This is a genomic window from Vibrio splendidus (genome assembly GCF_001557875.1).
GTDB classification, from domain to species: domain Bacteria; phylum Pseudomonadota; class Gammaproteobacteria; order Enterobacterales; family Vibrionaceae; genus Vibrio; species Vibrio splendidus_F.
This window is the reverse complement of the sequence record NZ_LNRF01000005.1, coordinates 115343-297371: the sequence shown is the minus strand read 5'-3', so window position 1 is coordinate 297371 and position 182029 is coordinate 115343. Positions and strand designations below refer to the sequence as shown.

The following is a 182029-nucleotide window of genomic DNA, read 5'->3' as shown; positions in this document are numbered from 1 at the left end:
GATACCACAAACGTTCACTCTCAGAAGCAGCGATGTATCGAGTTAAACAGTTGCTAGGAGGGAAACTGAACTTAAGAAATTACAATGCTCAGGTGGGTGAAACTTACGCGATGATAAAAGCGTTGAATAAGCTTACTGGGTTAGGTATGCCTGAAACTTGTCGTATTGACTAAGGAATACGCGAAACGGGGTGGCTCTATCTCTAAATTTAATTACGCAACAAAGCCATCGCCAAAAAGTCACTCAACCCAACGAGTACCGAAAGCAGCTCGATAGTAAAGCTCGAGGAGTCTTTAATGATAAAAATGAACGTGATGGTGCAACGCGTATTCAAAAAGAACTCGAAGAAAATGGTAACCAACATGGTGTATAAACCACTGCTGCGAGGATGAAGCGCCAGAGCTTAGTCGCGAAGCCGACACGTAAATTTAAATGTACGACAGACAGCAAGCATAGGCTTCCTGTTGCACCGAATCAAAAATGGGTTCTATCTAGCGACAAACGAAGGTTGGAGTATTTAGCTGTTGTCATCGACTTGTACTCACGGCAAGTTGTGGGTTGGTCAATCAACACTAGAATGACCGCGACTCTAGTCTGTGATGCACTATCAGTGTCATTGTTCCGTAGAGGCATGCCCGAAGGGGGATTATCCATAGTGATAGAGGTAGCCAATATTGTTCAAAAGACTACAGAGATTAATCTCAGCCCATAATCTAAAACAAAGTATGAATCGGAAGGAAAGTTGCTGGGATATGCCTGTATTGAAAGCTTTTCCTCCTCAATGAAAGTACAAGCCGTTCAATATGAGTCGGTAATGCGCGAGAAGAGATACGCCTGGCACTTTTTGAATATATCGAGGTTGATTATAATCAAACAAGAAGGCACGGTGCTCTTGGGTATCTAAGCCCAGTTAACTTTGAAAAACAATATGTCGCTTAATGCGGAGTCCAGTCTAACTGAAGCAGATCAGTTGACTACCAGCGCTTCAAAAACACATTAAGGTAGCAGGCCAAAAAGCCAACATTGAGAAAAACATCTCGTGGCACTCATTCGCTACAGGCGCCAATAACGCGTTGTTAGCCCACTATCTAGAATATTCGTAAAATAACGATAAATGAAATTCGGATTCCGAATTCTGAAATGACTTCATAATCACGAAACAGGGCACTATCACCTGCTCTTAGGGCTGAGGCCTCTAGTCACTCCAGAACTCAATAACAATTTGTGTTTGTGTTTTCTCTACAGCAATGGCTGCGTATCACCTCTTATTGTTACGCCACCATTACCTATTTACAACTTTCATGGCGCTCACAACGCCCTAACACGCACAATAACAGGATGCCTAACAAACACATTATTAAACAGCGGGTTGCAGGTTTCCTACTCTCTACTTCGAGTTTTCGAAAAGAGATATTTCACAATTTTCATCAATAACAGTGTTCGAAAAAGAACATATGTCTCAAAAACATACACACCATCAATACGATCAAGGTTGCATTGCAAACTGCTCTTATAAAAAAGCAGGAATAAAGAATGATTACTAAGGGTAGAGATTCAAAAATCGACAACAGTCTTCAAAAGAAAGCTGGCGCAAAAGTAAAGCAAGATGTCGCGTTTTACTTACGCAGAGAGTTTGGTGATGCAAATGACGTTTTCATTATTGAGTTAAAATCGATTCGTGGGGAGGTTAAGGTCAACAATCAACTCGAATGGAGTCGAACCGTAAGAGGAAAGTGGACAGGAATGCCCTCGCCTATCGAGCAAGCTAAGTTGCAAACCAAACTATTGAAAGCACTTTTAAATGACAACGCTAAGTCGTTACTAGACCGGATTGCATTTTTACAAGGGTACTTTGGTGGTCGCTGTTGGGATCAACTCTGTGCCGCGTCCAATGACGCTCTAATCGATCGAACTTCTATCCCTAAAGATATATCGAAGAAGCTCATTAAAGCCTAATCTATTGGTAGCTGCGTTAAGAATCTCACCAAAAAGCACCGCGTAGCTTCAATACTAAATCCGAATCCTACGTTTAATCGTGATGAACTGTACCGCCTAGTTCACTTTCTAAACGAGCAACATGTGCCTACGTCTTCTCCGGCTCCCAAAGTACATATCGCAGAATTGAGCGAAACTGAGAAGGTAGACTTGGTTCCAGCTCAAGAAACAATTGAAGAAACCAAAGTTCCACAAATAAGGCATGGTTTTAATTGTAAGAAGTGTCAAAGCCCGCAGACCGAGCCGAGGTATGGAAAGTATGGGTATTACGTCTACTGCCCACAATGTAAGGTGAATACTGCAATGCGTATTAGTTGCCATTCTTGCCAATCTAATTCAGCTAAAGTCAGTAAGAAAAAGAACACGTACTCAATTGCATGCTCTTGTGGTGAAGGAACTCAAGTCGTATTTCCATAACCCAATTATTCGGATTCCGAATTCCTCCAAAACTAAACAACTGACAAACATCACTTCTGGCCACCTTTAGGCATAACCTAAACAGGTGGTACTTGGTGCCAAACAATGTCACTTGTGCCTGTATAGGTTTTTGTCGTTTTAGCGTTCGCATGTGCTATTCGCTCGGTAGCACTCTGCCCTTGCTGTTCAATCATTCGAGCAGCCAGCCCTCGAATTTCATGACAGGTCGGCCTTAGCGATTTCTTTTAGCGAAGGAACATGAAGCCTTCAGAAAGGGAGGAGCGCAAGCTTAAATAAAGCATGCTCATTGCATGATATATCTCGACAGGCTGAGGTTGCTCCTGTCAAAGGAATTGTACTCTCAAGCAAGAGTCCTTGCCTAGGCTTAACGTGTTAAAAAACGCTTGTTGAGGAATCGATATATACGCATAACGAATTGAGGCCGCATCTCAGCCTAGGTATGAATACGCTAAACAAAGTGCATGAAAAAAGCCAGCAACTAACGTTACTGGCTTACTAAAAGTCGTCAACGTATTTTAGGACGAAACAAACATGTCGAGTCAACAGGTTTATGTATTACAACTCAATACCCCAACTAATTAAACAACATGATGATATCGTAATTCGATTAAACTCGAAAAACCTCCGGAATCACAGTGCTGCTATACGGTACTGGTACTCCATAAGCATTTGCAAGCGATGATAGTACCTTACCAATAGGGCCAACATCACGCACAATCTTACCTCCTGGTAGCGTTTTCAATCGTGTGTTTTTACCCCCGATTAGCATACACGGAAGATCATTCGAACTATGATTCTGCCCATCATCCATTTCCGAGGTCACATAAATTACACAGTCATCGTATAAGTTCATCGCTTTAAGGTTCTGAATTAGCTTGACGACTTTGCTTACATACCATTGCCTATGAGAGATATAGGTTGCCTTCAAGGAAGCTGACCCATAGTGTGATGCACTGTGAGGTGCAATATCGCTAACCGTTGTTACAACGGCTGAATCATTTGAAGTTCCTAACTGAAGTGAGACAATTCGTGTCTTTGCACATGACAACGCTAGCGCAGCGTTAGCCACCTGTAAGTCTGCCGTTTTATCTCTACCATAGCTGTCGCTACCATATAAAGCAGTTGAACACTCCCCAGTACTCGCTAAAGCATTTTCTAGCTCGTTCTTCACATCAGACACTGATTTCTCGTAAGTGTCGAGTTTATTGTACCCAAGACCATTAAGGTTATCTTTCAGTATAGCGACATCATCTAGATATTTACCCATTAAGTCTAATTTACGTTGTTCTATTGGACTACCACCATTGCCACTGGCTTGTGAACCAAATAGCTCTTCAAATATTGCATCAGGATTATCGTTATGCACTAGAGCATCCCCCGTCTTAGATCGACTCGTAACAAACCCACCGTGGCCCCAATAATTAGTATCAACACCAATACGGACTGCTCTTTTAGGCATACCTGAAGAATATAAAGCTTCAAAATGGGTATCTATCGATCCCTGGCCCGATTTCTCCTGCCACACTCCATTATAGCCACCATGCCCTGAGCCCCCCTCACTTCGACACCCTGTGAAGAAGATGATGTCATCTTTATACTCCTCAAGGCCTACAGTGCATTCGTTCATCACTAGATTTCCTGATTCACCGCTAGGGTGCCAAGTGCCCCTTGGGTATCCATCAGAAAAATTAATGAAAATAAACTTTGTTTCACTCGCACTACCGGCGGCGAAGCTGGTCATCGGTAAAACACTTAAACCTGTACCAACACCGGCTGCAACCGACGCTTTTAGGAATCCCCTACGCGATAAGTTCGTCGCTATTGTCATGTTGTTACTCCTCTCGCTCTAATACTACTTTCGACGTTAATAAGTCACTCATAAGCGATTTAAATTGTTCGAAGGACGCGTACTCTGGATAAAGTGGAGAGAATCTGCTCGACGCTTCACCCAAGGTATAAGACAGATAATTTTTAACAAAAGTCTTACGTGCTTGATCACTATTCGCTATGTAGAGAGCGATATCATTGAGATCTTCGAACGAAGAATCCGTATCATCTATATCTACCAATACGCCGCTCGTTTCTAGCAAAACGTTTTCAAATGTTTCACCATTCAGCGCCATGTAATCTTCATACGCTCGGTAGCGCCCTGTTTTATCTAAAACATCGTAGGCAAAACCAATGTCATTCATTTTTTGGTGACATACCCAACAATCAGTACTAGGTCCCGTTGCTTTAGTCCAAAAGTCTTTAGTCGACACGTCATCTTCAATTCCTTCCGGGGCTTTACCTGAAGGTAGGGATTGCTCCCAGCCTAGCAAAGAATGCTGAACCATTTTTCCGCGAGGAATTAACCTTGTTTGTCCCTCAGTGCTGTAGGCAACAGCGATGGCACCTAAACTCAGTAACCCTTTACCTCGCATTGCAGGAATTGGTACTTCACTTAAATGCGAGCCGACGTTCTCCCCAAAGCCATAGTGGTCCGCTAACTTTTGGTTAACATATGTCTTATCATGAGAAAAAAGATCAGAGAATCGACCTAAGTTTTCGTTAAAAACCGTTTCCTTGATATATCGTTTAAATTCATCAACCATTGCTTGACCAATTTCTTTAGACATACCCTCACGCTCAACAACAACACGCGCTTCGTCAAACTCTAATGTTTGCATTATAAAAATGGCAAACTGCTCATAAGCTTCAGGACTTGCTAGCAATCGATCAATTTGCTCTTCCAACACTGTGCGTTGTAGTAGTGTTCCTTCATTTACCTGACCCCATAATTCAGTATCCGGAATGGAGCCAACTAAGGTATAAGAAATCAATGTCGCTAATTCGTGAGCGCTCAACGTATAGCGGCCCTCCTCGCTAAGTGTTCCAGCCTCTCTACGGTAAATAAAATGCGGTGAAATCAGGAGCTTAGCTAGCTGCTTCTCTATCTCTTGAGCAGGATATAGAAGCAGATCTTCTTGAGTTACAGGGCGTCGAAGCATCCTCTCTAAAGTATCCATGTACCAATTAGTTAAACAGTTCGAATCCCCCTCTACATACTTTTCAATGAGCTTCCACGGTTTACCATTACCATAGTGTTCTGAAGGTGGATTACCTTTGGTCCAGTACATCGCTTGATAGACGTTTGACTCATGAACGACAAATTCATCTAATTTTCCGCCGGCTTCCCCGAGATATGTGACATTCGGATCCCAGTTAGGAACGCTCCCTACTCCTTGCTTACACTGACTCACTGCATAAATGTCGACATTTTCCTCTACATAAACTGCGGCATTGAGGTATGCATTCATCTTATCACTAGTCAGGTAACCCGTTTTTCCTGAGTTACCATACAAGGAGCCGTCTGCATCTTTGTCGTCTAGCGGTAACCTATCCGGATCAACCTCAACATTAAATAGGTCGCTGACCGTATTCACATACTCAACTCTGGACAGCAGTCGTAGATGACGACTACCAAAGACCTCGGTATTGTTTGGTTCAGGTAGTTCGTCGACCCATAGTTCATCCTCTAGGTATCGACCTAAAGTCTCTTGACACGCCCAATCACATGACAAGCCATATGTATCTACCATCTCAGCGAGCTTATCGCTAATTGCGTTGGGGTTAGTCTCGTAAGCACCTAAAATAGCGTTACTAGGACCGTTGCTGAAATCAGGCGCAAAGTGTCCGGTATGACATGAACCACAGCTGCTATCTAGCATCGCGTTGAAGTAGTCTTCATCATTTGCATATTCCGTATAGGTCCATGAAAGGTCTTCTCCCTCATCGGACAAATTAACTTGTTTACGTTGAGGGTTAGGGATAGCAGACTCAGTGAAAGGAAAGTCAACTTGGTAAGTTCCAACTTCCACTTGTGTTGTTGTTTCTTTGCCCCAATCAGAGTCTATATATACAACTTCGGGTTCACCATCGACGTTTCGATCAATGAGCTCTAACAAAACCGAACTAGCAGCATTGCTTGGTTTGTCTGGCGCTACTACCGTTATTAGACCCGTTGACAGGCCAGCATTATCACCACCATAAGACCAGTCCACTTGTGCAATCGAGTCCGTTTCAGATAAAGAAAACTTAGTGATTGTTTGAGTAGGCTCGATACCATTGTGAGCCGAGATAGTTAAAGTGTAATCGCCGTAATCGAGTCCATTTATTACATAGTCGGATTTAGTCAACGACATATATAAGCGTCTTGAGTTACCCGAGCTGTCAGTTAAAGCTGCTTCAACCATTGTCTGAGGGCTTTCGAGCTCACCTTGTGATGGCAATAAAGTGACCTGGCCTGATTCTTCTGGTTCATAATTGAGACGATACACTGTATTTCCGGCATCGTCCGAAACCAGCAGGCTGTTATCTGGCATCACCAAAAATTCAACAGGTTTCCCGGTTATACCACTAGGTTGCTTCCAACCTGTAACAAGGGCTCTATCAAACAAAGGTTTCCCCGTCGCATCTAATGTCAACATACGAACTTCATAACCCGCCCTTTCACCATCACCGGGACCATGTGTTGCGTATACGAACGAGTGCTCTCCACTTTCTAACTGTACTCCGTCTGGTTGCCAAAACGTCAGTCCAAGTGGTGCTGTTCCCGCTTCAAGCTCGAACTCTGGGGCTTGATAGTCCAAAGGGTCAATTTCGCTAAGTGGGACATCAGAATAGATAGCATCTGGTGGTAAATAGTCGTAGCCACCAGTATTGACAACAGTATCGTTATCTTGCTCTGGTGTAATCGAGATTGTGTCAATACCAGAAACGTAAGGGAAACCGAAATGAGGCATCTCACCGCTTGCAAGCTGAGCTGCTGAAATCTTGTTAATTTCACCTGGGAAATAGGTCGTGTGTCCACTCGTATTCTGTGGGTTGTTATCAGTAAACCATAAATCTCCAGTCTTGGGATCCCAGTCGAAACCGACAGTGTTACGGATTCCGTCCGCTATTTGGATCGCATTAAAATCACCCGTATCAATTTTTAAAATAGAACCATATCTCGGCTCTTCATCTATCACACAAATATTACAAGGCGATCCAACTGCAACGTAAAGGTGATCATCATTAGGGTTAAACTTAAGTGTATGCTTTTGGTGCCAGTACAACCCCGTAGTATCTAACGGAAAGTTTTCGTCAGCTGCTGGTAAAGTGAAAACTTGTTCGGGTATCAATGACTTGCCCAACTGTGATGTGACATTTTCGACGCGAAAGATAGAGGTAGATGTTGAAAAGTATAGGTCACCTTTATGGTATGCAACGCCATGCGGCTCAATCAAGTTATCAGCAACAATAATTGGCTCACCCACATCACCATTCTGGTAGTCGTATGGTATTGCATATATCTTATTACCACGAACTCCTTGCTCATTTGAAATTGCAGACGAACCAACAAAAAGATAGCCATCCCCCCACGTCATCTGACGTGCTTGAAAAATCCCGTCAGTGACCTTAGAGATCTCGACTCCATCTATTATTGACAGATTCGACAAGTCAACACTTGGTTTAACTGAGAAGGAAAGCTCAAACGGTTGTGTATCAGTAACAGTGACCACTGTTGGTAATGCGATTGGCTGATAGGCTTGATCGAACTCAACCCATACTTGATAGTCTCCTAGAGTCAGGTCATCTACAAGTGCGTCTTCGCTCACAGAAAAATGGTATTGATTACGCTTACCAGATTGCAGTGACGTCAAAACGAGCTTATAAGTCGCCGACAAAGGTAAGCCACTATCACCGCCGTTGATATCAACAGTAAGTGCTCCTGGTTGCTTCTGTTCTACGGCTAAACCAGTCACTTTAACCGTATCACTTGAAGAAACTTGACCATCGCTTACCGTAAGTTCAAAAGTAAATTCAGCGTCATCATCCAATGTGTCCAAACTAAACGCAGCTTTGGAGGACGTAGGGTTTTCAAGCATAACATCATGGCCTGATACCTGTTCCCATTTATAAGTCAAGTTATCGTTGTCAATATCTGCCGAGGCGGAACCATCAAGAATGACTCTGCTTGGAGATTGAACCACTTGATCAATCCCCGCTTCTGCAACGGGTTCGCTATTGGTTTGTTCAGCTGCCAAACCATTGATCACAACGTTATCAGTAGAGGACTCCTTGCCATCATGGACTGTTAACGTAAACTCATACTTTGTGTCACCGTCTCGTTCGAGTAGCTCAAACGACGCTTGAGAAGTATCTGAGTTTTCAATTGCCACCGTCGGTCCAGATGTCTGAGTCCAAGTAAAGCTCAAACTATCGTTGTCGATATCCGAAGAGCCGGAGCCATCGAGTATGACTTTATTCGGCGATTGTACTTCTTGATCAACCCCAGCGTACGCAACTGGAGCATTATTTACACTACCAGAGCTACACTCGTCTGAATCCAGTAAGGGTAGCCAAGGGTCTCCTCCCCAACCTTGTTGTTTAGAGGAAGTCGGTCCATGCGGGTTTGGTTCATTATAAGATCCAGCCCACCACTTAGACTCAAACAACGTTTCTTTGTGGCACACATTTTCACCAATTGAGTAACTTTTTGGTTCCCATGGTGGTGCTGCAAGTGCCGCGGATGCATACATGCCTGTGACTAAGACACATATCGAGGTAATTCGCTTCATTTAGTTTCTCACTACTTGTGGTACAATTAAACTGTTAAATATAACTAATCGTTCAAATACAATATGTTTTTTTTGATTTTCATATAACGGTCAAAGATATTTAGTAATTACAAATTATACTTGAAAATATTTTCATTAAACCGAATTGAACTATTGACTGATATAATCTAGCTGAAAAACACTATATTTATAAGAGAAGGCGTTCTCACTAATAACAAACTCTCCATAGATAAGTTTTTACGCCACTCATTTTGATAATGCCCAATAACTTCCTTATAATAAATGGAACAGCAATGCCTTCTAGCGGCAAAGTGTACTTTCGGGGGTTGTAAAAAATATCTTTATTTTTTGCAAATAATTTTCACTTGCGTGCGACTATTAACATACTCTACATATTGGTAACCATATATCCCTATTTTTCAACTGCTTTAATTTATAAACGTTTTAGTTGTATCTTTTTTAAATGGCATAATCCTACCCATTAAAGCCACCGCTCGTTACTGTTAGTATTATCAACTAAAGAAACCTGGGACAGGGCATTAAATAAATTTTAAATTTAAAAGCGCCCATCAAGTGACTTATAATATTGTTGTTAATAATATTAGAGTTCGAAATATACTTAATTATTAGTTTGAACAAGCATATTTAGCTCAAAGTCTCCTACATAATTACGTCGCTCATCTTCTTTGAAAATGACAGATAACGAAGGCTTTGTTGCATAGTTCAGTGGAACTAAAACCAGAACCTACGATCTGATCAGTTACATCCACTATCTTTCGTAGCCTCATACCTTAACCTTCTACAAAACAACCAACTGGAAGCAATACAGCCAATCGCTCATAACCGTGATTCAGCTATCCGACAGCGCTCATGTTGAAATGAGTTTTTTCAATGCCACTGAGAGCGCTGCAAGGATTTATCGACTCGATATTTAGACTTGCCCATGTTCCATTAAGTTGTCCGCATTACACTTGGATCAGTCGTAGAGCAAAGCAAGTTGAGATCTCATTTAAGACTAAAACGAGAGGAGCGATACAGCACCTAGCCATTGATACGACTGGTCTTAAGGTTTATGGCGAAAGCGAAAGCGAAGGCGAAGGCGAAGGCGAAGGCGAATGGAAAGTCAAAAAACACGGGACGGGTGGCAAGCGTAGAGGTTGGCGAAAGCTTCATATTGCAGTCGATACAAGCACACATGAACTTATTGCCGCCAAGCTAAGTTTATCTACGGTTACAGATGGTGAAGTCCTCCCGAACTTACTGAAACAAACACGCCGAAGCATCCTTGAGGTGTCTGGTGATGGCGCTTACGACACGAGAGCCTGTCACGCTGCTATTAAGACTAAGCGAGCCGTTGCGCTTATTCCCCCCAAGAGAAGGGGCAGCCTTCTGGGAGCGTGGTCATCCTCGAAATCTCGCAGTGGCCTGCCAGAAGCTATACGGGTCAAATAAATATTGGAAAGAGCGGTATGGTTACCACAAACGCTCACTCTCAGAAACAGCGATGTATCGATTGAAACAGTTGCTTGGTGGCCGTTTAAGTTTAAGAATTTACAATGCCAAGGTGAGTAAAACTTACGCAATGATGAAAGCATTGAATAAGCTTACTGGATTAGGTATGCCTGATACTTGCCGTGTTACCTTAGAAACATACGAAACGGGGCGACTCCGTTTTCAAACTGAATTGCGCAACAAAGTCCTGTGCGCATCAAATGACACTCTAATCGATCGAACTTCTATCCCTAAAGATATATCGAAGAAGCTCATTAAAGCCGAATCTATTGGTAGCTGCGTTAAGAGTCTCATCAAAAAGCACCGCGTAGGTTCAATACTAAATCCGAATCCTACGTTTAATCGTGATGAACTGTACCGCCTAGTTCACTTTCTAAACGAACAACATGTGCCTACGTCTTCTCCGGCTCCCAAAGTACATATCGCAGAATTGAGCAAAACTGAAAAGGTAGACTTGGTCCCAGCTCAAGAAATAATTGAAGAGGCCAACGCTCCACAAATAAGGCATGGTTTTAATTGTAAGAAGTGTCAAAGCCCGCAGACCGAGCCGAGGTATGGAAAGTATGGGTATTACGTCTACTGCCCACAATGTAAGGTGAATACTGCAATGCGTATTAGTTGCCATTCTTGCAATCTAATTCAGCTAAAGTCAGTAAGAAAAAGAACACGTACTCAATTGCATGCTCTTGTGGTGAAGGGACTCAAGTCGTATTTCCTTAATCTAATAATTCGGAATCCGAATTACAACGCAATTTAAAGCGATGCGGATTCAAATTCGGATTCCGAATTCCCCCAAAACTAAACAACTAACACAAATCACTTCTGGCCACTTTTCGGCATAACCTCAACAGGTGGTACTTGGTGCCAAATAATGTCACTTGTGCCTGTGTAGATTTTTGTCGTTTTAGCGTTCGCATGTGCCATTCGCTCGGTAGCACTCTGCCCTTGCTGTTCAATCATTCGAGCAGCTAGTCCTCGAATTTCATGATAGGTCGGCCTTAGCGATTTCTTTAGGTGACTATAAAGCCCTAATGAGTCTCGAACCTTACTGAACTCTTTACTTATATTATGGTGATGTACTTGGTAAAGATGGTCGGTCTCTTTTGAAATACCACGTTGCTGCTGTTTGGGTTTACGGTGAACGATATAAGGGCAAATCAATCTCGATGTTTTAGAAAGGTCGACAATGTCTTTAATCGTCTGAGTGACAGGAATGGCGACAGTGGAAGCATCGGACTTTTTCACCTTTTCTCGATGAACATAAAGCATTCCATACACTGCATGCCCATCCACATACTCCACCTCTTTGTCAGGGTTCCAAAGAATCCCACAAACGCCTTCCCGTGGTTTGTATATCCGATAACGAAGCCTATAGATCTCCCTCACAGCATGAGTCGTCTCAAGAGTTAGGCTCATTGCTACCTTAAGAAACAGTGGCGCTGCATCGTAGACCTTTTGGTAGTTTTCGATATCTAGGTCGTGGCGAGCTTTGGTGTAATCTTCTCTGGTCAATCGACGCTGTTTTTTATTAAGAACAAAATTACTCTCAATAGCGCTTTCATCGGCAAGGTAAGAAAACACCTTTTTGAGATTACTGATCTTATTGTTGAGCTGACGATTACTTAACTCTGAATAGTATTTAGAAAGGAACTCATTGATGTGCTGTAATTTGATCGATTTGGTTGGCAACCGCCCCATAAACTCATCAAGGCGGTAACAGTCCCTCTCCAAATTGCGATAAACGTCTTTGGAAAGCCGTTCTTCTTTCTTCACACGAGACAACACTAATGGAAGCCAGTCTTTTAAAGGCCGATTGAATTTGTCCTTTCGACCTTTAGAGACAGCTTTGCGAAATGGGGTCATCTCTGAAAGGGAAAACGCGCTTCCTAGCTCAGGACGATATTGCAAGTTGTAAACATGCGCAGCTTGTATCGCTTCTTGCTCTACAGTCCCGATAGGAAATAGCTTCTTCACACCATCTACGGTCGTAAACCGAAATCGAGATTGACCCCTATGGCTCATTTTCACCAAGAATGGAGGGTAATGAGCCGTTTCTTTACTTCTAGCTCTACCAACCATTTATGACTCCAAGAATCTTAGAAGTTCACTGACCCTGTCTGCAGGGTTCCCTATCTCGTCGTCAACACAGACTAAATATCGGCCCGTTGGCGTTCTAGTGCCCTCAAGCTTGCCATGTTTAATCCAGTTTATGATGGTGGTATTGCATATCCCTGAATCAGGGTAAAACTCATCAATAAATTGTCTAGGTCTGATTTTACGCGTCGCCATGTCGTTCTCCTTACCTTTCTCACTACATGAAAATTAAGATTTTTCATCTACTGGTAGAAAAACTATGCACGATTTTTTCAGTGACATTCTATTTGCGCAGCAATTAACGAAAAGGATTCCCGAAGCGTAAAACGATTCAACGAATCGATTTTAAGCCCACTTTAGGGTGGACTAATACAGTAGTACCAAGTTGCTAATCTATTGATTTTATTTGACTATTTCATTGGCATTTTTAACCGTTTTTTAGGCCAATTAGAGCTTAACCACCAGCTCTAAACACATGAAATTCATATAAATCAATACTATACAGCTAAGATTACTACCAACATCGGGGTTTCACCGTTTTTGAGACCTCAAAAACGTCGTAAAGCCTCTTAACACCACAGACCTAAATAAACATCCCTACTCGCTCTACTTCTTTCAAAGCAAGACCAACATGAGTTGAACCTAGTGAATACCACGCAACATCATCAGCTTCTTGAGCGGTGATATCTCCTTAATTCATCCATTTACTAGCCGATTCACTTGCTCTCGAATCAGCTCTTTACTCAGCCTTTCATACAATTCAAAAGCTTCTGTTTTCGATATCAAGTTTCCGAGAGCATATTGATACGCTAACTCAATGTCGTCGCTTTGATTGGAATAATAACGATTGGCTGCTTCGGCACACTGGCTCAGGTTGGTGTACCAGCTGCCGTCTTGCTCAGCTACAAAGTAATACGCTGCACGTACTAACTTCTTGCCAATCACCTTAGCGACATCCCCACCAGCCATTGTTTGAAAAGACGGGCTCATTTGCTCAAGAAAAGTAGACAAGTCGCCATTAAGCGCTTGGGCGATTTCAATGCTTGGTTTGTAGAGTGAGAACTCATTAGATAAATCATTCCCCCAAACACAACAGCAGCAATGCTTGATCCAAAAGTGCCAGTGATACTTTTCTGTGGGTTGCAGAACATCGCGCAGGAAGCCAGGATCGATATCAAGCTTGCTCACTTGCGGATATGCTTTGGGAATGGTGTCAGAAAGGAGCTTAAATACTCCCTTCTCTTTTTGGCCAATAGGCGTAGTAAGTACAATAGAAACATCCAAATCAGAGCTACCAATAATGGCCGTTCCTCTCGGAACACTTCCGTATAGGTAGATACCATCAATTTGATTCGGAAGGTCACTTAACAACGAATCAATCACAGCATTCACGGCATCTTGGAATTCGGGAGCGATATTCTTAGGAGAGTATAGGTTTTCGATGAACCCGTCTTTGTCGAGACCACTAGTTTGATTCAGCATGCCACTTGCCATCACTATGCCTTTTCCCATTCAGAACGTAGAACCGCCAATACCACAGTATCCCACCACTTACCTTTGAAAAATCGGTGATTCTCAAAGCGCGCTTCTTCTTTCATTCCCAATGACTGACACAATTTGATGGCTGCCAAGTTCTTACTGATGGTTTCGGCGTAGATGCGCTGCACGCCTAGCTCTAAAAAGCCAAAATCAGCTAGGGCTTCAGCCGCTTCTATAGAAAGCCCTTTTCCCTGAGTTTCCCTTGAGAAAGCGCAGCCCATCGAAGCTTGTTTATCGCCTTCAAGACGTAAACAAACGGTTCCAATAAACTTCCCTGAATCTTTGCTTTCAACTGCAAGCTGATAGGATTGTCGAGGAACTTCCGAAGCCTGCTCAACAAACAACTGGGTTAGCTCTCGATATTTGTTAGGTTCACAATCATTTTCGTCATAGAAACGCTGATACTTTACGTCTTGAGATATAGCAACAAACGCAGACTCATCTTGAAGCATCATGTCTCGAAGAATCACTCTGCTGGTTTCGAGTTTGAACATCAAAATTCCTTTTTCACGTTAAAACAAAACGAGTTATCACTTACTCGTATACTTTCCCATTATGCTTTAACCAACCATGAGCATGATAATTGCGAGGATCTTTGTGCGTCCAGTGCATTACGCCACCTTTCTTGTTCCATTCATATTCACCATAAAATTCAACTCGATCGCCCTTTCCCAGCCCCTGAACACGAGGAGCTAAGTCAATATTATGTGCGACTAACAATGTTTGTCCGCTATCGAGTCGTAAAATGAACTTCTGATGCCGAGAACCTTTATTATCATCTGGCAGTACTCGATACACCGTACCCGATCCACGTACTTGAACATCACTTTGATGGTTTTCGTAAGCTTGCTTAAGTCGCGTATCATTCGCTTGAACATGACTGATGCAGAAGCTAAGCAGCACCAAAAGTAGAGCGCAAAATTGTTTCATTCCCTTCATTTCTTTCGTTTCCCATATCTGAGTGTTGATTTGGGATACTGGTTGGGCACCCCTTTTTTAACGATGCTTGTACTGAGTTGGACAATAACCTCTCGACACATCGGTATTACGCAACTTTGTATGTTTGGTCGCGCGCCCAGAAACACGAGCTCGCCACAGCTTAAAACTACCAAGCTTGAGATGACTACGCATAAAACGGATCACTTGCGATTCATTCAAACCAAATTGTTGTTCTATTGCTTCAAACGGCGTTCTGTCTTCCCACGCCATTTCGATAATTCTTGATTCATTCTCTTTGGATAACATTGAGCATACTCTTCCTTAATAAACTGGGAGAAATACGCTCGTTCTAAATTTAAAGATCACAGGACAAACACTTTGAATTGAACGCGTTATAACGTTCAATAAAACAACAGACTAGCAACGAGGCAATCATGGGGTTAAATAAGCTTGTACGAACTCTCTAAGCACTCTCGCATTATTGTGGTATTTGCTATCCCCGCACTTTATGCCATCGACTCTGATGTCCGGGTTAGAATAAGCAGGTATAACATCTCGCTCATAAGACATCACAGTTCCTCTGTCAGCACAAATTGCGCCGAAGGAATATTGAGGAGCTCTTGGATACGTTCCAGAAAGGTAACTTTCAATACTATCAAAGTCTTTCAATAACGTTTTGTTGTCATGATTCGCACCACTTAAATGGCCAATTTCATGCTCCATTAGGTGATCAGGGCAGTTTATCGCTAAAGAGAAAAAGTTGGATACTGAAGACGAGACGCCGCAATAATCAGACTCAAAACTAGAATTATAGTTAGAAAATACTATCCCTGTAAAAATGGGAACGCCGTCTTTTGTTGTTTCTGGGATCGGTTCTTCCATCGAGAGTTTTAATAACCTCTCTGCAGTGCTCAAATCTTGAAACCAAAGGCTGTCGATTTCCGGCGTGTAAGTCACCTTGGTAACTTTTCTCGTCATAGGGATGCAGGAGTTCTTCAATACCAAATTCGAATAGCTTTCCCATGTCGCTATTTTAGAGGCAACAAATGCTTTGGAATATTCAGCTAGTACAGATTCATCAACATAAAGGTGGACCTCTGTATTCAAAACCTCACTCTGCGCACAACTAGGAAACTCGACGCTTTGAGCATTGGAGAGTCGGCTATTGCTCAACACGATAATCAAAACATAGCCAACTAACTGGATGAGCCTTTTAAAGGAACCCTCTTTGACTAATGTATTCATCTCCATCCTCTCCCTATATTCAAAACCACCAAGAGCATTATAAATGCCGTAACTTAAGATTCATTACGGTCAACATTACACATATAAACGTTGGCCTCTCAAAGTATCCTGCTCTATCGATGTTTTTCTGAAAATAAAAAGCTCGCCAATTGATGACGAGCCTTGTTTATTCTTGAGCCTAACGTATTGCATGCCCTGTTTACTAAGAAATTTGGTTGCGTAATGCCAATTCGACATTTTTCAACACTTTGAACTCTTCTCGTGTGCAACCACGAGCCACGGAAACCCAATGGTCGCCAGTTTCATCGGCACCTTTAAACTCTGCACGAAGCTCGTATTTTCGCCATGTAACAAACGCCAAAATAAACGTCAGTGCAAGCATCGGTAAACCGAACTGAGGAACAAATGCCCAAGTCGCAGCCGAGAGCACTAAAGCCAACGAAACAATATTGATTACGTTTTCTTTAATACCCAGTTGACGAATTTCTAACTGCTTGATTTTACGTAAGCTATACACATCTTTCTTAACTCGAAATTCATTAGAACTCACCAGAAAGTCTGATGCTTTGTATGACCTACGAAGTCGCACTAAATTCGCTAACCTGTTGCGCGTGTAATTCTTTTTCATCACCTTTCTCCATGTTATCAAAGGTTAGTAAAAACTAATATAATCATGAAGTTAATGAACGAACGCTTATTTTATAAATCAAACCAATATTAAAATCAAGCTTATGCAATTAATAACACTTATAACAACACCGCTTAGACATACGAGATTTCAATAAATCGTTCATTAGGAACTCGACTTATCATAAATCGGTGTACTTTAGTTAAGCTGGATATAGACAAACAATGATTCCAACCACAGACCTAACATACTAAACGGCGAGTATGTTTCCCCCTGTTTTGTAAGCACTTATTTCAACGCGATTATTACAAAAAATTTCGTTCTCGATTAATGCTGAACTGTGGTCACATAACACTCTACTTATCATAACTAACGCAATCGCACTCCCACTTACCCATTGCATTTTTGAATATCAAAATCATTCAATTGAACACATCAATATAGCTTATCTATTAGGCAATTGATCTCATACTAAAGAGGCTGTACGCTTAAAAAATGCACACGGTTACCTAATATGGAGATAACGATGAACGAACTACTGACATGCGCAATGGAACAGAAACAACGGACAACGGTAACAAGTTTGTTTGCAAGGAATGGATTTAAGATCGCAGCTACTGACTTTGATGATGTGACTTTCGAACGAGAGAGTGTGTTGGTCAACGTTCGATTTGATGCCTCTTCTAACGTTGAATCTATTTCGATTCTAAACAACTAACGAGATCATAAAAGGTCGCTGAAATGACTAATTGGCCAAAATTTGAGTTATTTTAGCGCCTCTTGCGAGCATTCCTTCTACTTGATACCCACCTCATTCTCTTCCCAAAACCTCCGAGTAACAATTAAGCCAATAACTCGCAATTCCATGAGCTTGGCTTATATTTATTAGTACCTTTTGAATAACATTCGAAGTAATGCCTATGCGCCTAACTCGGTTAATTTATGTCAGTACGCTTTGTGAAAGTTGCGATTCGGAGGCTTTAAACGACATACTCCAAATTTCACACGACCGTAATAAGCAAAGCCATTTAACAGGTCTACTTAGCCATAACGATAAGTATTTTTTACAATGTATCGAAGGTTCAAGGAGCGCAGTTAATCATACCTATAATCATATTCTGAATGATAAGCGGCACAAAAAAGTAATGATCTTGTATTTCAAGGAAATAGATTGTCGGCAATTTGGAGACTGGTCTATGGGTGATATTCCTCAGTCGAACCTAACCGAACTGGTAAACTTACAGTTTTCAACATCCAACCAATTCAACCCATATGAGATGTCCGGTGAAAGTGCTTATCAAATGCTTCTAGAATTGAAGCAGAATTTACCTTCTGAGTAGATTAACGACCCTTTTATCAGAAAACACATATCAAAAAGCCCCAGCGCATGGGGCTTTTTCACATTATTTAAAAGATTGCTCTTTATTCATAGCCATGCTTCTGATCGCTTTCACTACGAAGAAAACCTTGCTCACTACCTGATAGTGTTTGCTGTTCCTGTTCGGCAGTAATATCCGACTCTTTAAACACGATAAACGCTCGGCGGTTTAACGCATCGGCTTTTTCAGAGCGTTCATTGATCGCAGGCTGCAACTTACCAAATGACTTCACTTCCCAGATGAACTGCTTAGGGTCGAGCTTGGTTTTAAGGTATTCAACCACGGTTTCTGCGCGGCGTTCAGCCAACTTCTCGTTGTAAGAGACCGAGCCAGCTTGGTCGGTGTGCCCTGCCACCATTATGCTGCCTTGCAGGCCGCTCAACTTCGTTGTGAAGTCATCTAACTGAGTTAGATCTTCTTGCTTAAGCACCGACTTATCAAAGTCAAAGTGTGGTGTTATCGCCATGTACACTTTACGCTCAGGTTTTGGTGGCTCACAGAAAGGCATCTCTTCATACTTCTGCGCTTCTTCAAACACGATAAATGCACGGCGGTTCTCTGCTCGATCTTTATCGGTTTTGCCCAACAACAAAGGTTGAGTTTCCCCAAGATGTTTCACTTCCCAATCATACTGCTTAGGATCTAAATGGGCTTGCAGATAATCAGCCACTGACTTAGCGCGTCGCTGTGAAAGACGCTCGTTATATTCCAGAGAGCCTTTGTAATCAGTGTGGCCGACAATTGTAATTCGCCCTTTGAGGCCTCTGATCTCTTTAACAAACGTATCTAAATTGATCTTGTCGAGGTCACGCAATTGGTATTTATCAAACGCAAAATGCTCTGCGATAGCGATATGCACCTCACGCTCTGGCGCCAAACACTCGCTGATTAAAAACTTAGACACGTCGATACCCGCAAACTTGTCTCGGTTCTCTTGACTCACATACGTGTCGGTTGCACAGCCGGAAAGCAGCAAAGTACTCATCACTGCGCTTATTAGGAAAATAATTGTTTTCATATTACTCTTAGCTGTCACTTTGAATTCTCAACTCTCTGCTTTTAACCCTCTCGGGCAGGCTTAAATCTTACCGACTAAGTTAATGAACACACCGGATGCGTCGTAGTCATCATCATTGGTTAGATCGCTATCAAACGCAGAGAAGTTATAACCAATCCCCATTTTGAAGTTCTCGCCGATGTGCTTGTTCACCGAAACTAACGCACCGTGTTCTAGCTCGTCGTTGAGTGTGTCTGTTTTCCAATGATATTCACCCGTCACATCCCACTCTTTCATCACGCGGTAAGAAGCGCTCAGTCCGTATAAATCGATGTCGCTTTTAACGATCTCATTCGCGCCAGAAGCACGCTCAAAAGCTTGCTCTTTGTCTTTATGCGCATATTTAGTGCCAACATCCCAATGCTGGTCAATTGAGTAGATCGCTTCAATTTCAATGATCTGGCTAGTTTCGTCTTGATAATCCACATCACGATCCAGTTGATCGAAGTCCGCAATGTAGGTGTAACGGCTAAGTAGGTTTAATCGGTCGTTATAGATCGGACGATACGCAAGTCCACCTGTGGCTTCGGTGAATTGCGCCATGGTTTCGCCAGTGGTTTCACTCTCTGTAATTGAATAGTTGTACTTGCCAAACAGCGTGTACTCTTCTGTTAAGTGGTGCGTGTAACGGTTGGTGGTTACGATTTGTTGCAGCTCACGTTGTGCTATCTCTGGGTCGTCCTCACTCTTATCCACTCGATATTCGAATTTGTGGCTTAAGGTGATGTCGTCTAGGTCAATTGATGCATTGAAGCTGATGGACTCACGCTCTGTGGTTATGTTCTCGTCATCTTCAATTTCACCAAGTTGATAACCGATGCCCATCTCGACATCTTCCGTCACGTCGTAACCAAAACCATACGAATCGATACGACCGTGACCATCGTTTTCATCAACGAATTGGTTCTCTTGGTAGAAATCGACACTGCTGGTGAGATCTGCACGCTGGCCAACAATCACGTTGTTTTGACCTTCGTAGTTATCATCTACATAAGTTACGTAGGTTGAGTGGTCATCGGATACATCGTAAGTCACCGTCGCTTCTGCTACTTGGCCTCGGTCGCCATCGGTGTATTCGCCGCCAAGTGACAAGTCTTCCAACACTTGGAATTCAGCACCAATCGACGCGCTGTCGTTTTCGTCATAGTCATCCGACTGATCCACGGTCTTTTGCCCTTTAACGTAAACGCTATTCTCGCTGTCCCACATGTATTCCAAACGAACACCCGCTAACGTAGCATCGCTGTGCTCGTCGTTTTGGTTAAGCTCTTCAGTTTGTTGCCCTGCCGCTGAAACCTTGATGTGCTGAGTGATTTTGACTTGAGTTTCGATCTCAATCGTTTCGGTATCTGTTTCAAGATTGCCGTCGACATCTCGCTCTTCGTTGGTCGAAAAGCGAGACAGCACAGCCAAACGGTCAGTGGCTTGTAGACGAAGCTCTGCACCGTAAGCTTCTTGTTCTAAATCATCGCTGCTGCTCGCGTAGCTGTACCCTGCGTCTTTGTCTCGATACCAAAGTTTCAGGTCATTGCCAACGGCACCAAAGATGGTTGGGGCAAGGTCATAAAGGCTGGTGACTGCTGTGATTTGGACACTGTCACCCTCGCGGTCTTCCAATGTGTCGCCAATGGGCGTAAAGGTTAAACCACCATCGGTAGAGACGAAATTCGACTCGGTTTGCTTACCTTCACTATGCGCAAACTCAGCCTTAATGTAGGTCCCCTCAGTAGCACGTAGCGTTAAGTCGGTACCGTAAGACTCGTAATCTTGATTATCTTTCTCTTGGGTCGCGTACGTCACGCCAACGCCAATATAATCGTTGAACCAGCCTTTGGCACGACCACCGTAAGACATCGCATCTAATGAGTCTGAACCTTGAGGAACATACTCATAATCGACAACCAGGAAGTTTTCGTAATCGTCGCCGTTTTCAATGACGCTGCCGAAACTGTCAGACAAGATATTGTCGAGTGGCTTGGTCAGAATGATTCGACCTTGGTACGGGTCGAAGTCATAGTCGACACCCGGCTCAAGTGGGATTTCATTTTGCACTAGGCCTGATTCATCTTTTACTTTTACATAAACCTTGTCGCTTCCTGGTACCGCTTCACCATGACGAAGGAAGTACAGAGAACCGCCTGTGCCCAAGAACTCATCGTGTGCATACAACGAATCTGCTTCTGCGGTAAAACCGACCACGTTCAGACGATCTTCACCGTATTGTGTAGTATCGCGAGTACGATAATCAGCTTTGAAACCATAGAGGCTACGGTTGTAATCGTTGTTCTCGGTGCCTGTTAAACCCGTGTTGTAGTTACCCCACAAGTATTGAGACTTATCGTACTCCACATTGAGGTAAACCTTGCCCTTGGTGTTGACCACTTTTTCGATGTTTGAGCTGTCACCATAGTTACCGTAATACAGCTCATCGTCGTCTTCGAGGATATCGAACACATCCGAATCGTCCGAGGCGAACGGGTGTTTGAACATATCCTTTATCTCACTTTCTCGAGTATCGAAGTGAGTCGTTACACGAAGTTTGTCGCCAAACTTACCCTGACTAAAGTACGCTAAACGACCTTGGTTATAGATGTCATCTTGGTACTGGTCATCGACACTTAATGCATCGCTATTACCAGACACATTGTTCTTACCAACATAAAGATCAGCCAAGCCGGTTTGTGCGTAGTACGTATCTGGAATACGAACGTAAAGCTTGTAACGACGTTCATCACCGTTATCAAACACAACCTTGGTTGGGAAAATGTAGGAGTCTGTTGGTAAGTATTGTTCTGCGTATAAGTTGCCGTCTTCGACATCAAATTCGTCTTCACCGATGATGACTTTATCAACGCCTTTCAAGCCAGTGCCGATGAACTTCGCTAAACCCGCATTGGTTGGAATGTTGTGACGCATCAGCTTTGCTTTTCCATAGCTTTTACCTTTGCTCTCTTCATCGTCATTATCGTTTCGGTCGATATCAACTTCAGAGTCAGGTTTCACTAGATCAGTAACACCAACGGTGGTCACATCCATGTTGCCATCTTTGTCCCACGCTTTTAGACGGAACATCAGCTGCTCACCGACATTAAATTGGTAGTCGACATCGGTTTGACCATCCCAATTGATGTCAGAGTCGTTTGCCAATTTATCACCACCAAGTACCGTGATAGGCTCAGATAAACCAAAATCACCCACGCGGTACACTTCCAACTGGTACTTTTTGATGTAGTAACCATAGTTGGTGGTGATGGTGAAACCAACGCTGTCACGCAGTGTGCCCTGATCGACTTCCAACTCATCGCTGACACTGACATCCAGCACCGGGTCAAAGCGAGTGATGTCGCGGCTTGCCCAAATAGCACCTTGTTCTAAGTAAATACGCGAGCTGTCTTGGTCTTGGTTCGGCTTGGTAATTTCAATGCCCGTTGTCTCAGAACCAAGCTTTTCAAGCTTGCCCGTGTCTTTCGCTACCGCCATCACTGGAATGGCAGTCAACACACACGTCGCTAAACGAGACTTACTAAATACTTTCATACAATTTCCAGATACGGTTCCAATGGCTTACTGCTGTTCACTTTGTTGGTCTTTGCGATGCACGCTAAAGTTGAACTTAGTGAGCTTGTTCGGGGTAATTCGCAACACTTTCGGGTTTTCGCTCACCACTTCCATGGAGGTGGATAGCGAATCAGTGTCCAACTTCACTAGGAAGTTCTTACCTTTCTTATTGAGTACCCATTGGTCGGGCACGTGGTAACGACCGTACTGGTCTGTGTAAATAACGATTCCCTCAACCGTCATCAACTTAACGCCCGGAATACCATCTTCGTAAATACCTTTGTTCTCGATAACGATTTCCCACAGGTAATTCTCTCCATCGCGATACAGGTTTCTGGTTACGTTGAGGTTTTCCGCGCTCAGTCCCTTTTTCTTGTCCGATTCATGCTTAAATTGAATCTGACCTTGTGCATCAAACTCGATACGGGAACCCGCATCGGTCGTGACATAAAAATCAAAGCGCTGCTGTGTGCGAGTTTTAAACTGAATAACCACTTTGCTGGTTTCTGGAAGCGTTCGGTTCACCGAATGGCCCCAAAGATCGCCAAGCTCCAAACCTTGCTCAAGTGCCGAGGTCGCTGCGCCAATTAGATCTTTATCTCTAACTGCAATCTCCTTACCATCTCGGAGAACGATTGTAGAGCTAGCAATGTAATCCTGAGTAGGCAAGCTGGCTGTTAGCTCAACATTAAATGCCGTTGCATCTGCTTGGAATCCATCTTTGTTGTGATCTTCGAAGACTTTGCCGATGATTGATGAGGTATCGAACACCTTGTCCGGTTCTACAGTCACTTTGGCGGTGTCTTCATTAGAAACGGCCAAACCATCAACCTTCGCGACTGCAGTGTTGATGTAATCACCAAAGGTTGCGCCTACTGATACGCGTAATAAGTAGCGGATACGCAGCTTTTCACCCGGATCAAAGTTCAGCGAAGTGAACATCAGCTTTCCAGTATCAGACGGCTGTTGAGAAAGAACCCGATCGTCTTGCGTCCCAAACTCACCATCAACACCGCTCAATACGATTTCTGATGTGTCTGCGATGTATTTCAGACCGCCTGGGTAACGGTCTTCCACGGTGACGTCCTTAAAGTAAGATTCGTTGTTATTTTCAACGATGATCTCGTACTCAACCGCATCGCCGACTTGCGCGGTATCTTGCAGCGCAGACTTGGTCAGCTCCAATTCCCCAGAGTTATCTGGGATCTTCTTGATGTGATTGGTCACGCTGTCGCTGGTTTCAGTACCGTCAGATTCAGTAGCCGTAAAAGTATTAGTGATGTCGTCATCCAAGCCTTTACCTAGAGTTCCAACTACTTCAAACGCGTAGGCATTTCGTTTGTTGGATTTCAGGTTAACTGTGGTGTCTAGATCTTTGTTAACTGGGAAAGTATGACGCTGGATAACTGCGCCCGAGTCATCAACTTCCACACCTTCAATTGTCCAATCCGTAAAGACTTTATTACCTGTGCTGTTTTGTAGCTCACTGATCCCATCAGTTAGCCGAACGTTCGCTGCGTTACCTAGACCATTGTTGGTCACGGCCAAGTAATAAGTGACACTGACGTCATCTTCGGTATATTCCGGCTTATCCGAACGCTTTTCGACAACAAGATCAGCACCCACTGGCGGTAGATCCAAAGCAGACACTTGATCGGCTATCACCTGCATTGACGTCTCAGATGCCAACATGTTTTTGGAGCGTGCACGCATCGTTGGGCTACCGGTTAAATCAAGGTAATAACCAAGCACATCGATGTTAGTCAGCATGTCTTCGTTGACCGTCAATGTGAACGTGTAGTCAATCTTTCCGCCAGGCGCGATGTCGACCAACGTGAAGATATCTTTATCGTTATCAAAAGTACCCGGTTGAGTTTCAGCTCCTTCTGATGATGCAGTTAGTGTCCAATCATCAAAGGCATGGCTGTGTGAACCATCGATATGGTCACCCATGGATTCAGAGAACTGAGTATAAAGCGCGACATCTTTGGCTATACCACGGCCAATGTTCTGCACCACTAAGTGATACTCAACTTGCTCACCCGGAACGTAATACGGGGCATCGGTAAACAGCTCGGCTTGAACCACAGCCGCCACAGTGTGAACTGGAGGACTAATAACATCACCGCCGTCTACTTGCGCGGTATTAACAATGTGTCCAGTCGCGGTATCGACTACGGTGCCTTTTGAGCGGAACACAACTGTGCCGTGCGGTGCGATATCTACGTTGTATTCCGTCGGGCTAACTTGCTCGGTGGTAGTGCCTATTGTGGTTGAATCGACCACCAAAGAGGTGGAACCAGCCACAAAAGCAGGCCCCGTCGAACCGTCGTAATACGACACCTCAATAGATTCCATGTCATCAACAACACTTAAGTCATTGATGTAGTTGTTCGAGGTGTTTTCTACGGTGATCAGGAACTCTAGCTCACCACCCGGCTCATACTCGGTTTGGACATTGGTTTTGGTCGCAACAAACTCAGAGTCTTTCGGCGTCATGACTACCGTCGAGTCTTGTGGCGTACCGTTGTAAGTGATGGTTGCCGTATTGCTGATATAACCAATCGCTGTCGTGCGAATTAACGCCTTAACATGGAAAGTCACAGTGCTCTGTGGCGCAACATCCATACTCACATCGATGTCTTCACTCAAGTCGAACGTCTTTGGAGTGACAACAGATCGATCATCCGAGGCATCAAAGCTCACTTCCCATAATAGAAATGCCGACTCTTGTTTATCCGCGGTAGTGTCGACTTGAATGTCACTGATGATGTCTTGAAGTTGAACACCAGATGCAAACGCATCAGAGCTGTTGGTTACGGTGATGTCGTAGTTAATCAGGTTGGTTACTTCATACGATGGCGTATCAACCGTCTTCTTTACCGAAACCGTCGCCAACACTGGTGTGCTGGTAGCACTGTCATCAAATGTTGTACCGTCAAAGGTCGCTGACGCGATGTTAGTAATATCGCCTGTCGCCAACGGATTAGTCGTCACTAGAATCGTGAAAACAATGCTGTCTTGAGGCGCAATATCGAGTGTCTCATTAAGGTCTTCACCACTGGTTGCATCCGGTACTGGGGTTTCACCGGTTGTCGATACCGCAGATATTTGGATTGAAGCAGGGTCAAAAGCTTGCTCAGTGGCGCCGCCTGCAATCGTGGTTTCAACCAACTTCAGCGCATCTTGAATAGCAACATCTTCAGCCCAACCTAAGCCGTTATTCTTAACGGTTACCGTATACTGAAGCGCCTCTCCCGGAAGATACTCTGCTTTATCAACCTCTTTAATGATCTCAACTTGCGCGTCTTCAGGAAGGTAAGTCGCGTCAGCAGAGTGCTCACCATCGTCACCCTCAACTTTAACGACGTTAGTGATCTCGCCTTTGGCCTTATCATTAACAGTGTTGGTCACGACAAATGAATAACTGTCACCCGGGTGAATGCTGTAAGTCGCACCATAACCTTGCGGGGTACTAATCACATCTTTGCGTGCGTTCAGTGTTGGATCGCCACTACCATCAAGCTGTTCGTTACTAATGACCCAGTTGCCTGTCAACGCTTGTTCTTGATCTGGGCTGTTAGCCACCTCTGTCATGATGGTGTCGATACGATCGGTTAGGACTTGATCGACAAGGTAACCTTCACCCGTGTTAGCCACGGTGATCTTGTATGATATTGGTTGACCCGGTTGATACTTAGCATCAGGTTCTGCAATTGGCGTCGTTTCTTTGGTTAACACCAATTGACCCGGTTTCGGAGTGATATAACCTTCTCTCAAGCGAGCAATCTTCGAATTATCTAATCCATGTCGCAGGTAAGCCGTATTGGTAAAGCGCCCAATCGCGTCATCACGAACCTTACCTTCTACGTGAATACGGACAATGGTGTACTTATCACCACCACCAGTGCCAGCATCATCTCGCCCTGCCATCTTTATCGACTCCAAAGGCAAGTCGATGTCTGGGCTGTTTTGACCTACTAGCTTGTCGAGCTCAGAGAAATCATTAGCGTTAGGATCTGATGGCGCGGAGTTATAAAGCACATCATAATCAACCGTCCACTCCGTGAGTGCGGGTTTCATTGAGCCATCGACAGTTTCGACTTCAAAGCTGCTGATGATGTCACGAATCGAAAACAGGCCAGTGTCCACATCGTTATTGGTTATATCGATGTAGTAATTAACCATTCCGCCCGGCACGTACTCAGGCGTATCTGTCCATTTATCTATCAGGATATTCGAGCGACCCGGATCAAGTATGATGTCGTTGGTGTTGCCGTTATTCACTTGTGCCGTGTTGGTGATTGTACCTGTCGCTGATGCCGAGACCGTACCTCTCACATCAAAAACGATACGCTCACCAGGGCGAAGGTCGACAGTTGCATCCAATGGTACGCTGCCGCTGTAACTACCTTGCACGTCATAGGTACCAGCAGGTTCAACCGCAATAGCCGTTGCCCAGTCAGAGAACGCATGATCACCATCTTCGGTTTTAATTGCGTGAATAGCGTCAATAACAGGTACATCACCGGCGATACTGTCTCCGATATTCTCTAACGTAACTTGATACTCAACATCACCTCGTGGTGCATAAGTACAACCGCTACCATCGTTTGAAGGAACAGAACACCCTGCCGATTCACCATCGGTATACACCAAGGTTTTGAAGTAATCGAGCTCGGCATCTTTAGGAGGAATCTCTTGCGACGTCGCTGAGTCACTTCCTGCTGTCACTCGGTTGGCATCAATCGTGCCTAAAGCATCGTCGCGAACAATACCCGTTAAGTTAAACGTCAGCACTTCTCTCGCGGCAATATCGGTTTCAATATCAAGGTTGCCACTTGTGTTGTAGCTTGGTACATAGGTATCAATATTGGCATCAATACCATTACTAATTTCATGAGATATATCACTGGAAACAAAAGCTGGCATTCTCTTATTATTACCAATAACCTCGACTTCAATATCCGTTATTGTGTCTTTGATCTGAACATCGTTCGCCCAACCGTTTTCTTGGTTAGTCACAACAAATTCATACTCAACCTCATCGCCCGGCAGATAGGTATCACCATCGGTAAACAGGTTACCGTTGATCGACACCACACGTTTTTCAACACTGGTATTATTTTCAAGCGGCATTAAAGTCGCAGTGCGAACACTACCGTCATAGCTCGCTTTGTTTTTAATATCACCCAATGCATCTTCACGGATCAAAGCATGAATAGTGAACGTTAAGCTTTCTTGAGCTGCGATAACAATTTCGTTATCTATATCGATGTTATTGCCCGATACAAAGTCAATCGCGTCGGTAATAGAACCCGTCGCAGCTGTTTTATCTAAACTCACTTCCCAGCCAGCTAAAAATGGTTGGCCGACAGGATCACCACCAGAAGTGATGCTGTCTTCTGCAATACGAGTTTGAATCGCCGAAATAGCATCTTCAAGACGAGAACCATATTCAGTACCATCACCCGTATTCTTAATCTCAACGCGGTAGTAAACCTCACTCTCGTCAGAAGCTTGAGAATATTCAGTTTTTTGCGAAGAGAACCCTGCATCATAAAATGCTTTTTTAGAGAACGTGACTTCAGGATCCGCCATCGTTGATGGTGGTGATACCGCGATCAACTCATTACCATTGTCTTCATCGATGTAAGCTTTATTAGTAAAAGAGCCTACCGCTTTCGGACTAATTTTGGCTTTAATGACATAGCGTACAAACGCCGACGACATAGCTCGGCTAAAGTTGTTTGCCGAAATATCGAAGTGCGTATCAATAGGTCTATTGTCTTGAATTGAGCTGTCTACATCCGGGTTGGAAATCCCCGAGCTATCTGCAGAGATTTCAATCGTCCAACTATCAAATGCAGGGCCACGCGTTCCATCAAAGTACTGAGTGTTAATTTGGTCAATGTCATCACGCAAGCTCATGTCATCAACATGGGCGCTTGAGATGTTCTCAATTAGGATTTCATATTCAACGTAGCCCCCTGGCATGTAATTGGTTGCGCCAACCAGTTCGTTACCATTCGTGTCGTAGTACGCCAGAATGTTTTTCTCAAAATCGACTTTACGCGCTTCTTGCTGAATATCATGAGAAATGGTGTCACCATCGACCGTTAAAACGTTAACCACGTCTCCATTGGCTTTGTCATTAATGGTCGCTACAACTTGGTACTCAAGCTTAGCGCCCATCGGGATATCGGCTTCAACATCTAGGTTACTGTTGGTTGATGTGTAAACATTGCCAGCACCTGCGCCCGCATCCACATACTCAGAATCGGTTCCGGTTGCGATCGATGTAATGGTCCAATCTGAATACGCTGGTCCTGTATTACCGTCCACTAAGCTGACCGTAATATCTTCGAGGTTATCGACGATTGGAATATCGTGAGCGTTACCTTTACCATCATTCTCAATCACCAAGTGATAGGTCACGGTTTTAGCTGGCTCGTACACCACTTCATCGGTCGTTTTGTCAAAATCTAGATGGTAGTCATCGGGAATAACGACGGTATCTCGGTAATGAATATCACCGACCGCATCCGGTCTTACTGTACCTGTTACTGTGTAAGTCACGTCTTCGCCAGCATCGATATCAATCGAGGTTACGATGTCAGTGTCGTTCGCAACATCACCGTCTTTGGTACCATCTGTTGTACCCGCATTCGCAGGGACACTCTTAGCAACTGCCACCGTAAACTTGTTTGAACCTACCGAATCATCAAAAAATGGATTGCCTGAACGGCCATCCTGTAGCTCTACTGATATCTCATTAATCAGTTCGTTAACGTCAACGTTGTTTCGATAACCGCGCCCGTCTTGAGAGTTGTACTTGATGGTATAAGTCAACTCATCACCCGGAGAATAACGGTTAATATTGGTTGTACGAACAACGCCACCGTTATTGTGTACCTGATGGTTTTCAGCCACAGCACGTTTCGCATACTCACAATCGTCAGTACAGCCGGCATTATCGTCATGAATCAGCACTGCTTCGTTGCGGATTATGCCGCCGTCTCTGTCAGCGACACCGTTAGATACTGCATTGTCTTTGACATGCGCCTTAATACGCACCGTGACAAAGTCTTTGGCCGGAATTGAAACTGGGAACTCCACATCTTCAGTCGTTTGAGGGCCAAAACCAGAGCCAGTATCAACAGACCAATAGTCAAACGGGTTTTGATTAAGAACATCTTCTACTTCACCATCTTTATCATTAGCAAGCGTGGTGGTGATCTCACTCAATCGATCCATGAAGATAAGGTCAGTTTCGTCGGTATCACCGTTGTTACCAATTACGATGGTGTAAGTAAGGTCTTCACCCGGTGTGTAACGAACCGCATCGGTTGTTTTCGACAGAGACACATTGATGTCGTAAGCACTGTTCGAGTTGTCTATTTGTGCAGAAGAGCTGTGGTCACGGTCTGTAATAGGATCGTAAACATCAACACGGTTCGATACTTGTTCTTCTTCATAGTCAGACTTAACAATGCCGCTCACCTCATAGTGAACCCAGCCTCCGGGAGTAATATCAACGTCGGTATCGATATCAGTGTCGTTAGCAATGTCACCGTAACGAGAACCCGGTTTATCTGTATTGGTCGAACCTACAATTGTCCAGCTATTAAAGAAGTTAAGCGCTGAAATGCTATCTTGTACCGTTGCGTCATTTGCATAGCCAATGCCGCGGTTATAGATATAAATATCGAATGTAGCGCGCTCACCTACAACAAAGTCGGTATTTTGAGCGGTCTTAGCGACTACAAGATTCGGTTCGCTAGGATAGGTACGTACCGTATCCGATAGATTAGTATCGGGTCCCGTCACTGTTGCGGTATTGGTGAATTCTCCCCAAAGAATCTCACTGTCGACACTGCGATCGAGCGTCCCAACAATGGTATAGGTAATCGTCGCACCTGGTGGGATCTGAGCTATTGCATCCAGGTTGTCATTATCTTTGAAAAGGCCAGGGTTAGTGAAGGCTTTCACTAAAGGAGATGTCGCTTCCCTTTCAGCACTGATCGTCCACGAAGAGAACACAGGCTTGCTTTCTCCCGGCTCATGAAGTAACTCAGCTTTTATAGCTTTAATTTCATCTTTAACATTGATATTCGATGCGAAACCATTCCCTTCTGGGTTGGTAATACGGATCGTATAGGTAATGGTCTTTGTTGTATCTGTGTATGCGTTTTGTTCGTTATTACCATCAACACGTTTATCTAAAACAAGGTAATAGTCTCTCGGGTATGAGCCTCTATCGGAATAAAGTACACTATCGACCGTCACTTCATTACGAATCTCATCATCAGCAATTGGGTTTACGATCGCGGCAATGCTATAAACGATCTTGTCGTGTGGAGCTAGCTTGGCCTTCACATCTAAGATCTTTTGATTCTTCTGATTACCTTCTATGTCATCAGTAAAGCCGGGCTCGCTGTTTGTCGAGATAGAGCCATCAGAAGCATAAGATTTCGCGGTTATCACCCAGCTAAAGTACGCTTTGGTTTGCGTTCCATTGATTGAGGTGGTCATGACAGAGACTAAATCATCATAAACCGGTACATCAATCGCGTAGCCGTCACCGTTATTCTCTACCGTGATGTCGTAGTTCAGGGTACCGCCAGCTGAGTAGTAACGAGAATCCACTTCCTTTTGGACTTTTAATTTCGAGTTTGGCATTTGAACGCCAGAGCCCGACTCGCCTAAGTTATCCCCTAAGCACAAGCCCGCATCGGTACCATCATCAACAATTTGACCTACACTTGTATCAGCCACTTTTGCGGTCAACTTATAATGAACAAAGCCCTCTGGCGCGAGGTCGACTTTTAAATCGATGTCGTTTTTAGTCCAAGCCCCATAGTTAAATGAACCGTAATTAGAGCCATCACCACTTCTATCAGCGACTTCTAATTTCCATTCAGAAAACGCAGAAGCAGTGCTACCATCAGCTTGCTGTGTAACGATACAAGCAAATTTATCGACAACTTCAACATCGTTCGCGAAAAATTCAGCGTCCTTGTTTGAAATAACAATGTCATAGACCACTTCATTATCACCGACTATCCCCGGGACATACGTAGTATCTGTTGTGTTCTTATTACGGGTAATTTGGCTTGATGAAGAGTTCAATACTTGTTGTGTATCTAGAGGAGCCGTTAACACATCAGTAGAACCTGATGTGCCTTCTGCATTCACTACTCGTGCAATAACTTGAGGAATGACGCCAATTGATACTGGGCTTACATCAACCTCCACCGAATACAGGACTTGTTCGCCAGGATAAATAGAAACTGTGTCGTTCAACGACTTGTTGGATTCAATCCCAGTATCGTTCAGTTCAGAAATGCTGTTAGAACCAATAGTAATAACCTGATTGGTCCAAGACTCATATGGGTTGCCCATTGTATCGTCAGCATTCTTGTTATTGCTGATATCATTACCTAAGTCGGTTTCAAGGTCAGCGAGAAACTGCTGAACTGAGTAGTGATAAGCGATACCCGTATCTGCTTGGTTGCTTACCGTCACCGTGTAGGAAAACTTGTCATCAACCAAGTAGCTATCTGACTGGTTCAAGGTGTGTGTCAGAGCGATATTTGGCTGAGTTGGCGGCGTAGTCAGCTCGTCTCCCACGACCAATGCGTCGCGAGTTTCTGCCGTTATGTTGTCATTAACAATATCGCCGACTAAATTGTCGGCAACGGTCGTTTGAATTTCGTAGGTAACAGACCCGCCGATATCAATCGACGCATCACTTACTGATAAGTCCCCTGATTCGGCGAAGGTGCCTGGATCGCTTTTGCTTCCTTCAACCTTGGTGGCAGAGTTAACGTTGTCAGTAAAAGCTTGTTGCAAAGCCCCTTCAATATTGAGTGCCTTTATATCTGAAATGACATCTTGAACGTCGAGCGCCTGAATAAACGTATCGCCAGTGTTCGAAACCTTAATCTTATAGGTGAGCTTGTTATTGAGTTGATAGTTCGTCTTATCGACCGAAACAACAACATCATGTTGGTACACACCACGCTGAATAGATTTTGTATTTGATTCAACAGCATCCAACAGTCCAGTGCTCGCACTTGCGACGTTATCAATCGTACCGGCTGCGTCAGCAGAGATGGTAGCAACCATGGTGTAGGTCACTGACCCACCAGCCGCAATACGCACATCTGATGCATCTAAGTTTCCGAAGCGACTGTAATCACCTGGAGATGAAAGGAAGGAGGATTGCGCTTGAGTCGAGACTTGCGAGAACGCGCTGACATTATTTCCTTGCTCATCTGTCGTTAAGATATTTAACAGCTCGTCTTTAACGTCCAACTCAGCAATGGTTTTATCCGACTCATTCGTTAAAACGAGCGTATAAGCTACCTGTTGATCATTGTCGTAAGACGCGCTGTCAACAGACAGATCCATAACAAGACCCGTTGTATCCGCATAGGAGGCAAATGGAAACAGCAGAATGGATAAGAAAAAGACAAGATTGTATCTGAACATTAACGCGCACTTCACAGTAGATTGACAAGTCTCTAGGCGAATTGCCATAGATTTGACGTCACTAATTTGGCTTTTCGCCTTCTAGGGACATGCGCAACATACAGTTCAAATAATCCGAACAATTAACATCCGTAAAAAACAAATTACTAAAGATGTTAAATAGAGAGTCTGATGTCTAAATTAGAATCAAGACATTGAGTTAATTATCAGAAGGTTAATGTTTTAATGAGTGAGTTTTCACAGTTGTTACGTAACTTCAGAAAGGAACTTCAATTTACACAAACAGAGTTTGCAACCTACTTAAATCAGCTGGACGATGACTTTAATGCGGTTGACGTCGTAACAATAAATCGTTGGGAAAACAGTAAGGTAAAGCCTAGTGCATACAAAGCACTCAAGATATTACAATACCTTGGTGGAGATTTATTTGAGACAATAAAGAGCTTTAAGTCCGAACAAAAAGACACACTAATCGAGTCGTTTTTTAACGAATCCTATGGTTCATTTCAAAGTAGAATTTCAGCTCTAGCAGGCCTGAATCAACAACAAGGCGAACGCAATTTTAAGTCACAGCCTTTAATGTCAGAGCCGTGTGACACTAGCGTTATCGACAGAATCAAACTACTGTCTAAATTCACAAAAGTCGATATTTCGCCACTGGACCAAATTGATTTATATCTCTATTACTGTGAGAACAAAGCTCACGGCCACAAGCTCATCAATACAGATGGCGACATTGTGAGTCACAATGTAGGCTTTTTCTTTGAAGACCATCAATTCGAGAATTTAAAGACTCAAGAGCTAGATCTAAGAATGGCTTGCTCTTTAAATTCAAGCAAAAGCATAAATTATTTTAATATAAGCTCACACTCAGAGACAAAAAATCATGTTATTGAGCATATAGTTTCAGATATAAAGTTACTTTCTCAGAACAAAAACATTAAAAAATACTCTGTTTTAGTAAAAGATCCAAACATGTTGAAACTATTAAAAAGAATAGGATTTGAAGTATTCAAATTTTCAGTACCCTCTGCTATACAGTCTAATATCACATTCAAAAATAAACATTATAGCTACTGTATATTAACGATTGATAAAATAGACTATCTGACGAATCGGAACGTAATGTCACTAATCAAAGATGAATATTCTACCATGATGAAATTTCCGCAATTACTGCGCGAAGCGCGCAAAAAATTAAAGTTAACGCAAAAGGATTTTGCGGCATACATTAATCACTTAGATGATGAATTCAGTTCTGTAGATGTCGTAACGATAAATCGATGGGAAAATAGCAAAGTAAAGCCAAATAATTACAAGGTTCTAAAGCTATTGGACTGCCTTGGTCTGGACTTGTATACAACGTTGAAATCCTTTGATTCAGAAGATAACGAAGACAGTGCACTACTTGAAGACTTCCTTCGTGAGAGGTTCTTTTCGTTTCAAAGCCGAATATCTTCTATCACTAAAGGGGAAATAGAAGAAGGCTGCGACTGTCAGATCATGCCACTAATGACAGATCAGGATGACAAAGCAGTAATAGATAGAATAAAGCTGATTTCACAATATACAAAAATGGATCCTTCAGCGCTTGAAACTATCGATCTGTTTCTCTATTGCAGTGAAAAAAAGGCGCATGGCAGAAAAATGGTCAATGTTAATGGCGATATTGTTAGTCATAGCCTAGGTTTTTTCTTCAATGAAGAGGTATTCGAGCAATATCAAAATAAGCATCTGCATATTAAGCAAGCCTGCTCTTTAGATTCTAATCATAACTTAAATTACATTGTGGTTAGCGGTCACTCTGAGAAGCGCGAACAATCTATTGCGAACCTAATTTCCGATATGAAGCTTCTTGCAAGAAATACTAAGATTAAAAAATATTCCATGATCATTAAGAATCCAAGTGCATTGGAACTTATGAAGAACATCGGATTTGAAATATGGAAGTTTTCAGAACCAACAGAAGAAAAGTCGAACATCACCTTCAAAAATAAAAACTACCGCTATTGCGTACTGACTATCGACAAAATTGAATTACTCAGCAATAAACATGTTATTTCTTTTATTAGTAAATATGGCTAAGCACCGGATATTACTAGCTATGCTAAGTTATGCTTGAGCATCTCTTCCAACGCTTGAACACACAATTGGATAGCGATTGGCGTATTTGAAGTAAACGGATTCAACGCATAAACCGTGTTGGTTGGTAATTCAAAACTTGGCATCAAGTCGACAACCTCACTAGATAACTGAGGAATACAGAAATCTGGAATCACACCGATACCAACGCCAGATTTGATCAAGGCAAGGCAGCTGTGGAAAGAGTTTGTGGTGCAGCTTGCTTGTTGTTGGTAAACGAAGTCTGTTTCGGTGTGAGAGGTAAAGTAATGAGAGATCTGCTTCCCCTGCCACGAGTTAGCGATATAAGGGATAGAATCAAGTTCGCGTTTGCGCATGCTTTCAACACCACACAACACGTCTTTAAACTCGCCTAAGCGTTTCTGCTTTAAGTTGCTGTCACGAGAACTGCCCACTCGTACCGCAAGATCAATATCGTGCTCCATGAAATCTAAATGCTGATCGTCGCATATCAGTTCTGGCTTTAGCTTCGGATATTGCTTCATCAGATCCGCAATAACAGGCGCAACCAACAAGTCCATCAACGCATTCGGAGCCGTGATGCGAATCCGCCCCTGAGGCTCTTGCAACTCAGATTTCGCCATATCCCATGCCGATTCGGCGATCACGTTAATATCCTTACAACTTAGATAGAACCGCTCTCCCATACTGGTCAAGGTTTGTCTTCGCGTTGTCCGTTTAAGGAGAGAAGCACCGAGCTCTTGCTCTAGAATTTTGAGATGTTGACTGACAACAGATTTAGACAGCTCTAGCTTTTCAGCCGCGGCCGATACTGAGCCTTGCTCTACGATATGAGCGAAAATCGACATCTGCTTTAGCTTACTCATTTTATTGTTCTCTTTTTACAAACAGTATTTTCTATTATCTCTGTTTTTCAAATCATTTTCCAAGACTAAACTCAATCCAACTTATCGAGATACCGAATCAAATACACAGTGTTCGAAACAAGACTGTTATGGAGAAAGACAATGTTAGACAACCAAATTTTAGAAGCATGTAAGCAAGGCATTAACGCGTGGCAAAAAGCTTTCAACAGCCAAGATGCAAAAGGTTGTGCAGACCAATACACAGAAGCTTGTGTGATGGAAGCTCGTCCATTCGGCACTTTTGAAGGTCGTGAAGCGATTCAAGCATTTTGGCAAAACATCATCGACCAAGGCTTCAAAGACGTTGATTACACCGATGTTCAATGGGAAGAGCACCCAGAAGGCGGCTACATTCTTACCGCTAGCTGGACAATGAACAAAGCGTTTGGTGTTGTACATCGTGAACATTGGGCACTTGAAGCCGATGGCTGCGCTCGCTTAGTCAGCGACGACTTCGAAGTTCAAGGCGAACGCTAGAGCGGTAATTAAAGGCTAGAAGCTCAAAACTCAAAATAGAAACAGAAAACAAAAAGCCAGCAATCCAAATGGACCGTTGGCTTTATAATGTTCACTCTTGTCGCCCTTTCACTTGATTTGAAGGTGATTGAGTGACTCTACACAATCACTCAACACGCTCATCATTTCAAATCAAACTGTCTAGTAAGACACAGCAAATACAAGTCAAAGTTACAGTGCTGCTTTCTTCGCTTCTGTAATCCAACCATCAAACGTGCTTTGGTTCGCTTTAATCCAACCGTTTACGTGCGCTTCGATATCCGCAGAGCTGTTCTTACCTTTACTCATCATCATGTTCTGAGCACTTACATCATTGATGTTAAGTTTGATGATTTCGAAAAGCTTCGCTGCTGATGGGTTGTTCTTAGCAAACTCTTTGTTCGCAATAATGCGCATTGAGTTCATTTCGAAGCCGTAGTTCTTACCGTTGGATAACGTCGTATCCACGTTCGAACGCTCGCCAGGAAGTGCTGAGAAAGGCACTTCTAACCAAACTACATCTTCGTTAGGCACCAATACGCCACTTACCCAGTAAGGTGTCCACGTGTAGTAAAGGATTGATTCACCCTTTTGGTAACGAGAAATCGTGTCCGCAATGATTGCAGCGTAGTTACCTTGGTTGTGAGTCACCGTATCGTCGAGTTTGAACGCTGAAAGTTGGTGTTCAATCACCATCTCACAACCCCAACCTGGGTTACAGCCTGTTAGGTCTGCTTTGCCATCACCGTCCGCATCAAACAGCTTCGCGATTTTTGGATCCGTTAATTGACCAATGTTAGTGATGTTGTACTTTTCAGCCGTTTTCTTATCAATTAGGTAACCTTGAGCAGCGCCGCTTACATATTGGCCTTCACGATAGAATTTCTCATCACCACCTGCCATTGTGTATTTATCAGCATGAAGCGGGAACCAACCTACCGTTAGGAACGTTGCGTCACCCTTTGCAATCGAGGTGTAGCCTACGTTGTAGTCCACTTCTTGAGTTGATTTCACGTCATAACCCAGTTCTTCTAGAGCACGGTTAACGATCAATGTTTGGAATGTCTCTTCCGCTACAGACGATTGAACAGGCTGAACTGATACGCCCTCACCCGGTAGGCTTGCTGCCCACACGTTAGTCGATACCGCTAATGTCGAAACGATGCTTACTGCGAGTTTACTCTTCCATGAATTATTCATTGGTATTTTTCCTTAATTGAAGTTCTGATTTGTTACCGCGATTAAGTACATTCAGTACAAGGGAAACAGGTCCCATGCGATACCAGCGTAACTTTGTATTACCAGCGTTGACACCCAGTACTTGGGTGATGCGGTCTAATAAGATGGCTAAGATAACGATGCCTAAACCACCAACAGCGGCCAGTCCCATATCCAAACGGCCAATACCTCTCAGTACCATTTGACCTAAACCACCTACCGCGATCATTGATGCGATAACCACCATCGACAACGACAACATCAGTGTTTGGTTCACGCCGGCCATGATGGTTGGCAATGCAAGTGGCAGTTGAATTCGGTAAAGCATCTGTTTTTTGCTAGCACCGAATGAGTGACCCGCTTCGATCAATTCTTCCGGCACTTGCTGAATACCTAAGATGGTCAAACGTACAACAGGAGGAAGTGCGAATATGATGGTCACCACGACACCCGGAACGTTACCGATACCAAACAACATTACGATTGGTACTAAGTAAACGAAGGCTGGTGTGGTTTGCATAGCATCCAAAATTGGGCGCACGAATTTAGCTGCCGTGTTACTTCGGGCGAGCCATATCCCCATGGGTAAGCCAATCAATAGGCAGAAGAATACGGACGTCATGACCAGTGACAATGTGGTCATTGCTTCAGACCAAGCGCCAATCAAGCCAATGAAAGTCAAAGACACGGCCGTTGCAACACCAAGCTTCAGGTTTGAAAACTGCCACGCCACTAGAAACAATATGATCAACATGAAGGGTGCTGGTGTAGACACCAACGCCGTTTCAAATGAACTTAGAATAAAATCGATAGGCACACGGATCGCTTGGAATAATGGGCGACCGTGCTCAACTAACCAATTCAGTCCAGACTCAACCCAAGTGTCCACAGGCAACACAGCCTCTGCAAAAGGGTTCAGTGGATCAAAAGGTGTCGTTTCAACGGTTTCGCTACTTAACCAATCTGCTGATGGTGAGGTATCAGCGGCTTGACCCCAAGGATCACTTGCAGGTTGAGCTGCAGGAGCCGATTGAGACCATGGGTCATTATTTTTTTGTTCAGACGACATGATCTACCCCTTATCCAATGTTTGTAACAGTCGTGACTTAGTTACCACGCCAAAGTAATTACCTTGCTCATCCACAACAGGAACTGAGTAAGGCACACCACCAACTAGGCCAAGCACATCATTGATTGGTAAATCAGGGTTCAGCGTTAATCCATCATCGAGCTGCGCGCTGACGAGTGATTTGTTCTCTTTGTGAGCTTTACGAAGCGAGTCAATAGAGACAATGCCGGAGTAACGACTGCTCTTCTCAACTACGATGCCGTATTCGCGGTCGTTATCCATTAAAATTTGTAGAGCGGACGCTGGGCCGTCGTGTTCTGATTTCTTAAATACTGCGGCCGGCTTCTTACGCGCAATGTCTTTCACAGTAAGTACGCTTGCTACATTCACACCGCGGAAGAAAGCTTCGACATAATCGTTAGCTGGGTTATTAAGAATATCGTCTGGAGTACCTACTTGAACCACTTCACCATTTTGCATAATCGCAATTCGGTCACCGATACGCATCGCTTCATCCAAATCATGCGAGATGAAAACAATGGTTCGTTTATCGTCATTTTGCAGGCGAATAAGCTCATCTTGCATTTCAGTACGAATCAAAGGATCGAGCGCCGAGAATGCTTCATCCATTAACAAGATATCTGGGTCACATGCTAGTGCACGAGCCAAACCCACACGCTGCTTCATACCACCAGACAATTCATCTGGGTAAGACTCTGAATATGCGCCAAGACCTACACGCTCTAGCGCTTCAAGTGCTGACTGCTTTCGTTGTTCAACTTCAACACCCGCAAGCTCTAGACCAAACGCGGCATTCTCGATAACCGTCATATGCGGCATCAAAGCGAAATTTTGGAAAACCATGGAGATGTTGTTGCGGCGAACTTCGCGGAGTTCATCTTCTGAGATGTGGGCAATGTCTTTGCCTCGAAGAAGCACATTACCTTTGGTAGGTTCAATCAAGCGGTTGAGAAGGCGTACTAGGGTTGATTTGCCAGATCCTGACAGTCCCATTATGACGAAAATCTCGCCTTCTTGAATACTAAGAGAAACATCGTTAACGCCGATCGTTAGCCCTGTTTCTTCGAAAACTTTATCTTTGTTCGCGCCTTCATTAATCATTGTAAAAGCACGATCGGTGTCTTCACCAAACACCTTGTACAGTCCCTTAACTTCCAGTATGGGATCCATATAATCTAATCCTTTCTTAGCTATTTTAACTTAAAAATGGTTATTTAAGCTCGAAAAACGATTAGCACTCTAAGTAAATAATGAGTGTAAATCAAGGAGCTTTGTTCGGTAAAGCAAGGGAACAACCCGAAACCACACCAACAACTCCAAGCTCAAAAAACAACCCATAACACAACAAGATCTTGATAATTAAAAGGATAAATTAGACAAACATACGACCAACATTATGTATTACTTACACATAGATTATTGAATATTAATTTTACATTAGAGCAATTAATAGGCTGGATGAGCCAAGAAAAGCCACAATTAGTTCGTGCACAAACAATTCGAATACAAACTATTTATCAAGGTTTCATGACGTTTCAGAGGCGAAAGTTCGCTCGACAACAAAGATAAGATCGACTCTCAACCTCTATAAAAACCAAAGGTCAACCGGCTAAAGCCAGCGAGTCGAAATCAACTTTTTCAACCAAGAATTTTAATACATCACACCAACTGTGATACTTGCTGCAAACTCTCAATTGATGATTATCTAAGCCGGACTTCAACTTGTAGAGTGCTCATTGCTGAGCCATTCTTTATACAAGAAATAAACATTTTTCCGTGACGAAATAGAGAAAAGACAAGGAATTCGAATGATAAAAATGTTGGTGTGTGACTTTGACGGTACGCTTGATGGTGGTTCATCTCACGGTGTTAACCAGTTGTTTGATTACCTCTCAGAGCAACCTGATATCCGCTTTATCATCGCGACGGGAAGAACATTACCTTCGATTCGAATGGGTTTAGAATCGAATAACTACCCGAAACCACACAGTATTATTAGCGATGTGGGCACGAAAATTCATCATGTTCATTCCCAAAAACCAGACCATATTTGGCATAACCAACTGGAAGCTTCTTGGAACAAATCAAAGGTAGAGACAGCTCTCGCACCCCTTGATTTTATGGGTGAGCGCATAGAAAATCATCAAGGCGATTACAAGATCACCTTTGAAGGGAAGCTATCGGAGCCTCAACACGAACTGATTGAATCTAGCTTGGAGATGCACGGTTTAGATGTTCACCTTACTTACTCTCATGATTGGTACTTAGATATCACACCAAAAGGCGTTAACAAGGCGACTGCGATTCACCACCTACTCGAACAACACGATTTGAGCGTTGCGGAAGTGTGTGTCGCAGGTGATTCAGCTAACGACACCTCGATGCTCACCATTGAGGGCGTAAACTCGATATTGGTCGCTAACCATTATCCAGAGGTTGCTCACCTATCCGACAGAGACAATGTGTACACCAGCACAGCAACGCACGCTGAGGGTGTGTTAGAGGGACTCAAATACTGGCAAAAGCGAGCGTCAAGCATCCGATAAACGCCAGTTATCCATTAACAACAGATTCTAATCAAACAGGCTTCCGGCCCTACTTCCAACCTGGGAGCCAATTTTGATTATCTGTAAGCTCTCGCCAATTGATGTTTTCTTCTCGTTTGGTCATTACCGCCTCTATCATACAGCGCACTACCTCCCCTTCATCAAATTCGACTTCTGTGACCATAAAGTGCTTTTCCTTCTTCACAGGGCTAACGGCTGTCCATTTGCTGCGAAGTAGTTTCTTTGGGTTGATCCGGTTCATTGGTTCTTTCCTGTCTTAGTTTATTAACACTTTATCTATAATCCTCAAAGAGTTAAAAAGATCACTTCAAGTTAAAAAGGCCCACGATTCAAACCCTGGTAAGTCATAACTAAAATCAATAAAACAAATCGTAAACTCGATACAATAGTTGTCACCAGAACAGAAACCTACTTCCCATGAACCAGACAGAATTCCAGCAAAAAATAGCGAGTTTCACCTCCATCGAACAAGCGCTTGATTACTTTGAAATTGGGTTTGATAGCAAGTTCATCGAGCAAAACAGAATCGAACTCGTTAAACGATTTAATGGTTATCTGATTCTTGCTAAACCCGATGATTGGTTCTCAGGAAGAAGAGCGCTGAAAAATGCTTATTGTAAGGTTCAACGCAGCAAGTTAGATCGCCACACGCGTTCTGCCTGTCGTGGGTGTACCACTTGCCAACGTCGATAGGTTGGAAGTACAGTTCAAAATAGAGAACTAAAAAGTAGATAGTTGAAATAACATCTCATTACGATTTAGTTAGTGGTTTGCTCGAAAAAAAGTGTGCTAGTCTTACGGCAACTCAACTACGAGATAAAAACTACAATGAAAATTTTCAGCAATTTCGAAAGCGGCAACATTCACGTCGTTTCAGCAGATTCACCACAAAACATTCAACTGACTATCCCAGCAGACTACCAGACTGAAATCTCTCAGTGGTTCCACTTCCGCTTAGAAAGTGAAGCTCAACAAGCTCACCACTTTGAAATCGGTCAACTGGCAACGTCTGCCTACCCTGAAGGCTGGAAAGATTACGATGTGGTTGCATCGTATGACCGTGAAGAGTGGTTCCGTATCCCATCTCAATTCGATGGCGACACACTAAGCTTCGACATCATCCCTGAACACGATTCAATGTACTTCGCGTACTTCGCACCGTACTCATACGATCGTCACCAAGATCTTCTGCACAGTGCTCAAACGCACCCAGCTTGCAAGCTTGAAACTCTAGGTCACACACTAGACAACAACGACATCACTTTGCTAACTATCGGCGAGCCAAGTGAAGAGAAGAAAAATATCTGGGTTATTGGTCGCCAACACCCTGGCGAGACTATGGCTGAATGGTTGATCGAAGGTCTACTTCAACGCCTACTTGATGAAACGGACACGGTAGGTCGTTCACTGCTAGACAGCGTTGTGTTCCACGTTGTTCCTAACATGAACCCAGATGGCAGCATCCGCGGCCACCTGCGTACTAACGCGATCGGTGTAAATCTTAACCGTGAATGGCAATCACCTTCTATGGAACGTAGTCCTGAAGTTTTCCTAGTTCGCGAGCGCATGCTGCAAACTGGTGTTGATATGTGCCTTGATATTCACGGCGACGAAGCGATTCCATATAACTTTGTTGCTGGTAGCGAAGGCACACCTTCATACAATGAGCGTATTGCTAAATTAGAGAACCACTTCAAGCAAGCGCTACTGACGATCACGCCAGAGTTCCAAGATGAGTTTGGTTACGACAAAGACGAACCAGGCAAAGCGAACATGACCGTTGGTACAAACTGGATTGGCGAGCAGTTCAAGTGTTTGGCTTACACGGTTGAGATGCCATTTAAAGATCACATCAGTCACGCTGACGAACTTTACGGCTGGTCTCCAGAGCGAAGTGTCGCGTTTGGTCACGACATGCTAGCCGCAGTTTGGGCTACAGTAGACGAGCTATAAGGCGAACTAAGCTCATTAGCTTTACCTGTATCGCCTTTGGTTTATAAGAATCTGGGCTATAGATATAACAAAGCCCAACACTTGTGAAAGTGCAGGGCTTTTTAATCTCTGCTTAGAATAAGCTATTTTCGCCTTAAGGAACCTAACGTCAGTCGCTTTTAAGCCACTCTCAGGCTTGCAAAAAATACCGGGTATCTTTGCCTAATATGCCTTTGTTCAGACACCATATCTTTGAAGCTTGGGCCTTGCGATAACTGAACGATCACTTCATCGCCCTCTTGTCTCAATACAGCACCACTAATATCGACACTATTGTTGTCATGTAGCCTCAAGGTGCCGGCCATTGAAAAGCCGCGATAAACCGGAATGATGTTACGCATCATTAAGCGCACACCCTTTTCAGACACTTCACTGACATGAAAAAGTTCATCCTTAATTCGCATCACCGGACGTGCCTTTTGAGGGTACTTTAATCGGTAATATTTGCGTTTCTGGGTGAATGAATCTTCACGCATTAGTGACTCCCTGTCTCTGTTATTTCGGTCAAGCAATAGACTTTAGCTTCAATTGGTTTCAAACAAACACATTCACCAAATTGATAGCTAATTATTATATCGACTTTCCGAGCTAATGCTTTAGAGATTTATGCAGAGAAACACAGATTGCTTAGCATTCAGTAAAAAATGAGAACTGAATCGGAAATGAAAACTGAGACGGGCATGAGAACTAAGCCGGAAATGAACTAAACCGATGACTAAAAACCCAACTCTTCGCGTCGCACCCTAAAGCTGAAACAATGCCAACTGAATGCTGAAGCCCACGAATAGAATCCCACACACAATGTTCATCATTTGCGAGGTGCGCTTTTGAACCAACAAGCGCTTAAAGGTATCCGCCATTAAGATCACAACCAAGAACCACATCGATACCACTGACGCCTGAATCCCACCAAGCATGAGACTGTCTGTCACAATCGCATCTTTTGAAACAAATTGAGGGAATATAGAAAGATAAAACAGGACGATTTTAGGATTCAGAAGATTAGTGAGTAGCCCTTTGAAAAATTGGTTATATAACTTACTTCCCGATGCACTTACCACAGAAAGTACGCCCTCTTGAGCGCGCAGTGCCGCACGAAAATGGTTATACCCAAGCCAGACAAGATACAAAACCCCAGCCCATTTTAGCCCTTCAAAGGCCATGGGGGTGTTCGACAGTAACAGACTTATGCCGTTGGCCGAGATAAAGGCATGAAAAAAGAAACCACATGACACGCCCAACACGTTCACAAAGGCGAACAGCTTCCTTTGAGTTAAGGCTGTGCTTAATACCAATAAAGCATTAGGCCCCGGAATAATGGCAATAAAAAACACGATAACAATAAACAGCCAGATACTGTCCCAACTCATTTCGATCTCATTTCATGAACATTTTTAGGGCGGACATTGTACGTCCATTAATTGCCATTACAATATGATAAACGCTTAATTATCACGTATGGCTAACATATATAATTCGCGCGTATAATGAATACGTTTATCGTGTAACGTACAAAACTGATTCTCTAACATTTGCAGCCCTGTTAGACTCCACATCCCTTTTGATACTTGGTTCATTTATGTCATTTGATAGCCTAACCCTTAACGCAAAAACCGTGTCCGCGCTCCCATCTCAATTCAATAAGCCTACAGAGATACAGCAAGCGGTAATTCCTACAATTATTACGGGGAAAGACGTACTTGCATTGGCTCAAACGGGTAGCGGTAAAACATTGGCTTTCGGCTTACCTTTGCTGAACAACATCAATCATGATGTAAATGAACTGCAAGCACTGATCATCGTTCCAACGCGTGAGCTCGCATCTCAAGTGACAGAATCTTTAGAACCGATCGCGATGGCGCTCAATATCAAATTCGTAACGCTAACGGGCGGTGTGAATACTGATGATCAACTGCAACAATTATCCACTAAACCACAATTAGCCGTCGCCACACCAGGCCGTCTACTTGCTTTAATTAAAAGTGGTGAACTGGATGTAACTCAGTGTCAATCATTGGTTCTTGATGAAGCCGATCGATTAATCGACATGGGCTTTTGGCCGGATATTCAAGCGATTACCGCAGCTCTGCCAGCGAAACGACAATCACTGCTATTCTCAGCGACACTTCCTCCAGAATTGGTTAATCAGGCTGAAACGCTTTTATCAAACCCAGAAAAGATCACGACTCATCAAGAAAACAGCGTTGTCGCAACTATCGAAGAAACTCTGTACTTAGTGAACAAAGGCAGTAAAGCTCAAGCGCTCATTGCTCTACTCAATCAATACACATGGCCGCAAGTATTGGTCTTTATTGGCGCAAAAGACAATGCCGATGCATTAACCAAGCGATTGAACAAAGCCAAAATCAGTGTGAGTGCGCTGCACGGAAATAAGAACCAAGAAGAACGAGAGCAAGCATTAGAGAGTTTCAAAAATGGTGAAACTCGTGTGCTTATCGCAACCGACGTGATGGCTCGAGGCATCCATATTGATCAGTTACCTGTCGTGATTAACTTCGAGTTGCCTTCTCACTCAGCAACTTACGTACACCGCGTTGGTCGCACAGCAAGAGCAGGACGTACTGGCAGCGCGATCTCTCTGGTTAGCCACAGCGAAACTGACTACCTCAATGCGATTCGCACCCTGACCAATAAGCCGTTGGTGCTGCAACCATTAGAAGGTTTTCCTGTTACAGATAAACCTGCATCTGAAACGACAGCTCGTAAACGTCCGCCTAAAGACAAAATGGCTAATAGAAGAACAGCCAGAAAGAAGAGCATTAAGCAATTTAAATGCAAGCCAAGTTCTTCGAAATAACCACAGAAAGTCGATTAGCCCAGCTTTTACTGGGCTTTTTATATGCAACAAAACATAAATTCACACCTAAAAACCTCCCTAAAGATGCCAACTTAAATGACACTTTTGTGAATTATGATGCCAACGTATTGATTCTTGGTTGCTCAAAAAAAATACTCTTAAATCACGTTGACGCCCCTATATCTGGCAACTAGATTTTTCTATTAGTGTCTACAACAGGAGGTCATTGAAATGAAACGTGCTAGCTCTACATATCGATTACAACTGATTAAGGAAGTAGCAACCCGCCGAGATCGTCAACGTTCCAATGACCCGATGGCAAACTACATACAAACTCTAATAGATAATAAAGATGATTGTGATACCTCGGTGGAACGCAACCAGAGGTTCAGTGGCAGTCATTTTGATGAACATATAGGTGGTTGGGTAAGCGACCACTGGGGTAATAAGTAGAACAACGAGAGTAATCCAACCAGCATAGCCGCTGTAGTATTTATCTCCGCATTAACCTATCATCTGCAACAATTCCCTATCCTAGAGTAAGCAGAAAGTGTCTGAGTTAAAAAGAGAAAAAGAAGTGATGGTTGCCTTCCAAGTAATACCTCGCGTTAAAGAAGGCAACAACTTCGAAGTGGTTGATAAAGCCATTGAAGTTGTGAAAGCATCCGATGTGCCGTTCCAGGTTGGTGCGATGGAAACCACGATGAAAGGTGAACTCAACCAATTACTCGATATCGTTAAAAAAGCAGAACAAGCTTGCTACGATGCTGGGGCTGTAGAAGTGATCACAAACATTAAGATTCACAGTAAAACCACCGAGGCCGATGATACATTTTGCACGTACCATCGCGGTGTAACGAAAGCGAATCACATGTTTGTTTAATCACATTTTTGTTTCTAAAAACTGAGCTTTAAGAAAGACTCTGAAGAAAACCAGTGGTGTTATTGAAAAGGCATGTCTGAAAGATGAGAAAGGATTTCCATTCGTTCTTCTTCTGACATCGAATGCCAATCACGCGGAGTCTCTTCAGGGTCATCTTTCGCCCCGATCGGTTTTCGATCCAGTGCTTTGACTGGCTCTTTTTTGAGTTTTACGTTCTTTTTATTCATACCGACACCGCTCCTTCAGGTACAAAGGTACCTACCTTAATATTACACCCCAACCATTATGTAAAGTAATAGTTACCTCGGAGTTAAATAAAATCTAAATACTTCCTCTTTAGCCAAAAAGATCTCTTTGGGGACTGGTATTTCCCTCTTCATCGACCTGCTTACCAACCAAGTTTTTTTGCTTCATTATTTTTCTTCTATAGCGCTGACGACACAGCTTTATCACGTGCAATTGTTCTGACGGTGTCATCGACATCCAATTAAAGCGCTCTTCTCTCTTGCGCATACAACCATTGCAATAGCCTTTGTCATCGCTTGAACAAACCCCAACGCAAGGGCTTGGAACTTGGAAAAACTCTAACTGCTCCACCATGCCTCCTTACACATTCAAAATTACGCTTACTCTCTCAAAAATAAGCGATTAATTTGTCGCCTAGCTCATGAAATCCATACTAAACTATGACCTTATACTGACACATATAGTGTTTTGTAAACTATACTTTGAACCCATCAAGTTACACTTATCCGGTAACTTCGTTCTTTCCTTTGGAGCCTTATAATATGAAGTTTAGTTCAAAAAAATTACTAGCAGTAGCCGCTTTACCTATGATGCTAGCAGCATGCACAACAACAGGTGACAACGCGATGCAAGTAACACCAACCGATCTACAGCACCATAATTGGGAACTTGCGCAAATTGATGGCAAGGACATTGTGAAAAGCGAAGACCAAGCAGCTCCTCGTCTAGAGATCGGTGAAAAGATGACTGCAAATGGCATGGCTGGTTGTAACAACTTCTTTGGTCAAGGCGAGTTGAAAGACGGTCAATTCCGTATCAAGCAAATGGGCATGACAATGAAAATGTGTCATGGCTCTGCGATGGAAATCGAACAATCGGTTTCTGCTACTCTAAGTGAGTGGAGCGACGTAACGCTAACAAACGATACGCTAGTACTGAAAAACGATGTACACACGCTTACGTACACAATTCGTGACTGGGTAAACTAATCCGTCATCGAAACCAAATACTGATTAAAGGAGCCTGATGGCTCCTTTTTTATTATCAGCTTGCCCTCACTACTTCTTCAAAATTGACGCTCATCGCCGATTTTTCGTACCAACCTCCAACAAACCTCAAAAATCTCTCATTTAGATGCAATAAATTCAACGGTTCAGCGGTCTGTTGCTAGGATGGCAAAAGCCTAGAGTTTGTCGAGTTTTCGAGATGATTACATATCAAACAAAACTCGACAGCCAACTCCCTGCTTGTTCTCAAGTAATTGATTGAATTTACTGTTGAATTAGAATTTATTTGAGAAACAGATAGAATAACTGTAGGGAGTTTGAAAATACAATGCTCTTGCCCGTTCACTACCAAATGGAAAAGTTTATGAACAAGATAGTAAGTACGTTAGGAATCATGGCAACCGTTGCATACAGCGCAACCATTTATGCTGATGAAGCAACATCCACCGACAGCTGGAACCAAATAGAACAGCAGGCAGAGGGAGAAACTGTCTACTTTCACGCTTGGGGTGGGAGCCAAGAGATCAACCGTTACCTACAATGGGCAGGCAAGAAGTTACAAAGTGACTATGGCGTAACGTTAAAACATGTAAAAGTTACTGATATTGCAGAAACCACTACGCGCTTACTCGCAGAAAAAGCGGCAGGCAAAAACAGCGAAGGCAGTGTCGATATCGTCTGGATCAATGGCGAAAACTTCCGTTCAATGAAAGACAATGCGCTATTGTTTGGGCCATTTACAGAATCACTTCCAAATTGGCAGTATGTCGATAAGTCTCTACCGATTGATGTCGATTTCTCAGAGCCTACGGAAGGCTTAGAAGCACCGTGGGGGGTTGGACAACTGGTGTTCATTCACGACCAAGAAACACTGCACAACCCGCCACAATCGTTTTCAGAGATGTTGAGCTACGCTCAGGCTTTCCCTAACCGTTTAAGCTACCCTCGCCCACCTGAGTTTCATGGTACGAGCTTCATTAAGTCTTTACTGATTGAGCTAACCAACAACAGCCCTGAACTCGCTAAGCCTGTTTCAGAAGAGAACTTCCAAGCGATTACTGCACCATTATGGGCTTACTTAGATAAATTCCATAAAGTGGCGTGGCGCGGTGGCAAACAATTCCCAGCAGGCACATCGGAAAGCATCCAACTTCTGGATGACGGACAGATCGATCTCGCGATTACGTTCAATCCAAACTCTGTTTATTCAGCACAAGCAAGTGGTCGCCTAGCCGAAACCACCAAGGCTTATGCTCTAGAAAGCGGCGCTCTATCTAACATTCACTTCCTTGCGATTCCTTGGAATGCCAATGCAACCGCAGGTGCTCAAGTGACCATTAACTTCTTACTGAGCCCGGAAGCACAGTCTCGTAAGGGTGACCTCAATGTTTGGGGCGACCCTTCAGTTCTGAACAGCAAGTACCTCACTGGCAGCGCTAAAAACACTCAGCAATTTAAATCGGTTGATGAACCACACCCTAGCTGGCAAAACGCGCTCGAGAAAGAGTGGCTTAAGCGATACGGTAACTAGTCTTCATGCTACGCGCTCTATATTTTGTTGTTATAGCTGTGTGCATTATCCCAACGATTCCTGGGGTAGCGGGAGTCGTGGCTTCGTCACTGAGTTTCATCCCGCCCCTAGGTTTAGAGGAGCCAACACTCAACGGTTTTAGCCAAGTCTTTCAATGGGAAGGGGCTTGGCACTCTATTGGCTTAAGCCTAGGTTCAGCGATTGCAAGCAGCTATATAGCCTGCTTCCTGACCTTTTGTATTCTTCAAGCCTCTTGGGGAAACAAGTTTTGGAGAAAGATTGAGTTAACGCTATCGCCAATGCTCGCCATTCCACATGTGGCTTTCGCTATCGGCTTTGCTTTTCTATTTAGCCCAACAGGTCTAGGGGCTAGAGCCGTGCATCATTTGCTCGGGGAATCGGTTACGAGTTCTGAATTAGCGGTATTGGTCAAAGACCCATACGCGTTTGGCTTAATGATTATGCTCGCACTCAAAGAAGTACCCTTCTTATTGCTGATGAGCATTTCAATACTTCAGCAAATTGATGTAGAACGAATCACAAAAGTCAGTGCATCTCTGGGTTACAGTCGTGCTCAGATCTGGTGGAAATGTATTTTCCCACAATGGTTTACTAAGCTTCGATTCCCAATGTTGGCGGTACTCGCCTACAGCGTGTCGGTTGTCGATATTGCTCTGATCATTGGCCCAACCAACCCACCGACTTTTGCCGTTTTGGTATGGCAATGGTTCAACGATCCAGATCTCAACCTACTGCCACGAGCTGCTGCTGGCGCGATCGTTTTATTTGGTTTAGCGTCTTTGATCATCGCCTTGGCGCGTTTAGTTGAGTGGGCGATTCTTAAGTACTTTCGAACTTGGCAGTATTCAGGAAGAACAGGGGCTAACTTACCGGGGAAAACAGTATTCACAGTGCTTGCTAGCCTTTCACTGCTGATCATTCCATTGATGGTGATTTGGAGTGTTGCTCAGCGTTGGCGTTTTCCTGATTTATTGCCGAGCCGCTACAGCATGCGCTTCTGGGAGTTCGAGTGGGACGGTATCATGAGCACCGTTGGGCAGAGCTTATGGATTGGTTTGATTGCCGCTTCAGTCGCTTTATTGCTTGCGCTGGTTGCTCATGAATATCGAATTAAATACAAGTGGCAAGTTCCGGGCTTTATTATCGCAATCCCAATGCTAATACCTCAGCTCTCGGTACTGTTTGGTATGCAAGTCACCACCCTCTACGTTGGCAGTAGTGCCTATGAGTTCTGGGTGATTTGGGCACATGTTTTCTTTGCTTTCCCGTTTGTGTATCTGTCTTTGGACGGTCCGTGGAAAAGCTTCAATGATGGGTTGATTAAAGCCTCGCTGAGCCTAGGTAAATCACCATTTCAAAGCTGGTACTCCATCAAGCTCCCTATCTTGTTACCTGCCATTGCCTTTGCGTGGGCCGTTGGTATCAGCGTGAGTTTGGCTCAGTACCTCCCAACCTTGATGCTCGGCGCGGGCCGTATTAGCACAATCACCACAGAAGCCGTTGCTCTAACCAGTGGTTTCGACCGTAGAGTGACAGCAATTTATACCATTTGGCAGGCCCTATTACCTCTGTTCTTTTTCTCTTTAGCGATAGTAGTCAGCCGACTACAACTCAGGTATCGCCGTCTTACTTTTAAAGGTTTCCTAAGTAATGAGTCTGTATCTCAACGACCTCGCCATTCGTAAAATCGATGGTGATCCGCTGTTCTCAGCGCTAAATGTAACATTAGAATCGGGCCAGATACTGGCGTTGATGGGCCCGAGCGGTTGCGGAAAGTCGACCTTATTGGATGCGATTGCTGGTCACTTAAGTGAAGAGTTTTCGTATTCTGGGGCCGTTGTGTTGAACGATATTCCGCTGGATGACCTCCCTTCACATCAGCGTGAAGTCGGTATTTTGTTTCAAGATGACCTGCTGTTTCCGCACCTCAAAGTATGGGAAAACTTGGCCTTTTCGTTGCCTAATTCTGTTAAAGGTTCCGCTCGCCAAAAACAAGCAATGGCTGCATTAAAAGACATAGAGCTAACTCACTTAGCTGAATCATTCCCTGACCAAATATCCGGTGGTCAACGCGCAAGAATAAGCTTAACTCGTATGTTATTGGCGAAGCCGAAACTCGCTCTGCTCGATGAACCGTTCAGTAAGTTAGACCAAGAATTAAGAGCGCAATTTCGTGATTGGGTGTTCGAACAATTGACCAAAGCGAATATCCCAACGTTAATGGTAACGCACGACGAAACCGATGTACCTCAAGGGGCAGAAGTACTGTCTTGGCCATGGAGAAGCAACCATGCTGGATAAGTACTCGATAAAAGTCATTAAGTGGCCATTAAATCACTCGGCTAAGTTAGTGAACCAATTTGGTATCACGGCCAATCAAACCACGTTATTCGGATTTCTGGTTGGCTGTTTAGCATTTCCAGCGTTAGCATTTCAGCAATACGATTGGGCGTTGGGTTTTATTGTATTTAACAGGGTTTGCGACGGGCTTGATGGGGCCTTGGCTCGAATCCAAGGTATTAGCGATGCGGGTGGTTTCCTCGACATCAGCCTAGATTTCCTATTCTACTCGCTGATCCCTTTTGGATTTGTCATTGCCAACCCAGAACATAACGCTATTGCCGGTGCATTTTTGATCTTCTCTTTTATCGGCACAGGCAGCAGCTTTTTAGCATTTGCGGTAATGGCTGGCAAACGAGGCATCGAGAACCCAGTGTACAAACACAAGTCTCTGTATTACATGTCTGGGCTAACTGAAGGGACGGAAACTATCGCTTGTTTCATTGCCTTTTGTATTTGGCCACAACACTTTGCGGTTATCGCCTATACCTTTGGTACCGCGTGTTGGCTAACCACATTTATGCGTATCTATTTTGGATTCCAGACCCTCAAGAATCAAACCAGCTAGTATTAATTTATAAACAAAAACGCCGCTCAGATGAGCGACGTTTTTATATACTAACGAGTACTTGAACCTGATTAGGCATCTGCAGAAGTGTTAATTTTAAACCTCAACACTTTCAGACTCGAATCAAGGTCGACATCCACAAACTCAGGTGGGTTATCTAAGCGCTCAATGAATTCAACGCTTGGTGCTTCTTCTGCCATCGTCTCAATCAGGAAGTTTGGTGATACAGCAGGAGAGTTCACACACGCAATCACTTCTCCACCTTCTGTTAAAAGCTCAGGCAAGCGACGTAAGATCTTTTTATAATCTTTAGTTAGAGCAAAACTGCCTTTTTGGAACGAAGGTGGATCGATGATAACCAGCTCGTAAGGGCCGCCCTTCTTGATTTTCCCCCACGACTTAAAGATATCGTAGCCAAGGAAATTAACCGAACGCATATCGTGATCATTCAGACGGTGGTTATCGCGGCCTTTGTTTAGCGAGCCACGTGACATGTCCACGTTCATGCATTGACGGGCACCACCAGCGATAGCCGCTACTGAGAAGCCACAAGTGTATGCAAACAGATTAAGAACGTTCTTATCCTTAGCATTATCTTGTACCCACTGACGACCATTACGCATGTCTAGGAACAAACCAAAGTTCTGATTACGGCCAATGTCTAATTGGTACTTAAGACCATGCTCAACCACAACCGGAGAGTCATTCAACTCGCCCCATAGAACCTCTGAAGGCGCACCGTCAGCATAGCGGTGTTGCAGAACAATGCTTGTGCCCTGCTTTGATTGCCAGATATCTTTGTCGGTGAGTTCAACCAATCCAGCTTTGAGAGATGACAAGAATTCATCGTCCACCTCTTTAAACACGTTAACCAGTAGCTGTCCATCAACCCAGTCACATGTCAGTTGTTCTAGACCAGGCCAAAACTTACCGCGACCGTGGAAAATACGGCGTAGTTCGTTTGGTACTTCATTAAGTTGCTGTTCAATATGACTAAAAAACAGAGGTAAAGCTGATGCTTCCATTATTTCACTCACTTAGTGTTTAGCTTTGGCCAACTTAATGACCAAGGTTCAAGCCAACCGTCCAAACCGCTAGATACGGTTTCTTGGTGCCACTTCTCGCCTAAAGAGTCTAGGCTCCTTGGGTCACAGACATATTCGTAGGCTTGTGATTGATAAGTAAATCGAATCGCGAAGGCGTGCAGATAACCTCTGTCAGCCTCACTCGATGGGTTATAAATAGGGTCACCAACAATGGCTGAGCCGATCGATTTCATCGCGACACGGATCTGGTGAGTCCGCCCCGTATAGGGTTTGCATAACAGCAGACGCTCACCGGGTTCAGCCGTTGCTGATAAAAACTGAGTAATCGCCGGGTTTTCTTTAGTTACCAGAAGTTTCCAGCTAGAGCGTCTTGAACGCTCCATATCACCAGCAATCAGCCCCTGCTTTTTCTTGGGCTTCTTAGAGCCAATCGCAAGGTAGTATTTCTCTACTTCACGCTTTGCAAATAGCAGTGAAAGCTCGCTCGCCGCCGACGCATTTTTTGCCAGCAGCAGAATGCCCGAGGTCATTTTATCTAGTCGATGAACGAGATACAGCTTAGGCTCATTAATTGCCTTAGCAACTTCTTGAAGCAACATGGTATCGCCATCGTCTTTGTGGACGCTGACTCCAGGATGCTTATTGATAAGTAAAAAATCAGAGTGGTTCAGAAGAATATCGAACATGTAAAGGCTAGCTCCATTGTAGAACGTGGAGTATACCGTGTCTGAATCCAGATTCCAGCTACGAAAAAGCCCAGCTCGCTCAATAAACATTGAATCATTGGGCTTCTCTTTATTTGTCCGCTTTCGGTAATCGATTTTTAGTTCCGATTGAATGCGAACTAAGCACTAAGCACTAAGCAAGTTTGAACTTACCAACCAGTGCTTCTAACTCAGCAACCTTAGCATTCAAACCTGAAGTGTTTTCAGAGCTACGCGTTGCAAGTTGCAAAGACTGCTCAGAGATATCACTGATCGCCGTAATGTCCGCCGCAATCTCTTTAGTCACAGCCGTCTGTTCTTCTGCCGCAGTCGCGATAGAGTTAACCATGCTTTGTACATTACCCGCACCGCTTACAATCGCTTCTAGCGCAGAAACAGCACCTGAACTTTGCTCTACACCAATTTCAACTAAACGACAGTTGTCTTGAGTGTAAGTCACGGCTTCTTGAGTACCAGACTGGATCGATTGGATGATGCCAGATACTTCTTGCGTTGCTTTGGTCGTTCTCTCCGCTAACGCGCGTACTTCATCGGCAACCACCGCAAAACCGCGTCCGAATTCACCCGCACGTGCCGCTTCTATTGCAGCGTTAAGAGCTAACAGGTTAGTTTGTTCAGCAATGTCTTCGATGACTTTAATGACGCTACCAATCTGCTCACCATGAGAACCCAGCGTGTTCATTTGTAGCGACATGTCACTCATTTGAGTCGACACTTGTTGAATACTTGCTACCATCTCAACAATCACGTTGCGACCATCTTCTGCTGAAGTTTCAGAGCGGCGTGCTTCTTCATAGGTAGAAGTACCCTGTTGTGCGACTTCAGAAATAGTCAAGCTTAGCTCTTCAGCAGCCGTTGCAATCAAGTTAGCTTTGTCTGCTTGAGCTGATGCGCCTGTTACGATGTCTTGGCTGATAGAAGATAGTTCACCTGTCACAGATTGGACTTGGTTGGTCACAGAAGAAATTGAACCCAATAGGTCGACCAAAGATTTCTGCATCTGGTTGATCGACTTAGCAAGATCCGCCAATTCATCGCCTGAATCATCAACAATATCTCCAGCGGTAAGGTCGCCGTTTGCTACGCGTCGCGCAACTTGTTCAACACGAGTTAAGCGGTTAGTGATAGAGCTAGACAATAAAAATGCAATCACACAACCAAACACAATCGCAATGGCAGACAGCACCATGATGGTGCGCTCGATCGTAGTAAACGAATCCGTCAGTGTAAGCAATGACTGCTCTGTATCAGCGCGCTCACTCGCAGACGCTTGATCAAGCAAGTTTTCAATCGGGATTAGGTTGCTCTCATACAAAGATCGAAGTTGCTGGATGTTTGCTAGTAGCTCAGATTCATCACTGATCTTAGGCACAAGCTTCAACTCGAACTCTTGCGTAAAGCGTGCCATTAGCTCTTCAATTCGCTGAATACGGCGGTGGTCTTCCGAACCTCTACTCTCCAAACGCTTCGCCTGCTCGACTGCTTGGGAAAATTCGTTCTTATTGGTTCGATAATCGTTCAGCGCGTTATCAACCTGAATAATCGCACCCAACGCATCTCGGTAGACATCCCCAGCTTCATCTATTAAAACAAGATAGGTAACAGTGCCTGGTACATCGTCCATTCTGATCTCATCAGCACTTTTATGAGCGCCAATAACCTCTATCCATACGATACTGACTAACGTGACAAGCACCGCCAATATAGAGCCAAAACCGGCATACAGTTTCTTTCTCACCGATAATTTCACACAACACCTACCTAAATTAAATACGGACTGAACAGCCCTAACCAATAAATATATCGGCTAGCAAACGGATAACTTTAGTGAATGCATAACTTTTATTTCTCGATGAGAATTAAGTATTTAAAGCAAAAAAACGGGAGCCAATGGCTCCCGTTTGTTAACTTACTTTAACTTGCGATTGTAGCTTCTTAGAGCTTTGGTTTCTTAGAACTATAGCTTCTTAGAGATGACCGCAGAGCCAGCAATGATACCAATACCTAGTAGCATGATTGCACCTTTACCGCTGTCGAAGCCAGAAGAGATACCCATGAACGCTACGATAGCGATAGCTACTGGGATGATGTACTTAACTAGTGTGTACCATAGACCGAATAGAGGGAAAGATACTTCACCGTCGTTAGTGATTTCTTTCTCTAGGTCAGCACGGTTTAGTCTCCAACCAGCGAAGATACATACCAACATACCGCCAACCGCGAGGAAGATCTTATCAGTTAGTAGGTCGAAGATATCGAATGCGCCAGTACCGAACAGTGTAGGACCGAAGCCACCTAGTGATAGAGAAGCGAAGATACATAGAATCGCCATTACTACACTTGCAGACAATACTGCAGTCACACGCTTCATGCCTCTTTCATCGATTAGGTAAGAAACCACAACTTCAAGTAGAGATACTGAAGAAGTTAGTGCCGCAACACTTAGACCAACGAAGAACATTAGAGCGAATAGAAGACCAACTACGCCGCCCATTTCAGCGAATAGCTGAGGAACAACAACGAATACTAGACCAGGACCCGCAGCAGGCTCCATACCGAATGCGAACATTGCAGGGAACATTGCAACACCAGCTAGGATTGCAACGCCTGTATCCATTGCTGTAACCATAGCTGTAGTTTGAACTAGGTTCTCTTTCTTCTTCAGGTAAGAACCGTATGTCAACATACAACCCATACCAAGAGATAGTGAGAAGAATGCTTGACCTAATGCTGCTAGGATTACACCGCTGTCTACTTTAGAGAAGTCAGGGCTGAATAAGAACTCTAGACCAGCCATCGCGCCCGGAAGCATGATGCCTTTAATGGATACCACAATCAGGATGATGAAAAGAAGTGGCATCAAAATCTTACCCGCTTTCTCAATACCTCCAGAAATACCCTTCATAACGATTACAACATTAAGTAGTAGGTATAAGCCCATCCACATAAGTGGTTGAACTGGGTTTGAGATAAAGCCACCAAAGCTGTCACCAATTGCTTCAGGTGCGTCTAGTAGACCACCAGCAATTTTACCGATGTATGCAATAGACCAGCCGCCTACTACAGGGTAGAAACCCATGATTAACAGGCCACTTACTACGCCGATTACACCAGCGAACGTCCAGCGACGGTCAGTTGATTTAAATGCACCTACTGCTGATCTCTGCGTATGACGGCCAATCGCAAACTCAGTCAGCATGACACTGAAACCGATAAAGATTACAAAAAACAGGTAAATTGCAACGAATGCACCGCCGCCACTTTCGCCTGCTGTGTATGGGAATTTCCAAATGTTACCTAAGCCAACAGCAGAACCTGCTGCAGCCATTACGAATCCTAACTTCGAACCCCAGGTATCGCGGGGTGTTGTGGTTGTATTACTAGTAGCCACGTTTACTCCAAACTTTTGTGTTATGTGATGTTGTGTTTTGCTTTGGGTGGCGTCTTTAAAAGAGAAGGTGTACATAAAGGTTTACACACCTAAAAGATTTGATTGACGCTCGTTATATAGCAAGTAAACCAGTTTAAGAATAAAATTGGAAGCCCGAACCGTACAAATTTCGTTACCAATGTAAATTTTTATGGTTAAATGCCGCCTTTTCATACAAAACAATCGTTTTCGTCTTAAGTTAACCGAAACTTAACAACTATAACCTGTTTACAGCTTTTGCTCTATTTTGTAAATAGTTGATTCCTTAAATTCCCATATCCGCAAAATAGCATTACTATCTAAGTGTCTCTTTTTTCGAGTATTCAATGTGGAAAAGCTCTACCATTTTTTAACATTAGCTTCTGTCGCTTTGTACTGGGTACTTGTAGCCGGTGTGACTTTCCGTGTCGTACTAAAACGACGCTCTGTCAGTGTTTCTCTCGCGTGGTTGATGGTTATCTACATTATCCCAATTGTAGGTGTCGCTTGTTACTTCCTTTTCGGAGAGCTAAACCTTGGTAGAAAGCGGGCTGAGCGCGCTCACCGCATGTTTACTCCGTTTGGCGATTGGTTCCGAAAACTAGATGATTGCCAGCTCCACCTGCCAGGAAAGGTCGGCTCCCCTATCCACAAGATCGATGAACTTTGTAACAATAGGATGGGCATTCCTGCGCTCAGCGGAAACACACTTTCACTGCAAGCGTCTCCCAATGAGATCTTACACGCAATTATCGAAGATATAGAAAATGCCCAAACCAGTATCAAGATGGTTTTCTATATTTGGCACCCTGGAGGCTTAACTGATTCGGTTGCTTCCGCCCTCATTCGAGCTGCGAAACGTGGTGTGGATGTTAAAGTCTTGCTTGATTCTGCAGGTAGCCCGCGCTTTTTCAAAAGCCACTGGCGCTCAATGATGAAAGACGCCGGTGTGCAAGTTGTACAAGCACTAGAGGTTAGCCCTTGGCGTATTTTCTTACGCCGTTTAGATCTAAGGCAGCACCGTAAGATCATCGTGATTGATGAAACCATTGCCTATACCGGCTCAATGAACATGGTTGACCCCGCTCACTTCAAACAGAGTTCAGGTGTTGGCCAGTGGATTGACGTAATGGTTCGCGTAACTGGCCCAACCGTAAATGTGCTGTCAGCCATTCATGGTTGGGATTGGGAAGTCGAAACAGGTGAACGAATCCTTCCTGATTTACCAGAGTGTCCGGTTGAAGAGGTAATAACGCATCACCCTGTTCAAGTCGTGCCATCAGGCCCTGGCATGCCGGAATATTTGATCCTGCAAGTTCTGACCATTGCGATTAATCAGGCAAACCATTCAGTTCGTATTACAACACCCTACTTTGTACCGAGTGCCGATTTATTAGAAACACTCAAAATGACTGCGCAACGTGGTGTCAACGTAGAATTGATCATCCCACATAACAACGATTCACTGATGGTTAAGTGGGCTTCGCGCGCGTTTTATACCGAACTACTAGAAGCTGGCGTGAAGATTTACGAGTTTTACGGTGGGCTTCTTCACACCAAATCGGTAGTGATTGATGAAGAGTTTTGCTTAATCGGAACGGTCAATATCGATATGCGCAGCCTTTGGTTAAACTTCGAAGTGACGCTCGCCGTTGATGATGTGCATTTCACTCAGCAACTCTCTGAACTTCAGCAATCTTACATCGAGTCGTCGCACCCGGTAGAGTTGGAACAGTGGGAGCAGAGAAACCTACGCAACCGCTTCTTCGAAAGGTTGTTCTATCTGTTCAATCCACTGCTGTAATCCAATCAATGGGGCCACTCCGACTCATCTGTTACTGCCTATCTGATTTTTAACCTTTCACGATAAACGACGTGAAAGGTTAAAAAGAGAAAGAAAAGCATAAAAACTCCCGCTGCACTCTTGCTTTGAAGGCTATTGGCATGTTTTAAATAGGACATAACCGATTGATAAGGAATTCACAGCATGTCCGAGAACAAAACCACTAAGCTGATCACTGCAGGTCGTGATAAGAAGTGGACCAATGGTGTCGTTAACCCCCCCGTACAGCGCGCTTCAACTGTCGTGTTCAACTCAGTAGAAGAAAAGCGCAAGGCTACGATTAATCGCGCTAACAAAACGCTTTTTTACGGACGTCGTGGAACCAACACTCATTTCGCTTTCCAAGATGCCATGGTTGAAGTTGAAGGCGGCGCTGGCTGTGCACTCTACCCTTGTGGTACAGCTGCCATTTCTAATGCCATCCTCTCTTTCGTAGAAACAGGTGACCATATTCTGATGGTCGATACCTGCTACGAACCGACACGTGATTTCTGTGACACCATCATGAAAAAGATGGGAGTCGAGACGACTTACTACGAGCCAACGATTGGTGAAGGAATCCAAGACCTTATTAAGCCAAACACTAAGGTTCTGTTTACCGAGTCTCCAGGTTCAGTCACAATGGAAGTTCAAGACATTCCAACGCTTGCGCGTGTTGCTCATGAACATGACATCATCGTTATGTTAGACAACACTTGGGCAGCCGGTGTTAACTTCTCGCCGTTTGATTTCGGTGTTGATATCTCGATCCAAGCAGCGACTAAGTACATCGTGGGCCACTCTGATGTGATGTTAGGGACTGCGGTCGCCAATGAAAAATGTTGGGACCAACTAAGAGAACAGAGCTACTTGATGGGACAATGTGTTTCGCCAGATGACGCTTACCTAGGACTACGTGGTATTCGTACTCTTGATGTTCGACTACGTCAGCACGCAGAGAGCAGCTTGAAAGTTGCAAAATGGTTAGAGACTCGTCCTGAGGTTGACCATGTTCGTCACCCTGCGCTTGAATCTTGCCCAGGCCATGAGTTCTTTAAGCGAGATTTCACTGGCGGTAATGGCTTGTTCTCTTTCGTGCTGAAAAACTCAAATACAAAAGCGACCACAGCGCTGCTTGATGGTATGACGCACTTTAGTATGGGTTACTCATGGGGCGGCTTTGAGAGTTTGATTCTAGCCAACGAACCGAACAGCTTTGATAGCCTAAGAACAGTAGCGAACCCTAACTTCGAAGGTACCTTGATTCGTGTTCATATCGGCTTAGAGGACGTTGATGACCTGATTGCAGACCTGGAGGCTGGATTAGAGCGTTACAACGCCCTCGTTTAATTAAAAGAGTTAAGCAGAGTCAGATCAAAAGGCAGGATATTCCTGCCTTTTTTAGCTCAGTGGACTAGTCGCATAGCGGAAAAGCAGCTATTGAACGTTAAAACACACCCAGTTGAATATTTCAGTTCGATGTTCATTGAACATATACAAAGACTGATCCTTCACTGTAATAGCGTAGTCAATCGTCACCCCTTTATACTCACTGTAATCATTATTAATAATAGGATCATGAAAAGGCGTTGCCGTTCTCACATCAAGAATACTCATCGACAGATTGTTTCCATCCAGTTCGTAGTAGCCGGAATAAAGGTTTTCCATCGTACTCTCGTTACCGTCTCGCTCGGTAATCGTCACAAACTCTCTAATACTAAAAGTATGGTCTGACTGAAAAGTAAGGCTTATGCGCTCGTACAGTGCTTGATATGGTTGGAATGCCTGAGATAAAAAATCCGTTTTGATCGTTTTACAGTGCCATCGAGTGCCTGCTAATACGTTTTGCTCTAACAAGAAGCTCGAAGCGGCGATCGCACAAAGAATGAGTAAGCCAATTAGTCGCAAAAGTCACTCCTCTTTTTCATGTACTGAGTAAACGAATCAAAAGATGACTCTACATTGAAAATGGAGGCGCTATAGTTCAAAGCCTCTCCATCCTTCCTTTTAATCAACATGTATAACGCATCATTTTCGGGTTGGTCTACTGATGGGTAGATACGGACAAAAATATCAACATTGCAGTGGCTAGGTATCACATCCGTCAGCTTTTGAGTAATCGCAGGCAACGAATAGGAATCATTGTGCGCAATATGGAAAAAGTAGTGATTGGTATTATCTGTGTAACTGTCACGATATTCCGTCTTATCAACAAAATAAGGCTGTGGCGTATAATAGGTTTGGAAAAGGTTGAACGCCGTAACGACGACACAAATCAATGCAACTAAATAGCCCGCTTTAACTAGTTGCGCATTACTTTTTGAATTTGAAGGCTCTGATTCAGTTGAGTTCGGTTGTTGGTTGGAAGACGTCTTGAAATCAGAATCAGTTACCGTTGCAGTGTTAACATCTGCAGAAATTTCAGTTGCAGCCAACACTTCTTTAGCGATAGGCGAAGAGTTTGATTTAGATGCCTTCGCAGTCACTTGAGAAGGCACAGTTTCAGTTTTGCTAGGCTTTATCGACTCGTCGATTTCAAGTAAATAACCCGTTTTACTGACTGTACGAATCGTCGCACAGCCACAAGTCACCCGTGACAGCGTTTTTCTAATCTTAGATATCACGTTAGTGAGCGCTTGCTCTGAGACAATCACATTGCCCCAGCACCTATCAAATATCAGGCCTCGTTCAATGCACTCGCCTTCATTTTCAAGTAAGAAGAGAAACACCTTACCTTCTATCGGCGCGATAGTTTCTACGCGGCCATCTTCACGCACAAACTGCCTAAGCAAAGGATCATAACGAGCATCACAGATTTGGTAGCTTTGTTGTTTCACTATCGTCTTCTAGGTTTGAATTTGGTCGCATATGATATTGGATAGTTTATAAATGACCAGTGAATTTTCCTATATTAACGCAATTATTTTTTGACGATAAATAACACTTTTATTTGTACGGACAACCCACAACATGGTCATTAACCATGCCTGTCGCTTGCATAAAGGTATATTTACTAAATATAGTCATTAAGTTAAGATTGAGAAATGAACGCATACAGTTACAGACGCTTTTCTTCAGCAACGCAAAGCCATGGGGACTCAATACGTCGCCAAATACAACTAGCTGAAGACTATTGCCACAAGCATAACCTAGAGCTTAGTACAGATTCCTTTGAGGATTTGGGAGTCTCTGCATACCATTCAAACAATAGCCTTGAGGATGCTGGCTTAGGGCAGTTTATAGCTGCTTTAGAGGAAGGTAAGATACCAACTCCTTGCTACTTATTGGTTGAGAGCTTAGACCGCTTAAGCCGAGCTAATATTGATGAAGCACTACAACAACTTTTAGCCATTACTAATCAAGGTGTCATTGTAGTAACCCTGTTTGATAACCAAACCTATAAGAAAGGCATGGGGTTAGCTGAGTTCATAACAGCCATAGTTACGATGGCTAGAGCCAATGAAGAATCAGAAACCAAATCAAAACGTTTAAAGGCTGTATGGCACAAGCGTAGAACAGACCCTAACGCACTGAAAACTAACAATAAGCCTTTCTGGCTAGACCTTTCCGATGATAAGAAGTCATTCATCCTTAATGAAAGTGCTGAGTTAGTTAGGGAAATATACGAGCTAAGCATTGGTGGTATGGGTTCTCACCTTATATCTAAGCACCTCAATGCTAAAGGTATCCCTAGCCCTAAAGGTAAGACATGGGGTGATGCAGTAATTACTAAAGTGCTTAACACCAAAGCAGTTCTTGGTGAGTATCAACCAAATCAACGAGTAAATAGAAAGTCAGTTCCAATTGGTGAGCCAATACAAGACTTTTACCCTTCAGTGATTGAAGAGCAAACCTTCTACCTATCCCAAGCTCAAATAAAGCAAAGGGCTAAGTCACTAAAACGAGGCTCTACTTCTAGTCACCTTAATATACTAAAGGACGTTGGCACCTGTAAGCGGTGTAGTGCTCCACTTAGATTGCAAAAGCAGTCCCACCTTTATTACTTCAGATGCCCTGAATCACTCAAAGGCACATGCGACTCAAAACCTATTAACATCATGTTTCTAAGGGACTGGTTAAAAGAGCAATGGCTTACCCCTGCATTCTATAAAACATGGAGTAAGCCCAAGACAGCGGTGAGAAAATTAAAGCCATTAGAAGCTAAGAGACAGCACCTTTCAGACGCTCTAGATACAATGCTAGAGGCTTTTGCTTCTACATCTAACTCTCAGGTTATAGCTAACATTCAAAAGCGTACAGATGAACTCAAGGAGCTTGATTCATTAATTGAGCTAGAGAAACAGGAGCAAGCTAAAGAGACGAACACCATCAAGATGAACATGAAGGAGTCTATTGGGTTAATTGATACTGCTTTTAAGCCTGAAATAACAACCGAAACCATTACCGCTCGTAACAAGCTTAGACAGCTAATGAATCAGTTCTCAAGGTTTGAGGTCGATATGATAGACAAGCAGGCTATCTTTGAAATTGACTCTACGAGTAGTTTTATATTCCAGTCAATCCAGAATCCATATCACTATATGAAGGCTAAGCCTATGTTTGTGTGGAAGATGCTAAGCATTAGGTAGCTCTATAAAGTCAATAGGATGCTTGATTTGAATACTTGGTATAACGGCGTTCTAGGTTATAGATGTATACATCTTAATTAGTTATTACTAATGAAAAACTAATTCACACACAAGCTAGATGTATACCTATCCATTTAATAATGGATGATAATTGGGATGCTTGCAGTGTAGCCGTTTCTATCGGCTCTTAACGGGTTGACGTGTATTGCTAACTTTGGGTAAGCACTTAGTTAAAGCAGAGTTGATAACCATAAGTATGGTTGTTTTATGGGGCTGTATGGCTTCATAGTATCGGTCAATACTAAGCGCAATATATGACTCGCTATTGTTTTCGACCCTATGTACTACCTAGGAAATAGCACAAGCAATACCCTCTCAGCCCTTATGTACCAACGCCTACAGGCGATTTGGAGTGTAACCAAAACAGCAATTCTAGGTAAAACCTTCTACGCCACAAGTCCAACTCTTTGATTTTCTTGAACTTCAAAGTACATCTGGTTCTGTTCAAGCTCTAGTGGCGTTAGCATATCTGCAAGATGATTAGCTTCATTTCCACCTAACTCTCCTTGAGCCTTCAGCTCTTTCAATCTCTCCATTGCTTTAGCTGATTCCATTTCTATCAGTGTATCGTCTACATCAAATTCATTGCTTGGTTCTATATCAAATCCCATAATTCCATCCTGTTGTTTTCTATAATTGAGTAGCTGTTGATGTATGTCATCAAAGCCCATTAGTGTTTCTAGTTGTTCTAGTCCATTGGCTAATTGACTGAACTTGCTCAGCTTCTGATAGTAGCTAGATACTAATAAATCAGTGCCTTTCGGTTCTTCCCCTAAACGCTCAGCCTCTATTTGAAGTACTTCACCCATTGCTAAGCCATTGGTCTCAAAGTCATTAATATTAGTAGCCTCAGAACCTCCTATATAAGCCTGTAAGCGATCTATATCAAAACTAGCAACATAGTCCTTGAACTCATCTAAAGTCCAATGACCTTCGGTACGCTCAACCCTATAACTCTCCAGTCCATCACCATGCTTATCTCTCAGTGTTAAGTTAACCAAAGCAGGCATAACTACTAGGTTCTCAGCAATCAGCTTGCCTCCTTTTGAAGCAGGGTATCTATGACCAATGTGATAGTTATACTTAGTGCCAATGCTTTGATTCTCTCTGTAGTAACCCCTTGCTTTAATAGCAAACTTCCTGACTTCAAAGACCTTAATCAATTCATCAGTGCAACTAGGCATAGCTTGCTTATCAGACCGCTTAGCCATGTCCCAAAGCCAGCGAAAGTAAGAGCCACCAAAGAAGCCATCTTGCTTGCATTGACTGCATATACGCTGGTGGCGTGTCATACGCTTAGCTTTCTTGCATCTAGAGCACTTCTTTACCTTCTTCATTCATACCCCTTAGCTTGCTTTGGCTTGCATGACCCATTTAACCTTCTTACCTTCAGCGTTATTAGCAATTAAGCGCACTTGCCCTTTAGCATTGGGCTTTAAGACTCTGTGAGTATTCTTGTTTCTATATAAGCCACTGATGTTATGACACTGATAGTTAGGAAAGCCTTCAATATTATCAAAGCCTATTGCTTCTAACACTGAAGTATCCAAGCCATTCTTAGTGGCTAGTTCTATTAATTCTGTTACGTTATTCAAATTGAAATCCTTATTTAAGTTATTGAAATATATAAGTTAGATAGATTAATCAGTGTTCAGATACAGTTATCCTTAAACCATAGGAACTCTTCAGAGCTAACACCTATGGCAGCCCGACCTGAAGTAAACCTTGGGAGTTGGTTAATCTGTATCCCATCAAACCTTCAGTGTCGTTTAAGCAAGTTGTAGTCGTCCTGCCAGAGCTTTATAACTTATCTATCTAATTGTATTTACTACATTTAATAGTATGCATGTCAGACCTAATTTGTGACCACATTCATACCACACTTATATAGACTCCATAACTCAGCGGTTTGTGACTATAACTACAAGCACCTTTCTTTAGGCAACAAAAAAGCCCAGAGGCAATCCCATGGGCTTAACTCAATCTATTGATAACTAGCTATTTTCTATTCTTAATGATAGCTCGCTTAACTGGTTGCGAAATTGAGTAATAGTCATTTGGTGAACGATTAACTAAGCCCTCTTCAACAAGTTCATCAATATAAAACTTTGCTTTCCCTTGGTTCTTATACTTTTTCACTAAAGCATGCACAGGCAGTGCGTTAGGAGAGTCTGCTAATTCAGACAAAAGCACTAGTTGTGTCTCTTCTTGTTCATCATAAGGTGGTTCAAGGGATAACAATTCCATTGCCCTATCATAAAGCCTTTCGTCTTCAGTCTGTATAGATGCAGGCTGTACGCGAATATAGCTTTGATGCGTATTGTCTTCGCTCTCAGATTCCTTTTCTGAACCCTTGGATTTCTCCTCATTTAGAATTGCTTCTTGCTCATCCCTTTCTAGACTAGGTGGTTCTGAGGGCTTCAATCTATCCTTAAGCTCATTAATTTGGCTATCTTTCTCGGCAATTAGTCTTGAATATCTTTCTCTTTCTTCTGCTAATTGCTGGTCACTATCTACTACTCTTTTCCACAGTAACTTTGACTCTTCTACATCGAGTAGCTTTGCCTCTTCTGCTTTTTGTTTAGCTTCTCTTAACTCTTTCTGTTTCACGAGGCTATATTCAAAGACTTTCTTTGCTGGGATTGGGTAAATGAATAGATAGAATGCTGCGGTAAGCAGTGGAAATATTACGGCTAACATTGACTGGTTCGATACTGAGAACTCAAAACTTTTGGTAGCGATAGCGTAGAAGTCATCGCTATAGAAACGGTCTATCTCTGCCATCTTCTCTGCATACTTCAAGTCGCTGAATACTAAGAGCACCATTCTATAGTTCCAGAAAAGCCAAGAGACAATCACACTCCCTAGCAGTGGACTACTATTCTTTTCGTACAAATACGCCCTAATGGACGTTACAGCGTCAGCTATCACTACATTTCCTCACAAACTTGAACTAGCTCTATTCTAATTGCATATAGAATTACAATCCTATGTCTAATCTACAGTTTCTGCATTTAATGCCATGTTTTAAGGTGTGATTAATACCTATCTCATATGTATACCTTTTAAGATAGAGCGGCTTTCCTATCTCAAAACCTTGATTATCCATTTTTGATATAGTATAAATCATAACTCCTTAGACTTTATGAGATAGAACAATGGCAACGATAGGCTATAAGCGAGTATCAACAACAGACCAGAATACAGACCGTCAATTAGTAGGTATGGAGTTTGATAAGGTATTTGAAGAGCATTGCAGTGCTTCTACGATAGACCGCCCTGTATGGTCTGAGTGCCTTAATTACCTTAGAGAAGGGGATAAGCTTTACATCCACTCATTAGACCGTGTGTGCCGTTCTGGGGCTGGTGACGCTGTAGCAATAGTGGAGCAGTTAACCACCAAGCAAGTATCAATAGAATTCATCAAAGAAGGTCTAAGCTTCAACTCTACTATGTCAGCAGCTCAGAAAGGTGTCTTAGGCATTCTTGCTTCAGTAGCACAGATGGAGCGAGAGCTTATTAAAGAGCGTCAACGTGAAGGTATAGAAGCGGCTAAAGCCAAAGGTAAGAAGTTTGGCAGACCTTCAAAGGCAACCCCTGAGCAAGTTAAAGAGCTACGTCAGACGCTATCAATAGCTCAAACAGCAGAGAAGCTAGGAATATCGCCAGCAACAGTTAACAGGTTACAAAAAGCATAATTGTGAGTTAGCTCAAAGCGTTACTTGCTGTGCTTCATTGATTTTTCGTATACCAAGCCTCATCTAACTCATATCAGTTAATTAGGAGTTACTATGAGCATAAATATACCAAAGGTCTTTCTGTCCTACTCGCATGATAGTGCACAGCATAAACAATGGGTTTTAGACCTTGCCACAAGGTTAAAGAACGCGGGTATTGACGCTAGGATAGATGCATGGAGTTTGGGGGCTGGTGACGACTTACCTCACTTCATGGAAACTCAGTTAGCTGAAGTTGACCGTGTGATAATGGTTTGTACTGAGAAATATGTAGAGAAAGCTAACAAGGGCACTGGAGGTGTAGGCTATGAAAAGATGATTGTAACCTCATCATTGATGTCCAGCATAGGTGACAAGAAAATCATTCCTATAATTCGTCAGCAAAGCACCAACGATGTTCCTACCTTCTTAAGATCAAAGCTTTATATTGATTTTTCTAACGACAATGAGTTTGAGTCTGTTATTGATGAGTTAATGCGTGAGATACATGGAAGCCCTTTATATAAAGAACCTGAGATTGGCTCTAACCCCTATCTAACAGCAGAAGCTAAACCTGCTGAAAGTAAGATAGATAAAAAGACTGAGCTATTGAAAGCAACAGTTGAAGCTTATAACAAGGGGAAATCGCATTTTACCTTTCATGACCTTCATAGTCTTATGACTTGCTCTAGAATCTTTGCTGAGGTATATATCCAAGAACTAATAGATGAAGGACTACTTATGAGTGAAAGGCAATACTATCAAAGGTATGGACAGCATTTCGATGGTTTTGTATTGACTTCAAAAGCCAAAATTCAAGCAATAAAGCTAGGTTGGATTACCGAGTAACGTCCTTCCCCTTTTATAGTTCTTAGTCAAGCCCCATAACACATACACCTTGGGGCTTTCATTTCGAGACATGTGGTAAATATGTGTATTGCCATTCTTTGATTAACACATATGCTAAGTTAATGACTCACAGTTTATTGGGACTCTACAATGAAACGTTGCCTATGGGTTGAAGGTGCTAAACCTGACTATCTTGAGTACCACGATAAAGAGTGGGGAGTTCCTGTTTATGACGATAAGGTGTTCTTCGAGTTCTTAGTGCTTGAATCAGCACAAGCAGGCTTGAGTTGGTACACAATCCTCAAACGCAGGGAAGGCTATAGAAATGCCTTTGCAGAATTCGACCCTATCAAGGTATCTCAGTTTGATGAGGGCAAGGTAGAAGAGTTGATGCAAGATGTTGGTATCATTCGTAACAGAGCAAAAATACTAGCCGCTATTAACAATGCTCAGTGCTTCCAAGAGATACAACAAGAGTTCGATAGCTTTAGCAATTACGTCTGGGCGTTTGTTGGTGGGGAGCCATTGGTTAATACCTATGCTGAAGGTGAAATGCCACCTGCTACAACTAAAGAATCAGATGCTTTAGCGAAAGACCTCAAGAAGAGAGGCTTTAAATTCCTAGGCACAACAACGATTTACGCTTTCATGCAGGCCTGTGGGTTAGTTGATGACCATAGCGAGGACTGCTTCAAGAGATGATTTATTGTAAATACACCTAGAAAGTACTCATATATGAACGCGTAACAGATTGTTTCCCCTACAAACTTAAAGCCTCTTTTCTTCAAAAACTTACTCATCGCTTTAGATTGCTCGGTAGAAGCGGGAACTTGAGACATCTCAGTCCATTGATTCACGAGCACTTGATTATCGACAAATTGCCATAAGGCATTTGAAAGAGAGCCGAACTCTTTCTGTAGTTCAAGTGTCGCTCGAGCATTGTTGTATACCGACGCAATTTTGCCCTTGTGCTTAACCACATCGAAGTTATCAATGATGTGTGGCACGTTGTCTTCATTGAGTGCGGCTAACTTATTGATGTCATAGTTATCAAATGCAACACGATAGCCTTCACGCTTTTTAAGGATCGTAATCCAACTCAGCCCCGCCTGAGCTCCTTCTAAAGTAATGAACTCAAACAGAACTTGGTCATCATAAACAGGCACGCCCCACTCTGCATCGTGGTACTCCCTTTCAAGCTCGTGTTTAAGTGCCCATGCACAGGTTCTATCCACTGTATTCGCTTCCATTCCGATAGTCTCTTTTAGTAATCGTACATAAAAATAATGCCCCATTCAGGGGCATTATTTCAAAGGTTAATTAGCGTTAAGCCACTTCAATTTTATGGAATAGACGATACAGCACAGGTACCACGATTAGCGTCAGTACAGTCGCAAAGCCCAAACCAAACATGATGGTTACTGCCATTGGTTTGAAGAAGATATCGGGCAGCAGAGGGATCATACCTAAAATAGTGGTGATCGCCGCCATACATACTGGGCGAACACGACTCAGTGCCGCATCAACAACCGCGACATACGGGTCTTTACCTGATTTCATTTCAATCTCAATCTGGTCGAGCAGTACGATACCATTTTTGAGTAGCATTCCTGATAAGCTCAAAAAGCCCAACAATGCCATGAAACCAAACGGCGTATTCAAGGCCAACAAGCCCGTCGTAACCCCAATCAAAGCCAATGGAACCGTTAACCAAACAATCAGAGGCTCTTTTACCGAGTTAAACAGGAACACGGTAATCAAGAACATAAACAAGTAACCCATAGGCATAGTGGTAAACAGTGACGCCTGTGCATCTGCTGATGACTCATATTCACCGCCCCATTCAAGATAGTAACCAGGTGGCATCTCAATAGCTTCTATTTGTGGTTGCAAGCGTTTCTGCAGGGTTGAAGCGGTTTCTTCACCTAGTAGATCAGGATCGGCCATTACTGTCAGCATACGCTTACGGTTCTTACGGATGATCAGTGGATCTTCCCATTCCATCTCATAACCCAAGGTCACTTGTTGCAGTGGGATGTATTCACTTAATGCAGGACTCCAGATCTTCATGCCTTCGATATTACGAATGTCGACACGCTCATCTTCGGGTAAACGAGCCACGATCGGCATTAGCGTAGTACCGTCACGGTAAACACCAATCGACATACCAGAGAAAGACATCGCAAGGAAATCATCCACGTCTGACTTAGTAATACCATAACGACGAGCTTGGCTTTCATTGAACTGAGGCGTTAATACCTTAGTTCTTTCACGCCAATCGTGACGAACGTTAAACGATCCGTCATCGGCGCGCATGATATCCATAACTTGAGCTGCGATTGAACGTAAAACCGTTGGATCTGAGCCAACAATTCGCGCTTCAATTTTTGCACCACCACCAGGACCTAATTCAATCTGTTTGAGCTTGTAATCTATCTCGGGGAACTGACCGTTCACGTATTCTCGGAAACGCAGCATCAGTGTTTCAAGTACTTCATAACTCTTTACACGAACCGTTATCTCGCCATATGCGCTATAACTCTTCTCTGGCGCATAAGTCAGCATGAAACGCTGTAACCCCTTACCAGCGGTCGTAGTGATATGCTCAACTTCGTCCTGTTCTGATAACCAGCTTTCCAACACTTTAAGTTTGGTGTTCGTCGCTCTTATATCCGTCCCTTCCGGCATCCACACATCAACTTGGAACATCGGTGTTGTCGAAGACGGGAAGAAAGCTTGTTTCACAAAGCCAAAACCATAAACGCTCGCGCCTAAACCAATAATAAGAACAAACATGGTTAACCAAGCACGCTTCATACAGAACTCGAGGAAGTTTTTGTAGATAACAAAAACCATCCCGTTGTATGGGTCCTTACCTTCGTTATCTGGGTCGACCTTCTGACCTTTAAAGAACATGTCGGCAAAGAACGGCGTGAGCGAGATGGCAGTAAACCAACTCAGCATCAAGGAGATCAGTAGCACCGTGAACAAGGTGCCACAGTATTCGCCTGTTGAGTCTTCAGATAAACCAATTGGAGCAAACGCAGTCACCGCGATAACCGTCGCACCAAGCAGTGGCCATTTGGTTTGGGTTACGATATCTGTGGCGGCCTGCATCCGGGTTCGTCCCTTCTGCGTGCCGATCAATATCCCTTCCACCACCACAATGGCATTATCCACCAGCATCCCCAAAGCGATAACCAACGCGCCCAGTGAAATACGTTGTAGGTCGATCTTAAAGTACTGCATGAAAATGAAGGTGCCGAAAACGGTCAACAACAATATCAAGCCAATCAACAGACCTGAGCGTAATCCCATAAAGAACAGTAACACCACGATTACGATCGCAACCGCCTGTCCTAAGCTCACCACAAAACCACTTACCGACTTGTCTACCTCTTTGGGTTGGTTATAAACCTCGGAGATATCGATACCAACGGGTTGTTGATACTTTAGCTCGGCCAATCTTCGATCAAACGCTTCACCAACCGCGACCACGTTGACACCCTGAGCAAAAGAGACACCAAGATTGAGCGCGAGCTTGCCGTTATAGCCAATGATGTTACTTGGAACTTCAACATAACCACGAGTTACATTCGCCACATCTTTTAGGTAGATGAGACCTTGAGCGCCACCTTCTGTCAGAATCAAGTCACCAAGCTGTTCAACATTCTGGAACTCACCCGTTGGATGGATTCGAATGTACTCGTCGCCAATCCTGACCGCACCAGCACTTGATACAATGTTTTGAGTCGATAAAAGATTAAATACCGTGCTTGGAGAAAGGCCCAGAGAACTTATCCGTTTCATCGATATCTCAATGAACACTTGCTCTTGCTGCTGACCAGAAACAGAGACTTTACTGACCCCATCAACCAATTCCAGCTCACGCCTTAAGTAATCAATATAATCCAACAGCTCTTTGTAACTGTAACCATCCCCTGTTACCGCGAGCAAAATACCGTAAACATCACCAAAGTCATCGATGACTTGAGGATCATTGACCCCGGGTGGCAGTGAGACTTTCAGATCATTCACTTTTCGACGAAGTTCATCCCAGATTTGCGGAAGATCATCTGGACCATAGTTATTCTTCATCGTTACCGTTACCTGAGACAGGCCACGGCTAGAGATAGAGTTCACTTCGTCGACATAGGTAAGCTGTTGAATCGCTTTCTCTAAAGGATAGGTAACTTCTTCTTCCACCTGTTGAGGCGTTGCCCCCGGGTATGAAGTCACAACCATTGCATCTTTGATGGTAAAGGCAGGATCTTCTAAACGCCCCAAACCGAAGAATGCAGAAACACCACCAATTAAGAAGATCAGCGATAGCATCCAACTGATTACTTTGTTGCGAATAAAGTACGCTGCTACACCAGTGATCTGTTCATCACCTTGTTGTTCATCATTTTGGGGCTTGTTATTCACTTCACTCATTGTTTGCCTCCTGAGATAGTACTTCCACTGTCATCCCATCTCGCAATCGCGATACGCCTGCAACAACAACATGCTGCCCCATTTCTAATCCTTTCGTAATCTGCAATGTTTTCTGATTTGCTTTTCCTAACACGACTTGCTGTTTCGATACTGTCTTGTCGTCGTTAAGCACCCATACATAAGAGTTCTGACGCGTTAAATCATCCCCATCAGCGTTAAAAACCGCTTCAATCGGAATCAGTACACCAGCTTTTAAGTCCAACCCGATATCTCTACCGTTTGACGTCACTTCAACCGCCATACCATCCAGAATCAAGTCATCTTCAGGCATAGGCAAAGCAAGCGTCACCGTAAATGTGCCCGTACTTGGATCCGGTTCAGTAGTAAATTCCTTAATACCTGCCGTGTATTCATTGCCACTGGGTACTCTAACCACAGCTTCAACGTTCGCGAGCAATTGTTCGTTCGGTTGATTCACATAGATTTGATCAGGGAGTTGAATCACAACCTCAACATCTTCAACACTGTGAATATTAACGACCTGTTGACCTACCTGAATATTTTCATATTGGTCGACACTGACACGTGAAATAATCCCATCAACAGGGGCACGAAGCTTAGTGAACGACAAGCGAAGTTTTGCTAACTCTAATTCGGCATAAGCAATCTGACGTTGAGCGGCAATTTCATCAAACTGCGACTTAGCCAACAAGCCTTTCTTCACTAGTGGGCTTGAACGTCTGTATTGACTGTTGATTACCGTGTAACGCGCCTGAGCGTTGTCGACATCCAATTGATAATCGGTTGGGTCAAGCTCAGCAATGATGTCCCCTTTAGAAACACGTTCACCCTCTTTGACATCAAGCTTATTAATTTCACCAGCCACACGAAAACTGAGGTGAGCTTTCTCAGCAGCGTTTGCTACTGCAGGGAAATAGAGTTTGTCACTAAAATCGATGACTGAAATCTCGATAGCTTTAACCAAGGGCGAATTACTCACCTCTGCAGATTGCTTATCTTCACAAGCCGTAAGTAAGAGCAAACACGACAGGCCAGCGGCCACTTGAAGTATTTTCATGTTATAGCCCCCTTTCCTTTATCCACTCTCGAACTTTAATGCCCGATTCAAGACCATTGACGCCAGAAGTCACTATGCGATCGCCATCGTTCAGTCCAGAGACGATATGGCGTTTTTCATCGATGACGATTGAGACACTCTCAACAATGCCATCGCTGTTAACACGCCACACAGATACATCATCCCCATCGACTACCATTGCTGACGTTGGAATTTTGGTGGCGGCTGCTAACGCTGAAACCAAATTTACTGTGCCAGACATGCCCGGCAAAATACCCACATCGGTTGGCCTTTCCATTACCATAGTAACTTTGTACGAACCTGTTTTCGGGTCTGCTTCGGTATCCACTTCTTGGAAGGTTAAAGCATAAGAGTTTTCAGGAAATGCATCAAAAACCATGGTTGCATCCGTCTCGAACCCTGAAGAAAAGCGTGTAATAAGTTGGTCGGGTAATAAGAAGACGACTTTAAGAATTTGATTGGTTTGAATATTCATCACGCCTTGTTTAGCAGCGATGTATTCATGGTTTTCAGCCGGAATAATGGAAATTGTTCCATCGTAAGGTGCAACTAGAGTGGTATAGCGAAGGTTTGCTTTGGCTTGATTAAGCATCGCTTTAGCAGAATTATGATTGGCTTTCGCTTGGTCGAAATCTTGCTCTGATACCACTCGGTCTTTACGTAGCTTAATCGAACGTTGGTATTGAACATCAGCAAGCTTAAAATTGGCTCTTGCTTGCTTCTCTAACAGCTGATATTCATCAGGGTTGAGCGTTGCAAGCCCTTCACCTTTGCTGACCTTCTGGCCAGATGTAACATCGATAGTCTGAAGCAATCCAGGAACACGGAATGCCAGTACTGCTTTGTCACCGGCTTCAGTGGTGGCTGGAAAGCTACGTTCAAAGGCATTACTACCGACGGAGACAGTGAAGAGTTTGGCGGGTCTAGAATCAGGTTCAGGTACGGGAGGAAGCTCCTTACCACACCCAGACAACCCAGCTAAGGCTGTCAAAAGGACAACGGAGGCTCGATACATTGGTGATCATCCATATCTATAAATATTTTTATAACATAGATTAATCACATGTAACTTACCAGTCATCGTAAGATTTATTTAGACAAAATTATTAAAAAAAATAACGGCTTGGGATAAATTTTCCTAAACCGTTATCTAATCTTTTTAGACTTATCGTTACATGTTCTTAAAAGCACGGTCGACTTTAAAAGTGTCGGAGGTCACATAAGCTTCCATGTTGCGAACACTGGTCTCTAACTTCTGGAAATCACCCTCTAAAGTGCCCAGTAACGACTCTGCCGTTTGCCCTTTTTCCCAAGGTTTTTGCTTGAGTGTATGCTCTTGCTTGGCTTTCATCTCATCAACATAGTGAGGTGGTTGTTTTTCAAGCATAAATGTCAAAGCTAAATACGCTAATAACACCAGAAAGCTACCACCAAGCAGTGCCGCAGAGATAACTAAGATGCGAACCAACCACACTTCAAGGCCAAAGTAGTTCGCTAACCCTGCACACACACCAGACAATTTGCCGTTAATCGTGTCGCGATACAGTTCTCTACTCATAGTTTCGTCTCCAGTTAGGCGACTCCGCATCCAATATTTTCTCTAGCGTTTTCACTCGGTCTTGCATGGATTCGGCTTGCGCAGAAAGCTTATGCAGACGTTGAAGATCGGTTTCTGAAAGACCATTGCTGGATTTCTTCTTGCTGCGGTAATGTAAGAATAACCATAGCGGTGCCACGAAGATTAAAAAGACAATCAGTGGACCTGCAATTAGAAATGTTGACATAGACAACTCCTAAATTATTTATCGCGGTTTTCAACTTGTTGCTTTAGTTTCGCCAGCTCTTTTTCGATTTCATCTTGAGCTTGTAGTTCGGCAAACTCTTGGTCTAAAGATTTTGCGTTACCCGTTTTAGCGTAAACGTCCGCTTCAGCTTCTAATTCATCCACTTTACGCGAGAATTGCTCAAACTTCGCCATTGCTTCGTTGGTTTTGCTTGAATGCAGATGTTTTTGAACATCACGACGATTGCTCGCCGCATTATTACGAATCATTAATGCTTGTTGCTTTGCGCGAGTTTCTGCAATTTTAGTTTCAAGCTTGCCAATCTCACTGGTTAGCTTTTCGATGGTTTCATGAACCAAAGTTTGCTCGGTGTGCAGGCTCTTGATGATGTCTTCCAGTTTTTGCTTTTCGATTAGAGCTGCTCTAGCTAAATCTTCACGTTGCTTAGTTAGTGCGAGTGTCGCTTTGTTTTGCCAATCTAGAATCTGAGTTTCGATGGCTTCAACTTTACGCGCTAGTTCTTTTTTATCTGCGATTGCTTTTGCTGAGTTAGTACGAACCTCAACCAGCGTATCTTCCATTTCTTGAATAATTAGGCGAATCATCTTTTCAGGATCTTCAGCCTTATCTAATAGTGCACTGATGTTTGAATTTACAATGTCTGCAAAGCGAGAAAAAATGCCCATGAGGAACTCCTTAATTACAATGATGGCAAATGTGTTTTAAGTCGTTATTCGACTCTCAATCCACTTGCTCAAAAATTTACGTTAGTTGTTAAACCTACCATACATAATCCAAGTTGCGTGCCAACTTTTAAGGCATTGTTTATCAATCACTTACGATAAAATGGTGATTAACCCGAATCATGCTATGATGAATTTAACCAAGTATTGGTATTTTTCACCACTACAGCCTTAAGATGACCTTCTTCAGTACTTAAATTGCATAAGGAACCGCTATGCAGCAGAACCTCATTGGTGAGTCACCTAGCTTTCTCTCTGTTTTAGATAAAGTTTCTCAGCTGGCTCCAATCGAAAGACCTATTCTGATCATTGGCGAGCGTGGTACGGGTAAAGAGCTGATCGCACAAAGGCTGCATTACCTTTCAAGACGCTGGGATCAACCGTTGATCTCATTGAACTGCTCAACCCTCAGTGAAGGTTTGATTGATTCAGAACTGTTTGGTCATGAATCCGGTTCTTTCACGGGCTCAAAAGGTCGTCATCAAGGTCGTTTTGAGAGGGCCGAAGGTGGGACACTGTTTCTGGATGAACTCGCGACTACTCCCCTTGCCGTTCAAGAGAAATTGTTGCGTGTTATTGAATACGGACAGTATGAGCGTGTCGGTGGACAAAAAGCTTTAAGTGCCAATGTAAGGTTGGTGTGTGCGACCAATGCCGACTTGCCAGACATGGCATTAAAGGGCGAATTCAGGGCCGATTTATTAGATCGACTGGCGTTTGACGTGATTACTATCCCTCCTCTTCGTGAGCGAAAAGAAGACATCACGCTACTAGCAGAATACTACGCTATTAAGATGTGTCGTGAATTAGAGTTAGAGCTGTTTGTCGGCTTTGCTCCGTCTGCTGTTGAGGCGCTGCTGGATTATTCTTGGCCGGGGAATGTTCGAGAACTCAAAAACGTCATTGAGCGTGCTATCTACCAGCACGGTAAAGATCCATATCCTATTGAATCTTTGGTGTTTAACCCATTTAAGCCCGCATGGGAAACAGAGCAATATTCCACGCAGGAAACTGGCAATGAGCCGTCTAACAGCCATACTTCATCAGAGAGTTCGTTTTCTTTGCCGCTTGATTATAAAGCATGGCAAGAACAACAAGACATCAAGCTACTCAATCAAGCCCTAAAACAGAGCAAGTATAACCAGAAACAAGCCGCAGAATTACTTGGGTTAACCTACAACCAATTACGTGGAATGGTGAGGAAGTATGCGATTGTCGGACAAGCTAACGATAAATAGCTGTCCACACTTGATTATTATTTGGAGCCGAATAAATAAAATGTTAAATTGTCCGGATCTTGAGGCTCCTCTAACGCCTCGTTTCGAAAAGTATTTCTTTTTATGAAAGCACTAATAAGACTATCACTGAGCATCTGTACGCTGAGCTTTCTAGCTGGATGTGGTGAGAGTGTAAATCACGAGCAAATCCGTGAAAAAGGCTTCATTTATTGCGGCCAAGGTAATCCTAGTACCTTCAACCCACAACTGGTTGATAGTGGTATTACCGCAGAATCGCTGAGCCCTCAAATCTTCGATACACTGCTCACTCTTGATCCAATGACTTACCGACCAAGACAGAACTTGGCGACAAGTTGGTCTGTTGATAAATCAGGTACAGAGTACACTTTTAAACTGCGCCCAAATGTTGCGTTCCAAACTACAGAATGGTTTACCCCAACTCGTAGCATGAATGCACAAGATGTGGTGTTTAGCTTTGAACGTGTCATTGATAGTTCAAACCCATTTCATTATGTGGGCGGCGGCCTATATCCATGGTTTGCCGGAATCGACTTCAAAAACCTGATTGTCGATATCACTGCAGTTGATGACTTAACGGTGAAATTCCAATTAAGTCGCCCAGACAATTCATTTCTCAATAATATCGCCACCAGCTATGCGGTCATTCATTCTAAAGAATATGCCAATAAGCTCATTGCTGCGGATGAGAAAAATCAAATCGATTCCAATCCAGTCGGTACTGGTCCTTTTTACTTAGACGAATACCAGATCAATGACCTAGTTCGCTTGAAAAAGAACAAGCATTACTGGAGAGGTGAAGTACAAATGGACCAAGTTGTGTTTGATACTTCACAACGTGGGACAGGCACACTTGCCAAGCTTCTCCGCAGTGAATGTGACGTGTTGAACTCACCTATTTCTAGTCAGATTCCTATTATTCAAGCTCATGAAGAGTTGAAAATTTCCGCCACGCCTGCGGTTAATGTCTCTTTCATCGCGCTGAATACTGAGCACCCAGCCCTGCGTGACTCTCGAGTACGTAAAGCATTGAATTTAGCCATCAACCGTCAGAACATTCTTGACTCTGTATATTACGGTACCGGTACTAAGGCCTACACATTGCTTCCTCCTACTTCTTGGGCTCACCAAAAAGACAGTGTTCAAGTTCGCTACGACCGAAACTATGCGATTGCGCTTCTTAAAGAAGCCGGTGTCGAGCCCGGATTAGAGCTTTCGATGTGGGTACCACTAGAGCCACGCGCATACAATCCAAGCCCAAGAAAAACGGCAGAGCTAATCCAAGCAAACTTGGCCGATATAGGTATTGAATTGAAACTCTATACCGACGACCGATTTGACCGCACACAGTTGTCTTCGATTTCCTCAACAGATTTGTTGCTTACAGGCTGGATAGGCAATACAGGTGATCCTGATAACTTCTTACGTCCGCTTCTCTCATGCAGCTCGGAGCGTGCAGGGTTAAATGTCTCGATGTGGTGTAATTCAGACTTTGATTTCCTCCTCGACTTAGCATTAGAGATCAATCAACAAAGGCACCGTGTGAACTTGTATCGACAAGCCCAAAATATTCTCAATGAAGAAGTTCCTGTGATCCCTCTGGCTCATGGCGTGCAATTCCGCGTGCACGATCGTTCGCTAACCGGTTTTAAGCAGAGCCCTTTCAATGCTCAACCTTTTGATCAAGTCAGAAGAGAGGTGCAGTGATGTTTTGGTATACATTAAGACGTGTAAACTTATTCATTATTACGTTAGGGATTCTGACATTAGTGGGTTTTGCTCTGCTTCGATTAGACCAAACCTCACCTTGGGCAATTCAAGATTTTTGGCCCGGTTGGCTTAGTTATATCACTGAATTGTCGACACTAAACTTTGGTCTAAGCAAACACGGCGTACCTATCATCGATGAGTTGGCCGTGGTTTTCCCTGCAACGCTAGAGCTGTGCTTCTTTGCCTTTGTGCTTGCGCTGTTTATCGGCATACCTTTCGGCACGATTGCAGGTATGAGGCAAGGCAAGTTCGTCGATACCACCATTTCCTTCACCTCAATGGCCGGTTACTCTGCACCTATATTTTGGGTCGCATTGCTGATGATCATGGTCTTCTCACTGCATTTTGAGATGTTCCCAGTTGGCGGCCGTTACGATCTACTTTATGAGATTGAACACGTGACTGGCTTCGCGATGATTGACGCCTTTTTTGCCGAAGGTCGCTACCGCGCACACGCACTACAAAGTGTTATCGAGCACATGGCGTTGCCTTGTCTTGTTTTAGCACTCGCCCCAACGACTCAAGTAATCCGATTGATGAGAGCGTCAGTGGCTGAAGTAATGACGCAAAACTACATCCGCGCCGCTCGAATCAAAGGCCTTTCAACAAGAGAGATCATTACGCAGCACGTGCTAAGAAACGCAATACCTCCGATTATTCCAAAGGTCGGCGTTCAACTATCGAGTATGTTAACGCTTGCTATTATTACCGAGTCTATCTTTAACTGGCCGGGTATTGGTCGCTGGTTATTGGATGCATTATCGAATCAAGATTACGTTTCAATTCAAGCAGGCGTAATTGTAGTGGCAACCTTGGTTTTGACTGCCAACATTCTGTCCGATCTACTGGGCGCGATGATCAATCCACTGGTAAGGAAGGAATGGTATGCTAACAAATAACGTCTACCAAGAAGAACAGATTCCAACCCAGTTCGAACGTTTCTGGCGCAGCTTCCGTAGCAATAATCTGGCTATGTTTGGCTTGTGGTGTTTGGTGCTTATCATTCTGGTTACCGTCACTTCACCGTGGTTAGCACCGCATGATGCACAAGAGCAAACGGGACACCTTCTAACCCCTCCCTCGTGGGATCCTGCGGGTACGGTTGAATACTTTTTAGGTACTGATGACTTAGGTCGAGACATTCTTTCTCGCCTGATTATCGGCTCTCAGCTTACTTTCGGCGCTGCGGTTGTGATTACTTTTATCGCGGCGGTCATTGGTTGCTTAATTGGCGTACTTGCTGGTATGACGCGTGGATTGCTATCAAGCACACTAAACCACCTGCTTGATACGGTAATGTCGATTCCATCTCTTCTGTTGGCGATTATTTTCGTGGCGTTCTTAGGCTTTGGTGAGTTTAATATCTTACTGGCCTTATGTTTGGCATTGATTCCGCGCTTTATACGCTCAGTGTACATTGCCGTGCATGCTGAAGTAGAAAAAGACTACATTTTGGCTTCTCGCCTTGATGGCGCGAACGATTTCTATCTACTATGGAACTCAATCCTCCCTAATATTCTTACCGTGGTGGCACTTGAAATTACACTAGCACTATCAGTCGCAATTCTTGATATCACAGCCTTAGGTTTCTTAGGGCTTGGCGCTCAAGCACCAAGTACTGAATGGGGATCAATCTTGGGTGATTCAGTCGAGCTGATTTACCTTGCGCCATGGACAGTAACCCTACCCGGCTTAGCAATTATGTTTACAGTTATCGTGATTAACCTCGTCGGTGAAGGTGTTCGCCAAGCGCTAAATGCAGGAATCGAATAATGCCGTTACTTGATATTCGACATCTAACTATCGAAATTGAGACTCCTCAAGGGATGGTTAAAGCCGTAGATCGAATGAGTATTACCCTCAATGAAGGCGAAATTCGTGGCTTAGTGGGAGAATCAGGCTCAGGTAAGAGCTTGGTTGCCAAAGCGATCGTCGGAGTTTGTAAAGAGAATTGGAAGGTTTCTGCAGACAGAATGCGCTTAGGTAATATCGACCTGCTGCAACTGACTCCTAAAGAGCGCAGACGTGTAATTGCTCGTGATATCGCGATGATCTTCCAAGAACCTTCTACGTGTCTTGATCCATCGGAAAAAGTGGGCAATCAGCTCATTGAAGCGATTCCTTCCCATGCATTTGAAGGTCGTTGGTGGCAGCGATTTAAGTGGCGTAAGAAACAAGCAATCGCGTTACTGCACAAAGTGGGCATCAAAGACCACTCTCGCTTAATGGATAGTTACTCTTATGAGTTGACCGATGGTGAGTGTCAAAAAGTCATGATTGCTATGGCTATTGCTGCCAAACCAAAAGTCTTGATTGCCGATGAACCAACCAACGATTTAGACCCGATTACTCAGTCTCAGATCTTGCGTCTGTTGAGCCGAATGAATCAGATCAATAACACGACCATCATTCTGATCGGCCATGACTTAACGACCATTACTCAATGGGCGACTCGCATTACCGTTATGTACTGTGGTCAGTCTGTAGAATCAGCTGATACGCAGAAGCTATTGGATGCACCCAAACACCCATATACCGTTGCTCTGCTAAAAGCGATGCCAGACTTTAACGACTGGATTCCCCACAAAGAGAAACTGCAATCTTTGCCAGGATCAATTCCGCCGCTGCAGCATCTTCCTATTGGTTGTCGATTAGGGCCTCGTTGCCCATATGCGCAAAGGCAGTGTGTCGAGATCCCACATACTAAACGTATCAAAAACCATAAGTTTAACTGTCACTTCCCTCTGAATATGGAGAAGAAAAAGAAATCATGAGTGCATTATTAGAAGTCAGTGATTTGTCTAAAGACTTTACGACTCGCTCTGGTCTTTTCCGTAAAAAGATTCATCAGGCGGTGAAACCTGTGAGCTTTAGTCTGGAAGCCGGTCAGACGATTGGTTTTATCGGTCAGAATGGTTCCGGGAAATCAACATTAGCAAGAATGCTCGCAGGCATGGTTGAACCAACCGCGGGCGAGATCCGCGTAAACGGCGAAAAGCTAGAACACAAAGACTACTCGACTCGTTGTAAGCTGATTCGCATGATCTTCCAAGATCCGAATACGTCGCTAAACCCGCGTATACAGATCGGTCGTATTCTTGAAGGTCCATTAAAGCGAAACACCAATATGCCACCAGAGGCTCGTATGCGTCGTGTGAAAGACACACTGTTACGCGTGGGTCTTCTACCAGAACATGCTTACTTCTACCCTCAGATGCTTGCAGCAGGCCAAAAACAAAGGGTTTGTTTGGCTCGTGCCTTAATACTTCAGCCATCCATCATTGTCGCTGATGAAGCGTTGAATGGTTTGGATATGGCAATGCGCTCGCAAATCATCAACCTGTTCTTAGAGTTACAAGAAGAGATGGGCGTATCGTTCGTTTATGTATCCCAACACCTCGGTATTGTTAAGCACATTACCGACAAGATCATTGTCATGCACGAAGGTAATGTAGTTGAGAGTGGGGAAACGGATCAAGTGTTGACCAACCCAACTCACCAAATCACCCAAAGATTGGTTGAGAGCCATTTCTCCAAAGCGCCGAACCACTAATCTGTAATCACGCTTCATTCAGCAGAGGGGAAAAGTATGTTACGAACAGCTTCAATGCTTCCCCTCTTGTTGGTACTGTTTTCCTTTAACGCGACAAGCACACCACTCACTTGGCTAGATAGAACCTTCGTCGAAACGGCCTTTTATAACGTTGCGCTTCAACACGAATATTCCCAAGGCAACAAACCGCTCGCCAAATGGAAACAACCGATCAAGATTTGGATCGATCACCGCGTCGGTGATGAGGAACTGCACCAAGAGCTCACAGAGCTTCATATCCAACACCTATCTGAAGTCACTCAACACCCGATAACAATCGTCAGTAAAGAGTCCGAAGCGAACATTAAATGGATATACACGAGGCAGAGCCAGTGGATATCTGAGGCGAAATCGGTGCTCAAGCTCAAATCAACTCAGCATTTAAATAGCGCCAACTGTACGGCAAGTTATCAAACCAATTCTAAAGGTGAGATTGTTTACGCTGGGATTGTAATTCCCGTTGATCAGGCAAGATCGCAAGGTAAGTTAGTCGCATGTATCGTAGAAGAGATCACACAAGCTCTAGGCCTGCCGAATGATTCAGATAAAGCCTACCCTTCTATTTTCAATGACCATACACCAGAAGACTTGATATCTCCCTTAGATGTGGTGCTACTGCAACTACTGTATGAACCAGAATTGAAAGCTGGAATGACACAGTCTGAAGTAAAACCTATCGTTCGAAAGATACTCAAGAGGTACAGCAAAACAGGTGTGCTTCAACAAGCTTCTAAAGCAGCGCAGCAAGCACCCTTGTATCAGTTGATTGGGTATTGAGAAAATACGTTGGAAACAGCTTAGATGGGATAATAGGATGATAGCGCTGCCTAAGAAAGGCAACGCTGACTTACGATGTTACAGTATTACGAAAGAACTAGCGCTTAGCAGCCTGCTTTTTCAATTCGAAGTCGAACTCATCCGGAAACAAGATAACGCCTTCTTCTTGCTCGTTCGGGAATACTACAACAGCAAGCTCGTCGTCTTCTAGACCATTCGTCCAGCGACTGTGCCATTTGTTTAGCGAAATAGACTCAGCTTTACACTCAGACCAATCACCCGTTGCCCATGACTCTGCGAACTCTTGGTTTGGCCATACTGGAACACAGTCTTCATCTTCTGTGTTCAGCATTACACAACCGTGTTCATCGGTTAAGATCCATACTTCACGGTTTGCTACGATTTCTTTCACACAGTATTTCAGGCGTTGCTCGCCCGTATACTTGTTGATTTCAGCGATTTTTTTATCGTCTAGCTGTGTAGTCATCTTAATTTCCTACTTTAGTCAGTAACTTTGCTCTCAAAGCTATTCTATGCCGAGTGCTTTTAACTTCAAACATTATCGATGAAGAAGAAAATCTACTTCAAAGAAAAACGCCTGCTAAGGTAGCAGGCGTTTATTATTAAGTGACTTGATTAAACAAGCTCACCTTGCAGCCAAGGCCAGCCTTGCTTCTTACGGCTTAGTGTATTTTCCATCATCAATACGCCGTCTTTCTCGTGCTTCACCAATTTCTCAGCCCACTCACCTTTGGAAAGAAGGCGAGTTTGCGCAGTAGTGATGTCAGTTAGCATTACCGCAGCAAATGCTAGACCATCTTTCTCACAACGCTCTTCAAGATCAGCTTCTAGCGCTTCGATCATGCCGTCTACTTGCTCAAGAGTCGCAAGTTCAACTTGACCAACAACAACATCACGACCGTTGAATGGGTAGCCTTTAAGGTCTTTTTCTACTAGCTGTGCAGCAGATAGGCCTTCAATGTTTGTTTTAGCGATTAGAAGTGCTTTGATGAAAGCATCAACGTCTGTTACGCCAGCGATTTCAGCAAGCTCAGCAACAGCGTCTTTGTCTTTTTGAGTACATGTTGGAGAAGCAAAACCAACTGTGTCTGAAAGAATTGCAGACATCATTAGTTTAGCGATTTGTTGAGAGATAGCGTGGCCTTCAATCTTGAACATGTTGAAAAGTACAGTGTTTGTACAACCAACAGGCCAGATCCAAGCTTCCATTGGGTTTACTGTCATCACGTCGCCTAGACGGTGGTGATCGACAATACCTACGATCTCTGCTTCAGCAACATCATCTGGTGCTTGTGCTAGATCTGAGTAGTCTACTAGCCAGATTTTCTCACCAGCAACAGAAGTACGAAGTTCTGGCATTTCAGCACCAGCAACTTCAAGAATGTGTTGAGTTTCGCGGTTGATCTCGCCTTGGCGAATTGGTGTCGCTTCCTCGCCACGAGCTTTAAGAAGCTCAGTTGCAACTAACGCACTACAAATACTGTCACTATCAGGGTTTTTGTGACCAACAACTAAAATCATGTTTCTTCCTATTACACTAACAATTATGACTCTACCTTTAGAGCCTCTCTTTATTACCCATACTTTACCTCATTTTTTTAGATTGGTCATGTTTCGTAGGTTTAGCCAATAGTAACAATAGATAAAAAACAACAAATGCAATTGATAATTATTATCATTCATATATATTTATCTTAAGCCACTAATTTTGAGTAACACCTATGGATCGACTAATCTCTTTTTTACCAAGCAGTAGCGCTGCGAAAACAACTCAGTTTTCACTGTCATTTAAACGGCTACTATTACCTATCTCGCTTGCAGCCTTGGTTGCGGCTCCTGCTACGCGAGAACTGACGGTCACTACTTTATCTGACGCCTTCTGGGCAGTGTCATGCTATGTGGCTTTAACCTTGGCGATTTACCACTGGTTAAGCCTGTACATCAACAAAGATAACGTCTTCAATAAGCTCGTCCATCAATCTCGTTCCAACCAAGTGGTATTCGCGGCTCTCATGGGGGCGTTGCCCGGCTGTGGCGGTGCGATAGTGGTGACCACACAATTTATCTCGGGAAAACTCGGATTTGGTGCGGTAGTTGCTGTACTTGTCTCCACCATGGGTGACGCTGCGTTCTTACTAATAGCGAGCGAGCCGAAGACAGGTTTAGCCATGATGGCGATGGGCGTGATAGTGGGTACTGCGTCAGGCCGAATTATTAACTTATTTCACGCAGACGACTTCTTACGCCCGAAACAAGCAGAAAAAAATGAAGCCACCAACAGCTGTGCTTCTCAATCTCAAGACAAAGAATCGGTCTCTAAAAAAGCGATAAACCTGCAAGGTTACCTTTGGTCTGTACTGATTATTCCTGGTGCTGCTGTTGCCCTGCTCGGCTCTTTTCAAGTGGATGTAAACGAGTTACTCGCGTTGCCTGAAATGTCGATGGAATGGGCGGGGACAATTTTGTTAATAAGCTCGATGTTTCTTTGGGGGCTTACTCGCGAGATTGAAGACTACAAATCAGCGGTAAGTGAGGACGAGAAATGTCTGGGCTCTCACCCACTTCAAAAAACCGCACAAGATACGAACTTTGTTACGGCTTGGGTGGTGGTTGCCTTTCTGTTTTTCGAATTTGGTTCTGTGATAGCAAATGTTGATTTTGCGACGCTATTCTCAAGCTGGGGCATTATGCTCCCCCTGGCAGGGGTCCTGATGGGCTTGCTACCGGGCTGTGGACCACAATTATTGGTGACTAGCCTTTACCTTTCAGGTGCGCTTCCACTTTCTGCTCAGGTAGGTAACGCCATTTCAAATGATGGTGATGCGCTATTCCCTGCCATTGCGATGGCACCTAAAGCTGCGCTAGTCGCGACCTTGTACTCTAGCGTACCTGCTTTAATCTGTGCGTACGGATATTGGTTTATGTTCGAAATTTAACTCAAGCTGATTCAATTCCATAGGTCTCTATTAGGTCGATACTTTGTATCGGCCTTTTTGATTTTGGTTGGTTATTTCCTCCTTCCCTCAATAACGCTTCTTACAAGAGTGCTATAAGCTGGTAGTTGATTCTCTGACATTAGTACCTCTTAAATGCCTCTCTAGAGGTGCTACATACATTCTTTATCATACCCCCCCCCTATATAGCCAAAATACAAAAAGCCCCTGTAAGAGTGCTTACAAGGGCTTTAATTCAAGCTCTAATCTTGGTTCTTAGGTACAAGACTTAAGAAACTTCGATTGGTCCACCGAATGAAGTTACTGGAGGCAGTTTGCCTTGGAACTTCTCGAAGTCTACCAAACATGTGTTTGCTGACGTTGCTTGAGCAAGTTCAGACGTACCGATGTCTTGAGTCAGTGTGTTTGGATCGCCGTATGTATCTAGCGCTCCCACTTTCTCGTTGATCGGACCGTACCAAGCACCTTCTTCGATACGTACAACACCAGGAGCGTAGCTGTCCATTAGAACAGCACCTGCTAGTAGTTGACCACGGTCGTTGAACACACGTACTACGTCACCGTCTTTGATGCCTTTCTTCTTAGCATCTGTTGGGTTGATGTAGATTGGCTCACGGCCTTGTACCGCGTAAGTCGCACGCCACTCTTCAGATTCACACATCTGAGAGTGCAGACGCTTGTCTGGGTGGCAAGATTGTAGCCAGTACGGGTGTTTCTCAGAGCCTGGACCACCATGTGAACGTTCAGATTTCTCGAACCACATTGGGTGTTCTTGACAGTGCTCGTAACCCATGTTGCCAACAGTACGGCTTGTGATTTCGATGAAACCAGAAGGTGTACCTAGTGCGTTGATCTCTGGATCTTCACGGAATGAAGCGTGACGAGTCCATGGCTTACCTTTACCGAAGTCTAGGAAACCTTTCTCCCAGAACTCAGCAAACTCAGGCATTTCGAAGCTGCCTTCATTTGAAGCGCGACATTCTTCGTACAGTGATTTAACCCACTGCATTTCGTCCATACCACGCGTGTAATCGTCGTAACGACCCCAACGCTTAGTCAGGCTAGACATGATCTCGAAGTCAGTCTTAGACTGGAACAGAGGATCCACTAGCTTGTGCATCGCGATCAAACCACGACCAGAGTATGCGCCGTAACCATCAATATCGTTACGTTCCCACTGAGTACATGCAGGAAGCACGATGTCAGAGTGACGACAAGTTGCAGTCCAAGCAAAATCAACAGCCACTACAGTTTGTAGGCTCTTGAATGCTTTACGCATCTTGTTGCGATCTTGGTGGTGGTGCCACGGGTTGTTACCACTGAATACCATCATCTTGATATCAGGTAGTGTTACCGTTGAGCCATTCGCTTTGATCTTCTTACCAGGCTCTAGCAAGCTATCAACCCAACGGGCAACTGGGATTACGCGGCTGTAGCCGTTGTAATCTGTGTTGGTGTACTTAGGTGATTGACCTTGGTCGATGTTCAGCGGGAAAGAACCCGGAGCAGCGAAGCCAGTTGAAGATACACCGATACCAGAGTAGTGGTGACCGTAAGAGATACCACCGCCCGGTAGACCAATTTGACCAACCATTGCTGCGATAACTGCACACATCCAGTAAGGCTGTTCACCGTGCTCTTGACGTTGGATACTCCAACCAACAAGAATCTGCGTACGACCGTTAACCAGCATCTTAGCGAAGTCACGGATAGAGTCCGCGCTTGCGCCACAGATAGCAGAAGCCCACTCAGGTGTCTTCTCAACTTTATCTTTCGTTTCACCTTGAACGTACTTGATGAAGTCTTCAAAACCTAGACAGTAAGTTTCGATGAACTTCTTGTCGTATAGGCCTTCGTTGTAAAGCACGTGAGCAACACCAAGCATGAACGCCACATCAGTTTGTGGGTTGATGTACATTTGCTCGTTTTCTAGGTAACGACCTGTTTTGTTTTTAACAGGGTCAACAGAAACAACGTTGATCTCTTTCTTAGCAACTTTTTCTTTCAGCTGTTCTAGGTATGCGAACGACTCGTGAGTCTCACATGTCCAACCTACTTGCAGGTTTTTAACTGGATCGTTACCCCAAAGAACAATGTTGTCACTGTTTTCTAGGATAAGTTCCCAAGATGTACCTTGTGCGTAAACTTCAGTAGAACCTAGCACGTAAGGCATGATCGTTTGACCAGCACCTGTTGAGTAGTCACCGATTTTCTTCACAGAGTAACCGTGAAGTGCCATTGCACGTTGCATGTGGTTAGTACAGCTGTGGAACTGACCCGTTTGTCTCCAACCAGTTTGACCTGTGTGAAGCGCCCATGGACCGTAATCTTTCTGTACGCGCTCTAGTTCGCGGTAAACAAGGTCTAGTGCCTCATCCCAAGTCACACGAATAAAACGGTTGTTACCACGCGTGTCTGCGCTGTATTTATGCTTCTTCAACCAATCTAGGCGAACCATTGGGTAACGCACACGTGATGGGCTGTAGATAATACCTTTAATACCTTTCAACATCTCAGTAGGGTGTTGATCGATTTCTAAAGGTTTAATTTCTTGTACTTTACCCGCATAAACACGAGCTCGGAATGCACCCCAGTGAGAACCAGAGACTTTCCACGCACCGTCTGTTTCTGCTGCAGACGCTGATGCCGACGCCAATAAGCTTGGACCGATAACCGATGCCGCACTTGTAGTAGCGACACCTTTCAGAAAACTTCTTCTTGTAATTGCCATTGTGTTACTCCAATTGACGTCTTATTAGTGATGGCCTTCAGAAAAATCTGATGAGTGCTTCTGTAGATACTTAAGAACAAGTGCTTCTGTATCTGTATCGAAGTTAACGAATGCAATCATACCATCTAGCATGCCTACCCAACCGTTAGCGCTGAAGTGAGCTTCATCTGGCTGTGAGTGACACGTTGAACAGTTAGATTGGTACGCTTGACCCGCTGCGTTCCAGATTGGATCGAAGTTATCAACCATAGACTCTTTCTTCATCCAAAGTGCTAGGTTAACTTCTTCCCATGGAAGGCCAGTAAGCTCATCTTCTTTCTTCTCACCAACAGTGATAACGTCACTTTGAGAGACTTCTTTCGTTAAGATTGCAGTCGAGATGTTCATACCGAAGTCTTCTTGGATTACACGTCCGAAGCCTTTCGCTTTACGCCAACCGTCGATTTGAATCTTGATCATGTCGCCTTTTTCGTCGATAACCGCAACTTTACTTGCAGGGCTTAATAGACCGGCTTCAACTGTTGCTGTTTCATCTGTGTACATTGGTAGGTGACGAATAGAGATCACGTCAGAACCATTTGCGTAAGATGTGCTGCTTGCTACATTTTCTAGCTCGCCAACAATGCCGCTTGCTGATGCCATATCCATTGGAAGGTTGTGAGCAATACCTTTATGACAGTCAACACAACTTTGATCACGTTCTGCTGCATTCTTCATCTGGATACGCGCTGTTGGACGCATGTTCTCGAAGTCCATTGAATCGTAGTTGTGACAGTTTTTACACTCTAGAGATTTGTTCGAAGAGAAACGATCCCATTCGTGTTTAGCCAGTTCGATACGACGAGCTTCGAATTTCTCAGGTGTATCTAGGTCACCAAATACTTGAGCGAATACTTCTTTAGATGCTTGCATCTTACGAGCGATTTTTGCTGTCCATTCATGTGGAACGTGACAGTCAGGACAAGTAGCACGTACACCAGAAGTGTTTTTCCAGTGAACCGTTTCTTGTAGTTCTACGTATACGTTGTCACGCATGGTGTGACAGCTTACACAGAATTCTTCTGTATTTGTGTGCTCTAGAGCTGTGTTAAAACCGCCCCAGAAAATAACACCGGCGATAAAGCCACCCATAGTTAGTACACCAAGACTGATGTGTACCGCTGGGCGAGTCATTGTGCGCCATAATTTAACTAAAAATGATTTCATGTTTAGCTCTCTTAAATATTGATTTTAAAAAATGTTGTTACTAGAGGGCATTACATGCCGCCGTGAGCACCAGGAGGTCCGAATACAAACACTTGCAGTGCCCAAACTAGGAAGCCGTAGCCGCCTACAAAAGCCACACTTAATATTGGAAAGAGAACCACCGCAATGAAGAGGAAAGACTTCCACTCCAACGAGCGTTTTTCGCCAGTTTCAATTTTATTAACATCACTCATACATTTTGCCTATTTTGTATTTAGTAATTTCGAGTAACCCATTCTATGGGGCTAAAGTTCTTAAGTATCTAACAACAAATTTTAGACCATACACAAAGTAGGGTTCAATCAAATCTCCCGTTATAACCCTTGCTAATCAATACTTTTTTGAGGTCATCCAAACTTGTTTTTAGTTAAACAAAGTTATTAAAAAGTATTAACAAATGTGAAGAATTAAGTATATTTCACAATTGTTAAATTCCAACACTTACACAACCATACTGTAACTAATTTTAACGTTTTACCTACTAAGTAGTAGCCAAAAAAGCCTCAAACAACCAATATTTTGTGGTTTGTTTGTTAAATTATTGAATGTTTTTTGAAGCAACAGTTGAGAAGCTGAAATGCATCATTTGGCACTTTCAGATATGATGGGGACCTACTGAAAAGGAAGCATTATGCAAGACGTTATTGATATATCTTGGTGGCAGTTATTGTTCTTCAGCTCACTTCTCTTGCTACCCATTACCATCAACCACAAATTAAAACTCGGCCTTGGCAAAGAGGCTTCTGTTAGCATAATTCGTATGGTTATTCAGCTATTCCTGGTTGGACTTTACCTAGAGTACTTGTTCACGTTGAATAGTTTGTGGGTCAATTTGCTGTGGTTATTTGCGATGATTATCGTCGGAGCAAGCTCGATTGTTGAAAAATCTAGGCTGCCAAGAAACCTACTTTTGGCTCCTGTCGCCGTTAGCCTCGCGGTAACTTGTGTACCTATTGTCTTGTTCATCTGCTTTTTCATCATTAAACCGACACCGGTTTTTAACGCGCAATACCTTATCCCGATCGCAGGGATGTTATTAGGTAATAGCTTAAGCAGTAATATAGTGGCATTGCAGAACCTGTTTGGTGCTTTTGAAACGCAGAAATCAGAATATGAAGCGGCAATCGCGTTAGGAGCCTCACCAAGCTATGCAGCTGCGCCTTTTGTACGTAATGCAATACAGAAAGCGATGTCTCCGATTATGGCTTCTATGGCTACGACAGGCTTAGTGACACTACCAGGAATGATGACAGGACAGATCTTAGGAGGAGCTTCACCGATGATCGCGATTAAGTATCAATTGATGATCATGTTGGCTATTTTCGTGATGATGAGTTGCTCTTTGGCACTTGCTCTGCACCTTTCATTGAAGAATTGCTTGACGAAAGAAGGACGAGTTCTCGCTAAAATACAGCCTTCGAAATAACCCCCCCACTCCCTTAAGGTCTGGTTACTCACTGAATTTGAGACAGGTTATCCACAGAAATTGTGGATAACCAAATCAATATAGATCCTTTTTTGTCCATTTCTATCCAAAGAACGATCATTACCGTTGATCCTTCGGTGTTTTCAAAGACATATACACATACGCTAAGTAATACTATTGAGCGTTCACATGATAATTTAAGAAATGATTAAGTAGGTTTTCCACAAATAAAAAACGGCCTGCAATGCAGACCGTCTTGTAAATGTCATAAGTCAGTTCAGTGTTTCCAATGAACTTTAGCTCATCTCGTCAGCTGAGTTAGTTAGGTACGCCAACTTTGTTGATAGAGCCACCTTGATTAGTCACGCAGATAGATCAACCAGTACCACATGCCAACAAAGATACCGCCGCCAATGATGTTTCCGATGGTAACGGGCAGCAAATTGTTCATTAAAAAGTCCATCATGTTCAGATCAACATAGTCCGCAGGGTTAGCGCCTGTCATTGTCCAGAATTCAGCTGGAGCAAATGTTTTGATGCCGATAGCTAAAGGGACTTGAAACATATTCGCAATACAGTGCTCGAAACCAGCCGATACGAACATCGCAACAGGTAAAATCATTACAGCGATTTTGTCGGTTAGTGTACGTCCACTAAACGTCATCCATACCGCGATACAAACCAATACATTACACATGATACCGAGCGCGATAGCTTGGATAAAATCATGGTGCATCTTGTGTTGGGAAATCGCCATTGCATTTAAACCAACCTGGCCATGGTCAAACATGTACTGTTTGGTCAGAAGCATACATGCCACCAGCAACAATGCGCCAATCAAGTTACCTACATAAACCGTAGCCCAGTTCTTGACGAGCGTGCGCCAAGTAATTTTGCCACTTGCGCGAGCAACCAGAGTCAGCACCGAACTGGTAAATAACTCACCACCGGTAACAACAACGAGAATTAAGCCCAAGCTAAATGCAAGGCCACCTAATAGGCGAGTAATACCCCAAGGCAAATCACCAGCACCGGTCGTTACGATGGTGTAGAACACAAACGCAATACCGATATGTATGCCAGCGGAAATCGCCAGGAGAAAAGATTTGATTGGATCTTTGGTTGCTTTACCTACGCCAATATCTGCAGCGCGCTCAGCCATTTGTGGCGGTAATAATGAGTCAAATTGGTTTAGATTCATGATGATTTACATTTTGAAACATGTCGTCGGGAGCGCGATAATCCTCTCTTTCATTTCTGAATTCAAGAGCTATTTTAGGCTCAAAATGCCTCTCACAGCCTTGTTGAAAGCAAATAGTCCGAGTTATTCCAAATTCATACGACTTTAGTAGTAAAAAGAAAACTCTGCTGAATGATTAGTTATCAGCATAGAAAATAACACACCTATAAATATCAACAAGTTACGTTAAAACCAAAAGAATAACGTACACTATAACGACTCACTGGGTGCTTTTATTTGTAGATTTTGACATAGATCAACAGAACGCAAAAAAGCGCCCTTAGGCGCTTTTAACTCAATCACAAATAAAGAAATTAGTGATGCTAAACCGAAGGTTCAATCACTTCTTCTGATGATTGTTCTAGGGTTGCATCCTCAAAATTAGATTCAATAGTCGGGGACATCACATCAGAGTCACTTTCGTTGGCAACTTTGTTACCTAAGCTTTTCAAACTATCGACTAACTCTTCTAAGCTTTTTATGTGAGCATCACTCTTCGTAATCTGCTCACCTAGCAACTCACTGTGCTTGATCGCTTCAGACAATTGCTGCGCTTGCTTCTGGTTTTCAGACTCCAGTAGGGCCAATTGCTCAGTTAAAGTTTCAATTTCTGACTTTAATAGCCCTGTCATGTCGGAGCTTTTTAACGCTTTAACACTCGCTACAATCTTCTGAGATTGCTGACGAAGCACAACGTCACGGTAATCTTCATCATTGACGACTTGTGAAATACTCAGTAGCTGGTTCTCTGCATTCAAAACCGACTGTTCGAACTTGTCGCCTTTTACACTCGCGAGCACTTTGACTTCATGAGCGACACTGCGCACGTGGTTCAATTCAAACTCTGCAGCGTGAACCGCGTCTTCAATGATCGACTTTTCACGAGGGCTGGCTTTCACTTGGCTTTCGGCCAACGCAATTTGAGATGTCGCCTTCGCAAAGGTCAGCGGAGCAACATCATCAAAATCTTCATCTTCCAAGAACTCTAATTCGTTCTTCAAAGGTTCGATGTATTTCTTATGAGCCACTTTAACTTCGAGTAAGCGAGCATTGTTAAGAAATTCCACCTGCGCTTCTTGAGCGTCTTCAAGCTCATCGACCAGCACGTACTCGAACAACTCGCTGTATTCTGAATACAAACGTTTATAGCTCGAGGTAAACATGGTATCTGCGCCAAGAAACTTCAGGTAATCCATTTGGACAATCGAATCAGCGAGTACTCGGTCAGCCTTCTTCTTTAACACTAAGATCGAGTCATAATTTGATTTGATCAACGCTATTTTTTCATCAAAGGCTTCAGCGTAAGTCAGGCTCGAAAAAATGGAGTAGCTCTTGGTTATCCGAGTTTCGTTTTTCAGTAAGTCCGCATAAATGCTTTCAGCATCATCCCATGCGTCTAATAGTTCATTGTAATTCTCTGGTGCATAGAGAGACAATTGAGCATGGTCTTCAAGCTTAACTTCCCATTCGGAGTAAACGCTTTGGACAGACTGAAATGAACGGACCTCTATTGTAGATTCATTATTGTTGTTTGTGGTTTGGTTCGCGTCTGTCTGCTCTGAGGGTGTGCTTTGACAACCTGAGATAGCAAATAGCATACTGATCGTTAATGCTACTTTGTTCGCTCTCACTTATGCATATCCTTTTTATACAATATTCGCTCAATGCAAATTATTTCTAGTCACAATATATTACAACCACTTAGCAATAAACATCATTGATGATTTAAGTGGGTGCAAATCACCCAATATAACCAAAATAAACCCATCGCTCGATGATTAATCAATCAATTTGGTATCACTTATCAATTCTCTTTATTTGCTATTGCCTGAGCCGAGAATGCGCACTAAGGTGAAGGTAGAGAACGTTATGAATATATAGGTTAATTATGAAGTACAACGCTGAACATATTGCTGATTTAAACCTCCTTCTTCAATTTGATGTAAGTAGTGCTGCTACTGGAATTAAAGTTCATCAAGAGGCTGCTCAAGAAACTCAAGACGCTGTTAAGCGCCTATTCGAAAAAAACCTTTGTACTCAGCCAGACGGCGGTTACCTAACAGATGAAGGTATTGAGATGGCAGAGCGTGCAGACAAGCTGCTTCGCGTACTTAAATAAAGCTCTATTGTACTAGCAAAAACTCCACTCGCTTCGGCCGTGGAGTTTTTTCATTTTTGGGCAAAGCTTTGTTAGGCTTATTGTAAATTCGTCATTTGCAGTTGTGAGGAACACATGGCTTCTATATTTATTGTCGGTGCAGGATGGGTAGGTGCACCTTTATCTGAACATTTAGAAAAACATGGTAACCGAGTGGTGGTCACGAAAACGACCCAAGCGGGAGCAAACACCATTGGTAGCGAACGAATCCCATGTGAAATGTTTAGTTTTGATTCATCCGAGCCACAGCAGACTATCGGGCGACTCTATTCACTGTTACTAGAAAACAACACTGAGATTGTGATTGGTAGCTTCCCCCCTGGCTTTAGAAAAGGAGCAGGACAAGAGTATGCCGACTATTGGCAACAACTCGCCAATGCATGTCAAAAGGCCAACATTAAGAAACTCATTATGGTCAGTTCAACCACGGTATACCCAACCAAACCGGGTGTGTTGAACGAACTGGATGCATCGCTAGCCCTTTCGACATCAGATAACGAGCACGCGTCTTTATTTTCCGATAACGCACGAATCATGCTGCAAGCTGAACAGTCAGTGATTGATTCCGGTATCGACTACACCATTCTTCGTTTTAGTGGGTTAATAGGCCCAAGCCGTCACCCATCAAGGTTTGCCAGTAAACTAAAAAAAGTCAGCACTCAAGCTCCAGCCAATATGCTGCATCTTGATGACGCGATTGGTGCTGTCGATTTCGCTATCAGTCAACTGCACAACGAAGTAGTTAACGTGACAACACCAAACACAGTAAGTAAGGCTGAGTTTTATGCCGCAGCACTGAAAAGCGCCAACAGCAGTGAGCCTCTACCCGCTGTTGTTGATACCCCAGACAAACTGATCTCTTCGAAGAAGATTCTCGACTTAGGTTATTCATTTAAATTCGAATCCACACTGGACGCACTTCATGACTGAACAATCTATAGCTAACAAAGATCCCAACATAAAACTGCATCGCTCAGTCGACACTCTTTGGAACTTTATGTCTATGGGTCACAAGGTTACGCCTTCAGACTGTATCTTTGTGTTGTGCAGTAATGATACTCGTGTCGCTGAGTACGCAGCAGATCTGTATAACCAAAAGGTCGCGCCTTACATTGTTTTTTCTGGTGGTGTAGGACGCTTTACGGAAGGAAGCTTTGAACGCTCAGAAGCAGAAACATTCGCTTCTATCGCACGAGATTGTGGTGTGCCTGACTCTGACATTATCATAGAGAAACACGCGACAAATACTGGGGAAAATGTACGATTCACTCATAAATTGCTGACAGAGCAAGGGTTATCGCCGAAGAGGCTAACCTTAGTTCAGAAGCCCTTTATGGAGAAACGTACCTACGCCACCTTCAGCAAACAGTGGCCTGAAGAAACGACAGAAGTCACGGTGACTTCAAAATGGCAGGATTGGGTTGATTACTTTAATGAAGAGTTGCCGTTAGACATGGTGTTAGGTGCGTTGATTGCTGATTACGAGCGAATCAAATCCTACCCAGAGAAAGGCTTTCAGATTGAGATGCCCATCCCCGACGACGTTGACCACGCCTATCAAGCATTGAAGAAGCTCGGATTCGAATAAGCAAAAGTTAGACTTTGAACAAAGTAAATGCTCGGCTGGGAATAAAACAAAAGCTCGGCTTGGAAGAAAACAAAACACAGGCTCAATAAACAAAAACGGTGACACTTGGTCACCGTTTTTCGTTTTTGCTAGCTGAACTATAAATCGACTTATTTACCTAACGCTTCTTTGTAGTGCAGACGGCAAACAGAAACGTATTTGTCGTTACCACCAATAGCCACTTGGTCGCCTTCAGCAATCGCCACGCCGTGCTCATCGGTACGAATTACCATGTTCGCTTTACGGCCACAGTGACAAATTGTTTTAAGCTCAACGAGTTTATCTGCCCAAGACAATAAGTAACGGCTACCTTCAAACAGTTCACCCAAGAAATCGGTACGTAAGCCGTAACAAAGTACAGGGATGTGCAGTTTATCAACCACTTCTGTTAATTGGTACACCTGCTCCTTCGATAAAAATTGGCACTCATCGATCAAAACACAATGACGCTTTTCTTCCTCATTAAGTTTTTTGATCGCATCAAACATGTTGGTGTCATTTTTAAACAGCTGAGCTTCAGATTGCAGACCAATTCGTGAGCTCACTTTACCGATACCATAACGGTCGTCCAACGCTGCCGTAAAGATCACTGGCGTCATGCCACGTTCTTGGTAGTTGAATGAAGATTGAAGAAGCGTTGTTGATTTACCCGCATTCATTGCCGAGTAATAAAAATACATCTGAGCCACAGAAATATTCCTGTTAATTAAAAGTTGAAGATAGAAAGGTGAAAATAGAGAATTCGTGCTAGAAAAAAGGGCTGAAAATCAGCCCTTTTTATAAGATTTACTTACGACGCCAAGTCGTACCTTCTGGGCCATCTTCCAGAACAATACCCAACTCGTTTAGCTTGTCACGTGCAAGATCGGCGTTTGCCCAATCCTTTGAAGCACGAGAGTCGTTACGCAGTTTGATCAACGCTTCGATTTCAGCCACTTCATCGTCGTTACCTGCCGCACCACCTTGTAGGAAGGCTTCTGGCTCTTGGTGAAGAATACCGATGATGTCTGCTAGTTCACGCATCAATGCACCAAGTCCACTCGCTTTTTCGATGCTTTCTGGCTTGATACGGTTGATTTCACGAGCCATTTCAAACAGTACTGAATAAGCTTCAGGAGTGTTGAAGTCGTCGTTCATCGCTGTAGAGAATCGAGTTACGTACTCTTCGCCACCAGCAGGAGCAGCAGTAAGGTCTAGGCCACGAAGTGACGTGTATAGACGCTCTAGTGATGCGCGAGCTTGGTTTAGGTTATCTTCGCTGTAGTTTAGCTGGCTACGGTAGTGACCAGACATTAGGAAGTAACGTACCGTTTCAGCATCGTAATGCGCTAGCACGTCACGAATAGTGAAGAAGTTACCCAGTGATTTAGACATCTTCTCTTTGTCTACCATCACCATACCGCTGTGCATCCAAGTATTTACATACTGAGTGCCGTGAGCGCAGCAAGACTGTGCGATTTCATTCTCGTGGTGAGGGAACTGTAGATCTGAACCACCACCGTGGATATCGAAGTGGTTACCAAGAATAGACGAGTTCATTGCTGAACATTCGATGTGCCAACCTGGACGACCCGGGCCCCATGGCGATTCCCATGTAGGTTCACCTGGCTTAGACATCTTCCAAAGAACGAAGTCTAATGGGCTACGTTTTGCAGATTCAACATCAACGCGAGCACCCGCTTGAAGCTGATCAAGGTCTTGCTTAGAAAGCTTGCCGTATTCGTCGAATTTCTTTACTTCGAACATCACGTCGCCGTTGCTTGCAACATAAGCGAAACCACGTTCAATCAGCTTTTCAACAAGCTCGATGATTTCAGTGATGTATTCTGTCGCACGTGGCTCAACATCTGGACGCTTCATGTTCAATGCATCAAAGTCTGCGTGCATTTCACCGATTAAACGCTCAGTCAGAGAGTCACAAGACTCACCGTTTTCGTTAGCACGCTTGATGATTTTGTCATCGATATCTGTGATGTTACGAACGAAGTTCAAATCGTAACCAAGGTAACGAAGGTAGCGAGTTACTACGTCGAATGAAACGAACGTACGACCATGACCAATATGACAGAGATCGTATATGGTTACCCCACAGACATACATACCGACTTTGCCAGCTGTAATTGGTTTGAATTCCTCTTTCTGTCTTGTGAGCGTGTTATATATCTTCAGCATGATCTCTATCTATTTTATGGATTAATCAAAAATAAGCTCGCAGTATAACAAGTCATACCTTAATAGGTAATACCTTTCACCACCAAATCGGCTAAACTCCTTGTTATCTATTGACGATTTCGTATTTTGAAACTCAATCAAACTAGGCTAGAATCGCTTTTCATATTAAAAAGACAGTAAGGTAACAATCATGATCATCCTTCACACAAATTTTGGTGACATCAAAGTTCAACTAAACGAAGAAAAAGCACCAGAAACAAGCGCAAACTTTCTACAGTATTGCCGTGACGGTTTCTACGACAACACACTATTCCACCGTGTTATCGATGGTTTCATGATTCAAGGCGGCGGCATGACTTCTGGCCTTAAAGAAAAAGCGACTCGTGCAACGATCAAGAACGAAGCGAACAACGGTCTTGCGAACAAAGTTGGTACGCTAGCAATGGCTCGTACTATGGAACCGCATTCAGCGAGCTCTCAGTTCTTCATCAACGTTAACGACAACTCTTTCCTAAACTTCCGTAGCGAAAGCCTAGACGGTTGGGGCTACTGTGTATTCGCAGAAGTTGTTGAAGGCATGGACATCGTAAACAAGATTAAAGGTGTTAGCACTGGTTCTATGGGTATGCACCAAGACGTACCTCTAGAAGAAGTGATCATCACTGGTACTACAATCGAAGCTTAATTCATCGCTTTCGGTTAGTATTGATGAGCCGATAAATCAGGATATAGGGAGCGAATCGCTCCCTTTTTTTAGACCTATGAAAACATATTTTATATCAGATCTTCACCTTACTCCGTCACGACAAGACATCACGGACTGCTTCCTAACCTTCATGAAAAATGAAGCGGTAGAAGCCGATGCGCTCTACGTGTTAGGCGACCTTTTCGAATTCTGGATTGGTGACGACGACAAGAGTGAATTCGCGACTTCTATTCGCCAAGCGTTTATCGATTTGGTGAAAACAGGCGTACCTTGTTACTTCACTCAAGGGAACCGTGATTTCCTTGTCGGTAAAAAATTTGCCAAGCAAACGGGCGTACAACTTCTCGACGAAGTATCGACAATCGATATCTACGGGCAAAAAGCAGTGGTGTTGCATGGGGATACGCTATGTACTGAAGACGTAAAGTACCTCGCCTTCCGCGAAAAAGTGCATCAGCCATGGTTACAATGGGTCTTCAATCGAATTCCATTTTTCATCAAGAAGAAAATTGTTTCGAAGGTTCAATCTGATATCAAAGATGACAAGCAGACCAAGTCTCTCGACATCATGGATGTGACACAGCAAGAAGTTGAAGATGTGATGGAACGAAACAATGTCACTCTGATGATCCACGGTCATACTCACCGTCCAGACATCCACACATTCAGTGCCAACAATTGCACTAAAACCCGTATCGTACTTGGCGATTGGTATACGCAAGGTTCCGTGCTGGTGTTCACGCCGCAAAGTTTTGAACTACAGAATCGAGCGTTTAGCAATAGCTTTTAACGTCACTCTTAAACTTTCAGTTTGATTATTATTGTCGGTCAGACTTTCTTAGAAAGTGTATGGTAATTTCTACTGAATTAGCTATTATCTCTCTACCAGAAATAAACCGAACACAGTACCAAGTTGAAATATTCATACGTAGCGCGTCAACCAATACTCGATACAGGCAAGAAAACCATAGGTTACGAGTTGCTATTCAGGGACGGTCCTAAGAACACTTTCCCTGAAGTAGAGCCGGAGCTCGCTACTAGCCGTTTGCTTTCCGATCACTTCTTATCAACTCACTATAATACGTTGGGTGATAAGCTTGGGTTCGTAAACTTCCCTTACGCAAGCCTAATCAACTTAGTCCCTACTCTGTTCCCCAAAGAAAGCCTCGTTGTAGAGGTTCTTGAAGACTGCGAACCAACAGACGAATTACTTGAAGCAATCAAAACAATCTATGACGCGGGTTACACGATCGCGTTAGACGATTTTGTGCCAAGTAAAGCTTGGAAACGCTTCTTACCCTTCGTTTCGATTATCAAGTTTGACATCCGTTTGACTCCAATTGCCAAAGCGGCGATGTTTATGAACTCTCTCAAAGGACTAGATATCACGTTCCTTGCCGAAAAAGTAGAGACATACGAAGAATACCAAGAAGCGAAGAAAGCGGGCTTTACCTACTTTCAAGGTTACTTTTTTAGCAAACCAGAGATGATCCAAACCCGTGCGCTCAACCCTGCATTTCTGACTACCGTTCAGCTGTTAAAAGAGATTGCACACGACCCTATCGATTTTGGTGAAGTAGAGCGTTTAATTACGCTTGATGTGACCATGTCGTATAAGCTGCTTACGTACGTAAACTCCGCAGGAGGATCAGCAACGACAATTCGTTCATTCCGCCAAGCGCTTATTTACCTAGGTGAACAGAAGCTACGTAAGTTCGTTTCACTAGTGGCTATCGCATCCGCGAAAGAAGATAAGCCCGACTCTCTTTATGGTTTAGCGGTAATACGCGCACGTCAGTGTGAACTCTTAGTCGAAAAGATGAATGTTAAGGTTGAACCTGGACAAGCCTTTTTGACCGGTATGTTCTCTCTATTGGACTCACTCTTTGACCAACCATTGAAACAAGTACTCGATTCAGTGCCGATAGACGTAGAGATCAAACAAGCCTTAATTCAACGTAAAGGCGTGTTAGGTGCTGTATTGGCGATGGTAGTTGCGTATGAACAAGCTCGTTGGGACGAAGCGACTCGTATTCGCCAGCTTCTCAAACTGAGTGAAGCTCAACTTGGTCAAGCTTATGACGAAGCGACGACTTGGGCCCAAGAGCTATTGGCTCCAGCCCTGAAATAGCATACTTCGTACTATAGCTTTAATAGAAACTAAGCTTTGGTGAGCGATTGTTTCTTGGTAAACTCCCACGCATTCATTTATGGCCTCTTAATAGAGGCCATTTTTACAGGATCTGACTATGTCTTTATGCCCATGCGGTAGCAACAATACTTACCAACAGTGCTGTGAATCAGCGCACCTTAACCACAGTGTTGTTGAAACACCAGAGCAATTAATGCGCTCTCGTTATTCCGCGCACGTGTTGGGTTTGGTTGACTATGTTGTTGCGACTTACCACCCTAGCTGCAATGCAGAAGCACAAAGAGAAGGCATTGCCGAATCTATCGACAGTGACTGGGCAGGTTTAGAAGTCATCGATACCGCGACAGGCTCGCACCAAGACGAAGGCTTTGTTGAATTTAAAGCTTACTTCAATGAAGACGGCGCGCAGTACTGTATGCAAGAGCGCTCGCGTTTCGTTCGTGAAAACGGCCTATGGTTTTATCTCGACGGTGAGTTTCCAGAGCAAAGCCAACCAGAACCAGAAATCGATCCTCGCTTAAACCAAACGGTTGAAAGCTTCAAGATCGGCCGTAATGACCCGTGCATTTGTGGTAGTGGGAAGAAGTACAAGAAGTGCTGCGGGTAACTCGCACAACTAGGAAGTCAGATTAATAGAAGAGATTCCTGATGTCGCTTAGGCTCCTCGGAATGACGAGGCCTAAAAGTGAAGATATATACTCAGGAGTTGAACGCTAAAAAGCCCGTAAACGACAACGTTTACGGGGCTTTATCTATCTGTTATGTGGTTTGATTAATCCAAAGAGAGCTTACTTATGGCGCTCTTTTAATTTGTTCACCACATCGTTCATCGATAAGCCTTGGTCTTGAAGAAGAACCATTAGGTGGTAAATCAAATCCGCAGATTCACACACTAATTCCGCCTTATCGCCCGACGTCGCCGCAAGCGCGACTTCAACGCCTTCTTCGCCCACTTTTTGCGAAATACGCTTGGTGCCACGGGCATATAGACTGGCAGTATAAGAAGACTCAGGGTCTGCGTCCTTGCGGGCAGCCAGTAGCTGCTCAAGCTGATGAAGCCACACCATCTGAGACTCTTCTTGCTTGTCTCCATCCCAACACGTTGTTGTACCGGTGTGGCAGGTTGGGCCGATGGGATTAACTTTAACCAGTAAGGTGTCACTGTCACAGTCCAAGGCGATGTTTTGCAGTTGCAATACGTTGCCCGACGTTTCACCTTTCGTCCAAAGGCGCTCTTTGGTGCGAGAGAAAAACGTCACATTGCCAGTTTCACCTGTTTTCTCAAGTGCTGCAGGGTTCATGTATCCCATCATTAGCACTTGGCTCGATTGGTAATCTTGAACAATAGCTGGCACTAAGCCATCGACTTTTTCCCAGTTAATACGCTCTGATAATGCGCCTACTTCTGTTTTTGATAAGCTTGCGGTTTCAAAACTCATAGTCGCACCTCTACATCTTGTTGTTTTAAATACTGTTTAAGTTCACCAATATTGATGACTTGCTTGTGGAATACCGAAGCTGCTAACGCTCCATCCACGTTGGTCTTCTTATAGGCTTCAGCAAAGTGTTCCATTGCACCCGCTCCACCAGAGGCAATCAACGGCACATTACACACTTCACGCACCATGTTTAACTGATCGATGTCATAGCCGTTACGAACGCCATCTTGGTTCATCATGTTTAACACAATCTCACCTGCGCCACGTTTCTGTACTTCCTGCACCCAATCTTTGGTTTCCCATTTGGTTGCTTTAGTACGCGCCTCATCGCCAGTGAATTGGTAAACCTGATATTTACCGGTTTCTTTATCGAAGTATGAATCGATACCGACAACGATACACTGCACGCCAAACTTATCAGCAAGGTCAGTGATCAGTTGCGGATTAACCAATGCCGGTGAGTTAATAGACACTTTATCCGCACCAAACTCAAGAATGCGCGCTGCATCTTCTGCTGATTTAATACCACCAGCCACACAGAAAGGAATATCGATCACTTCTGCTACGCGTTTTACCCAGCTCTTATCAACCACGCGGCCGTCACTTGATGCGGTGATGTCATAAAATACGAGCTCATCGGCGCCCTCTTCTGCATAGCGTTGTGCTAGCGGAACGATGTCACCAATAATTTCGTGGTTACGGAACTGAACGCCCTTAACCACTTGCCCATCACGGACATCCAAACAAGGGATTATTCGCTTTGCCAACATGCAAATGCCTCCTCTGCGGTAAACTTGCCATCAAGTAGCGCGCGACCCACAATCACACCAGCAACACCGCTGCCTTTTAGAGCTTCGATATCAGCTAGGCTGCCAATGCCGCCCGATGATTGGAATTGAACCTGTGGGTACTGTTTACAAAGGTCAACGTAAAGCTCGACGTTTGATCCTTCTAGCGTGCCATCACGTGAAATGTCAGTACATAGAACGTGTTTAAGACCCACTGTTAGGTAGTCTTCAATCAGCGATTCAATGGTCACGCCTGAATCTTCTTGCCAACCTGAAATCGCGACTTTACGTGTGCCACTTTCGTCAATGTTGATGTCCAGAGCCAACACGATTTTTTCCGCGCCGTACTTCTCCATCCAACCTTTCACCAACTCAGGTTGCTTAACTGCTGTAGAACCAACCACAACGCGCTGTGCACCCGCTTCTAGCAGATCAACGACATCTTGTTCGTTACGTACACCACCACCAATCTGGATGTTGGCAGGCGTGCTAGCAAGTAGCTTAGCGATCAAGTCTAACTGACGAGCGGTTGTGTCTTTTGCGCCGGTTAAATCAACGAGGTGAAGCCAACCTGCACCAGCTTGGTGGTACAGATTAAACTGCTCTGCTGGGTCTACTTTGTATTCTGTTACTTGCCCGTAATCACCTTGGAATAAGCGAACTACTTGGCCTTCAATTAAATCTAATGCGGGAATAATCATTTACATTCCTTATATGGCAACGTTGTCCGCTGCCTAATCCTTATTACAATTCCAAGAAGTTCTGAATCAGCTTAGAGCCAGCTTTCGAAGAGCGCTCTGGGTGGAACTGAACACCATAATAATTGCCACTTTGAACCGCTGCGGTGAACGGATTACCGTAATCACATTGTGCGATGGTGTAGTCACCTACAGGCATTGCGAAGCTATGAACAAAGTAGAAGTACTCGCCTTCTTCAATGTCTTTAAACAAAGGGTGATTCGGTGTTGCCGTTACGGTGTTCCAACCCATGTGTGGTAATGGCAAGTCGCCCGTTTCAAGTAAACGAACTTCACCATCACACAAACCTAAGCATTCAACTAACTCGTCAGCCTTTTGACCTTTCTCTTGAGACAGTTTGCCTAACAGTTGCATACCTAAACAGATACCTAGCAGAGGCTTCTCTACTTGCTTCACAAGGCTAACAAGGTCACGCTCTTGTAGGTTCTTCATAGCCTCACTTGCTGTACCTACACCGGGTAGGAATAGCTTGTCGGCAGCAAGAACAACTTCTGGTTCTTTTGATATTTCAACTGCGTAGCCCAGACGTTCAATCGCAAACTTCACCGATGACACATTGGCACAACCAGTATCAATAATAACTACTTTCTGCTCTTTCATACCGATCCCTTACAGAACGCCTTTGCTGCTTGGTAACTCGTTACCTTCAACTTTGATTGCTTGACGAAGAGTACGGCCAAACGCTTTGAACAGGCTCTCAATGATGTGGTGATCATTATTGCCATCAGAAGAAAGGTGTAGCGTACAAGCCAATGTATCGGTTAGAGAACGGAAGAAGTGAACCACCATCTCTGTTGAAAGATCACCCACTTGCTCGCGGCTGAATTTAGCATCGAACTTTAGGTATGGGCGACCAGAAAGGTCTAGCGCACACTGAGCTAAACACTCGTCCATTGGTAGGCTAAAACCAAAACGACCGATACCACGCTTGTCACCTAGTGCATCTTTCAATGCTTGGCCTAAAGCTAGAGCGGTATCTTCTACTGTGTGGTGATCATCAATGTGCAGGTCGCCCTTCACAGTCAGGTTCATTTGGAAACCACCGTGTGTCGCGATTTGGTCAAGCATGTGGTCGAAAAAGCCCATACCAGTGTCGATCTTGTTGCCACCGGTTTCATCAAGGTTTACTGCCACCTTGATATCCGTTTCTTTAGTAGTACGTACCACTTCAGCAACACGTGCATTAACCGTCAGATCTTTAACAATTTGTGGCCAGTTAAGTGTGCCTTCGGCTTCCGCATCCGGACCATATTGGATACCGCGGATAGCCATGTTCTCTGCCAGTTGAAGATCCGTCATTCGGTCGCCAATCACAACAGAGTGTTGGAAGTCGACTTTACCGCCTTGTAGATACTCTTTAACCATACCCAGTTTAGGCTTGCGGCAAGAGCAATTGTCTTCGTCAAAGTGAGGGCAAATAAGCACGTCGTCAAACTTAACGCCTTGAGATTCGAAGAACTCCATCATCATATTGTGTGGCGCATCGAAATCTTCTTGTGGGTAGCTATCAGTGCCTAGACCATCTTGGTTAGTCACCATTACTAGACGGTAACCAGCGTCTTGCAGTGCAAGTAGGCTAGGAATCACTAGCGGTTCAAATTTTAGTTTGTCTAAACGGTCTACTTGAAAGTCAACTGGCGGCTCAACAATTAAGGTGCCGTCACGGTCTATAAAAAGTATTTTCTGTTGTTTACTCACTTGAACTTCCTTTTAATTTTAAATCTGGTGGCCTAGCTAAAATCAAACGCTAACCCAAAATATTGGTTTCACTTGCCAGCCCGCGATTAATCAACTCAAACTGGCAAATGTTATTACTGGTAAGCCTTTCGTTACTGATAAAAGTTACGAATGAATCCAAGTGTCTTTTCGCACTCTTCGCGGTTACCAATACTAATACGAACACAGTCTTCAATTGGTGAATTACGCAAGATGATGCCCGTATCCCAAGCCGCTTTAAACAACTCATCGCCGTTCGGGAATTTAACCAGTAGGTAGTTACCCCAACCATCAAATACCGTCACTTGAGGCATGCCTAATAGACCCGCTTGCAAATACGCTCGGTTAGCACTTAAATCCAGAACTTGGAACTTAGCTCGCGCGAGTCCTTGTTCTGAAAGTGCTTGAACGGCTATGTCAGCAACAGGGATTGGCACAGGATAAGGAGCAATCACTTTCAGCAGCACATCGATAAGCTCTTTATTCGCTAGTGTAAAACCACAACGTAAACCCGCTAAAGCAAAAGCCTTCGACAAGGTGCGCAGGATCGCTAGGTTTGGATATTGCTCAAGCAAATCAACGGTTGACGCTTCTGGACAAAAATCGATATAAGCTTCATCCATCACCACAATCGCTTTGTCTTGTGTCATTTCAAGCAGATTGATGATGTCTTTACGATCCACCAAATTACCGGTTGGGTTATTTGGGCTACAAACAAAGACCACTTTTACGTTGTCGAGTTGAGCTTCAATCGCTGGAAGATCCAATTGCCATTCAGAAGTCAGAGGCACAACTTTACGCTCAACACCAATCGTCTCTGCACTGATTGCGTACATACCGTAAGTCGGTGGGCAGTAAAGAATAGCGTCTTCGTTCGGCTCACAGAAAGCACGAATCAGTAATTCAATGCCTTCGTCAGCACCACGCGTTGTCAGTGTTTGTTCTGATTTCACACCAGCGTATTGGGCATAAACGTCAATCAGATCTTTTGGCTGACACTCGCTGTAGCGGTTAAGACGAGACAAGTTCAGGTTGTACTCATTATCAAACGGAGATTCATTGGCGTTCAACCATACATCTCCGCTGCCACCAATGCGTCTTGCAGACAAGTAAGGTGTCAGAGCCTGAACTTGTTTTCTTGCTAACTTTTCCATGCCCTACCCTTATTTTGCTTTATTTAACTTTTCAACTCGGATGGTCACAGCGCGTTTGTGTGCATCCAAGCCTTCGGCTTCCGCCATTGTTACTACTGTTGGCGCTAGGCCTTTCAAACCATCAGCCGTTAGTTCTTGAACCGTCATTCGCTTAGAGAAATCAGCCAAACCTAGACTTGAATAAGTCTTGGTATAGCCGTAAGTCGGAAGAACGTGGTTTGTGCCTGATGCGTAGTCACCTGCAGATTCTGGGGACCAGTCACCAAGGAAAATTGAGCCTGCATTATCTAGTAATGGCAGCAATTCACGTGGATTCTTGGTTTGAACAATCAAGTGCTCAGGACCGTAGAAGTTCGAAATCGCAATCGCTTGAGTGATAGATTCAGCAATGATGATTAGGCTTGAAGCCAATGCTTGCTGAGCGATGTTCGCACGAGACAGTTCTTTCAGTTGCTTCTGAACCGCTTCTGTTACTTGGTCTGCAACCACTGGAGATGGTGTTACCAGTACAACCTGAGAATCAGGACCGTGCTCCGCTTGGCTCAACAAATCCGCAGCAATGAAGTCTGCATCTGCAGTTTCATCGGCAATCACTAACACCTCAGACGGGCCAGCAGGCATGTCAATCGCTGCGCCGCGGAAGTCGTTGCTTACTTGACGTTTCGCTTCCGTTACATAGGCATTACCCGGGCCGAAGATCTTGTCGACCTTAGCCACACTCTCGGTACCGTAAGCCATTGCAGCCACCGCTTGACCACCACCAACGTTGTAAACCTCATCGATCTTACAAAGCTTAGCGACATACAAGATTTCATCAGCGATTGGCGGAGGTGAACAAAGCACAACCTTACGACAACCTGCGATTTGAGCTGGAACACCTAACATAAGAACCGTTGACGGAAGTGGCGCACTGCCACCTGGAATATAAAGGCCAACAGTATTAATAGCGCGCGTCACTTGCTCACACACAACACCAGGCTGTGTCTCAACCTTAATTGGCTGTGGCTTTTGAGCTTCGTGAAACTTAGCAATGTTGTTATAAGCTTGCTCTAACGCTTGCTTCATCTCCGGTGTTAGACGAGCACACGCCTCTTCGATTTCACTTGAACTAACTCGAATAGATTCTGGAGTCACACCATCAAACTTTGCAGTCAGCTCTTTAAGTGCGGCATCGCCTTCATTTCGTACTTTTGCAATCACATCAGAAACAGTCGCTGTGATGTTTGCACCTTCAGTAATAGCTGGACGCTCTAATACCGAATCTTGCTGTGATTCACTTAAAGATTGCCAAACAACGGTTCTCATCGTCACTACCCCATCATTTTTTCGATTGGTAATACTAGAATCGAGCTTGCACCCAACTCTTTCAGTTGCTCCATTGTTTCCCAGAACAAGTTCTCTGTACTTACTAGGTGAACGGCAACTTTGTCTTTGTCTGTAGATAGTGGAAGAACCGTTGGATCTTCAGCACCAGGCAGTAGTGCTTTGATTTGCTCTAGCTGAGAGGTTGGCGCGTGAAGCATGATGTACTTCGACTCTTTCGCTTGTTGAACACCCTGCATACGAGTCAGTAGTTTTTCAATCAATGCGGTTTTATCTGCGTCAAACTCACCAACACGTTGAATCAGTGTTGCTTTAGATTGGAAGATAGCTTCTGCTTCTTTTAGGCCGTTCGCTTCTAGCGTTGCACCTGTAGAAACTAAATCTGCGATAGCGTCTGCTAGACCTGCGCGAGGAGCAACTTCAACCGAACCTGTTAGCATACAAGTGCTGAATTCAACACCCTGCTCATCCATGTAGGCTTTGAGTAGTTGTGGGTAAGTTGTCGCAATACGTTTGCCCGCAAGATCTTGTGGGCCGTTGTATACTTCATCTTTGTTGATTGCGATAGAAAGGCGGCAACCACCAAAGTCTAAACGACGAAGTGTGCGAAACTCTGATGGCTCTTTTAGAGCAACACGGTCTAGGCGAACTTCTTCTAGTTCATTTTCACCGATGAAACCAAGGTCAACCACACCATCCATGATAAGACCTGGGATGTCATCATCACGAACTAGTAACAAGTCGATTGGCATATTTAGTGAATGAACAACTAGGCGCTCACCCATGATGTTAAATTTAACACCACATTTTTTAAGTAGATCTTGGCACTCTTTGCTTAAGCGACCTTTCTTTTGAATTGCGATTCTTAGGCGTTGTGTCTGCATTGCTGTATCCCTGTGCAAATATTTGAATTTATTGATTATTTAAAAGCGCTAAAACTAAAAAACCCTCGGAAGACTTTGTCATCCCGAGGGTTTAAATCTAAATTCTTTGACTTAACCTCCGGGAGAATTCTTGCTCCCGGGTATACGTAAATCTCCCCGAAAGACTAGATAGGGTGATGATGGTGATGAATGTTCATTACTAATTTACGCATACTTATAAGCTCTTCAGTTGTTTGCTTTCTTGTCTCCACACTAACTAAGCTGAGATCCTTTTTCAACCATTTATTCGAACTTTTTTCACGAAACTTAAAATTAAATTAACAAGCACAAAAAAGGGAGGCTAACGCCTCCCTGATAGTTTACTGATTAGCTTTCAGTTTTAGCTTTTGCACGTCGCCATTTTACAGCGAGAGAAGTAAGCCAATGCAAAACATACAGCGACAAACGTTAGAGACGCTGCGCCAAATGCGATGCTAATTGAAGATGTCATACCTAGGGTAATGAAACCAATGCACGATACGAACGCCACAGACAGCGCGTAAGGAAGCTGAGTCGATACGTGGTCAATGTGGTTACAACGAGCACCTGTAGAAGATAGAATTGTTGTGTCTGAGATTGGAGAACAGTGGTCACCAAATACAGCACCCGCTAGAACCGCACTTAGCATCGGCAGGATTAGCGCGATGTCAGATGCAGCAGCCATGTCACCCGCGATAGGTAGCATAATACCGAACGTACCCCAAGATGTACCTGTCGAGAACGCCATAACGCCAGCTAGAAGGAACAAGATAACTGGTAGCCAGTGGTAATCAATGCTGCCCGTTACTAAAGACGATAGGTAAGAACCTGTTTTCATGTCGCCGATGACAGAACCGATCGTCCAAGCGAACACAAGAATCAGGATAGCGCCAAACATAGAGCTTGCACCGATCCACATAGTTCTTGCGATGTCTGCCATAGACAACTTCTGCTTAAATACAGTCGCTAGCGCCACAAGTAGACCGATGATGCCACCGTAAACAAGAGACTTGCCTACATCTGTGTTTTCAAACGCACCTAGAAGATTAAATGCCTGACCATCAGCAGCAAGCGCTTGGCCACCGGTGTAAAGCATCGCGGCAACCGTCGCTACGATTAACGATACGATTGGCATAACTAGATCAGAAACTGAACCGTTTTCGCTCTCTTCGATGTCTAGCTCTTCGTTTAGATCGTGAGCTTGCTTTTGATCGTTGTCGCCTTCAAAGCCACGGCCTTGAGATGCTTCGATTTCATGCTCACGCATCTTACCAACATCTAGACCGAACCATGCCACTGCAAACACCATTAGTAGTGCGAATACAGCGTAGAAGTTCATTGGGATAAGACGAACGTAAGCACCCAGTGCAGAATACTCTGTAACACCGTGTGTCACTAAGATGCCACCAATGATAGTGATGATGTAAGCACCCCAGCTAGAAGCAGGCATAATCACACACATAGGAGCAGCCGTTGAATCTAGGATATAAGCCAGCTTAGCGCGAGATACGTAGAAACGGTCTGTTACAGGACGAGAGATAGCACCAACCGCTAGGCTGTTAAAGTAATCATCAACGAAGATGAATACACCTAAGAAAGCAGCAAGTAGTTTTGAACCACGTTTGCTCTTAACGCGAGACTGTGCCCACTCAGCAAATGCGCGAGTACCGCCAGACAGTGTTAATAGTGCAGTTGTCATTCCAAGAATAATTAGGAATGCAATGATGCTCATATTCCAAGTGTTAATGCCGCCATCTTCGATGAAAACACCAGATGCTTTAGTAAACACGTAGCTAGCTGCGTTACCTACTGAGTAATCAGCAAGTAGAATCGCACCCATAACAATACCGACACCCAAAGAAACCAATACACGTCGGGTAACAATAGCAAGAGTCAATGCAACCAAAGGAGGAAGCAGTGATAAAGGCGATGTTGCAAAATCTATTAAATTCATGATCTTCAAAAACCAGTTTTTTATTTGGCTAGAGATCTACTGCAGACAAACTTGATACGGCTGACCAAGTTCATGTTGAACTAAGCGAAAGGGAAGTGAACACTTCACCCAACCCTACAGTAGCGCTCCATAGTTTAAAATTAAGACTATGGCAGTGTTGTACCTATTGAGCACAACCCCAGCAAATTGCTTAGATATACAATTTACTTCGGCAATTACACCTTTCATTCCCGTTCATTGGCATCACCCCAACGGAAGTTACTTTTTATAATTGCACCTCTACGTGCGATAACATTATTAACCGTGTAAACCAGAGTTTAACAACAAATTAACCAAAGACTCGCATCAGGTAGCCGCAATTGTACTCATCAAGAGCAACAATGCAACATATCATTCCGAGAAAAATAGCTTTTTGTTAATGAAGTAATCAATAACAGAATAGTCAACTCTGGTGAACTACTCCACCAGTCACATATCATTTTTTAAGATAATCTTAATAATTATTATAAATTCGATAGGAATACAACGTTGAGTTTTCAACTATTCATCTCACTTTTATATTTTAATATGTAATAGAAGAAATACTATTTGTTTTATTCTTGGGCTCTGTTTATTATTAGGAGGATTATTTAGTTTACCTTGATGGAAAATATCATGTCTGAATTAACAAAAACTCTATTAAATATCCGTAGCCTTCGTGCGTTCTCACGTGAATTAACTCTTGAGCAACTTGAAGAAGCGCTAGACAAGCTAACTATTGTTGTACAAGAGCGTCAAGAGTCAGAAGCTGAAGAACGTGCGGCTAAAGCAGAACAAGAAGCTAAACTTTCTGCTATTGCTGAACAAATTGCAAAAGACGGAATTGATGTTGCCGATCTTATTGCTGCACTTTCTGGTGAAGCAAAATCTAAAACAACAAAAGCTAAACGTGCTCCTCGCCCAGCAAAATACAAATATGTAGATGCGAACGGCGACGAGAAAACTTGGACAGGTCAAGGCCGTACGCCTTCAGCTATCCAAGAACAGCTAGATGCTGGTAAATCTCTAGAAGAGTTTGCTATCTAAACATTTAGTTTACTTAGTGAGTAATCAATTACACACTAAGCAATAGAATTAATATTTAAGTCAACCAAAGTATTATTTACGACTTCAATATATTCAGAAACAAAAAAGGCTCCTTTCGGAGCCTTTTTTATATTTGTACTATCAGTATTAGAAACTAACTGATACTGATAGTACTACTGATTAAAGAAAGTAACTTATCTTTCCCAGTACGCTTCTTCTAGGCTATCTTCTCTTTCAGGAAGGCCGCGAGATAAACGTGGAGAGTGTTGAACTAACACTTCATAGCTCGCACGGTTTGAATATTTACAAACTTGTGAGAAAGAAGAATACGTCAAGAACGAATGTTGGTGCTTACTTGAGTTTGGTACGTTTTCTTTGTGGTACTTATTAGCAGCCATATCATGTAATAAAGCTGATAACGCAGCATCACCTGCACCATTGGTGTTTTTGATCTTTTCTGGACCACCCATGTATGGCGCAATGTGCGAATACACTTTAGTTGGGTTTTCACATAAATCTTTATGCGCAGGACGGCTAAATTCAAAACGGTTGAATTCAGCAATTGAACCTGGAAGTAAAGGCAGTGACGTTTCACGCTTAGCTGCATCTTCCGTATAACCAGCCATAAATAGGCCAACAGGTCCCGCAGTACATAGAACAAGGTCTACCCACTCTAACGCTTTATCTGATGCAGCAAGCGGATCGCTTTCACCCGTTAATGCTTCAGCTTCGTCTTCATTCATTGCAACAACCGTTACGTGTTGCTCAAGGAAATCTTTCCAGAATTCTGGATCATCTTGAATAACGAACTTAGTACCCAGTGTAAGCACGACTGGCACATCGTATTTCTTCGCGTACTCGATCGCTTTCATTGTTGCTTCTGGCATCGGGTCGCCTGGCTTACAACGAACTAAATAAGCCGTTAAAACTAAAGCAGAAGCACTTTTGAAGATTTTTTCAGGAATGCTTTCTGGTTTTAATTGGTTCATCTGTCCTTCGCTAATTGCGAAAGTACGTTCACCGTCTTCTGTAATTAATGCAAAGCAGCGACCAATTGCGCCATCTACCCCTTGTAAATGGTTCAGATCCATTCTGCTTGATGTATTACATAAATAGCGGTAACCGTAGCTACCAATCTTAATATCTTGGCTCATTACACCTAGCAGTGTTGAACGGTCATCCGCTAGCACTGAATAGTTGTGTAATGTGTTACCAATTGTGCCACCAGCGTATTCATTGGTAATCAGGCACTGTTCTTTTAATTCTTGATATAAAGATTCAGCGGCTGCGTCACCAATAACCAATGAATGTCCCTTGCTCAAACCATACTTCTCAATAAGTTCAGAACTCACCTTTGCTTCAATATCCACCAATGTTTGATCAATACCGATAATATGAGTGCGTGACATTCTTTTACTGCTTTGAGCTTGGCTCACTAAAGGATCACGAGCGTGAACCGGAAAGTAGTGCTTTGATTTACGTTGTCCAGGGAATTTCATAGGGCTAGTCTAAGTCAAGGGGAAATAGGTGGCGGATTCTACCGCGCTATATTTAACGCGGCAATCTTTCAAACTATAGCAAACGTTTGCTGAAGGTTTTTTTTATTCGCCTTCCATAAAGCTTAAATCAGGCAGCATGCCCAAATGCTCTGCGTAACGTTTTTGATTAAACTCCGCGCCGTTTTTCATAACGTCAAATACTTCAATTGCCAGCGCACATGCCATAGCCGCAATTGCCTCTTCACGAGGAGTACCAGTCATCATTAAACGCATCAACGTCTCTTTCACTTTCACTGGTTCGCCATCTTCAAGCTGGTTTTCGATAATCTCAATCAACTCTTCTTCTTGCATAAATTCATTTTGTTCAGACATTTTTTTATCTCAGGTCTTGGATTTCGAGCGACTATGCCACATATACTTCTGACATCCTAGCGACTCACCTCGCTCTCATGCGATTCTCTAACAAAGTCAGCGCACTATTTGTGCAAATGAAACTGTGATTCCGGTCTCGGATCTGTCACGGCGTTTCTCTTTCTGTTAGAATCTGCGACCAAGTAATAGTAACGGTGTTTAGACATGTCAGATATCAGCTCTGGAAACAGCGAAAAGAAAGTAATTGTCGGTATGTCCGGCGGTGTAGATTCGTCAGTATCGGCGTATCTTCTTCAGCAACAAGGCTATCAGGTAGAAGGCCTTTTCATGAAAAACTGGGAAGAAGACGATAACGAAGAATACTGCACGGCAGCTGAAGATCTTGCTGATGCTCAAGCGGTATGTGACAAACTAGGTATCCACCTTCACACTATCAACTTTGCTGCAGAATACTGGGACAACGTATTCGAATACTTCCTTGAAGAGTACAAAGCAGGCCGTACGCCTAACCCAGATATCCTTTGTAACAAAGAAATCAAATTCAAAGCATTCTTAGAGTTCGCGGATGAAGTGCTAGACGCAGACTACATTGCGATGGGTCACTACGTTCGTCGTACTTTCCCAACTCAAGAAGAGCTTGATGCTGGCGTAAAACCAGAAATGCTACGCGGTCTAGACAGCAACAAAGACCAAAGCTATTTCCTATACACGCTAAGCTCAGATCAAGTGTCACGCAGCCTATTCCCTGTCGGTGAATTAGAGAAGCCAGAAGTGCGACGTATTGCTGAAGAGCAAGACTTGATCACAGCGAAGAAGAAAGATTCAACAGGCATCTGCTTTATCGGCGAGCGTAAGTTCACTGAGTTCCTTGGCAAATACCTACCAGCACAACCGGGTAACATCGAAACACCTGAAGGCCAAGTTATTGGTCAACACCAAGGTTTGATGTACCACACGCTAGGTCAGCGTAAAGGCCTTCATATTGGTGGCACTAAAGGTGGCGGCGGTAACGAAGAGCCATGGTTTGTTGGTGAAAAAGATCTGAAGCGTAATGTTCTGATCGCAGTGCAAGGTAAAGATCACCCTCTTCTAAAATCAGAAGGTTTGATCGCTTCTCAGCTTCACTGGGTAAATCGCACACCAATTACTGAAGTTATGACATGCACGGTAAAAACACGTTACCGTCAAACCGATATTCCTTGTACAATCATCCCAATTGATGATGAGAACATTAAGGTTATTTTTGATGAACCACAGATTGCTGTGACCCCAGGTCAATCGGCAGTGTTCTACCTAGACGACGTTTGTCTTGGTGGCGGTATCATCGAAAAGCGCATCTAACCGAACGAACAACAAACGATAGAAGACAACTAGGAGTTACTACGTGGCTAATACACTTTATGACCGTACGATTGCTTTCGCCGGAATTTGCCAAGCTGTGGCTTTGGTTCAACAAGTAGCGAAAGACGGCCATTGTGATAAAGACGCCTTCGAAGCTTCACTCAGTGCTATTTTAAATACCAACCCGGCGAACACTGTGGGCGTATTTGGACGTGAAGCGAACCTAAAGCTAGGTCTTGAGTGCTTAGTAAAAGGTATCGATAGTACTCCAGCTGGTAGCGATATTACTCGCTATATCATCAGCTTGATGGCTCTTGAGCGTAAGCTATCTTCTCGTAACGACTCAATGTCTCAGCTTGGCGATCGCATTCAAACTGCAGAACGCCAAACTGAACACTTTGATCTGTTTGACGAGCAAATGATCAGCAACCTAGCGAGCATCTACCTTGATGTTGTAAGCCCTATTGGCCCACGTATTCAGGTATCTGGCACACCGGCGGTACTTCAACAGACATCGAGCCAGCACAAAGTTCGTGCACTCCTTCTGTCAGGAATTCGAAGTGCTGTTCTTTGGCGCCAGGTTGGTGGTAAACGCCGCCACCTTATCTTCGGTCGCAAGAAGATGATCGAGCAGGCTCAAATCCTACTAGCTCGAATGTAATTTATTAGCTCGCGCCTCGTCGCGAGCTTGTTTTTTGTATCAACACAACTCTCACGCAAACGATTGCGCAATGTGCGTGACAATTGAGATTGTTACTGGTATAAACCTCTCAAAATTTAGAAAACTCAATTCAGGAGAACACCATGGAACTGTCAGCATTGACTGCTGTTTCACCAGTAGACGGCCGTTACGGAAGTAAGACTATTGCATTACGCAGCATCTTTAGTGAGTTTGGACTACTAAAGTACCGCTCTATCGTTGAAATTCGTTGGTTACAAAAGCTTGCAGCAACTGATGCAATCAAAGAAGTACCAGCGTTCAGTGCAGAAGCTAACCAGTTTCTTGATGAACTAGCCGCTAACTTCAGCGAAGAAGACGCTCTGCGTATCAAAGAGATTGAGCGCACGACAAACCACGACGTAAAAGCGGTTGAGTACTTCTTGAAAGAGAAAGTTGCGGGCGTTCCTGAGCTTCACGCCGTTAACGAATTCATTCACTTTGCATGTACTTCTGAAGACATCAACAACACATCTCACGCGCTTATGCTTAAAGAAGCTCGTGACACAGTGATTCTTCCAGAAATTCGTAACGTAATCGATGCTATCAAAGCACTTGCGAACGAGTACCGTGATATTCCTCTTCTTTCTCGTACACACGGTCAGCCAGCTTCTCCTTCTACTATGGGTAAAGAGATGGCGAACGTTGCGTACCGTATGGAACGTCAATTCAAGCAAATCGAAAGCGTTGAGATCCTAGCGAAAATCAACGGCGCTGTAGGTAACTACAACGCTCACCTTTCTGCATACCCTGAAGTTGAATGGCACCAATTCAGCGAAGAGTTCATCACTGAATCTCTTGGCGTAACTTGGAACCCGTACACAACTCAAATCGAACCTCACGATTACATCGCTGAGCTATTCGACGCTGTTGCTCGTTTCAATACAATTCTTCTAGACTTCGACCGTGACGTTTGGGGCTACATCGCTCTTGGTCACTTCAAGCAGAAGACTATTGCTGGAGAAATCGGTTCTTCTACGATGCCGCATAAAGTAAACCCAATTGACTTCGAAAACTCTGAAGGCAACCTTGGTCTAGCTAACGCAGTATTTAGCCACCTTGCACAAAAACTTCCAGTTTCTCGCTGGCAACGTGACCTAACTGACTCTACGGTTCTTCGTAACCTAGGTGTTGGTGTTGGCTACGCAATCATTGCATACACTTCAACTCTGAAAGGTATTAGCAAGCTAGAAGTTAACCGTGAAGCGCTACTTGCTGAACTAGATAAGAACTGGGAAGTACTGGCTGAACCAGTACAAACAGTAATGCGTCGCTACGGCATCGAGAAGCCATACGAGAAGCTAAAAGAGCTAACTCGCGGTAAGCGTGTAGATGGCGAAGGCATGCGTGCATTCATCGACGGTCTTGAAATCCCTGCAGACGAGAAAGTTCGCCTGAAAGAGATGACACCAGCAAACTACATCGGTCAAGCAATCGAGCTGACTGACAAGCTGTAAGATTCGAACAAACGAATAAACAAAGGCTTCCCACGTGGAAGCCTTTTTGTTGCGTAGAACAAATATCTCGAACAACAGTGCCCTAAGTAAAGCAACAGCCGTCAATCAAACCTGACATATCCAACTAGCCTCTCCCATTCAAGTACTGCAAGTCGTATTAAACAAACACCCGTTCCTTTTCTTAAGCAGCAAGTACAAAAAAGGCCTCCCGAAGGAAGCCTTTAGAATACATATTGCCGCTTAACGACCGCAGCTTGTATTAGAGACTACATGTTACGTAGAGAAGCAATACGCTTATCTAACGGCGGGTGGCTCATTAGAAGCTCAGTTAGAGACTTCTTACCATTGATACCAAAAGCCATCATAGAACCTTCTAGTTGTGGCTCGTGGCTCACCTTTAGACGCTCTAGCGCTGCAATCATCTTCTCTTTACCTACCAAGTGCGCAGCACCTGCATCAGCATGAAACTCACGATGACGGCTGTACCACATCGTAATAAAGCTCGCTAGGAAACCAAATACCAGTTCCAACACCATAGACACACCGAAGTACACCATCATGTTGCTGCCACCCTCTTCTTCATTGTCATTCGACGCAACAATATTCGCAATGAAACGAGATAGGAAGATAACGAACGTGTTCACAACACCCTGCATTAGAGTCATTGTCACCATATCACCGTTCGCAATATGGCTAACTTCGTGAGCTAATACCGCTTCAGCTTCGTCACGCGTCATGTTGTGTAGCAGGCCCGTTGATACTGCGACCAATGAATCGTCACGCTTAGCACCTGTAGCAAATGCGTTGATATCTGGCGAGTCGTAGATCGCCACTGTTGGCATACCAATACCAACTTGTTGAGATTGACGGCTTACCGTCTCCATCAACCAATGTTCTGTTTCGTTACGTGGGCTTTCAATGACCATACCGCCTACAGAGCGTAGCGCCATTTTCTTCGACATCATTAATGAAATGAATGAGCCGCCAAAACCAAATACCGCAGCCATCACCAATAAGCCTGATAGGCTACCGGGTTGCATACCTGTGACTGCGTATACAATATTAAGAACAACACTTAGTACCAATACAACCGCTAGGTTGGTTGCAAGGAACAACATTACTCGCTTCATTACTTATCTCCGCATGAAAGCTGTTTTTATAAAACTTATTGTTATAGACAAGGCAGACAGCAATAGATTCCAACCTTGAAGACTTATACTTACTTATACATATAGTCTTAGATTAAGAAAACAAGGTTAAGCATTAAATTGCAACATTTGATTACGAAACCTTATCCTAATTAATCCTAGTCTATTAGACCTAAGTCGTATGGTGTCGATATAACAATCCGTTTACAGTGACTTCAGATGATTTATTGGCTAGTCCATGTACAAAAAGGGAAGAATCATGGTTGAAGGTACTAACACTCAAATGGCTATCGATTTACTGTGCTGTCACCTAGGGATTACTGAAGAAGAAGCGAAAAAGCAGATAGGAATCCTAACACCACAAACGGCGCAGACCAAAATCACTGAAACACAGCAAGCTTTAATGGGACTAACAAAAGAACATTAATCCCACGCTTAGTTTTGATAGGCTTAAATTAGTAAAAGGGCTGCAATCGCAGCCCTTTTCTTATTGGTAGAACTCTATATTGACTAACTGACAGTGCCTCAACTTTCCTTATAAGACAATTATCGATAGCCTACACCACTATTGAAAATACCGTTTCGCCAGCACAGCACACTCTTCACAAAGCGCTTTGATAAATGGGTCACGCTCTAGCTCAATAGTATGAAACAAGCTAAAAGGCACTTTGAAATCGTTACAAAGCAAGCTCGTCTCTTTCTTTTGTATCACCCCCTTCCGCACGCTATTTTCTGCCGTTCGATTAGGAAGCAACGCCCACCCTTGCTCTTGAAGCAGTTGAATAATGAGATCGCTACTACTCACAACACGTGTACAGTAAGAGAACGCCTTTATGACGCCCTCTGCTTTTAACGCGTTTTCACTCAAATATTGAACCTCCAACTGCGCATCTTCGAGGCCAAAACTCTCTTTCGTCGCTAATCTAGAATCCGAACCTACATATAACCCATAATCGACATAGCCAAGATGTTGAAAATAGGCAGGGAACGACAATGAAATTGAACCTCTTGTCGGGAAGAAAGCAAAATCTAACTCTGCACTTTTCAATTCCTCCAGCCCAATTTCACGGTTTCTTGCTAGCCAATTAATACTGACAAATGGAAAAGATTTTGCAGCCCATAATTCGAGGCATTTCAAAAAATCAAAAGGAAAGTCAGTGTCATAGCCGATATTAAAATGTGTTCTAGCATCGTTAAATAAAAACTTACTGATTTCTGCCAACTTACTATCTTGTCGAATAACTAAAATAGCGTGTGGGTAGAGTTTTTCTGCCGCTGAGCTCGCGACTGCCTTTCTTCCTATGATAGAAAAAAGCTCGTAACCTAATGAATCTTCGTAAGATTTCACCAACTCTCGAATCGTAGTACGGTCTTTCTTTAAACGACGTCCCGCAGCACTAAATGAATGTTCCTCATAGACAGCGACAAAAGCTCGCAATTGTTCCAATGTATGCATATGACCTCTTGAACTTGAACGTAACACCCCATCATAAGTGGTTTTATAGGGTGCTAAAGTACAATCATAATTGCTAGCAGTATTTCTTACTTGTTAGTGCTATGACTCCCAAAAAAAGAACAATAACTTCAAACCCACTGGTGCGGTTTAATGCCCCACTCTTAAAGCAGCTTTTTGCTCTCGCGCTCCCTATAACGCTACAAAGTATCTTTTTTTCTAGCAAAGGAGTAATTGACCTAATCATGATTGGTCAATTGAGCGAAAATGACATCGCTGCTGCAGGCGTTGCTAGCCGAGCCTTATTTGTTGCTACCATTATTCTCTCTGGCGTAACAACTGCCGGAGCGATCTTAATTGCTCAATATTTTGGAAAAAAAGATCACCAAGGAACAAGAAGAGGTACTGCATTAACCTGGTTACTATCAAGCTTACTCGCCTTAATACCTTTTGGTGTTCTGGCGCTGGCAAATTCACAGATAATGGGACTGTCTTCTAATAACATTGAAGTTCAAGCTTTAGGCTCTCAATATCTGTTTGTTACCAGCTTTAGTTTATTTTGTGTAGCTTTTACAGGCAGTATCGCCGCCTACTTACGCTCGGTTCATCAAGCCTCAACCAGTCTATATTTAAGTAGTATTGGGATTATTCTTAATATATTACTTAATTGGGTATTCATTTTCGGGCACTTCGGTGCACCACAAATGGGGTTGAAAGGTGCCGCTATTGCAACGTTAATAAGTTGTGGGCTTGAAGTCGTTATAACGCTTATCTATCTGAACCTGAGTAAAAGCTTAACCTTATTCAATTCCTCAGATATCAAACAAGCTTTACAGTTTACCCACATAAAGCAACTCACTTGTTTGGCCTTCCCTACCACTGTGAATTTTACATTATGGGCAGGAGGATTATTTGCCTATACCTCAATCATGGGACAAGCAAGCGACGAAGGTCTGATTGTTTTATCGATCATTACACCGATTGAAGCATTTTCGCTTAGCTTTTTGATTGGCATCGCCAACGCCTCTGCCGTCATTATTGGCAACCATATAGGTGCAAAAGATTTTCAGTCCGCCTACCACCACGCTATCGTGTTCACTGCGACCGCATTCTTGGTTACCCTTTGTGTATCTCTATCTTTATACGCACTCAAAGACAGCATTCTAAATCTCTTCACCTCGATGGAAGCCACGACTAGAGAGCTAGCCAATAAGTTCTATTTGATTTTGTGTATCGGAATTGTTTTGCGGTCACTCCCAACAACAATGGTCGTTGGCGTGTTACGAGCAGGAGGTGATGTAAAGTTCTGCTTATACCAAGATCTCTTTACCCAATGGTGCTTTGGTATACCTTTAGCTGCAATAGGAGCTTTATTGATCGGGTTAAGCCCTCAATGGATCTTCGCTCTGTTTTTCTTGGAGACTCTGTTCAAATGGTTTGCATGTATCCATCGGTTTAGAAGTAAAAAATGGCTGAACTATCTAGCCCAATAACACACTTTAAGAAGATAAAATTGAGAGATAAAAATGAATCTAATCACCTTGTATGAAGCCTACGGAGTCACAATCGCAACCCTGCTTTTCATAGCAATTTATATATTTATTCATATTAAGTACATTCGACATCATGAAGCCCACAAACGGTTTCTTGATGCTTTGTGGGCACTAATGAAAAACACCATTCACGGCGAACATATTCGAACAATGGGCTATAAACCGGATAACAAAGAAGATAGAAAGATGTAATGTGGGATAGTGAAGCCTAAATAAAAAACCGAGTGTAAAGATTACACTCGGTTTTTACGAAAACAAAATATTGAAACTATAGATTCAGAAGAGGCTGCACATCGATGTACTTACCAATGTTCTTAGATTTTGCTTTTGGCACGTAAGGAATTTCACCCAGTTTTGGCGCGCCTAGCTTATCTTCCAACATCGCAATAATATCTGCGTAGTGCTCAGTACCTGGATTGATACGGTTTGCAACCCAACCTACTAGGTTTAAGCCATCAGCACGAATCGCTTCTGCCGTTAATAGAGCGTGGCTCAAACAACCAAGTTTAATACCCACGGTAAGTACCACTGGCAGTTGCTCTTTTTTAACCCAGCTAGAAAGATATTCATCGTCTGAAACCGGGACTCGCCAACCACCAGCACCTTCAACTAACACGATGTCAGAGTTTTTCTTATGCTCTTCTAACTTCGCTGATAATACCGCTTCATCAATTACAACACCATCATGCTTAGCAGCGATGTGAGGCGATGATGGTAGCAACAACGCGTATGGATTGACGTCTTCGTAAGCAATATCTTGCGTCGCCGCTTCTTGAAGATGCAGTGCATCGCTATTACGTAGTCCTTCGGGGGATTTTTCACTCCCTGCAGCAACTGGCTTGTAACCAATTGTTGATAAATCTTGTGCGGCCAAAGCTTGAAGAATCGCTTTTGAAACCACAGTTTTTCCCACTTCGGTATCCGTACCTGCAATGAATAATGCATCAATCATAATTGAATAACCCCTAAACAAACTTGATATGTTGCTGGTAAGAAACCTTGATGGTTTTTAAACTCTCGATATTCCCGTTCAACAAGCTGCAACATGCGACGACTTGTTAAACCTTGTGAGCGACCACTTACGTGATTAGCGCCGATACCTTTAAGGTCGCGCATCAGTTCAAACGCAGTGTCGTACCAAACGGTGATGGTGGGCAAGTCTAGTTGATGAGCCGCACAGCTAGATTGCGCTAACGCAATTTTTACCTGATTGATTGTAATAAAATGGTTAACGTGTTGATGTGCGTCAATTTTGGACCACGACTTTTTCAGCTCAAACAGTGACCCATCAAGCAAAGTTGAGAAAATAACACGCCCACCAACCGCTGTAACACGCTTCATCTCTCTCAAAGGTGACGATAAGTCGTCACACCATTGTAACGCAAGGCTAGAAAAAACGATGTCAAAACACCCATCTTCAAACGGTAATTGTTCAGCATCGGCTTGTTGATATAAAGAGACAGATGCACCACAACGCTTCTCTGCTGTTTCTAACATTCCAACAGAAAGATCAGCGCAAACCACTTCAGCGCCTCGTTTCACCATCTCTTCGGAGAAATAGCCAGTGCCACAACCTAAATCGAGCACCTTAAAGCCTGACAGATCACTGGGTAACTTATCCAGCAGTCTGTGGCCGACATCTCGCTGGAATTCAGCGTGTTTGTCATAGGTTGTTGCTGCTTTACCAAAGGCTTCGGCAATCGCACTTTTGTCTTGGCCGACGTAATTATCCACTACTGCTTCTTGTGACATTTACTGAGCCTCTTTAGTTGATTCAAAGCTTGGATGGATACCCGATTTAACGCCTGAGTCGATGTTTCGTGCAATGGCTTGATGCAACGACCTGGTTAACTGCAGAATCTGTTTTTGGCTATGTTTAGCCGTTAACGTGATTCGTAATCGAGCGGTTCCAGCAGGAACGGTTGGTGGCCTTATTGCGGTCACCCAAACTTGGTTTTGCTTTAACTCTTCAGCAATAGATTGTGCAGATTGGGCTTCGCCGATTAAAAACGGCTTGATCGGCGTCTGAGTATCCACAAAACCTTTCAAGCCGCTCATTTGCTCTGCATAGAGAGACCCTAACTCCGCCAGCTTTTCTCGGCGCCACTCTTGATTTTGAATCATCTGACAGGCACGAGACAAAGCCACCGCTTGTGAGGGTGGCATTGCCGTAGAGTAAACGTGATGACGAGCAAACTGAGTTAAGTAGTCACCAGCTTCTGACGAACACAAAACTGCAGCACCAGATAGACCAAATGCTTTGCCAAAAGTGACGACTAGAATATCGGGCGTTATTTGTGCCGCGCTGCAGCTCCCTGCCCCTTTATCACCCAATACACCGATACCATGAGCATCATCAACCACCAGCCAACTGTCGTATTGATTAGTCAGGCTAGAGATATGTTCAAGAGGTGCTTGGTCACCATCCATGCTGAATACGCCTTCAGTGACGACTAATGATTGTGGAGACCGACCTAATAACGATTCTAGGTGCTGCGTATCGTTGTGCTTAAAACGTTTCATTGTTGCAGGACAAAGCACCCCCGCTTCCATCAAAGAGGCGTGGTTAAGTCTGTCTTGCAGCAGAGAGTCGTCTTTTTCGAGCAGAGAAAACAACAAGGCTTGGTTAGCACTGAAACCAGAACTAAAGAGAATGGCACGTTCAAAACCCAACCATTCACAAAGTTGAGCTTCTAAATTTCGATGAGCAGGACTAAAACCCGTGACCAATGGCGATGCCGCACTGCCAGCACCATACTGAGAAAGTCCCGCTTGCCACGCCTCCACCAATTCAGAATCGCTCGCCAAGCCTAGGTAATCATTACTCGAAAAATTAATGAAGCTAGAACCTTCGCTAGTAAGCAAAGGACCGTTACTGTTTTCTAACACCTTAAGTTGACGAGTTAACCCTTGCTCACGGCGATGAGCAAGAGCTCTTTTGATACGAGATTTAAACAGTGGCATCGTAGAACATGTCATCTTTCGTTGGACGAGCAGCGACGCGCTCCACCACTTGATCTAACAGTTCGTTTTCTTGAATTTCATCAGGCTTCTGAGCCACTTGTTGGCTGTTGATCCCTAACTTCTTAAATAACTGCATGTCCGTGTCTTCATCTGGATTTGGCGTAGTCAGTAGCTTACAGCCGTAGAAAATAGAGTTCGCGCCCGCCATAAAACACATCGCCTGCATCTGTTCATTCATGTTTTCACGACCGGCAGATAAGCGAACCGCAGACATTGGCATCATGATACGAGCAATCGCAATCAACTTAATGAAGTCAAAAGATTCAACATCATCGACGTTTTCCATCGGTGTGCCTTTCACTTTCACGAGCATGTTGATTGGCACACTCTCTGGGTGTACAGGAAGGTTCGCTAGCTCTACAAGCAAGCCTGCACGGTCATTAGTACTTTCGCCCATACCGATGATACCACCAGAACAGATCTTCATCCCGGCATCACGTACGTGAGATAGCGTATCTAAACGATCTTGGTAAGTACGAGTGGTAATAATACTGCCGTAGAATTCTGGCGACGTATCAAGGTTATGGTTGTAGTAGTCCAAACCTGCGTCTGCAAGCTCACCTGCTTGATCAGGCGTTAACATACCTAGTGTCATACAAGTTTCTAGGCCCATACCCTTCACACCTTTGATCATGTCAGTTAGGTGAGGCATATCGCGTTCTTTCGGGTTTTTCCATGCCGCGCCCATACAGAAACGAGTTGAGCCCGCATTTTTGGCTTTTTGCGCCGCATCCAAAACACGCTCAACTTCCATTAAGCGTTCTTTGTCGACATCCGTTCGGTAGTGAGCACTTTGAGGACAGTACTTACAATCTTCAGGGCAAGCACCAGTCTTTATCGATAACAGCGTACTCACCTGCACGTGGTTGTGCTCTTGGTACTGTCTATGAACCACTTGAGCTTCAAACATTAAATCCATAAACGGTTTTTCAAGCAGCGCTGTTACTTCAGCAACTGTCCAGTCATGACGAACTTCCACGTGTCGATCCTTTTTATTATTTGATGTTGCATCCCTATCACTAGAGATTGCATTTATGCTTGGCTAGTCTACCGACAAGCTTTAGACTGTCAACACATTGATAATATCAAAAGTTTACATCTGATTATTTTTTAATCGCATTAAGAATGGAAGTTACTATGGATCTCGCCTTTGATCGCCAGCATATCTGGCATCCCTACACATCAACGTTGACACCTCTGACCTGCTACCCGGTCACAAATGCAGACGGTGTTTACCTAGAATTAGAAGGCGGAAAACGAATTATTGATGGCATGTCCTCTTGGTGGTCAACCATTCACGGCTACAACCACCCAGAGCTAAACGCTGCGGCTCACAGCCAAATTGATAAAGTTTCACACGTTATGTTTGGTGGTATCACCCATCAGCCCGCTATCGACTTATGTAGAAAATTGCTTAATCTAGCTCCAAATAATTTAGAACACGTATTTTTGGCCGATTCAGGTTCAGTAGCCGTAGAGGTTAGCCTCAAGATGGCGCTGCAGTACTGGCACGCTAAAGGACAACCTCGTTCAAAATTCCTGACACTAAGAGATGGCTACCACGGTGATACCTTTGCAGCGATGTCAGTGACCGATCCTGACAACTCAATGCACAGCCTCTATAAAGGTTTTCTGCCGGAACACATTTTCGCTGATTCACCAAAAACTGGCTTTTGGGATGAGTGGGACGCCAAAGACATTGATAGCTTTCGCGAAAAGTTGACCGCACACCATGAAGAAATCGCTGCCGTGATCCTAGAGCCAATTGTTCAAGGAGCTGGCGGTATGCGTATCTACCATCCTGAATTTCTGAGACAAGTTCGCTTGCTGTGTGATGAATTCAACGTCTTGCTGATCTTGGATGAGATTGCGACCGGATTTGGCCGTACAGGGAAACTTTTTGCTTGCGAACATGCCGATGTTCAACCGGATATCTTATGTGTAGGTAAGGCGCTAACTGGTGGCTACATGACACTGTCAGCGACGCTTGCGAGTAAAGAAGTTGCTGACACCGTATGTGGCGGTGAAGCGGGTTGCTTTATGCACGGGCCAACCTTTATGGGTAACCCATTGGCTTGTGCAGTCGGTGCGGCAAGTTTATCCATCATAGAGCAAGGTCATTGGCAAAATCAGACTCAACAGATTGAACAACTCTTTTCTGAGTTATTGCCGCCTCTTCGAGAGCATGATCTGGTTAAAGACGTTCGCTGGCTCGGAGCGATTGGCGTTGTTGAAACTAACTCACCTGTCGATATGGAAACTATTCAAGCTCATTTTGTTGAGCAAGGTGTTTGGATCCGTCCATTTGGTAAATTGATTTATATGATGCCTCCTTTCATTAGCAAGACTGAGCACATCGAACAACTTGTTTCCGCCATTGATTGCGCGTTAAAAGATAGCCACTGCTTTAAATAAAAGACAAAACGGTTACCTCTCCTTACTGGTTCATTTGCTATCTGCAATATTGAAGTTAAGGAGAGGCAGGTTCATTATTATCGACAATAAAGAGCTACCATCTTCTAACGAAGTTGGCTGTCTTTACTTGCTCTACGGTTGAAAAGTGAATGACGATGAGCTGTATGTTCTAACATTAACTGACATTCAATACAGAAACGTACGCCTTTAATCGCAAGACGTCTTTGTTCTGGTATTTCATCACCGCATTCATCGCAATAACGCAAGCTTTCTCCGCCTTGAATGTTACCTCTTACTCGAGAGATCTCATCATCAATGGTATTTTGAATTTGCTGGCTGACACTATCGTCACCAGCCCATCCTACGGCCATAAGCCCTCCTCAGTATTTGAACGAGAAAATCTATACCTACCGCGGTAAGAGCATATTATAGCCACATTTAAGGATTGTAATAATTATCAAAATTAATAAAACACTATTACACACAGGTAACAAAAGTTATTTATTTCTCGCCACTGCACTATTCTATAGGCAATAAAAAACCCAGCCTGCTGGCTGGGTTTTATGAGCGTTCTGATGCTTAATCAGTCTAATTAACCGATGTGCGTTACGCCGCCCATGTATGGCTGAAGCACAGCTGGGATAGCAATACGGCCGTCAGCTTCTTGGTTGTTCTCAAGGATAGCAACCATAGTACGACCAACAGCAAGACCAGAACCGTTTAGTGTGTGCACAAGTTCAGGTTTCTTTTCGCCTTTACGACGGAAACGAGCTTGCATACGACGCGCTTGGAAATCCCACATGTTTGAACAAGAAGAAATCTCACGGTAAGTCTCTTGTGCTGGAACCCATACTTCTAAGTCGTAAGTTTTCGCAGAACCGAAGCCCATGTCACCTGTACATAGAATCACTTTACGGTAAGGAAGCTCTAGAAGTTGAAGTACTTTCTCAGCGTGACCTGTTAGCTCTTCAAGCGCTGCCATTGAGTCTTCTGGCTTAGTGATTTGTACTAATTCAACTTTGTCGAATTGGTGCATACGGATAAGACCACGAGTGTCACGACCGTAAGAACCCGCTTCAGAACGGAAACATGGCGTGTGAGCAGTCATCTTAAGTGGCAGCTCAGCTTCATCAGTAATTGTGTCACGAACCATGTTCGTTACCGGCACTTCCGCAGTAGGGATAAGCGATAGAGTCTTAAGAGGCACATCACTTACTTGCTCAGTTAGCGGGCTTGTGTGGAACAAGTCTTCGCCGAACTTCGGAAGTTGACCAGTACCGTAAAGGCTATCGTGGTTCACTAGGTACGGTACGTACATTTCTGTGTAGCCGTGTTCATCTGTGTGAAGGTCCAGCATGAACTGAGCAATAGCACGGTGTAGGCGCGCAAATTTGCCTTTCATCACGATGAAACGAGAACCAGAGATTTTAACTGCGCTAGCAAAATCGAGACCGCCAGACATTTCGCCAAGATCTACGTGATCTTTCACTTCAAAGTCGTAAGTCTTAGGTTGACCCCAACGAGAAACTTCTACGTTGTCATCTTCGTCTTTACCATCTGGCACTTCTGCATCAGGTAGGTTAGGAATAGACATTGTGATCGTTTCTAGCTCAGATTGAAGATCAGCCAATGCTACTTTAGCTTGGTCTAGTTCTGCGCCTAAGTTGCCTACTTCTGCAAGGATACGCTCAGCTTCTTCATGGTCGCCTTTTGCTTTCGCTTGACCAATGGACTTCGATCGAGAGTTACGTAACGCTTGTAGCTCTTCAGTTTTCATCTGAAGGGACTTACGTTTTTCTTCAAGTTCACGAATTGTCTCTACATCAAGGGTGAAGCCTCGACGTGCTAATTTTGCCGCTGTTTCATCCAGCTCAGCTCGAAGTAATTTAGAATCCAGCATTGCTAATCCTATGCTTTAGTTATTTGAATATTCAGTAGTTTGCTACTGAATCACTGCTAAACCCCTAAAACTGGTGCTATTTCGACCAACTTTTAACGATTTAATTGAATTTTTATGACTAGGTAACGATATCCAAAAAAGACTACTTTTCATAGCGTTTTTGTGGGCTTTTTGCGTCCAAATCCGCCAGATAATCTAGCTTCTCACCAATTTTGGTCTCTAAGCCTCGTTTTGTTGGGAAATAGTATTGCTTCTCTCCCATTTCAGGAGGCAGATACTTTTCACCAGCCGCGTAGGCTCCAGGTTCGTCATGAGCATAACGGTATTCTTGCCCGTAGCCCATGTCCTTCATCAAAGTTGTGGGTGCATTTCGTAAATGATGAGGGACTTCATACTCAGGCAGATTGTGCGCGTCTGTTAACGCTTGCTTCCAAGCTGTATAAACGGCGTTACTCTTTGGTGCACACGCGAGATAAACAACCGCCTGTGCAATCGCACGCTCCCCTTCAGCTGGGCCAATACGTGTAAAACAATCCCAAGCCGACATCGCGACTTGCATTGCGCGAGGGTCAGCATTGCCAATATCTTCAGAAGCAATCGCCAGCAAGCGTCTAACGATATACAGAGGATCGCAACCTGCCGCAATCATGCGTGCCGACCAATATAAAGCGGCATCAGGGTTTGAACCACGAATTGACTTATGAACTGCAGATATTAGGTCGTACCAAATATCGCCTTTATTATCAAAACGAGCGACTTTCTCACCGGCCACTTCAGCCAACAACTGCAAGGTTATCGCTTTCTCGCCTTTATCGTTGTCTTCTGCCATGTCATACAGCAGTTCAAGATAGTTAAGCGACATACGCGCATCGCCGTTAACCAGTTCTGCAAGGCGATCTAAAACATTATCAGCAAAATCAGCAGGCACATCACCTAACCCGCGTTGCTTATCTTCAATCGCTTGGCGGATGACGAGGGAAATATCCTCGGTATTGAGAGAAGTCAGTTTGTAGACACGCGCACGTGACAACAAAGCGTTGTTCAATTCAAAAGAAGGATTTTCTGTCGTCGCACCAATAAAGGTCACGGTACCATCTTCGATATGAGGCAGAAAAGCATCCTGCTGACTTTTGTTAAAGCGATGGACTTCGTCCACAAACAGGATGGTTCTACGCCCTGCTTGCTTGTTCTCACGCGCTTTTTCAATCGCAATACGAATGTCTTTTACGCCCGAAGTTACCGCCGATACGCGTTCAACTTCTGCATTCGCATAGTTTGCTGCTACTTCGGCTAACGTCGTTTTACCGGTGCCCGGAGGCCCCCACAAAATCATCGAGTGGATATGGCCCGCTTCCAATGCTCTGCGAAGTGGTTTACCTGGGCCTAATATATGCTGCTGACCGATATACTGTTCGACAGTTTCCGGTCTCATACGAGCAGCAAGGGGACGAAAATCTTCGTCCCCCGCAAAATCTAAGCTGTAATTACTCAATTGCAATCTCTTGATTCGTTGATGGCATTAATGCCTATCGACGTACTACCAAACGATCTGCTTGTTTAGATCAGTTTCTTTGGTCGTCGACCTCGACACCTTCCGGCGCCACAAAAGTAAAACGGTCTGCTGCAGGTTTACCCAAGTCAACATTGCTAAAGGTAAACTCACCTTTTTGACCGTCTTGTTCAATCACATTAAAGCCCTGAACAATGCCTTTCTCGGTGATATTAATCTGGAAGTCACCCTGATTAGAGTCCGCTGCCGTTGGTGTTAGTGTAAATTGGTTACCCGTTTGCGCGACGTTGTAGTTATCCCAATCGCTTTCTTGGTTACGTGTAAGCAGGACAAAAGGTGTTTGCGATGTCGCTTGCTCTTGCCAATAAATACTCACTTGCTCAATGAATGGGCTGTAATACCACAAACTCTGGCCGTCAGAGACCAATAAGTTTTCGTCCGGGAAAGTTGTTTCCCAGCGGAACAAGCTTGGGCGTGCAATCTCAACCGTGCCCTCACCTTCCATAACAACATCACCATCAGGGCTGGTCACGACTTGTTTAAAGTCAGCGCTAAAGCCTGCGTTTAATGCCAAACGGCTACTCAACTCTTCTTTCGGAGAAGCAAACACTGAGAAGCTCATAAATAAAAGTGCGAATACTTTTTTCATCAATAATCCTGTTAAAACATAAGTCGGTCATATTTTCGATTTGACCGACTTAATGGGTATAAGTTCCTAGGGCGTGTTGACCTTTCGTGGTTGGATTTTGTTCGAGATAAATGCGTTTTAATCGCGGCGAGGGGGAAGTAGCCTAGTCATTCTAAGCAAATCTCCCTCAACAAAGAGTAAAACGCTTTTAGCCGAACCCTTCGGGCAGCGTTTGCTGGTCATTTCTACTACGTTATCGGCTTCTCATGTAGGCTAGCTACACGTCAAAGCCTCTGCCTTGTATAAATACCCAGCAACTCGCTGCAAAAATCAGCTCGAAAGATCTACACGCCCTAGTAGAACTAATCTTTTGGTGGCGCTGGTGCTAAGACTTCTCGGTTACCGTTATGGCCCGGAGCACTCACAATACCTTGAGCTTCAAGTTGCTCGACAATACGTGCAGCACGGTTGTAGCCAATCTTGAATCGACGTTGCACGCCTGAAACTGAACCACGACGTGAATGAACAACGTGCTCTACCACTTGATCAAACAGAGGATCAACCTCTTCATCACCTTCCATCTTCTCACCCGGAAGTAAGGTTTCTGGGGTTTGTTCACCGTTGGTGATCTCATCAATATAGTTTGGCTTACCACGCGCTTTCCAGTTATTCACGACTGCGTGTACATCGTCATCAGATGCAAAGGCACCATGAACACGAGTTGTATGACTCGAACCCGGCGGCAAGTAAAGCATATCACCCATGCCCAATAGTGATTCGGCACCACCTTGGTCAAGGATAGTTCGTGAATCCGTTTTGGTTGATACGGTAAAGGCAACACGGGTTGGAATGTTTGCTTTAATAAGACCGGTAATAACATCCACCGAAGGGCGTTGCGTCGCTAGAATCAAGTGAACACCCGCCGCACGTGCTTTTTGTGCCAAACGTGCAATCAGCTCTTCAACCTTCTTACCGACCACCATGATTAGGTCGGCAAATTCATCAACGATAACCACAATATAAGGCAGCTTCTCAAGCAATGGTGCTTCAGGGTCCATGCTGTCGCCCGGCTTCCACAGAGGATCATGAATTGGGTGACCTGCTTCCGCTGCCATCTTAAGCTTATCGTTGTAACCTTTAATGTTACGAACCCCTAACGCTGACATCAGCTTATAACGACGTTCCATCTCGCCAACACACCAACGAAGGGCGTTCGACGCATCTTTCATGTCGGTTACCACTTCAGACAATAGGTGAGGAATACCCTCATAAACCGATAGCTCAAGCATTTTCGGGTCGATCATGATGAATCGAACATCTTCCGGTGATGCTTTGTAAAGCATGCTCAGAATCATTACGTTCACACCTACCGACTTACCAGAACCGGTTGTACCAGCAACCAGAACGTGAGGCATTTTCGATAGGTCAGCAATAACGGCTTCACCAGCGATGTCTTGTCCGAGAACCACTGTCGTTGGCGATTTCGCTTCTTGGAACTGAGGGCTAGCAACCACGTCTGAGAAGAATACCGTTTGACGACTCATGTTCGGCAGTTCTAAGCCAACATAAGGTTTACCCGGAATCACCTCTACGACACGTACAGCCAATGCAGAAAGCGAACGCGCTAAGTCCATAGAAAGGCCAGAAATACGGCTCACTTTCACACCCGGAGCCAGATCGAGTTCGAACCGAGTGATCACTGGGCCAGGGAAAATATCAACCACATCGGCTTTGATCTTGTAGTCCGCTAGCTTAGATTCAACAAGACGAGCAATCGCCTCTAATGCATCACGGTCAATAAAGGTTTCACGCTTTTCAGGGTGAAATAACAATTCAAGCGTTGGTAATGGCTCAGCAGGTTTCGGTAAATTAACATCTTGTTGAACCAAGAACGGGTTCTGCGCCGCTGCCATATTCGCTTGTGCTTCAGAAACAATGCTTTGGAATGCGGCGACATCTTGATCTTGATGCGAAGGTTCTTCTTCCGTTACTTCTTCCCAAGAAAGATCAACAGCTGGTTCTTGGCTTTGCTCTGTTGGTTGTTCAGGTTCTGAATGTTCTTCTTGGTAAGAGAAAGATTCAAACTGCTCGTCGGTTGATGCTGCGTCAGCTAACTCAGCTTCAGTCTGTTCAGATTCAAGATCTGAAGCCTGTTGGTAGCTTTGATCTTCCGCTACATCAAACGGTGAAGGTTGTGCAGAGAAATCGTCTTCCACTGTTGCTTCTGGCTCGCCTATAGGTGCAGCGTATAAAGATTCAGGCTGAACATCTTCAGCACCGAATTCGCCATTTACTTGTGGTGAGCTATCTAACTCTGGTTCAGCACTTTCAAGGTCAGCATGAGTAGGGCTAACTTCTGATTGTTCGTTCTGCATGTATTGTTGGTACGCAACCTGAGACTCATGTGCGTCGACCTGATCTTGTTCCGCTAGGTCATCTTCATACATGGCTGCATTTTCTAGCTGCTCTATCGTTGCATTCAACTGCTTCGAGCGCTCAATACCTTCTTCTAATGGCTCTTCTGGCGCTTGGTAAACAGGAGCGGCAGGGATCGATTGCTCTGACTCAATTACCGCTTGAGGCTGAACCTGAGGTTCTTCATGAACAGGAGCTTCTTGTTTTGAAGGAGCATCGACAGGCATATGAATATTGTAATGACGCTTCGGCGATGCAGCATTGTCTCGCGCACTTGTCGCCACGTCTGAAGAATCATTGGTCGCAGAAAAGCTCATCGCTGGATCTAACGGGTCATGCTCTGTTGATTCTTTGTTGTCTTCTATAGCAGGAACATCACGGTAAGTTGGCTCTTGATGACGCTCTTCGATTAAATCGCGGTCTTCTGATTCTCTTAACTGAGGCTCTAGTAGCTCTTGATCTTGGCCACGAGCCTTATTAACAGCAGATGTGAAAAATTTGATGGCACATTCACCCAACCATTCCACAATGCTTAACCAAGAAATACCGGTTAATAGAGTAAAGCCAGCACCCCATAAGAAAAGAAGGACTAGCGTACTACCAAGAACATTCAATGTCGGAAGTGCAAGGCTTGTTAAGACGTCGCCCACTACGCCACCTGATGAAAAGTACCAGATGTCGTCAAAATTGATATCCGCTAGACCACAACTAGTAAGGATTAGGATAGTCAGGCCGAGTAAGCGAGTGCCCCACAGCATGAAGTCGATCTGCTCGTCTTCATTACGTTTGCGGAATAATACCCACGCAGCAACCGTCACTAAGATAGGCAAAGGGTAAGCCAAAGAACCAAATACGAAGAAAAGCGTATCCGCCAACCAAGCACCTAGGTAGCCACCCGCATTTTGAATGTCACCCCCCCACGCCGTTTGCGACCATGATGGGTCTGCAGGACTAAAAGTTAATAACGCAACGGCAAGTAGAATAGAGAAGAGAACACCGAGAATCAGACTGCACTCTTTGAGACGTTGAGAACCACTCAAACGAGGAGACTGAGGCTCTTCACTCGTTTTAATGATTGTTTCTACTTTATTACTGCTCTGCTTGAACATAAACCAACTTAATAATTAAACGGGATAAAAACATCTCGAGCGGCCAAAGCCGCTCGTTTCAATGAAACTACTGTTGATTTAACCATATCAAACAGAAAAACCCAATTCCAGAAAGCAAGAAAGCGGAACAAATGTCCGCTTTCTTTCATTTCACCAATTGTGACTAACGAGTTTTAATCACAAGTTGATTGGTTTGTTTCACTTCTTCCATTACTACGTAAGTTCGAGTGTCGTTTACGCCCGGTAGACGAAGTAACGTATCACCCAGTAGCTTACGGTAAGCACCCATATCAGATACACGTGTTTTTAGAAGATAGTCAAAATCACCCGACACTAAATGACACTCTTGGATGTCATCCAGTTTCTGCACAGCGGTGTTGAATTGTTCGAACACATCTGGCGCACCACGGTTCAACGTAATTTCAACAAACACTAAAAGTGAAGCATCAAGGTACTGTGGGTTCAGCAACGCTGTGTACCCAGTAATGTAACCTTGACGTTCTAAACGACGAACACGTTCAAGACATGGAGTTGGAGAAAGTCCTACTCGTTTTGAGAGTTCAACGTTTGAGATACGACCGTCTTTTTGCAACTCATTAAGAATGTTGCGGTCAATACGATCTAGTTCCTTGGACGGCTTCTTATAATTGTCTGCCATTTTTTATTCCACCTTATTACTTCCTTGCAAAAAAATATACTACAACTTTTTAATATTCAGTATCAAATTTTATCTGAACCTATCTATACTAGATATTAATTCGACAGAATTACCCTACACATAGATAAAACAACCAAAATAAAATGAGGAGTCAGGATGATCATTGGCGTACCTAAGGAAATCAAGAACCACGAATACCGCGTTGGTATGACCCCAGCTAGCGTGAGAGAACTAATCTCACACGGCCACCAAGTTTTTGTAGAAACCAATGCCGGTACTGGTATCGGTTTTTCAGACGATGATTACATCGCTGTAGGCGCATCCATTCTTCCTACTGCTGCTGACGTTTTCGCGAAAGCAGAGATGATTGTAAAGGTTAAAGAACCTCAAGCTGTCGAGCGAGCTATGCTTCGCGAAGGGCAAATATTATTTACCTATTTACACCTTGCACCAGATTTTCCACAAACTGAAGAGCTTATCAAGAGCAAAGCTGTCTGCGTAGCCTATGAGACTGTAACAGATAATATGGGTCGCTTGCCACTATTAGCACCAATGTCTGAAGTAGCTGGTCGTATGTCTATTCAAGCAGGTGCACAAACATTAGAGAAATCTAACGGTGGTTGTGGTCTTCTTCTTGGTGGCGTTCCAGGTGTTGAACCAGCAAAAGTTGTTGTTGTTGGCGGTGGTGTTGTTGGTGCTAACGCAGCACGTATGGCTGTTGGCCTTCGCGCTGATGTTACAATTCTTGACCGTAACGTAGATACTCTTCGTCGTCTTGATGAAGAATTCCAAGGTCGCGCAAAAGTGGTTTATTCTACTGAAGACGCTATCGAGAAGCATGTTCTAGAAGCAGACCTAGTGATTGGTGCAGTACTAATCCCTGGTGCAGCAGCGCCTAAACTGGTTACAAAAGAGCACATCGCTAAGATGAAGCCAGGTTCAGCTGTTGTTGACGTTGCAATCGACCAAGGCGGTTGTTTCGAGACTTCTCACGCAACCACTCATGCAGACCCAACTTACATTGTTGATGACGTAGTTCACTACTGTGTTGCAAACATGCCAGGTGCTGTTGCTCGCACTTCAACTTACGCACTAAACAATGCAACACTTCCTTACATTGTTAAGCTAGCGAACAAAGGCTACCGCGAAGCACTTCTGTCTGATGAAGGCTTCCTAGAAGGTCTAAACGTCATTCACGGTAAAGTAACTTGTAAAGAAGTTGCAGAGAGCTTTGACCTTGAATACGTAGATCCGGCTGAAGCAATCGCAATGTTTAACTAATGATGTAGTGGTTAACTGAACGTAATAATTTTCTCGTTGAAGCATTCAGTTGATTGATACACATTAAACAAAAAGCCAGTACGACCATTATGTCGCACTGGCTTTTTTGCGTTTATGACTTTATTTGTATTTATAGCTTTATTTTGCATTAATGGATTTAGGTCGTAAAAACACGTAACAGTACGGTTTACCACTAGCGCTCGATTTTCACCCCATGAATCAATAGGTTCCTTGGCGTAATAGTGCGTTCACAGAACTCTTCAATCGAAGCTTCGTAACCTTGCTCTTGCAGATAGATAGCGCGATCTAAAGCTAGCCATATCTCTAAAGGTCTTCTAAAGACTTGTTGAACCAAACTCAGCTTTTCCATTTCCCAGAAAAGCGCTTCGCCCTGAATTAAATAAGAGTCAAAATCAATATCTGAACCAAACGATATATCTTTCACTTCAGATGCCCAGCGGCAGAATGATTCAAAACCCTCAGCTAACTCTGATTTTTTGATACTCGGCACCGGGACGTATTCATCAATGCTAAGTTCAGCCTTAAGTAACTGGCTGAAGCCTAGACGGTAACTCATCTCCAGTTGACGATGTCTTTTCACTCGTTCACCGCCGGTGACGGTTTCTTGAAGCGGAATTCTTAAGTCGCTCTTACTTAACGTTAATGCTGAGCTTTTCGCGACAGAAGACATCGCTTGATACACTTCGTCTCGAATAAGATGATAACAACAAGGGGAAATAGTGACCGCTGGTAGCCCATGTGACACAGACTTTTTAACTAACTCAACATGAAGGTCGCCACAAGCATGAAGGGCAACTGCATGTTGACCTGAGTGAAACACGTCATCGGCATCGTCAGAAAACGCATCACCTTGAACAAAGTTCATCTCTAACTTCTGATCATCAGCAATCTTTTGCCCGCTTTCGCACAACGATTGCTGCCATTCAAAACTAGTGACTTTTTGATAAGATTGTTGGGATAGGATTCGACCAAGAAAGCCTTTACCAGAACACCACTCGAGCCATTCTTTGCCATGGTGAAGCTCTAGTACAGCCTCGCCCATCGCGACAATCTGTTGTAGCTTTCGGCCAGGAATACCATCAGCAGTACCACGTGGGAGGTCTAAACCAACCAACACAGTGTTGTCGAACTGGATGTTTTGGTTTGCAGTATCTAACTCAGGGAGGAAGCGAGTCAGTTCCTCGACCAAAAGCTGAGGCTGCTCTTTTAAAGTTTGAATGCTTTCATTATCTAAGCTTTCTAACCAATCAACGAGTGGAGGATTGACCTCTTTCCATGGCTGCTGTTGAGTTTGGCATAGGTGAAAAGGCTCTGAACGCCAGTAAATCTGGTGCTCTAGCAAAAATGAATCGAGTATTTTAAATCGTGAATGCATGCTTCCCCCTATGATGCGTGGATTGTAGGGGTAAGAGGCCTAAATGAAAAGGCTCGATAAAGAGAACTAAAACGAAGTCTATCAGCCCAAAAGAAAAACGACCTGTAAATACAGGCCGAATAAGAATCTAGATTTACACGATGAGATTAACGAACTGGCAGCTCGATATCTTTAAACATCTCTTCGATCTCTTCATTCGATTTCAAAGAAATAGCTTGCTCAACCACAGGGCGAGTTAGGTGCGGCGCAAAACGCTCCATAAAGTCAAACATGTAAGAACGCAGGAAGGTACCTTTTCTAAAGCCAATACTGGTTGTGCTTGCACCAAATAGATGACTCGCATCAATCGCAACCAAATCGGTATCTTGCTCATGATCAATCGCCATACTTGCAATTACACCAACACCAATGCCCATACGAACGTAGGTTTTGATGACGTCTGCATCGGTCGCGGTAAACACAACGCGCGGTGTTAGCCCTACCTTGTTGAACGCCGTATCAAGCTCAGAACGACCAGTGAAACCAAATACGTAGGTCACTAGGGAATAAGCCGCAAGATCTTCGATCGTGATATTGCGCTTCTGTGCCAGAGGATGATCTTTGGTCACGACGATCGAACGGTTCCAGTGGTAACAAGGCAGCATGATCGCATCTTGGTATAGGTGAAGTGCTTCTGTCGCAATCGCAAAGTTTGCAGTACCTTTCGCCACAGCCTCAGACATTTGGCTTGGTGTACCTTGGTGCATGTGAAGCGATACTTTTGGATAGCGCGCCGTGAAACCTTTAATCACATCAGGCAGTGCATAACGAGCTTGAGTATGAGTGGTTGAGATATTCAACGTGCCCATCTCGGGATGAGTGTGCTCGCCGGCTACGGCTTTAATACTTTCAACACGAGCCAAAATCTCTTGAGAGATACGAATGATATCCTCACCCGCTTGGGTAACCTGTGTTAAATGCTTACCACTACGCTCGAAAATCTGAATACCTAGCTCATCTTCAAGTAATCTAACTTGCTTACTAATACCAGGCTGAGATGTATACAAACTCTCTGCTGTCGCTGAAACATTTAGGTTATGGTTTACAACCTCAACAATGTACTTCAGTTGCTGTAACTTCATATCTAACCTCGTAATCCTTTACTCATTTCTGTGCTAACTTATTTGCAAAGAGAGCGTGATAGTCTCGTGTAATATAATTATTAGTTATAACGCTTCGAGCACAAAAATGACAGAAAAATTGAATTTTTATAGCTTAACAAACAAAAACATCACTAACGCTTTGCAACCAAGTCCTCATTCTCATACATTAGTTGGTAAATTTTGATTGCCGATTTCGCTCAACAAGAGATAATCAGAAATTGCAATTTACGAGTGCCGATACACAATGGAATCGTGTATCCTCTCTAGTTAGCTATAGAAAACAATAAGCAGACACAAATATATGAATATTGGTTTAATAATCGCCTTAGTAGCCGTTCTTTTGGTGTTGGTTTTAGGCTACAACATCATGCTTCAATACAAAGTTAAGGTAGAAACAGCGAAGAAACAGGAAGCATCTCGTTATCTAACCATTATTGACGGAACAGAAGAGCTGATTGGCAATGCTCACCACATGCCGTTTAGCCAAGATCTTCTTATATGCTTAAACAATCGAATTCTTGATGCATTAGAAAACATGTATCAGCTCGATCCTAAAAACAAACAGCTTGCCCAACGCATTGAAAGCGTAAAACAACAGATCACGCAACTTAAAGAGAACTACCAAGGTGGTGAAAGCACTACTTTCCGCGTGCCAAGCAGTGACAAACAAGCGATCATGATGCTTAAGCTCGTTAAGCGCCTACGTGACACGGTACGTAACGAGCACAATAAAGGCCGCTTCGAGACTCAAGCTTATGTGGTTGAAAACGCTCGTCTAGAGACGATTCAAATTCGTATCAACATCGAAAATGTTATCAAGCGTGCAAACGACTCGATTTCTCGCGGACAACCAGGAACGGCAATTCAGTTACTGCGTAAAGGTATTGACGCACTAGCCACCAAGAACGATTCATATTCAACTCAAGCAAAAGAAAAGCTTCAGCAGATGCTTAACGACCTTGATCAGAAGCGCCAAGATAAAAACGCGCAAGATTTACAACAGATCGAATCTAAAGAACGTGATGACGACATGGATGCCCTCTTTGGTCAGAAGAAGAAATGGTAACAGTCTAACTCAACACTTAAAGGCCGCCTTATTTACACAAATAGGCGGCCTTTTTTGTGCCTGTCGAATTTCCTTTCTCTGTATAGGGAGATCTCTTGAGCTGTGATAAAATCCCGCATTATCAACAAACTTGCCCTGACCATGTATCAAGAATTATTAGCTCCAATCCACTCTTTTCTTAAAGCTGAAACGCCAGATTCATGGATCGATGAAGCCAAAAAGCCTGAAAATCTGCACATCATTCTACGCGACCACATGCTTTGTGAACTTAAGGCGGCACAGAGTGCTTTGTTCCTTATCCGCAAGTACGCCGTTGATAAAGAAAGTGCAAAGCAACTGAATGAATGGATTTTACCATACGAACAATTTGCTTACCGTCGTATCGGAGACTTAGAGTCTCTGCGTGGTAAAAGCAACGTATCCAAGCAAATCACAGCGAAAGAAGGCTGTAATTACGGTGCTGACCTGATCGATAAGATGGTACTACTGATCAAAGAAGAACTGCATCACTTCTACCAAGTCATGGAGTTGATGGAGAAGAAAGGCGTGACTTACCAACCGATCGAGGCGGGTCGCTATGCTAAAGGCTTGATCAAACAAGTTAAGACTTACGAGCCTGATGCTCTGGTTGATAAGCTGATCATCGGTGCGTTTATTGAGGCTCGTTCTTGTGAACGCTTCGCTAAATTGGCTCCTTTCCTAGAAGAAGACATGGAGAAGTTTTACGTGTCTCTGCTTCGTTCAGAAGCGCGTCATTATCAAGATTACCTTGAGTTAGCAGAGCAGATCGCAGGGAAAGATATCTCTGAACGTATTGCTCACTTTGCTCAAGTAGAAGCTGACCTTATTACTTCAGAAGACAATGACTTTAAATTCCATAGTGGTGCGCCGGTTTAAATTAAGCCAGTCTAGTCCAAACGAGTTCTGTTTCTCGAAAACAAACAAGAAGGCCAGCAATTTGCTGGCCTTCTTTATTCGTATCGCTAGCTATAAGAGAAACTTAAGCTAGGGTACCGTTAACCTCAGCAAGAACCGCTGCAGGGTCTATAGCTTGAGTAATTGGACGACCGATAACTAGGTAGTCAGAACCTGATTCAATCGCTTTAGAAGGCGTCATAATACGCTTCTGGTCACCAACATCTGCACCTACAGGGCGAATACCTGGAGTCACTAGTTTGAACTCCTGACCAAGTGCACCTTTAAGCAAAGAAGCCTCTTGTGCAGAACATACAACGCCGTCTAGACCTGAGTTTTTCGTTAGAGACGCTAAACGCATCACTTGTTGCTGTGGTTCAAGATCTAGGCCGATACCCGCTAAGTCAGATTGTTCCATACTGGTCAGAACTGTCACGCCGATTAACAACGGACGATCTTTGCCATAAGGTTCTAAGATTTCGCGAGAAGCGGTCATCATACGCTCACCGCCACTTGCGTGTACGTTTACCATCCAAACACCTAGTTCTGCGGCAGCACGCACTGCTTTTGAACATGTGTTCGGGATGTCGTGGAATTTAAGATCCAAAAATACTGAGAAACCACGTTTATGTAATTCACGAACAAATTCAGGGCCAAACAGGGTAAACATCTCTTTGCCAACTTTTAGGCGGCAAGATGCAGGGTCAATACGATCGACAAAGGCTAACGCATCCGCTTGGTTGTCATAATCCAAGGCTACAATGATTTTTTGGTCGTTCATTTCATCTCCTAACGCAGTTAACTTTCTTAAAAAATATCTATCCACCTATACAGGCGGTATATAACAGTCATAAAAATGCAGCCCGAAAGCTGCAATTAATAATTTGGTCTTAAATGACCACAAATCTATTCACCATCAAGCCCACGAATAGGCTTGATCGTCCCCCACCCTTTACATGAAGGGCAGTGCCAATACATTGAGTGTGTTGAGAATCCACACTGACGACAACGATAATGAGGCTTAACCTTAAGCTGTTCACCAACCATAGATTGAAGCGTAGTTAAGCTTTCTTTTGCTCGACCTTCTTCGGCTTCTGCTAGGTGATAATCGATTAATCGATAAAAACCTTTCATAGTTGGGTTTTTGACAAGCTGCTTGGTCAGTAACTCTTGAGCAGAACCAATGTCTTCATGATGCGCGACCAACTGAGCAAGCATCAATTCAGCGGATACACCGGCTTTATTCTGAATACACGCTTTAAGGAACTCGACCAATAGCGCTTCTTGCCCAAGTTTGTGGTAACACTCAGCAAGGGTTGGCAACACCTCACTAATAAAATCGATATCTTGTTCGAGTACCGACTCCAGACAATCAATTGTCTTTTGGTAATCTTCATTCGCTAAGTGGAACTTACCTAAAGCAATACTGGCACGGACACATTTAGGATCTTCAGAAAGCGCCTTCTTGAAGTGCTGAAGTGCTTTAGAGCGATTACCATCAGCTTGTTCCTGCATCGCAAGTTCACACCAAAAATGCGCTACTGTCGCACGCATTTTCATTTTCTTCTTACCAAGCTTAACGAGGATATTTCCGTAATGGATAGCCTTATTCCACTCTCGAGTTTGCTGATAAATAGCAACTAACTGCTGCAAAGCGCCCTCTTTGTGGTCGGGTTCTTCTACAAGCTGTTCAAAGATTTTTTCGGCGCGATCAAGAAAACCAGAGACCATATAGTCTTTAGCTAATTGTTGCAGTGCGAGATTTTTCTGATCGAGAGTAAGCCCCGAACGAGAGATAAGATTTTGGTGAATACGAATAGCGCGGTCTACTTCGCCTCTTGAGCGAAACAAGTTGCCCAAAGCCAAGTGAGTATCAATGGTTTCATTGTCTACTTGAAGTAATTCAATGAAGTGATCAACCGCTTTGTCAGATTGGTCTGACAGTAATAGGTTCAAACCCGTCACGTATTGACGGGAGATCTGGTGTGATTGCTTTTGTTTTTCTTGCTGAGCATTACGATTACCCATATACCAACCATAAGCGGCTGCGATGGGCAAAAGTAAGAACAGTAACTCTAACATCAAATATAGCCTTTAAGCTTTAGTATCAGCAGCGACCTGCTTTGATTGCTTATTGAGTTGCTTCTTCAAGCGATGAATTTTTAGCTGAGACCGCATGTGCATATTGCCAAAGACTAACCAAGCAAGGCCAAAGCCTGAAACGAACACAACGCCTAGTAAACTTGATAGGTGGAAGTCACCTTGCGCTAGCAGATAGTTGAAATTCACAGTTGTTTGGTTTTGAGAGCCTAAAGCCAGTGCAATTAGGAAAAGTGCGATAACGGCGACTATTTTTATAATTTTCATAGTTCATCACTCATTGGTTAGTTAGCTGTACGATTATGCAGGAAAATTACTAATCAGACCACCATATTATGGTCATAAAAAAGCGGCATACATTATAGTATGCCGCTTTTCTTAATTCCGATAAGTAGGCTACAGTCCTGAGTTTACTCGTTCACGTAGCTCTTTACCTGGTTTAAAGTGAGGAACGTATTTGCCTTCCAACTCAACCTTGTCACCAGTTTTAGGATTACGTCCAACACGAGGTTCACGGTAATGCAGAGAAAAGCTGCCAAAGCCGCGAATTTCGATTCGATCACCACTTTCTAGTGTTGAAGCCATGTGCTCTAAAATGTCTTTTACAGCGTCTTCAATTTCTTTTGCAGAAAGATGCGTTTGTTCAGCGCATAGTCTTTCAATCAATTCAGACTTAGTCATAGTTACCCTCGTTGGTTTTCTTTTTAGAAATTATAGACCTATCGGAAAAATAAGCAAAAAAAAAGGAGCCTTACGGCTCCTTTCTTAGCGAAAAATTAAATTATTCGCCTTTAGCAGCTTTGAATGCGTCTGCCATTGCGTTACCGAACGCGCCTTCTTCAGACTTGTTCAGTGAAGCCATTGCTTCTTGCTCATCAGCTTCATCTTTAGCTTTGATAGATAGGTTGATTACGCGGTTCTTACGGTCTACACCAGTGAACTTCGCTTCAACGCTGTCGCCAACGCTTAGGATTAGAGATGCATCTTCGATACGGTCGCGAGAAACTTCAGAAGCGCGGATGTAACCTTCAACGCCTTCGATTAGCTCGATAGTAGCGCCTTTCGCGTCAACTGCAGTAACAGTACCGTTTACAAGAACACCTTTCTTGTTGTCAGCAACGTATGCGTTGAACGGGTCGTTTTCCATTTGCTTAACGCCAAGAGAAATACGCTCACGCTCTGCATCTACTGCTAGAACAACAGCAGAGATTTCGTCGCCTTTCTTGTATTCACGTACAGCTTCTTCGCCTGCAGCGTTCCAAGAAATGTCAGATAGGTGTACTAGACCGTCGATACCGCCTTCTAGACCGATGAAGATACCAAAGTCAGTGATAGACTTGATCTTACCAGTAACTTTGTCGCCCTTAGCTTGCATTTCTGCAAATGACTGCCATGGGTTAGCTTTACACTGTTTCAGACCTAGAGAGATACGACGACGCTCTTCGTCGATATCAAGAACCATAACCTCAACTTCGTCGCCAACATTAACAACTTTAGAAGGGTGGATGTTCTTGTTAGTCCAATCCATTTCAGAAACGTGTACTAGACCTTCAACGCCTTCTTCGATTTCAACGAAGCAGCCGTAGTCAGTTAGGTTTGTAACACGACCAGAAAGCTTGTGACCTTCTGGGTAACGCTTAGCGATTGCTACCCATGGATCTTCGCCTAGTTGCTTAAGACCTAGTGAAACACGAGTGCGCTCACGATCGAACTTAAGAACTTTAACTAGGATTTCGTCACCAACGTTAACGATCTCTGATGGGTGCTTAACGCGCTTCCAAGCCATATCTGTGATATGTAGAAGACCGTCAACACCGCCAAGGTCAACGAATGCACCGTAGTCAGTAAGGTTCTTAACGATACCTTTAACTTCAGTACCTTCTTGTAGAGTTTCAAGAAGTTCGTCACGCTCAACACTGTTTTCAGATTCGATAACAGCACGACGAGAAACAACAACGTTGTTACGCTTCTGGTCTAGCTTGATTACTTTGAACTCTAGCTCTTTGTTTTCTAGGTGAGCAGTGTCACGGATAGGACGTACGTCTACTAGAGAACCTGGAAGGAAAGCACGGATACCGTTAAGTTCAACAGTGAAACCGCCTTTAACTTTACCGTTGATGATACCAACAACAGTTTCAGCTTCTTCGCAAGCTTTCTCAAGTACGATCCAAGCTTCGTGACGCTTAGCTTTCTCACGAGAAAGTTGAGTCTCACCGAAACCATCTTCAACAGCGTCTAGAGCTACGTCTACTTCAGCACCAACTTCAACTTCAAGTTCGCCAGCAGCGTTCTTGAATTGTTCAGCAGGGATAGCAGATTCAGACTTAAGACCAGCGTCTACAAGAACGAAACCGTTCTCGATAGCTACTACAGTACCTTTAACGATGCTGCCTTGTTGGAATTCAGTTTCAGATAGAAACTCTTCAAAGAGTTGAGCAAAAGATTCAGTCATTATTTAATCTTCAATAATTAAACGTCCATGGGTATCCTACCGCATGGGGTTGATAAATTCGCCGGTCATCATCCTTGCGACCAACGTTCGTACTAGCTCGGCGAAATTACCCAGCCAGTTTCGATTCAATATAGTGTAGTGCTTTTTCTACTACCTGCTCAATATTCATTGAGGTGGAGTCAAGCACTAGAGCATCCTCTGCAGGGCGAAGTGGCGCCACTGGGCGATTACGATCTCGGTCGTCTCGCTCTTGGATCTCGCTCAAAAGGTCGTCAAATTTAACATCTAACCCCTTCTGTTGCAACTGTTTAAGGCGGCGACTCGCACGCTCTTCAGCACTTGCATCTAAAAATATTTTCGCTTCAGCTTCAGGAAACACAACCGTTCCCATGTCACGGCCATCTGCAACCAAACCAGGCGCGGCGCTGAATGCACGTTGACGACGAAGCAGTGCTTCGCGAACGCGAGGTAAAGCAGCAACTTTTGAAGCCGCCATGCCCGTCTCTTCTTTGCGAAGTTCACCAGACACATCTTCACCTTCTAGGATAACCTTAACTAAGTCGCCTTCAGCAATAAACTGCACGTCTAAGTGTGTAGCAAGTGGTACTAAAGCATCTTCTGATTCAGTATCCACACCGTGGTGAATTGCCGCTAAAGCCAATACGCGATAGATCGCGCCTGAGTCTAGAAGATGAAAGCCTAGCTTATCTGCTAGCAACATACACAGGGTACCTTTACCTGCACCACTTGGTCCATCAACCGTAATCACTGGGCTTTGAGAAGGCATCTTTTACTCCACGTTTTGTCGTAAGTTTTATTCTGTACTAGCGATTCGCCACTACTTTATAGGCGGCATATTATAGAGAAAAATTGGAAGTCGAGCGAGGTAAATCTCAGATAATTCCGTGTTGATGATGCATAAACCAATGCAACCGACTCAATATCCGTTTGCTTAGGTCAATCAGACACGCATCCGCTTTTCGATAGCGCACTTTTCGATAGATAGAAAAAAGCCTCGCAACAAGCAAGGCTCATGATTTTGCATTTTTGTAGAGCAAAGAAGTAGTCGCTCAAAGAAGCTTAGCCAATAATAGCTCGAACCGCTTCAAGGTCTTCAGGCGTATCAACACCCGCAGCTGGTGCTTCAGCCGCAACGTCTACGTGGATTTTTTCACCGTACCAAAGCACTCGTAATTGCTCTAGGCACTCAATACGCTCAAGAGTACTTGGTTCCCAATTGATGTAGGTATTGATGAAACCCGCTCGATAAGCATAGATACCAATATGACGCAGCAAAGGAGATTCCGCTGCAGTACCGTTGTTCGCGTAAGCATCGCGATCCCAAGGGATGGTTGCTCGGCTAAAATACAAGGCGTAACCGTCTTTATCAGTTACAACTTTAACGGCGTTAGGGTTAAACACTTCATCAGCATGAGTGATTTCCACACCTAACGTTGCCATCGGAGCTGTACTGTTCGCAAGATTGTTCGCAACCTGATTAATGATCGCAGGTGGGATAAGTGGCTCATCACCTTGAACATTCACGATAATATGATCATCAGGAATCTTCATAACTTCAATCACTTCAGCTAGACGCTCAGTGCCTGATTCATGATTCGGTGACGTCATACAAACGGTCGCACCAAATGCTTTAGCCGCTTTTTCAACTCGAGCGTCGTCGGTAGCGATAATAACGTTATCAGCACCTGCCTTCATTGACTGTTCGTATACCCATTGGATCATCGGCTTGCCACCAATGTCAGCCAGAGGCTTACCTGGTAAACGGCTCGATTGGTATCTTGCAGGTATAACAACCGTATAAGACATTACTTACCCTCATCCATTGAAACGGTGCGAGCTTCAGGTTCTAAAAGAACAGGAATACCCTCTTTAATTGGGTAAGCAAGGCGATCAATTTTACAAACAAGCTCTTGCTTATCCTTGTCAAAAGTTAGTTTACCTTTACATACAGGGCAAGCAACGATCTCAAGTAGACGGTGATCCATAGTATTCCATAACCTCTTTTATTCTTTTTAAAATTTGCTGTTGCGAACCTTCATCAAACTGCGCAGAAACTGGAAGATACCACCAGTTGTCTTGAGCATATTCTTCGCATTTTACAGCGTCTTTTTCTGTCATAATCATATTCATACCTTTCTTAGCTAAGGCATGAAGTTCATCTTTATCAAAATCTTGATGGTCGGCGAAGCCCTGTGTAAAGACCACATCACCATCAAGATCTTCCAATGTTTTAAAAAAGCGCGGTGGGTGGCCAATACCGGCAAAAGCCACCAGCTTCTGTAATTCTGCCACAGACCTTTTCTGACCCGTCCTCAGGTTAACTGCTTGGCTTGGAAGCAAAGACATCGAGAACTCTCGCCCATGCGCTTTACCGCCATTGTTAACCAAAAAGTCGACCTCTTCTAAACGTGATACTGGCTCTCGTAATGGACCGAGTGGAATCAAGCTCTCATTGCCAAAACGTCTTGCACCATCGATAACCGCAAATTCAATATCGCGTTCAAGTGCGTAATGCTGAAGGCCATCGTCAGTGATAATCACATCAACGCCTTTGCTCAGCAATGCTTTCACTGCGTTAGCACGCACAGGATCGACTGCAACTGGCGCACCAGTTCGCTTACGGATCAAACGAGGTTCATCACCCGAATATTCGGCTGGTGTATTTTCATCTAGTACGAGTGGATAGCTTGGCGCTTTAGCTCCATAACCTCGCGACACCACACCTGGCTTAAAGCCGTTGGCTTGCAACATCTCAACCAACCAAATCACAACCGGTGTTTTACCATTACCACCAGCGGTAATATTACCAACAACAATTACTGGCAATGGTGGACGGTAGGTCTCTTTCTTCCCCGATAGATAAGCATCACGACGTTGACCGCTGATCATTTTGAACAGCAAACTCAATGGCCACAATAGCGGCCAGAGAAGGTATTTCAAAGGGTGATTGTTAAACCAAATCTTTTCGATCACAACAAGACCTAATCTTATCCACTGAATTGAATTCGGTGTAACTGCGCATAAGCACCATCATGTGCGATTAGTTCGGCGTGCGCACCTCTTTCTACAATATGACCATCATCAACCACTAGAATCTCATCGGCTTGCTCTATGGTAGAGAGTCGGTGTGCGATAACTAATACTGTTTTGTCTTTCTGCAGTTCTTCTAGTGCAGATTGAATAGCTCTCTCTGACTCTGTATCCAGTGCAGACGTTGCCTCATCAAGAATCAAAACCGGTGCATCTCTCAGTAGAGCTCGTGCAATCGCAATACGTTGTCTTTGACCACCTGATAGATTGCCACCATTCTCGCCAACAACCGTATCAATACCATTTTCCATGTTTTCGATAAACTCACTCGCATGGGCAAGTTTAGCTGCATGTTCAATTTGCTCTCGGGAATATTCATCGTGTGCGGCGTAAGCGATGTTGTTCGCGACCGTATCATTAAATAGGTGCACATTTTGAGATACAAGAGCAAAGTGCTCCCGCAGATTTCTCAATTCGTAATCGCGAATGTCGTGGCCATCCAGTTCAATTGAACCTGAGTCTACGTCATAAAAACGAGTAAATAGGTTGGCAATGGTGCTCTTGCCCGAGCCCGAACGACCAACAAGTGCGACAGTTTTACCTTTCGGTATATTGAAGCTGACCTTATCGAGTGCTGGTTTCTCTGCACCATCATAAGTAAAGGTCACATCTTTAACAGCCACTTCGCCACTAACAAATTCAGGCTTCAACGTCCCTTTGTTTTGCTCAGTATCTAGATCCATCAAACCAAACAAAGTTGTACTCGCGGCCATACCGCGTTGGAACTGAGACGTTACATTAGTCAATGCTTTTAATGGACGCATTAAGCCGAACATCGCAGAGAAAATTACAGTAAATGTACCAGGAGTGAGCTCTGCTTTAATAGAATCAAAACTAGCCAAGATCAAAACAGTCACAACGGCAACAGACGCAATCATTTGAATTATTGGGTTAGCGGCTGCTTGTGCTGTTACTAACTTCATACTCTGTTGGCGCATTTGATTGCTCACTTGATCAAAACGTTGCTTCTCGATGTCTTGACCACCATAAGTTAGAACAACTTTATGCCCTTTCAACATTTGCTCTGCAGACGAAGCCACATGGCCCATACTGGTCTGCATATTCTTAGAGATCTTTCTGAATCGCTTGGATACTATGGTAATAGCCCAAGCGACAACGGGTGCTACAGCAAATAACACCAAAGACAATTGCCAGCTATTCCAGAACATTAATGTCAACAAGCCAATAATACTTGCACCTTCACGGACGATACTGACTAACGCTTTACTGGTTGCTGCAGACACTTGCTCTGAATCGTAAGTAATTCGGGATAGCAGTGCACCTGTCTGTTCTTTATCGAAGAAAGAAACAGGCATATGCATGAAATGACTGAATATTTTACGACGAATTTCCATCACTACATTGCCAGAAACCCAGCTCAAACAATAGGTTGAGACGAAACCACTGACACCACGAATAAACATCATGGCAAAGATAATAATAGGGAGCGTGCGTAAAAAGTCAGATTCAGCATTACCAAAGCCTTCATCAAGTAACGGCTTTAGTAAGGAAATCATATAGGTATCAGAAACGGCATTTATAATAAGCGCAATTACCGCAACACCTAGGCCGGCCTTATATAGTCGAATATAAGTCCAAAGTCTTTTAAATGTGACCCAGGTAGTTTCATCTGTTTGTGTTGACATAGAATCGCTTAATTTTCTCACAATAATCTATCTATTCTACTCCCTTACGAAGCATCTGCCTATACCACTGCCTGCCTTGTTGTTCTCTAATCGTATGATATTGCCAACCTTCGTCACTAAGAGTGATGGTTATTTGTCCGCTTTCTCCAGTATCAAGCCAGGTACTCCCTACTTCCTGATAACGTCCCACAACAGATCTGCTCGGCATTCCCCACTGATTGCCTTTGGCCAAAGAAGCTATCGCTAACTGAGGTGACACGGCCTCAATAAACGGTTTAATCGACGACGAATCACTACCATGATGCGGAACCAGCATTACATCACTCCTGAGCTGTTCACCTTCACGAGCTAGTAACCACTCACTTACCAGTTCAATATCACCAGTGAGCAACATTGAGAAATCTGTACTTGGCTCTGAAATCTTGACCACACACGAATGCGGGTTATACGCCCTCTTCACTTGCTTTGGAGGCCACAACACTTCAAAAACAATATTTTGCCAGTTCCAATCCTCTCCAATAGTACATGCTTGAATATTTGACTGAGTTTGAGTGGTATATTGTGTTTGTTGATTAATATTCTGACTGCTTCTTATCCACTTGGGATCGTAGCTTTCAAGTAACGCCGGATAGCCGCCAGCATGGTCAGAATCAAAATGACTCACAATCACGCCTTCTAATTCATAAATCCCCCTCTGATTCAAAGTAGGAATCAACAAGGATTCGACAACCGAACCTCCTGGCCATGCATTACCAAGATCGTAAACAATGACCTGATTGTTCTTTTCCAATACCAAAGACAACCCATGTCCGACATCTAATATATCTATGGTTAATTTTCCTTGCTGGGGTTTGCCGAATTCCCACCACAGCACAAACACTGCAATGACCAATATCGATACTGTTCTCTTGAGATATCGACTGACAAAACCCAAAAACAAAATAAGGAATACAGATAGTGCAATCACATGATTATCTACTTGAATCCAAAATGGCTCAGAGAAAGGAAGGCTAAATACGAGAGGTTCAAGCGACAAGTCGACCAACTTCCACAGCTGACTAACCAAACCATTGTCTAGCGCTGTTATATCAACCAAGCCAGACACTGACTCCGATATTAAGCTGAGAAACATTGCCAAAAACAACAGCGGGATCGTCACCATCGATATCCAAGGCAAAAGAAGTAAATTGTAGAAAACAGAGACTAAGCTAACTCCGCTAAAGAACAGCATCGAAAACGGTGTAATCAGGAATGTCAGCATTAGCTGAATCTTGAAGAGCTGTAGTGCTCGGTCGATAAATGTTGAGTTTGAATAGGGTGTCTGACTATTCAACGCAATATAAAGAACGGCGCCCAACGCGCCAAATGACAACCAAAAACTGCTCGACAATGCTGAAAATGGCCAAATCAACAGAACCACGCACAAGCTTAAACCAACATATCGGAGCAAACTGATATTTTGTCCACGCCATAAAAAGTAACTTGCGATGACACACATCACTAAAGCTCTTAATGTAGGTAGGGTGAATCCAGCAAACCAACTGTAGAAATAGGCTAAACCGAGCCCGAATATTGTGGGTAACCAAAGAAATGAAGGTGACAGTAACCTGAGTATCTTTCCGACCTGATAACCGATACCAAAGGCAATCCCAATATGGAGCCCCGAGATAGCCATCAAGTGGATCAAGCCACTACTTTTAAGCAAATCCCAACGCTGAGGATTAATTAGAGCTCGATAGCCAAAACTTAAAGCCATAATGAGATCTTTGTTTTCTAACTGGCTTAACCTTCCAAGGCTGGTTTCAAACCATTGAGATCGCAAACTCGTGCTAGAGTGAATTCGATATTTGGTATCGGCTCTGTAAGTTGCATTGGCAACCACGCCGGAACTAAACAAGTACTTTTCTAGATCAAAGCCCGCCTCATTGAGTTTGCCCCATACCGGCTTTATGGACGCAGATAAGTAGACGTCATCTCCAAGCGTTAACTTAAAAGGAGTAAATAATCGTAATTTTATCAATTGAGGAAAGATTAATTTTTCGCCGCCAATTGATCTGGCTACTATTACACTTTCAAAACCGTGGCTATTTTCACTAAAAAGGCTAACAACCGAAGCATTTATGGTAGTATTCTGCCCGGATTGAAATAATCGACTTGTCTGTATTTCAATTGTATTCCCAAGGCAAATAACTAGTATCAATGCTGTTACTGGACCTCTTGCACTCCGGAAAACGCTATACTTTGTTGATGCTATAAGTAACAAAAGCATCAATGATGCCCAAACCCAATGTGGCATCACAGGCCAGAAGCTGGCAGACACAACTGTCGCAGCAAATGAAATCAAGAACCAAGTGTTAAACAAGAGAGTAGCTTCCTCCTATGCCAAGAAAGTTTATCAAACGATTTATGCCTGACCATGAGCTAATCAAGCGTCAGAAAGCATTGAGAGTTTTTGGCAATGTTTTGTACAACCCCAACTTATGGTGCCTTAATCGTCGCTCTGCGGCCGGCGCGTTCGCTGTTGGGTTATTCATGGCGTTTGTCCCTCTACCAAGCCAAATGATTATGTCTGCAGGCCTTGCTGTCGCATGTGGCGTTAACCTACCTTTGGCTGTCGCACTTGTTTGGATCAGTAACCCAGTTACCATGCCCGTTCTCTTCTACTTTGCTTATAAAGTTGGGGCGTTTGTTATGCATGTGCCACCACAAGCTTTTCATTTCGAACTGTCTTGGGACTTCATCTTGGCGCAAATGAGCACCATCGGGCCTCCATTCCTGCTAGGGTGTATGATTTGTGGCGTGGCTTCAGCGATGATTGGCTACTTTGGTATCCGCGGCTTATGGCGTTATTCAGTAGTAAGAAGTTGGAAGAAACGACAAGCAAGATACTGAACAACTTTTCCTTGTTATCCAATCTATCCTTGTATGTGCCTTACTTAAAACACACACAAGTTAAAGTCAGATGAACAACAGAACTCTGCAATATTGGTATGTAACCAAAGTCGCAAACAACACGAATTGAATTCAATAAAAAAGGATCCCATCAGGGATCCTTTTTTGTTTGTGCCGCTTGTATATCGCGAATAATTACAGGGCGTATTACTTAGACCATGACTTCGAGTATTACTTTGAACTAAGCACCGAGGCTGGGTTTAACTTCGCCGCTCGTGATGCTGGGTACCATGTCGCCAGCAAGCTCAACACAATCGCTGTACCTGAAACGACAATTACATCCATCATATTCAGTTGTGAGGGCAAGAAGTCGACAAAGTAGATATCACCCGACAAGAACTGGTGATCGACCAACTTCTCAAGACCTTTTATAAGCGTGGTGAGATTAAGTGCCACCAACACGCCGATCGCACTTCCCACTAAACTGCCTAACACGCCTGAGAATACGCCCTGCCAAACAAAGATGCGCTTAACAAGGCCGTCTGATGCGCCCATTGTTCTTAAAATTGCGATCTCTGATGCTCTGTCTTTCACTGCCATCATTAAGGTCGAAACTATGTTGAAACAAGCGACGCCAATAACCAGTACCATCACCAGATACATAATGGTGCGAACCAGTTGGATATCTCGATATAAGAAGCCAAATTTTTGTTGCCAGCTGCGCAAGTACACATACACATCAAGCTGATTACCCACTTCACGTACAATAGAGTTCGCGTTCAGCACATCGGTCACTTTTAAGGAAACTCCAGTCACCGCTTCACCTAAGTTCGCGTAAACTTGAGCATCACCAATAGGGATGAGAGCCAAGCTGTGATCTATCTGTCCGTTAAGCGTCAGTAAGCCAACCACTTTCACTCGAACACGTTTTGGCGCCTGGACCTTCACAGAACCATTCACCGTTGGAATCATCAAAGTCAGATAATCACCGACTTTCGCCCCCAACACATTCGCTACACCAGAACCCAAGATAATTTGCTGTTGCCCGGCCTTAAACTCGCTCCAAGCTTGCTTATCAATAAAGCTCGATAAACTCGAGACTTGTTGCTCAAGTTGTGGGTCAACCCCTCGAACTTCAATCGCTTTCAGCTCTTTGCCCTTTTCTGCAAGCGCAGTAATTTTTACATAAGGCGCCGCAGCAATAACTTTATCGTGCTTTACCGACTCCTCAATAACATGTTCCCAACGAGTCACAGGCTTATTCACACCTTCAAACTCACCGTGAGGAATGACAGAAAGTACTCGTGATTCAAGCTCTCGTTCAAAACCATTCATGGCAGATAAACCGATAATGATCACGGCTACGCCAACCGCAATACCAATCGTCGAAGACAAAGAGATAAACGACACCATTTTGTCTCGTTGTTTCGCTCGGCTAAAGCGACCGCCTATCAATAAAGATAAAGAAGAAAACACTTAGCTCTCCTCTTTTTCTACGTTGACCAGTAAACCGTCTTGCATGTGAAGTTGACGATCCATCTTACCGGCAAGTTCACCATCGTGAGTCACGACCAAAAAGGCAGTATCGTACTCACGGTTCAGTTCACGCATTAAATCGTAAATAGACAGTGCGGTGTTATGGTCTAGGTTCCCGGTTGGTTCATCCGCCAACACTAACGCAGGCTTATTCACCAATGCACGAGCAATCGCCACACGTTGCCTTTCACCACCAGAAAGCTCTGAAGGTCGGTGATCAACACGATGACTCAATCTAACTTTATCCAACAGGCGTTGCGCTTCTTGTTTTGCTTTAGCTGGCTTTTCACCACCAATCAACAACGGCATTGCTACATTTTCTAACGCTGAAAAATCAGAAAGAAGGTGATGGAATTGATAAACAAAGCCAAGATGCTGGTTGCGAAGCTTGGCCTGCTTATTCGAACTCAAAGATGCTAAGTCCTGACCAAGAAAGCTCACCCTGCCCGCAGAAGCGTCGTCTAATGCGCCTAAGATATGCAGCAAGGTACTTTTTCCCGAGCCAGAGGTACCGATGATTGCTACTAGCTCACCCTTTTCGATTTCAAAGCTGACCCCCTTGAGCACCTCAGTATCTAACGAGCCTTCACGGTACGTTTTACGGATATCATTACATTGAAGAAAATTACTCATAACGAAGGGCCTCAGCAGGTTTCACAGACGATGCACGATAAGAAGGGAATACAGTGGCAATCAGGCTAAGTGCAATAGCCAAAACCACAACAACGGCGATTTGAATTGGATTAATCAAAATTGGTAGCTGGCCACCAAATGAGAATAGAGCAACGCCCATCGCCTCTAAAATAGTATTAAGGTTCATCGCTAGGGCAACGCCTAACACACCACCAGAGAGTGCGCCAATCACGCCACTACTCGCGCCTTGAACCATGAAGATTCCCATGACTTGACCATCGGTCATGCCTTGGGTCTTAAGAATCGCGACTTCAGACTGCTTCTCCATCACCACCATGATAAGTGCAGAGATAATATTGAAAGCAGCAACACCGATGATAAGCCCAAGCATTAAGCCCATCATGTTTTTTTCCATACGAACGGCTTGGAATAACTCACCACGTTGGTCTCGCCAATCACTCCACAACCAACCTTCAGGTAATGGTTGAGTCGATAACTCCGCGACTTCAAACGGGTCTTCAAAAAACAGTCTCCAGCCTGAAATGGTGTCTGATTTGTAGCGCATCAAACGCCCAGCATCTTTAATATCGGTCACCATCAATTGAGCATCGATATCAGAGCCCGTATTGAAAATACCAGCAACGGTGAAATTTCGTTGGCTTGGAATACGTCCAAGCGGTGTGTATTGGCTAGCGCTGGTCACCATCAGGCGAACTTTGTCACCCATAGATACCTTTAGGTTTCTCGCCAAGGTATGACCGAGGAACAACTGATATTGCCCCGCTTTAAGTGAAGACAATCGACCTGCAATTAGATGGTCTTGAAGAGGGTCATCTGAATTAGGTTCAATGCCGATTAACAGCCCTGCAGATAACTGAGCAGGACTTTGAATTACCGCCTCACTGCGGACAATCGGTTCAACGTGGCCATTAAGCGAGATTTGCTCTGCAAAATTAGGCGCTTGAGCAGAAAGAGAGGTGGTACCGCCTTGTTCATAAACCACCGCTTGAGGAAGAACACCAAGAATTCGGTCTTTTAACTGCGCTTCGAATCCATTCATTACCGATAAAACAGTAACCAAAGACAACACACCAATGGTGATACCTGCCGTCGACATATAAGAAACAAAACGGCTAAAGCGATCACCTGAACGGCCTTTCAAATAACGTAGGCCAACAAACAACGAAATAGGATGAAACATACTTTGAACCATCTAAAAGGGATGCGGGTTAATGTAACGGGTATTGCTGTTACTGTGTAGGGGGTAATTGAAAATATAGAGTGAATTAACTCAATTAGTTAGGCTTGAAAAACAGAACCTTGTCAAATCGCCAAATTTCAAACAACTATTTGAGACTTTCAATTAACTGACCTTGATTACTGCGGCCACATAGCGATAATCAATAGATCACTTCAAGGAACTAACGCATGACAGAACAAGAGTTTTTCACCGTTCACCACAGCCTTACCGCGAATATTGAACCAATGGACAGCGGCTTCACTTTACCTTCTCAAATTCAATTCGAATCTGAGATCCCAGCCCCGTTTGTAGTGGCAAGTGAATTTAGCCAATTGGATCTGCTAGCTGACAACGCTCGTGCTGAACTGAAAAACAGCGACTTGAAGAATGTCACCAGTTTATTGGATGCACAAAACTCAAAATTAAATCTTTTGTTGAGCTTTATGTTATCGCAACAAGATGATGAGAAATTTCGTACTCACACCTATTCGTTTGGTGCGAGTCAGTTTTCCTGCTTTTCAAAAGCAGACATCGAACTGGGTCGTTTGGTAAAAGCCAAACTTTTCCTAGAACACCCTGCAGCGGCTATTTATTGCTACGCAGAAGTATTTTCTAGCGAAGCTAAAGACTCTGGTTTCGAAATCAAATTTAAATACGCTCATCTTCGCGATGCCGACCAAGATCTGCTCATTAAAGCAGCACTTCATCAACAACAGAAACTCTTGCGTCAACGCTCTCTAGATAGAGATAACAAGTAAATTAATATGACCAAACAATCCATATTTACACTACCTAAACTTAAAGGTGCCGGTGACAAAAAGCACATCGGTAACCTAGTTGGTTCGTCTCTCGCTCTTGCCATTGCCAAACTTGCAGAGCAACACAACAGTCATACAGTATTGGCTGTACCGGACCCACAAGTTGCTCTTAAGCTTCAATCTGAAATTGAACAGTTTACAGCACATGAAGTCGCGTTATTCCCTGACTGGGAAACCCTGCCATACGATAACTTCTCGCCACACCAAGAGATCATATCAGATCGTATCGCACGCCTTTATGCACTGCCAACACTAAAAAATGGCATCACGATCGTTCCGATCAGCACGTTATTGCAACGCCAGTCACCGCGAGACTTTTTACTACAACACACGTTAATGGTGAAAACGGGCGATCTCTACTCGCTTGAGAAACTGCGCCTACAACTTGAAAAATCAGGCTACCGTTACGTTGATCAAGTATTTGGGCCAGGTGAATACGCAAGCCGTGGTTCTATTCTTGACCTGTTCCCTATGGGCAGTAAAGACCCGTATCGAATCGATTTTTTCGATGACGAGATCGACACTATTCGTACTTTCGATCCTGAAAACCAGCGTTCTATCGAAGACATCTCTGAGATTCGCCTGCTGCCTGCTCACGAATTCCCGACCTCGGAAACGGCGATTGAAGATTTCCGTATTCGTTGGCGCCAACAGTTTGATGCGCGCCGCGAACCAGAATCGGTTTATATGCAGGTTTCAAAAGGTACTTGGCCTGCTGGTATCGAGTATTGGCAGCCGCTGTTCTTTGATCACACTGAAACCTTGTTTGATTACGTTGCCGATGAAGCGCAACTGCTGATTCTAGGTGATGTCGAGACTGCAGTAGATTCATTCCTAACCGACGTTGCTCATAGATACGAACAGCGCGGTGTAGACCCATTGCGACCACTGCTCACACCTGAACAACTGTGGCTAAAGAAAGACGAGCTGTTCGCACACTTCAAACAGAAGCCACAAGTTAATCTGAGCTTAGATTCAATTGAAGAGAAAGCCGGACGTACCAACCTTCCGGTTGTGTCTCTTCCTGATCTCAGTGTTCAGCATCAGAATAAAGAGCCACTCGCAAACCTAAGAAAGTTCACTGAAGCCTTCGAAGGCAAAGTGGTCTTTTCAGTTGAGTCAGAAGGTCGTCGTGAGGCTCTGAGTGAATTACTTCGAGGCATTAAAGTTCGTCCAAGCGAAGTTGAAAACCTTGACGCTGCGATTAAAGGTAAAGATAAATTCAGCCTAATCCTAGGTTCAGCTGAACATGGCTTTATCCACGAAGAGCGGAACATCGCCCTTATCTGTGAAAGTGACCTACTGGGTGATCGCGTTGTTCAACGCCGTAAAAAAGACAAGAAAAGCGTTAACAGTGATACTGTCATTCGTCACTTAGCGGAGCTTAAACCGGGTCAACCTGTTGTTCACATTGACCATGGTATTGGCCGCTACATCGGCCTGCAAACACTCGAAGCCGGCGGCATGAAAACCGAATATGTAACGCTTGAATATCAAAACGATGCCAAGCTCTACGTGCCAGTTGCATCTTTAAACTTAATAGGACGTTACTCTGGTGGCGCTGAAGATTCAGCACCACTGCATAAACTCGGTGGCGAAGCGTGGCAAAAAGCTCGAAAACGCGCCGCAGAGAAAGTACGTGATGTTGCAGCGGAGCTACTTGATGTTTACGCTAAGCGTGAGCTGAAACCAGGCTACAAATTTGTGCTCGACCGTGGCCAATACGCGACTTTCAAGTCTGGTTTCCCATTTGAAGAAACCGATGACCAAGCAATGGCCATCAATGCTGTGATGTCAGACATGTGCCAAGCAAAAGCCATGGACCGTTTGGTGTGTGGTGATGTTGGCTTTGGTAAAACCGAAGTCGCGATGCGCGCGGCATTCGTATGTACCGACAACAGTAAACAAGTAGCCGTGCTAGTGCCAACCACCCTGCTTGCTCAGCAACACTTTGAAAACTTCCGAGACCGTTTCGCCAACTTGCCGATTCGTGTTGAGGTACTGTCTCGATTTAAATCAGCTAAAGAGCAAAAACTGATCATGCAAGATGTCGCCGAGGGTAAGGTCGACATCTTGGTGGGTACTCACAAGCTGCTTTCTAGTGATATTAAGTTTAAAGACCTTGGCTTGCTGGTTGTCGATGAAGAACACCGCTTCGGTGTGCGTCAGAAAGAGAAAGTGAAAGCGATGCGTGCGGATGTCGACATCCTAACGCTCACCGCGACACCAATCCCGCGAACGCTGAACATGGCGATGAGTGGTATGCGTGATTTGTCTATCATCGCCACACCACCCGCACGACGCTTGGCAATTAAAACCTTCGTTCGCGAGAGTGATGATGCGATCGTCAGAGAAGCGGTGCTGCGTGAAATTATGCGTGGTGGTCAGGTTTACTTCCTGCACAACCAAGTCGACACGATTGAGAAAACAGCAGAGTCACTACAGAAGCTGATTCCAGAAGCGCGCGTAACGGTAGCTCATGGCCAGATGCGAGAGCGCGAACTGGAACGCATCATGAATGACTTCTACCACCAGCGCTTTAACTTGCTGGTGTGTACAACCATCATCGAAACCGGTATCGATGTACCAACGGCCAATACCATCTTGATGGACAGAGCCGATAACCTTGGTTTAGCACAGTTGCACCAATTACGTGGTCGTGTGGGTCGTTCGCACCACCAAGCTTATGCTTACTTGTTAACGCCACACCCTAAAGCAATGACCAAAGATGCGATCAAGCGACTAGACGCGATAGCTTCACTCGAAGACTTGGGCGCTGGTTTCACACTAGCAACTCACGACTTAGAGATTCGTGGTGCAGGTGAGCTGTTAGGCGATGAGCAAAGTGGTCAAATCCAGTCGGTTGGTTTCACCTTGTACATGGAAATGCTTGAACAAGCGGTTGAAGCATTGAAGGAAGGTCGAGAACCATCACTTGATGACCTACTGCGTGAACAAACTGAGATAGAGATGCGCTTACCTGCACTATTGCCAGATGACTACATCCCAGACATCAACACGCGCTTATCTACCTATAAGCGTATTGCGAGTGTGAGTGACACCGATGAATTGGCCGAGTTGAAAGTAGAGCTGATTGATCGTTTCGGCCTTCTGCCTGATGCCACCAAGAACTTGTTGTCAGTTTCTGAGCTTAAGTTAGCGGCAGCATCTATTAAAGCGAAGAAAATTGAGGCTCACGATAAAGGCGGATTCTTAGAATTCTACCCGGATGCTGACATAAACCCGGCCTACCTTGTTAAACTGTTGCAATCTCAACCGCAAAAGTTTTCAATGGAAGGACCAACAAAGTTCAAGTTTACGATACCATTGGTCGACAGACGGAAACGAATTCAATTTGTTAGTGATTTATTGGGCGAATTCAGACAAAACTTGCTGCCTTCAGCATAAGACCCAATCCACTTGCACATATAAATTATCCGGCCGGTAGTTCGGCTGGAAGACGGAGTAAAAATGAAAAGACTGATCCCACTGCTACTATTGTTCGTCTCACTGCCAAGTTTGGCGCAGAGACAATTTGATATAGAAGTGATCATTTTCAAGCGCGCAGTTGATGCAGAGAAAGTGAATGAGTCTTGGCCAAATATACAGCCAAAGATTTCACTTGAACGCGTTGGTTCATTTCAAGATACCCAATACCGAGCAAAGAAAGGCGTAAAAATGCTTCCTTACTCGGAATACAAGCTAACACCTCAGAAAGACAAGCTACGTAAACACGCAGGCTTTGAAGTCCTGATGCATACGGCTTGGCGTCAAGGTGACCAAGGTAAGAGCTCAGCACCGGTTTTCCACATTCAAGCAGGTAAAGATTTCTCTAAAGACTTCAACGCTGACGGCTCAGAGAAAGGTGCAGTAACTACAGCAAATGCCGATGGCTTCCAAGAAGAGACTATTGATAAGCCACTCTACGAATTAGACGGTAAGCTGCAAATCTACGTACAGCACTACCTATATGCTGAAACGACCCTAGATTTAAAAGCACCAAGCGTTCGTGAAGTCACTCTACAAGAACAACAAATCGAGCTAGATTCGCCAGTAAGCGGTGCAGAAAGCAATGTTCAGGTGGGTAATCTAACCGAAATTTCTCCAACCGTTGAAGTGGAAGAGTTCCTTAAGAGCTACCGAATGGATCAAAAACGTCGTATGCGCAGTACAGAAACTCACTACCTTGACCACCCGCTTCTTGGCATGGTGATTCAAGTTCGTCGCGTCGCTCAGTAAGCTGCCCCAGAGATATAGCTACTGAACCAGTTACTCTGTTGACGCCCAAGCTATACTCATATTAATCATTCAAAACGCCCTCCATTGTGAGGGCGTTTTATTAAGTACAGGCTATATTCGCGCGGTACTTACTATCCTTACCTAGCATTTACACGTTACTTGGTACGTCCTATGAGCCCTGACTTCCAAATCAATACTCAAAACCTCAGTCTGAAGATTATTGAAGCTTCCGACGCTCAAGAGTTTTCACAACTCATCAAGTCCTCCCCTAGCTTGCTGCCATGGGTCGACTGGTGCCACGATGAGTTTTCTATCGTCGAAGCAGAAAAATTCATTCTGGCAACTCGTTTAAATTGGGTCAAAGCCGACGCGTTTGGCTTTGGTATCTTTGAACGAAAAAGCGATAAACTTGTCGGCATGGTGGCGATCAATGAGCTTTACCACACCTTTAATATGGCGAGTTTAGGTTATTGGGTTGGTGATGAATTTCAAAGAAAAGGGATCGCCAAAGAAGCGATGCTAGCCCTATTCGAATTTTGCTTCGCGCAACTGAAGTTAACGCGTCTAGAGATTGTCTGTGATACCGAGAACCTACCAAGCCAAAAGCTGATAGAGAAGTGTGGAGCCGAAAGAGAAACCATTGCCAAGAATCGATTTCTGTTTAACGGTAAGCCAAAAGATGGCGTGGTTTATTCTGCGCTACCTCCAACCTCTTAACGCTCTAGTTAGTTTGCAACCAGCGATAGCACGTAATCGACCCGATCAAAAAAGAGCTCCGAAGAGCTCTTTTTTATTATCAGCGTAATGCCCTTAGAGAGCTTACTTGATTAGTGAAGCTTTAGGTTTGGACGAAGTACACGGTTAATACGACCAACCAACATCATCAGTGATGTTTTGATTAAGCCGTGAAGCGCCATCTGGTGCATGCGGTACAAAGAGATGTAAACCACACGAGCAATACGACCTTCAACCATCATAGAACCTTTGGTCAGGTTACCCATCAAACTACCTACTGTAGAGAAACGGCTTAGTGAAACCAGCGAGCCTTTGTCTTTGTAGATGTAGTCTTTCAGGTCACGACCGTTCAACTTAGCAATGATGTTGCTGAATGCACAACTTGCCATTTGGTGAGCCGCTTGTGCACGTGGTGGTACAAATGAACCATCTGCTTGGGTACATTGTGCCAAGTCACCGATAGCAAAGATGTTGTCATCCAGTGTCGTTTGCAGCGTGTTTTTCACAACCAGTTGGTTGATACGGTTAGTTTCAAGACCACCAATATCTTTCATGAAGTCCGGCGCTTTAATACCTGCTGCCCATACCATGATTTGAGCTGGGATCTTGTCGCCATCTTTGGTTGTTAGGCCATCAGCGTCGGCTTGCGTTACCATAGTATTGGTACGAACGTTCACACCAAGCTTAGTTAGCTCAGAGTGCGCAGCGCTTGAAATTCGAGGAGGTAGAGCTGGGAGAATACGCTCACCTGCTTCAACAAGGTTAACATTCAGCTTGCTTGAATCTAGATCACCGAAGCCGTAAGTGCGAAGCTCTTTAACTGCGTTGTGTAGCTCTGCAGAAAGCTCAACACCTGTCGCACCTGCACCCACAATCGCGATGTCTACCGTTCCTTGACCGTTCTTAGCATGAAGCTTTAAGAACTGGTTGTTCATTTCGGTACGGAAACGGTGTGCTTGTTCTGGACTATCAAGGAAAATACAGTTGTCACGAACACCTGGAGTGTTGAAGTCGTTCGACGTTGAACCTAGCGCCATAACAAGAATATCGTATTCAAGTTCACGGCTTGGCATCAGCAGTTCACCGTGCTCGTCGGTCAACTCACTCAATGCAATCACTTTACGATCACGGTCGATGTCGTTCAGGCTGCCCATTTGGAAATCGAAGTAATGGTTTTTTGCGTGCGCGCGGTAGCTTAATGCATCAACACCTTCATCCAGTGAGCCAGTTGCTACTTCATGAAGTAATGGTTTCCATAGGTGGCTTGCTTTACGGTCTACTAGAGTGATCTGGGCACGTTTCTTACGACCTAAAGTGCGGCCTAGCTTAGTTGCTAGTTCTAAACCACCAGCACCGCCGCCTACTACGATAATTTTTGTCACAATGACAATCCTCTACAAAATGAATAAATGGGGCTCGGCTCGATTACTCCAACCGATAAATTCTATGTATCTACTCGGCCTTGTTGATAAGGCTGTGACATATTGGATAACCGCGAAAAAGAATAACGACAGCTCACCGAGTAGTTAGAGGGATTACAAACAACAAACATTCGTTTGTCGCTTTGCTCACATGGAAAAAAAGGCGTCTAGCTGAGAGATAGAACGCAAATAATGGGCAAGTTTTTCACTCGCTCTCAATTTTTTTTGATATTTGTCAAAATATTTTGCTTGGGAACATTATATATAGCAAAAAGATGACCGCAACAAAAATCCTTACCCACAATGAGGATTCGCCACAAAATAGTTAACGTTTGCGCAAGCTCGCTAACATAGCGGCTACGATCGCATCATCAATAGTAACCTTTGTTATCCAGATACAAAAAAGCAGCACCCAGATGAGTGCTGCTTTTATAAAATAACCAGAATAATTTAAGCGTTTTTAAATGCTTTCATTGCCTGAAGATGTTGAGAGATCTTTTTGAATTTATGACTCTCTTTATCGTCCCAGATTACATCGTAGTAATCTTCTAGCGCTGCAGCCGTTTTGGAGTTATCGTGAATTTCGTCTTCACGAGAAAGCACCACTAGGCAGCGACCTTTGTTTTTCATACGGTACTGCTCAACACACTTGGTCGCAATATCTTCGTACTCTTCAGGACGGTCAATTCGACCTACCATGTTGTTTTCAGGTTGCAAGTTTGGATTGAAAATCACCTGCTTAATACCACACAAGAAACCAATGCGCTCAGACCAAAAACCACCTAAGCCTACACCACAAATAATTGGATGCGGATCGTCGGATTGCTCTATCACTTTATGCACTTCTTTAAGCAAATGTTGCATATCGTGTTTTGGATGCAAAGTACTGTAGTTGATGAAACGAACGTCATCATCAATGAATTGCAACTGCAGTATTTTTTCGTGATTGCCCGGGCTTGTTGAGTCGAAGCCATGTAGATAGATAATCATTGTACCTCCCCCATTGAATATTGGTACGTTTTGATCAATCTAACACGAAAAACAAGGTTTTAAAGGGAAGACCACCGAAATTATATTTTTCACTTCCTAAACGTGATCCTAGCTACATAAAGTGTGACTTAGAGCCTCTGCTTCCTGCAAATAACTTTCATCGCCCCAAAGCTGATGAGCAAGTAAATACCAAAGCATTGCCATCATTTGGCTTCTTGGTAACCACGCTACTACACCATCTAGCCAAGGCTGAACATCATGGATACCTCGCAGCTGACAGTACTTCTCAACCGCTTCAGTGGCCGGTACTCCAGTAACTGCAATGGTCAAGGTTAAGTCGAGCCTAGGGTCTGCTAGCGCAGCGTATTCCCAGTCGATAATCTTAATACCGTCACTGTTTCTCACTAGGTTATAACCACCTAAATCAAAATGGCACAAAGACAGGTCGACATTGGTAATACTCGGGGCCACGCGCCACTCTTGATAAATCTTAGTGCAGGTTTCGGTCTTATGAATCGCATCAAGCTGCAGCCAATAGTGGTCGACTCGCGCTGTGAAACTGAATGGTTGCAGTGGTAATCGCGCAGTATTAACCAGATGTACAGAGATCAACGTTTTCAACAGGTCATCGAGTTCTAGATCTTCGTAAAGCGTCTCACCAGCGATCCACTCAACCAGTAGCCCCTGCTCATTGACCACGATAGGGCTTGGACCGATGCCAAGACGCTCAATTGCAGACAGCACTTGAAACTCTTCATGACGAGAGATGAAGAACGCTTTGGTGATAGGTGTAGTTGGCCGCCAAACGTAAGCAGTGCCATCGGCAGCTACTAGCTTCCAACATCGATTGGTCAATCCCCCAGTTAGTGTCTGCGCTCTGGTTGGAGGCTCAGAAAAGTAACCATCAAGCGAACTCAAACTGGTATCAAGAAGCTTAGCCTCAGACCAAGAAAAAATTGCCATTGCTTATTCCCTATAAACGTCTTCATTTCCCTACAAAAAAGACACTGACCAGAAGCCAGTGTCTCTTAATAAACAGCACATCATGTACTGCATTGGCGTACGACCAACCTATATGCAGCCAAGATTGAGCACTGTCAAGCTTATGGTCAGCCAAGACTAGACGCTGTCACAGCTGGCTGCGCATAGTTGGCGAGTAAGCGAGATTAAAGACCCAGTAGGCTCTTAGATTGTTGCTTACGGATTTCGGTCTCGTCAGCCCATTCAATCAAGCCAGACTCAAGATCCATTAGACGCATCGTCATTTTGTAGTATACGTCTTCATCGCTACCCGCTTTCTTAACGATGCTTGATAGATTGCCGTACAACATGTACTGAGCGCCAACCATTTTACCGAACTGAATAGCTGAGCTTTGATTCACTAGCTCATCGTTGTTTTGGAAGTTCAATTGGTCACGAACAGACTCAACACGGTCCATATCAACAAAACGGAACTTACCAGAGTTCAGCATTTTAGTACTAATGGTATCAGTGATTGACTCTGTATCGATATGCTCACTCGTTTTGTTCTTGATTCGCTCTACAAACACGATTGGACGCTGTTCACGAGTAATGTAAGCCACTGAACCAGACGCCATCATGCTATCGACCATTTCACCCGCAATCGTTTGAAGGTCAGTTGAACCGAAATCGATTGTCGTGGTTTCTACTGCTTGTGCATCACCGTAGCTTACCTTGTTTGAACAACCGCCTAAAATAACCGCTAAACCTAGTAGCGCAATGACACTCTTTTTCATTTTGTTTCCTCAACTTATCACTGAGCGGGGTTACCCACACTCTTAAATTCTTGTATTTACGAATCATTAGATCCGTTTTATCTAACTTACTGCTCTCGGAACTGAACTCTGAACTGAGTCGCTTTCGGGTTTACCGACACTTCCGACAACGAAATACTTTCAAAGCCACGAACAATCGCTTGCTTCCAAGGGCCTTGTTTGAGGTTGACCTCAAGCCCTGCATCGTCATACCAGTAAAAACGATAAAGGATATGTTGGTCGCCTTTATAGTTACTGTTTAAGCGAACGATTCCGCGCGTATGACCATCAACGAGATCGGTACGGATATCTTCAACCTGTAAGCGGCTGCCCAATACATTGTCACCAAAGAAAACGTTCTGAGTCAGGCTATCGACCCTTACACCAGCAGTGTTATCTGCACAACCAGCCAGAGCCATCACCGCTGCTAAGCTCACTAACCACTTTTTCATTACAGCCTCCCTAGCTGTTTATGCCACATTGTTGCGTTGTTTCCTTGTCGAGAAATCCACACCAAGGTGGTTTGCCCTTCTCGAATATCAAAGTCATACGTTTTAGCGCCCGCTTCCAACGTATATTGACCGCTGTTTGCTACAAACGTACTGCTCTTAATCTCAGCAGGTAAAGATTGCCAGCTGCGAGTATCTGGTTGCTCTGTCAGTGTGTTCCACACATTGAACAGAATATTTCCAACATCATCGCCTTTGGTTGCTTCTTTACGAATGCGATCTTTTGCAACCACACGTAGCGCTTGGCGAATAACAATGCTCGTCATACGCTCGGATAAATCATTCTGCGCCATTGCATTTACGTCAGTGATCAAGTGCTCTTGTAGCGGTTGCCCACTGATTCGCAACGCAGAAAAACGCTCTACGTTTTGGCTTGGGTAATATGGCAGCGCAAGAGAGTATATTGCTCCTTGATCGCGACTGTCATAAACAGGTAAATCTAGTCGCCAACTGTCCATAGCTTGCACAGCGCTCTGCTCTTGGAGAACAATTACTCGCCCTTCACCTTCACCAAGCTTAGATGATTGCTTGTAACGCTTTTCCAATGTCGCTAAATCTTGTCGCATCCCTAAACGAGCGGCTGTTGCCATGGTTCTATCTATAATTTCTTGGTTGTTTGGCATCACAGCCAAAGCACGGCGATAGTCAACATAAGCGCTGTTTAGATCATTCGAAGCTTCATAAAGCAGGCCAGACAAGAACATCAAATACGCATTTTGTACCGACTGCAGTTTTTTACCCGCATCAGGATAATTAGAAAGGATGCTACCCACATTGGCAGACAAACCCTGCTTCTTCGCATCGTTGGCTGCGCGATCTAACTCGGCTTCACGTTGCTTCTTCGCTTGTTCTTGAACTTGATTGGCGCGACGCATTTCGATCACCGCACCTTCTAAATCATTTTTCTTGAGATAATTTAAACCGAGATAGAGATGAAGAAAGCCCAACTCATAATCGGCTGGCACATACTCGGTAATATTGTCATTCACTGCCAGCGCACCAACACTGGTTGCGCTGTCTGAGATTGAGATCACCGCTTTTCGTTGCTGCTCGGTTACTGCTTGATCAGCCACTTCAAACGAAGACTTACTCTCAGGATATTTTTGATCCAGCAGATTAATTCTGCCTCTTTCAAAATTATCAAGGATGTCGCCTGCCGCGTAATCTGGTAGATCTTGCTGAGCCTTTGAATAATTTCCAGACTTAACGGCTTGGTAGATCGCTTTGTTTTGCGCACTATAATGGCTGAACAGGCTTCCTGCAGAAATACTCGCACAACCTACGGTCAACGCCGATAACAGGGCAATTGAAGCGAATCTAAACTGTTGCTTCACTTATCGTCTCCGTGCATGTTTAAAATGCCAACTTTATTAGGGTCTGCTGACCTTTCTTAGTCTCATTATCAAAACGAAACGTGTTGTAAAAAGGATCTCAAGCCAGTTGAGACCCTAGCGATTTAGCCTCGGCCTAGGCGATGCCGACATTCAGACAACAGATAGAACTTAAAGTTGGCATACAAACTACAAATTTTCCAACTAACTACTTGTGTTAACCCGCTAATGAGCTCGCTTAAACGAGCTCATTAGCTTCCATTAACTCGTTAGCTTTTTATTAGCTCATTAATAGGGGACCAAGTGGACGGCCACCAACCAAGTGCATGTGAATATGGTAAACCTCTTGGCCACCGTGAGAGTTACAGTTCACGATAAGACGATAGCCATCTTCTGCGATGCCTTCTTCTTTTGCTAACTTGCGTGCAACGGTAAACATACGCCCCATCATCGCTTCATCTTCTACTTCAACATCGTTAGTTGTTGGAATCAGCTTATTAGGAATAATTAGGATATGGCTTGGCGCGCGAGGGTTAATATCACGAAAGGCCGTTACTAAATCGTCTTGGTATAACAAATCTGCTGGAATTTCTTTATTGATGATCTTACTAAAAATGGTTTCTTCAGCCATGTTTCTCTCCGATAAAACATTTATTTTTTAATGCTTTGAGTATGCGCTATGCCGCATCAAACCACAATAAATCTGCTTTCAAGCATAATAAAAAACACCGTTCAAATCAAAGAAAACGAGTCTTAGTTCTCAAGAATGGCATGTTGGTTATAACTGAGGGTTATTTTTGACGTGTGCGTCATAAAATGCGTAAGCCGAGCTCAATAGAATGCTGATAATTTTGTTAGTTTTACTTTGACCTGACATTAGGTCTGTATTTTTATTTAGGGAGAAAGCCATGAAGGGATCTGTGATCAAGCGTATGTACGCTGGTTTCGCACTGATCATCATCATGTTCGCAGTCACGATAACCATCATGATGAACAGCATGAATCAGATACACAGCAATTTTGAGAGTGTCTCAGAAACCTCATTACCACTTGTCGCGCTTTCAAATCAAACAAGTGTTCAATTGCTTTCTGCTGATAAGTCATTCAAAGATTTCTTAACCACCCAAAACGCTGAACGCATGTCTGCAATGCGTACAGAGTTTGCTGCATCACAAAACTCGTTTTCTGAAGTGCTAGGTAACTTAGAAGCAGCAAGCCAAGACAATATTTCGCTCACCGAACGTATCGCGCAGTTAAGAGCGATGGAAGAGCGCTACTTCGCCGAAGCAGACGAAGCGATGAACAACTACGTTGCGATGTTTGAAGCACAAGAGCAGGTACAAAAAGCATCTCGAGACTTCCAACGACTGCATTCAGAATTAACTGTTGGCATGAAAGAGTACGTTGCCGATCAAAAAAGCATCTCTGTAAAAGTGATGGCAAAGAGCTATTTCATTAAACTGCAAGACGCAGAGGTCATTACCTCTGATGCACTTGCTAGCTCTGATGTTGCCTTCGTTCAAAAAGCCGTTAACCAAAACAAAAAGGCCGTTACTCACCTTAACTACGCTTATCGCGGCCTATCCACACAACTACCAGCGCTTAAAAATGTCTTCGATGAGTCGGTTCAGAAATTCACCAAAGACGTTGGCCAGAAAGGTGGCGTACTAGACAAACACAACAACTACCTACAAGCCAAGCAAGCACTGTACGTGAACATCGCCAACCTAGCCGTAGAAGTTGACCAAGCGATGGCTGTTTTAGATTCATTCAACGTGACCGCTGAAGAGCAACTCAATTCATCGTTAGCTGACGCAAGCAGCATCTACGACAAAGGCCTATTCAACGCGATCGCAATTGGCATCATTGTGACCGTATTCGCTGCAGCGATTGGTTACCACATTGCGCATAGTGTAAGAGAACCATTAACTCGTATTCTCGGGACATTAGAAGGCCTGACTCAAGGCGATATGACTCAACGTATCGATATTCGATACGACAACGAATTCAGCCGTGTGAGCCGTCACATCAATACCTTGGCTGACAATCTGCACAATATTCTCGTAAAGCTAAATGACGCTTCAGATGACCTAACCAAGACCGCAAGCGTAAACCAGAAGACTTCTTCTGAAACGCAAGCTCAGCTGAACAGCCAACGTGAACAAACCGCTACCGTTGCGACCGCAATGACAGAGATGTCTCATTCTGTACAAGAAGTGGCAAACAGCGCGCAAAGTTCACTAACCATGGTTCAACAAGTAGAATCGGCTTCTGAATCTGGTCGTCAGATCATGAACACCAATATCAGCACCATTAATCAGCTTGAGGTTCGCCTTACTGAATCAGTGGGTGCGGTGGGCGAGCTACAACAAATGAGTAGTCAGATTGGTTCAATCCTTGACGTTATTCGTGGCATTGCTGAACAGACCAACCTACTTGCACTCAATGCGGCAATCGAAGCAGCGCGTGCTGGCGAACAAGGTCGTGGTTTTGCAGTTGTTGCCGATGAAGTACGAGTGCTAGCGCAAAAAACTACTCAATCAACCTCTGAAATCGAGACCATGATCAGCAATCTGCAATCAAGTTCGAAAACCGCAAGCAACGTAATTGAAAGTTGTATGAGCGATATGGACATGTCGGTTCAACAAGCTTCAAGTGCAAACAGTGCGATGGAAGAGATCCAAGCCTTGATTCTAGAGATCAGCCACATGAGCACGCACATCTCTCAAGCAGCCGCAGAGCAGAGTGAAACGTCTGGTGATATCGCACGTAATATCGAAGACATCAATCACATCGCAGATAAGAGTTACCAAGCGATGTCTTCAATTGCGGAAGCAAGCCAAAACCTAACAATTCTAGCAAACCAGCAAGGTGATTTAGTACATCAGTTCAAACTATAGATAAATGAAGAATCGATAGATATTTAGTGAGATTCTTGAGACTTCATACCCAATAGTGGTAACTAATTGAGCTAGGGCAACTTTTATCAAGGGTTGCCCTTGTTTTTTATGAGCTTTGTCATTATATGATTATTAAGGCTTGCTGCTTCCCGTTTTTTCTTTCACCTTTATGAGCGAGCCGCTATTAAGGAATTTATATGGCTGTTCATGTTGGCATTATCGATCAAGACCCCATTCGCTTGCTCACCCCTTTACTTGATAACCGAACGGTCAGCACTCACATCGTGTTTATCGGCGACAAAAATCAAGTCAGTATGTACAAACGTTTAGACAGCGTTTTGCAGAAGCGCGACATTACCAGTGAGTTTTTCGAAATTCCGACCATCGTAAATACGTCCGTCATTAAAGAATCTATCCAAACCCTTGCCGAAGACCTTAAAGCACGCGGTCAAGAAGTGAAACTCAACGCGAGTTGTGGCCTTCGTCATCGTCTACTTTCCGTCTACGAAGTATTCCGTACTTATCACTGGCCAATCTTTGTTGTCGAACCAAACAGTGACAAGCTGTGCTGGTTGTACCCAAATGGCAAAGAAGACGCACAAGTTCAAGACCGCATTACTATCGACGACTACCTAACGGTATTTGGTGCTCGTGGTGAATTCAGCGATGTACAGCTATCCCCGCAACTTGATCAGAAGCTTTATGAGTTAGGTGAGCGCTGGGCAAGTAACGCTCTTGAATTAGGTCCAGGCCTTGCGACATTGAACTACCTTGCAACGACCTGTCGTAAAGAACAGAAGCTTGATGTTGAGCTCTCTGAGAAGCAACAAGGCTATCGCGAACTGAACATGCTGCTGAGCGATTTGGTTGAAGCTAAGATTGCGACTTACGATAATGGTATTTTAACCTTTGCCAATGAAGACGCGCGACGCTTCTCAAACGGTGAATGGCTTGAAACATTAGTTCACAGCACAGTTAAGCAGATCCAAGATGATATGCCGACCATTCAAGACCGTTCTTTGAATGTTCAGGTGTACCGTCAACTCGGTGAACGTGAGGTTCGTAACGAGCTTGATGTTGCCTCTGTGGTGAACAATAAGCTGCACATCATCGAATGTAAGACCAAAGGCATGCGTGATGATGGTGATGACACCTTGTACAAATTGGAATCGCTTAGAGACCTGCTGGGTGGCCTACAAGCACGTGCCATGTTAGTGAGCTTCCGCCCGCTTCGCCATAACGACATCACACGAGCAGAAGACCTTGGCCTTGCATTGATTGGCCCTGACGAATTGAAAGATCTTAAAACACACCTAACGGCATGGTTCACGGCTGCGGGTGGTAGTGAAGATCTCGAGTACTAAAAACAAATAAACTCATGAGAGCTAAATGCTCTTAAGCAGATTGTTAAAAAGGCGAATGACGATTAAGTCACTCGCCTTTTTTGTATCTGATGCTTTTTCTTGTCTACTTTCTCTGCCACATAAAAAATGGCCGCATCATTCGATACGGCCATTTTCAAAATTTGCAGTCAGTTTAAGACTTAAATCTTTTTTGCAACTTAAAGCATTTTACGAGCAGCTTCTACAACCACTTTGATTGAACGAGCTTCTGTTACTTTTAGTGTGTCGTGGTCTGGAATCTCTTTTTGAGTACGGTTGATGATTACACCAGCAACACAACCCGCTTTAAGGCCAGAGCTTGCACACATTGTTAACAGCGTTGCAGATTCCATTTCGAAGTTCAGAACACCCATGTCTTGCCATTCTTGCATAGAACCTTGGAAGCGCTTAACTACACGACCAGAGAACGTGTCGTAACGCTCTTGACCTGGGTAGAAAGTGTCACTTGAAGCTGTTACGCCCATGTGAACTGCTGCACCTGATTCTTCAACTGCCGCTTTCATTGCTGTTGCCACTTCGAAGTCAGCAACTGCTGGGAACTCCATTGGAGCAAAGTGTAGGCTAGCGCCGTCTAAACGAACAGAACCAGTAGAAACAATCATGTCACCCACGTTTACGTGAGGTTGGATAGCACCAGTAGTACCAACACGAAGGAAAGTGCGAACACCCAGTTGAGCTAGCTCTTCTACAGCGATAGAAGTCGATGGACCACCGATACCTGTTGAACATACAACAACTGGCTTACCGTCTAGTTCTGCGCGGTAAAGTGTGTATTCACGATGGCTAGCAAGAAATACTGGATTCTCCATCTCTTCTGCAATTTTTTGTACACGAGCAGGATCACCAGGGATGATCGCAAGAGTAGCACCGTTAAGATCTGCTTCAGTAACACCTAAATGGAAAACAGCTTGAGACATAGTTCGCTCCTTTTGGCTTATTGGGCTTTTTACCCTTATTTAAGCTCATAGTAAATTCGTGGGGTACGAACACACTCTAACCAAGCTAACCACAAAATGAAGTGATACTCGTCACATGAATGATCGCAACAAGATTTCAAGTTTCACGAAAAACCGATTGGCATCACAAAAATAAGCAATCCATACTCCTGTGTTGCATACTAATGAGACAAAAAGCGCCTTTACCGTATTACCGCTAAAGGCGCTTTTTATATTAAGAATGCTCTATGTCGGTGAGCTCGATTTAATCCGCTTTAGATTTGAATCGAAGCAGACGCAATGCGTTCAATGTCACCAATGCAGTTGCACCACTATCCGCTAAAACTGCCACCCACAGACCGGTAATACCTAACAAGCTTGTCACCAAGAATACGCCCTTCAAACCAAGCGCAAGGACTACGTTTTGACGGATGTTATTCATGGTCGCTTGCGACAGTTCAATCATCGCTGGCAGCTCAGTTAAACGGTTATGGGTTAGTGCTGAATCCGCCGTTTCCAAAGCGACATCCGTACCACCACCCATTGCGATGCCGACATTCGCCGTTTTCATTGCTGGTGCATCGTTAATGCCATCGCCGACCATCGCCACGTGCGACTGTTGAGATAACTCCTCAACATAAGATACCTTGTCGCTTGGCAATAGGCTTGCCTTGTACTGCATACCAATCTTGCTACTGATCGCTGCGGCACTACGTGGGTTATCGCCAGTCAGCATGATAGATTGAATGCCCAAGTCATTAAGTCGCTCAATCGCAAGCTTAGCGTCACTGCGTAACGTATCTTGCCAAGCAATCAAACCAATCACTGCCGTTGCGTGTTCTGTTGATTCTTCTTGATCTTTAAGCTCAAGAACAACCACAACCGTCTTACCCTCGCCTTCTAATGCTTCAACCTGAGAAACCACATCGACACCAAGTTCGAACGTGACTTTAGACGGTGACAGAACCTGATACTTAATACCATCAACATCACCTTCCACACCGCTACCAATCAGCGCTTTTTTGTTGTGTGATTCTGGGATCTCAATATTCAGCTCTTTTACTTTCGCCACTAGCGACTGCGCCAATGGATGAGTAGAGCCAACTTCGATTGCACCAACCACACGCAGCATCGCATCTTGTTGCCAACCCGATAGAGGCTGAATGTCGGTAACCTGGGGCTTACCTTCGGTCAGTGTGCCCGTCTTATCGAAGGCAATAGTTTGGATTTTGCCAAGCTGCTCCAGTGCTGCACCGCCTTTAATTAGTGCACCACGTTTCGCTGCTGCCGCTAAACCAGAAGTAATCGCTGCTGGCGTCGAGATAACTAACGCACACGGACAAGCAATCAACAGTAACGCTAGGCCACGGTATACCCATGTTTCCCAAGGTTGAGCGAACAACAGTGGTGGCGTGATAATAACGAGCAAAGCCACCACCATCATCAATGGCGTGTACCAACGGCTGAACTTATCAAGGAAACGTTCCAGCGGTGCTTTACGAGACTCTGCTTCTTCAATCAGGTGGAGAATACGGTCGATTGCATTTTCACCTTGTTTTGAAGTGATGGTGATACGAACCACTTTATCGACCACCACAGCGCCAGCCATGATGCTGTTACCTTCGATATGTTCAACAGGAACAGATTCACCGGTTAACGCACTTTCATCAAAGCTTGCCGCGTCTGTAATCAATTGGCCGTCAGCAGGTAAACGAGAGCCCGCAGCCACTTCAATCACATCACCGGGAACCAGTTCACTGACTGCAACTTCTACACGTTCGCCGTTGATGATCTTAGTCGCGTTCTCCGGCACTAATGCCATTAGCGCTTGAACGCCACTTCTTGCTCTAGATGAAGCAAACGCTTCTAAGCGCTCACCAATCAAGAACAATAATAGAACCATCGCCGCTTCCGCGGTTTCACCCAGGTACAAAGCACCCAGCGCGGCAACACTCATTAAGGTTTCAATAGCAAACGGTGTACCTGAGCGTGCCAACTGAACCGCTTTCTTCGCCACCGGATATAAACCAAGCAGACAAGTTACCGTAAACAAGCCTTCACTTAATTGAGGAGAGGTACTTTTCAGAAGCGCAGCAAACAGCATTGCCGCTGCAATCGCGATAATCTGTAAATTAGGTTGGATATGAGCTTGCCAAAAAGTCTCAGGCTGTTGTTTTTCTCTCTTAGAACCGACTTCCGTTAATGGGAAGCCAGTTTTGATAGAGACCTGTTCAATAGTGTCGGCAAGGCTTTCATTATCGAATTTCACAACCAGCTTTTCGGTAGCAAAGAGAACCTTCGCTTGAATAACACCGTCAATATTGCTGATCGCGTTTTCTATTTTTCTTGCACAAGCTGGGCAGTCCATTCCGGCAACCAACCAACTTTTGGAAAATTGGGCGTCGAGAGATAAGGTTGAGGACTGACTGTCTTCTTCTCCACTATCCGACGAACTACAACAATCATCTCCAGACGATGACGGAGCTGCAGAAGAGCTACAACAACCAGATGAAGTACCTGCTGCTGTGATGCTTGAAATTTTAGGGCTAGAGCAACTTGCTCCTGCCGCTTGAGGTTGAACGTCCACTTTTGTTGAGCGGCACGCTGCATGTTTTGCGCACATAATGTATCTCCTTAATACTCAAAAGCCTTGAGGTTGTTGCTAACTCACGAGCAACAGAACCTTAAGTTCATCAAAAGTATAAACCTTGGAGGCTACTCCAAGGTCAAGAAGAAGTTATCGAGAAAACAAAAATATTATGCCTGCGCCAATGGCTTACTGAGATTTAAGCTCCGCACACTCTTCACGATTCGCCGATACATCATCAATAAGCACCGCATCGTGTGAACAGAATGGCTGTGTGTTCAAACTCACGATAGACACATCGTCTTCGACAGGGTCGACTTGAGAACCTTGCATCAGCTCAGCGATATGATGTCGAAGCACCAAGATACCTAAAATCCCGAACAGAACATTACCCAAAGCTTGGCCATAGAGAACACCCAAAGCGCCATACCACTCCGAACCTAGATAGACGAACGGCAGAGTACCTAACGTGGCTTTACCCAAATTCAATGCTGTCGAGTAAAGCGGTTTACCTAGGTTATTAAAAGAGGTGTTGGCAACAAATAGCGCGCCGTTAAAGGTGAAGGTCAACGCCACATAAGTACAGAAAGCCGCCACAATGATTGCTGCATCACCTTGTAGACTAAAACCTTGAATGACATAACCTTGAACGAAGTACAACAGAATACAAACGGCAATGGTATAAAGTGTCGTCACCAGCAATGAGTTATTGAGTGTTTCTTTAACTCTGTCCATGCGTTCTGCACCAAAGTTCTGACCAATGATTGGTCCCACAGCGCCAGACAAGGCAAAGATAACCGCAAAACAAACCGGTGTTAGACGACCGATCACGGCAAAGCCCGCGACAAAATCCTCACCATATTGTGCGATACCTGTCGTCACAATCGCATTACCGATAGGCGTTGCGGTATTGGTGATAATCGCAGGCAGCGCAATCGCCAATATTGGTCGAATATTAAGGCGCCATTGCACAAACGAAGGTGGAGCCACCAGCTGATGGCTACGAATCAGAGGATAAAGCGAGAAGAACAGCACCGAGAAGCGAGCAACAACCGAAGCGATAGCTGCCCCTTCGATGTTCCAACCAAAACCAAAAATAAACAGAGGATCGAGAATCGCGTTAACAATACCGCCCGACAAAGTCGCCCACATCGAGCGTTTCGCATCGCCCGCCGCTCTTAAGCCGGCACCCGCCGCCATCGCTAACGCCAAAAATGGACCACTCGGTAGCAAAATCTGTAGATACGCTTGAGCACGCTCAGCAGCAATCCCTTTTGCGCCTATCGCGGCTAACAGCTCTGGAATATAAGCGAACATGATTGCAGTTACGGTGGAACTGATAACAAACGCAGTCAGCATGATGCTGGTGCTTAAATTTCGAGCGTGTTCTTGATTCTTTGAGCCGATAGCTTTGGAAACTAATGCGCCCATGGCAATCGAAGTACCAATCGAAACAGAGGTAGAGAAAAAAGTCAGCGTACCTGCAAAGCCCACTGCCGCGGCCAATTCCACCTGCCCGAGCATACTGATGAACAGCATGTCGAGTAAATCTACTACAAATAACGCCATCAAACCGACAGAGCCAGCCCCCGACATCACCAATATATGGCGCATCGTTGAACCTTCAACAAACTTTGCCGTTTGATTTGACATGAAACCTCCAAAAGTTGGCATACCGCAAACTAAAGCTTAATAAACTAGTCAACCACAAGCTGGGGATCCACAAAGAAAGGATCTATCTAGAAAAGCTCTATACAGAAAAAAGGCGCTAGTGCGCCTTTTGTCAATTATGGGTATTGATAAAAATAATCGTTCTTAACACCTTACTATACAGGATGTTTGAAACATTCATCTAAGTTCTTGCCGATTGCTCTCAAAACATCGGTTCGGGTGATCATACCGACCAGCTTCCCGTTATCAATTACTGGGTATGCCTTAGGTTTCCCAACTTGCATCATGTCCGCCAGCTCAATAATAGATAATTCAGGTGAGACAGACAGCACTTCTTGATACATGCAATCACCCACAATGTGTGTGTCTTGGCAGAAATAGCTCACCTTCACCAGTTTCTCGAGTAAATCTTGCTCAGAAAGGAAACCAATCACTTGCTCATTATCGTCAATTACGGGTCCACCCATATGGTGGCTACGCATCACTTTGTCTAACGCTAGACTTAACGGCATATCAGGAGTAAATGTCACAACCTGTTGCGTCATATAATCTTTCACTTTAATAGAATGCATTGCGTTCTCCCTAAATACTTTGCGTTATATATTTTTCTATCTTGTTAAGTTAATTGTTGTCTAAAATCTTGATTTTACTAAATGGATTTCAACAATTTTATTGATAGGCAAAACCTAACAAGACAACAAAGCGAGACAAACAAAGGCTTGAGCACGTTTTAGGCCACCAGAAAAAAGGAAAAAAAGAGCTCTTACAAAGCCTTACTTTCCCTTGCTTAACCTTACTTAGCCGAACTAGCCTGAGTAGATAAACCCTGTAATCTTCACCGCACTAATAATTAGAAATCCGGATTTAGGAAGTTTATGCAACACGACAACAACATGTATGCGTATGTTTATGCAGGTAACGACGGTACAGAAAACACACTCATCGCCACTATCGATAATCAAGAAAAACCGCTTATTTCAAGCTGTGTTGATGAGATAAAACGCATGTCGTGCTTAGCCATTGACTTAGCAGCAAAACACGACCTAAAAGTGAAGCTGGTGAAATACCAAAGAGAACAAGAGATTGACTTCGGCTTGTTCGTTAAATAGCAGACTCATCACACATGTCTTGACAGTCAAGCTCAACAAGCATTGTCAGCGACACATGAATACCGTATTTTGTGGCAAGTTCTTGAGTAGGTAATCACATTGACGATGATTACCTGCTTTAACCGATAAGCGCTCGAATTGGACATATCCGTCGCACCGCTTTTCATTGTCCAAACGGTTCACTATGACTTTGCTTCGTTCTCCTCAAACTCTTCTATCTCACTTTATACCTAAGATAAAAAGCTACTTTAGCGAATTGTTAGATTTCCAATCACGCATTTGGGTGGTTCATATCTTTGAAGACTCCTTCACCGATCAGTCCTTTGTGATAAATGAAGATGGCTTTAAAGAGCCGTTAGAGTGGATGAAGAAGCGATCCTATCAAGCAGCAATGCTTGAACGAGTTGAGAAAATGAAAATTTCACAAGTCATTGAGATTCAATTTGAAGGCAAGATGCATCGATTGATGCGAGTAAAGTAACTCTTATTGCTTGACCATTCACGAAAGCCCTTTGCTAGA

At 44.0% G+C, this 182029-nt stretch carries 154 protein-coding genes, 6 pseudogenes, 1 riboswitch and 1 other annotated feature; of the genes and pseudogenes, 62 read left to right on the top strand and 98 right to left on the bottom strand.

The window, feature by feature from the left end:
- The 3 pseudogenes from ATB74_RS14595 to ATB74_RS14585 form a co-directional block, all read left to right on the top strand.
- Positions 1-173 (top strand): annotated as a pseudogene (locus ATB74_RS14595) (IS5/IS1182 family transposase); the annotation flags it as partial.
- A 56-nt stretch (positions 174-229) separates the two neighbouring features.
- A pseudogene (locus tag ATB74_RS24430) lies at positions 230-939 on the top strand (IS3 family transposase); the annotation flags it as partial.
- A gap of 594 nt (positions 940-1533) precedes the next feature.
- Positions 1534-2412: pseudogene (locus tag ATB74_RS14585) on the top strand (nuclease-related domain-containing protein).
- Positions 2413-2489: 77 nt separating this feature from the next.
- Here ATB74_RS14585 and ATB74_RS24510 read toward each other — a convergent pair.
- The 3 genes and pseudogenes from ATB74_RS24510 to ATB74_RS14575 all read right to left on the bottom strand — a co-directional run.
- Positions 2490-2657: pseudogene (locus tag ATB74_RS24510) on the bottom strand (integrase); the annotation flags it as partial.
- 383 nt (positions 2658-3040) lie between these two features.
- The gene (locus ATB74_RS14580; protein ID WP_061019000.1) at positions 3041-4261 is read right to left on the bottom strand and encodes a DUF1552 domain-containing protein; all 1221 of its coding nucleotides are present in this window, start codon (positions 4259-4261) and stop codon (positions 3041-3043) included.
- 4 nt (positions 4262-4265) lie between these two features.
- Positions 4266-9038 (bottom strand): PKD domain-containing protein, encoded by a 4773-nt coding sequence (locus tag ATB74_RS14575; protein ID WP_061018999.1) that lies wholly within the window; start codon positions 9036-9038, stop codon positions 4266-4268.
- An 839-nt stretch (positions 9039-9877) separates the two neighbouring features.
- Between ATB74_RS14575 and ATB74_RS14570 the strand changes: the two are divergent.
- Both ATB74_RS14570 and ATB74_RS24420 read left to right on the top strand, forming a co-directional pair.
- A pseudogene (locus tag ATB74_RS14570) lies at positions 9878-10668 on the top strand (IS5 family transposase); the annotation flags it as partial.
- A 72-nt stretch (positions 10669-10740) separates the two neighbouring features.
- Positions 10741-11270: pseudogene (locus ATB74_RS24420) on the top strand (nuclease-related domain-containing protein); the annotation flags it as partial.
- A 96-nt stretch (positions 11271-11366) separates the two neighbouring features.
- Here ATB74_RS24420 and ATB74_RS14560 read toward each other — a convergent pair.
- From ATB74_RS14560 to ATB74_RS14525, 8 genes are all read right to left on the bottom strand, one after another.
- Entirely contained in the window at positions 11367-12629 is a 1263-nt protein-coding gene (locus tag ATB74_RS14560; protein ID WP_050634626.1) for an integrase, read from the bottom strand.
- A complete protein-coding gene (locus ATB74_RS14555) occupies positions 12630-12839 on the bottom strand; it encodes a hypothetical protein (RefSeq protein ID WP_010434910.1) in 210 nt (69 codons plus the stop codon).
- 501 nt (positions 12840-13340) lie between these two features.
- Positions 13341-14126, bottom strand: coding sequence for a nucleotidyltransferase domain-containing protein (locus tag ATB74_RS14550; RefSeq protein WP_060982953.1), 786 nt, complete (start codon positions 14124-14126; stop codon positions 13341-13343).
- 14 nt (positions 14127-14140) lie between these two features.
- Complete coding sequence (locus ATB74_RS14545; RefSeq protein WP_061018998.1) at positions 14141-14677, bottom strand: GNAT family N-acetyltransferase; 537 nt, start codon at positions 14675-14677, stop codon at positions 14141-14143.
- A gap of 40 nt (positions 14678-14717) precedes the next feature.
- Positions 14718-15113 (bottom strand): DUF3465 domain-containing protein, encoded by a 396-nt coding sequence (locus ATB74_RS14540; RefSeq protein WP_061019007.1) that lies wholly within the window; start codon positions 15111-15113, stop codon positions 14718-14720.
- Between the two features lie 66 nt (positions 15114-15179).
- Positions 15180-15428, bottom strand: coding sequence for a TIGR03643 family protein (locus tag ATB74_RS14535; protein ID WP_061018997.1), 249 nt, complete (start codon positions 15426-15428; stop codon positions 15180-15182).
- A 126-nt stretch (positions 15429-15554) separates the two neighbouring features.
- Positions 15555-16367, bottom strand: coding sequence for a hypothetical protein (locus ATB74_RS14530; RefSeq protein ID WP_061019006.1), 813 nt, complete (start codon positions 16365-16367; stop codon positions 15555-15557).
- Positions 16368-16569: 202 nt separating this feature from the next.
- Positions 16570-16995 (bottom strand): hypothetical protein, encoded by a 426-nt coding sequence (locus ATB74_RS14525; protein ID WP_061018996.1) that lies wholly within the window; start codon positions 16993-16995, stop codon positions 16570-16572.
- Between the two features lie 526 nt (positions 16996-17521).
- Between ATB74_RS14525 and ATB74_RS14520 the strand changes: the two genes are divergently transcribed.
- Positions 17522-17713, top strand: coding sequence for a hypothetical protein (locus ATB74_RS14520; protein ID WP_004734640.1), 192 nt, complete (start codon positions 17522-17524; stop codon positions 17711-17713).
- Positions 17714-17915: 202 nt separating this feature from the next.
- Positions 17916-18335, top strand: a complete 420-nt coding sequence (locus tag ATB74_RS14515; protein WP_060982777.1) for a BLUF domain-containing protein — start codon at positions 17916-17918, stop codon at positions 18333-18335.
- A gap of 82 nt (positions 18336-18417) precedes the next feature.
- Here ATB74_RS14515 and ATB74_RS14510 read toward each other — a convergent pair whose 3' ends face one another.
- Genes ATB74_RS14510 through ATB74_RS14500 form a run of 3 tightly spaced genes read right to left on the bottom strand, consistent with a single transcriptional unit; the run spans position 18418 to position 33405 of the window.
- A complete protein-coding gene (locus ATB74_RS14510; RefSeq protein ID WP_061018995.1) occupies positions 18418-19392 on the bottom strand; it encodes an OmpA family protein in 975 nt (324 codons plus the stop codon).
- 60 nt (positions 19393-19452) lie between these two features.
- Positions 19453-22968 carry a hypothetical protein gene (locus ATB74_RS14505; RefSeq protein ID WP_061018994.1) on the bottom strand — a complete coding sequence of 1172 codons (3516 nt, stop codon included), beginning with the start codon at positions 22966-22968 and terminating at the stop codon, positions 19453-19455.
- A 27-nt stretch (positions 22969-22995) separates the two neighbouring features.
- Entirely contained in the window at positions 22996-33405 is a 10410-nt protein-coding gene (locus ATB74_RS14500; protein ID WP_061019005.1) for a DUF11 domain-containing protein, read from the bottom strand.
- 306 nt (positions 33406-33711) lie between these two features.
- Between ATB74_RS14500 and ATB74_RS14495 the strand changes: the two genes are divergently transcribed.
- On the top strand, positions 33712-35571 hold the full coding sequence (locus tag ATB74_RS14495) for a helix-turn-helix domain-containing protein (RefSeq protein WP_061018993.1): 1860 nt from the start codon (positions 33712-33714) through the stop codon (positions 35569-35571).
- 17 nt (positions 35572-35588) lie between these two features.
- Here ATB74_RS14495 and ATB74_RS14490 read toward each other — a convergent pair whose 3' ends face one another.
- Positions 35589-36455, bottom strand: a complete 867-nt coding sequence (locus ATB74_RS14490; RefSeq protein ID WP_060982782.1) for a LysR family transcriptional regulator — start codon at positions 36453-36455, stop codon at positions 35589-35591.
- A gap of 141 nt (positions 36456-36596) precedes the next feature.
- On the opposite strand from ATB74_RS14490, the gene ATB74_RS14485 reads away from it, so the two are divergent.
- Entirely contained in the window at positions 36597-36971 is a 375-nt protein-coding gene (locus tag ATB74_RS14485; protein WP_061018992.1) for a YybH family protein, read from the top strand.
- A 210-nt stretch (positions 36972-37181) separates the two neighbouring features.
- On the opposite strand, the gene proX is transcribed toward ATB74_RS14485, so the two are convergent.
- The 3 genes from proX to proV are packed head-to-tail and all read right to left on the bottom strand — an operon-like array spanning position 37182 to position 40467.
- Positions 37182-38189: a glycine betaine/L-proline ABC transporter substrate-binding protein ProX gene (proX, locus tag ATB74_RS14480; RefSeq protein WP_017065372.1), complete on the bottom strand. Its 1008-nt coding sequence runs from the start codon at positions 38187-38189 to the stop codon at positions 37182-37184.
- Positions 38182-39276 carry a glycine betaine/L-proline ABC transporter permease ProW gene (gene proW / locus ATB74_RS14475; protein ID WP_060982784.1) on the bottom strand — a complete coding sequence of 365 codons (1095 nt, stop codon included), beginning with the start codon at positions 39274-39276 and terminating at the stop codon, positions 38182-38184. The genes proX and proW overlap by 8 nt, the downstream gene beginning before the upstream one ends.
- 3 nt (positions 39277-39279) lie before the next feature.
- On the bottom strand, positions 39280-40467 hold the full coding sequence (gene proV / locus ATB74_RS14470; RefSeq protein WP_048614446.1) for a glycine betaine/L-proline ABC transporter ATP-binding protein ProV: 1188 nt from the start codon (positions 40465-40467) through the stop codon (positions 39280-39282).
- A 638-nt stretch (positions 40468-41105) separates the two neighbouring features.
- On the opposite strand from proV, the gene ATB74_RS14465 reads away from it, so the two are divergent.
- Entirely contained in the window at positions 41106-41843 is a 738-nt protein-coding gene (locus tag ATB74_RS14465) for an HAD-IIB family hydrolase (RefSeq protein WP_061018991.1), read from the top strand.
- Between the two features lie 49 nt (positions 41844-41892).
- On the opposite strand, the gene ATB74_RS14460 is transcribed toward ATB74_RS14465, so the two are convergent.
- Positions 41893-42105: a TIGR02450 family Trp-rich protein gene (locus ATB74_RS14460; RefSeq protein ID WP_061018990.1), complete on the bottom strand. Its 213-nt coding sequence runs from the start codon at positions 42103-42105 to the stop codon at positions 41893-41895.
- Positions 42106-42281: 176 nt separating this feature from the next.
- Between ATB74_RS14460 and ATB74_RS14455 the strand changes: the two genes are divergently transcribed.
- Both ATB74_RS14455 and ATB74_RS14450 read left to right on the top strand, forming a co-directional pair.
- Positions 42282-42557, top strand: coding sequence for a nitrogenase-stabilizing/protective protein NifW (locus ATB74_RS14455; protein WP_019824239.1), 276 nt, complete (start codon positions 42282-42284; stop codon positions 42555-42557).
- Positions 42558-42692: 135 nt separating this feature from the next.
- Complete coding sequence (locus ATB74_RS14450) at positions 42693-43817, top strand: M14 family metallopeptidase (RefSeq protein ID WP_061018989.1); 1125 nt, start codon at positions 42693-42695, stop codon at positions 43815-43817.
- A 158-nt stretch (positions 43818-43975) separates the two neighbouring features.
- Here the strand turns inward: ATB74_RS14450 and ATB74_RS14445 are convergent, their stop codons facing one another.
- Complete coding sequence (locus tag ATB74_RS14445; protein ID WP_048658352.1) at positions 43976-44332, bottom strand: hypothetical protein; 357 nt, start codon at positions 44330-44332, stop codon at positions 43976-43978.
- A gap of 267 nt (positions 44333-44599) precedes the next feature.
- Positions 44600-45226, bottom strand: coding sequence for a LysE family translocator (locus tag ATB74_RS14440; RefSeq protein WP_061018988.1), 627 nt, complete (start codon positions 45224-45226; stop codon positions 44600-44602).
- Positions 45227-45435: 209 nt separating this feature from the next.
- On the opposite strand from ATB74_RS14440, the gene ATB74_RS14435 reads away from it, so the two are divergent.
- From ATB74_RS14435 to ATB74_RS14420, 3 genes are all read left to right on the top strand, one after another.
- Complete coding sequence (locus tag ATB74_RS14435) at positions 45436-46674, top strand: DEAD/DEAH box helicase (protein WP_061018987.1); 1239 nt, start codon at positions 45436-45438, stop codon at positions 46672-46674.
- 231 nt (positions 46675-46905) lie between these two features.
- Positions 46906-47127 carry a hypothetical protein gene (locus ATB74_RS14425; protein ID WP_017057116.1) on the top strand — a complete coding sequence of 74 codons (222 nt, stop codon included), beginning with the start codon at positions 46906-46908 and terminating at the stop codon, positions 47125-47127.
- A 127-nt stretch (positions 47128-47254) separates the two neighbouring features.
- Positions 47255-47557 carry a thiamine-binding protein gene (locus ATB74_RS14420; RefSeq protein WP_061018985.1) on the top strand — a complete coding sequence of 101 codons (303 nt, stop codon included), beginning with the start codon at positions 47255-47257 and terminating at the stop codon, positions 47555-47557.
- A gap of 59 nt (positions 47558-47616) precedes the next feature.
- On the opposite strand, the gene ATB74_RS24300 is transcribed toward ATB74_RS14420, so the two are convergent.
- Together ATB74_RS24300 and ATB74_RS14415 are read right to left on the bottom strand one after the other, a co-directional pair.
- Positions 47617-47784 (bottom strand): hypothetical protein, encoded by a 168-nt coding sequence (locus ATB74_RS24300; protein ID WP_009846446.1) that lies wholly within the window; start codon positions 47782-47784, stop codon positions 47617-47619.
- A 109-nt stretch (positions 47785-47893) separates the two neighbouring features.
- Positions 47894-48157 carry a DUF1289 domain-containing protein gene (locus tag ATB74_RS14415; RefSeq protein ID WP_081090123.1) on the bottom strand — a complete coding sequence of 88 codons (264 nt, stop codon included), beginning with the start codon at positions 48155-48157 and terminating at the stop codon, positions 47894-47896.
- Positions 48158-48345: 188 nt separating this feature from the next.
- On the opposite strand from ATB74_RS14415, the gene ATB74_RS14410 reads away from it, so the two are divergent.
- The 5 genes from ATB74_RS14410 to ATB74_RS14390 all read left to right on the top strand — a co-directional run bounded on the left by ATB74_RS14410 (position 48346) and on the right by ATB74_RS14390 (position 53270).
- Positions 48346-48792, top strand: a complete 447-nt coding sequence (locus tag ATB74_RS14410; RefSeq protein ID WP_004734625.1) for an META domain-containing protein — start codon at positions 48346-48348, stop codon at positions 48790-48792.
- 382 nt (positions 48793-49174) lie between these two features.
- Complete coding sequence (locus tag ATB74_RS14405; RefSeq protein WP_061018984.1) at positions 49175-50341, top strand: ABC transporter substrate-binding protein; 1167 nt, start codon at positions 49175-49177, stop codon at positions 50339-50341.
- A gap of 5 nt (positions 50342-50346) precedes the next feature.
- Positions 50347-52047, top strand: a complete 1701-nt coding sequence (locus ATB74_RS14400; protein ID WP_061018983.1) for an ABC transporter permease — start codon at positions 50347-50349, stop codon at positions 52045-52047.
- Positions 52013-52663 carry an ATP-binding cassette domain-containing protein gene (locus ATB74_RS14395; RefSeq protein WP_061018982.1) on the top strand — a complete coding sequence of 217 codons (651 nt, stop codon included), beginning with the start codon at positions 52013-52015 and terminating at the stop codon, positions 52661-52663. The genes ATB74_RS14400 and ATB74_RS14395 overlap by 35 nt, the downstream gene beginning before the upstream one ends.
- The gene (locus tag ATB74_RS14390) at positions 52653-53270 is read left to right on the top strand and encodes a CDP-alcohol phosphatidyltransferase family protein (RefSeq protein ID WP_061018981.1); all 618 of its coding nucleotides are present in this window, start codon (positions 52653-52655) and stop codon (positions 53268-53270) included. The genes ATB74_RS14395 and ATB74_RS14390 overlap by 11 nt, the downstream gene beginning before the upstream one ends.
- 71 nt (positions 53271-53341) lie before the next feature.
- Here the strand turns inward: ATB74_RS14390 and ATB74_RS14385 are convergent, their stop codons facing one another.
- From ATB74_RS14385 to ATB74_RS14370, 4 genes are all read right to left on the bottom strand, one after another.
- The gene (locus ATB74_RS14385) at positions 53342-54295 is read right to left on the bottom strand and encodes a class I SAM-dependent methyltransferase (RefSeq protein ID WP_060982796.1); all 954 of its coding nucleotides are present in this window, start codon (positions 54293-54295) and stop codon (positions 53342-53344) included.
- Positions 54296-54303: 8 nt separating this feature from the next.
- Positions 54304-55002 carry a TIGR01621 family pseudouridine synthase gene (locus ATB74_RS14380; protein WP_061018980.1) on the bottom strand — a complete coding sequence of 233 codons (699 nt, stop codon included), beginning with the start codon at positions 55000-55002 and terminating at the stop codon, positions 54304-54306.
- A gap of 172 nt (positions 55003-55174) precedes the next feature.
- A complete protein-coding gene (locus ATB74_RS14375; protein WP_061018979.1) occupies positions 55175-56791 on the bottom strand; it encodes a methyl-accepting chemotaxis protein in 1617 nt (538 codons plus the stop codon).
- Between the two features lie 207 nt (positions 56792-56998).
- Positions 56999-58432 (bottom strand): sodium-dependent transporter, encoded by a 1434-nt coding sequence (locus tag ATB74_RS14370; protein ID WP_081090125.1) that lies wholly within the window; start codon positions 58430-58432, stop codon positions 56999-57001.
- Positions 58433-58799: 367 nt separating this feature from the next.
- Between ATB74_RS14370 and cls the strand changes: the two genes are divergently transcribed.
- Positions 58800-60254, top strand: a complete 1455-nt coding sequence (cls, locus tag ATB74_RS14365) for a cardiolipin synthase (RefSeq protein ID WP_061018978.1) — start codon at positions 58800-58802, stop codon at positions 60252-60254.
- Between the two features lie 183 nt (positions 60255-60437).
- A complete protein-coding gene (locus ATB74_RS14360; protein ID WP_061018977.1) occupies positions 60438-61622 on the top strand; it encodes a cystathionine beta-lyase in 1185 nt (394 codons plus the stop codon).
- A gap of 87 nt (positions 61623-61709) precedes the next feature.
- Here ATB74_RS14360 and ATB74_RS14355 read toward each other — a convergent pair whose 3' ends face one another.
- The gene (locus ATB74_RS14355) at positions 61710-62180 is read right to left on the bottom strand and encodes a hypothetical protein (protein ID WP_061018976.1); all 471 of its coding nucleotides are present in this window, start codon (positions 62178-62180) and stop codon (positions 61710-61712) included.
- On the bottom strand, positions 62171-63109 hold the full coding sequence (locus ATB74_RS14350; RefSeq protein WP_061018975.1) for a winged helix-turn-helix domain-containing protein: 939 nt from the start codon (positions 63107-63109) through the stop codon (positions 62171-62173). The genes ATB74_RS14355 and ATB74_RS14350 overlap by 10 nt, the downstream gene beginning before the upstream one ends.
- Before the next feature lie 207 nt (positions 63110-63316).
- On the opposite strand from ATB74_RS14350, the gene ATB74_RS14345 reads away from it, so the two are divergent.
- Complete coding sequence (locus tag ATB74_RS14345) at positions 63317-64861, top strand: recombinase family protein (RefSeq protein ID WP_061018974.1); 1545 nt, start codon at positions 63317-63319, stop codon at positions 64859-64861.
- 446 nt (positions 64862-65307) lie between these two features.
- On the opposite strand, the gene ATB74_RS14340 is transcribed toward ATB74_RS14345, so the two are convergent.
- From ATB74_RS14340 to ATB74_RS14330, 3 genes are all read right to left on the bottom strand, one after another.
- Complete coding sequence (locus tag ATB74_RS14340; protein ID WP_061018973.1) at positions 65308-66258, bottom strand: hypothetical protein; 951 nt, start codon at positions 66256-66258, stop codon at positions 65308-65310.
- A gap of 9 nt (positions 66259-66267) precedes the next feature.
- Positions 66268-66516: a hypothetical protein gene (locus tag ATB74_RS14335; RefSeq protein ID WP_061018972.1), complete on the bottom strand. Its 249-nt coding sequence runs from the start codon at positions 66514-66516 to the stop codon at positions 66268-66270.
- Positions 66517-66919: 403 nt separating this feature from the next.
- A complete protein-coding gene (locus ATB74_RS14330) occupies positions 66920-67705 on the bottom strand; it encodes a hypothetical protein (protein ID WP_244270923.1) in 786 nt (261 codons plus the stop codon).
- 374 nt (positions 67706-68079) lie between these two features.
- Here ATB74_RS14330 and ATB74_RS14325 point away from each other — a divergent pair, with 374 nt between their 5' ends.
- The 3 genes from ATB74_RS14325 to ATB74_RS14315 all read left to right on the top strand — a co-directional run bounded on the left by ATB74_RS14325 (position 68080) and on the right by ATB74_RS14315 (position 70188).
- Positions 68080-68619: a recombinase family protein gene (locus tag ATB74_RS14325; protein WP_061018970.1), complete on the top strand. Its 540-nt coding sequence runs from the start codon at positions 68080-68082 to the stop codon at positions 68617-68619.
- Positions 68620-68712: 93 nt separating this feature from the next.
- Positions 68713-69486 carry a toll/interleukin-1 receptor domain-containing protein gene (locus ATB74_RS14320; RefSeq protein ID WP_061018969.1) on the top strand — a complete coding sequence of 258 codons (774 nt, stop codon included), beginning with the start codon at positions 68713-68715 and terminating at the stop codon, positions 69484-69486.
- Between the two features lie 150 nt (positions 69487-69636).
- On the top strand, positions 69637-70188 hold the full coding sequence (locus ATB74_RS14315) for a DNA-3-methyladenine glycosylase I (RefSeq protein WP_061018968.1): 552 nt from the start codon (positions 69637-69639) through the stop codon (positions 70186-70188).
- Here ATB74_RS14315 and ATB74_RS14310 read toward each other — a convergent pair.
- From ATB74_RS14310 to pspA, 7 genes are all read right to left on the bottom strand, one after another.
- Positions 70125-70736: a DNA-3-methyladenine glycosylase I gene (locus ATB74_RS14310; protein ID WP_061018967.1), complete on the bottom strand. Its 612-nt coding sequence runs from the start codon at positions 70734-70736 to the stop codon at positions 70125-70127. The genes ATB74_RS14315 and ATB74_RS14310 overlap by 64 nt on opposite strands.
- 76 nt (positions 70737-70812) lie before the next feature.
- Positions 70813-73923 carry an efflux RND transporter permease subunit gene (locus ATB74_RS14305; RefSeq protein ID WP_061018966.1) on the bottom strand — a complete coding sequence of 1037 codons (3111 nt, stop codon included), beginning with the start codon at positions 73921-73923 and terminating at the stop codon, positions 70813-70815.
- Entirely contained in the window at positions 73916-75001 is a 1086-nt protein-coding gene (locus tag ATB74_RS14300; RefSeq protein WP_061018965.1) for an efflux RND transporter periplasmic adaptor subunit, read from the bottom strand. Before ATB74_RS14300 ends, ATB74_RS14305 begins: the two co-directional genes overlap by 8 nt.
- Position 75002: 1 nt before the next feature.
- On the bottom strand, positions 75003-76037 hold the full coding sequence (locus tag ATB74_RS14295; RefSeq protein ID WP_061018964.1) for an efflux RND transporter periplasmic adaptor subunit: 1035 nt from the start codon (positions 76035-76037) through the stop codon (positions 75003-75005).
- Positions 76038-76193: 156 nt separating this feature from the next.
- Positions 76194-76580: an envelope stress response membrane protein PspC gene (pspC, locus tag ATB74_RS14290; RefSeq protein WP_029405576.1), complete on the bottom strand. Its 387-nt coding sequence runs from the start codon at positions 76578-76580 to the stop codon at positions 76194-76196.
- The gene (gene pspB / locus ATB74_RS14285) at positions 76573-76806 is read right to left on the bottom strand and encodes an envelope stress response membrane protein PspB (RefSeq protein ID WP_004734605.1); all 234 of its coding nucleotides are present in this window, start codon (positions 76804-76806) and stop codon (positions 76573-76575) included. The genes pspC and pspB overlap by 8 nt, the downstream gene beginning before the upstream one ends.
- A gap of 14 nt (positions 76807-76820) precedes the next feature.
- Positions 76821-77492 carry a phage shock protein PspA gene (gene pspA / locus ATB74_RS14280; RefSeq protein WP_010440091.1) on the bottom strand — a complete coding sequence of 224 codons (672 nt, stop codon included), beginning with the start codon at positions 77490-77492 and terminating at the stop codon, positions 76821-76823.
- 272 nt (positions 77493-77764) lie between these two features.
- Between pspA and pspF the strand changes: the two genes are divergently transcribed.
- The 7 genes from pspF (at position 77765) to ATB74_RS14245 (ending at position 84944) form a co-directional block, all read left to right on the top strand.
- Positions 77765-78787 carry a phage shock protein operon transcriptional activator gene (pspF, locus tag ATB74_RS14275; protein ID WP_061018963.1) on the top strand — a complete coding sequence of 341 codons (1023 nt, stop codon included), beginning with the start codon at positions 77765-77767 and terminating at the stop codon, positions 78785-78787.
- Positions 78788-78889: 102 nt separating this feature from the next.
- Complete coding sequence (gene sapA / locus ATB74_RS14270) at positions 78890-80512, top strand: ABC transporter substrate-binding protein SapA (protein WP_060982809.1); 1623 nt, start codon at positions 78890-78892, stop codon at positions 80510-80512.
- The gene (locus ATB74_RS14265) at positions 80512-81474 is read left to right on the top strand and encodes an ABC transporter permease (protein ID WP_060982810.1); all 963 of its coding nucleotides are present in this window, start codon (positions 80512-80514) and stop codon (positions 81472-81474) included. Before sapA ends, ATB74_RS14265 begins: the two co-directional genes overlap by 1 nt.
- Entirely contained in the window at positions 81461-82348 is an 888-nt protein-coding gene (gene sapC, locus ATB74_RS14260) for a putrescine export ABC transporter permease SapC (protein ID WP_060982811.1), read from the top strand. Before ATB74_RS14265 ends, sapC begins: the two co-directional genes overlap by 14 nt.
- Positions 82348-83349 (top strand): peptide ABC transporter ATP-binding protein, encoded by a 1002-nt coding sequence (locus tag ATB74_RS14255; RefSeq protein WP_060982812.1) that lies wholly within the window; start codon positions 82348-82350, stop codon positions 83347-83349. Before sapC ends, ATB74_RS14255 begins: the two co-directional genes overlap by 1 nt.
- Complete coding sequence (locus tag ATB74_RS14250) at positions 83346-84128, top strand: peptide ABC transporter ATP-binding protein (protein WP_017060304.1); 783 nt, start codon at positions 83346-83348, stop codon at positions 84126-84128. The genes ATB74_RS14255 and ATB74_RS14250 overlap by 4 nt, the downstream gene beginning before the upstream one ends.
- 36 nt (positions 84129-84164) lie before the next feature.
- Positions 84165-84944 carry a DUF2927 domain-containing protein gene (locus tag ATB74_RS14245; protein WP_061018962.1) on the top strand — a complete coding sequence of 260 codons (780 nt, stop codon included), beginning with the start codon at positions 84165-84167 and terminating at the stop codon, positions 84942-84944.
- A gap of 97 nt (positions 84945-85041) precedes the next feature.
- Here ATB74_RS14245 and ATB74_RS14240 read toward each other — a convergent pair whose 3' ends face one another.
- Both ATB74_RS14240 and ATB74_RS14235 read right to left on the bottom strand, forming a co-directional pair.
- Positions 85042-85431: a DUF2750 domain-containing protein gene (locus ATB74_RS14240; RefSeq protein ID WP_004734596.1), complete on the bottom strand. Its 390-nt coding sequence runs from the start codon at positions 85429-85431 to the stop codon at positions 85042-85044.
- Positions 85432-85580: 149 nt separating this feature from the next.
- Positions 85581-86486, bottom strand: coding sequence for a manganese-dependent inorganic pyrophosphatase (locus ATB74_RS14235; RefSeq protein WP_061018961.1), 906 nt, complete (start codon positions 86484-86486; stop codon positions 85581-85583).
- A gap of 200 nt (positions 86487-86686) precedes the next feature.
- Between ATB74_RS14235 and ATB74_RS14230 the strand changes: the two genes are divergently transcribed.
- Positions 86687-87901 carry a putative manganese transporter gene (locus tag ATB74_RS14230; protein ID WP_060982815.1) on the top strand — a complete coding sequence of 405 codons (1215 nt, stop codon included), beginning with the start codon at positions 86687-86689 and terminating at the stop codon, positions 87899-87901.
- Between the two features lie 286 nt (positions 87902-88187).
- Here ATB74_RS14230 and torA read toward each other — a convergent pair whose 3' ends face one another.
- From torA to torE, 3 genes are read right to left on the bottom strand one after another with little or no spacing between them, the layout of a single operon-like run.
- Positions 88188-90650 (bottom strand): trimethylamine-N-oxide reductase TorA, encoded by a 2463-nt coding sequence (torA, locus tag ATB74_RS14225; protein WP_061018960.1) that lies wholly within the window; start codon positions 90648-90650, stop codon positions 88188-88190.
- A 24-nt stretch (positions 90651-90674) separates the two neighbouring features.
- Complete coding sequence (torC, locus tag ATB74_RS14220; protein WP_009848788.1) at positions 90675-91856, bottom strand: pentaheme c-type cytochrome TorC; 1182 nt, start codon at positions 91854-91856, stop codon at positions 90675-90677.
- Between the two features lie 50 nt (positions 91857-91906).
- Positions 91907-92089, bottom strand: coding sequence for a trimethylamine N-oxide reductase system protein TorE (torE, locus tag ATB74_RS14215; protein WP_008222628.1), 183 nt, complete (start codon positions 92087-92089; stop codon positions 91907-91909).
- Between the two features lie 437 nt (positions 92090-92526).
- Between torE and ATB74_RS14210 the strand changes: the two genes are divergently transcribed.
- On the top strand, positions 92527-93321 hold the full coding sequence (locus ATB74_RS14210; RefSeq protein WP_061018959.1) for an ABC transporter permease: 795 nt from the start codon (positions 92527-92529) through the stop codon (positions 93319-93321).
- Between the two features lie 358 nt (positions 93322-93679).
- Here the strand turns inward: ATB74_RS14210 and focA are convergent, their stop codons facing one another.
- Both focA and ATB74_RS14200 read right to left on the bottom strand, forming a co-directional pair.
- Entirely contained in the window at positions 93680-94522 is an 843-nt protein-coding gene (focA, locus tag ATB74_RS14205; RefSeq protein WP_048614492.1) for a formate transporter FocA, read from the bottom strand.
- Between the two features lie 362 nt (positions 94523-94884).
- Positions 94885-96192 carry a hypothetical protein gene (locus ATB74_RS14200; RefSeq protein WP_061018958.1) on the bottom strand — a complete coding sequence of 436 codons (1308 nt, stop codon included), beginning with the start codon at positions 96190-96192 and terminating at the stop codon, positions 94885-94887.
- 257 nt (positions 96193-96449) lie between these two features.
- Here ATB74_RS14200 and ATB74_RS14195 point away from each other — a divergent pair, with 257 nt between their 5' ends.
- From ATB74_RS14195 to ATB74_RS14185, 3 genes are all read left to right on the top strand, one after another.
- Entirely contained in the window at positions 96450-96680 is a 231-nt protein-coding gene (locus tag ATB74_RS14195; RefSeq protein ID WP_017630468.1) for a TIGR02647 family protein, read from the top strand.
- 114 nt (positions 96681-96794) lie between these two features.
- Positions 96795-97649, top strand: a complete 855-nt coding sequence (locus ATB74_RS14190; protein ID WP_061018957.1) for an NAD(P)H-binding protein — start codon at positions 96795-96797, stop codon at positions 97647-97649.
- On the top strand, positions 97642-98307 hold the full coding sequence (locus ATB74_RS14185; RefSeq protein WP_060982822.1) for a YdcF family protein: 666 nt from the start codon (positions 97642-97644) through the stop codon (positions 98305-98307). The genes ATB74_RS14190 and ATB74_RS14185 overlap by 8 nt, the downstream gene beginning before the upstream one ends.
- Positions 98308-98456: 149 nt before the next feature.
- On the opposite strand, the gene ATB74_RS14180 is transcribed toward ATB74_RS14185, so the two are convergent.
- Complete coding sequence (locus tag ATB74_RS14180) at positions 98457-99035, bottom strand: thymidine kinase (protein WP_017060277.1); 579 nt, start codon at positions 99033-99035, stop codon at positions 98457-98459.
- Between the two features lie 97 nt (positions 99036-99132).
- Positions 99133-100518 carry a cysteine--tRNA ligase gene (gene cysS / locus ATB74_RS14175; protein ID WP_061018956.1) on the bottom strand — a complete coding sequence of 462 codons (1386 nt, stop codon included), beginning with the start codon at positions 100516-100518 and terminating at the stop codon, positions 99133-99135.
- A 190-nt stretch (positions 100519-100708) separates the two neighbouring features.
- On the opposite strand from cysS, the gene ATB74_RS14170 reads away from it, so the two are divergent.
- The 4 genes from ATB74_RS14170 to ATB74_RS14155 all read left to right on the top strand — a co-directional run bounded on the left by ATB74_RS14170 (position 100709) and on the right by ATB74_RS14155 (position 103983).
- Complete coding sequence (locus tag ATB74_RS14170; protein ID WP_017060275.1) at positions 100709-101203, top strand: peptidylprolyl isomerase; 495 nt, start codon at positions 100709-100711, stop codon at positions 101201-101203.
- Between the two features lie 76 nt (positions 101204-101279).
- Positions 101280-102014, top strand: a complete 735-nt coding sequence (gene lpxH, locus ATB74_RS14165; protein ID WP_060982823.1) for a UDP-2,3-diacylglucosamine diphosphatase — start codon at positions 101280-101282, stop codon at positions 102012-102014.
- A 123-nt stretch (positions 102015-102137) separates the two neighbouring features.
- Complete coding sequence (locus ATB74_RS14160; RefSeq protein ID WP_061018955.1) at positions 102138-103355, top strand: EAL and HDOD domain-containing protein; 1218 nt, start codon at positions 102138-102140, stop codon at positions 103353-103355.
- A 118-nt stretch (positions 103356-103473) separates the two neighbouring features.
- Positions 103474-103983: a YchJ family protein gene (locus tag ATB74_RS14155; RefSeq protein WP_060982825.1), complete on the top strand. Its 510-nt coding sequence runs from the start codon at positions 103474-103476 to the stop codon at positions 103981-103983.
- Between the two features lie 181 nt (positions 103984-104164).
- On the opposite strand, the gene hisIE is transcribed toward ATB74_RS14155, so the two are convergent.
- The 9 genes from hisIE to ATB74_RS14110 form a co-directional block, all read right to left on the bottom strand.
- Positions 104165-104815, bottom strand: a complete 651-nt coding sequence (gene hisIE / locus ATB74_RS14150) for a bifunctional phosphoribosyl-AMP cyclohydrolase/phosphoribosyl-ATP diphosphatase HisIE (protein WP_009848800.1) — start codon at positions 104813-104815, stop codon at positions 104165-104167.
- Positions 104812-105585, bottom strand: a complete 774-nt coding sequence (gene hisF / locus ATB74_RS14145; RefSeq protein WP_060982826.1) for an imidazole glycerol phosphate synthase subunit HisF — start codon at positions 105583-105585, stop codon at positions 104812-104814. Before hisF ends, hisIE begins: the two co-directional genes overlap by 4 nt.
- Positions 105567-106304: a 1-(5-phosphoribosyl)-5-[(5-phosphoribosylamino)methylideneamino]imidazole-4-carboxamide isomerase gene (hisA, locus tag ATB74_RS14140; RefSeq protein ID WP_060982827.1), complete on the bottom strand. Its 738-nt coding sequence runs from the start codon at positions 106302-106304 to the stop codon at positions 105567-105569. The genes hisF and hisA overlap by 19 nt, the downstream gene beginning before the upstream one ends.
- Before the next feature lie 43 nt (positions 106305-106347).
- Entirely contained in the window at positions 106348-106962 is a 615-nt protein-coding gene (gene hisH / locus ATB74_RS14135; protein ID WP_060982828.1) for an imidazole glycerol phosphate synthase subunit HisH, read from the bottom strand.
- A 9-nt stretch (positions 106963-106971) separates the two neighbouring features.
- Positions 106972-108060 carry a bifunctional histidinol-phosphatase/imidazoleglycerol-phosphate dehydratase HisB gene (hisB, locus tag ATB74_RS14130; RefSeq protein ID WP_050646859.1) on the bottom strand — a complete coding sequence of 363 codons (1089 nt, stop codon included), beginning with the start codon at positions 108058-108060 and terminating at the stop codon, positions 106972-106974.
- A 131-nt stretch (positions 108061-108191) separates the two neighbouring features.
- The gene (hisC, locus tag ATB74_RS14125; protein ID WP_060982829.1) at positions 108192-109232 is read right to left on the bottom strand and encodes a histidinol-phosphate transaminase; all 1041 of its coding nucleotides are present in this window, start codon (positions 109230-109232) and stop codon (positions 108192-108194) included.
- Between the two features lie 9 nt (positions 109233-109241).
- Entirely contained in the window at positions 109242-110543 is a 1302-nt protein-coding gene (hisD, locus tag ATB74_RS14120; RefSeq protein ID WP_060982830.1) for a histidinol dehydrogenase, read from the bottom strand.
- Positions 110543-111439 (bottom strand): ATP phosphoribosyltransferase, encoded by an 897-nt coding sequence (hisG, locus tag ATB74_RS14115; protein ID WP_048617711.1) that lies wholly within the window; start codon positions 111437-111439, stop codon positions 110543-110545. Before hisG ends, hisD begins: the two co-directional genes overlap by 1 nt.
- 53 nt (positions 111440-111492) lie before the next feature.
- Positions 111493-111628, bottom strand: a sequence feature (His leader region).
- 190 nt (positions 111629-111818) lie between these two features.
- Positions 111819-113411: a Na+/H+ antiporter NhaC family protein gene (locus tag ATB74_RS14110; protein WP_060982831.1), complete on the bottom strand. Its 1593-nt coding sequence runs from the start codon at positions 113409-113411 to the stop codon at positions 111819-111821.
- A 112-nt stretch (positions 113412-113523) separates the two neighbouring features.
- A riboswitch (Lysine riboswitch) is annotated at positions 113524-113701 on the bottom strand.
- Positions 113702-114065: 364 nt separating this feature from the next.
- Between ATB74_RS14110 and ATB74_RS14105 the strand changes: the two genes are divergently transcribed.
- Positions 114066-114476, top strand: a complete 411-nt coding sequence (locus ATB74_RS14105; RefSeq protein ID WP_017060262.1) for an H-NS family nucleoid-associated regulatory protein — start codon at positions 114066-114068, stop codon at positions 114474-114476.
- Positions 114477-114670: 194 nt separating this feature from the next.
- Here ATB74_RS14105 and ATB74_RS14100 read toward each other — a convergent pair whose 3' ends face one another.
- Complete coding sequence (locus ATB74_RS14100) at positions 114671-115975, bottom strand: inosine/guanosine kinase (protein ID WP_017065317.1); 1305 nt, start codon at positions 115973-115975, stop codon at positions 114671-114673.
- A 102-nt stretch (positions 115976-116077) separates the two neighbouring features.
- Positions 116078-116347 carry a hypothetical protein gene (locus ATB74_RS14095; RefSeq protein WP_010439986.1) on the bottom strand — a complete coding sequence of 90 codons (270 nt, stop codon included), beginning with the start codon at positions 116345-116347 and terminating at the stop codon, positions 116078-116080.
- A gap of 204 nt (positions 116348-116551) precedes the next feature.
- Here ATB74_RS14095 and mnmA point away from each other — a divergent pair, with 204 nt between their 5' ends.
- From mnmA to purB, 3 genes are all read left to right on the top strand, one after another.
- A complete protein-coding gene (gene mnmA / locus ATB74_RS14090) occupies positions 116552-117688 on the top strand; it encodes a tRNA 2-thiouridine(34) synthase MnmA (RefSeq protein ID WP_060982832.1) in 1137 nt (378 codons plus the stop codon).
- A gap of 43 nt (positions 117689-117731) precedes the next feature.
- Complete coding sequence (hflD, locus tag ATB74_RS14085; RefSeq protein ID WP_009848813.1) at positions 117732-118349, top strand: high frequency lysogenization protein HflD; 618 nt, start codon at positions 117732-117734, stop codon at positions 118347-118349.
- Between the two features lie 143 nt (positions 118350-118492).
- Positions 118493-119863, top strand: coding sequence for an adenylosuccinate lyase (purB, locus tag ATB74_RS14080; protein WP_019822492.1), 1371 nt, complete (start codon positions 118493-118495; stop codon positions 119861-119863).
- A 266-nt stretch (positions 119864-120129) separates the two neighbouring features.
- Here purB and htpX read toward each other — a convergent pair whose 3' ends face one another.
- Positions 120130-120993 (bottom strand): protease HtpX, encoded by an 864-nt coding sequence (gene htpX, locus ATB74_RS14075; protein ID WP_060982833.1) that lies wholly within the window; start codon positions 120991-120993, stop codon positions 120130-120132.
- Positions 120994-121270: 277 nt separating this feature from the next.
- Between htpX and ATB74_RS24295 the strand changes: the two genes are divergently transcribed.
- Positions 121271-121438 (top strand): hypothetical protein, encoded by a 168-nt coding sequence (locus tag ATB74_RS24295; RefSeq protein ID WP_017078977.1) that lies wholly within the window; start codon positions 121271-121273, stop codon positions 121436-121438.
- A 138-nt stretch (positions 121439-121576) separates the two neighbouring features.
- Here ATB74_RS24295 and ATB74_RS14070 read toward each other — a convergent pair whose 3' ends face one another.
- Positions 121577-122467: a LysR family transcriptional regulator gene (locus ATB74_RS14070; protein ID WP_060982834.1), complete on the bottom strand. Its 891-nt coding sequence runs from the start codon at positions 122465-122467 to the stop codon at positions 121577-121579.
- A gap of 101 nt (positions 122468-122568) precedes the next feature.
- On the opposite strand from ATB74_RS14070, the gene ATB74_RS14065 reads away from it, so the two are divergent.
- Both ATB74_RS14065 and ATB74_RS14060 read left to right on the top strand, forming a co-directional pair.
- The gene (locus ATB74_RS14065) at positions 122569-123957 is read left to right on the top strand and encodes an MATE family efflux transporter (protein WP_244267558.1); all 1389 of its coding nucleotides are present in this window, start codon (positions 122569-122571) and stop codon (positions 123955-123957) included.
- Positions 123958-123990: 33 nt separating this feature from the next.
- Positions 123991-124209, top strand: coding sequence for a hypothetical protein (locus ATB74_RS14060; RefSeq protein WP_060982835.1), 219 nt, complete (start codon positions 123991-123993; stop codon positions 124207-124209).
- 76 nt (positions 124210-124285) lie between these two features.
- Here the strand turns inward: ATB74_RS14060 and bioD are convergent, their stop codons facing one another.
- From bioD to bioB, 4 genes are read right to left on the bottom strand one after another with little or no spacing between them, the layout of a single operon-like run.
- Positions 124286-124969, bottom strand: coding sequence for a dethiobiotin synthase (bioD, locus tag ATB74_RS14055; RefSeq protein WP_060982836.1), 684 nt, complete (start codon positions 124967-124969; stop codon positions 124286-124288).
- The gene (gene bioC / locus ATB74_RS14050) at positions 124966-125769 is read right to left on the bottom strand and encodes a malonyl-ACP O-methyltransferase BioC (protein WP_060982837.1); all 804 of its coding nucleotides are present in this window, start codon (positions 125767-125769) and stop codon (positions 124966-124968) included. Before bioC ends, bioD begins: the two co-directional genes overlap by 4 nt.
- Entirely contained in the window at positions 125770-126981 is a 1212-nt protein-coding gene (gene bioF / locus ATB74_RS14045) for an 8-amino-7-oxononanoate synthase (protein WP_060982838.1), read from the bottom strand.
- Entirely contained in the window at positions 126968-128020 is a 1053-nt protein-coding gene (gene bioB / locus ATB74_RS14040) for a biotin synthase BioB (protein WP_016792500.1), read from the bottom strand. Before bioB ends, bioF begins: the two co-directional genes overlap by 14 nt.
- 158 nt (positions 128021-128178) lie before the next feature.
- On the opposite strand from bioB, the gene bioA reads away from it, so the two are divergent.
- Positions 128179-129456, top strand: a complete 1278-nt coding sequence (bioA, locus tag ATB74_RS14035) for an adenosylmethionine--8-amino-7-oxononanoate transaminase (RefSeq protein WP_060982839.1) — start codon at positions 128179-128181, stop codon at positions 129454-129456.
- 104 nt (positions 129457-129560) lie between these two features.
- On the opposite strand, the gene ATB74_RS14030 is transcribed toward bioA, so the two are convergent.
- The 6 genes from ATB74_RS14030 to lrp all read right to left on the bottom strand — a co-directional run bounded on the left by ATB74_RS14030 (position 129561) and on the right by lrp (position 137676).
- Positions 129561-129827 carry a DksA/TraR family C4-type zinc finger protein gene (locus tag ATB74_RS14030; RefSeq protein ID WP_060982840.1) on the bottom strand — a complete coding sequence of 89 codons (267 nt, stop codon included), beginning with the start codon at positions 129825-129827 and terminating at the stop codon, positions 129561-129563.
- A 221-nt stretch (positions 129828-130048) separates the two neighbouring features.
- Positions 130049-131356 (bottom strand): serine--tRNA ligase, encoded by a 1308-nt coding sequence (serS, locus tag ATB74_RS14025; protein ID WP_010439959.1) that lies wholly within the window; start codon positions 131354-131356, stop codon positions 130049-130051.
- 142 nt (positions 131357-131498) lie between these two features.
- Positions 131499-132854 carry a replication-associated recombination protein A gene (locus tag ATB74_RS14020; protein WP_279626287.1) on the bottom strand — a complete coding sequence of 452 codons (1356 nt, stop codon included), beginning with the start codon at positions 132852-132854 and terminating at the stop codon, positions 131499-131501.
- Between the two features lie 64 nt (positions 132855-132918).
- Complete coding sequence (lolA, locus tag ATB74_RS14015; protein ID WP_048668726.1) at positions 132919-133515, bottom strand: outer membrane lipoprotein chaperone LolA; 597 nt, start codon at positions 133513-133515, stop codon at positions 132919-132921.
- A gap of 341 nt (positions 133516-133856) precedes the next feature.
- A complete protein-coding gene (locus ATB74_RS14010) occupies positions 133857-137018 on the bottom strand; it encodes a DNA translocase FtsK (RefSeq protein ID WP_061018954.1) in 3162 nt (1053 codons plus the stop codon).
- Between the two features lie 163 nt (positions 137019-137181).
- Positions 137182-137676 carry a leucine-responsive transcriptional regulator Lrp gene (gene lrp, locus ATB74_RS14005; protein WP_004734558.1) on the bottom strand — a complete coding sequence of 165 codons (495 nt, stop codon included), beginning with the start codon at positions 137674-137676 and terminating at the stop codon, positions 137182-137184.
- Between the two features lie 156 nt (positions 137677-137832).
- Between lrp and ald the strand changes: the two genes are divergently transcribed.
- Positions 137833-138957 carry an alanine dehydrogenase gene (gene ald, locus ATB74_RS14000; RefSeq protein WP_017060246.1) on the top strand — a complete coding sequence of 375 codons (1125 nt, stop codon included), beginning with the start codon at positions 137833-137835 and terminating at the stop codon, positions 138955-138957.
- A gap of 193 nt (positions 138958-139150) precedes the next feature.
- Here the strand turns inward: ald and ATB74_RS13995 are convergent, their stop codons facing one another.
- Positions 139151-140353, bottom strand: a complete 1203-nt coding sequence (locus tag ATB74_RS13995; RefSeq protein ID WP_061018953.1) for a methyltransferase — start codon at positions 140351-140353, stop codon at positions 139151-139153.
- 146 nt (positions 140354-140499) lie between these two features.
- Positions 140500-141474, bottom strand: coding sequence for an HTH-type transcriptional regulator CysB (cysB, locus tag ATB74_RS13990; protein WP_017060244.1), 975 nt, complete (start codon positions 141472-141474; stop codon positions 140500-140502).
- Between the two features lie 322 nt (positions 141475-141796).
- Between cysB and ATB74_RS13985 the strand changes: the two genes are divergently transcribed.
- Both ATB74_RS13985 and miaE read left to right on the top strand, forming a co-directional pair.
- Positions 141797-142561, top strand: a complete 765-nt coding sequence (locus ATB74_RS13985) for a hypothetical protein (protein ID WP_060982843.1) — start codon at positions 141797-141799, stop codon at positions 142559-142561.
- A gap of 102 nt (positions 142562-142663) precedes the next feature.
- Positions 142664-143458: a tRNA isopentenyl-2-thiomethyl-A-37 hydroxylase MiaE gene (gene miaE / locus ATB74_RS13980; protein ID WP_279626286.1), complete on the top strand. Its 795-nt coding sequence runs from the start codon at positions 142664-142666 to the stop codon at positions 143456-143458.
- Between the two features lie 103 nt (positions 143459-143561).
- On the opposite strand, the gene pyrF is transcribed toward miaE, so the two are convergent.
- From pyrF to ATB74_RS13925, 11 genes are all read right to left on the bottom strand, one after another.
- Entirely contained in the window at positions 143562-144257 is a 696-nt protein-coding gene (gene pyrF, locus ATB74_RS13975) for an orotidine-5'-phosphate decarboxylase (RefSeq protein ID WP_061018952.1), read from the bottom strand.
- Between the two features lie 125 nt (positions 144258-144382).
- Positions 144383-145558: a lipopolysaccharide assembly protein LapB gene (gene lapB / locus ATB74_RS13970; protein ID WP_060982844.1), complete on the bottom strand. Its 1176-nt coding sequence runs from the start codon at positions 145556-145558 to the stop codon at positions 144383-144385.
- A gap of 12 nt (positions 145559-145570) precedes the next feature.
- Positions 145571-145843, bottom strand: coding sequence for a LapA family protein (locus ATB74_RS13965; protein ID WP_010439925.1), 273 nt, complete (start codon positions 145841-145843; stop codon positions 145571-145573).
- A gap of 129 nt (positions 145844-145972) precedes the next feature.
- On the bottom strand, positions 145973-146257 hold the full coding sequence (ihfB, locus tag ATB74_RS13960) for an integration host factor subunit beta (protein ID WP_010439923.1): 285 nt from the start codon (positions 146255-146257) through the stop codon (positions 145973-145975).
- A gap of 100 nt (positions 146258-146357) precedes the next feature.
- Positions 146358-148028, bottom strand: coding sequence for a 30S ribosomal protein S1 (rpsA, locus tag ATB74_RS13955; RefSeq protein ID WP_010439921.1), 1671 nt, complete (start codon positions 148026-148028; stop codon positions 146358-146360).
- Positions 148029-148134: 106 nt separating this feature from the next.
- Positions 148135-148815, bottom strand: a complete 681-nt coding sequence (gene cmk, locus ATB74_RS13950; RefSeq protein WP_017060237.1) for a (d)CMP kinase — start codon at positions 148813-148815, stop codon at positions 148135-148137.
- A gap of 293 nt (positions 148816-149108) precedes the next feature.
- On the bottom strand, positions 149109-149855 hold the full coding sequence (kdsB, locus tag ATB74_RS13945) for a 3-deoxy-manno-octulosonate cytidylyltransferase (RefSeq protein WP_009847141.1): 747 nt from the start codon (positions 149853-149855) through the stop codon (positions 149109-149111).
- Positions 149855-150034 (bottom strand): Trm112 family protein, encoded by a 180-nt coding sequence (locus tag ATB74_RS13940; protein ID WP_004736429.1) that lies wholly within the window; start codon positions 150032-150034, stop codon positions 149855-149857. The genes kdsB and ATB74_RS13940 overlap by 1 nt, the downstream gene beginning before the upstream one ends.
- The gene (gene lpxK / locus ATB74_RS13935) at positions 150015-151022 is read right to left on the bottom strand and encodes a tetraacyldisaccharide 4'-kinase (protein WP_061018951.1); all 1008 of its coding nucleotides are present in this window, start codon (positions 151020-151022) and stop codon (positions 150015-150017) included. Before lpxK ends, ATB74_RS13940 begins: the two co-directional genes overlap by 20 nt.
- 14 nt (positions 151023-151036) lie before the next feature.
- On the bottom strand, positions 151037-152785 hold the full coding sequence (gene msbA / locus ATB74_RS13930) for a lipid A ABC transporter ATP-binding protein/permease MsbA (RefSeq protein WP_061018950.1): 1749 nt from the start codon (positions 152783-152785) through the stop codon (positions 151037-151039).
- Positions 152786-152816: 31 nt separating this feature from the next.
- Complete coding sequence (locus ATB74_RS13925; protein WP_061018949.1) at positions 152817-155147, bottom strand: DNA internalization-related competence protein ComEC/Rec2; 2331 nt, start codon at positions 155145-155147, stop codon at positions 152817-152819.
- 17 nt (positions 155148-155164) lie between these two features.
- On the opposite strand from ATB74_RS13925, the gene ATB74_RS13920 reads away from it, so the two are divergent.
- The gene (locus ATB74_RS13920; RefSeq protein ID WP_060982848.1) at positions 155165-155677 is read left to right on the top strand and encodes a DUF2062 domain-containing protein; all 513 of its coding nucleotides are present in this window, start codon (positions 155165-155167) and stop codon (positions 155675-155677) included.
- A 231-nt stretch (positions 155678-155908) separates the two neighbouring features.
- On the opposite strand, the gene lolE is transcribed toward ATB74_RS13920, so the two are convergent.
- The 3 genes from lolE to lolC are packed head-to-tail and all read right to left on the bottom strand — an operon-like array spanning position 155909 to position 159047.
- Positions 155909-157153 (bottom strand): lipoprotein-releasing ABC transporter permease subunit LolE, encoded by a 1245-nt coding sequence (gene lolE, locus ATB74_RS13915; RefSeq protein ID WP_061018948.1) that lies wholly within the window; start codon positions 157151-157153, stop codon positions 155909-155911.
- Complete coding sequence (lolD, locus tag ATB74_RS13910) at positions 157154-157846, bottom strand: lipoprotein-releasing ABC transporter ATP-binding protein LolD (protein WP_061018947.1); 693 nt, start codon at positions 157844-157846, stop codon at positions 157154-157156.
- Positions 157839-159047, bottom strand: a complete 1209-nt coding sequence (gene lolC, locus ATB74_RS13905) for a lipoprotein-releasing ABC transporter permease subunit LolC (protein WP_061018946.1) — start codon at positions 159045-159047, stop codon at positions 157839-157841. Before lolC ends, lolD begins: the two co-directional genes overlap by 8 nt.
- A 227-nt stretch (positions 159048-159274) precedes the next feature.
- On the opposite strand from lolC, the gene ATB74_RS13900 reads away from it, so the two are divergent.
- From ATB74_RS13900 to ATB74_RS13885, 4 genes are all read left to right on the top strand, one after another.
- Positions 159275-159844 (top strand): hypothetical protein, encoded by a 570-nt coding sequence (locus tag ATB74_RS13900; RefSeq protein ID WP_061018945.1) that lies wholly within the window; start codon positions 159275-159277, stop codon positions 159842-159844.
- Positions 159845-159850: 6 nt separating this feature from the next.
- Positions 159851-163312: a transcription-repair coupling factor gene (mfd, locus tag ATB74_RS13895; RefSeq protein ID WP_061018944.1), complete on the top strand. Its 3462-nt coding sequence runs from the start codon at positions 159851-159853 to the stop codon at positions 163310-163312.
- A gap of 63 nt (positions 163313-163375) precedes the next feature.
- Complete coding sequence (locus tag ATB74_RS13890) at positions 163376-164143, top strand: peptidoglycan binding protein CsiV (protein WP_061018943.1); 768 nt, start codon at positions 163376-163378, stop codon at positions 164141-164143.
- 171 nt (positions 164144-164314) lie between these two features.
- Entirely contained in the window at positions 164315-164860 is a 546-nt protein-coding gene (locus ATB74_RS13885) for a GNAT family N-acetyltransferase (RefSeq protein ID WP_060982855.1), read from the top strand.
- Positions 164861-164970: 110 nt separating this feature from the next.
- On the opposite strand, the gene ATB74_RS13880 is transcribed toward ATB74_RS13885, so the two are convergent.
- The 7 genes from ATB74_RS13880 to hinT all read right to left on the bottom strand — a co-directional run bounded on the left by ATB74_RS13880 (position 164971) and on the right by hinT (position 171535).
- On the bottom strand, positions 164971-166260 hold the full coding sequence (locus ATB74_RS13880) for an NAD(P)/FAD-dependent oxidoreductase (RefSeq protein WP_060982856.1): 1290 nt from the start codon (positions 166258-166260) through the stop codon (positions 164971-164973).
- A gap of 489 nt (positions 166261-166749) precedes the next feature.
- Positions 166750-167289 carry an alpha/beta hydrolase YcfP gene (gene ycfP, locus ATB74_RS13875; RefSeq protein ID WP_060982857.1) on the bottom strand — a complete coding sequence of 180 codons (540 nt, stop codon included), beginning with the start codon at positions 167287-167289 and terminating at the stop codon, positions 166750-166752.
- 108 nt (positions 167290-167397) lie between these two features.
- Complete coding sequence (locus tag ATB74_RS13870) at positions 167398-168252, bottom strand: phosphotransferase (protein ID WP_061018942.1); 855 nt, start codon at positions 168250-168252, stop codon at positions 167398-167400.
- A 203-nt stretch (positions 168253-168455) separates the two neighbouring features.
- A complete protein-coding gene (gene lpoB / locus ATB74_RS13865; protein WP_048658277.1) occupies positions 168456-169046 on the bottom strand; it encodes a penicillin-binding protein activator LpoB in 591 nt (196 codons plus the stop codon).
- Positions 169047-169132: 86 nt separating this feature from the next.
- Complete coding sequence (locus ATB74_RS13860) at positions 169133-169516, bottom strand: YcfL family protein (protein ID WP_019822451.1); 384 nt, start codon at positions 169514-169516, stop codon at positions 169133-169135.
- Positions 169516-170907, bottom strand: a complete 1392-nt coding sequence (locus tag ATB74_RS13855; RefSeq protein WP_061018941.1) for a COG3014 family protein — start codon at positions 170905-170907, stop codon at positions 169516-169518. The genes ATB74_RS13860 and ATB74_RS13855 overlap by 1 nt, the downstream gene beginning before the upstream one ends.
- Positions 170908-171184: 277 nt before the next feature.
- Positions 171185-171535, bottom strand: coding sequence for a purine nucleoside phosphoramidase (hinT, locus tag ATB74_RS13850; RefSeq protein WP_004736268.1), 351 nt, complete (start codon positions 171533-171535; stop codon positions 171185-171187).
- Positions 171536-171812: 277 nt separating this feature from the next.
- Between hinT and ATB74_RS13845 the strand changes: the two genes are divergently transcribed.
- Both ATB74_RS13845 and ATB74_RS13840 read left to right on the top strand, forming a co-directional pair.
- Positions 171813-173804, top strand: coding sequence for a methyl-accepting chemotaxis protein (locus tag ATB74_RS13845; RefSeq protein ID WP_061018940.1), 1992 nt, complete (start codon positions 171813-171815; stop codon positions 173802-173804).
- Between the two features lie 197 nt (positions 173805-174001).
- Positions 174002-175168, top strand: coding sequence for a DUF1887 family protein (locus ATB74_RS13840; RefSeq protein WP_061018939.1), 1167 nt, complete (start codon positions 174002-174004; stop codon positions 175166-175168).
- A gap of 197 nt (positions 175169-175365) precedes the next feature.
- Here the strand turns inward: ATB74_RS13840 and udp are convergent, their stop codons facing one another.
- The 4 genes from udp to ATB74_RS13820 form a co-directional block, all read right to left on the bottom strand.
- Positions 175366-176124, bottom strand: a complete 759-nt coding sequence (gene udp / locus ATB74_RS13835) for a uridine phosphorylase (RefSeq protein ID WP_061018938.1) — start codon at positions 176122-176124, stop codon at positions 175366-175368.
- Positions 176125-176407: 283 nt separating this feature from the next.
- The gene (locus ATB74_RS13830; protein WP_061018937.1) at positions 176408-178765 is read right to left on the bottom strand and encodes a zinc/cadmium/mercury/lead-transporting ATPase; all 2358 of its coding nucleotides are present in this window, start codon (positions 178763-178765) and stop codon (positions 176408-176410) included.
- Positions 178766-178918: 153 nt separating this feature from the next.
- Complete coding sequence (locus tag ATB74_RS13825) at positions 178919-180382, bottom strand: MATE family efflux transporter (protein WP_061018936.1); 1464 nt, start codon at positions 180380-180382, stop codon at positions 178919-178921.
- Positions 180383-180555: 173 nt separating this feature from the next.
- The gene (locus ATB74_RS13820; protein WP_060982864.1) at positions 180556-180972 is read right to left on the bottom strand and encodes a CBS domain-containing protein; all 417 of its coding nucleotides are present in this window, start codon (positions 180970-180972) and stop codon (positions 180556-180558) included.
- Positions 180973-181275: 303 nt separating this feature from the next.
- Between ATB74_RS13820 and ATB74_RS13815 the strand changes: the two genes are divergently transcribed.
- Entirely contained in the window at positions 181276-181509 is a 234-nt protein-coding gene (locus tag ATB74_RS13815; RefSeq protein WP_048609358.1) for a hypothetical protein, read from the top strand.
- A 184-nt stretch (positions 181510-181693) separates the two neighbouring features.
- Positions 181694-181990: a hypothetical protein gene (locus ATB74_RS13810; protein WP_061018935.1), complete on the top strand. Its 297-nt coding sequence runs from the start codon at positions 181694-181696 to the stop codon at positions 181988-181990.
- Positions 181991-182029 lie beyond the last annotated feature (39 nt).

Bases quoted from the DNA above. Each gene is read 5' to 3' on its own strand.
- ATB74_RS14580 (WP_061019000.1), bottom strand. From the start codon at position 4,261: ATGACAATAGCGACGAACTTATCGCGTAGGGGATTCCTAAAAGCGTCG.
- ATB74_RS14575 (WP_061018999.1), bottom strand. From the start codon at position 9,038: ATGAAGCGAATTACCTCGATATGTGTCTTAGTCACAGGCATGTATGCA.
- ATB74_RS14560 (WP_050634626.1), bottom strand. From the start codon at position 12,629: ATGGTTGGTAGAGCTAGAAGTAAAGAAACGGCTCATTACCCTCCATTC.
- ATB74_RS14555 (WP_010434910.1), bottom strand. From the start codon at position 12,839: ATGGCGACGCGTAAAATCAGACCTAGACAATTTATTGATGAGTTTTAC.
- ATB74_RS14550 (WP_060982953.1), bottom strand. From the start codon at position 14,126: ATGCTGAATCAAACTAGTGGTCTCGACAAAGACGGGTTCATCGAAAAC.
- ATB74_RS14545 (WP_061018998.1), bottom strand. From the start codon at position 14,677: ATGTTCAAACTCGAAACCAGCAGAGTGATTCTTCGAGACATGATGCTT.
- ATB74_RS14540 (WP_061019007.1), bottom strand. From the start codon at position 15,113: ATGAAACAATTTTGCGCTCTACTTTTGGTGCTGCTTAGCTTCTGCATC.
- ATB74_RS14535 (WP_061018997.1), bottom strand. From the start codon at position 15,428: ATGTTATCCAAAGAGAATGAATCAAGAATTATCGAAATGGCGTGGGAA.
- ATB74_RS14530 (WP_061019006.1), bottom strand. From the start codon at position 16,367: ATGAATACATTAGTCAAAGAGGGTTCCTTTAAAAGGCTCATCCAGTTA.
- ATB74_RS14525 (WP_061018996.1), bottom strand. From the start codon at position 16,995: ATGAAAAAGAATTACACGCGCAACAGGTTAGCGAATTTAGTGCGACTT.
- ATB74_RS14520 (WP_004734640.1), top strand. From the start codon at position 17,522: ATGAACGAACTACTGACATGCGCAATGGAACAGAAACAACGGACAACG.
- ATB74_RS14515 (WP_060982777.1), top strand. From the start codon at position 17,916: ATGCGCCTAACTCGGTTAATTTATGTCAGTACGCTTTGTGAAAGTTGC.
- ATB74_RS14510 (WP_061018995.1), bottom strand. From the start codon at position 19,392: ATGAAAACAATTATTTTCCTAATAAGCGCAGTGATGAGTACTTTGCTG.
- ATB74_RS14505 (WP_061018994.1), bottom strand. From the start codon at position 22,968: ATGAAAGTATTTAGTAAGTCTCGTTTAGCGACGTGTGTGTTGACTGCC.
- ATB74_RS14500 (WP_061019005.1), bottom strand. From the start codon at position 33,405: ATGGATCTGTCTGTTGACAGCGCGTCTTACGACAATGATCAACAGGTA.
- ATB74_RS14495 (WP_061018993.1), top strand. From the start codon at position 33,712: ATGAGTGAGTTTTCACAGTTGTTACGTAACTTCAGAAAGGAACTTCAA.
- ATB74_RS14490 (WP_060982782.1), bottom strand. From the start codon at position 36,455: ATGAGTAAGCTAAAGCAGATGTCGATTTTCGCTCATATCGTAGAGCAA.
- ATB74_RS14485 (WP_061018992.1), top strand. From the start codon at position 36,597: ATGTTAGACAACCAAATTTTAGAAGCATGTAAGCAAGGCATTAACGCG.
- proX (WP_017065372.1), bottom strand. From the start codon at position 38,189: ATGAATAATTCATGGAAGAGTAAACTCGCAGTAAGCATCGTTTCGACA.
- proW (WP_060982784.1), bottom strand. From the start codon at position 39,276: ATGTCGTCTGAACAAAAAAATAATGACCCATGGTCTCAATCGGCTCCT.
- proV (WP_048614446.1), bottom strand. From the start codon at position 40,467: ATGGATCCCATACTGGAAGTTAAGGGACTGTACAAGGTGTTTGGTGAA.
- ATB74_RS14465 (WP_061018991.1), top strand. From the start codon at position 41,106: ATGATAAAAATGTTGGTGTGTGACTTTGACGGTACGCTTGATGGTGGT.
- ATB74_RS14460 (WP_061018990.1), bottom strand. From the start codon at position 42,105: ATGAACCGGATCAACCCAAAGAAACTACTTCGCAGCAAATGGACAGCC.
- ATB74_RS14455 (WP_019824239.1), top strand. From the start codon at position 42,282: ATGAACCAGACAGAATTCCAGCAAAAAATAGCGAGTTTCACCTCCATC.
- ATB74_RS14450 (WP_061018989.1), top strand. From the start codon at position 42,693: ATGAAAATTTTCAGCAATTTCGAAAGCGGCAACATTCACGTCGTTTCA.
- ATB74_RS14445 (WP_048658352.1), bottom strand. From the start codon at position 44,332: ATGCGTGAAGATTCATTCACCCAGAAACGCAAATATTACCGATTAAAG.
- ATB74_RS14440 (WP_061018988.1), bottom strand. From the start codon at position 45,226: ATGAGTTGGGACAGTATCTGGCTGTTTATTGTTATCGTGTTTTTTATT.
- ATB74_RS14435 (WP_061018987.1), top strand. From the start codon at position 45,436: ATGTCATTTGATAGCCTAACCCTTAACGCAAAAACCGTGTCCGCGCTC.
- ATB74_RS14425 (WP_017057116.1), top strand. From the start codon at position 46,906: ATGAAACGTGCTAGCTCTACATATCGATTACAACTGATTAAGGAAGTA.
- ATB74_RS14420 (WP_061018985.1), top strand. From the start codon at position 47,255: ATGGTTGCCTTCCAAGTAATACCTCGCGTTAAAGAAGGCAACAACTTC.
- ATB74_RS24300 (WP_009846446.1), bottom strand. From the start codon at position 47,784: ATGAATAAAAAGAACGTAAAACTCAAAAAAGAGCCAGTCAAAGCACTG.
- ATB74_RS14415 (WP_081090123.1), bottom strand. From the start codon at position 48,157: ATGGTGGAGCAGTTAGAGTTTTTCCAAGTTCCAAGCCCTTGCGTTGGG.
- ATB74_RS14410 (WP_004734625.1), top strand. From the start codon at position 48,346: ATGAAGTTTAGTTCAAAAAAATTACTAGCAGTAGCCGCTTTACCTATG.
- ATB74_RS14405 (WP_061018984.1), top strand. From the start codon at position 49,175: ATGAACAAGATAGTAAGTACGTTAGGAATCATGGCAACCGTTGCATAC.
- ATB74_RS14400 (WP_061018983.1), top strand. From the start codon at position 50,347: ATGCTACGCGCTCTATATTTTGTTGTTATAGCTGTGTGCATTATCCCA.
- ATB74_RS14395 (WP_061018982.1), top strand. From the start codon at position 52,013: ATGAGTCTGTATCTCAACGACCTCGCCATTCGTAAAATCGATGGTGAT.
- ATB74_RS14390 (WP_061018981.1), top strand. From the start codon at position 52,653: ATGCTGGATAAGTACTCGATAAAAGTCATTAAGTGGCCATTAAATCAC.
- ATB74_RS14385 (WP_060982796.1), bottom strand. From the start codon at position 54,295: ATGGAAGCATCAGCTTTACCTCTGTTTTTTAGTCATATTGAACAGCAA.
- ATB74_RS14380 (WP_061018980.1), bottom strand. From the start codon at position 55,002: ATGTTCGATATTCTTCTGAACCACTCTGATTTTTTACTTATCAATAAG.
- ATB74_RS14360 (WP_061018977.1), top strand. From the start codon at position 60,438: ATGTCCGAGAACAAAACCACTAAGCTGATCACTGCAGGTCGTGATAAG.
- ATB74_RS14345 (WP_061018974.1), top strand. From the start codon at position 63,317: ATGAACGCATACAGTTACAGACGCTTTTCTTCAGCAACGCAAAGCCAT.
- ATB74_RS14340 (WP_061018973.1), bottom strand. From the start codon at position 66,258: ATGAAGAAGGTAAAGAAGTGCTCTAGATGCAAGAAAGCTAAGCGTATG.
- ATB74_RS14330 (WP_244270923.1), bottom strand. From the start codon at position 67,705: ATGGCAGAGATAGACCGTTTCTATAGCGATGACTTCTACGCTATCGCT.
- ATB74_RS14325 (WP_061018970.1), top strand. From the start codon at position 68,080: ATGGCAACGATAGGCTATAAGCGAGTATCAACAACAGACCAGAATACA.
- ATB74_RS14320 (WP_061018969.1), top strand. From the start codon at position 68,713: ATGAGCATAAATATACCAAAGGTCTTTCTGTCCTACTCGCATGATAGT.
- ATB74_RS14315 (WP_061018968.1), top strand. From the start codon at position 69,637: ATGAAACGTTGCCTATGGGTTGAAGGTGCTAAACCTGACTATCTTGAG.
- ATB74_RS14310 (WP_061018967.1), bottom strand. From the start codon at position 70,736: ATGGAAGCGAATACAGTGGATAGAACCTGTGCATGGGCACTTAAACAC.
- ATB74_RS14305 (WP_061018966.1), bottom strand. From the start codon at position 73,923: ATGAGTGAAGTGAATAACAAGCCCCAAAATGATGAACAACAAGGTGAT.
- ATB74_RS14300 (WP_061018965.1), bottom strand. From the start codon at position 75,001: ATGAAAATACTTCAAGTGGCCGCTGGCCTGTCGTGTTTGCTCTTACTT.
- ATB74_RS14295 (WP_061018964.1), bottom strand. From the start codon at position 76,037: ATGTATCGAGCCTCCGTTGTCCTTTTGACAGCCTTAGCTGGGTTGTCT.
- pspC (WP_029405576.1), bottom strand. From the start codon at position 76,580: ATGAGTAGAGAACTGTATCGCGACACGATTAACGGCAAATTGTCTGGT.
- pspB (WP_004734605.1), bottom strand. From the start codon at position 76,806: ATGTCAACATTTCTAATTGCAGGTCCACTGATTGTCTTTTTAATCTTC.
- pspA (WP_010440091.1), bottom strand. From the start codon at position 77,492: ATGGGCATTTTTTCTCGCTTTGCAGACATTGTAAATTCAAACATCAGT.
- pspF (WP_061018963.1), top strand. From the start codon at position 77,765: ATGCAGCAGAACCTCATTGGTGAGTCACCTAGCTTTCTCTCTGTTTTA.
- sapA (WP_060982809.1), top strand. From the start codon at position 78,890: ATGAAAGCACTAATAAGACTATCACTGAGCATCTGTACGCTGAGCTTT.
- ATB74_RS14265 (WP_060982810.1), top strand. From the start codon at position 80,512: ATGTTTTGGTATACATTAAGACGTGTAAACTTATTCATTATTACGTTA.
- sapC (WP_060982811.1), top strand. From the start codon at position 81,461: ATGCTAACAAATAACGTCTACCAAGAAGAACAGATTCCAACCCAGTTC.
- ATB74_RS14255 (WP_060982812.1), top strand. From the start codon at position 82,348: ATGCCGTTACTTGATATTCGACATCTAACTATCGAAATTGAGACTCCT.
- ATB74_RS14250 (WP_017060304.1), top strand. From the start codon at position 83,346: ATGAGTGCATTATTAGAAGTCAGTGATTTGTCTAAAGACTTTACGACT.
- ATB74_RS14245 (WP_061018962.1), top strand. From the start codon at position 84,165: ATGTTACGAACAGCTTCAATGCTTCCCCTCTTGTTGGTACTGTTTTCC.
- ATB74_RS14240 (WP_004734596.1), bottom strand. From the start codon at position 85,431: ATGACTACACAGCTAGACGATAAAAAAATCGCTGAAATCAACAAGTAT.
- ATB74_RS14235 (WP_061018961.1), bottom strand. From the start codon at position 86,486: ATGATTTTAGTTGTTGGTCACAAAAACCCTGATAGTGACAGTATTTGT.
- ATB74_RS14230 (WP_060982815.1), top strand. From the start codon at position 86,687: ATGGATCGACTAATCTCTTTTTTACCAAGCAGTAGCGCTGCGAAAACA.
- torA (WP_061018960.1), bottom strand. From the start codon at position 90,650: ATGGCAATTACAAGAAGAAGTTTTCTGAAAGGTGTCGCTACTACAAGT.
- torC (WP_009848788.1), bottom strand. From the start codon at position 91,856: ATGAAATCATTTTTAGTTAAATTATGGCGCACAATGACTCGCCCAGCG.
- torE (WP_008222628.1), bottom strand. From the start codon at position 92,089: ATGAGTGATGTTAATAAAATTGAAACTGGCGAAAAACGCTCGTTGGAG.
- ATB74_RS14210 (WP_061018959.1), top strand. From the start codon at position 92,527: ATGCAAGACGTTATTGATATATCTTGGTGGCAGTTATTGTTCTTCAGC.
- focA (WP_048614492.1), bottom strand. From the start codon at position 94,522: ATGAATCTAAACCAATTTGACTCATTATTACCGCCACAAATGGCTGAG.
- ATB74_RS14195 (WP_017630468.1), top strand. From the start codon at position 96,450: ATGAAGTACAACGCTGAACATATTGCTGATTTAAACCTCCTTCTTCAA.
- ATB74_RS14190 (WP_061018957.1), top strand. From the start codon at position 96,795: ATGGCTTCTATATTTATTGTCGGTGCAGGATGGGTAGGTGCACCTTTA.
- ATB74_RS14185 (WP_060982822.1), top strand. From the start codon at position 97,642: ATGACTGAACAATCTATAGCTAACAAAGATCCCAACATAAAACTGCAT.
- cysS (WP_061018956.1), bottom strand. From the start codon at position 100,518: ATGCTGAAGATATATAACACGCTCACAAGACAGAAAGAGGAATTCAAA.
- ATB74_RS14170 (WP_017060275.1), top strand. From the start codon at position 100,709: ATGATCATCCTTCACACAAATTTTGGTGACATCAAAGTTCAACTAAAC.
- lpxH (WP_060982823.1), top strand. From the start codon at position 101,280: ATGAAAACATATTTTATATCAGATCTTCACCTTACTCCGTCACGACAA.
- ATB74_RS14155 (WP_060982825.1), top strand. From the start codon at position 103,474: ATGTCTTTATGCCCATGCGGTAGCAACAATACTTACCAACAGTGCTGT.
- hisIE (WP_009848800.1), bottom strand. From the start codon at position 104,815: ATGAGTTTTGAAACCGCAAGCTTATCAAAAACAGAAGTAGGCGCATTA.
- hisF (WP_060982826.1), bottom strand. From the start codon at position 105,585: ATGTTGGCAAAGCGAATAATCCCTTGTTTGGATGTCCGTGATGGGCAA.
- hisA (WP_060982827.1), bottom strand. From the start codon at position 106,304: ATGATTATTCCCGCATTAGATTTAATTGAAGGCCAAGTAGTTCGCTTA.
- hisH (WP_060982828.1), bottom strand. From the start codon at position 106,962: ATGAAAGAGCAGAAAGTAGTTATTATTGATACTGGTTGTGCCAATGTG.
- hisC (WP_060982829.1), bottom strand. From the start codon at position 109,232: ATGGAAAAGTTAGCAAGAAAACAAGTTCAGGCTCTGACACCTTACTTG.
- hisG (WP_048617711.1), bottom strand. From the start codon at position 111,439: ATGCAGACACAACGCCTAAGAATCGCAATTCAAAAGAAAGGTCGCTTA.
- ATB74_RS14110 (WP_060982831.1), bottom strand. From the start codon at position 113,411: ATGAATTTAATAGATTTTGCAACATCGCCTTTATCACTGCTTCCTCCT.
- ATB74_RS14105 (WP_017060262.1), top strand. From the start codon at position 114,066: ATGTCTGAATTAACAAAAACTCTATTAAATATCCGTAGCCTTCGTGCG.
- ATB74_RS14100 (WP_017065317.1), bottom strand. From the start codon at position 115,975: ATGAAATTCCCTGGACAACGTAAATCAAAGCACTACTTTCCGGTTCAC.
- ATB74_RS14095 (WP_010439986.1), bottom strand. From the start codon at position 116,347: ATGTCTGAACAAAATGAATTTATGCAAGAAGAAGAGTTGATTGAGATT.
- mnmA (WP_060982832.1), top strand. From the start codon at position 116,552: ATGTCAGATATCAGCTCTGGAAACAGCGAAAAGAAAGTAATTGTCGGT.
- purB (WP_019822492.1), top strand. From the start codon at position 118,493: ATGGAACTGTCAGCATTGACTGCTGTTTCACCAGTAGACGGCCGTTAC.
- htpX (WP_060982833.1), bottom strand. From the start codon at position 120,993: ATGAAGCGAGTAATGTTGTTCCTTGCAACCAACCTAGCGGTTGTATTG.
- ATB74_RS24295 (WP_017078977.1), top strand. From the start codon at position 121,271: ATGGTTGAAGGTACTAACACTCAAATGGCTATCGATTTACTGTGCTGT.
- ATB74_RS14070 (WP_060982834.1), bottom strand. From the start codon at position 122,467: ATGCATACATTGGAACAATTGCGAGCTTTTGTCGCTGTCTATGAGGAA.
- ATB74_RS14065 (WP_244267558.1), top strand. From the start codon at position 122,569: ATGACTCCCAAAAAAAGAACAATAACTTCAAACCCACTGGTGCGGTTT.
- ATB74_RS14060 (WP_060982835.1), top strand. From the start codon at position 123,991: ATGAATCTAATCACCTTGTATGAAGCCTACGGAGTCACAATCGCAACC.
- bioD (WP_060982836.1), bottom strand. From the start codon at position 124,969: ATGATTGATGCATTATTCATTGCAGGTACGGATACCGAAGTGGGAAAA.
- bioC (WP_060982837.1), bottom strand. From the start codon at position 125,769: ATGTCACAAGAAGCAGTAGTGGATAATTACGTCGGCCAAGACAAAAGT.
- bioF (WP_060982838.1), bottom strand. From the start codon at position 126,981: ATGCCACTGTTTAAATCTCGTATCAAAAGAGCTCTTGCTCATCGCCGT.
- bioA (WP_060982839.1), top strand. From the start codon at position 128,179: ATGGATCTCGCCTTTGATCGCCAGCATATCTGGCATCCCTACACATCA.
- ATB74_RS14030 (WP_060982840.1), bottom strand. From the start codon at position 129,827: ATGGCCGTAGGATGGGCTGGTGACGATAGTGTCAGCCAGCAAATTCAA.
- serS (WP_010439959.1), bottom strand. From the start codon at position 131,356: ATGCTGGATTCTAAATTACTTCGAGCTGAGCTGGATGAAACAGCGGCA.
- lolA (WP_048668726.1), bottom strand. From the start codon at position 133,515: ATGAAAAAAGTATTCGCACTTTTATTTATGAGCTTCTCAGTGTTTGCT.
- ATB74_RS14010 (WP_061018954.1), bottom strand. From the start codon at position 137,018: ATGTTCAAGCAGAGCAGTAATAAAGTAGAAACAATCATTAAAACGAGT.
- lrp (WP_004734558.1), bottom strand. From the start codon at position 137,676: ATGGCAGACAATTATAAGAAGCCGTCCAAGGAACTAGATCGTATTGAC.
- ald (WP_017060246.1), top strand. From the start codon at position 137,833: ATGATCATTGGCGTACCTAAGGAAATCAAGAACCACGAATACCGCGTT.
- ATB74_RS13995 (WP_061018953.1), bottom strand. From the start codon at position 140,353: ATGCATTCACGATTTAAAATACTCGATTCATTTTTGCTAGAGCACCAG.
- cysB (WP_017060244.1), bottom strand. From the start codon at position 141,474: ATGAAGTTACAGCAACTGAAGTACATTGTTGAGGTTGTAAACCATAAC.
- ATB74_RS13985 (WP_060982843.1), top strand. From the start codon at position 141,797: ATGAATATTGGTTTAATAATCGCCTTAGTAGCCGTTCTTTTGGTGTTG.
- pyrF (WP_061018952.1), bottom strand. From the start codon at position 144,257: ATGAACGACCAAAAAATCATTGTAGCCTTGGATTATGACAACCAAGCG.
- lapB (WP_060982844.1), bottom strand. From the start codon at position 145,558: ATGTTAGAGTTACTGTTCTTACTTTTGCCCATCGCAGCCGCTTATGGT.
- ATB74_RS13965 (WP_010439925.1), bottom strand. From the start codon at position 145,843: ATGAAAATTATAAAAATAGTCGCCGTTATCGCACTTTTCCTAATTGCA.
- ihfB (WP_010439923.1), bottom strand. From the start codon at position 146,257: ATGACTAAGTCTGAATTGATTGAAAGACTATGCGCTGAACAAACGCAT.
- rpsA (WP_010439921.1), bottom strand. From the start codon at position 148,028: ATGACTGAATCTTTTGCTCAACTCTTTGAAGAGTTTCTATCTGAAACT.
- cmk (WP_017060237.1), bottom strand. From the start codon at position 148,815: ATGCCTTCTCAAAGCCCAGTGATTACGGTTGATGGACCAAGTGGTGCA.
- kdsB (WP_009847141.1), bottom strand. From the start codon at position 149,855: ATGTCTTATACGGTTGTTATACCTGCAAGATACCAATCGAGCCGTTTA.
- ATB74_RS13940 (WP_004736429.1), bottom strand. From the start codon at position 150,034: ATGGATCACCGTCTACTTGAGATCGTTGCTTGCCCTGTATGTAAAGGT.
- msbA (WP_061018950.1), bottom strand. From the start codon at position 152,785: ATGTCAACACAAACAGATGAAACTACCTGGGTCACATTTAAAAGACTT.
- ATB74_RS13920 (WP_060982848.1), top strand. From the start codon at position 155,165: ATGCCAAGAAAGTTTATCAAACGATTTATGCCTGACCATGAGCTAATC.
- lolD (WP_061018947.1), bottom strand. From the start codon at position 157,846: ATGAGTAATTTTCTTCAATGTAATGATATCCGTAAAACGTACCGTGAA.
- lolC (WP_061018946.1), bottom strand. From the start codon at position 159,047: ATGTTTCATCCTATTTCGTTGTTTGTTGGCCTACGTTATTTGAAAGGC.
- ATB74_RS13900 (WP_061018945.1), top strand. From the start codon at position 159,275: ATGACAGAACAAGAGTTTTTCACCGTTCACCACAGCCTTACCGCGAAT.
- mfd (WP_061018944.1), top strand. From the start codon at position 159,851: ATGACCAAACAATCCATATTTACACTACCTAAACTTAAAGGTGCCGGT.
- ATB74_RS13890 (WP_061018943.1), top strand. From the start codon at position 163,376: ATGAAAAGACTGATCCCACTGCTACTATTGTTCGTCTCACTGCCAAGT.
- ATB74_RS13885 (WP_060982855.1), top strand. From the start codon at position 164,315: ATGAGCCCTGACTTCCAAATCAATACTCAAAACCTCAGTCTGAAGATT.
- ycfP (WP_060982857.1), bottom strand. From the start codon at position 167,289: ATGATTATCTATCTACATGGCTTCGACTCAACAAGCCCGGGCAATCAC.
- ATB74_RS13870 (WP_061018942.1), bottom strand. From the start codon at position 168,252: ATGGCAATTTTTTCTTGGTCTGAGGCTAAGCTTCTTGATACCAGTTTG.
- lpoB (WP_048658277.1), bottom strand. From the start codon at position 169,046: ATGAAAAAGAGTGTCATTGCGCTACTAGGTTTAGCGGTTATTTTAGGC.
- ATB74_RS13860 (WP_019822451.1), bottom strand. From the start codon at position 169,516: ATGAAAAAGTGGTTAGTGAGCTTAGCAGCGGTGATGGCTCTGGCTGGT.
- hinT (WP_004736268.1), bottom strand. From the start codon at position 171,535: ATGGCTGAAGAAACCATTTTTAGTAAGATCATCAATAAAGAAATTCCA.
- ATB74_RS13845 (WP_061018940.1), top strand. From the start codon at position 171,813: ATGAAGGGATCTGTGATCAAGCGTATGTACGCTGGTTTCGCACTGATC.
- ATB74_RS13840 (WP_061018939.1), top strand. From the start codon at position 174,002: ATGGCTGTTCATGTTGGCATTATCGATCAAGACCCCATTCGCTTGCTC.
- udp (WP_061018938.1), bottom strand. From the start codon at position 176,124: ATGTCTCAAGCTGTTTTCCATTTAGGTGTTACTGAAGCAGATCTTAAC.
- ATB74_RS13830 (WP_061018937.1), bottom strand. From the start codon at position 178,765: ATGTGCGCAAAACATGCAGCGTGCCGCTCAACAAAAGTGGACGTTCAA.
- ATB74_RS13825 (WP_061018936.1), bottom strand. From the start codon at position 180,382: ATGTCAAATCAAACGGCAAAGTTTGTTGAAGGTTCAACGATGCGCCAT.
- ATB74_RS13820 (WP_060982864.1), bottom strand. From the start codon at position 180,972: ATGCATTCTATTAAAGTGAAAGATTATATGACGCAACAGGTTGTGACA.
- ATB74_RS13815 (WP_048609358.1), top strand. From the start codon at position 181,276: ATGCAACACGACAACAACATGTATGCGTATGTTTATGCAGGTAACGAC.
- ATB74_RS13810 (WP_061018935.1), top strand. From the start codon at position 181,694: ATGACTTTGCTTCGTTCTCCTCAAACTCTTCTATCTCACTTTATACCT.